The 230686-nt window shown below is 71.3% G+C and carries 188 protein-coding genes, 1 tRNA gene, 4 pseudogenes and 1 riboswitch (2 of these 194 running past the window's edge); of the genes and pseudogenes, 83 read left to right on the forward strand and 110 right to left on the reverse strand.

What is annotated here, in order from left to right; genetic code table 11:
• Positions 1 to 810, reverse strand: the 5' portion of a protein-coding gene (locus tag O7546_RS17955; protein WP_281599581.1) for an acetylxylan esterase. The gene continues 216 nt to the left of window position 1, outside the view; the window shows 810 of its 1026 coding nt (coding positions 1–810); it begins with the start codon at positions 808 to 810; its stop codon lies beyond the left edge, outside the window.
• A 67-nt stretch (positions 811 to 877) separates the two neighbouring features.
• Between O7546_RS17955 and O7546_RS17960 the strand changes: the two genes are divergently transcribed.
• From O7546_RS17960 to O7546_RS17985, 6 genes are read left to right on the forward strand one after another with little or no spacing between them, the layout of a single operon-like run.
• Positions 878 to 1807 carry an ABC transporter permease subunit gene (locus O7546_RS17960; RefSeq protein WP_281599583.1) on the forward strand — a complete coding sequence of 310 codons (930 nt, stop codon included), beginning with the start codon at positions 878 to 880 and terminating at the stop codon, positions 1805 to 1807.
• The gene (locus O7546_RS17965) at positions 1804 to 2730 is read left to right on the forward strand and encodes a carbohydrate ABC transporter permease (RefSeq protein WP_281599585.1); all 927 of its coding nucleotides are present in this window, start codon (positions 1804 to 1806) and stop codon (positions 2728 to 2730) included. Before O7546_RS17960 ends, O7546_RS17965 begins: the two co-directional genes overlap by 4 nt.
• Before the next feature lie 40 nt (positions 2731 to 2770).
• Positions 2771 to 4414: an extracellular solute-binding protein gene (locus O7546_RS17970; RefSeq protein ID WP_281599587.1), complete on the forward strand. Its 1644-nt coding sequence runs from the start codon at positions 2771 to 2773 to the stop codon at positions 4412 to 4414.
• Positions 4411 to 5937 carry a xylan 1,4-beta-xylosidase gene (locus tag O7546_RS17975; protein WP_281599589.1) on the forward strand — a complete coding sequence of 509 codons (1527 nt, stop codon included), beginning with the start codon at positions 4411 to 4413 and terminating at the stop codon, positions 5935 to 5937. Before O7546_RS17970 ends, O7546_RS17975 begins: the two co-directional genes overlap by 4 nt.
• Complete coding sequence (locus O7546_RS17980; protein WP_281599591.1) at positions 5934 to 6620, forward strand: hypothetical protein; 687 nt, start codon at positions 5934 to 5936, stop codon at positions 6618 to 6620. Before O7546_RS17975 ends, O7546_RS17980 begins: the two co-directional genes overlap by 4 nt.
• The gene (locus tag O7546_RS17985; RefSeq protein WP_281599593.1) at positions 6617 to 8728 is read left to right on the forward strand and encodes an alpha-glucuronidase; all 2112 of its coding nucleotides are present in this window, start codon (positions 6617 to 6619) and stop codon (positions 8726 to 8728) included. Before O7546_RS17980 ends, O7546_RS17985 begins: the two co-directional genes overlap by 4 nt.
• A 10-nt stretch (positions 8729 to 8738) precedes the next feature.
• Here the strand turns inward: O7546_RS17985 and manD are convergent, their stop codons facing one another.
• From manD to O7546_RS18025, 8 genes are all read right to left on the reverse strand, one after another.
• A complete protein-coding gene (gene manD, locus O7546_RS17990; RefSeq protein WP_281599595.1) occupies positions 8739 to 9947 on the reverse strand; it encodes a D-mannonate dehydratase ManD in 1209 nt (402 codons plus the stop codon).
• An 83-nt stretch (positions 9948 to 10030) separates the two neighbouring features.
• Positions 10031 to 10201 (reverse strand): hypothetical protein, encoded by a 171-nt coding sequence (locus O7546_RS17995; RefSeq protein WP_013287071.1) that lies wholly within the window; start codon positions 10199 to 10201, stop codon positions 10031 to 10033.
• Positions 10202 to 10268: 67 nt separating this feature from the next.
• The gene (locus O7546_RS18000; RefSeq protein WP_281599600.1) at positions 10269 to 10499 is read right to left on the reverse strand and encodes a hypothetical protein; all 231 of its coding nucleotides are present in this window, start codon (positions 10497 to 10499) and stop codon (positions 10269 to 10271) included.
• A gap of 207 nt (positions 10500 to 10706) precedes the next feature.
• Entirely contained in the window at positions 10707 to 11867 is a 1161-nt protein-coding gene (locus O7546_RS18005; RefSeq protein WP_194802744.1) for an alkaline phosphatase PhoX, read from the reverse strand.
• A gap of 109 nt (positions 11868 to 11976) precedes the next feature.
• Entirely contained in the window at positions 11977 to 12828 is an 852-nt protein-coding gene (locus O7546_RS18010) for a nuclear transport factor 2 family protein (protein WP_194802743.1), read from the reverse strand.
• Positions 12829 to 12867: 39 nt separating this feature from the next.
• Complete coding sequence (locus O7546_RS18015; RefSeq protein WP_194802817.1) at positions 12868 to 13875, reverse strand: sigma-70 family RNA polymerase sigma factor; 1008 nt, start codon at positions 13873 to 13875, stop codon at positions 12868 to 12870.
• Positions 13876 to 14080: 205 nt separating this feature from the next.
• A complete protein-coding gene (gene metE / locus O7546_RS18020) occupies positions 14081 to 16330 on the reverse strand; it encodes a 5-methyltetrahydropteroyltriglutamate--homocysteine S-methyltransferase (protein WP_269697244.1) in 2250 nt (749 codons plus the stop codon).
• Positions 16331 to 16445: 115 nt separating this feature from the next.
• Positions 16446 to 16665, reverse strand: a riboswitch (cobalamin riboswitch).
• A 111-nt stretch (positions 16666 to 16776) separates the two neighbouring features.
• Complete coding sequence (locus O7546_RS18025) at positions 16777 to 18369, reverse strand: beta-1,3-glucanase family protein (protein ID WP_194802741.1); 1593 nt, start codon at positions 18367 to 18369, stop codon at positions 16777 to 16779.
• A gap of 167 nt (positions 18370 to 18536) precedes the next feature.
• Between O7546_RS18025 and O7546_RS18030 the strand changes: the two genes are divergently transcribed.
• Positions 18537 to 18977: a hypothetical protein gene (locus O7546_RS18030; protein WP_194802740.1), complete on the forward strand. Its 441-nt coding sequence runs from the start codon at positions 18537 to 18539 to the stop codon at positions 18975 to 18977.
• 73 nt (positions 18978 to 19050) lie between these two features.
• Here O7546_RS18030 and O7546_RS18035 read toward each other — a convergent pair whose 3' ends face one another.
• The 3 genes from O7546_RS18035 to O7546_RS18045 form a co-directional block, all read right to left on the reverse strand.
• Positions 19051 to 20754, reverse strand: coding sequence for a tetratricopeptide repeat protein (locus O7546_RS18035; RefSeq protein ID WP_194802739.1), 1704 nt, complete (start codon positions 20752 to 20754; stop codon positions 19051 to 19053).
• Between the two features lie 254 nt (positions 20755 to 21008).
• Positions 21009 to 22334: a polysaccharide pyruvyl transferase family protein gene (locus tag O7546_RS18040; protein WP_194802738.1), complete on the reverse strand. Its 1326-nt coding sequence runs from the start codon at positions 22332 to 22334 to the stop codon at positions 21009 to 21011.
• Between the two features lie 151 nt (positions 22335 to 22485).
• Positions 22486 to 23682, reverse strand: a complete 1197-nt coding sequence (locus O7546_RS18045; RefSeq protein ID WP_194802737.1) for an alkane 1-monooxygenase — start codon at positions 23680 to 23682, stop codon at positions 22486 to 22488.
• 129 nt (positions 23683 to 23811) lie between these two features.
• Here O7546_RS18045 and O7546_RS18050 point away from each other — a divergent pair, with 129 nt between their 5' ends.
• Positions 23812 to 24411 (forward strand): TetR family transcriptional regulator, encoded by a 600-nt coding sequence (locus O7546_RS18050; protein ID WP_281599606.1) that lies wholly within the window; start codon positions 23812 to 23814, stop codon positions 24409 to 24411.
• A gap of 65 nt (positions 24412 to 24476) precedes the next feature.
• Here the strand turns inward: O7546_RS18050 and O7546_RS18055 are convergent, their stop codons facing one another.
• The 8 genes from O7546_RS18055 to O7546_RS18090 form a co-directional block, all read right to left on the reverse strand.
• Complete coding sequence (locus O7546_RS18055; RefSeq protein WP_194802735.1) at positions 24477 to 25061, reverse strand: hypothetical protein; 585 nt, start codon at positions 25059 to 25061, stop codon at positions 24477 to 24479.
• A 91-nt stretch (positions 25062 to 25152) separates the two neighbouring features.
• On the reverse strand, positions 25153 to 26220 hold the full coding sequence (locus O7546_RS18060) for a lytic polysaccharide monooxygenase (RefSeq protein WP_194802734.1): 1068 nt from the start codon (positions 26218 to 26220) through the stop codon (positions 25153 to 25155).
• A gap of 185 nt (positions 26221 to 26405) precedes the next feature.
• Complete coding sequence (urtE, locus tag O7546_RS18065; protein ID WP_064446439.1) at positions 26406 to 27098, reverse strand: urea ABC transporter ATP-binding subunit UrtE; 693 nt, start codon at positions 27096 to 27098, stop codon at positions 26406 to 26408.
• Positions 27098 to 27874: an urea ABC transporter ATP-binding protein UrtD gene (urtD, locus tag O7546_RS18070; RefSeq protein ID WP_194802733.1), complete on the reverse strand. Its 777-nt coding sequence runs from the start codon at positions 27872 to 27874 to the stop codon at positions 27098 to 27100. The genes urtE and urtD overlap by 1 nt, the downstream gene beginning before the upstream one ends.
• Positions 27871 to 29004 carry an urea ABC transporter permease subunit UrtC gene (gene urtC / locus O7546_RS18075; protein WP_194802732.1) on the reverse strand — a complete coding sequence of 378 codons (1134 nt, stop codon included), beginning with the start codon at positions 29002 to 29004 and terminating at the stop codon, positions 27871 to 27873. Before urtC ends, urtD begins: the two co-directional genes overlap by 4 nt.
• Complete coding sequence (urtB, locus tag O7546_RS18080; RefSeq protein ID WP_194802731.1) at positions 29001 to 29888, reverse strand: urea ABC transporter permease subunit UrtB; 888 nt, start codon at positions 29886 to 29888, stop codon at positions 29001 to 29003. Before urtB ends, urtC begins: the two co-directional genes overlap by 4 nt.
• A 77-nt stretch (positions 29889 to 29965) precedes the next feature.
• On the reverse strand, positions 29966 to 31210 hold the full coding sequence (gene urtA, locus O7546_RS18085) for an urea ABC transporter substrate-binding protein (RefSeq protein ID WP_194802730.1): 1245 nt from the start codon (positions 31208 to 31210) through the stop codon (positions 29966 to 29968).
• 400 nt (positions 31211 to 31610) lie between these two features.
• Positions 31611 to 32693, reverse strand: a complete 1083-nt coding sequence (locus O7546_RS18090; protein ID WP_281599613.1) for a substrate-binding domain-containing protein — start codon at positions 32691 to 32693, stop codon at positions 31611 to 31613.
• A gap of 96 nt (positions 32694 to 32789) precedes the next feature.
• Between O7546_RS18090 and O7546_RS18095 the strand changes: the two genes are divergently transcribed.
• Positions 32790 to 33266, forward strand: coding sequence for a MarR family transcriptional regulator (locus tag O7546_RS18095; protein WP_194802728.1), 477 nt, complete (start codon positions 32790 to 32792; stop codon positions 33264 to 33266).
• Here the strand turns inward: O7546_RS18095 and O7546_RS18100 are convergent.
• From O7546_RS18100 to O7546_RS18135, 8 genes are all read right to left on the reverse strand, one after another.
• A complete protein-coding gene (locus O7546_RS18100; protein ID WP_281599616.1) occupies positions 33253 to 33990 on the reverse strand; it encodes an urease accessory protein UreD in 738 nt (245 codons plus the stop codon). The genes O7546_RS18095 and O7546_RS18100 overlap by 14 nt on opposite strands.
• Complete coding sequence (ureG, locus tag O7546_RS18105; protein WP_228532795.1) at positions 33990 to 34643, reverse strand: urease accessory protein UreG; 654 nt, start codon at positions 34641 to 34643, stop codon at positions 33990 to 33992. Before ureG ends, O7546_RS18100 begins: the two co-directional genes overlap by 1 nt.
• A gap of 94 nt (positions 34644 to 34737) precedes the next feature.
• On the reverse strand, positions 34738 to 35430 hold the full coding sequence (locus O7546_RS18110; protein ID WP_194802725.1) for an urease accessory UreF family protein: 693 nt from the start codon (positions 35428 to 35430) through the stop codon (positions 34738 to 34740).
• A complete protein-coding gene (locus O7546_RS18115) occupies positions 35430 to 37133 on the reverse strand; it encodes an urease subunit alpha (RefSeq protein WP_281599619.1) in 1704 nt (567 codons plus the stop codon). Before O7546_RS18115 ends, O7546_RS18110 begins: the two co-directional genes overlap by 1 nt.
• A complete protein-coding gene (locus tag O7546_RS18120; RefSeq protein WP_281599621.1) occupies positions 37130 to 37510 on the reverse strand; it encodes an urease subunit beta in 381 nt (126 codons plus the stop codon). Before O7546_RS18120 ends, O7546_RS18115 begins: the two co-directional genes overlap by 4 nt.
• A complete protein-coding gene (locus tag O7546_RS18125; RefSeq protein WP_073827834.1) occupies positions 37507 to 37809 on the reverse strand; it encodes an urease subunit gamma in 303 nt (100 codons plus the stop codon). The genes O7546_RS18120 and O7546_RS18125 overlap by 4 nt, the downstream gene beginning before the upstream one ends.
• A 940-nt stretch (positions 37810 to 38749) precedes the next feature.
• Complete coding sequence (locus O7546_RS18130) at positions 38750 to 39313, reverse strand: dihydrofolate reductase family protein (RefSeq protein WP_281599625.1); 564 nt, start codon at positions 39311 to 39313, stop codon at positions 38750 to 38752.
• 11 nt (positions 39314 to 39324) lie between these two features.
• The gene (locus O7546_RS18135; RefSeq protein ID WP_281599627.1) at positions 39325 to 39540 is read right to left on the reverse strand and encodes a hypothetical protein; all 216 of its coding nucleotides are present in this window, start codon (positions 39538 to 39540) and stop codon (positions 39325 to 39327) included.
• 393 nt (positions 39541 to 39933) lie between these two features.
• On the opposite strand from O7546_RS18135, the gene O7546_RS18140 reads away from it, so the two are divergent.
• Positions 39934 to 40137: a DDE-type integrase/transposase/recombinase gene (locus O7546_RS18140; protein ID WP_281599629.1), complete on the forward strand. Its 204-nt coding sequence runs from the start codon at positions 39934 to 39936 to the stop codon at positions 40135 to 40137.
• A gap of 43 nt (positions 40138 to 40180) precedes the next feature.
• Here the strand turns inward: O7546_RS18140 and O7546_RS18145 are convergent, their stop codons facing one another.
• Both O7546_RS18145 and O7546_RS18150 read right to left on the reverse strand, forming a co-directional pair.
• Entirely contained in the window at positions 40181 to 41215 is a 1035-nt protein-coding gene (locus O7546_RS18145; protein WP_281599631.1) for a DUF808 domain-containing protein, read from the reverse strand.
• A 394-nt stretch (positions 41216 to 41609) separates the two neighbouring features.
• Positions 41610 to 42605 carry a LacI family DNA-binding transcriptional regulator gene (locus tag O7546_RS18150; protein ID WP_281599633.1) on the reverse strand — a complete coding sequence of 332 codons (996 nt, stop codon included), beginning with the start codon at positions 42603 to 42605 and terminating at the stop codon, positions 41610 to 41612.
• Between the two features lie 285 nt (positions 42606 to 42890).
• On the opposite strand from O7546_RS18150, the gene O7546_RS18155 reads away from it, so the two are divergent.
• From O7546_RS18155 to O7546_RS18170, 4 genes are all read left to right on the forward strand, one after another.
• Positions 42891 to 44162, forward strand: coding sequence for an ABC transporter substrate-binding protein (locus O7546_RS18155; RefSeq protein ID WP_281599635.1), 1272 nt, complete (start codon positions 42891 to 42893; stop codon positions 44160 to 44162).
• Between the two features lie 64 nt (positions 44163 to 44226).
• Positions 44227 to 45159 (forward strand): sugar ABC transporter permease, encoded by a 933-nt coding sequence (locus tag O7546_RS18160; protein ID WP_281599637.1) that lies wholly within the window; start codon positions 44227 to 44229, stop codon positions 45157 to 45159.
• 130 nt (positions 45160 to 45289) lie between these two features.
• Positions 45290 to 46069, forward strand: a complete 780-nt coding sequence (locus O7546_RS18165; RefSeq protein WP_197494872.1) for a carbohydrate ABC transporter permease — start codon at positions 45290 to 45292, stop codon at positions 46067 to 46069.
• Positions 46070 to 46113: 44 nt separating this feature from the next.
• Entirely contained in the window at positions 46114 to 47508 is a 1395-nt protein-coding gene (locus O7546_RS18170; protein ID WP_281601164.1) for a GH1 family beta-glucosidase, read from the forward strand.
• A 457-nt stretch (positions 47509 to 47965) separates the two neighbouring features.
• Here O7546_RS18170 and O7546_RS18175 read toward each other — a convergent pair whose 3' ends face one another.
• Positions 47966 to 48217 (reverse strand): discoidin domain-containing protein, encoded by a 252-nt coding sequence (locus tag O7546_RS18175; RefSeq protein WP_348651256.1) that lies wholly within the window; start codon positions 48215 to 48217, stop codon positions 47966 to 47968.
• A 576-nt stretch (positions 48218 to 48793) separates the two neighbouring features.
• Here O7546_RS18175 and O7546_RS18180 point away from each other — a divergent pair.
• Complete coding sequence (locus O7546_RS18180; RefSeq protein WP_281599639.1) at positions 48794 to 49336, forward strand: hypothetical protein; 543 nt, start codon at positions 48794 to 48796, stop codon at positions 49334 to 49336.
• A gap of 421 nt (positions 49337 to 49757) precedes the next feature.
• On the opposite strand, the pseudogene O7546_RS18185 reads toward O7546_RS18180, so the two are convergent.
• The 11 genes and pseudogenes from O7546_RS18185 to O7546_RS18235 form a co-directional block, all read right to left on the reverse strand.
• A pseudogene (locus O7546_RS18185) lies at positions 49758 to 50547 on the reverse strand (DDE-type integrase/transposase/recombinase); the annotation flags it as partial.
• 45 nt (positions 50548 to 50592) lie between these two features.
• Complete coding sequence (locus O7546_RS18190) at positions 50593 to 51297, reverse strand: hypothetical protein (protein ID WP_281599641.1); 705 nt, start codon at positions 51295 to 51297, stop codon at positions 50593 to 50595.
• A 960-nt stretch (positions 51298 to 52257) separates the two neighbouring features.
• On the reverse strand, positions 52258 to 53625 hold the full coding sequence (locus O7546_RS18195; RefSeq protein ID WP_281599644.1) for an LLM class flavin-dependent oxidoreductase: 1368 nt from the start codon (positions 53623 to 53625) through the stop codon (positions 52258 to 52260).
• A complete protein-coding gene (locus tag O7546_RS18200; RefSeq protein ID WP_281599646.1) occupies positions 53618 to 54583 on the reverse strand; it encodes a TauD/TfdA family dioxygenase in 966 nt (321 codons plus the stop codon). Before O7546_RS18200 ends, O7546_RS18195 begins: the two co-directional genes overlap by 8 nt.
• Before the next feature lie 205 nt (positions 54584 to 54788).
• On the reverse strand, positions 54789 to 55790 hold the full coding sequence (locus O7546_RS18205; protein ID WP_281599648.1) for a TauD/TfdA family dioxygenase: 1002 nt from the start codon (positions 55788 to 55790) through the stop codon (positions 54789 to 54791).
• A complete protein-coding gene (locus O7546_RS18210; protein WP_281599651.1) occupies positions 55787 to 58744 on the reverse strand; it encodes an AMP-binding protein in 2958 nt (985 codons plus the stop codon). The genes O7546_RS18205 and O7546_RS18210 overlap by 4 nt, the downstream gene beginning before the upstream one ends.
• 23 nt (positions 58745 to 58767) lie before the next feature.
• Positions 58768 to 60753, reverse strand: coding sequence for a carbamoyltransferase C-terminal domain-containing protein (locus O7546_RS18215; protein WP_281599653.1), 1986 nt, complete (start codon positions 60751 to 60753; stop codon positions 58768 to 58770).
• Positions 60754 to 60824: 71 nt separating this feature from the next.
• Positions 60825 to 61637: a hypothetical protein gene (locus tag O7546_RS18220; RefSeq protein ID WP_281599655.1), complete on the reverse strand. Its 813-nt coding sequence runs from the start codon at positions 61635 to 61637 to the stop codon at positions 60825 to 60827.
• Positions 61638 to 61648: 11 nt separating this feature from the next.
• Positions 61649 to 64786, reverse strand: a complete 3138-nt coding sequence (locus tag O7546_RS18225; RefSeq protein WP_281599657.1) for an AMP-binding protein — start codon at positions 64784 to 64786, stop codon at positions 61649 to 61651.
• Positions 64787 to 64822: 36 nt separating this feature from the next.
• Positions 64823 to 65065, reverse strand: a complete 243-nt coding sequence (locus O7546_RS18230) for a phosphopantetheine-binding protein (protein ID WP_281599659.1) — start codon at positions 65063 to 65065, stop codon at positions 64823 to 64825.
• A gap of 116 nt (positions 65066 to 65181) precedes the next feature.
• The gene (locus O7546_RS18235; RefSeq protein WP_281599661.1) at positions 65182 to 65910 is read right to left on the reverse strand and encodes an alpha/beta fold hydrolase; all 729 of its coding nucleotides are present in this window, start codon (positions 65908 to 65910) and stop codon (positions 65182 to 65184) included.
• An 888-nt stretch (positions 65911 to 66798) separates the two neighbouring features.
• Between O7546_RS18235 and O7546_RS18240 the strand changes: the two genes are divergently transcribed.
• The 3 genes from O7546_RS18240 (at position 66799) to O7546_RS18250 (ending at position 75563) form a co-directional block, all read left to right on the forward strand.
• Positions 66799 to 69783, forward strand: coding sequence for a non-ribosomal peptide synthetase (locus O7546_RS18240; RefSeq protein WP_281599663.1), 2985 nt, complete (start codon positions 66799 to 66801; stop codon positions 69781 to 69783).
• 94 nt (positions 69784 to 69877) lie between these two features.
• The gene (locus O7546_RS18245; protein ID WP_281599666.1) at positions 69878 to 70174 is read left to right on the forward strand and encodes an acyl carrier protein; all 297 of its coding nucleotides are present in this window, start codon (positions 69878 to 69880) and stop codon (positions 70172 to 70174) included.
• Positions 70167 to 75563 (forward strand): condensation domain-containing protein, encoded by a 5397-nt coding sequence (locus O7546_RS18250; protein ID WP_281599668.1) that lies wholly within the window; start codon positions 70167 to 70169, stop codon positions 75561 to 75563. The genes O7546_RS18245 and O7546_RS18250 overlap by 8 nt, the downstream gene beginning before the upstream one ends.
• A 173-nt stretch (positions 75564 to 75736) precedes the next feature.
• Here O7546_RS18250 and O7546_RS18255 read toward each other — a convergent pair whose 3' ends face one another.
• Genes O7546_RS18255 through O7546_RS18265 form a run of 3 tightly spaced genes read right to left on the reverse strand, consistent with a single transcriptional unit; the run spans position 75737 to position 79061 of the window.
• Positions 75737 to 77260, reverse strand: a complete 1524-nt coding sequence (locus tag O7546_RS18255) for an FkbM family methyltransferase (protein ID WP_281599670.1) — start codon at positions 77258 to 77260, stop codon at positions 75737 to 75739.
• Positions 77146 to 78120 carry an AMP-binding protein gene (locus O7546_RS18260; RefSeq protein WP_281599672.1) on the reverse strand — a complete coding sequence of 325 codons (975 nt, stop codon included), beginning with the start codon at positions 78118 to 78120 and terminating at the stop codon, positions 77146 to 77148. The genes O7546_RS18255 and O7546_RS18260 overlap by 115 nt, the downstream gene beginning before the upstream one ends.
• 38 nt (positions 78121 to 78158) lie before the next feature.
• Positions 78159 to 79061 (reverse strand): hypothetical protein, encoded by a 903-nt coding sequence (locus O7546_RS18265; protein WP_281599674.1) that lies wholly within the window; start codon positions 79059 to 79061, stop codon positions 78159 to 78161.
• 941 nt (positions 79062 to 80002) lie between these two features.
• On the opposite strand from O7546_RS18265, the gene O7546_RS18270 reads away from it, so the two are divergent.
• Genes O7546_RS18270 through O7546_RS18280 form a run of 3 tightly spaced genes read left to right on the forward strand, consistent with a single transcriptional unit; the run spans position 80003 to position 84016 of the window.
• Positions 80003 to 80836, forward strand: a complete 834-nt coding sequence (locus O7546_RS18270; protein WP_281599676.1) for a hypothetical protein — start codon at positions 80003 to 80005, stop codon at positions 80834 to 80836.
• 34 nt (positions 80837 to 80870) lie between these two features.
• Positions 80871 to 82799 carry an amino acid adenylation domain-containing protein gene (locus O7546_RS18275; protein ID WP_281599678.1) on the forward strand — a complete coding sequence of 643 codons (1929 nt, stop codon included), beginning with the start codon at positions 80871 to 80873 and terminating at the stop codon, positions 82797 to 82799.
• The gene (locus tag O7546_RS18280; RefSeq protein ID WP_281599680.1) at positions 82796 to 84016 is read left to right on the forward strand and encodes a cytochrome P450; all 1221 of its coding nucleotides are present in this window, start codon (positions 82796 to 82798) and stop codon (positions 84014 to 84016) included. Before O7546_RS18275 ends, O7546_RS18280 begins: the two co-directional genes overlap by 4 nt.
• Before the next feature lie 141 nt (positions 84017 to 84157).
• On the opposite strand, the gene O7546_RS18285 is transcribed toward O7546_RS18280, so the two are convergent.
• On the reverse strand, positions 84158 to 85420 hold the full coding sequence (locus O7546_RS18285) for an MFS transporter (protein WP_281599683.1): 1263 nt from the start codon (positions 85418 to 85420) through the stop codon (positions 84158 to 84160).
• Between the two features lie 1129 nt (positions 85421 to 86549).
• On the opposite strand from O7546_RS18285, the gene O7546_RS18290 reads away from it, so the two are divergent.
• The 4 genes from O7546_RS18290 (at position 86550) to O7546_RS18305 (ending at position 90328) form a co-directional block, all read left to right on the forward strand.
• Positions 86550 to 87812 carry a hypothetical protein gene (locus O7546_RS18290; protein WP_281599685.1) on the forward strand — a complete coding sequence of 421 codons (1263 nt, stop codon included), beginning with the start codon at positions 86550 to 86552 and terminating at the stop codon, positions 87810 to 87812.
• A complete protein-coding gene (locus O7546_RS18295) occupies positions 87812 to 88600 on the forward strand; it encodes an alpha/beta fold hydrolase (protein WP_281601166.1) in 789 nt (262 codons plus the stop codon). Before O7546_RS18290 ends, O7546_RS18295 begins: the two co-directional genes overlap by 1 nt.
• A 73-nt stretch (positions 88601 to 88673) precedes the next feature.
• A complete protein-coding gene (gene gntD, locus O7546_RS18300) occupies positions 88674 to 89690 on the forward strand; it encodes a guanitoxin biosynthesis L-enduracididine beta-hydroxylase GntD (RefSeq protein ID WP_281599687.1) in 1017 nt (338 codons plus the stop codon).
• 365 nt (positions 89691 to 90055) lie between these two features.
• The gene (locus O7546_RS18305; RefSeq protein WP_281599689.1) at positions 90056 to 90328 is read left to right on the forward strand and encodes a hypothetical protein; all 273 of its coding nucleotides are present in this window, start codon (positions 90056 to 90058) and stop codon (positions 90326 to 90328) included.
• 5 nt (positions 90329 to 90333) lie between these two features.
• Here O7546_RS18305 and O7546_RS18310 read toward each other — a convergent pair whose 3' ends face one another.
• The 5 genes from O7546_RS18310 to O7546_RS18330 form a co-directional block, all read right to left on the reverse strand.
• Positions 90334 to 90645, reverse strand: a complete 312-nt coding sequence (locus O7546_RS18310) for a DUF6300 family protein (RefSeq protein ID WP_281599691.1) — start codon at positions 90643 to 90645, stop codon at positions 90334 to 90336.
• A 4-nt stretch (positions 90646 to 90649) separates the two neighbouring features.
• A complete protein-coding gene (gene dnaE / locus O7546_RS18315; protein ID WP_281599693.1) occupies positions 90650 to 94192 on the reverse strand; it encodes a DNA polymerase III subunit alpha in 3543 nt (1180 codons plus the stop codon).
• Between the two features lie 955 nt (positions 94193 to 95147).
• Positions 95148 to 95315 carry a hypothetical protein gene (locus tag O7546_RS18320; RefSeq protein WP_348651246.1) on the reverse strand — a complete coding sequence of 56 codons (168 nt, stop codon included), beginning with the start codon at positions 95313 to 95315 and terminating at the stop codon, positions 95148 to 95150.
• Positions 95316 to 95318: 3 nt separating this feature from the next.
• Positions 95319 to 96371 (reverse strand): DNA methyltransferase, encoded by a 1053-nt coding sequence (locus tag O7546_RS18325; RefSeq protein WP_281599695.1) that lies wholly within the window; start codon positions 96369 to 96371, stop codon positions 95319 to 95321.
• Positions 96364 to 97248: a hypothetical protein gene (locus O7546_RS18330; RefSeq protein WP_281599698.1), complete on the reverse strand. Its 885-nt coding sequence runs from the start codon at positions 97246 to 97248 to the stop codon at positions 96364 to 96366. The genes O7546_RS18325 and O7546_RS18330 overlap by 8 nt, the downstream gene beginning before the upstream one ends.
• 236 nt (positions 97249 to 97484) lie before the next feature.
• On the opposite strand from O7546_RS18330, the gene O7546_RS18335 reads away from it, so the two are divergent.
• The 4 genes from O7546_RS18335 to O7546_RS18350 all read left to right on the forward strand — a co-directional run bounded on the left by O7546_RS18335 (position 97485) and on the right by O7546_RS18350 (position 100533).
• Positions 97485 to 97796, forward strand: a complete 312-nt coding sequence (locus tag O7546_RS18335; protein WP_194803493.1) for a transposase — start codon at positions 97485 to 97487, stop codon at positions 97794 to 97796.
• Entirely contained in the window at positions 97793 to 98308 is a 516-nt protein-coding gene (locus tag O7546_RS18340; RefSeq protein ID WP_281599701.1) for an IS3 family transposase, read from the forward strand. Before O7546_RS18335 ends, O7546_RS18340 begins: the two co-directional genes overlap by 4 nt.
• Positions 98233 to 98718, forward strand: coding sequence for an IS3 family transposase (locus tag O7546_RS18345; RefSeq protein WP_281599703.1), 486 nt, complete (start codon positions 98233 to 98235; stop codon positions 98716 to 98718). The genes O7546_RS18340 and O7546_RS18345 overlap by 76 nt, the downstream gene beginning before the upstream one ends.
• Before the next feature lie 1404 nt (positions 98719 to 100122).
• Positions 100123 to 100533 carry a hypothetical protein gene (locus O7546_RS18350; RefSeq protein ID WP_281599705.1) on the forward strand — a complete coding sequence of 137 codons (411 nt, stop codon included), beginning with the start codon at positions 100123 to 100125 and terminating at the stop codon, positions 100531 to 100533.
• Between the two features lie 14 nt (positions 100534 to 100547).
• Here the strand turns inward: O7546_RS18350 and O7546_RS18355 are convergent, their stop codons facing one another.
• Positions 100548 to 101000 carry a hypothetical protein gene (locus tag O7546_RS18355; RefSeq protein ID WP_281599708.1) on the reverse strand — a complete coding sequence of 151 codons (453 nt, stop codon included), beginning with the start codon at positions 100998 to 101000 and terminating at the stop codon, positions 100548 to 100550.
• A gap of 22 nt (positions 101001 to 101022) precedes the next feature.
• On the opposite strand from O7546_RS18355, the gene O7546_RS18360 reads away from it, so the two are divergent.
• Positions 101023 to 102072 carry a serine/threonine-protein kinase gene (locus O7546_RS18360; protein ID WP_281599710.1) on the forward strand — a complete coding sequence of 350 codons (1050 nt, stop codon included), beginning with the start codon at positions 101023 to 101025 and terminating at the stop codon, positions 102070 to 102072.
• Between the two features lie 167 nt (positions 102073 to 102239).
• Here the strand turns inward: O7546_RS18360 and O7546_RS18365 are convergent, their stop codons facing one another.
• Positions 102240 to 103112 (reverse strand): hypothetical protein, encoded by an 873-nt coding sequence (locus O7546_RS18365; RefSeq protein WP_281599712.1) that lies wholly within the window; start codon positions 103110 to 103112, stop codon positions 102240 to 102242.
• Between the two features lie 597 nt (positions 103113 to 103709).
• Between O7546_RS18365 and O7546_RS18370 the strand changes: the two genes are divergently transcribed.
• The 4 genes from O7546_RS18370 to O7546_RS18385 all read left to right on the forward strand — a co-directional run bounded on the left by O7546_RS18370 (position 103710) and on the right by O7546_RS18385 (position 110079).
• Positions 103710 to 103973, forward strand: coding sequence for a hypothetical protein (locus O7546_RS18370; RefSeq protein WP_281599714.1), 264 nt, complete (start codon positions 103710 to 103712; stop codon positions 103971 to 103973).
• Between the two features lie 113 nt (positions 103974 to 104086).
• Complete coding sequence (locus O7546_RS18375; protein ID WP_281599716.1) at positions 104087 to 107776, forward strand: hypothetical protein; 3690 nt, start codon at positions 104087 to 104089, stop codon at positions 107774 to 107776.
• Between the two features lie 351 nt (positions 107777 to 108127).
• On the forward strand, positions 108128 to 108400 hold the full coding sequence (locus O7546_RS18380) for a hypothetical protein (RefSeq protein WP_281599718.1): 273 nt from the start codon (positions 108128 to 108130) through the stop codon (positions 108398 to 108400).
• Complete coding sequence (locus tag O7546_RS18385; protein WP_281599721.1) at positions 108397 to 110079, forward strand: recombinase family protein; 1683 nt, start codon at positions 108397 to 108399, stop codon at positions 110077 to 110079. The genes O7546_RS18380 and O7546_RS18385 overlap by 4 nt, the downstream gene beginning before the upstream one ends.
• Here the strand turns inward: O7546_RS18385 and O7546_RS18390 are convergent.
• Positions 110061 to 110144, reverse strand: a tRNA-Leu gene (locus tag O7546_RS18390). The genes O7546_RS18385 and O7546_RS18390 overlap by 19 nt on opposite strands.
• Positions 110145 to 110344: 200 nt before the next feature.
• Between O7546_RS18390 and O7546_RS18395 the strand changes: the two are divergent.
• Positions 110345 to 110518 (forward strand): annotated as a pseudogene (locus tag O7546_RS18395) (hypothetical protein); the annotation flags it as partial.
• Between the two features lie 692 nt (positions 110519 to 111210).
• Here the strand turns inward: O7546_RS18395 and O7546_RS18400 are convergent.
• Positions 111211 to 112824 carry a hypothetical protein gene (locus O7546_RS18400; protein WP_281599723.1) on the reverse strand — a complete coding sequence of 538 codons (1614 nt, stop codon included), beginning with the start codon at positions 112822 to 112824 and terminating at the stop codon, positions 111211 to 111213.
• 697 nt (positions 112825 to 113521) lie between these two features.
• On the opposite strand from O7546_RS18400, the pseudogene O7546_RS30760 reads away from it, so the two are divergent.
• From O7546_RS30760 to O7546_RS18430, 6 genes and pseudogenes are all read left to right on the forward strand, one after another.
• Positions 113522 to 113995: pseudogene (locus O7546_RS30760) on the forward strand (fibronectin type III domain-containing protein); the annotation flags it as partial.
• A gap of 197 nt (positions 113996 to 114192) precedes the next feature.
• Positions 114193 to 116757: a fibronectin type III domain-containing protein gene (locus O7546_RS18410; RefSeq protein ID WP_281601168.1), complete on the forward strand. Its 2565-nt coding sequence runs from the start codon at positions 114193 to 114195 to the stop codon at positions 116755 to 116757.
• A gap of 21 nt (positions 116758 to 116778) precedes the next feature.
• Positions 116779 to 117774 carry a MoxR family ATPase gene (locus O7546_RS18415; RefSeq protein ID WP_013287288.1) on the forward strand — a complete coding sequence of 332 codons (996 nt, stop codon included), beginning with the start codon at positions 116779 to 116781 and terminating at the stop codon, positions 117772 to 117774.
• Between the two features lie 2 nt (positions 117775 to 117776).
• Positions 117777 to 118931, forward strand: a complete 1155-nt coding sequence (locus tag O7546_RS18420; protein ID WP_194803115.1) for a DUF58 domain-containing protein — start codon at positions 117777 to 117779, stop codon at positions 118929 to 118931.
• Complete coding sequence (locus O7546_RS18425; RefSeq protein ID WP_281601169.1) at positions 118928 to 121216, forward strand: transglutaminase domain-containing protein; 2289 nt, start codon at positions 118928 to 118930, stop codon at positions 121214 to 121216. Before O7546_RS18420 ends, O7546_RS18425 begins: the two co-directional genes overlap by 4 nt.
• Before the next feature lie 91 nt (positions 121217 to 121307).
• A complete protein-coding gene (locus tag O7546_RS18430; protein ID WP_194803113.1) occupies positions 121308 to 122582 on the forward strand; it encodes an MFS transporter in 1275 nt (424 codons plus the stop codon).
• A 15-nt stretch (positions 122583 to 122597) separates the two neighbouring features.
• Here the strand turns inward: O7546_RS18430 and O7546_RS18435 are convergent, their stop codons facing one another.
• Together O7546_RS18435 and O7546_RS18440 are read right to left on the reverse strand one after the other, a co-directional pair.
• The gene (locus O7546_RS18435) at positions 122598 to 123404 is read right to left on the reverse strand and encodes an SDR family oxidoreductase (RefSeq protein ID WP_194803112.1); all 807 of its coding nucleotides are present in this window, start codon (positions 123402 to 123404) and stop codon (positions 122598 to 122600) included.
• A gap of 1 nt (position 123405) precedes the next feature.
• Entirely contained in the window at positions 123406 to 124380 is a 975-nt protein-coding gene (locus tag O7546_RS18440) for an LLM class F420-dependent oxidoreductase (protein WP_114920899.1), read from the reverse strand.
• 144 nt (positions 124381 to 124524) lie between these two features.
• On the opposite strand from O7546_RS18440, the gene O7546_RS18445 reads away from it, so the two are divergent.
• Together O7546_RS18445 and O7546_RS18450 are read left to right on the forward strand one after the other, a co-directional pair.
• A complete protein-coding gene (locus O7546_RS18445; protein ID WP_120569061.1) occupies positions 124525 to 125736 on the forward strand; it encodes a low temperature requirement protein A in 1212 nt (403 codons plus the stop codon).
• A gap of 46 nt (positions 125737 to 125782) precedes the next feature.
• The gene (locus O7546_RS18450; RefSeq protein WP_121686561.1) at positions 125783 to 126622 is read left to right on the forward strand and encodes a DUF1028 domain-containing protein; all 840 of its coding nucleotides are present in this window, start codon (positions 125783 to 125785) and stop codon (positions 126620 to 126622) included.
• A 7-nt stretch (positions 126623 to 126629) separates the two neighbouring features.
• On the opposite strand, the gene O7546_RS18455 is transcribed toward O7546_RS18450, so the two are convergent.
• Positions 126630 to 127301: a maleylpyruvate isomerase N-terminal domain-containing protein gene (locus tag O7546_RS18455; protein ID WP_194803111.1), complete on the reverse strand. Its 672-nt coding sequence runs from the start codon at positions 127299 to 127301 to the stop codon at positions 126630 to 126632.
• A 6-nt stretch (positions 127302 to 127307) separates the two neighbouring features.
• Entirely contained in the window at positions 127308 to 128189 is an 882-nt protein-coding gene (locus tag O7546_RS18460) for a phosphatase PAP2 family protein (RefSeq protein ID WP_194803110.1), read from the reverse strand.
• Between the two features lie 93 nt (positions 128190 to 128282).
• Between O7546_RS18460 and O7546_RS18465 the strand changes: the two genes are divergently transcribed.
• Entirely contained in the window at positions 128283 to 128972 is a 690-nt protein-coding gene (locus tag O7546_RS18465; protein WP_194803109.1) for a DUF3159 domain-containing protein, read from the forward strand.
• Between the two features lie 288 nt (positions 128973 to 129260).
• Here the strand turns inward: O7546_RS18465 and O7546_RS18470 are convergent, their stop codons facing one another.
• A complete protein-coding gene (locus tag O7546_RS18470) occupies positions 129261 to 132158 on the reverse strand; it encodes a glycoside hydrolase family 48 protein (protein ID WP_194803124.1) in 2898 nt (965 codons plus the stop codon).
• Positions 132159 to 133013: 855 nt separating this feature from the next.
• Here O7546_RS18470 and O7546_RS18475 point away from each other — a divergent pair.
• Positions 133014 to 134507, forward strand: coding sequence for a GH1 family beta-glucosidase (locus O7546_RS18475; protein ID WP_269697277.1), 1494 nt, complete (start codon positions 133014 to 133016; stop codon positions 134505 to 134507).
• Positions 134508 to 134561: 54 nt separating this feature from the next.
• Here O7546_RS18475 and O7546_RS18480 read toward each other — a convergent pair whose 3' ends face one another.
• The 3 genes from O7546_RS18480 to O7546_RS18490 all read right to left on the reverse strand — a co-directional run bounded on the left by O7546_RS18480 (position 134562) and on the right by O7546_RS18490 (position 139043).
• Positions 134562 to 134975 carry a roadblock/LC7 domain-containing protein gene (locus tag O7546_RS18480; RefSeq protein WP_196806755.1) on the reverse strand — a complete coding sequence of 138 codons (414 nt, stop codon included), beginning with the start codon at positions 134973 to 134975 and terminating at the stop codon, positions 134562 to 134564.
• 5 nt (positions 134976 to 134980) lie between these two features.
• Positions 134981 to 137551: a nitrate- and nitrite sensing domain-containing protein gene (locus tag O7546_RS18485; protein ID WP_269697278.1), complete on the reverse strand. Its 2571-nt coding sequence runs from the start codon at positions 137549 to 137551 to the stop codon at positions 134981 to 134983.
• Between the two features lie 121 nt (positions 137552 to 137672).
• On the reverse strand, positions 137673 to 139043 hold the full coding sequence (locus O7546_RS18490) for an FGGY family carbohydrate kinase (protein ID WP_194803106.1): 1371 nt from the start codon (positions 139041 to 139043) through the stop codon (positions 137673 to 137675).
• Between the two features lie 260 nt (positions 139044 to 139303).
• Here O7546_RS18490 and O7546_RS18495 point away from each other — a divergent pair, with 260 nt between their 5' ends.
• Entirely contained in the window at positions 139304 to 141223 is a 1920-nt protein-coding gene (locus tag O7546_RS18495) for a chorismate-binding protein (RefSeq protein ID WP_281599733.1), read from the forward strand.
• Positions 141224 to 141289: 66 nt separating this feature from the next.
• Here the strand turns inward: O7546_RS18495 and wrbA are convergent, their stop codons facing one another.
• Complete coding sequence (wrbA, locus tag O7546_RS18500) at positions 141290 to 141907, reverse strand: NAD(P)H:quinone oxidoreductase (RefSeq protein ID WP_120569050.1); 618 nt, start codon at positions 141905 to 141907, stop codon at positions 141290 to 141292.
• An 85-nt stretch (positions 141908 to 141992) separates the two neighbouring features.
• Between wrbA and O7546_RS18505 the strand changes: the two genes are divergently transcribed.
• Together O7546_RS18505 and O7546_RS18510 are read left to right on the forward strand one after the other, a co-directional pair.
• Positions 141993 to 142484: a GNAT family N-acetyltransferase gene (locus O7546_RS18505; RefSeq protein ID WP_194803104.1), complete on the forward strand. Its 492-nt coding sequence runs from the start codon at positions 141993 to 141995 to the stop codon at positions 142482 to 142484.
• Positions 142485 to 142687: 203 nt separating this feature from the next.
• A complete protein-coding gene (locus O7546_RS18510; RefSeq protein WP_281599737.1) occupies positions 142688 to 143791 on the forward strand; it encodes a winged helix DNA-binding domain-containing protein in 1104 nt (367 codons plus the stop codon).
• A gap of 80 nt (positions 143792 to 143871) precedes the next feature.
• Here O7546_RS18510 and ugpC read toward each other — a convergent pair whose 3' ends face one another.
• The 4 genes from ugpC to O7546_RS18530 are packed head-to-tail and all read right to left on the reverse strand — an operon-like array spanning position 143872 to position 148209.
• Entirely contained in the window at positions 143872 to 145080 is a 1209-nt protein-coding gene (ugpC, locus tag O7546_RS18515; RefSeq protein ID WP_194803102.1) for a sn-glycerol-3-phosphate ABC transporter ATP-binding protein UgpC, read from the reverse strand.
• 9 nt (positions 145081 to 145089) lie between these two features.
• Positions 145090 to 145926 (reverse strand): carbohydrate ABC transporter permease, encoded by an 837-nt coding sequence (locus tag O7546_RS18520; protein ID WP_135241062.1) that lies wholly within the window; start codon positions 145924 to 145926, stop codon positions 145090 to 145092.
• Position 145927: 1 nt separating this feature from the next.
• Positions 145928 to 146929 carry a sugar ABC transporter permease gene (locus O7546_RS18525; protein WP_135241063.1) on the reverse strand — a complete coding sequence of 334 codons (1002 nt, stop codon included), beginning with the start codon at positions 146927 to 146929 and terminating at the stop codon, positions 145928 to 145930.
• Positions 146926 to 148209 carry an ABC transporter substrate-binding protein gene (locus O7546_RS18530; protein ID WP_194803101.1) on the reverse strand — a complete coding sequence of 428 codons (1284 nt, stop codon included), beginning with the start codon at positions 148207 to 148209 and terminating at the stop codon, positions 146926 to 146928. Before O7546_RS18530 ends, O7546_RS18525 begins: the two co-directional genes overlap by 4 nt.
• 396 nt (positions 148210 to 148605) lie before the next feature.
• On the opposite strand from O7546_RS18530, the gene O7546_RS18535 reads away from it, so the two are divergent.
• The 3 genes from O7546_RS18535 (at position 148606) to O7546_RS18545 (ending at position 149713) form a co-directional block, all read left to right on the forward strand.
• Positions 148606 to 149037: a hypothetical protein gene (locus O7546_RS18535; RefSeq protein ID WP_135241065.1), complete on the forward strand. Its 432-nt coding sequence runs from the start codon at positions 148606 to 148608 to the stop codon at positions 149035 to 149037.
• 47 nt (positions 149038 to 149084) lie between these two features.
• Complete coding sequence (locus tag O7546_RS18540; protein ID WP_013287312.1) at positions 149085 to 149360, forward strand: hypothetical protein; 276 nt, start codon at positions 149085 to 149087, stop codon at positions 149358 to 149360.
• Positions 149361 to 149431: 71 nt separating this feature from the next.
• Entirely contained in the window at positions 149432 to 149713 is a 282-nt protein-coding gene (locus O7546_RS18545; protein WP_269697282.1) for a hypothetical protein, read from the forward strand.
• A gap of 12 nt (positions 149714 to 149725) precedes the next feature.
• Here the strand turns inward: O7546_RS18545 and O7546_RS18550 are convergent, their stop codons facing one another.
• The 3 genes from O7546_RS18550 to O7546_RS18560 all read right to left on the reverse strand — a co-directional run bounded on the left by O7546_RS18550 (position 149726) and on the right by O7546_RS18560 (position 152322).
• Positions 149726 to 150427, reverse strand: coding sequence for a hypothetical protein (locus O7546_RS18550; RefSeq protein WP_194803099.1), 702 nt, complete (start codon positions 150425 to 150427; stop codon positions 149726 to 149728).
• A 388-nt stretch (positions 150428 to 150815) separates the two neighbouring features.
• A complete protein-coding gene (locus O7546_RS18555) occupies positions 150816 to 151601 on the reverse strand; it encodes a DUF4184 family protein (RefSeq protein ID WP_194803098.1) in 786 nt (261 codons plus the stop codon).
• Positions 151602 to 151623: 22 nt separating this feature from the next.
• Positions 151624 to 152322 carry an HAD family hydrolase gene (locus O7546_RS18560; RefSeq protein ID WP_194803097.1) on the reverse strand — a complete coding sequence of 233 codons (699 nt, stop codon included), beginning with the start codon at positions 152320 to 152322 and terminating at the stop codon, positions 151624 to 151626.
• Positions 152323 to 152460: 138 nt separating this feature from the next.
• On the opposite strand from O7546_RS18560, the gene O7546_RS18565 reads away from it, so the two are divergent.
• Positions 152461 to 153786: a hypothetical protein gene (locus O7546_RS18565; RefSeq protein WP_228532929.1), complete on the forward strand. Its 1326-nt coding sequence runs from the start codon at positions 152461 to 152463 to the stop codon at positions 153784 to 153786.
• A gap of 98 nt (positions 153787 to 153884) precedes the next feature.
• Here the strand turns inward: O7546_RS18565 and O7546_RS18570 are convergent, their stop codons facing one another.
• Positions 153885 to 156605, reverse strand: a complete 2721-nt coding sequence (locus tag O7546_RS18570; RefSeq protein WP_269697283.1) for a glucosidase — start codon at positions 156603 to 156605, stop codon at positions 153885 to 153887.
• A 42-nt stretch (positions 156606 to 156647) separates the two neighbouring features.
• Between O7546_RS18570 and O7546_RS18575 the strand changes: the two genes are divergently transcribed.
• The 4 genes from O7546_RS18575 to O7546_RS18590 all read left to right on the forward strand — a co-directional run bounded on the left by O7546_RS18575 (position 156648) and on the right by O7546_RS18590 (position 163567).
• The gene (locus O7546_RS18575; protein WP_194803095.1) at positions 156648 to 158591 is read left to right on the forward strand and encodes an amylo-alpha-1,6-glucosidase; all 1944 of its coding nucleotides are present in this window, start codon (positions 156648 to 156650) and stop codon (positions 158589 to 158591) included.
• A gap of 130 nt (positions 158592 to 158721) precedes the next feature.
• Positions 158722 to 160047 (forward strand): glycosyltransferase family 4 protein, encoded by a 1326-nt coding sequence (locus O7546_RS18580; RefSeq protein WP_281599749.1) that lies wholly within the window; start codon positions 158722 to 158724, stop codon positions 160045 to 160047.
• 140 nt (positions 160048 to 160187) lie between these two features.
• Complete coding sequence (locus O7546_RS30765) at positions 160188 to 162638, forward strand: protein kinase (RefSeq protein ID WP_348651257.1); 2451 nt, start codon at positions 160188 to 160190, stop codon at positions 162636 to 162638.
• Positions 162639 to 162757: 119 nt separating this feature from the next.
• Positions 162758 to 163567, forward strand: a complete 810-nt coding sequence (locus O7546_RS18590; protein ID WP_091427497.1) for a metal-dependent hydrolase — start codon at positions 162758 to 162760, stop codon at positions 163565 to 163567.
• A gap of 1 nt (position 163568) precedes the next feature.
• Here O7546_RS18590 and O7546_RS18595 read toward each other — a convergent pair whose 3' ends face one another.
• A complete protein-coding gene (locus tag O7546_RS18595; RefSeq protein ID WP_281599768.1) occupies positions 163569 to 164054 on the reverse strand; it encodes a hypothetical protein in 486 nt (161 codons plus the stop codon).
• 429 nt (positions 164055 to 164483) lie between these two features.
• On the opposite strand from O7546_RS18595, the gene O7546_RS18600 reads away from it, so the two are divergent.
• Genes O7546_RS18600 through O7546_RS18635 form a run of 8 tightly spaced genes read left to right on the forward strand, consistent with a single transcriptional unit; the run spans position 164484 to position 173484 of the window.
• Positions 164484 to 165485, forward strand: coding sequence for a LacI family DNA-binding transcriptional regulator (locus tag O7546_RS18600; protein WP_228532945.1), 1002 nt, complete (start codon positions 164484 to 164486; stop codon positions 165483 to 165485).
• Positions 165486 to 165525: 40 nt separating this feature from the next.
• Positions 165526 to 167121 carry an FAD-dependent oxidoreductase gene (locus tag O7546_RS18605; RefSeq protein ID WP_281599771.1) on the forward strand — a complete coding sequence of 532 codons (1596 nt, stop codon included), beginning with the start codon at positions 165526 to 165528 and terminating at the stop codon, positions 167119 to 167121.
• A 21-nt stretch (positions 167122 to 167142) separates the two neighbouring features.
• Entirely contained in the window at positions 167143 to 168426 is a 1284-nt protein-coding gene (locus O7546_RS18610) for a sugar ABC transporter substrate-binding protein (protein WP_269697287.1), read from the forward strand.
• Positions 168427 to 168437: 11 nt separating this feature from the next.
• The gene (locus O7546_RS18615; RefSeq protein WP_194803089.1) at positions 168438 to 169385 is read left to right on the forward strand and encodes a sugar ABC transporter permease; all 948 of its coding nucleotides are present in this window, start codon (positions 168438 to 168440) and stop codon (positions 169383 to 169385) included.
• Positions 169375 to 170217, forward strand: a complete 843-nt coding sequence (locus tag O7546_RS18620) for a carbohydrate ABC transporter permease (RefSeq protein ID WP_013475968.1) — start codon at positions 169375 to 169377, stop codon at positions 170215 to 170217. Before O7546_RS18615 ends, O7546_RS18620 begins: the two co-directional genes overlap by 11 nt.
• Positions 170214 to 171134 carry an ROK family protein gene (locus tag O7546_RS18625; protein ID WP_269697288.1) on the forward strand — a complete coding sequence of 307 codons (921 nt, stop codon included), beginning with the start codon at positions 170214 to 170216 and terminating at the stop codon, positions 171132 to 171134. The genes O7546_RS18620 and O7546_RS18625 overlap by 4 nt, the downstream gene beginning before the upstream one ends.
• Positions 171131 to 171844: a putative N-acetylmannosamine-6-phosphate 2-epimerase gene (locus tag O7546_RS18630; RefSeq protein WP_194803087.1), complete on the forward strand. Its 714-nt coding sequence runs from the start codon at positions 171131 to 171133 to the stop codon at positions 171842 to 171844. The genes O7546_RS18625 and O7546_RS18630 overlap by 4 nt, the downstream gene beginning before the upstream one ends.
• Positions 171841 to 173484 carry a DUF4127 family protein gene (locus O7546_RS18635; RefSeq protein ID WP_269697289.1) on the forward strand — a complete coding sequence of 548 codons (1644 nt, stop codon included), beginning with the start codon at positions 171841 to 171843 and terminating at the stop codon, positions 173482 to 173484. The genes O7546_RS18630 and O7546_RS18635 overlap by 4 nt, the downstream gene beginning before the upstream one ends.
• Before the next feature lie 36 nt (positions 173485 to 173520).
• Here the strand turns inward: O7546_RS18635 and O7546_RS18640 are convergent, their stop codons facing one another.
• The 9 genes from O7546_RS18640 to O7546_RS18680 form a co-directional block, all read right to left on the reverse strand.
• Positions 173521 to 174237 carry a VOC family protein gene (locus tag O7546_RS18640; RefSeq protein ID WP_194803085.1) on the reverse strand — a complete coding sequence of 239 codons (717 nt, stop codon included), beginning with the start codon at positions 174235 to 174237 and terminating at the stop codon, positions 173521 to 173523.
• 92 nt (positions 174238 to 174329) lie between these two features.
• Positions 174330 to 174662 (reverse strand): TfoX/Sxy family protein, encoded by a 333-nt coding sequence (locus O7546_RS18645; protein WP_281599777.1) that lies wholly within the window; start codon positions 174660 to 174662, stop codon positions 174330 to 174332.
• A gap of 40 nt (positions 174663 to 174702) precedes the next feature.
• Positions 174703 to 175296, reverse strand: a complete 594-nt coding sequence (locus O7546_RS18650) for a nucleotidyltransferase family protein (protein ID WP_030500339.1) — start codon at positions 175294 to 175296, stop codon at positions 174703 to 174705.
• Between the two features lie 140 nt (positions 175297 to 175436).
• Complete coding sequence (locus tag O7546_RS18655) at positions 175437 to 177140, reverse strand: bifunctional 3'-5' exonuclease/DNA polymerase (protein ID WP_281601170.1); 1704 nt, start codon at positions 177138 to 177140, stop codon at positions 175437 to 175439.
• A 61-nt stretch (positions 177141 to 177201) separates the two neighbouring features.
• Positions 177202 to 178152, reverse strand: a complete 951-nt coding sequence (locus O7546_RS18660) for a carbohydrate ABC transporter permease (protein WP_194803083.1) — start codon at positions 178150 to 178152, stop codon at positions 177202 to 177204.
• A 13-nt stretch (positions 178153 to 178165) separates the two neighbouring features.
• Complete coding sequence (locus tag O7546_RS18665; RefSeq protein ID WP_120569017.1) at positions 178166 to 179107, reverse strand: sugar ABC transporter permease; 942 nt, start codon at positions 179105 to 179107, stop codon at positions 178166 to 178168.
• 22 nt (positions 179108 to 179129) lie between these two features.
• A complete protein-coding gene (gene ngcE / locus O7546_RS18670) occupies positions 179130 to 180542 on the reverse strand; it encodes an N-acetylglucosamine/diacetylchitobiose ABC transporter substrate-binding protein (protein WP_091427483.1) in 1413 nt (470 codons plus the stop codon).
• A 23-nt stretch (positions 180543 to 180565) separates the two neighbouring features.
• Positions 180566 to 181315 carry an SIS domain-containing protein gene (locus O7546_RS18675; RefSeq protein WP_269697291.1) on the reverse strand — a complete coding sequence of 250 codons (750 nt, stop codon included), beginning with the start codon at positions 181313 to 181315 and terminating at the stop codon, positions 180566 to 180568.
• Entirely contained in the window at positions 181312 to 182259 is a 948-nt protein-coding gene (locus O7546_RS18680; protein WP_120569014.1) for a MurR/RpiR family transcriptional regulator, read from the reverse strand. The genes O7546_RS18675 and O7546_RS18680 overlap by 4 nt, the downstream gene beginning before the upstream one ends.
• 157 nt (positions 182260 to 182416) lie before the next feature.
• Here O7546_RS18680 and O7546_RS18685 point away from each other — a divergent pair, with 157 nt between their 5' ends.
• Positions 182417 to 183406: a BadF/BadG/BcrA/BcrD ATPase family protein gene (locus O7546_RS18685; RefSeq protein ID WP_281599783.1), complete on the forward strand. Its 990-nt coding sequence runs from the start codon at positions 182417 to 182419 to the stop codon at positions 183404 to 183406.
• Between the two features lie 148 nt (positions 183407 to 183554).
• On the opposite strand, the gene O7546_RS18690 is transcribed toward O7546_RS18685, so the two are convergent.
• From O7546_RS18690 to ngcE (O7546_RS18705), 4 genes are all read right to left on the reverse strand, one after another.
• Positions 183555 to 184145, reverse strand: coding sequence for a hypothetical protein (locus tag O7546_RS18690; RefSeq protein ID WP_281599785.1), 591 nt, complete (start codon positions 184143 to 184145; stop codon positions 183555 to 183557).
• An 85-nt stretch (positions 184146 to 184230) separates the two neighbouring features.
• Positions 184231 to 185004: a carbohydrate ABC transporter permease gene (locus O7546_RS18695; protein ID WP_228532943.1), complete on the reverse strand. Its 774-nt coding sequence runs from the start codon at positions 185002 to 185004 to the stop codon at positions 184231 to 184233.
• 128 nt (positions 185005 to 185132) lie between these two features.
• Positions 185133 to 186041 (reverse strand): sugar ABC transporter permease, encoded by a 909-nt coding sequence (locus O7546_RS18700; protein WP_013287344.1) that lies wholly within the window; start codon positions 186039 to 186041, stop codon positions 185133 to 185135.
• Positions 186041 to 187456: an N-acetylglucosamine/diacetylchitobiose ABC transporter substrate-binding protein gene (gene ngcE, locus O7546_RS18705; RefSeq protein WP_194803078.1), complete on the reverse strand. Its 1416-nt coding sequence runs from the start codon at positions 187454 to 187456 to the stop codon at positions 186041 to 186043. Before ngcE (O7546_RS18705) ends, O7546_RS18700 begins: the two co-directional genes overlap by 1 nt.
• A gap of 163 nt (positions 187457 to 187619) precedes the next feature.
• On the opposite strand from ngcE (O7546_RS18705), the gene O7546_RS18710 reads away from it, so the two are divergent.
• On the forward strand, positions 187620 to 189038 hold the full coding sequence (locus tag O7546_RS18710; RefSeq protein ID WP_281599788.1) for an acyltransferase: 1419 nt from the start codon (positions 187620 to 187622) through the stop codon (positions 189036 to 189038).
• A 3-nt stretch (positions 189039 to 189041) separates the two neighbouring features.
• On the opposite strand, the gene O7546_RS18715 is transcribed toward O7546_RS18710, so the two are convergent.
• Positions 189042 to 190337 carry an aspartate aminotransferase family protein gene (locus O7546_RS18715; protein WP_194803076.1) on the reverse strand — a complete coding sequence of 432 codons (1296 nt, stop codon included), beginning with the start codon at positions 190335 to 190337 and terminating at the stop codon, positions 189042 to 189044.
• Positions 190338 to 190454: 117 nt separating this feature from the next.
• Here O7546_RS18715 and O7546_RS18720 point away from each other — a divergent pair, with 117 nt between their 5' ends.
• A complete protein-coding gene (locus tag O7546_RS18720) occupies positions 190455 to 191417 on the forward strand; it encodes a hypothetical protein (protein ID WP_194803119.1) in 963 nt (320 codons plus the stop codon).
• A gap of 57 nt (positions 191418 to 191474) precedes the next feature.
• Here the strand turns inward: O7546_RS18720 and O7546_RS18725 are convergent, their stop codons facing one another.
• The gene (locus O7546_RS18725) at positions 191475 to 192161 is read right to left on the reverse strand and encodes a Tat pathway signal sequence domain protein (protein WP_194803075.1); all 687 of its coding nucleotides are present in this window, start codon (positions 192159 to 192161) and stop codon (positions 191475 to 191477) included.
• 349 nt (positions 192162 to 192510) lie between these two features.
• Between O7546_RS18725 and O7546_RS18730 the strand changes: the two genes are divergently transcribed.
• The 3 genes from O7546_RS18730 (at position 192511) to O7546_RS18740 (ending at position 194656) form a co-directional block, all read left to right on the forward strand.
• Positions 192511 to 193266, forward strand: coding sequence for a TetR/AcrR family transcriptional regulator (locus tag O7546_RS18730; RefSeq protein ID WP_194803074.1), 756 nt, complete (start codon positions 192511 to 192513; stop codon positions 193264 to 193266).
• A 183-nt stretch (positions 193267 to 193449) separates the two neighbouring features.
• Positions 193450 to 194079 carry a DUF6230 family protein gene (locus O7546_RS18735; RefSeq protein ID WP_135241096.1) on the forward strand — a complete coding sequence of 210 codons (630 nt, stop codon included), beginning with the start codon at positions 193450 to 193452 and terminating at the stop codon, positions 194077 to 194079.
• Between the two features lies 1 nt (position 194080).
• Entirely contained in the window at positions 194081 to 194656 is a 576-nt protein-coding gene (locus tag O7546_RS18740) for a DUF6114 domain-containing protein (RefSeq protein ID WP_269697297.1), read from the forward strand.
• Position 194657: 1 nt separating this feature from the next.
• On the opposite strand, the gene murD is transcribed toward O7546_RS18740, so the two are convergent.
• Complete coding sequence (gene murD / locus O7546_RS18745; RefSeq protein ID WP_194803072.1) at positions 194658 to 196004, reverse strand: UDP-N-acetylmuramoyl-L-alanine--D-glutamate ligase; 1347 nt, start codon at positions 196002 to 196004, stop codon at positions 194658 to 194660.
• Positions 196005 to 196087: 83 nt separating this feature from the next.
• Between murD and O7546_RS18750 the strand changes: the two genes are divergently transcribed.
• Positions 196088 to 197437 (forward strand): hypothetical protein, encoded by a 1350-nt coding sequence (locus O7546_RS18750; protein WP_194803071.1) that lies wholly within the window; start codon positions 196088 to 196090, stop codon positions 197435 to 197437.
• A gap of 232 nt (positions 197438 to 197669) precedes the next feature.
• Here the strand turns inward: O7546_RS18750 and O7546_RS18755 are convergent, their stop codons facing one another.
• The 3 genes from O7546_RS18755 to O7546_RS18765 form a co-directional block, all read right to left on the reverse strand.
• A complete protein-coding gene (locus tag O7546_RS18755) occupies positions 197670 to 199478 on the reverse strand; it encodes a PucR family transcriptional regulator (RefSeq protein ID WP_194803070.1) in 1809 nt (602 codons plus the stop codon).
• A gap of 95 nt (positions 199479 to 199573) precedes the next feature.
• Positions 199574 to 201025 (reverse strand): argininosuccinate synthase, encoded by a 1452-nt coding sequence (gene argG, locus O7546_RS18760; RefSeq protein WP_194803069.1) that lies wholly within the window; start codon positions 201023 to 201025, stop codon positions 199574 to 199576.
• A 45-nt stretch (positions 201026 to 201070) separates the two neighbouring features.
• Positions 201071 to 201883 (reverse strand): RNA methyltransferase, encoded by an 813-nt coding sequence (locus O7546_RS18765; RefSeq protein ID WP_228532936.1) that lies wholly within the window; start codon positions 201881 to 201883, stop codon positions 201071 to 201073.
• Between the two features lie 102 nt (positions 201884 to 201985).
• On the opposite strand from O7546_RS18765, the gene O7546_RS18770 reads away from it, so the two are divergent.
• Positions 201986 to 203818 (forward strand): thiamine pyrophosphate-requiring protein, encoded by a 1833-nt coding sequence (locus O7546_RS18770; RefSeq protein WP_281599796.1) that lies wholly within the window; start codon positions 201986 to 201988, stop codon positions 203816 to 203818.
• A 4-nt stretch (positions 203819 to 203822) separates the two neighbouring features.
• Here O7546_RS18770 and O7546_RS18775 read toward each other — a convergent pair whose 3' ends face one another.
• On the reverse strand, positions 203823 to 204383 hold the full coding sequence (locus O7546_RS18775; RefSeq protein WP_281599798.1) for a dihydrofolate reductase family protein: 561 nt from the start codon (positions 204381 to 204383) through the stop codon (positions 203823 to 203825).
• A 114-nt stretch (positions 204384 to 204497) separates the two neighbouring features.
• On the opposite strand from O7546_RS18775, the gene O7546_RS18780 reads away from it, so the two are divergent.
• Positions 204498 to 205097 carry a thymidylate kinase gene (locus O7546_RS18780; protein WP_281599800.1) on the forward strand — a complete coding sequence of 200 codons (600 nt, stop codon included), beginning with the start codon at positions 204498 to 204500 and terminating at the stop codon, positions 205095 to 205097.
• A gap of 9 nt (positions 205098 to 205106) precedes the next feature.
• Here O7546_RS18780 and O7546_RS18785 read toward each other — a convergent pair whose 3' ends face one another.
• The 4 genes from O7546_RS18785 to O7546_RS18800 all read right to left on the reverse strand — a co-directional run bounded on the left by O7546_RS18785 (position 205107) and on the right by O7546_RS18800 (position 209917).
• Positions 205107 to 207308, reverse strand: coding sequence for a transglycosylase domain-containing protein (locus O7546_RS18785; RefSeq protein ID WP_228532927.1), 2202 nt, complete (start codon positions 207306 to 207308; stop codon positions 205107 to 205109).
• A 91-nt stretch (positions 207309 to 207399) separates the two neighbouring features.
• Complete coding sequence (locus O7546_RS18790; RefSeq protein ID WP_194803064.1) at positions 207400 to 208203, reverse strand: hypothetical protein; 804 nt, start codon at positions 208201 to 208203, stop codon at positions 207400 to 207402.
• 128 nt (positions 208204 to 208331) lie between these two features.
• Positions 208332 to 209438, reverse strand: coding sequence for an SPFH domain-containing protein (locus O7546_RS18795; RefSeq protein WP_013287363.1), 1107 nt, complete (start codon positions 209436 to 209438; stop codon positions 208332 to 208334).
• A 5-nt stretch (positions 209439 to 209443) separates the two neighbouring features.
• Positions 209444 to 209917: an NfeD family protein gene (locus O7546_RS18800; protein WP_194803063.1), complete on the reverse strand. Its 474-nt coding sequence runs from the start codon at positions 209915 to 209917 to the stop codon at positions 209444 to 209446.
• Positions 209918 to 210015: 98 nt separating this feature from the next.
• On the opposite strand from O7546_RS18800, the gene O7546_RS18805 reads away from it, so the two are divergent.
• Positions 210016 to 211326, forward strand: a complete 1311-nt coding sequence (locus O7546_RS18805) for a serine hydrolase domain-containing protein (RefSeq protein WP_281599805.1) — start codon at positions 210016 to 210018, stop codon at positions 211324 to 211326.
• Between the two features lie 402 nt (positions 211327 to 211728).
• On the opposite strand, the gene O7546_RS18810 is transcribed toward O7546_RS18805, so the two are convergent.
• On the reverse strand, positions 211729 to 212541 hold the full coding sequence (locus O7546_RS18810) for a DUF3097 domain-containing protein (RefSeq protein WP_194803061.1): 813 nt from the start codon (positions 212539 to 212541) through the stop codon (positions 211729 to 211731).
• Between the two features lie 161 nt (positions 212542 to 212702).
• On the opposite strand from O7546_RS18810, the gene O7546_RS18815 reads away from it, so the two are divergent.
• Together O7546_RS18815 and O7546_RS18820 are read left to right on the forward strand one after the other, a co-directional pair.
• On the forward strand, positions 212703 to 213497 hold the full coding sequence (locus tag O7546_RS18815; protein WP_135241109.1) for a hypothetical protein: 795 nt from the start codon (positions 212703 to 212705) through the stop codon (positions 213495 to 213497).
• Positions 213498 to 213566: 69 nt separating this feature from the next.
• Complete coding sequence (locus O7546_RS18820) at positions 213567 to 214091, forward strand: GNAT family N-acetyltransferase (RefSeq protein ID WP_281599807.1); 525 nt, start codon at positions 213567 to 213569, stop codon at positions 214089 to 214091.
• Positions 214092 to 214106: 15 nt separating this feature from the next.
• On the opposite strand, the pseudogene O7546_RS18825 reads toward O7546_RS18820, so the two are convergent.
• The 8 genes and pseudogenes from O7546_RS18825 to O7546_RS18860 form a co-directional block, all read right to left on the reverse strand.
• Positions 214107 to 214268 (reverse strand): annotated as a pseudogene (locus O7546_RS18825) (IS5/IS1182 family transposase); the annotation flags it as partial.
• Positions 214269 to 214315: 47 nt separating this feature from the next.
• Positions 214316 to 215095, reverse strand: a complete 780-nt coding sequence (locus O7546_RS18830) for an HAD-IIA family hydrolase (protein ID WP_091048117.1) — start codon at positions 215093 to 215095, stop codon at positions 214316 to 214318.
• Between the two features lie 33 nt (positions 215096 to 215128).
• On the reverse strand, positions 215129 to 216160 hold the full coding sequence (locus O7546_RS18835; protein WP_194803059.1) for a ferrochelatase: 1032 nt from the start codon (positions 216158 to 216160) through the stop codon (positions 215129 to 215131).
• Positions 216161 to 216295: 135 nt separating this feature from the next.
• Positions 216296 to 217063 carry an enoyl-ACP reductase FabI gene (gene fabI, locus O7546_RS18840; RefSeq protein WP_135241111.1) on the reverse strand — a complete coding sequence of 256 codons (768 nt, stop codon included), beginning with the start codon at positions 217061 to 217063 and terminating at the stop codon, positions 216296 to 216298.
• A 23-nt stretch (positions 217064 to 217086) separates the two neighbouring features.
• Positions 217087 to 217842: a beta-ketoacyl-ACP reductase gene (locus tag O7546_RS18845; RefSeq protein WP_194803058.1), complete on the reverse strand. Its 756-nt coding sequence runs from the start codon at positions 217840 to 217842 to the stop codon at positions 217087 to 217089.
• Positions 217843 to 218397: 555 nt separating this feature from the next.
• Entirely contained in the window at positions 218398 to 219348 is a 951-nt protein-coding gene (locus O7546_RS18850) for a VWA domain-containing protein (RefSeq protein ID WP_194803057.1), read from the reverse strand.
• Positions 219345 to 220301: a DUF58 domain-containing protein gene (locus tag O7546_RS18855; RefSeq protein WP_194803056.1), complete on the reverse strand. Its 957-nt coding sequence runs from the start codon at positions 220299 to 220301 to the stop codon at positions 219345 to 219347. Before O7546_RS18855 ends, O7546_RS18850 begins: the two co-directional genes overlap by 4 nt.
• Positions 220280 to 221386: a MoxR family ATPase gene (locus O7546_RS18860; protein ID WP_269697301.1), complete on the reverse strand. Its 1107-nt coding sequence runs from the start codon at positions 221384 to 221386 to the stop codon at positions 220280 to 220282. The genes O7546_RS18855 and O7546_RS18860 overlap by 22 nt, the downstream gene beginning before the upstream one ends.
• 254 nt (positions 221387 to 221640) lie before the next feature.
• Between O7546_RS18860 and O7546_RS18865 the strand changes: the two genes are divergently transcribed.
• The 3 genes from O7546_RS18865 (at position 221641) to O7546_RS18875 (ending at position 223941) form a co-directional block, all read left to right on the forward strand.
• Entirely contained in the window at positions 221641 to 221850 is a 210-nt protein-coding gene (locus O7546_RS18865) for a hypothetical protein (protein ID WP_120568985.1), read from the forward strand.
• Between the two features lie 73 nt (positions 221851 to 221923).
• Positions 221924 to 222451 carry a PH domain-containing protein gene (locus O7546_RS18870; protein ID WP_194803054.1) on the forward strand — a complete coding sequence of 176 codons (528 nt, stop codon included), beginning with the start codon at positions 221924 to 221926 and terminating at the stop codon, positions 222449 to 222451.
• Between the two features lie 125 nt (positions 222452 to 222576).
• Complete coding sequence (locus O7546_RS18875; RefSeq protein ID WP_194803116.1) at positions 222577 to 223941, forward strand: PH domain-containing protein; 1365 nt, start codon at positions 222577 to 222579, stop codon at positions 223939 to 223941.
• A gap of 90 nt (positions 223942 to 224031) precedes the next feature.
• Here O7546_RS18875 and O7546_RS18880 read toward each other — a convergent pair whose 3' ends face one another.
• Positions 224032 to 225096, reverse strand: coding sequence for a phosphatase PAP2 family protein (locus O7546_RS18880; RefSeq protein WP_194803053.1), 1065 nt, complete (start codon positions 225094 to 225096; stop codon positions 224032 to 224034).
• Between the two features lie 115 nt (positions 225097 to 225211).
• On the opposite strand from O7546_RS18880, the gene O7546_RS18885 reads away from it, so the two are divergent.
• Both O7546_RS18885 and O7546_RS18890 read left to right on the forward strand, forming a co-directional pair.
• Positions 225212 to 225616, forward strand: a complete 405-nt coding sequence (locus O7546_RS18885) for a hotdog domain-containing protein (RefSeq protein ID WP_194803052.1) — start codon at positions 225212 to 225214, stop codon at positions 225614 to 225616.
• Positions 225613 to 226440, forward strand: a complete 828-nt coding sequence (locus tag O7546_RS18890) for an MBL fold metallo-hydrolase (RefSeq protein ID WP_281599816.1) — start codon at positions 225613 to 225615, stop codon at positions 226438 to 226440. Before O7546_RS18885 ends, O7546_RS18890 begins: the two co-directional genes overlap by 4 nt.
• A 13-nt stretch (positions 226441 to 226453) precedes the next feature.
• On the opposite strand, the gene O7546_RS18895 is transcribed toward O7546_RS18890, so the two are convergent.
• Together O7546_RS18895 and O7546_RS18900 are read right to left on the reverse strand one after the other, a co-directional pair.
• Positions 226454 to 227356, reverse strand: coding sequence for an aminoglycoside phosphotransferase family protein (locus O7546_RS18895; protein ID WP_194803050.1), 903 nt, complete (start codon positions 227354 to 227356; stop codon positions 226454 to 226456).
• A 7-nt stretch (positions 227357 to 227363) separates the two neighbouring features.
• Positions 227364 to 227864, reverse strand: a complete 501-nt coding sequence (locus tag O7546_RS18900) for a MarR family winged helix-turn-helix transcriptional regulator (protein WP_194803049.1) — start codon at positions 227862 to 227864, stop codon at positions 227364 to 227366.
• Positions 227865 to 227947: 83 nt separating this feature from the next.
• On the opposite strand from O7546_RS18900, the gene O7546_RS18905 reads away from it, so the two are divergent.
• Positions 227948 to 229174, forward strand: a complete 1227-nt coding sequence (locus tag O7546_RS18905) for a multidrug effflux MFS transporter (protein ID WP_194803048.1) — start codon at positions 227948 to 227950, stop codon at positions 229172 to 229174.
• Between the two features lie 16 nt (positions 229175 to 229190).
• Here the strand turns inward: O7546_RS18905 and O7546_RS18910 are convergent, their stop codons facing one another.
• On the reverse strand, positions 229191 to 230120 hold the full coding sequence (locus O7546_RS18910; protein ID WP_194803047.1) for a carbohydrate kinase: 930 nt from the start codon (positions 230118 to 230120) through the stop codon (positions 229191 to 229193).
• Positions 230121 to 230457: 337 nt separating this feature from the next.
• Here O7546_RS18910 and O7546_RS18915 point away from each other — a divergent pair, with 337 nt between their 5' ends.
• Positions 230458 to 230686: the beginning of a lytic polysaccharide monooxygenase gene (locus O7546_RS18915; RefSeq protein WP_194803046.1), read on the forward strand. 908 nt of this gene lie beyond the right edge of the window; the window shows 229 of its 1137 coding nt (coding positions 1–229); its start codon is at positions 230458 to 230460; the stop codon falls past the right edge of the window.

Raw genomic sequence — 230686 nt, forward strand, 5'->3', positions numbered from 1 at the left:
CGGGGCGGTGGCCCGCCGGGCGAAGGTGACGCCGTCCACGTACGACAGCGTGCGCCGGACCGGTTCCTCGGCCTCGCGGTGCACCGCCAGGTAGCTGGCGATCTCGCCGTACGGGGACGCCTCGGTCAGTTCGATGGCGCGCTGGATGTCGCACAGGAACGGGGCGGTGACCAGAAGCGCGGCGAGGCCGTCCACGAGGCCCGCCGCCGCGAGTGCGAGCCCACCGCCCTGGCTGTTGCCCACCGCGGCGACGCGGGCCGGGTCCACCCCGGGCAGGACGCGGACGGCGTCGATCGCGCGGACCGCGTCGGTGATGAGGCGGCGGTAGTGGTAGTCGTCCGGGGAGAGGATCCCCCGCGTGGCGGGGCCGGGCCCACCGGGCGCGTCGTGCGGGTCCGGGGTGTCGCCGCGGCTGTACAGGCCGGCCTGTCCCCGGTTGTCCACCAGCAGGTGGGCGTAACCGGCCACCGGCCAGGTGAGCCGCTCGCCCGGCAGGCCCCGGCCGCGCCCGTAGCCGGGGTACTCCACCACTGCCGGCAGCGGCGCCGGTACGCCCGCGGGACGGGTGTACCAGGCCCGGACCGGCTCGCCTGCGTACCCGGCGAACGTCACGTCCCACACGTCGACCAGCCGCAGGTCGGTGGGTTCGGGACGGACGTCGACGAGCACCGGGGTGGCCGCGGCGGCGTTGAGGGTGGCCCGCCAGAACCGGTCGAAGTCGGCGGGCTCGGCAACGGCCGGTGCGTAGCGGCGGAGCTGCTCGAGGGAGATATCAATCGACGCTCTTGACACGCCGATAACGATACCCATAAATTTCCGAAAGGCTTACGACGTATTACCGGAAAGTTCCAGCCGACGGTCAGGCGGGAGGACGAGTTTGGCAGCCCCGATCCCGCGCAGTCGCCGTACGCCGTGGCGGCGGGCCCTGCGCCGGGACTGGCAGCTCTACTCGCTCGCCGTCCTGCCGCTGCTGTTCTTCCTGACGTTCCGCTACCTGCCGATGCTCGGCAACGTGATCGCGTTCCGGCGCTTCCAGCCGGGCGGCAGCATCGTCGGCGAGTACTGGACCGGGCTGCGGTACTTCCGGCTGTTCTTCACCGACCCGACCTTCTGGAGCGTGTTCACCAACACGCTCGTGCTGGGCGCGCTGACCCTGCTGTTCTGCTTCCCGCTGCCGATCGTGCTGGCGCTGCTGCTCAACGAGGTACGCAACCGCGCGCTCAAGCGGTTCGTCCAGTCGGTGTCCTACCTACCGCACTTCCTGTCGATCGTGATCGTGGCCGCCATGGTCCTCCAGTTGCTGTCGGTGGACGGCACGGTGAACCAGATGGTGCGCGCCGTGGGCGGCGAGCCGGTCTCGTTCATGCAGCAGGCCGGATGGTTCCGGACGATCTACGTCTCCTCCGAGGTCTGGCAGACCGTCGGCTGGGGCACCATCCTCTACCTCGCCGCGCTCACCACAGTCGACGGCGACCTGTACGAGGCGGCCCGCATCGACGGCGCCAACCGGTGGCGGCAGACCTGGCACGTCACGCTGCCGGGGATCCGGCCGACGATGGTGACACTGCTGATCCTCAACATCGGCACCTTCATGGCCGTCGGCTTCGAGAAGATCCTGCTGCTGTACAACCCCCTCACCTACCCGACGGCGGACGTGATCTCGACCTACCTGTACCGGGTGGGCATCGTCTCCGGGAACCTCAGCTACGCCGCCGCGATCGGCCTGTTCGAGTCCGTGATCGGGCTGACGCTGGTGCTGTCGGCGAACGCGATCTCCCGGCGCACGGTGGGGACGAGCCTGTGGTGAGCACGCGCGCCCGCACCCGGGCGCCGGCGGTCCGCCCGCGTGGCCCCCGGCCGACAGCGGGCTACCGGGTCTTCCAGGTGGTCAACGCCGTCGTGCTGACCGGCGTCGTGGTGGTGACCCTGTATCCGTTCCTCACCATCGTGGCCCGCTCGCTCAGCGACAACGCGTACATCGTCGCGGGTGAGGTGAACCTGGTGCCGCGCGGGTTCAACCTCACCGCGTACCGCGTGGTGACGTCGGACCCGACGTTCTGGATCAGCTACCGCAACACCGTCTTCTACACGGTGGTCGCCACGCTCATCTCCGTCGTGCTGACCACCTGCTACGCGTACGTGCTGTCGAAGAAGCACCTGCGGGGCCGGACCGCGCTGGTCGGGATCGCCGTGTTCACCATGTTCTTCACCGGCGGCCTGATCCCCAACTACGTCCTGGTCACCAGCCTCGGCTTGAAGAACACCGTGTGGGCGATCGCCCTGCCCAACGCCATAAACGTGTTCAACCTGCTGGTGATGAAGGCGTTCTTCGAGAGCCTGCCGGTCGAACTGGAGGAGGCCGCCGCCGTCGACGGGCTGAACACGTACGGCACGCTGCTGCGGATCGTCCTGCCGCTGTCGAAGGCGATGGTCGCCACGATGGTGCTGTTCTACGCCGTCTCGTTCTGGAACTCCTGGTTCGCCGCGTTCCTCTACATGGACCGCCAGGACCTGCTCCCGGTGACCGTCTATCTGCGCAACCTCATCGCGGGCGCGACGGACGCCACGCAGACCGGCGGCGGCCTCGGCAGCGCCGGCGACGTCGTCCAGTCCGCCGCCACCATCCAGTCCGTGACCATCGTGTTGACGATCCTGCCGATCCTCGCCGTCTATCCCTTCATCCAGCGCTACTTCGTCTCCGGGATCATGCTCGGCGCCGTGAAGGGATAGCCGCACCCGCACCGTCCCCCACCACCGGAAGGAAGAATCCATGGCCCAGCTGTCCCGGCGCCAGGTACTGCTCGCCAGCGGCGCGGCCGCCGTCGTCGCCCTGGCGGGTTGCGGCGACGACACCCCGGACAAGAAGGACCTCGACCGCAACCGTACGGGCGCGATGGACAAGTACGGCATCGGTGACCAGTTCAAGGCCACCGAGCCGGTCACGTTCTCGATCCTCTACAACAACCACCCGAACTACCCGCTCAAGCCCGAGTGGCTGTTCTGGACCGAGCTGGCCCGGCGGACGAACGTCAAGCTGGACCCGGTCGCCGTGCCGCTGAGCGACTACGAGCAGAAACGCAGCGTGCTGGTCGGCTCCGGCGACGCCCCGCTGATCATCCCGAAGACCTACCACCCGCAGGAGAACTCGTACGTCTCCTCCGGCGCCATCCTGCCGGTCAGCGACTACCTCGACCTGATGCCGCACTTCAAGGACAAGATCGAGAAGTGGGGACTCCAGCCGGAGATGGACACGCTCCGGCAGGAGGACGGCAAGTTCTATCTGCTGCCCGGCCTGCACGAGAAGCCCTGGCAGGACTACACCCTCGCCGTGCGCACCGACGTGCTGGAGCAGTTGAAGATCCCGTCCCCGACCACCTGGGACGAGGTGTACGCCATGCTCAAGGCGATGAAGGCGGCCCACCCGGACGTCATCCCGTTCTCCGACCGCTTCGGCAAGCCCAACCCGGCCGGCAACCTGCTGAACATGCTGGCCCTCGCACACGGCCTGCCCGGCGCCGGCTGGAACTACCAGCCGACGAGCTGGGACGCCGGGGCCGGGAAGTACGTCTTCACCGGCGCCTCGGACGGCTACCGGCAGGTGGTGGAGTACCTCCACAAGCTGGTCGCCGAGGGGCTGCTCGACCCGGAGACGTTCACCCAGACCGACGACCAGGCCCGGCAGAAGCTCGCCAGCGGCAAGTCCTTCGTGATCAGCACGAACGCGCAGACCCTGGTGAACGACTACCGCCCGGACATCGCGAAGATCAACCCGAACGCCCGGCTCGGCAAGATCCTCTTCCCGATCGGACCGGCCGGCCCGGTCAACCCGGCGAGCCGGCTGGAGAACGGCGTGATGATCTCCAGCAAGGCCCGCGACGGCAAGAACTTCGTGGCCATGATGCAGTTCGTCGACTGGCTCTGGTACTCCGACGCCGGCCAGGAGTTCGCCAAGTGGGGCGTCGAGGGAACCACGTACACCACTGACGCCTCGGGCAAGCGCAGCCTCGCCCCGGACGTCAACGTCATCGGGCTCAACCCCAAGGGCAGCAAGCACCTGCAGAAGGACTTCGGCTTCTACAACGGCGTCTTCGCCTACGGCGGCAAGCTCGACCTGGTGCAGTCGTTCTTCTCGCCCGAGGAACTGGAGTTCCAGAAGGAGATGAACGCCCGCAAGGCCGCGCCCTGGGTGACTCCGCCACCCGCGCCGCTCAGTGATGAGGAGCGCGAGCAGACGACGCTGTGGGCGACCGCGCTGAAGGACCACGTCACCCAGAACACGCTGAAGTTCGCCCTCGGCCAGCGGCCGCTGAGCGAGTGGGACGCCTACGTCTCGGAGCTGAGGGGCAAGAACGCGCAGGCCTACACCGACCTGGTGAACAAGGCGTACGACCGGTACCGCAAGAACCACGGATGACGCGGCTCCTCGTCCCCGACCGGCCGGCCGGCCGGCTGACCGACGCCTGGCGCACCTGCGTGGGCACCGGCCGGTTCGACCTGGCCCTGCGACGCGACTATCAGGACTCGCTGGCGCTGGTGCAGCGGGACATCGGTTTCCGGCACATCCGCGGGCACGGGCTGCTCAGCGACGGCGCCGGCGTGCACCGCCCCTACGACTACCAGGGCGAGCGCCGGGTGCGGCACGTCTTCACCTACGTCGACCAGGTCGTCGACGCCTACCTCGCGATGGGCATCCGGCCCTTCGTGGAGCTGGGGTTCATGCCCTCGGCGCTCGCCTCCGGCGACCAGACGGTGTTCTGGTGGCGGGGCAACGTCACGCCACCCCGGTCGTACACCGAATGGGGTGACCTGGTCCGCGCCACGGTGGCCCACCTGGTCGACAGGTACGGCCTCGACGAGGTGCGCGGCTGGCCGATCGAGGTCTGGAACGAGCCCAACCTGACGGCGTTCTGGGCGCGCGCCGACCAGGACGCCTACCACCGCCTGTACGAGGTGTCGGCGCACGCCGTCAAGGACGTCGACGCGGCGCTCCAGGTCGGCGGCCCGGCGCTGTCCCCCGGCGCCGACGAGTGGCTGAAGCCGTTCGCCGAGTTCGTCACCGACCGCGACGTGCCTGTCGACTTCGTCAGCCGGCACGCCTACACCTCCGGACCGGCCCGGCACCTGCCGTTCGGCACCCGGCAGACCCTCGCACCGGCCGCGGAGCTGCTGGAGCAGTTCGCCGCGCCCCGCCGGCACCTGGCCGGCACCGCGCTGGCCGACCTCCCGGTGCACATCACCGAGTTCAACTCCTCCTACCGGCCGGACAACCCGATCCACGACACGGCCTTCCACGCCGCCTACCTCGCCCCGGTGCTGGCCGGCGGCGGGGATCTGGTCGACTCCTTCTCCTACTGGACCTTCAGCGACGTGTTCGAGGAGGAGGGGGTGCCGACCGCGCCGCTGCACGGCGGCTTCGGCCTACTCACCCACCGGCAGGTCAAGAAACCCACCTACCACCTGTACACGTTCATGGCCCGGCTCGGCGACGAGGTGCTCGCCCGCGGACCGGACCACCTCGTCACCCGGCACCCCGACGGCCGGGTCGCGGTGCTGGCCTGGGCTCCCGTCGACGTCACCGGCCGGGAGCCGGCACCCGAGCGGCACACCCTGTCGCTGTCGGTGCCGATCGGCCCGCCGGGCACCGGTTCGGCGTTCCTGCTCCGCTCGTCGGTGAGCGAGGACGCCGGCAACGCCTTCGCGGCCTGGCGGGAGATGGGCAGCCCGCACTCGCCACGGCCCCGGCAACTCGACGCGTTGCGGGAGTCCGCCGAGCCGGCCCGTACCCATCGCGCAGTGCCGGTCGCGGCCGGGCGGGCCGACCTCGACCTCGTCCTCGCCCGGCACGAGGTGACGCTCGCCGAGTTGACTCCGGTGGTGGACGAGACCCCGCCGTGGTGGGACGACAGGGTGCTCGACCCACCCGGGGACCGGCGGTGACCGGCGCGGCCGGCGGGCTGCGGGAGTTCGGCGACGGCCCGTTGTCGCGGGCCGCCGCAAGGGTCCACACCCTGCTCGTGGTCGAACTGCTGCTCCTGGTGAGCGTGCTGCCCGGCCTGGCCGTGCTCGTGCTGCTCGACCGCGACAACAGCAACCTCCCGCTGGTCGCCGCCGCCGCGCTGCCACTCGGTCCGGCCGTCTCGGCCGCGCTGTACACGCTGCGGCACCAACGCCCCGACCTGACCGATCTCCGTCCCGCCGCCACCTTCGGCCGGGCGTACCGGGCCAACCTGCCGGGCGTGCTGCGCATCTGGGCGCCGACGCTGCTGTGGCTGGCCGTCATCGCTGTCAACCTGGCGAACCTGCCCGCCGCCGCCGTCCCCGGCTGGTGGGCAGTGCCGCTCGTCGTGGTCGGGGCGGGCGTGGTCCTGGTCGGGGTCAACGCGCTGGTGATCGTCTCCCTGTTCACCTTCCGCACCCGCGACGTGCTCCGGCTCGCCGTCTACTACGTGGCGCGCAAGCCGGGCGTCACGGCCGGCAACGTCCTGCTGCTGGCCGCCGCCGGCGTCACCGCGGTGTTCTCCGAGGCGGTACTCGCCCTGCTCGCCGCACTCCTGGTGCTGGCGCTGCTGCGGATCGGCGACCCCATGATCGACGAGATCCGGGCGGAGTTCACCGCATGAGCGTTCCGGTCACCGGCCGGGCGTCCGCCGACGCCGGCGAGTCGGCCTGGCACGCCGCCTGGCTCCCACCAGCGGCGTTCCGCGAACTCGGCTCGCGCGGGGTGCTGGTGCACGGCGACGGCCTGCTGGTCGACACCGTCCTCGACGAGGTGAGCCGGGCCTGCACCCGGTACGGCGGACGGCTCTGGCACGGTCCACCGTGGCCCGTCGACGCCGACCTGGTGCTGGCCCTGCGCGGGGCCGGTCCGGTGCCGAACGCGGCAGCCGAGACGGCCCGGCTCGGCGCGACACCGGCGGTGAACGGCACCGGGGACGGCTCCCTCGGCGACGAGGGGTACCTGCTGACGCGGGTGGACGGCGTGACAGTGGTCCTGGCCGACGCGCCGGCCGGCCTGCTGTACGGGATGTTCCACGTGGTCCGGCTCGGCGCGGCGGCCTTCGACGACGATCTGCCGGCGCGGCGGCACCGACCGGCACTGGACCGGCGGATGCTCGACCACTGGGACAACGTGGCCGTACACCCGGTGTCGGGCCAGGTCGAGCGGGGCTACGCCGGCGGCTCCCTGTTCTGGTGCGACGGCGCCGCCCGGCGCGAGCCCGCCCGGCTCCGCGACTACGCCCGCCTGCTCGCCGCCTGCGGCGTCAACGCGATCTGCGTGAACAACGTCAACGTGCACGACACCGAAGCGCGGCTGCTGACCGACCGGCTCGGCGACGTCGCGGAGATCGCCGAGGTGCTCCGCCCGTACGGCATCCGGGTGCATCTGGCGGTGACCTTCGCCGCCCCGGTGGTCCTCGGCGGCCTGCCCACCGCCGATCCGCTGGACGAACGGGTACGGGCCTGGTGGGCCGCCGCCACCCGCCGGGTCTACCGGCGGATCCCCGACTTCGGCGGGTACCTGGTGAAGGCCGACTCCGAGGGCCGGCCCGGCCCGTTCGCGTACGGGCGCGACCACGCCGACGGCGCGAACCTGCTCGCCGAGGCGCTCGCCCCGCACGGAGGCGTGGTGCGCTGGCGGGCGTTCGTCTACGACCACCACCAGGACTGGCGGGACCGGTCGACGGACCGGGCGCGGGCCGCCTACGACCACTTCGCGCCGCTGGACGGACGGTTCGCCGACAACGTGATCCTCCAGGTGAAGTTCGGCCCGATCGACTTCCAGCCACGCGAACCGGTGTCCCCGGTGCTCACCGCGATGCCTGCGACCCGGCTGGCGGTGGAGGTGCAGGCGACGCAGGAGTACACCGGCCAGCAGCGGCACGTCTGCTACCTCGCGCCCTGGTGGAGCGAGGTGCTGCGGTTCCGGCCGTGGGGCGAGGCCGGCGGCACGATCGCCGACGTGGCGGCCGGCCGGGCGGGCACCGGCGGCGGCCTGGTCGCCGTGTCCAACGTGGGCGACGACAGCTTCTGGACCGGGCACCCGCTGGCCCAGGCGAACCTGTACGCCTTCGGCCGGCTCGCCTGGGATCCGCTGCTGGATCCCGGCGCGATCCTCGACGAGTGGATCGACCTGACCTGGCTGCCGGTCACCACCGGCGATCCGGAAGCGGTGCGGCGGACGATGCACGCGATCATGGACGATTCCTGGCGCACCTACGAGCGCTACACCGCCCCGCTCGGCGTCGGGTTCATGGTGCGGCCCGGTCACCACTACGGGCCGGACGTGGACGGCTACGAGTACACGCCGTGGGGCACGTACCACTTCGCCGACCGTGACGGCGTCGGGGTGGACCGGACCCGGGCGACCGGGACCGGGTTCACCGGCCAGTACCCGCCGCCGTGGGCAGAAGTGTACGAGTCACGCGAGCGCTGCCCGGACGAACTGCTGTTGTTCTTCCACCACGTCCCGTACCGGCACGTGCTGCACAGCGGCCGTACCGTGATCCAGCACATCTACGACACGCACTTCGCCGGGGTCGAGGAGGTGGCGGCGATGCGGGAACGGTGGCGGCTCGTCGCCGGGGCGGTCGACCCGGCCGTCCACGACCGGGTGGCCGAGCGCCTCGACGAACAGCTCCGCAGCGCGGTGGAGTGGCGGGACCAGATCAACACCTACTTCTTCCGCAAGTCCGGGGTGCCGGACGCGCACGGTCGCCGCATCCACTAGACCGGCGCGGTCACCAGGGGTGCACGGTGCCGTCCGTCAGCCGGTTCACCGGCAGGTAGGCCGGCGCGTACGGGTAGCGGGCCGCGGCCTGCTCGTCGATGTCCACACCGAGCCCCGGAGTCTCGGCCGGATGCAGGTAGCCGCCGTCGTAGTGGTAGCCGTGCGGGAACACCTCGTCCGTCTGCTCGGTGTGCCGCATGTACTCCTGCAGACCGAAGTTGGGGATGGCGAGGTCCAGGTGCAACGCGGCGGCCATGCAGACCGGGGACAGGTCGGTGGCTCCGTGCGAGCCGCTGCGGACGTGGTGCAGCGCGGCGAGGTCGAAGATGCGTCGCAGGTGGGTGATCCCGCCGGCGTGGACCACAGTGGTGCGCACGTAGTCGATGAGCTGTTCCCGGATGAGCTGGGCGGCGTCCCAGATGCTGCTGAAGACCTCGCCGACGGCGATCGGCGTGGTGGTGTGCGAGCGGATGAGCCGGAAGCCCTCCTGCAGGTCCGCCGGGACGGGATCCTCCATCCAGGTCAGCGCGTACGGCTCCAGGCTCCTACCGAGCCGCGCCGCCTCGATCGGGGTGAGCCGGTGGTGCACGTCGTGCAGCAGCCGGAGGGTGGGCCCGAACTCCTCGCGGACCCGGGCGAACACGCCCGGCACGTGGGCCAGGTAGGCCTCGGTGGACCAGGTCGTCTCGCTCGGCAGCGCGGCGTCGGCGGGCTCGTAGAACATCTTGTCGGCGCTGACGCCGTACGTCCGGGGCAGGCCGGGCACGCCGCACTGCACCCGCACCGCGCGGTAGCCGAGGTCGACGAAGCGGGCGACCTCGGTCAGCACCTCGTCGACGGTCTCGCCGTTCGCGTGCCCGTAAACGGTCACGCCCTCACGGGACCGGCCGCCGAGCAACTGGTAGACCGGCAGCCCGGCGACCTTGCCCTTGATGTCCCACAGCGCGGTGTCCACGGCGGCGACGGCGCTCATCGTGACCGGTCCGCGCCGCCAGTACGACCCCTGGTAGAGGTACTGCCAGGTGTCCTCGATCCGGGCCGGGTCGCGCCCGATCAGCAGCGGCACGACGTGGTCGCGCAGGTAGGACGCGACTGCGAGTTCCCGGCCGTTGAGGGTGGCGTCGCCGACGCCGGTGACGCCGGCGTCGGTGACGACCTTCAGGGTCACGAAGTTGCGGCCGGGGCAGGTCACGATCACCCGGGCGTCGACGATCCTCATCCGGTCTCCCCTGCGGTCGGCGCGCCGGTCACCACAGAATTATCCATCATCGTCGATCAGTCGGGTGCCCCGGCGCCGGCCGGTCAGGCCGGTTCGGGCACGCCCCCGGGCTCCCCGTCGTCGGGCATCGGCTCGACCGGCGCCTCGGGCAGCTCGCCCGGCGTGTCCGGGAGGAGTTCGCCGGGGTCGTCCGGCACGTCCTCGCGGGGGTCGATCGGCGGGTACACCTCGGGATCGAGGTCGGGGTTGGTCATCGGCTCAGTATCCGACGCCTGAGCCGGGACCGCCCGCCGAGCACGCCGGCCCCTTTGCCGCCCCCTGTCACGAACCCTCACCGTCGCCGGTCGACGGCGCGGACGGCCGGTCCGCCGGCTTGCGCCACCACAGCCACACCCCTGCCAGCAGGCACGCCGCGCCCCCGATCGCGACCGCCGACTCGGCCGGTTCGGAGAGGTCGTCGAGGAACGGGAAGGTGTGGGTGGCCGCCATCGCCAGAAGCCCGATCAGCAACAGGAGGCCGGCCGCGATGCGCTGGAGAATCATGCGCTTCATTGGATCATGACCTCGCCACAGCCGGCGGACACGGTGCCGCTCCCGCAGAAGGACGAGGTCCCGGGATGTTGGCCAGCGCGTCTGTCCCGTAAGACAGTGGAAAGAACGGCTCGTCCGACCTCGGCCGCCGGTGGCACGGGGCGCTGACCGGAGCGCCGACCCAGCCGTACGCCGGCCCCGTGGTGGCCGGCCGCGGCCGGGAGCCGGTCATCGGCGGAACGGCCCGGTGACGCAGTAGGTGATGCCGCCGGACGACGAGCCGGTCGTGCCGCGTTGCGAGGAGAAGTACAGCCGGTCCCCCGCCGGGGTGAACGCCGGCCCGGTGATCTCCGAGCCGCTCTGTCCGGTGATCCGCAGGAAGACCGAGATCTTGTCGTCGGGCGTGATCATGCAGATCTCCATGTTGCCGCCGTCCTCGGCGACGTACAGGTCACCTGCAGTGGACCCGGTGATGTTGTCGACCCCGGTCAGCGGAGGGGTGCCCGGACTGACCAGGTTGTCGTCGTAGGCGAGCTCGTACGTGCCGGAAGCCAGGTTGACCTGCCAGACGCGGTTGTCGCCCTTCGTGGTGAACCAGACGGTGTCGTCCGCGTAGTGACAGCCCTCGCCGCCGTTGAACGTCTTCGCGCCGGACACCTGCTGCCGGGTCGGGGTGGGCGAGCCGTCCGGATCGGGCACCGTGGCCCAGGTGAACGTGCCGGAGGTCGCCGTACCGGCGCGGAAGACCTGGAGGGTTCCGGCGGAGAGGTCGCCCCAGGTGGCCGGCACGAACCGGTAGAACTTGCCGTCGGTCTCGTCCTCGGTCAGGTAGACGACCCGGCGGACCGGGTCGGCCGCTGCGGCCTCGTGCTTGAACCGGCCCATCGCGGGACGCGCCACGGCGGTCCCGCCGAGGGGGTACGTCTCGAAGACCCGGCCCAGGGACACCTCCTCGCAGGAGAGCCAGGTGTTCCACGGTGTCTTCCCGCCGGCGCAGTTGTTGTCGGTTCCGGCGAGGATCCGCGACGCCCCGATCACGGCACCGCTGGAGTCGAAGACGAGTCGTGAGGCACCGCCGCCCGCCCCGGCTGACACCTCGGAGTTCGACACGTAGATCCAGCCGGTGCCGTTCGGGAACACGGCGCCACCGTCCGGAGCGTCGTGCCAGGTGTACGACGTCCCCGGCACCGTCCGACGGGACCGCGCGACGATCGAGCTGGTGAAGCCGGCCGGCAATTGGATGCCGTTGGCGTCGGCGGGCTGGAGCCCACCGTAGGGGCCCGCCGCGTTCTGCGCCGGGGCTCCGTACGCGGCCGACCATGCCGTGAACGGCAGGGCGACAGCGCCCGCACCGACAACAGTGGCCCGCAACATCGTTCGACGATCCATGGAACCTCCTCCGTAGGTTCCCCAGATCCGACCGTGCGGAGCTTACGCGCGCCGATCTGTTGGATGAACGTCGATGGACGACTCGGTGTGCGACGTCGTGCTCGCGCCGCTACGGGCGCAGATCCGTCCGCGCCGTCCCGGTCGAGGGGTCGTACGGGTAGGAGAGGTGCTGGTGGGTCATCAGCCAGGCCCCGTCGCGTCGCTGGAAGACCCGGGTGCCCCGGGACCAGCTCTCGATCGACGGACCAAGGTTCGGGCGTACCGAGACGTGGTTGAGGCCCCACGCGACGGCGAGGTCGCCGTCGACCACGATCGTCAGGTCGGGCACGTCCCAGGCGACTGATCCGTCACCCGACGCCGCCAGGCCCGCCGCGCAGATCTCGCGGACCGCGTTCACGCCGACGTGTCGCAGCGGCTGGTCGTGCTCGTACGAGACCACGTCGTCGGCGACGGCCTCCATCAGGGCATCGAGATCCTTGGCCGCGGTGCCGTCGAACCAGCGCCGGTGGAGCCCGCGTACCTCCGCCTCGGCGACGGCCGCGTCCGGAGCCGCCTCGGCGGCGGGATCGGCGAGCGGGAAGGAGTGGTGTTCGTGGGTGACGACCCACCGGCCCTCCCGCCTCCGCAGGCCGAACGTCACCCGCAGGCGGTTCGCCGGACGTGCGGCGAAGTCGGCCGCCGTGCCGCAGCGCACGAGCGCGTACGCGAAGGCCACGTCCTCGCCTGCGACGACGTCCAGCGACTCGACCTCGAACGACGCGCCCTGTGCCTGCCACCTGAAGAAGGGCGGCCAGATCTCCCGGTAGGCGTCCAGCCCGCGTACGCCCTCGTACGGCGGCGGCACGTCGAACATCACCAGGTCCTCGGCATGGTCGGCCAGGACGCCGGCAAGGTTCCCGTCGTGAACCGCGGCGGCCCAGCGCTCGACCAGGGCGCGGATCTGTTCTTCGTTGCTCGGCATGTCGGCTCTGCCCTTCGTGGCTGGTGAAACCCGTCAGGACTACAACCCCGACCGGACCGCGAACTCATCGCGTCCGCGCGAACTTTCCGGCAGCCGATCCGGCAGGTCGAAGGCGGGCAGGCGCGCGTCGAGGAACGAGACGACCTCGGCCACCCGGCGCCCCCGCAGCACGAGCAGGTCCAGCCCCGCCGGCAGGTAGGCGGCAGCCGAGTCGTCCCACAGGTACGTCCCGAAAGCGAGCTGCCCGTTGGCACTCGCCCGCCGGAACCGCCACCTTCGCCCCGCGGTCACCTCAGCCAGGAAACCGCGGATCTGCGCATGGCCCTCGTACCAGATGGTCAGCGGCGGCATCGAGTACCGCGCGTCCTCCGTCAGCATCGCCACGATCGTCTCGACGTCGCCGGACTCCCACGCCTCGGCGTACCGCCTGGCCACCTCCCGCTGCCCCGCGTCGCCCAGGTCGGCGAGGATCCGCTGCTGACTGTCCGGCGGCGTCAGCCCGGCGACGATCCGGCGGGCGCGCTGCATCGCGCTGTTGACCGCGGCGACGGTGGAGACCAGCATCGCGGCGGTCTCCTCGGCGGAGTACCCGAGAACGTCGCGCAGCAGCAGAACGGCACGTTGTCGCGGTGGCAGATGCTGCAACGCGGCGACGAACGCGAGTTCCACGGCCTCCCTCGCGATCACGTGGGCCTCCGGGTCCGGCTGGACGGACGGGGCCGCGAGGCGGTCCGGGTACGGTTCGAGCCAGCTCACCTCGGCCCGGGACACGCCCTGGGCGGTGAGATCGGTGGGCAGTTCACGCCGCCCGCGCGAGTGGAGGAGAGACAGCGACCGGTTGGTGGCGATCCGGTAGAGCCATGACCGGATCGAATGCCCCTCGAACCGGTCGACAGCCCGCCACGCCCGGTCCATAGTGTCCTGAACCGCGTCCTCCGCGTCGTGGAAGGAACCGAGCATCCGGTAGCAGTGCGCACGCAGCTCGTCCCGCAGCGGCGCGACCAGGCGACTGAAGGCCGCGCCGTCGCCCGCACGCGCCGCAGCCAGCAGCGTTGCCGTCAGGTCCTCGCCCGACGGACCGGCCTCCACCGATGGTTCGCCCCGGCTCACCGCCTCAATCTAGTGCCGGACACCGTCCTGCGTGCCTGGTCTCTGCCCCCGGCGGACGCCGGCGGTCGGGGCACGGTCTGTCAAGGGCTGAACCGGGTCCGGGCCGGGCGGAACGGCGCGGCGTTCCGCCCGGCCCGCCGGCTCAGCGTCCGCGCAGCTCGGCCGCGGCGGCGACCAAGTGCTGGAGGGACGCCTCGACCTCGGGATAGCCGCGCGTCTTGAGGCCGCAGTCGGGGTTCACCCACAGCCGCTCGGCCGGCACCGCGGCCACCGCCCGGCGCAGCGCGCCGACGACCTCGTCGTGGGACGGCACCCGGGGTGAGTGGATGTCCCAGACGCCGGGCCCCACACCTCGGCGGTATCCGATCGCAGCGAGGTCGTCGAGGACCTCCATCCGGGAGCGGGACGCCTCGATGCTTGTGACGTCGGCGTCGAGGGCGTCGATGGACGTGATCACCTCCCCGAACTCCGAGTAGCACAGGTGGGTGTGGATCTGGGTGTCGTCGGCGACTCCGCAGGTGGCCAGGCGGAACGCCCCGACTGCCCAGTCCAGGTACGCCTTCTGGTCCGCCCTGCGCAGTGGCAGCGTCTCACGCAGCGCCGGCTCGTCGACCTGGATGACCCGGATACCGGCTGCCTCGAGATCACGGCACTCGTCGCGCAGGGCGAGCGCGACCTGGTCCGCGGTGTCTGCCAGTGGCTGGTCGCTGCGGACGAACGACCAGGCCAGGATCGTGACCGGGCCGGTGAGCATGCCCTTGACCGGCCGGTCGGTCAGCGACTGCGCGTAGGTGGACCAGTTGACGGTCATCGGTGCCCTGCGTGCCACGTCGCCGTAGATGACGGGCGGACGCACGCATCGGGAGCCGTAGGACTGGACCCAGCCGTGTTCGGTGGCGGCGAACCCGTCGAGCTGCTCGCCGAAGTACTGGACCATGTCGTTTCGTTCCGGCTCGCCGTGCACGAGCACGTCCAGACCCAGCCGCTCCTGAAGCCGGACGACGTGCTCGACCTCGGCGCGCATTCGCCGGGTGTAGGCGGTGTCGTCGAGGCGGCCGGCTCGATGCTCGGCACGCGCGCGGCGCAGCTCGTCGGTCTGCGGGAACGATCCGATGGTCGTGGTCGGCAAGGGCGGCAGATTCAGCCGGGCCTGCTGTGCCGCCGCTCGCTCCGGGTACGCGCCGCGCCGCCGGTCCCCGGCGCGCAGTGCGGCGAGCCGGCCGCGTACGGTGTCGTCGCGCCATGCGGCGGGGGTGGGCGGCAGCGGCTCGGGCAGGGACGTGGTGCCGTTGCGCAGCGCGCGGCCGAGCCGAACGACCTCATCAACCTTCTGCCGGGCGAAGGCGAGCCGCTGAACCAACGCCGGGTCGAGGGCGGTCTCGGCGGACAGGTCCTCCGGCACGTGCAGCAGCGAGCACGAGGTGGACACGGCGACGTGGTCGGCGAGGGCGGCAACGGCGGCACCAGCCGCAACGGCGGCGCGCAGGTCGGTACGCCAGACGTTGCGGCCGTCGACGAGGCCGGCCACGATCGTCTTGCCGCGCAGCGGTCCCGCACCGGCCAGCCGCCGCAGGTTGCCGGGCCCGGCCACCAGATCCACGCCGACCGCTTCGACCGGCGTGTCGAGCAGGGCGGGCAGCGCGTCACCGAGCTCGCCGAAATAGGTGGCGACGAAGATCGCCGGCCGCTGTTCCACCGCGCCGAGCCGGGTGTACGCCTCCCGCAGCGCGTCGATCTCGGCGGTGCTCCGGTCGGCGACGTAGGCGGGCTCATCCAGCTGCACCCACCGCACGCCCGCCGCGGCGAGGGATCGCAGGATGTCGGCGTACACGTCGACCAGGTCGGTCAACCGGTCGAACGGTTCGCCGCGCGCCTCGGTGGGCTTGGCCAGCAGCAGGAATGTGGCCGGCCCGACCAGCACCGGCCGGCTGTCGATTCCCAGCTCGCGGGCCTCACGGTACTCGCGCAGCGCCTTGTCGGGATTCGCCGCGAAGGCGGTGTCGGAGCCGATCTCGGGAACCAGATAGTGGTAGTTGGTGTCGAACCACTTCGTCAGTTCGAGCGCCGGCTCGGCATCGACGCCCCGGGCCATGGCGAAGTAGGTGCCGAGATCGCCGAGGCCGAGCCGGGCGAACCGGTGCGGGATCGCGCCGACGGCGACGGCCGTGTCCAGCACGTGGTCATAGTAGGAGAACGTGTTGGACGGGATCGCGTCCAGGCGCGCGTCGCGCAGCGTCCGCCAGACCTTCGCCCGTAGCGCGGCAGAGGTCGCCGCCAACTCCTCGGCGTCGATCCGGCCCGCCCAGTAGGCCTCGACGGCCTTCTTGAGTTGCCGGTTGCCCCCGATACGCGGATAGCCCAGCACGGTGCTCTGACCGAATGCGGTACTCATGGAGATCCCTTCCCTCGAAGCACACGAGGCCGATCGGGGCAGGGAGGGAAGAGGTACAGGCGGCGTACCGGCTTCCGCACCGGCCGTCCCGAGCGACCGTCGGCGGCGCACACCGGACGGTGCACGCGGTGCGGGCAGGTCTTCGGACTCGCGGGCGCGACCGGATCCACCCGGTCACCTACTGGCCGTCGCTTCCCAGACCTCACGGTCCAGTGCTTCGATGACGGCTGTCGTTCCCACTCACCGCTGCGGGGCAGTCCCGGACTCACACCGGGTTCCCTCTTACGACGCCACACCCGTCACGGGCACGGCGAACCAGCACCGTTGTTCATCGTATGGGGCGGTGAGCCGACGTGGCCGGCGCGTCCGCCCTGCGGGACGGCAAGCCGTCGCGGCGGGTGGCGGGAGCGACTCGCGGTCGGCCCCCGCCCTCGTCGCAGGGCCGGTCAGCCCTTGCGCCACTTCTGGTTGGCCGTGCCCCCGCAGTCCCAGAGCTGGAGCCTCGCGCCGTCGCCGCCGTTCCAGTCCTTGATGTCGACGCACTTTCCGGCCTGGAGGTTGACCAGGTCTCCGGCCGCGTTCAGGGTGAACTGCTGGGCGCCGGTGCCGTTGCAGGTGTAGAGCTGCACCGCCGCCCCGTTCGCGGTGGAGCCGGCGTCGATGTCCATGCACTTGTTGTTCTGGCTCTTGAGCGCCGTGCCGCTGAACGTCCACTTCTGCGCGCTGGTGTTGTTGCAGTTCCACATCTGCAGCGGCGCGCGGTCGACGAAGTTGGAGCTCGGCACGTCGATGCACTTGTTGTTCCAGTTGCTGACCACTGGCACCCCGGTGGCCGGGGTGCCGCCGCCACCGCCGGTGAACGGGCTGAGGATCAGTCCGGCCGAACGGGGGTCGCCGTCGTGCACCAGCGACTCGAATCCGCCGACGTCGTCGAAGGCGAACGCGTACGCCCGGCCGTCGGTCATGTTGGCGTGGATCAGGCGGGCGTACTGGTTGGTGGGGTTGCTGCGGTAGAAGTCGGCGGCGTTCGTGCTGGGCTGGGTGTCGATGGTCCCGAGTGTGCCGCGGTTGAGGGCGGCGCAGAGCGTACGCGAGATCGGGCCGACCACCTGGTCGTTCGGCGCGGGCAGGTCGCCGTCGCAGCCCCAGACGCTGGCCGAGGAGGGCCGGTTGAAGGAGGCGACGACCTGGCCGCTGCCGTCTGTGAAGGTCATGGTGTTGCCCGAGGTACGGCCGTAGTACCGGATGGCCGGCTGGTCGGCGAAGGGCGCCACGGTCAGGGTCTTCGTGGTGTACGCGTTCCACGCGGACGCGATGTACGAGTCCAGGTACGTGGTGCTGAGCAGGCCGGCCCCGGCCGCCTTGCCCGGAGCCAGGACGCGCAGCACGGTCCCGTCGGAGCGGGTGTGGACGGTGCCGGCCCAGCCCGGCTGCGCCCGGATCCCGTCGATGACCGCGTTGCGTCCGTTGGCCACCACGTCGCCGGTGCGCTTGGTGACGCCGTTGGCGCCGGTCACGGTGACCGCGTGCGGGATCGCGAACATGTCGACCTGGGAGCTGTTGAGCCACAGCCCGGAGTCGTTGTAGGTGAACTCGCTCCAGTCGAACAGGATGTCGCGGTTCGCGTCACCGGCCGCCCAGGGCGCGGGCTGCACCAGTCCGTCCGGGGTGAGGAAGAACGTCAGCTTCTGCCCGAGGGAGAAGTAGGCCCGGCCGGAGAAGCCGCGGGGGAACTGGATCGTGGTGCTGCCGCCGTTGCCGGGGCCCGGTATGGAGACGTCCGGCGCGGGCGACGGCGGGATCTGCCCGCCGGTCCACGGCACGAAGGCACCGCCGGAGGTGACGTAGCCGAGCCGGCCGGAGGACAGCTGGACGCCGATGACGTAGAGGTAGACCGGGTCGCTGCGGCCGGTGGTGTTGGTGACGGTGACCGGTAGCAACGCCGGTCCGACCGCTTGGGCGGGCGTGGCGACGACGGCGCCGGTGAGCCCGGCGAGCAGGGCGGACGCGGCGGCGAGCAGCCTTCTTCGGAGACGCATGGCGACACCTCGCTGGAGACAGGGGGGACGGGAGAGCGCTCTCTCAGCAGGGTCCAATTGTTAATATTGTTTGTCAATAGGTGGTTGGCTATGGATCGGGGCCACCGTGAAGGTCACCGGTTGATTAAGATCCACTCCGGAACAGTCGACTGTGGATTGGGTGGTTCATGAGACGCATGCTTTCGGCGCTGACCGCGCTGGTGACCGTCGCGGCGGGCCTGACTGTCGGCGCCCCCGCCGCCCAAGCGGCCGGCTCCTGCTCGGGGACCATCACCTACAGCCAGGTGCAGTCGTCCGGGCTCGGTGAGCTGGTGATCTACTACAACAGCAGCAACGGCGGCACCAACAGCGCCTGCTTCTACCACCGCGGCGCGGCGTACGGGAAGTCGGCGCCCACCTTCGTGCAGATCTACCGCTGCGCGGAGCGGTCGGGCGAGGGCGCGCACTGCACCCGGTCGGGCGGCGCGGACACCAATTCCGGTGACTTCAGCTATTACGCCGGCCCGGTCGCCGTCACCGGCACGGCGAACTACTGCGTCGAGGCGGTCGGCTACATCGGATGGGCCGGTCAGCGCCACCAGATCTACAGCCGCCGCCAGGGCTGCTGAACCCGCTCCCCCTCCCCCCGGCCGGGGCCGGGGGGAGGGGCACGATGAGCGCCGGTTCCCCGGCCGGGCCGGGTCAGACGGCCAGCGCCCGGCGGCACCGGGCGAGTTCCGCTCGCAGATCCCGCCGTAGGGCCCGGTCCAGGCCGGGCTGGGCGAGCGCCTGGGCGAAGTCGCGGGCCGCCTCGTCCCACCGGCCCAGCCGGGCCAGGGCCGTACCCCGGTTGTAGCGCGGCACGGGAGCCTCCGACAGCGCCACCGCCCGGTCCAGGTCGTCGAGCGCGGCGGCCACGTCGCCGCGCTCGAACCGGGCGGCGGCCCGGTTCGTCCACGCCTCCACCAGCTCGGGGTCCCCGCTCAGTGCCCGAGTGAGCAGTTCGTCGGCCTCGGCGGCCCGGCCACGCTCGGCGAGTACCAGGCCCAGGGTGCACAGCAGCGCGGGCTCCTGCGGAGCGCCGGCCAGCCCGGCCCGCGCGCTCGCCTCGGCGGCGTCCAGCGCGCCGCGCTCCACGTGCAGGTTGACCAGGGCGATCCGGGCGTCGAGGTGCCCCGGTTCGATGGCGAGCACCCGCACCAGGTCGGCGCGCGCCCGCTCGGGGCGGCCCCGCTCCTGCTGGAGCGCGGCCCGGTTGTAGTACGCCTCGGGCAGGTGCGGTCCCAGCCGGATGGCGGCGTCGTAGTCCCTGATCGCGGCTCGGGTCCGGCCCGCTGCCCGGTAAAGGGCGGCGCGGTCCACGTAGTACTCGCAGTTGCCGGGGTCCTGAGCGATCACGGTGTCCAGGTCGGCCAGCGCCCGCGCCGGGTCGCCCAGCGCGAGGTACACCTGCGCCCGGTTGTGGCGCAGCCGGGCCAGGTCCTGCGGGCGTTCACCGGGACCGAGCGCGGCCGTCAGCCGGGCCAGCCCGTCGTCCACGAGCCGCAGCGCCCGGTCGGGCCGGCCTGCCCGGCTGTCCAGCAGTGCCAGGCCCTGCTCGTAGAAGACCGTCGACAACAGCCGCTGGCGTGGATCGGCCAGCTCGGCGGCGAGGTACAGCGCCCGCTCCAGCCACTGCCGGGCCAGCGCCGGGTCCTGGTCGGCCGCCGGCAGGTGCCGGGCGTGCAGCATGGCGGTGGCGTACGCCGCCGACATCGTGATCTTCGGATCGTCGGTGGCGGCCCGCGCCTCGTCGTAGAGATCGAGCGCCTCGGCGGCCCGGTTCAGGGCCGCCAGGGCGGTGGCCAGGCCGGTGGTGAACGCCCACCAGTGCCGCAGGTCGCCGTCGGGGGTGACCGCCGCCCGCCCGCGCCGGGCGACCCGGGCCGCGTGGTGGTAGTAGCCGCTGGCCAGGCTGTCGCCCAGGGCCCGCCGCAACGCCTGCGGGGTGCGCTCGTCGGGCGCCGGGCCGGGGGCACCGTCGTCGCGCAGGTCGAGGCGCAGCGGGGAAGGCCCGAGCCGGCGGGCCAGCGCGCCCAGCAGTTCGGCTGTCGTCTCGTCGGCGCCGGCGACGTGATCGAACCGGACGGTCACGGGCCGCCGGCGTGTGCCGGCCCAGGCTGCCACGAGTTCCGCCGCACCGTAGGCCAGGCAGGCGGTACGACGAGCCGGGTGGAAGCGGATCGGCTCCTCCTCGCCGGCCGGCCGGGCCGCCGGATCGAGCCGGGGAACGATCGCGTGCAGTTCGACCGCGTGCCGGGCCGCCAGGCGGGGCCGGTCGGCGGCGACGCGACCGAGGAAGGCCGAGACTCCGGCGTACGGTCCGTGGTCGCGGTGGCAGTCGTAGCGCTCCGCGCCGTCCGTCACCGCAGGGGCGGGCGCCGCAGGGGCGGGCGCCCGGAAGCGCCCGCCGGGCCGGCAGTTACCAGCACCACTCGATCCACAGCCGGCGTGCGCCGGACACCAGACGGAGTGCAGTCGTGCGACGGATGGTCATCGTCCTCATAGGAACCTCCGATGTGATGCACCTCAGGGCTGGCCCAGAGCGTAATGCCGGTCGATGGGAATAAGAAGGGTTCTCGCGATTCGCGGCCGGCGGAGCCTGCGCAGGCGTACGACGGTCAGCGCGACAGCATCCGGCGGACCCGGCTGCCCACCGCCTGCTTGACCTGGTCGCGCAGTGGCTGCGCGCGGCGTGCCTTGAGCTTCTGCTGCAACGTCTGGTTCTCGTCCCGCAGCCACTGCATGCGCGCCAGCAGTTCCTCGGCGGTGTAGGCGGAGGCCGGCCGGACCGCCGGCGGGTAGACGGTTCGGCGGACCTGCTCGTCGAAGCGGACCGCGCTGTCCCCGTCGGCGAACGAGAGGCCGAGGTCGTGCTTGGCGAGGAACGCGCTGATCCGCGCGAACCGCTCCTTGTGGCCCTCGTTCAGTGCCGAGTAGTCGGCTTCCTCGTAGAGCTGGGCGGCGTCGACGTCGGCCGGCACGTCGCGCATCAACCGGTGCGGGATGTCGAAGTAGCGGGCCAGTTCCAGGGTGCGCGAGTCGTGTGCGAGGAGATAGCCGGGAGTGCCGGAGATCAGCGCCGTGATGGTGCCGTGGATCCTGGTGCCGAAGGCGAAGTCGAATCCGGCGAGATACTCCATCCAGGGCCACGGGTCCATGAACATCCGCACCTTGTCCTCGACGAAGAGCGGATGTGAGGTGTGGATCGGCATGTCGTCGGTCTTGCCGCGCAAGTTCGGTGCGTCGCCGTAGAGCAGGGTGCCCAGGGCGTACAGGCCCTGCGCGATGTAGCGCAGGTTCGGGTAGCGCTGGTGGTGGTGCCGGACGAGCGGGGCCAACGCGCGGACGTAGGGCGAGATGACGAACGCGAGCCGGTCCTCGGTCCTCAGGGCCGCCTTCGCCTTCTCGACCCGGAGGCTGTCGCCGTGCAGGAACATCGACGGGCAGCCGATCTGCTCGACGGCGGAGAAGCCCAGCTTCCGCAGGTAGTTCTCGCTGATCTCGCCGCGTACGCCGATGCTGTGCGACCGGTCCAGCACCGCCCGGCAGAACGCCTTCACCGGCTCGTCGATCGGGCGCAGGGACTCCAGGCCGCCGTCCACGTCGGTCTGCGCCCCGACCCCGAGCACCACCACCGGGATCTTGAGTCGCTCGATCAGCCGGGCCATCGACATCAGCCGGTTCGCGTAGTCGTGGCGGAACGCGTTCGCCAGCGGGATCACGAAGACGTCGTACTTCTCGTTGATCTCGTCGGCATCGCGCGGGTCCGCCCGGAACCGCGACGGGGTGATCTCCGCCGTCGAGGTGGCCAGCAGCTTGTGCGCGGCGTGGCTGAAGACCAGGTTGCCGCTGTTCTTGCCGATCCAGTCCCGCTCGTAGGTCTCCTCGGCGGTGACGACGTCGAACGGGCCCTTGCGGGCTCGCAGCAGGATCCGCTGGTGCATCCGGGGTGTCCACCCTTCGTCCCGGACGCCGCGGCGCCCGGCGAGGCCGAGGCGGCGCGATCGGCCGGGCGCGGCCCCGTTCCGTGCAGGAACAGAGATCCTACGCCTTGACACAGAGAGGTGCCGTCAGCCCCACACTTCCCGGGTCGGGTCAGGCGGCGTGAACCGCTGTGGTGTCCGCTGCGGGCCGGCCGTAGCGGCGACGCAGCCGGGCCTCGGCGCGGGGGTTGCGATTGGCGAGGTTCAGGTCGCCGCCGTAGTGCGCCAGAACCCGTGGGTTCATCACCCGATACCACAGCGGCGGGACGAGAGCGAGCAACACCATCGAGGCGTAGCCTCCGGGCAGTCGCGGCGAGACGTCGAAGCTGCGCAGCGTCTGGTAGCGGCGCAGCGGGTTGGCGTGGTGGTCGCTGTGGCGTTGCAACTGGAAGAGGAACACGTTGGTGACGACGCGGTCACTGTTCCAGCTGTGCCGTGGGTCGACCTTCTCGAAGCGGCCGGTGGCGGTGCGCTGGCGGCACAATCCGTAGTGCTCGAGATAGTTGACCGCTTCCAGCAGCGAGAAGCCGACGATCGCCTGCAGGAACAGGAAGGGCACGAGCCGCCACCCGAACACCGCGATCAGCAGGGCGAAGAGCACGACGGTCATGAGCCCGGCGTTGAGCAGGTGGTTACGCAGCGTCCACGGGCTCTTGTGGCGCAGCCGGAAGCGGCCGGTCTCCAGCCGCCACGCCGAGATGAGGCTGCCGCAGACCGTACGTGGCCAGAACGAGTAGAAGCTCTCCCCCAGCCTGGCGCTGGCCGGGTCCTCCGGTGTGGCGACACGGACATGGTGTCCGCGGTTGTGCTCGACGTAGAAGTGGCCGTACCCGGTGGGCGCGAGTGCGATCTTCGACAACCACCGCTCGACCGTCTCGCGCTTGTGGCCGAGCTCGTGTGCGGTGTTGATGGCCAATCCGTTGACGATCCCGATGGTGGCGACCAGGCCGGCGGCGCCGGCGGCACCGAGACCGCCGCGCGTCCAGACCCATGCGCCGAGCAGCAGTGCGGCGTACTGCACCGGTAGGAACAGGAACGTGATCCAGCGGTAGTAACGGACCTCCTGCAACCGCCGGGCGATGTCGTCGGGCGGGTTCTCTCCGTCGTCACCGAGCAGCACGTCGATGATCGGGATGAGTCCGAAGACCACCGCCGGGGTGAGCCACCAGGCAGCGGGGCCCGCGCCGGCCCGCCACAACGCGTACGCCAGAAACGGCAGCACCGGCACGAGGAGAGCCAGTGGCCACAGGTGCTTCTTGCCGTCACGCCAACCGGCGGCGACTGCTGGAGCATCGGTCGAGGTCTGCATGTCCCGCCTCCGGAGTGTCGAGCGCTGCGTCGACTGTCACACGGATAACCACGCTTGACAATATCTGCCGCTGCGTCAATTCGGTGGACACAGAAGGTGTGTGTGTCCAGTCGATAGACTCGGCGCACCATGTCCGCCCCTCCGCCTTATCGCCACACCGCCCGCCGGCACCTGCGTGACGCGGTCATCACGGCCGGTCGCGACCTGGCGATCGACAGCGGCTGGGACGCGGTACGAATGGCCGACGTGGCAGCCCGCGTGGGCGTGAGCAGGCAGACGCTCTACAACGAGTTCACCAACAAGGCCGGACTGGGCGAAGCCATCGCCCACCGCGAGATCGACCGGTTCATGGACGGTGTGCGGGAGGCGTTGTCCGCCCACGGCAGCGACGTGCGAGCCGCCGTCCATGCCGCGGTCACGTTCGTGTTGACGCAGGCCGGGACCGATCCGCTGGTCAAAGCCGTCCTCAACAGCGCCCGAGGCACCGACGCCCTGCTCCCCTACCTGACCACCCGCGCCGACCTGGCCCTGGCCGCCGCCGTCACGGTGCTGAGGGAGTGGGCGGACACGCACCTGCCCCGGGTGCCGCCCGATGACGTCACCGTCGGTGCCGAATCCCTCGCGCGACTGGTCGTCAGCCACATCGTGCTGCCGACCGCGCCCGTCGACCACACCGCCGACACCCTCGCCGACCTGGCGCAGCGCTTCCTGGACCCGCCGCGCGCGTGAACGAGTGCCACAGCTACCCCCGCGCCTCGCACGGTCTCGGTCCGTTGCACGCCGATCCGGCGTGGTCAGAGGCCGGCGGCGGCGTCGTACCGGCGCCGCAGGTCGGCCATCTCCGATGGAGGAAGCGCTTCCCTGAGTGCCAGTTCCTCGTACTTGTCGGGGAACATCTCCCGTAGCCGGTCGACGAACCTGACGTCGGCGGTCGCCTCGACCACCTGAATGCCGGGAGGTCGGGTGGTCATGTCCATGATCACCGGACCGACGAGTTTGACCGCTCCGTCCCAGTGGCGCTTCTGTTCGGCGACGCCGCAGAGGTGGAAGCCGTAGACCGTCGCGACGTCGGCCATTGTGGCGGCCCCGGCGGGCTCGTAACCGTAGACATGGACTCCGCAGACGATCGCCGGCGCGCCCTGCTCTCCGGCCGGTACCTGGGCAGCGGTGTGCCCGGCGTGTTGATGCTGCGCCGGGTCCGCCTGCTCGAGGGTCGTACGCATCCGGGTCAGGATCTCTTGGTGGAGAACCGCCCGGTCCGTCTTCGGGGTGGTCGCGGTGGCCACGGCGGCCACACCGATCGACGCGGCCAGCAGGCACACCTCGATCCACACGACGTGGCTCCGGTACCAGCCGCCGACGCCTACCCGGGAAATCATGATCGTTCTTCACCTCGTCGCGGTTCCTGATGGTGGCGGAGCGCGCCGACGGTGGGGTGGCGCGTGCCGCGCCACCCCACCGCAGATGCTGTTACCGGGCGGTGCAGGTGAGGGTGGGTGTGGAGTTGGTGCCGTTCCAGGAGGCGTTGAAGCCGAAGCTGGTGCTGGCGTTGGCGCTCAGGGAACCGTTGTAGGCGACGTTCGACGCGGAGACCGACGAACCGCTCGACGTGACCGTCGCGTTCCAGGAGTTGGTGATGCTCTGGCCGTTGGGCCAGGTCCACGCCACAGTCCACCCGGAGATGGCGGCGTTGCCGGCCCGGACGGTGACCTCGGCGCCGAATCCACCGGACCACTCGTTCGTCTTGCGGAAGGTGGCGGTGCAGGCACCGTTTCCGGCCGGCGGCGGCGTGGTGGGCGGCGGAGTCGTCGGCGGCGGGGTGGTGGGCGGCGGCGTGGTGGGCGGCGGGGTCGTCGGCGGCGGGTTGCCGCCGCCGCCGAAGATCACGTCACTGCAGAGGTAGTACGGCTGGTCGAGGTGGGACGCCTGCCAGATGGTGTAGACGACGTGCCGCCCGGTGCGGTTGCCCGCGTTCACCTGCGCCTCGTAGAGCCCGGTGGTCGGGTAGCTGCCGGTGCGGAGTACCAGTTCGAGGCTGTTCCAGGTGAGGGGCTGGGTGGTCGGGTCGAAGCCCTGCTTGGTGATGTAGATCAGCATGTAGTCGGCACCGTGCTTGGCACCGTCGGTCAGCGTCAGCGTGAAGTTGTTCGGCATCGGCTTCGCGGTCCACGCGCCGACCGCGTCGAGCGAGGCGTACAGGCCGTTCTGGGTGCGGCCGCCGCTGCACAGCTGCCCGTCCGGCACGGCGGCCTGGTGGTTGCCGCCGACATTCTCGCGGTACAGGCCGTTCCAGTTCCACATGGTGTTCGGGTTGGCCTGCCACGCCTGCCAGCACATCGGGTCGGTCTGGGCCATCGTGGGGTTGAGGTGGTCGGAACCCCAGCGCTCGTAACATCCGTAGTTGCGTGACGGCGGGTTGGTGACCGATCCGTGCGCCGAGGCCGGACCGGCCTGGTTGACCACGACCATCGTGAACGAGGCGACGAGAACTGCGACCCCGGCCAGTCCCAGACGGCGTGCTGTCCGTGAGATTTTCATGATGCTCCAGTGGATGCGCCGACGCCCAGTGACCCTCGCTGGGTGCCCACCCCGGAGAAGATGACGCCGATCGGTTCAAGCCGCCCACCAGGTGGACGGCACTGCTGCCCAGCAGCGCTTGGCGACTCCCAGCCACGATGGTAGTGAAGACGGCTGTCAATGTAAATCGATACCGACGTATCGGGTCAGACCGCGAGGGCCGCGCGTACCTCCCGCTCCGCCGTCACTCCCCCGTCGCCGTGCGAGGTGACCCGGCCGGATTCGAGGACGTGGTAGCGGTTCGCCACCCGCAGCGCGAACCCGAGGTGCTGCTCGACGAGCAGCACGCTGAAGCCGGACTGCCGGGTCAGCTCGACGATCCGCTCCTGGATCTCGGCGACCACCGACGGCTGGATGCCCTCGGTCGGTTCGTCGAGCATGAGCAGTCGTGGCCGGGTGATCAACGCGCGGGCGATGGCGAGTTGCTGACGCTGGCCACCGGAGAGCAGCCCGGCCCGCCGCCGCAGCAGCGGACGCAGCGCCGGGAACAGGTCCAGCGCCTCCGCCGTCGCCACCGCGCCGTCGCGCCGGGCGTCGGCGACGAGGCGCAGGTTCTCCGCCGCCGTCAGGTGCGGGAAGCACTGCTGGCCCTGCGGGACGTACGCCATGCCGCGCGCCACCCGCTCGTGCGGCGCGAGCCGGGTGACGTCCTCGCCGTCCAGCTCGACGGTGCCGGCACTCGGGCGCAGCAGGCCCGCCGCGACCCGCAGCAGGGTACTCTTGCCGGCGCCGTTGTGCCCGAGCACCGCGGCCACCCCGTCGGGCGGGACGGCGAGGTCCACGCCGTGCAGCACCCGGGAACGCCCGTATCCGGCGTGCACCCCGCGCAGAGTCAGCATCATGCCTCCAGAGGGCTGGGGACCCGCCCGGCGTCGACCGGGTGGCCGAGGTAGACCTCCTGCACGCGCGGGTCCGCCTGGACCTGCGCCACGGTGCCCTCGCTGAGCACCTTCCCCGCGTGCAGCACGGTGACGCTGCGCGCGAAGCGACGCAGGAAGTCCATGTCGTGCTCGATCACCACCACCGTGCGGTCCCGGCTCACCGTCTCCAGCAGGGCGCCAGTGGCGTCGCGCTCCTCGTGACTCATCCCGGCGACCGGCTCGTCGAGCAGCAGCAGCCGCGCGTCCTGCACAAGCAGCATGCCGATCTCCAACCACTGCTTCTGGCCGTGCGCGAGGGTGCCGGCGAGCTGGTCGGCCCGGCCGGTGAGCCCGACGGTCTCCAGCGCGGCGGCCACCTCGTCGGGGATCCCCCGCCGGCGCCGGGCCAGGGTGGCCCAGCTCCGGCGTGCGCCCGCGGCGATGTCGAGGTTCTGCACGACCGACAGCTCCTCGAAGACCGTCGACGTCTGGAACGTCCGGCCGATACCGAGCCGGCTGATCCGGTGCACCGGGCGGCCCAGCAGCTCCTGGTCGCCGAAGCACACCGAGCCGGTGGCCCGCACGAGACCGGTGATCGCGTCGACCACTGTGGTCTTGCCGGCGCCGTTCGGCCCGATCAGGAATCGGATGTCACCGGCGGGCACCTCCAGCGAGACGCCGTCGACGGCGGTGAAGCCGTCGAAGCTGACCCGCACGTCACGGACGGACAGCCCGTCCAGCCGGTCGTCGCTCACGGTGTCTCCACCTCCGCCCGCTTCGCGGGGCGGCGGGCCAGCGCCCACAGCGACGCCAGGCCGCCGGGAAGGAACGCCACCACCACCACGAACAGCAGACCCTGCAGGTACGTCCAGGTGCCCGGGAAACGTTCGGAGAGGGCGGTACGCGCCCAGGCGACCGCCACCGCGCCGAGCACCGGCCCGAGCAGCGTGGCCCGGCCGCCCACCGCCACACCGATGACGAACTCGATCGACGGGACGATGCCGATGAGGGCGGGCGAGATGATGCCCACCGCCGGCACGAACAGCGCGCCGGCGAGGCCCGCCATGCCCGCCGCCACCACGTAGGCGACGAGTTTGACCGACGCCGGGTCGTAGCCGAGGAAACGGACCCGCTCCTCGCTGTCCCGCACCGCCACCAGCAGTTCCCCGTAGCGGCTGTGGACGATCTGGCGGGCCAGCGCGAGCAGCGCGAGCAGGACGCCGGCGATGATGAAGTAGACCATCCGCTGGTTGACCGGGTCGTCCAGGTCGTAACCGAAGAAGCCCTGGATGTCGGTGAGCCCGTTGGTGCCACCAGTGGTCCCCTGCTGGCCGATCAACAGGATCACCATGGCGGCGGCGAGCGCCTGGCTGAGGATGGCGAAGTACGCGCCCCGCACCCGGCGGCGGAACACCAGTGAGCCGAGCCCGAAGGCGACCGCCATCGGCAGCAGCACCGTGGCCGGCAGCGCGAACCACGGGCTGGCGAACGGCCGCCACCAGACCGGCAGTTCGTCGAGCTGCCCGTACAGCTGCATGAAGTCGGGCATCCCACCGGGACCCGCGTCGGCGAGCTTGAGATGCATGGCCATCGCGTAGCCGCCCAGGCCGAAGAAGACGCCCTGGCCGAGGGTGAGCATGCCGCCGCGTCCCCAGGCGATGCCGATGCCGACGGCCACCATGGCGACGCACAGGTATTTGGCGAGCAGGGACAGCCGGAAGTCCGACAGCGCCAGCGGCGCGACGGCGAACAGCAGCGCCGCGCCGAACGCGAACCCCGCCGCCGCGCGCAGCCGGGACCGGCGACCGGACCGGCTCGCCGGCGCGACGTCGGCCGGGGCCGGTGCGCCGGCGGTGCTCGGCGGCGCGGGTGTCACGGCGGTCATGCGAGGCTCCTGGTCCGCAGGGTGAACAGGCCCTGTGGCCGCCACTGGAGGAACGCGACGATCGCCACGAAGACGATCACCTTGGCGACGCTGAGGGTGGTGAGGTACTCCCCGGTGGCCTGGAGGACCCCGAGGGCGAAGGCGACGATCACGCTGCCCTTGAGCTGGCCGATCCCGCCGACCACGACGACCAGGAAGGCGTCGATGATCAGGTTGGTGCCCATGGTCGGGCCGATCGGGCCGAGCAGGGTGAGCGCCACCCCGGCGAGCCCGGCCAGGCCCGAGCCGAGGAAGAAGGTCGTCCGGTCGACCCGGGCGGTGGGGATGCCGGACACCGCGGCGAGGTCGCGGTTCTGCACGACCGCGCGGATCCGGCGTCCCAACGGGGTGAGCCGCAGCGCCAGGGTGAGGGCGGCGACGGCGGCCAGGGCCAGGGCCAGGATGAACAGCCGGTTGTTGGCGACCGTCAGCCCGCCGGGCAGGGCCACGTTGCCGGTGAGCAGCTCCGGCGCGCGGGTCTGCACGTTCGGACTGCCGAAGACGTCCCGGGCGAGCTGCTGCAGCATCAGGGACACGCCCCAGGTGACCAGCAGGGTGTCCAGGGGACGGGCGTAGAGCCGGCGGATCAGCAGGACCTCCAGCAGCACCCCCATCGTGCCGGCGACCACGAACGCGACAGGCAGCGCGACCAGCAGCGACAGACCGGCGCCGGTGATGCTCTGTTGCAGCACGTACGTGGTGTAGGCGCCGGCCATGATGAACTCGCCGTGCGCCATGTTGATGACGTTCATCTGGCCGAAGGTCAGCGCCAGCCCGAGCGCGATGAGCAGCAGCACCGCGCCGATGCTGATGCCGGTGAAGAGTTGACCGAAGAGGACTGTCACGGTGGGTACTCCCGTACTGCTGGTCGGTGGCCCCGGGCGGGCCGCGTCGTCGCGGTGCCCGCCCGGGTCCGGCGTCGTCAGCTCAGGCCGCTCGCCCACGGATAGGTCTTGAGGTACGGATCCGGCGCGATCGGCTTGCCGGAGTTCCACACCTCGGTGATCAGGCCGTCCGCGCCGACCTTGCCGATGCGGGCGGTCTTGGCGATGTGCTGGGTCTTGCCGTCGACGGTGACCAGGCCCTCCGGCGCGTCGAAGGTGATTCCGTCGGAGGCGCCGCGGACCTTCTCGACGTCGAACGCGCCGGCCTTCTCGACCATCGCCTTCCACAGGTAGACGCTGACGTAGGCGGCCTCCATCGGGTCGCTCGTCGGCTTGTCCGCGCCGTACTTCGCCTTGTACGCGGCCACGAACTTGCCGTTCGCCGTGCCGGGCGTGGTCTGGTAGTAGTTCCAGGCGGTCAGCTGGCCCTCCAGGTACTGGGTGCCGATGCTCTTGACCTCCTCCTCGGCGATGGACACCGACACCACCGGCATCGCGGCGGCGGTCAGCCCGGCCGACTTGTACTCCTTGAAGAACGCCACGTTGCTGTCGCCGTTGAGGGTGTTGAAGACCGCCTTCGCGCCGGACGATTTGACCTTGTTGACGATCGTGCCGAATTCGGTGGACCCGAGCGGCGCGTAGTCCTCGCCGACCACAGTCATGCCGTTCGCCGCCGCGTACGCCTTGATGATTTTGTTGGCCGTCCGTGGGAAGACGTAGTCGCTGCCGACCAGGTAGACCGATTTCGTTCCCTGAGCCTTGAGGTAGTCGAGCCCGGGGACGATCTGCTGGTTGGTCGTCGCGCCCGTGTAGAAGATGTAGGGCGACTGTTCCAGACCCTCGTACTGCACCGGGTAGAACAGCAGCGCCTTGTTCTTCTCGAACACCGGCTTGACCGCCTTGCGGCTGGCCGACGTCCAGCACCCGAAAACGGCCGCGACCCGGTCCTCGGAGATGAGCTTCTCGGCTTTCTCCGCGAAGGTGGGCCAGTCCGAGGCGCCGTCCTCCCCGACCGGCTGGATCTTCTTGCCGAGGACGCCGCCGGCCGCGTTGATCTCCTCGACGGCGAGCATGATGGAGTCGCGGACGGTGACCTCGCTGATCGCCATGGTGCCGGAGAGCGAGTTGAGCAGGCCCACCTTGACGGTGTCGCCGGAGACGTCGGCGGTGACGCCGGCCGCGCCGCCCTCGTCGCTGGTCTTGCTGCCGCACGCGGTCATGGCCGCCGCGGCGACGAGGGTCATGGCACCCGCCAGGATGCGGCGGCTCCGAAGAAGTGACATCTAATCTCCCTGCGGTGCACTCAAGAAGCGAAAGGACGGGCGGTGCGGTCCGGTGGAGTCGGCGATGCGGGGTCGACGGGTGGACGTCGCCTGTGGTCATCGCGTCGGTCATGGGCACGCAAAGCGTCGACCGGCATGATTGCGTTAACGTTTCCCAGCCCTTAATTGACTGTTTCCCACGCAGCGGAGAGAGAGCACGCCACGACGACTGAAACCGTCGGATGCAAGACTGTTTCAGCCGTGGTCAGTGCGGTGAAGAATTGCCACCACGAGGTCGGCGGACGCATTTCGCCGACGGTGGACAGAAGATCGCGGTATCCATCCTCCGGGACAGATACTTCACGCAGGAAGTATCTTAGGGCCGGGCCGGGTGGACGTGTCAAGGGTCCGCATCGGACGGTCAGATCTGGGCGAGCACGGTGAAGTCCAGGCCGTCGGCCTCGGCGAGGTAGATCCGCTGGCGCACGTGCCGCCGGCGCAGCTGCAGCCGGCCGCGCGGCCCGTGGTACGCCACCGTGTCGGCAGCCGTCTCGATCGCCCGTACGTCGAGGGTGCGGGCCTGCCCGATCAGGGCGGCGAGCAGCATCACGCCCTCGTAGCAGGACTCCCCCAGGCTGCCCAGCGGCGGCGCCTCCACCCCGAACCGGTGGGCGAACTCGCCGTGGAAGTCGAGGTTCTCCTGCGTCACGAGGCCGGCGAAGAAGCCCGCCGCGCTGTAGAGCCGTCGCGTCGCACCCGCCCCGCTGGCCAGCAGCATGTTCTCGTCCATCAGGGTGCTCAGCCGCAGGCAGCGCTGGTCCATCGCGGCACGCGCGAACGCCCGGTTGAACCGCACCGCGTCCGCGCCGACGAGCAGCATCACCACGGCATCGGCCTCGCTGCGCTCGATCCGGCGCAACACGTCGTCGAAGTCGTGCGTCTCCAACGGCAGGAACGCCTGGCCCACCACGCGGCCACCGCCGCGCAACGCGTACCGCTGAGCCGCCCGCGCGGTGCGCCGGGGCCACACGTAGTCGTTGCCGACCACGAACCAGCGGCGCACGCCCTGCTCCCCCGCGAGCAGCCGCATCGCCGGCCACAGCTGGGCGTCCGGCGTCTCGCTGGTCAGATAGACCCCCTCGGTACGCTCACCGCCCTCGTACAGGGCGGTGTAGACGTACGGCACGCGGTGCGCGACCCGGGGCGCGAGCGCCTGCCGCACCGAGGAGATGTGCCAGCCGGTCACGCCCTGCACGGCACCCACCGACACCAGCGCCTCCACCTGGGCGGCCACCTCGGCCGGCGGGGCGCCACCGTCGACCGGCACCAGCCGCACCTCGCGGCCCAGCACCCCGCCACCGGCGTTGATCTCCTCGACCGCGAGCTGGGCACAGAGTTCGCAGGTCGGGCCGAACATTCCCGCCGGCCCGCGCATCGGGTACACCAGCGCGATGCCGACCACGGCCCGATCGACTGTGAGCCACGGCGGTGCCGGCGCGGACATGAGCCCATGATTGCCCGGCCGACGTGGGAAAACCACAGCTCTCCACGGAGCGGGACGAGTCGCTACCATGACAGGGCCACCGGCCCAGGGAGTTCCATGTCAGACGTGCCCGGGGCGCCAGCCGATCTGCTGCGCTCGCTCACCCGCGCCGAACGGCTGCTCTCCCGCCGGTTGGCCGCCGTACTGGCCGACGACGACCTGACCACCGAGGCGTGGCGGGTGCTCTGCCTGCTCGCCGACGGTCAGGGCCATCCGATGAGCGAGGTGTCCGCCGAGGCGTCGCTGCCGCCCGGGACCCTCACCAAGCTGGTCGACCAGCTCGTCGACCGTAACCTGGTGTTCCGGCGGATCGACCCGCTGGACCGCAGACGTATCCGGGCCTACCTGACCACCCGGGGCCGCCGCGAGCACGCCCGCCTCGACGAGCGGGTCCGGACCTGCCTCGCCGAGGCGGGCGTACCGGCCGGCACCGCCCTGCTCGACCATCTCGCCGACCTGATCGCCCGCCTCGACCCGGCGGGTCGCCGCGACAACGCCGAGGCGGCCGGCCTTCGCCTCCCTACACCTCGGTGAGCAGCGGCTCGCCTTCGAGGTGGGCGCGCAGCGTGTGCGCGTCGGCAGCGGTGGCGGTCCACAGTGTCGCCGGACCGCCCGCCAGGGGCAGCCGGGCGACTGTGCCCTCGACCGTCGCGGTCTCGTGGAGAAGCGACGGGTCCACCACCAGCAGCGACCCGCTGGCCGGTGCGCCGCCGAGCACCGCGGGGCCGGCCCAGCCGGGCGCACCCGGTCCCACGGCCAGCGACTGGCGCAGCAGCGGCCGGCCGTCGTAGTCGACCCGGGTGTGGACGACGGCGCCGCCCGGCGCCTCGCCGTACCGGCCGCAGATCACCTCGTCGCGCCAGGTCAGCCTCGCCCCGGCGGCCAGCTCCACCCGGGACTCGGCGAGATGCGCGCAGCCGGCCGCCGCGACCAGTTGCTCGGGCAGCCAGTGCAGTGCGCCGCCGTCGTGCACCACGGCGCGGACCGCCATCCGCGACACGACGCCGGGCCGGCCGGGCAGTGCGACCGAGGCGGCGACGGTGTGTATCCGCACCGCCGCCCCCGGTCCCACGTCGATGTCCAGCCGCAGGTCGTCGCCGGCGAGCGGGCCGGCCGCCCCGCCGACGACGTACACGGTCACGGCACGACCGGTGCCGGGGGTCTGTCGCAGCAGCAGCGGCGTCTCACCGCGCAGCTCGGCGAGGACCGTGCCGCCCCGGCCGTCGGCCCGGGCCGCCAGCCGGGCGTACGCGCGCATCAGGCCGGGCCGCCCCGCGCGGCGACCGGATGCACTGCCGCGTGGTGGGCCAGTTCGTGGCGGATCCAGTCGGCGACCGGCCCCGCCGCCGTGTCGCCGACGATCGACAGGAAAACGGTCGGCAGGTCGCCGCGCCGGGCCCGCGCGTCCCGGTCCATGACGGAAAGGTCCGCGCCCACCATCGGGGCCAGGTCGGTCTTGTTGATCACGAGCAGGTCGGCGGACGTCACACCGGGTCCGCCCTTGCGCGGCACCTTGTCCCCGCCGGCCACGTCGACCACGAATATCTGCCGGTCCACCAGGCCCCGGCTGAAGGTGGCGGTCAGGTTGTCCCCGCCGCTCTCGACAAGCACCAGGTCCAGCGGGCCGACCGCCTCGGCCAACTCGTCCACGGCGTCGAGGTTGGCCCCGATGTCGTCCCGGATGGCGGTGTGCGGGCAGCACCCGGTCTCCACGGCACGGATCCGGCTCGGGTCCAGGACGCCGGCCCGCTTGAGGAAGTCGGCGTCCTCGGTCGTGTAGATGTCGTTTGTGACCACGCCGAGCCGCAGCTCGCCGGCGAACGCCCGGCACAGGGCCGCCACCAGGGCGGTCTTGCCGGATCCGACCGGCCCGCCGATACCGACGCGCAGCGCCCGCCCGGCTTGCGCCAGGGGCGGATGCGGGTCCGCCCCCGGTTCGGGGTGGGTGTGCGGAACGGTCTCGTCGTGCGGGGCAGGGTTCCGGTCGGCATCGGGCGCAACGGTTTCAGGACGCAAAGAGACGCACCTCCCAGGTGGCATGAGCTTCGGCATGGATGTCGGCAAGGGGCGCGGCTGCCGCGGGCAGCCGCTCGGGTGGATCGTCGGCGGCCCGGGCCGCGGCGGCGGCGGTGCCGTCGCACAGGCCGGCGAGACCCACAAGCAGGGCCTGGACCCGGTACGGGTCGAGGCCGAGCAGGCGAACGGCCGCACTGGCCGCACCGGTCACCGTCCCGTGGGCGGCGACCGTGGCGGTCTCGGCGCGGTTCAGACCGGCGGCGGCGCACAGCAGCCCGAGCACAAGCGGCTGGTGTGCCCCGCCAGGTGTGGCGGGCAGGTCGTCGAAGGGCGCCTCCGGCCAGATGGCCCGGCCCGCGCGCAGCAGAGCACGTCCCTGGCGACGGGACACCGTGCGCAGCGCCGGCGCCGCCGTCCGGGCGTCCAGCTCCGCGTCGAGCGACGCCAGCGTGGACCCGCGTACGGCGGGACCGGCCGAGGTCACCGCCCGGTGCGCCGCCGCCGCGAACGCCGCACCGACCAGCCCGGCGGTGGCCAGCCGGCCGGCCAGGAACGCCTCCAACGAGGCCAGGCCGGTGACCCGGCCGGCGGCGACGGCGGCCTCCAGGCCGCCGGAGTGGGCGTGCGCGCCGGCCGGGAAACGACCGTCGGCCAGCAGCAGGAGCAGGCTCGACGTGGCCATCAGAACAGGAAGTACCGCTGGGCCATCGGCAGGCGTGGCACCGGGTCCGGCTCCACCACCTGACCGTCGATCCGCACGGTGAAGGTGTCCGGGTCCACCTCGATCCGGGGCATCGCGTCGTTCTCCGGCAGGTCGGCCTTGCCCCGCGAGCGCACGTCCGCGACGGGCACCACCCTTCGCCGTACGTTCAGGCGCAGCCCGGCGTCGAGGGCGGCGGGCGCGACGAACGCCAGGCTGGTCGCAGACGCCGCGGCGCCGTACGCCCCGAACATCGGTCGCGGCAGCATCGGCTGCGGCGTCGGGATGGACGCGTTGGCGTCACCCATCTGGGCGTACGCGATCATGCCGCCCTTGAGCACCAGGTGCGGTCGTACGCCGAAGAACGCCGGATCCCACAGCACCAGGTCGGCCAGCTTGCCCGGCTCGACCGAGCCGATCTCCCGGTCCAGCCCGTTCGCCATCGCCGCGCAGATGGTGTACTTCGCCACGTACCGGCGGGCCCGGTGGTTGTCGGCCGCGCCGTCGCCGGGCAGCGCGCCGACCCGCTCCTTCATGACGTGGGCGCTCTGCCAGGTTCGCAGGATCACCTCGCCCACCCGGCCCATCGCCTGCGAGTCGGAGCCGATGATGGAGATCGCGCCGAGGTCGTGCAGCAGGTCCTCGGCGGCCATGGTGGACGGCCGGATACGGCTCTCGGCGAAGGCCAGGTCCTCCGGCACGGACGGGTTGAGATGGTGGCAGACCATCAGCATGTCCAGGTGCTCGGCGAGGGTGTTGGCGGTGTACGGCCGGGTCGGGTTGGTCGACGACGGCAGCACGTTGGGCTCGCCGGCCACCGTGATGATGTCCGGCGCGTGCCCGCCTCCCGCACCCTCGGTGTGGTACGAGTGGATGGCCCGGCCGGCGATAGCCTGCAGCGTGTCGGCCACGAAACCGGCCTCGTTGAGGGTGTCGGTGTGAATGGACACCTGCACCCCGGAGGCGTCCGCCACCCGCAGGCAGGCGTCGATCGCCGCCGGTGTGGTGCCCCAGTCCTCGTGCAGCTTGAAACCGCCCGCGCCGGCGCGCAACTGCTCCCACAGCGCCTCCGGCGAGACGGTGTTGCCCTTGCCGAGCAGCAGCACGTTGACCGGCAGCGTGTCCAGCGCCTCGTGCATGCGGGCCAGGTACCAGGCGTTCGGGGTGACAGTCGTGGCCCGGGTGCCCTCGGCGGGGCCGGTGCCGCCGCCGACGAGTGTGGTGATGCCGCTTGCGAGCGCCTCGGTGACGATCTCCGGGCAGATGAAGTGCACGTGGGTGTCGACGGCGCCGGCCGTGAGGATCCGGCCGTTCCCGGCGATGACCTCGGTAGCCGGGCCGATGACCAGCTGAGGGTGGACGCCGGGCATGGTGTCCGGATTGCCGGCCCGGCCCAGCGCGACGATCCGCCCGTCGCGCAGACCCACGTCGGCCTTGACCACGCCCCAGTGGTCGAGCACCACCGCGCCGGTGACGACGGTGTCGAGGGCGCCCTCGGCGCGGGTCGCCCGCGACTGGCCCATCGACTCGCGAATCACCTTCCCGCCGCCGAAGACCGCCTCGTCGCCGCCCACGCAGTGGTCGGTCTCCACCTCGATCAGCAGGCTCGTGTCGGCCAGCCGGATGCGGTCGCCGGTGGTCGGCCCGTACAGGTCGATGTAGCGGTCCCGCCGCACGGCGCTCACCGCGCCGGCCCGCCTGTTGTCGGCGCATTTGTTCCCGGCGCGGCTGTTTCCGGCGCTGGCGGTGACGCCCCGTCCAGCGGTCCGGCGCACTCGCCGCGGAGGCCTGGTACGACGCGGGCGCCGCCGAGCGGGACCAGCTCGACGACGCGGCTCACGCCCGGCTCGAACCGGACCGAGGTACCCGCCGGAACGGCGAGACGCCGGCCCCAGGCGACGGCCCGGTCGAACGCCAGCGCCGGGTTGGCCTCGGCGAAGTGGTAGTGCGAGCCGACCTGCACCGGACGGTCGGCGGTGTTTACCACGACCACTGTGGTCACCGGCCGGCCCACGTTGATCTCGACCGGTCCGGCCGCCGGCAGGATCTCCCCGGGGATCACGGGATCGGGTGGTGCACCGTCACGAGCTTGGTACCGTCCGGGAACGTCGCCTCCACCTGCACCTCCCTCAGCATCTCGGGGATGCCGTCCTGGACGTCCTCGCGGCCGAGCACCGTCCGGCCGGCGGACATCAGGTCGACCACCGACCGTCCGTCGCGGGCCCCTTCGAGCAGGAAGGCGACGATGATCGCGACGGCTTCGGGATAGTTGAGTCGCAGGCCGCGCTCGCGGCGGCGGCGAGCGACGTCGGCCGCGACGTGGACGAGCAGGCGGTCCTGCTCGTGCGGGCTGAGGAACACGGGATTCTCCGGTGGGGATCGGCGTGGCCCGCTCGCCGTCGGCTCCGCGCGAAGCCGCGCCGGGCAGCACCACCCGGAGTACGAGCTGGAGTCACACGACCGCCGCGACGACCGCCGGCGGGGTGGCCCGGGACTCCACCATCCCGGCCCGCGCGACGGGCTCCCGGCGGTGTCGGTCGGATGCGGACCGCACCGCCCACCGCTTCAACCGACCGTAGAGGATCGCCGGCGGCGGGGGCAACAGTGTGCTCGGGATGAGGGATCGAACCGCGCCGGCGCCGGGTCGACTCGACGCCGGGCCGCCCCACGGTTGCTCCCCCGATTCCGGCTCGTGATCGGGCTGCCGCGGACGAGCTGGGATGAACGGTCGCGCAGGCTGCCGGACAACGGCTCGTCGCTCCTGGAGCCGGCGAAATCGGCTGACGGCGGCGTCCGGCCAGCGACTGCTGACCTGCATCTACCGACCGCACTCACGGGGGCGGCACGCCTCGACAGCGGCGGATCCGGATGCCGCCGGTCAGACGACGGTCACGAGGACTTTCCCGAGTGCGTGGCCCTCTCCGATGCGCTCCGGGAGGTCACGCCGGACCGCTCGCCCACATCGCGGGGTGGCGCGGCCGTGCAGCATCGGCGGCACAGACCCATCGGCGCCGGGCGGGGCGCACCCGACGAAGCTGACCAGGCCGCGCGCCGCGCGTCCGGGGATCGCTGACGCCGACCACGACCCGGTCCTGGAGGCGGTCGACCAGCAGTCCACCTCGGCCGGTCGAGGCCCGCCCGGAGGCCAGGATCGCCACCGCCGTCCCGACGCGGCGCTTGACGCCCCCGCACACTGCAACGAGACGCAACCGGAGTTGGCGATGGTCGACCTCGTCCGGCCGGATCAGCCGTCAGCGCTGCGCCGTCGAGCAAGCGCTGGCGATCGGGGCGGGGCCGTCGTTCACTGCCCGAGAGGGCGGTAGCGGAGGCGTACGACGCCGTTTCGGAATCGGCGCTCATCGAGGAGTTCGAGGTCGACGCGCATGCCGGTCGGCAGGCCCGGCTTACCCCCGCCGACGACCACGGGCCAGACGAACAGCTGGCACTCGTCGACCAGCCCGGCCTCAAGAGCCTGCGCCGCGAGGTGTGCACCTCCAACGGTGAGATCGCTACTGGCCGTGGCCTTCAGTTCGCGTACCGCAGCGGGGTCGAAGCGGCGTTCGAGTCGGGTATCGGCGGTCGACACCGCGGCGAGGGTCGTGGAGTACACGACCTTTCCCGCTGCCTGCCAGGCGCTTGCGAAGTCGGCCATGAGGTCGGACTGCGCGGCCAGAGCGGCGTCGGTCTCCCAGACCGCCATCGCCTCGTACAGTCGCCGCCCGTAGAGAAACGTGCCCACGGACCGCAGGAGATCGGTGTAGACAACGAACACCTCGTCGTCCATCGGCAACCAGGCGAACGCGCCGCGTTCGTCCTCCATGTAGCCGTCAAGCGACACGTTGTTCACATATATCAGCTTTGCCATGCCCCTACCTCTCAATGATCAACCGCAACAGCCTGGACACTCGTCAGCGTGGTGAACGCATGAAGCCGGGCCACCGGCTCCTCCAGCCAGCGAGCGCCCGGAGCCGCCACACAGAGCCCGGCCCGCGAAGTAGCCGTCCCGGTAATCGCGAATACCGAGGGCCAGGACGCCTCGTTCGGCACCTCGGAGAAGAATCGCGGTGGCAATGGGCCGACGAGATCGAACATGCAGCAGACCTTGACGCACTGGTGCATCACCCATCACCTCCTGTCACCGCGACAGCACGCTCGCAGGCTGCCCCTCGCCATAACTACGAACACCCCTGCCCGAATCCGACACCTTCGGTCGACGTAACGGCGGAAAACCGCCGGCTGGCTCAGGAGAACGCCGAGCTGCGCTGGGCGAACGGGTCCTCAAGGCCGCGACCTGGTCGACCTCGGCCTGCTCTCCAATATTCATGAGATCTGAGAGGCTTCCGGCTTCACCTGTGGCGCGGACGGGTGCACCGGCAACTGCGCCGTGACGGCATCCGGGTCAGCCGTGAACGCCTCTAGGGTCGCCGACGCCACCCCGCATCCCGACCGGTGAAGGCGTGTTCCGGCTGGCCGCCCGTCCGAGACGTGTTCTCCCGCCGGATCGTGGGCCGGAAGGCTTCCAACCGGTACGACACCGAGCTGATCCTGGCCGCGCTCGAGTACGGCATCCGGTCGCGTGATCTGCGCGACGGCAAGCTGATCCACCACAGCGACCCCGGGTCGAACTACACGTCGTTCCGCTTCTCGGAACGCTTAGGAGACAACGGAATCCTGCCATCGACAGGCTAGGTCGGACGCCTGACCTCGTGGTCGGGTAGCGATGATTTCGCGGTCAACCGCGCGGCGCTCGGTCCACAGGAGCGTCGCGACGTTGAGCTGCACGGCTCGGCTGCGCGAGGACGGTGGCGTCGGTACGAGTCGTGGCCGCCGCCGCAGTCGCAGCCTTGGATTCGCGGCGGTGGAGCGTGAGGGTCATGACCAGCACGACCAGCGCTCCGACGATCAGCCCGAGGATCGCGCTGGCCACCGTGTTGACGAGCCAGCCGACGAGCCCGCCGAGAACACCCGTGGCGTCGTGGGCGGCGACCTCCACGTGGTGCACGGCCTCGTACAGGAAGTGCAGGTTGAGCTCGTTCGTGCCCAGCAGCAGGATGTGCCCGCCCACCCACAGCATCGCCGCGGTGCCGACTACCGTCAGCACGGTGAGGACTACCGGCATCGCCCTCACCAGACCGCGGCCGAACGTGGCGACGGCGCCGGAACGTTGCGACAGGCGCAGCCCGGCGTCGTCCATCTTCACGATCAGGGCCACCACGCCGTACACCAGAACGGTTATGACGACGGCGACGACAGCCAGGATCACCAGGCGGGACCAGAACGCCTCATCGATCACCTCGTTGAGGGCGATGACCATGATCTCCGCCGAGAGGATCAGGTCGGTTCGTACCGCCCCGGACACCAGTGTCGTCTCGTCCTGCACCTTTTCCTCGCCCGCGCCGTGGGCATCGTGATGGGCGATCTTGGCCCACACCTTCTCCGCGCCTTCGTAACAGAGGTAGGCGCCGCCGAGCATGAGGATCGGAGTGAGCAGCCAGGGCAAGAACTGACTGAGCAGCAGCACTGCTGGCAGGATGATGAAGAACTTGTTGCGCAGCGACCCCAGGGCAATGCGCTTGATGATCGGCAACTCACGCTCGGCCGCCAGGCTCCGTACGTACTGCGGCGTGACGGCAGCATCGTCGACGACGACGCCCGCAGCCTTGGCGCCGGCCTTCGCGGCGGCCGCCCCGATGTCATCGATCGACGCGGCAGCGGCTCGGGCCAGCACCGCCACGTCGTCCAGCAGGGCTACGAGTCCACCGGCCAAGGGAGGGGTCCTTTCAGGGTTGCGCAGAGTTCGAACTGGCCCATTCTCGCTCAGGTCCCTGTGCGCGGCACGCCACCGCCCCGGTCGCATGTCGGGCGAGAGCTCGAGGTGAGCGGCTGTCGTTCCCAGCCGACGAGACCCCGTCGCTCCATCGCCCGATGGCCGCCATCAAGACTTCGGACTGTGGGACCCGCTCCTCTGGCCTTCGCCCTGCGCGCCGCATGGACCTGGCCCCGGATCATTCGAGCCGCCGCCGGCCGCGACCTCGCCCAGGCACGGGTGTGACGCTCGAGGCAGGCCCGGTTGCGGGGTCGGTGACAGCGGCTCCGGCAACAGCGACCGCGAGCAGCAGCACGATCCAGAGCGGGACGGCGCCGACGTCGCGCGGTTCGGGTCAGGTGGTGCCGCGGACGACGAGCGTCGTCGGCAACACGGTCGGCTTGGGCGGGTCGTCACCGCCGTGCAGCATGGCGACCAGCGCCTCGGCGGCGGCCGTGCCGAAGCCGGGCTTGTTCTGGGCGACGGTGCTGAGCCCGGGCGGGATCAGCGCGGCCACCTCGATGTCGTCGAAGCCGACAATCGCAATGTCGTCGGGGATCCGTAGGCCGGCCGCCTGGGCCGCCCGCATCGCGCCGACAGCCATCTCGTCACCGGCGACGAACACTGCGGTAGGGCGGTCGTCGAGCGCGAGCAGCCGGTCCATCGCGGCGTGACCGCCGTCGAGATAGAAGTCTGCCTCGACGACGTGGCCGTCGGCGAGCGGCAGGCCGGCCCCGGCGAGCGCGGCCCGGAAGCCGACGAGCCGTTCGGCTCCCGGCCAGGTTCGCAGCGGGCCGGTGATGGTGGCGATGCGCCGGTGGCCGCGTTCGACGAGGTGGCGCACGGCGAGCGCCGCGCCGCCGGCATTGTCCGAGGTGATGTAGGTCGACGTCGGGCCGTCGACCCGCAGGTCGAGAGCGACGCACGGCACCTGGGCTTCGACGAGGGCGAGCACGGCCGGGTCCCGGGTGCCGTTGTCGATGATGACCGCGCCGTCGAGGTTGTGCTGGCGGACGGCGCGCACGTATCGCTGCCCGTCGTCGGGCCCCGCCGCGTCGTGGCCGGCGAGCATGAGCAGGTTCAGCCCGTGCGCGCTGAGCGCCGTCTTGAGCGCGACGAGGATCTCCTGCAGGAATGGGTGGCGCCAGCCAGGGCGGCGATGGTCGGTGTCCCACACCAGGCCCACCATGTTGGATTTCTTCGTGGCGAGCGTCCGGGCCGAGCCGTTCGGCAGGTAGCCGATCTCGGCGGCCAGGTCGAGGATGCGCTGGCGGGTGTGCTGGCTGACGACCTCGGGGGTGTTGAAGACGCGGGACACGGTGGCGACGGACACGCCGGAGCGGCGCGCCAACTCCCTGATAGTGGTCAATGTGGTGCCTTCTCTGTAACCGGTTTCACGACCGTAGCGCCAGCGATGTCCGCCGGTCAAGCCGCATCGACCGTTACCGTTTCGTAGCTTGACACCCCCTAGCCGAACCCGTTCACACTTCTCAGGAAAGGCGCTCGTCGGCGGCCGCCCGCAACTCGGCCGGCATCCGATCTTCATCTAACTCCACCCACCCCCACCACCATCGCTACGCCGACAATGTAACCGGTTTCAGGTAACCGGTTACATCGCACGAAAGGGTTCCCTGGCATGCACCCAAACCGACTTTTGCGACTGGCGGCGGCCACCCTGGCCGCCGGAGTACTGCTGACCGCGTGTGCCACCGACACTGAGGGAGGCTCCGGCGGCGGCGGCGAAAAGGTCACCCTGAACGTCAACCTGTTCGGCAACTTCGGGTACCAGGACCTGTACGCCGAGTACCAGAAGTCGCACCCGAACATCACGATCCAGGAGCGCACGTCCGCCTACAACGACCATCATCGCGACCTGATCACCCACCTGGCCACCGGCTCCGGCGCGGGCGACATCGAGGGCGTCGACACGGGCTTCATCGCGCAGATGCGCGAGCGGGGCAACCTCTTCGTCGACCTGGGCAAGGACCGCCAGTCCGAGTACCTCGACTGGAAGTGGGCGGCGTCGCTGGCCAAGGACGGCAAGCAGGTCGGCTACGGCACCGACGTCGGCGGCCTGGCCATCTGCTACCGGCGTGACCTGTTCGAGAAGGCCGGCATGCCGTTCGACCGCGACCAGGTGTCGGCCGCCTGGGGCAGCGGCTGGGACCAGTACATCGAGTTCGGCAAGCGGTACGCGGCGAAGGCCCCGGCCGGCAGCGCCTTCTTCGATGGCGGAGGCCAACTGTTCAACGCCATCATCGGCCAGGCCCCGGTCGGGTACTACAACGAGGACAACGCCATCGTCGTGAGCACCAACCCCGATGTCCGAAAGGCCTGGGACCTGACGGTGAAGGCGATCCAGAGCAACCTGTCGGCCAAGCTGATCGGCAGCTCGCAGGAGTGGAACAACGGCTTCGCGAAGGACCAGTTCGCCACCATCGCGTGTCCGGCCTGGATGATGACCAAGATCAAGGACCAGGCGAAGCACGCCGCCGGCAAGTGGGACGTGGCGAGCGTCCCGGGCGGCGGCGGCAACTGGGGCGGCTCGTACCTCACCGTTCCCAAGCAGGGCAAGCACATCGAGGAGGCCAAGAAGCTCGCGGCGTGGCTGACCGCCCCGGAACAGCAGGCCAAGGTGTTCACCGCGCGGGGCAACCTGCCGTCCATCCCGGCTCTGTACGACAAGCCCGACATTGCCCAGTACAAGGACGCCTTCTTCAACAACGCCCCGGTGGGCCAGCTCTTCACCACCGCGGCGAAGCAACTCAAGCCCCAGTACCAGGGCCCGCGAGCCGGAGACGTGCAGACCACCATCCGCGACGCCCTCGTCCGCATCGAACAGGGCAAGCAAAGGTCCGACGAGTCCTGGACCCAGATGGTCAGCGACGTCGAGCGCCTCGCCAAGTAACTCGACCCGCGCCGCCGGCGGTCACCCCTGACCGCCGGCGGCGCCCGGCGACGAAGGATCGACGATGGCCACCTACCTCCACCAGGCCCGGCGGGCGGGCCTGAGCCGGCTCGACACCAAGGGCTCGCCCTACCTCTACATCCTGCCGTTCTTCCTGCTGTTCGGCGCGTTCGGGCTGTTCCCGCTGCTGTACACGGCGTACGTCTCGTTCAACGACTGGGACCTGCTCGACTCCGGGTCGCACCGCTGGGTCGGCCTCGCGAACTACCGCGAGATGCTGCAGGACGCGTACTTCTGGAACGCCCTGGGCAACACACTCAGCATCTGGGTGCTGTCCACCGTGCCGCAACTGCTCGCCGCGCTCTGGATCGCCCACCTGCTCAACCACCGGCTGCGGGCCCGCACCGCGCTACGGATGGGCGTGCTGCTGCCCAACGTCACCTCGATCGTGGCGGTGACGATCGTCTTCACCCAGCTCTTCGGCCGCGACTTCGGCATGGTCAACTGGGCGCTCGGCCTCGTCGGCATCGGCCCGATCGACTGGCAGGCCAACACCTGGAGCTCCCACCTGGCCATCTCGTTCATCGTCGCCTGGCGGTGGACCGGCTACAACGCCCTCATCTACCTCGCCTCGATGCAGGCGATCCCGCACCACCTGTACGAGGCCGCCGACCTCGACGGCGCGTCGCAGGCTCAGCAGTTCAGGCGGATCACCGTCCCGATGCTGCGGCCGACGATCATCTTCACCACGGTGATCTCGACGATCGGCGGCCTGCAGATCATGGCCGAACCCATGCTGTTCGCCAGCTCCCAGACGCCCACCGGCGGCTCCGACCGGCAGTTCCAGACCGTCGCCCTGTTCATGTACGAGCAGGGGTTCCGGGAGTTCCGCTTCGGCTACGCCTCGGCGGTCGCCTGGACGCTCTGTCTGGTCATCGCCATCTTCGCGATCATCAACTTCCTGCTCACCCGGCGCATCGCCAAGGACGAGGACTGAGGAGAACGCCGTGACCACCCTCGCGGACCCCGTACAGACCGGCACCACACCCTCGCCGCCGCAACGCCGGTCCCACCGGCGCCGGAGCTTCGGGTACCCACGCAAGGCCTCGGTCTGGAGCTACGGCGCCCTGCTGGCGGTCGTGGCCGGGTCGGTCTTCCCGCTCTACTGGTCCATCGTCGTGTCCTCGCAGACCAGCGACGCCGTCACGAAGGTGCCGCCGGCCCTGGTGCCCGGCGGGCACCTCTTCGACAACATCGCGCGCGTGTTCGACACGACCGACTTCGGCCGAGCCCTGGTGAACTCCTTCATCGTCAGCGGCTCGATCACCGTCTCCGTGGTGTTCTTCTCGACCCTGGCCGGGTTCGCCTTCGCCAAACTGCGGTTCCGAGGCCGAAAGGCGCTTCTCGTCGTGGCCATCGCGACCTCGATGGTGCCGCACCAGCTCGGCATCATCCCGCTGTACATCCTGATGGCCGACCTCGGCTGGACCGGGCGCCTCACCGCCGTGATCGTGCCCGGGCTGGTAACCGCGTTCGGCGTCTTCTTCATGACCCAGTACCTCGGCCGCGCCGTACCCGACGAACTGCTGGAGGCCGGCCGCGTCGACGGGTCCAGCACATTCGGCCTGTACTGGCACATCGTCCTGCCGGCGGCCCGCCCCGCCGCGGCGGTGCTCGGGCTGTTCACCTTCATGCAGGCGTGGAACGACTTCTTCTGGCCGCTGGTCGTGCTGCAGGACAACGCGACCGTGCAGGTGGCGCTCTCCGCACTGGCCAGCGGCTACACCACCGACTACACCCTGACGCTGACCGGCACGTTGCTCGCCACGCTGCCGATCCTCGTCGTCTTCATGCTCCTCGGCCGGCATCTCGTCGACGGCATCATGCAGGGGGCGGTGAAGGGGTGACCACCACATCCGAAGGTGCCGCCACGGCCGCAACCCGGCCGGACCTGCCCGAGCTGCCGGACCTGCCGGACCTGCCGGCCGGCTTCAGCTGGGGCGCGGCCACCGCGGCGTACCAGATCGAGGGGGCGGTCGACGAGGACGGCCGCGGGCCGTCGATCTGGGACACCTTCTGCCGCCGCCCCGGTGCCGTCGACGACGGCACCTCCGGCTCGGTGGCCTGTGACAGCTACCACCGCTGGCGGGAGGACGTGGACCTGCTGGCCGGTCTCGGCGTGGACGCCTACCGTTTCTCGGTCGCCTGGCCACGGGTCATGCCGACCGGGCGGGGCGCGGTGAACCGGCGGGGCCTCGACTACTACGACCGGCTCGTCGACGCCCTGTGCGGGCACGGCATCCGGCCGTTCGTCACGCTGTACCACTGGGATCTGCCCCAGGCGCTCGAGGACGAGGGTGGCTGGCGGGTGCGGGACACGGCCGAGTGGTTCGCCGAGTACGCCGCCGTGGTGGCGGGCGTCCTCGGTGACCGGGTCCAGGACTGGATCACGCTGAACGAGCCGTACTGCTCGTCGATGGTCGGCTACGCGGAGGGCCGGCACGCTCCCGGCACCACCGAAGGACATGGTGCCCTGGCCGCCGCCCACCACCTGCTGCTCGGGCACGGCAGGGCGGTCGCCGCAGTCCGGTCCGCCGCCGGCCCGCGGTCGCGCGTCGGCATCACGCTCAACCTCTCCCCCGCCGTGCCGGCCAGCGATACCGAGGCCGACCGGGCGGCGGCGGATCGGCAGGATCTCATGCTCAACCGGCAGTTCACGGATCCGGTGCTGGGCGGCGCGTACCCGCCCGGGTTCGAGCGGCTCTACGCCGGGGTGAGCGATCTGTCGTTCCGCCGGGACGGTGACCTGGCGGTGATCTCCACGCCGCTGGACTTCCTCGGTGTCAACTACTACTACCGGGTGCACGTCGCCGACGCCCCGTACGAGCAGCCCGACCCGGCGCTGCGCAGCGCGTTCGACATCGGGGTCCGGCAGCTACGGCCGGACGGGTTGCCCACCACCGACCTGGGATGGCCGGTGGAGCCGCAAGGGCTGTTCGACACCCTGACCGGGCTCGCGGACCGTTACCCGGGCCTGCCTGCCGTGTACGTGACGGAGAACGGCTGCGCCGACCTGCGGGACGGACCCGAGCCGGACCCGGAACGGATCTCGTTCGTGGCCGGGCACCTGGCGGCGGCGGCCCGTGCGGCCGCCGTCGACGACCGGCTCGATCTGCGGGGGTACTTCTACTGGTCGCTCATCGACAACTTCGAGTGGGCCCGCGGGTACGGGCCCCGCTTCGGTCTGGCCCACGTCGACTACGGCACCGGATCCCGTACGCCCAAGGCCAGCTACCACTGGCTGCGTGACCGCTTGCGGGCCTGGCGGGAACGCACCTCCACCTGAAGCGCCGCCCGCGGCTCGTGGCCGGGACAAGCTCTTCGATCATGAAGGCGGGGCGTGGGCGCCGGGCTCGCCCGGCAAGGCGTCGAGGGCCAGCCTCCTCGGACCCCGTGGCGGGCATCCGCTGCTCAACGAGCTCACGGGCGTCATCGACATCTTCCACAAATTTCAGCGTGGGAGCCGTCGGTCACCCGAGGCAGTCGTGAACCCGATCCCTGCCAGATCAAGGATCCGACCTGTGCCGCCGCTCGGTGAAGACTGACTCCGGAAGTCGTCGGCTCTTCGGGAGTGCACCGTGTCATCCCTGTTCAGCGGACCGATACCTGGTGTTCGTATGCGTCTTTCGTCTGGCACCGGAGCGCAGCCGGCTTGTAACGGCATGGGGTGCCCGCTCCGTGGCGGGCCACCCCATGCCTTACCGTCCCGTGCGGTCGCTCCCCCAGGAACGCACGGACGAGCCTCAGTTGAGGGCGTAGATCTCCGCGGCCGACGTCCACGGGTTGCCGGCGACCTCACTCACGGCACGCAGCCGCAAGTACTGCCCGGTCCTCGCGGTGAACCGGACGTCCTTCTGGCTCGCGTCGTTGGCGAACGTGCCGGTGGCCACGGCCGTTCCCCAGTTGGTGCCGTCGGTGCTGACGTACACCTCGTACCGGCCGATGCGCCCGTTGGCCGCGCCGGAGCCGCCATCCTGCCGGGGCAGGTAACGCAGGCCCGAAACGGAGTAGCTCGCGCCTCAACCATCCGCCCACAACGAGCACCACAGCCCAAGCAATCATCACCGAGTGCGACGCCAAACTGGAGCGCTACCGCGCCGCCCTCGACGCCGGCGCCGACCCGGCAGTGGTCACCGCCTGGATCGCGCAGACCCAAGCCGAACGCGCCCGCGCGGAAACCGATCTACGCACCATCGCGCGCACCACCCCGCGCCGGATGAGCCAAGGAAAGATCACAACCCTGGTGACCGCGCTCGGCGGCATCACCACCGTGCTCCGTAGCGCCGAGCCAGCCGACAAAGCCGAGGTCTACCGACGACTCGGACTCCGACTGAACTGCAGCCGGAAACGCAAACGGTGCGCGCTGAAGTCGATCTCAGCGCACACCGTGGGGTTATCGTTTGTGTCCGAGGGGCCACACGAACCATTGCCCCACCGCCGATGAGGATCGACAAGACCTTGAGGCTATCCCAAGCCTAGTTGGTCGGTGACCTCTTCGGGCACGCCGAAGAGGTCACCGCCCACGAAGCCCTGTCAGACCAGACAGTAGGCACGAGGGGGAGACTGCAACGGTGGCCAGCGGACGGATGCGAACCCAGATCGACGAGTTCTTGGCGTTGAAGGATCAGGTCATCCAGTCCTGGAGTGGCGTGGAGATGGCGGTGCGGGGCGGCGATGGGCCGACACCCGAGTTCGCCGATCAGGACGTACCCTGCCTACATCTGTGGGCTCTGTACGCACGGACCGACACCGGCGACACCGTCACCATCGCCACATACCAACACGATGACCTGTTCGGATTGAGGATCGAGCTGAGCGCCGGGTCTGACGGCGATCACGTCAGCCATGGTTATCGACGCCGCGCCCTGCCAGAGCTGCCCACGGGCCTGGTCCGAAGGATGTCTATCGACTTGGACGGCGACGTTCTCGCCGAAGTCCGGCTTCAAGTTGAACCCCGCGATCTGCTGCTGGTGGCCGGCGAAGCGGAGGAGAACTTCGACGGCCGGCTCGTATGGCGCCGCCTTGACGAGTCCGTCCTCGCGTTCACAGACCCGAACACGGTCGAACAGATGAAGTGGGTACCCGCTCGTAGGCAGCTACAACGAATCACCTAATGCCCTGCTGCGTCGCTCGAGCACGCCTATGCATCGGTGACGTTGGACGTCTACGCGGGCCCGTCCGGTGACGACCTCAACGCGACCGCCAACCGGCTCGACAAGGCGGTCACGGCGCGGGACGCGGACTACCGGCGGACTGACACCACGGACCGCGGCGCGACCGACCGCGGGAAACGGCGATCGATGACCTGCGCTCTGCACAGAGCCGCCTGACGGAATCGAACCCGCAACCATCCGCAGCTTCGCCCGTGGCCTACGCCAAGACCTCGCCGCCGTCACCGCCGGACACTCCAGATCCTGGAACTCCGGCCCCTTCGAAGGGCACCTCAACCGGATCCAGATGCTCAAACGACAGACGTACGGCCGCCGGTGGGGGTTCGAGTCGCCGGCCAGCGACTTGACGCCAATGTTGCCTGACCTGGGGCCGGTATGGGCAGGTCTTCTTCGGCGTGATCCCAAACTCCGTGCAGGCATCACGTCAGGCATACGACTTGTAGGCCGAGCCGTTGTCGGACAGGACGCGTTCGACCGTGACGCCGCCGGCGGCGAACCGGCCGCGGCGTTGCGTAACGGCTCGATAGCCGTGGCGGCACGGATCTCGGCGTACGCGACCCGGGAGTGGTCATCGACGACGGCGTGCGCGAACGCTGTGCCCATCTGAGGTTGACGCCGTCACGTGCCCCGGTCCGCCGTGCCGTGGCCTGGCGGCTGCGCCCGCCTTGCTGGCGGCCGACGAAACGCCACCCACCGCCGCCAGGGATGTTGCCGTACTTGGTGGCATCCACGTGCAGCATCGCGCCTGGATGCGGGTGTTCGTAGCGGCGGATCGGTTCCCCGGTTACCCGGTCGATGTGTGACAGCCGGTGGAGTCGGCAACGGGTCAGCGACGCGTGCACGGTCGAGGCCGGCATGTCCAGGCGCCCGCCGATCTGCACGGGTTCGAGGCGTTGTTTCCACCGCAGGTGCACGATCTTGCGTACCAGCGGACGCGGGTTCCCGGCCGGGCTGCAGTGCGGCTGCGACGAACGGTTCTGCATGCCCTCGGCACCCTGCTGCCGGTATCGCTGCGCTCGGCGGTTCGCGGTCGGCCAGGACACGTCATAGCGTTCGGTTGCTCGGGCGACCGACCAACTTTCATCCACGATCATACGCGCCAGCCGCAGGCGTGCGCGAGGATCAACGCAGCGTAGCGTGGGACACGAAGGCATCCTGTTGCCGGAGCGGTTCCTAGACAGCTCTACAACCGGAGGCCTTCACCTACCTATGACATCAGATCGTGTCGTCGGACAATCTCGATTAATCTCCCTGGACAGCACATCTCGTTCCTGCTCCGCGAGCTTCTCAAGGTCTTCCAACATACGAGAAACTAGATCGTTGTCGAACCGCTGCCCGCGGCCATACGTCCATGTATTGCTGTGCAGCTTGTCCGCGCTCCTAGCCAAGGCCTGTTTTGCAAACATTAGGCTCTCTACGTTAAGAGCAACCGCGTCGAGCTGTGACGGCAGCTGAGTCTTTTCGAGCGCCTCGCCGATTCGAATCAAGCCGTCGCTCGCCGCCGCGAGCACATCGATCGCTTCCCACTTTTCGCCGTCGTCGCCGGGAAGCACCTTGCTCTCGAGGCTAACGCAGCGGATGGTGACGCAGCGAATAGCCTGAGCGAGCGATGCCACGAGCCGTCCGATGTCTTCGAGCGCGAAAACGACGGGCAACGCAGCGCGAGCCTCTGGCTTTTGCAGCTCGCCGGCGTATTCTATCGCACGGACCAGCGCCGAAACATCGACCGCAGCTAAGTGCGAACGCAGGATAGCGTCCTCCCTAACTCCGAGGCTTCCGACTAATCCACTGACTAGGTCAGCCACAAGTTCCTCGACGGCTGACGGGGACAGATCGAGTTTCTCCCGTCGGCACTCGCTTTGAACTCGCTTCACCATCCGTCGGAACTCAGCATGTTCGCGCATGTGATCCTCGCTTCACCTTCTGTGATGACGCAGCTTGCACCAGCTACGAGAAGGCAGCGTATCGGCCGCCGCAGACCGATATCAATGGGGAGGGTTGCTCGAGGTCGATCGCGAGTGCGGCATGTGCGAACCTGTTGATGCCGTAAGCGTTCCAGCCGGAGATGTTCATCTGAGTTGTGGACGATGATATTCCCGACCTCGGATCGGAAGCAGCCGCATCGAGCGAGGACGGTTGGCTGACCATGATGCGGCGATGGCTGCCTACAGGGTAGACGCCCAACGATGGCGTTGCTTTGCTCGACGGGCTGGTGTTGACCCTTGCGTCGCGTCGGCACGCCAGAGCCGCATCGGCGGGTGCGACCTTTTGTGCGGGTTCTCTTGCCGCCGCTGTGTACGTCGCAGCTCAACCTGCCGCCGCGACATTACCGGTCCATGCTGCCGCTCAAATGACACGACGTTGGCGCCAGCGAGGGCAGACACGAGTCCCGGCGAGCTGAAAGTTTGAACTGTACCAACATGAAGACTTGGCGAGAGCGCTTGGCTGGACCGCCGTCAGGCCCCTGCTGCGAGTGGCAATGGAACCGGATTGTTGCCGCTATACAGCGCGGCCTGGAGCGGCGCAGGAAGGGAAAGACGGCGAGCCCCAGAAACCCGGCCATCGCCAAGCAAGACGTAAACTTGATTTCTCCGGTGGGCGCCACGGAGCTTGTGGCCGGCGCCTGTTCGGCTAATTCAACGACGGGCACTCGCCTCACAACCTCCCCGACGTATACGACTGGGCGTGGTGAGCATTCCCTGACGCAGCATTGATGCCTGTCGGTATACTTCTGCCGGGCAGGGCGGCGCCAGGGGGCCAGTCCCCCCTCCCGTGCGAGGCGAGACTTTCGAAAAGTCCACCTCACCGGAAGGGGGCCCACCAATCTTCAAGATCATGAAATGTCGCCAACGCGAATGGGGAGCCTATCCCGCCCTGCCGCTGGGGCGCGGCAGCCCGTAGTGGTCGCGCATAGTGTGACCCTCGTAACCCTCACGCATTAGGCCGCGCCGGCGCAGTTCGGGCACGACGTGACCGGCGAACAGTTCGAGCCCCTCCGGAAGCAACGGCGGCAGGACGGTGAAGCCGTCGGCAGCCTCTGAGAGGAACCACTGCTCCATCTGATCGGCGATCTGCTCGGGAGATCCGATAACGGTGTGGTGTCCCCGGCCGCCGCCGAGCCTGCCGATGATCTTCCGTATGCTGAGCTTCTCTCGCTCCGCCAGTTCCTTGATGACCCGGTATCTCCCCCGCTGGCCGGGGAACTCGTCGACCGGCGGCAGCGGAGGTAGCGGCTCGTCGAGGGAATAGCCGGCAAGGCTGAAACCGATCCGCTCCTCGAGCGCGGCGATGGCTCGCGCCGTCACGATGAGGTCGTTGAGTTCGTCGGCGCGCTTCTTGGCCGACGCCTCGGTGTCTCCGATGATCGGCACGATTCCCGGCAACACCTTCACCAGGCTGGGATCGCGCCCGGCAGCGGCTACCTTGCCTTTAAACGACCGGTAGAACTCCTGCGCCTCCGCCAACGTGTAGGTCACCGAGAAGACCACCTCGGCGTGGGCCGCAGCGAACGCCTGACCGATCTCTGAGGTGCCGGCCTGCACGATCACCGGATAACCCTGCGGACTACGAGCGATGTTCAGCGGCCCGGCGACCCGAAAACGCTCCCCCTGGAACTTGACCGGTCGGATCAGTTCACTGTCGGCATACCGGCCAGCCGGCACGTCGTTGAGGACGGCGCGGTCGTCCCAGCTGTCCCACAACTCCTTCGCGACCTCCAGGAACTCGGCGGCTCGCCCGTACCTCTCCTCATGGGAGGGCATGCGCGGAAGTCCGAAGTTCCGAGCCGCCCGGTGCTCGGCGGTGGTCACGATGTTCCACCCGGCGCGACCGTTGCTGAGATGGTCGAGAGAGGAGAACTGCCGAGCAGCGTTGAACGGTTCGTTGAAGGTGGTCGACATGGTGCCGATCAGGCCGATGGTTCGGGTGTGCGTGGCGATGGCCCCGAGCAGACTGATCGGCTCGAAGTTGCGGGGCATGGAGTGCTCGACATCAATGGCGCAGCAGAGCCCGTCAGCGATGAAGATGGAGTCGAGGCATGCCTTCTCCGCAGCGACGGCCAAGGCAATGTAGTGATCGGCAGAGGCCGCGCCGACCGAGTCGGCCAACGGATGGCGCCAGGAACCCTCGTGGTGGCCGGTCCCGGCAAGAAAGAGATTGACGTGAAGGTTACGCCGCGGCGCCCGCGACCCTCCGCTGATGCCGGCGGAGCCGCCGTGAAGAGAGTCAGCCACGGGTGCGCGTCGTCTCGGCGAACAGGGGCTGACGGGCGGTTCCGCTCTCCGGCATCCCCATGGCGACATGGATGGTCCGTGCGCCGGAGTACGGCTCTCGACCGTGCATGTACCGGAGGTTGTCGATCAGCACAACGTCTCCCGGCTCCCACTCGATCAGCTGGGTGTGCCGGCGCAGGACGTCCTGCACGTGCTCAACCGTGCTCTGCGGAATGGGACCACCGTCGCCGAAGGTCATCTGCCGCGGCAACCCGTCGGCGCCGTAGATGTCGGTGAGCGCTTGCAGCGTCGTCGCCGGCAGCCGGGCAGGATGGTGGATGGAGAGCTGGTTGAACCACACCGGGTCGCCCGTGGCCTCGTCACGCAGGGCCCCTTGCGCTACATGCGAAAGGCGAGGCGGCCCCTCGGGCCCGACCTCGAGTTCCATGCCATGACCGGCCGCGATTACGGCGATCTCGTCGAGGTCTGCCGTGCCGAAAGCGATCTCGATGGGGATGTCGACCCCGGGCTGGAACACGCGCACATACCTGACCCCCCGCTCAAGGAACTCGGCGGTCACGTCACGCAGGTCCACGGAGATCGCATCCAGATCGCCGACCGTCGTCTGTCCGCCGATCGGTGGGCAGGTGCGCGCCTGGAAGCAGAGCAGCCGAGGGTACCGCGTGAGGTAGGACATTTCGCTGTGCAGCGGGATCCGTTGATCACTGGGGTATTCGGTGGCCGTGAAGGTCTTGCCGCCCACTGCGGAACGAGGCGTGGAGAAGAACACCTCGTCCATGAGTTCGGCACCGAGGACTGTCAGAAGTTTCTCGACCACACCTGTGTCGTCGTCCAGCGGGCTGCGCAGCCAGAGGACGCCGTCATCGCGCAGGTGCTGGCGAATGACATCGGTCTGCTTCGCCGCCCATTGCAGCAGCGGGCTGCGGCCTGAAGGGCTGATCGGTCCGAGCGGCGCCATGATGCACTTTCTCCTTGCGCTTGGATTTACCTGTGAGGCCTATGCGGTCGGCGTCGAGGGGGTTGCCGGTTGACGAGGGGCGCCGCCGGCCGTCCGGTCCCGGTCGGCAGACCGGACACATCGGAGACCGGGTTGTCGTGGGCCTTTCGGCGGGGAGGGGGCGTCGGAAGGACGACGAGCCGCCCCGTCCGGGAGGTGTACGCGGTCATCCCGGCTCGTGCCGCAGCAGCCCGGTGGGCTGACTACGGCGTCCGAGCATTCGCACGAAGTGCTCACGTGGCCCTCGGAAGGGCCGACGACCGTGGGCGAACACGGTGTTGTCGACCAGCAGAATGTCGCCGGCCTGCCAGTCCACCACGAACTCACGATCCCGGTACGCGTCCAGGAGCCGTCTGACGACCTCGTCGTCGATGTCGTCGCCATTGCCGTACTGGCAGTTCCGGAAGGTCGGCACGACTCCCGTGCGTACCAGCCGGCTCAGGTCTTCCGGGAGCGCGGCCGGGTGCCAGTGCAGCAACTGGTTGAACCAGACCAGCCCGTGTGCGGAGGGTAGGAACGCCGGCCGCTCCGCGACGATCGTCGCTCGATCTCCGTCGATACTGAGCGTTTCGTCGGCTTCTGCCGCCCTTGATCGAGCGACAGCTGGATCGTCCGTCCCGTAGAGCTGCTGCCAGGTTCGGCCGGCATGCGGGGCGCTGAGCCTGGTGTACCGCACGCCGTGTGCGGCCAGCGCAGCGGTGTCGGTGGCCGGCATGTCCTGGTACACGAGCCGGGAGTCGACGATGGTGGTGCCGCCTCCGCTGCTGGCCGGGATCTGGCACACGAACATCAGAACGTGGGGGAAGACCGCGTTGAAGCTGTTCTCGTGGTGCCACAGCAGGGTCTGCTCCGGGGCGAAGGGCACCGGCCGGTACAGCGCCTCCCTGTCCTCGACTTCGGGGTGCTCCCCGGTGTCCATGACCGTTTCGCCAGGGAAGAGCTGATCGGCGGTCGTGGCGGCTCCGGTCGGTCCAGCCGGCGGCCGGCCGCGCAGGAGAAGGGCCCCGCGGTCGGCGACGGCGTCGCGGATGGCCCGCGCTTGTTCCAACTGGATGGTGGGGTCGGCCTGCGGAGGGGCGGTCAGCAGCAACGGCGGCGCCGCGACGGTGGCCATGCCGAGTTCGTCAAGGCGATATTTTCGGGCTAGCACGTCGAGATACGCGGTCATGGCAGGGGAGTCTCCCACAACCCGAGGATGTCGACAGCGTCCGTCAGGACGTCGCGGGCTATCTGCTCGGGGACGATCCGCGAGTCCCAGGCGAGCTCCACGTTGGTGCCCAGCTCTGACTCCCGGACGTACAGGCTCGTGGTGTTCCCGGCGATGCCGGTGGGAAAACGGCGGTAGCGGGCAGGACCGTCGCCGAAGGAAAGGTCGGGATAAGGGCGGTTCTGGTAGACCAGGTTGTTCCGGAAGAACGGCTGCCTCGGATCGCCGGTGGGCCGCCGGGCGGGGGCCACGACCTCGTTGATGGGCACCATCCGGTGCGTCAGCAGCGCGGCGATGGCGGACATGGCCGCCCCCGGACCGTTCTCGGCATCCAGGGCACTTCCGTCCAGGACGGCCGGGAAAGTGTGCACGCACGGCCCCACCAGATCCTGACTGTCGTGAGTTCGCAGGTCGACATCGACGCCGATCAGATGCGGCTGAGGTATCTGGTGCGCTGCCAGCGCCCTCTGGTACGCCCACAGCCACATGGCGTGCGGCGTCGTCCCCGGGTGCGGGGCCGGTCGACGTGGCACCTGAACGGTGAGACGTTCGATGAGAGGCGTGCCGAGAGCGGTCCGCGCCGCACGCGGCGGCAGCGTCCGGTCCCAGTAGGCGGCGGCCGCCTCTTTGTCGGCCCGCACCACCGACGCGTGGTGTCGTACCCATGCCAGGAATGACGGCGCCGGGGGCCGGTCGGCGAAGCCACCGGGGTCCTGGTAGGCATCGGCAAGTGCGCCCAGCAGGATCTGGGTCGCGGTGCGGTCGACGACTGCGTGGTGGATCCGCAGCCCGATGGTCGTGCCGTTCGCGCCCGCGACGGCGCCCACCTGCAACAGCGGCCCACCCGCGGTCATCCCGGTCAGGTGGCCGGCGGCGAGGGGCTCGTCTGCGCTGCCGTCTCGGTGGACCGTGAACCGGTCGGCCGGGACCAACTCAGGGACAATGACAAGGCTGTCGCCACGACGGTGAAAGCCGGCTCGCAGAACATCGAAGCGGGCGGCGACGAGTTGCACGGCGCGGTTGAGCCGTTGCAGGTCCAGGTCACCGGGAACGTCGAGATCGAAGGCGATCCAGAACGGTGACGGTGTCTGACTGGTCAGTTGCTCCGCCAACCACACCTGACGCTGCAGGGCGCTGGCATCCACGTCACCGGCCGGCTCCTGCGTGCCGGCGGATGCTGCCCCGCTCGGCGTAGTGGGCGGCATCGTCGAGGTCCCGGTCTGTCGCTTGACCCAGCCCCGTAGGGCGGACAGCGTCGGGTCCTTCTGGAACTGCTGCGGCAGGACCCGAACCCCGTGGTGACGCTTGAGTTCGGCCAACAACTCCAGCATCGACAGGCTGTGCCCACCGGCGGCGAAGAAGTCCTTGCCCTCGTCCAGTTCGCTGGAACCCGGGTGGGTGAACCGTCGCCACAGGGCCGCCGCCTCGTCGTCACCCGCCTCCTCGTCGGCCGTGTCTCGTTCGCCCAGCAGGTCGAGCAGAGCAGCGCGGTCGACCTTGCCGGAGGTCGTGAGCGGCAGCGTTGGCAGGCGGACGGGCGTGGGGATCGGCGCGGTCCGACCGAGCTGTTCGGCCAGGACGTCGCCGATCCGCTCGACCGGGTCGGCGTCGCCGGTTGTGGTGTAGGCGATTCGCAGCTGGTGGCCGGCAGGGTCGGGGGCCGCCAGGACTGCGGCCTGGGCCACGCCGGGCACGGCCGCCATGGCCTGTTCGAGGGTGATCATGTCGACGCGGTTGCCGAGGATCTTCACCTCATGGTCGGCACGACCCTGGTAGGCCATGGTGCCGTCCGCCGACTGCGAGAAAAGGTCCCCGGTGCGCATCGCGGTCCGATCGCCGGCCACGGCGAGGTACCGGGACCGGTCGAGCCCTTTTTCGGTGAGATAGCCATCCTGTTCGGCCAGGCCGCAGACCAGCAGTTCCCCAGGGCCCTCCGGGCGGTTGTCGAACAGGGCGGTGAACGGCGCGAATGGCGGCGCCAGGGGCAAGCGGCCCGTGCCATCGTCCGTCCACTGATCCGGGATCCTCAACGCGCTCACCGCGCCGCCGAGTTCGGTCTGGCCGTACAGGTGGAAGACGGTGTGGTCGGTGCCGACGGCCTGCCGCCATCGGCGGAGCGCCGCAGGGGTGAAGGGTTCACTGGCCACCAGCAACCGCCGGAGTTCGGTGGGCGCCGGAGCGCCGGTCGACTCCAACCACCGGGAAACGGCAGTGAGCTGGCTGGGTGTCAGGTCAAGCGAGGTGATCCTCTGCTCAGCGACCGTCTCCAGCAGCCGATGGGGATCGAACCGCCCGGAGGGCTCGAGGACCGTCACCGAGGCACCACTCAGCAGCGGCAGGAACAGTTGCCGGATGCTCGAGGAAAAGCTGAAGCTGGCGGTGTGCAGCGCCCGCTCCCCCTCGGCGACCGGGATCGCCCGACGCAACCCGGTCAGCACCGCTGCCATGGTCGAGTGGCTGACCAATGCGTACCGCGGCCGTCCGGTCGAACCGGAGGTGGGCATGGCGTAGGCGTGGGAGGGTGTCGCCGTCACCGCGGCGCCCGATCGTCGCAGCGGTTTCACATCGAACCCGCGGGGCCAGCCAGGCACAGCGGTAGCGCCGTCACCGAGGACCAGCGCCGCTGCCGTGCGGCCGGCCACGGACTCGACGGCGTCGGCCGTTTCGTCGCGCACCGGGACCGCCACCGCGCCGGCCCGCCAGACGGCGAGCAGCGCAGGCAGCCACAGCGGGCCGCGCCGAAGGTTCACGATCACCGAGTCACCGGGGCGGACGTTCGCCCCGCGAAGCTCATCATGCACCGCGGTCGCGGCATCGCTGACCTCAGCGTAGGTGGCCGACCAGGACCGCGCGAGAAGCGCGGGTCGGGTTGGATACAGCTCGGCTGCCTTCCGCCAGGACTCGATGATCGGCACGGCCCGAGTAGCGGACACGCCGGTCATCGTCCGGCCGCCTGCGGCTCGTACTGCGGAAGTGGATAGCGGGGTGCCTGGAGCTGGGGTACGCCTTCCCAACGCATCCGGCCGAGCCGCCGTAGGTTGAGGACCTCGTCCACGAGTGCCTCCGGGTCCATCCCGACGGCGGCGGCGATGTCCCGAACGGTGCGCTGTCCGTCCGCCTGCTCGTGCCAGGCCGCACGGAAGTCGTCTGCGTCGGCACCGGTGCCCGTCAGGGCTACGGGCCGCAGTCGGGTGAGGTCAGGGGCCTCAACCTCGACGCTGCCGATGAACAAGCGGTCCATGCGAGAGCCGTAGAGGCAGTCGAGAGCCTCCTCGACATGCTCAACGATAGGCATACCGCGCAGGTTGAAGGAGGTATTGAGCACGACCGGAATGCCGGTGATCGCGTCGAGCTCTTCCAGCAGGACCCGGAATGAGCCGGGAAGGTCGCGGTCGACGGTCTGGATCCTGCAGGTGCCGTCCACGTGAACGATTTCGGCCACCTGCTGGCGTGCCGCTTCGGCGACGGGCCAGACCTGCAGCATGAAAGGGCTGTCGGCGTTGGCGATCTCAAACCACTTGGCGGCCTGTTCCGACAGAACCGCAGCGGCGAACGGGCGGAACGCCTCCCGGAACTTCACCCTGGCATTGAGTTTGTCCTTCATACCGGAGATGCCGGGGTGACACAGGATGGACCGGGCACCGAGAGCTCGTGGCCCGAGTTCGCCGCGATCCGAGAACCAGCCAATGATCTGTCCCTCGGCGATGGCCGACGCCGCCGCCCTGGAGGCGACCCGGTCCGACTCGTGCTGCACCGCGGTCAGTCCCATCTTGCTCGCCAAGGCCGGCACGTCACGGCCGGCGACGCGGGACGGGCCGAGATACACGTGCCGCAGCTTGCGTTCCGCGGGGGACGGCACCTTGCCGCCGAGCAGGACGTGGTGGGCGTAGAGCGCGGCGCCGACGGCGTTGCCGTCGTCGGTCGCGGCAGGGAACACCGACAGCCGTTCGACCACCGACTCTCGGAGCAGGCGGGCGTTGAACACGGAATTAAGGAAGCACCCTCCCCCCAGGACAAGCGAGCGTACCCGGGTCCGGCCGATCAGTTCTTCCACCAGGTGAAGGCAGGCGTCCTCGAATTCGAGCTGTAGCTGCGCCGCCAGGTCCCGATGGAACTGCCCGAGAGGCTCCCTGCGCCCCCGTGGCAGCAGCCGCAGGGCGTCGCCGTCGGCGGTCGCCAGACCGAGCTCGATGAGGGAATCGGCGGCCCGGTCGAACGACAACCCGTCAGGGCCGGCAGTGATGAACAGGTTCTCAGCCGAGAGCCGGCGTCCGTAGGGAGCCAGCCCCATCGTCTTACCGGCGTCGTCGTAGGTGCCGCTCTCGAAGAAGCCGAGGGCAAGGGTCACGACCCGGTAGATCTCGCCGACACCGCTCAGCTTCGCCGGGACGGAGAGGGTGCCGTCGGGCTGCAGCCGCCCGGCGATACGCGACGTCGGACGAACCGCGCTCAGTACCCGGCGCGGCGTGTCGCCGAGTCGGAACAAAAAGCCGGTTTCCTGCTCCCGGCCCTCGCCGGTCCGAGAGCCATAGGCGTCGATCACCAGGGCGGAGGCCTCGTCGAAACCCGAGGTGTAGAACGCCGCCGAGGCGTGTGCCAGGTGGTGGCCGGGGTGCGGCAGGCTGAGCCTGCGGTCGGCGGGCACCAGTAGCCCGAGGCTGTCTGCGAGGCGATCCTCGTCGTCCTGGTCACAGGACTCCGTCGAAGTGACGATCCAGTGGTCGATCTGGTCGGGGACGAGGCCGGCATCGCCCAGGACGTCACGGGTGAGCGCCGCCATCGCCGCCGGGTAGGCGTGCACCGGTACGACCCCACGCTTGACTCGTGAAACGCGCTCCAGCGCGGATGCCGCGCGGATCTGGCCGTCCTCGATCAGGCAGATGCTGCTGTCGTGGCTGAGGTTGTAGCCAAGGATGCGTGTCATGGATAACTCTTCCCTGAAGGAACGGGCGCAGCGGCCGGATGGCGATGGGGAGGGGTAGCGGTTGGAGGGCCTCAGCGGTCGCCGAAGAACCAGTAGCCCCACATCAGGGAGCGGCGGGTCACGCCCTCCTGGCCGCCGGCCACTCCGTGCAACGCGTTGCTGCTGTTGGGCATGACGAACGCCCGGTTGGGGCGGAATTCGACGACGCCAGCCGGCCGGTGGGCGGCGTTCGGGGAGAAGTCCACCGTCTTGAGCGAGTCGGGTTCGATGTCGTAGAGCGTGGTGCCCCACAGCCGGTTCGAGTCAGGCGTGGTAGGCCCCTGCAGGTCGAGGTACAGCACTATGGTCAGCAGCTTGTGCAGTCCGTCGATGTGGGCGCCCAGGGCCTCGTCAGCTCCGTGGTCCTGGTTGGCCCACATCATGAAGCCCGCCGTGGCGGCGTCGGCGACATCGGGGTGCGACAGGTTCGCCTCGACGGTCGGAGCGAACCTGGTGAACAGAGCGCTGGTGAACGACGCCGAACGGAGCACGTCGGCCAGCTTGCCCCACGTGGCCGTGCTGGTGCCGGGCTCATCACGAGTCCAGTTCATCAGTCGGGTTCCCTGCCGCGACCCGACGTACTTGGAGCCCGGAAGGTTGACCGGCTTGATGTCGTAGGTGTGCCACTCGTCCAGGACGGCGTTGTACAACTCCGGCGGGAGGAACTCGTCGATGGTGGCAACTTCGAACGGCGCCGTGGTCACCGCGGCACGGTCGATCGTGTGGCGTAGGTCGAACGCAACGGAGTCGTCGTTCTGGCCGGGGCCTTCGGCGTAGGCGTCCAGGAAGGCCGCGACCCGCGGGAACTGTTTGCGGTCCAGGGAACGGTCAGCGGTCGTGGTCATGGTGTGCCCTTTCAGCTGGTGGGGATCGTGCGGGTGGGTGATTGTTCGGTGTCGTCGTCGGGGAATTGTCCGGTGGGCACCTGACCAGCTGCCTGCCTCACAGGTGAGCCGGCTGCGGAGGCATCGAGTGTGATACCGACGATGTGTTGGAGGGCCGAGTTCAGCGCATCGAGCAGGGCCCTGCCCCGGTCGGCGTCGAACGCACCGGCACGCCACTCGATCCGGCCACCGGCCGGACGCCCTCCGGTGACGGTCACGAACACCGTCAGGTCGTACTTCGGCGGACTTGGTGGCGCCGGCAGCGCCACCCAGGACAGGTCCGGCCTCTCGACGGTGAACGGCGTCTCGATCATCAGAGCGACCCGGGGTGCCGTCGCCCATTCGGGAGATGAACGCTGGAGCAGGGGACCGACCTCCGCGCCGTCGGCAGCGGCGAACGTGATGGCGTCGACGAGAGTCCGGCGCCAGGCATGGAGCCAGCCGGCCGATATGTGCTCGGGGGCCGGCGGCTGCACAGCGATCGGAACCGCCGCGAGAAAGCAGCCGACGGTGGCAAATTCATCTGGCGAACGTCGGCGGGTGACCGGGAGGAACACCGGGAACCGGTGCTCGGTCATCGAGCCTGCCAACGCGGACGCCGCGGCGGCACCGGCGAGGGCGGTCGTGGGGAGTTGGAGCCGCCTCGCGGCCTCGGCGACACGCCCGGACAGGTCCGCGCTGAAGGCCGTTTCCAGCCTTCGTACGCCTTCCTTTTCGGCCGCGACCGCGGTGTCCAGGTGACCCAGGGGACCGGCCGCCAACTCCTTGACCAGGTCTGCGGCAAGATCGCGAGCCGCACGCCGGGATTCCGGCAGGACGCTGGCCTCAGCCCAGCGGCGGTAGCGCTGGTCAGGGTCGGGCGTGGGGTGCTCGCCGCGCAGCCTGGAGATCACCTCCGACCAGAGCAGCGCGACCGACGGTTCGTCGACGACGGCGTGGTGAGCGATGAGGGCAATCACGCCGTGATCGCGTCCGTCGGTGCCGCGAGTGCGCGTGAGCACCATTCTGGCGGGCGGGTCGCCGGCCAGGAGGTTGATCGGGCGACGACGGCATTCGTTGAGAGTGGCGGTGATGCGCCCGCTGGCGTCCTCAGGCGACAGGTTCCGCAGGTCCACTGACTCGACAGGGACGGTGTCGGCGCCGACGGCAGCAGCGGTGATCTGGTATCGATCATCGAGCGAGAACCGCCAGCCGAGCACGTCGTGTCTCTTGAGCGTGGCCGCCACGGCCCGCTCAAGGGCGCGCCAGTCAGGCACGGCCACGCGAGCGGCGGTGACCACGGTGAACTCCGCAGGGTCGACAGCCCAGCTTTCGGCGCCGAGAAGAGCCAGCTGAGTGGCGGAGGGAGTCCTGGTCGTGTCCCGCGCTGCGCCGCTCAACGGGGCCAGCTGACCGGGATTGTCGTCGTTGGCGATGGCCCGCACCGCGGTGACGAAGTCAGCGAACCGAGGATGGTCGAAGATCAGGGAGAACGGGACGTCGGCCTGTAGGTCGGCGGCCACGTGACCCACCATCGTAAGGGCGGTGATCGAGTGGGCACCGGCCTCGAAGAAGTTGGTGTCGTCGTCCACCTCGACCAGGTTGAGCATGGACTGCCATTGCTCCGCTATGCGCGTCCCGAAGTCGTCGGCCCGCCGCATGCCGTCCAGGGGGGCCGACTGCCGGAACGCCTGCGCCCGGTCGACCTTCCCGTGTGAGGTGAGCGGGAGCTCGGACACCACACGGAAGGCGGTGGGCTGCATGTGTGCGGGAAGCAGAGCCTGCATTCGTGCGGCGGCAGTCGCCAGGTCGAGATCGAGACGATGTTCGGCGACCGCGACGATCATTCCAGAGGAGAAGACGGCGACGGCAGGGCCACCACAGGCGACCCTCAAGGCGGCGTCGACCTCGCCGAGCTCGACCCGATAGCCGTTCACCTTCACCTGGTCGTCTCGTCGGCCCAGAAAGTGGTAACGGCCGTCGCTGTCGATCCGGGCAAGGTCTCCGGACCGGTAGATCCGGCCCCGGTCGTCGGTGCCGAACCTGCCAGCCGTCGCGTCACCGAGGTATCCGAGGGCCACACCCGGTCCGGCGATGACGATTTCGCCCTCGCCTGCGGGATGGTCGTCGGAACGGTCAAGCCGAAACGTCGTGCCGGGGAATGGCCTTCCGATCGGCACCGGACCGGTGGGCGGGCTACCGAGCTCGAGCCGGTGGGCGCTGCACCCGACAGTGGTCTCGGTGGGACCGTATTCGTTGAAGACCGTGATGCCGGGATGGTGAAGCCGGGCGGTGTCTGCGAAGTCCAGGGCCTCGCCGCCGACGATGATGGTTGCGCCCCGGTCCGCGAGACGGGAGATGTCGGTGTCACTCAGCATCGTGCCCAACACCCGTAGCTGGCTCGGGGTAGTCTTGATCAGCACCGGCTCGTCAACATCGGCGAGCATCGAGGCAAGCGCGGAGGTGGCAGCCGACGGGTTCTGGATCAGCACCGAGGTGTTGCCGGTAACGAGAGGCAGGAGCAGCGTGGTCAGTGCCGCGTCGAAGGTCGGCGGAAGCTGACTGGGAATCAGCAGCCCCTGGTCGGGGACGCGGTAAAGATCACGGATCGTGTCGAGGTAGGCAGTGATCGAGGCGTGCCCCACGCTTACGCCCTTGGGCGCCCCGGTCGATCCGGACGTGAAGATCACGTACGCCTCTTCCGCCGGCCGACCTGCGCGCTGTGACGGCAGTTCCCCATCGGCAGCCACGATCTGACCGTGACTGAGGACGAGCGCGAGGGTGCCCGCTGCCGCGATGTCCGGGCGCCTGTGCGACGTGAGCACGGCACCCAGGCGGCTTTCCTCGATGATCGATTCCAGGCGCCTGGTGGCTTCTCGCGGGTCGACGGGCACGAACGAGGCTCCCAGCGACCACGTTGCCACGATGGCGACCAGCAGATCCGGGCCGATGGGCAGACTCAACCCGATGCGGTCGGCCTTCCCGAGACCTAGGGCCCCCAGCTGGTCCCGCAGCGCCTCGACCTCGGCCAGGAAGGCGGTGCCGCCAAGCCGCTCACCTGTCGGCCAGACGCGAACCAGCTCCTCCGCGCCCGACTGAACACATCTTTGCTTGATCACATCGAGGAGCACGGGCTTCTCCCATCGAGAGCCTCGGCGGCAGCTGGATCACGCATGAAGCGACTTCCACACCAGATCCACCAAAGTGCTCGGCGTTGGTGCGGCGAAGAATTCGTCCACCTTGAGCCGGGTTCCGGTCAGACGTTGAAGGCGCACGAGGACCCTGATTGCATCGGTCGACTCGCCGCCGATAGCGAAGAAGTCGTCATCGAGAGAGACGTCGGCGACTTCGAGGACGTCGCTTACCGTCTGCAGTACGAGCCGCTCGGCCTCCGGCCGACTCTGAATCACAGTCGTTGTCCTTTGCGTTGCTTTTCCGGGCAGGCGGCTTGGGACGGGCTCCCGCGTGAGGCCGTCACTTTGTCGCTCGATCGGAGAATCTACCGGTTCATACGGAGACCGACAGCTCAATACGATTGGGGAGCATCGGTCGGGGTCGGAGCAACTTCATTCAAGATGTCATGAAGACGGGGTGCCGACATGACGTCGTCATGAGTGGCCTCGACGACATCTATCAAGAGGTCGGTAGAGCTCAGGAACTGCCACAGGCTGCCTACCTCGTATCGCCCCAGGGGTACGTCATGCTCGTCCTTGTCTCCCGCCAGGATCAACCTCGTCGGCAGTGCGGGGGCCTCGCGCGGCGGCTGATAGTTTCTGCACATGTCCACATTGACGAGGATGGTATTGAACAGTGCTGCCAATTCCTTGCGTTCTTCGCCCTCGACATCGCCGGGATATTCGGCGGCCAGGCGAGCTGCGTCGGAAATGCTCATGTCAGTGACGAGTTCTTTGGCCAACCCGGGACGCGAGTTGGACCTGAGCCAGTCCAGTCGCGTGGCGAGGAGCGAGTCGGGGGTGGGCCACCGCTGCTCATCCAGCTCGAGGTCGGGATCGATCAGCACGAGCCCGGCTATGTCCTCACCCAGCGCGGCCAGACGGCAGGCGATCTCGTAAGCCAAAATGCCGCCCGTGCAGCAACCGCACACCAGATAGGGACCGACCGGCTGGCGTCGCCGGATCTCGTCGACGTACCGCGAAGCGATCAGGTCGAGGGACCACGGCGCAGGCGGGGCGCCCTGCCACCCTGGTGAGGACAGGGCCGCTACCGGACAAGTCACGCCCCCGTCGGCGAACACGTCGGCGATCCACGCAGCCGAGCCCGAGGCGGAGTGGACGACAAACAAGGGCCGAGGCGTGGCGAGAGCGTTTTTCCGCTCAGCAAGGCAGCTATCGGCCCAGGGCCGATACATTCTTTTGGCACCCATTACTAGATTCCGATCCCCCGTAGCCTAGCCGGTTTCTCAATGAGCGGGACGTGTCTGGTGACCGCTGGATCAGCAGCAGCCGACCATTTAAACGGCGACTGCGCCAGTCAGGACTGCACGCCACAACGGGCCTCGTGGCGACAGCCGACGGGCCCGGACTCCCTCCTGAGGGGCCGGCGCCGATCGGTATGCGCACTCGAAGCGACGGCGAATCGGCCACCGTTCGACATCCCATTTCGCGCCACCGACCGTCAACGCGACATGCGGATGCACAGGATCACTAATGTTCTCTTGGCAACGGGCGCGCCAGTTCCATCTTTTGGCAAGCGCGACATCGTGGCGCAATACTGAGCATCCCCTCTACGCGGCCGTACCGCCGTGGTGATCAATAGTACACCCATCGACGTGCCCGTCAACGGTACGGAGTGGATGGTCGCCGCCATCGGCTCTGAGCTGCGGAAAGAACGTCCACGATGGCCCTCCGGCCAGGGGATGTTGACGCTGGCAATCGGGTTGCGTAGCCTGGCTTCAAGATCCGATCGGCACCCGGAAGGGCAGCAACGGCGTAGAACCTCAGCCATGCGTCCAGGGCATCGCCTTGACGGTCTCGAATCGTCGATCCCGAACTAGTTGATGGGGTTCACGCATGCTTTCCACGGGGGGAAGGTCTGCCGTTCGTTCCGCGCCTGGCGCAGCATCGGCTACGGACGCAGGTTCACGGGAGCCCCGGGTGGCCGAACCCGTGAGCCGAAGGCACGCATGAGCAACCCACCAAGCAATCGCGAGCTGGCGCTCTGGGCAATTCACCGCATCGCTGCCAGCCTCGGCGGCGGTAACCGTGCTGCCGCGGCGGAGGTCCGGGCCGAGGTGAGCGCCGCAGCGGTGACCGCAGCGGCGAATCACCTCATCGCCGCGCATCCTCAGCTACGCCGCACGTTCGCGCCAGGCGAATCGGCCGGCGGTCCGTACCTCATCGATCTGCCCCCAGATCAGGCTCAGCCGGAAACGTCGTCCGTCTCCCTGGCCCGCGGTTCACAGAGCGACCACGACGGCACTGTGCAATCGTTGCTCGGCCGACTGGCCAATGAACCGCTGGCCGCCGGCCGCGTACTGCTACGGGTTGCGGTGATCCGCTCCTCCGGGCGAAGCATCATCGCCGCAGTCGCACACGAACTCATCGTCGACGACGTCGAGCTTCTGCTCGCCGAGCTCCTGGGTGCGATCCCTGGCCTTTCGGTGGCCGGGATCCCCGCGCCCGCCGACAGACCAGCATGGGCGAGCTCGGCTGGGAGCGCCCCCGGCGGCACCGGTAGCCCGCATTTCGAAGAAGAGTCGGCCATGTCCATCGCGCGCCCCTCGCCGCCGATGCTGGACTTCGTCGCCGGTCAGCTGACCCGAGAGCCGTCGCAGTCCTGCGACAGCGCTCTCCAGATGCACACCCGACGGCACGACGCGACCGCCACCGCGGTGTTGACCGCTCTGTTCGTGATGCTGCTGCGGCAGCATGGCGCGGGGCCCCGGGTGGCTGTCGGCACTACCGGTCGCGATCGACAACCCATGACTATCCGGGTGGATCCGGAGGAACACAAGACGTTCGCCGACCTGGTCGCGCACGTTGACGAAGCCATCGGCCGGGCCGACACCACGGTGCCGGCTCGCGTAGACCCCGCCCGCTGGTGGAAACCGGAACACCGCTACGCCATCAACGTACGGGAAGATGATCCTCTGGAGGGATGCGACCTCGCCGGCGAACCGGTCACCCGGATACCGGTCCCACCTGGAACGACGACCGACGACCTCCGCCTGTCCGTGCGCGCAGCCGCCACGGGCGTCGGAATCGCTGCGGTGTACCGGACAGCGCTCTACGAGGCAGCCGACGTGGATGCCTTCCTCGACCGGTACGACCATCTCCTGAGGCATGTCGAGGGCGGGACCCCCACCGAGGTTCCCCTTCTGACGCGACGCGATCGGGCCATCACCCGCTCGGCGACGGATGACGGGCCGACACGCACGAACGCCCCAGGTCCGTACGTCCCCGACCTCGTCCTAGCCCAGGCGCGACGCACTCCCGACGCTCCGGCGATCGATGACACCAGCTACGCGGAGCTGGTCGCTCGAGCGGTCGACGTGCGTGACACGCTGACCGCCGCCGGGGTCCGAACCGGCGACGTGGTGGCCGTACATGGGGATCGGGGGCCGGCACTGGCCTCGGCGCTGCTCGGGACATGGTTGGCAGGAGCGGCGTACCTCCCTCTCGGCGAAGGGATGACCGCGGCACGCATGCACCGGCAACTGGCCGTCGCCGGGGTCGACGTCGTGTTGCAGTGCGGAGTGAATCCGCCACCGGCGACGGTGGCGCAGCGATCCATCACGATGCCCCCACCCGGTCCCGTGCGCCTACCGCAATCCTGGCCAGCCGGGATCGGCGCATACGTACTGTTCACATCGGGGTCGACGGGTAACCCTAAGGGCGTTCTCGTCCCGCATGGCGCCCTGGCGAACCTGATTTCGGACATGACGGCGCGGCTGCCCGTACGTGCGAGCGACCGGGTCCTGTGGTCGACCGCGGTCACCTTCGACATCTCGGCACTCGAGCTGTGGGCGCCGCTCACCGTCGGCGGCTGGATCCGACCGGTGGGTGACCGGACGCTGCTGGTGCCGGATGACTTACTGGACGTCCTCGATCAGGACGAGATCGACATCGTTCAGGGGACGCCCACCCTCTGGAGGCACCTCACCACCAGCGAGGCTTTCGACGACAGCCTTCGCGGCCGGCTCGCCCTCGTCGGCGGGGAGCCCTTTCCCGCGGCCCTGGCCCGGCGGTTGCTCAGTGCCGGCGCACAGGTCCGCAACATGTACGGGCCGACCGAGACCACGATCTGGTCGACGGTTCACCAGGTGACCGAGCCGGTCGCCGACCCCGTGCTGATCGGCCGGCCGATCAGCAACACCACTGTCCAGGTGATCGGTGAGCACGGGCAACCGGTGTTTCCGGGTACGCCAGGAGAACTGCACATCGGCGGTGCCGGCGTCGCCGTCGGTTACATAGGTGACCCTGTTCTCACCGCGGCCCGGTTCGTGACCGGGCCGGCCGGAAGGTGCTACCGAACGGGTGACCGGGTCCGCCAGCGCAGCGACGGAGCACTGGAGTTCCTCGGCCGCACCGACCGTCAGCTCAAAATCAACGGTCATCGGATAGAACTTGCTGACGTGGAGGCCGTCCTGGCGAGCCATTCTCTGGTCCGGGATGCCGCCGTGGTCACCGTCGCGGACCCTGCCGGACGGCCCCGCCTCGCCGCCGCGGTCACCGTCACGGGTCCACCAGACGAAGGAACGGTCGCCCTGTTGCGCCGGCACGCGGCGGACCTGTTGCCCCGTCCCACGGTGCCCGCTCCCATCGTCGTCCTCGACCGGATACCGGTCACCGCGAACGGCAAGGTCGACTATGCCGGAGTCAGCGCCGCGATCGGCGCGCAGAGGGGCGCACCGCAGACGCCGGTCGCCTCGCCTGACCCGCGCGTCGCGCAGCTGACCTCGCTGTGGGAGGAAGTAATCGGGCGACACGGTGTGACCCCGGCAACCGACTTCTTCCACCACGGCGGCACGGTCGCGCAGGCCCTCGCCCTGGCATCGCGCGTGGAGACCGTCCTCGGGCGGACCGTGTCGCCCACGGCCATCCTGACCGCCCCGACCATCGAGGCCGTATTGGGATCCGCGTTCGTCGAAGAGGGGACCGGGTCATGAGCTGCGCATGACGCTCAGCTTCCGGCGACCCGCCCAGTCATCACCTGTCCGCTCTTCCCCGGCGCGCCGGGCTAACTCGCGTCTAGGAGAACTCATGTCCGGCATCACGAATGAATCGGATCGGACGCCGACATCGCGAGGTCCGGCGCCGACGCCGAAGGCGTCGGCGCAGACGATCGCACGCTTGTGCTCGGACGTCGCGGGCTCGAGCATCGGCGTCGACGACGACATGTTCGAGGCCGGTCTGAACAGCCTTGACCTGGTGCGGCTCGCCGCCGCCGTCCAGCAGCAGTGCGGGATCCGACTCAACGCGCTGAGCTTCGTCGACCACCCCACTGCCCGCCAACTGGCCGACCACATCAACGGCTCCGGCCGGGACGACCATGCGTGATCCCGGTCAGCCGCGGGACCACCGGCAGCAGCCCGCAGCCAAACCGCTGCAGAGCCACCCCTCACAGCGGCCTCTGCTGCTCGCGCGCAGCGCTGGCAGACGTCCCGTCAACTGTTGCAGCGCCTACATCGCGAGCGGCAACATCGACGCCGAGCGGCTTGCTCGGGCGTATCGCGAGGTGCTGCGCTCCTACGACGCGCTCCGACTGTCCTGGCGCGCCGACGGCCAGGGCTGGGAGACCGGCGAGCCACGCACAGAAGTGGCAATCACGGACATTCGTGATCACCTTCCTGCCGAGGAGCAGGATGCCTGGCTCGCGCAGCGGGTGGCGGCCAGCGAACGCCGCCGCTATGACCACACCAACGGGCCGATCGCCGTCGTCGACATCGCCCGCATCGATGAGAAGCGGTGGCTGATCACCGAGTCGATCGATCATGTCGTGGCGGACGGTCGCTCGTTGGGGCTGCTCCACGACGCCGTGAGCGCCGCCTACCATCGCACTGAAGAACATCGGCTCGAGCAGGGCCTGCCAAGCCCAGCACCGTCGTACCAGGCGGTTCTGGCCGGCATCACCGGCCACGAACCGGGCACCATCCACTACTGGCGGCGGGAGTTCGCGGGCCTTGAGCCCGGCCCGCCGGGCACACCCGCTCGCGCCGCCGACTGGACGGGCCCGGCCGAGCCGATCGACCTCGACTGGATCGACCGAGCGGCGGCGCGGCTACGGGTAACGCCTGCGGCGTTGCTCCTGACGGCACACGCGCATGCGGTGGCCCGATACCGCGGGACCGGCGACACCCTCGTCTTCGTCGCCGTCGACACTCGCACGGCCGGCTCCCTCGACGTCTTCGGGCAGATGACGTCGACCATCCCGATGCGGGTCCGACACGACTGGACGATGCCGCTTCGCCAGCACGCTCGCCTGCTCGCCCGCAAGCTCATGGAGGTGCGCGACCATGCCATGGTCGACACCGACGATCTGGACCAGGCGGGCGCCCCCGCCTCGCTGTCCAGCCCGGACGCGGCCGTGCTCGTCATCGCCCAGCAGAACCATCCACATCTCGCGGACGCCGACGTGCAGCCGATCGAGTTTCCCAGCCCCGGCCGGGCCGGAGGTGTGGTCGTGGTGGCGACCCGGCGCCTCGACGGCAGCCTCGGTCTGCGCGTCGAGGCTCCAGACGGCAGCGTCTTCGCCGGTCATCTCCACGACTTCGCCGCGACGTTCCTGAGGACGCTCACCGTCCTGGCCGAGGACGCCGACACTCCCCTGGCCAGCGACCTGCTTTTGGCCCCTGAGCCGCGGGCGGCGGCGCGGCGGCTCGCGACGGCCGCGCCGGCATACACCGGGCCACCTTTGGACTCGGCCATCGACGCCCGACTCGGCTCCGAGGCGGCACGACCGATCCTCATCGACGGTGGTCGGGTGTACGACCGGTCCGACCTACGCGACCGGGTTCGAGCCGTTGCGGAGGATCTCCGGGCAGCAGGTGTGCGCGCCGGCGAGGCTGTCTCCGTCGGCGGCCTGGACATGATCGACCGGATTGCGGGATTCGCCGCGGCACTTGCCATCCGCGCCGTGTACGTCCCGTTCGACGACGAGCCCGCAACGGACCCGGAACCGCTGGAACGGCGATGCGGTGCCGTGGCCCGTATCAGCCGCAACGGGGTCCTCCGCCTGCCGCCGGCGTCAGCGCCCCGGCGTCGCTACTCGGCGGCAGAAGACCCCGCGTACATCATCTTCACCTCCGGCACGACGGGTAGGCCCAAGGGCGTCGTGGTCGGGCGCTCCGCGCTGACGAATCTGGTTCACGGCGAGGGACCACGGTTCGGCATCGACGCAGAGAGCAGGGTGCTGCTGGTCGCCCCTCCGGTGGTCGATCCCTGGATCTGCCACGTGGCGACCGCTCTGGTGCTCGGTGCCACCCTGATCCGTATCGACCCGGCGACGGCGAACCTGGCGGAGGCGATGGCCGCGGCCCGCGTCACACACGCCTTCCTGCCGGCGCCACTGGTCCGCCTCCTCGCGGGAGCACCGCTGCCCGATCTCCAGATGCTGGCCTCCGCCGGCGATCACTGCCGGGCAGAGGACCTGCGGCGGTTCTCCCATGCCCGGCTGTTCAACATCTACGGTCCGACCGAGGTCACCGTGACCGCGACGGTCGCCCGGGTCACGTCCTTCGCCGAGCCCGTCCCGGTCGGCACCCCTATCCGTGGCCTCGCCGCGCGCGTGCTGATCGACAGGGCCGCGACGGCACCACCCGGAGTCCCAGGGGAACTCATGCTGTCCGGGGCGGGAGTGGCTCTCGGCTATCTGGACGACGAGAATCTGACGGACGAGCTGTTCCCCGCCGACCCGCTAGCCCTCGGGCACCGCGCCTATCTGACCGGCGACACCGCGGTGCTCCGGCCGGATGGGCAGCTGGTGCTGGCGGGACGCATCGACCGGCAGGTCAAGATCCGCGGACACCGGCTTGAGCTGGACGCCATCGAAGCGGCCGCGCGAGCCACCGGGCTCTGCGACGACGCGTACGTCTCAGTCCGCCCCGGAACCGGCCCGAGCGACAAGCGTCTGTGGCTCTTCGTGGCCGGCTGCGAGGACACGGATGCCCTCTCCGCCCGCATGACGACAGCGATTTCCCGCCAAGCTCGCCCGCACCACGTGATCGCGGTCGGTGTGATTCCTCGGCTCACCTCCGGCCGCGTCGACGAGGCGAGGCTGACGGCTCCGTCGAACCCGGCCACCGTGGAGCCGCAGGTCGCCGAAACGGAACCCGTCGCAGCGGCTTGGCACGCCGTCCTCGGAACCAACCCGACCGCCGACTCGGACTTCTTCGCCGACGGTGGCGATTCGCTCAACGTCCTACGTCTCGTCCGGATGGCCCGGGCCGCCGGAGTTGAGGTCAGCCCTGCGGACGTGTATCGGCACCCTCGCTATACCGACCTGGTGCGCTGGCGCGAGCGTCTCGACCGGCCCGGCCTTTCCTCGGCTCCCGGCAGTTCCCAGACGGTGCTGAGCCCCACGCAGCGTTGGTTCTTCACCCTACCGTTGGCCCGGCCACAGCGGTGGCACCAGCGTTGGGTCATGGATTTCGAGCGGCTCCCGACGCGGAAGCGCCTGGAGCAGGCGCTGACGAGCTTGATACGGCACACTCCCATTCTCCGTACGGCATTCGACGCACGCGATCTCTCAGCCACGGTCACCGAAGGGCGGCCCGTCGAGATCAGCGTGGTGGACGCCGAATCGTCGGATGCGGTGCTGAGTGAGCGGCTGAGAGCACTGCATGACGGCATCGACCACCGGGTCGGCCGGGTGCTCGGCGCGCTCGCCCTGCGGCAGCGCGACGGCTCCGGTGCCCTTGTGCTGGTCGCACATCACCTCGTCATCGACGTCTGGTCGTGGGACATCGTCGGCCAGCGCCTTCGTCACCTGATCGACGGCGGCCGCCCCGTCACCGACGACGGCTTCGCGGCCTTCAGCCAGGCCGTCCAGCGGCAGGCCGTGGCAGGCGCTTACGCCCTGGAAGCCGCGCGATGGCGACAGGTGCTCGCCTCCGGCCGGACCGGGGTCCGTACCGCCCGTCCGCGCGTCCGGGTGAGCGCCAGCAGGGAACTCAACGGCATTGCCTCGGCGGCGCGGCGGGTGGGTGCTCCGACCTCCCGCCTGCTCCTTGCCGCCTTCGGGCACGCGCTGCTGCACGTCGACGGGCTCGGCGCAACGGTCGTCGACCTGGAACGCAATGGCCGTCAGGCGGTGACCGGATTCGACCTCAGCGAGAACGTAGGGTGGATCGGGCTGCACCACCCGGTCACCCTGCCCCACGTACGGCTGACGGCTGAGGCCGCGCATCGCCTGACCGCCGATCTCGCACGCGTCCCCGAGGAAGGCGTCAGCTACGGCGCGCTGCGGTGGCTGTCCGCGGAGCCGGATGACCGGATCGGGAAGTTCGCCGTGGACGTACAAACCGTCGGTGCACCGCCCGAACCGTCTCTCGGGGCGCTACGTGAACGCATCGGCGCACTCGCCGGTCCGTCGGCGGGTCGCGACAACCACCTGCCGTACCACGCCGCGCTCACCTTCCGGCTCCGGGGAGAACAGGCACAGGCGGTGCTGGATTACGACCCGAGTCGCATCACCGATGAATGGGCGGACACCGTGCTCGGCGCGCTCCAAGGCGCGTTGCATGACCTCCAGGCCGGTACGGTGGCGGTCGCCGACCGGCCAGCCGCCGTCGCCGACCCGCACCTACCGGCTGCAGCGATGCAGGAGATGATGCTCCATCACGCAGCGGGCGGTCCCCACCGCTACCGGCCCCGTCAGTTGATGACCCTGCCCGCAGGTCCCGACCGTGACCAGCGACTGAGCCGGATCGTGACGGCGATAGAGACGTTCGAACCGGTCAGCCATCGGTTCGAGACCGGACGTGACGGGACGATCCTCCGCACCGGCCTGCCGGCGCAGCCGTTGAGGCCGGACGAAAGGGCCGGCGGCCTCAGCGCCGCACGGGAATGGCTCGACTCGCCGGACCAGGTATCGGCTGAGAAGGTTCGCCTCGGCGGCGCCCCGGTGAGCTTGACGACCTGGGCCGGCGAAGAAGGACTGATCGTGCTGGGTATGCAGACCCATCACGCGGTCATGGACGGTGTCAGTAACCGCATCCTGCTCGACCGGATCTCACGGGCCGCCGAGGGCCACCCCACCTCACCCGGCGACAGGCGATCGTCAAGGCTGTACCTGCGTAAGCACCTCGGGTGCGAGAAGGTCACGCTGCCCGAATCCAGCGACCGGAAAGCCCTGCCGCAGCACGCCGTCGCAGGAGCGGCGGCGGTCCACACGGACACACTCCTACCGCGCGACCTGCTCCGCCGCGCTGACACACTGGCCCGGAAATGGCAGGTCGATCAGCGTGCCGTGATCGGTGGCGTCTGTGCCCGGGTTGCTCGCACCCTCGCCGGCATCTCCGGCTTGCATGCCGTGACCAACGGCCGGGACGCCGATCTGCCGGGGGCTGACGAAGCACTGGGCATGTTCTGGTATCTCGCCCCCGTGGAGATCGAAGATATCGGTTCAACCGCCCGAAGAATCCACCATCTGGCAGCTCCTCTCGCCTCCGTTCGCGCGACAGCGCTGGGGTGGCGGGCCTGGCCGGCCGGGGCGATGAGCTTCAACTACAACCGTCACGAGGCCAGGCAGGGCGGCAACAGCGGCTTGGCGGTGCTCGGATACCGCGACGTGTTTCACCACCCGATCCAGGTGGAGATCACCGTCCGATCGTCGGGTGACGCCAACCTGCGTTGCACCGTCCTCGGCGATACCGAACGCGGTTCAATGAGCGGAGCCGTAGCGGCGGGAATCCTGACGGAGCTGGCGACCATGAAGGTCGGTGAGTGACCGCCCGGGGCGATCATCGGCGGTAAGTCCGGCGGCGAACCAGCTCGCCGCCGGTGCCGCGTGCCGCGCTACGGCAGGGCGGCCCGGTCGAGCTTTCCGTTACGGGTCAGCGGAATGTGCTCGATGATCTCGACGGAGTCGGGCACCAGACAGGCGGGCAACCGCTCGGCGAGCTAGTCGCGCAGGGCGGACCCGGTCACCGCGCGGGCCGCCCGGACCGGAGCCGGGACGACGGTCTCCCGGTAAACGGCCCGGACGGCACTGATGTTGTGCCGGTCGGTCTTCTCGAGCAGCGCGTCCTGCTCCGTCAGGACGGTGAAGCCGCGCGACTCCAGTAGCTCGGTGATGTGGCGGGCGCGCCCGTGCGTCGGACCGTCCTCGGCGTCATGCACCTCCATCGCCACCTGTTGCACCATCGGCCAGTGCCGGTCCTCGAGGCCGTTCAGGACGTCGAGTTCGGCGCGTTGCACGTCGATCTTGAGCAGGTCGATGCGCTCAATGCCCTCGGCGTCGATGACGTCGGAAAGGCGCCGCAACATGACCGGTTCCGCCCGCGGCTCGAACCGGTCCGCCAGCAGTGCATCCAGTTCGTCGAGCAGGTTGGTCCGCTGCCCACCGGACAGATCACGTTCGTTGACCAGGTACTGCCGGACGACCTCCATCTCCCCCTCGGGGCTGGTGTAGTCCTGCTGCCCGGACATCATCGAATATCCCGGGTAGAACGTGAAGGTCTCAGACCGCTCGCTGTCCGAGAGCCCGTGGTTGAAGAGGCGGGCCCCCCCGCCGAGCCGTGCCAGGTTCTCCCGCAACGCGGCGAAGACCGGACGCACCGGCTCGAACGCGTACAGCCGTGCGTCCGGCACGAGGCTCCAGACGAAGAGCGAGAACATGCCGATGTTGGCGCCTACGTCGAAGACCGTCGCCCCGGCCGGCAGTGTCACGCCGCCGCGCAGGTATGTCTGCTGGATGAAGATCTCGTCGTACAGGAAGCGGGTCTCGTGCGGGTTGATGCCCGCGAGACGTGCGGGATCCACCTCGTGGTCGCGTCGGACCGCGTAGGCGACCAGGCGCCGTGTCGGACCTTCGCCCCGGGCGGTGGCCGCGGCCGCCTGGACGTCAGGATGCTGCCGCAGCGCCCCGGCGATCTCGCCGGGCTCGATGCGTACGCCGCGGACGTTGACCTGGTCGTCGACGCGGCCGATGTAGTCGAGCAGGCCGTCGGGCCGCAGCCGGACCCGGTCACCCGTTCGGTAGGCGCGGATGTTGCCACCGGTGGGACCGGTGCGGTTCACGAAGTGCCGGGCCGTCTCGACGTCGTCGCCGAGATATCCGTCGGCCACCTGGGTGCCCGTCAGGAGCAACTCGCCCGGGGCGCCCAGCGGCGACAGTCGACCCGCCGGATCGGTGACCATGAAGCCGACCCCGGGGAGTGGCCGGCCGATGGTGGGCTTCGTGTGCAGCATCACCTGCGCCCAGGTGGCGTCCACGGTGCATTCTGTCGGCCCGTACAGGTTGATCGCTCGGACGCCCGCCTTGCCGCCCAGGTCAGCCCAGAGAACATCGTCAACGGGCTCGCCACCTATCAGCAGCAGGCCCGGCAGCATCGACTCCGCGGGGCAGGCGTCGAGGAGCAGCCGTAGCTGTGACGGTGTGCAGTCGAGAACGTCCACCCGCTGCTCACTATGATAGGCCGACATCGCGGCGGGTCCTGGCGCGTACGCTCGGACATCAGGCAGAGCGTGTGCCCGGAGGCGAGCTGGATCAACTGTTTGATCGATGCGTCGAAGGCGGCCGGAGAGTTCACCGCGACCGTCAGCGGCGCGACGGCTTCGGCATAGACGGTGGCGGCCAGCGCACTGTGCAGTGCGGCGACGGCACCCTGGCTCACCAGAACCGGCCGCGGTGCGCCGGTGGAACCAGAGGTGAAGATGACGTAGGCGGGATCGGCCGGTTTCGCCCGGTGCGAGCGGGCGAACCCACTGCCGGCTGACAGCCGCGGGACCTCGCATCGGACGTTCTCCGGCAGCATGCTCCGGGAGAGATCCTGCTCGGAGCCGAGCACGGTGGCGGCGTTAACCCGAGTGATCAGCGCGCGGATACGCTCGGCCGGCTGCTCGGGGTCGACCGGGACGTAGACCAGCCCGGCTCGCAGGATGCCGGCGAAGGCGACCACGGTGCGCCAGGTGCGGCCGGCGAGGACGCCGACCCGGTCGCCCGGACCCATACCGCGGCTCAGCAGGAGGCGTGCCGTCTCCTCGGCGCTGGCGTCGAGTTCGCCGAAGGTCAGCGTCGTCTCCCCGTCGAGTATGGCGGGGCGCCGGGGGTCGGTCCGCGAGATTCCGTCGTCGAGCAGGGCCTGCAAGGTCTGCCTGGTCGCGGCCTCCTCGATCGCGGGCCCCTGACCGAGCGCCGCCAGCAGTGCCAGCTCGTCGGCGCCCAGCAGGTCGGGCTGCTCGTCCGGGGCGTCGGACGCGAGGGCCGCCAGGGCCAGCAGAAGTACGTCCCGCAGCCAAGGGGCGTACTCGCCCGCGCCGTGAGCGTTGACCGTCAGGAGCATCGCCTCGTCGTCGACGACGCACTCCAGGTGAAGTGGGCTCAGCGGGGCGGGGGTGGCCTGCTCGTCGGTGCCGGGCGGGCGGGCCGTGACCGCGGCGAAACTACCGGCGCACTGCGTGGGGTCGGCGAGCGCGGACAGGACGGAGATGTCGGTAGGTGTCGCCACCGGTGCGGCGGACGTGACCGCGTCGTAGTGACCCAGCGGACCCAGGACCGTCTGCGTGCCGTCGAACTCCCGGCCCTCGCGGTAGCGGGCGAGCACGAGGGGGTTTCGTCGTCGGCCGCGTACCGGGCCAGCACCCGGAACCAGGCGGCCAGCACCATCTCGTCGAGGGTGATCTTCTCAGCGGCCGCCCGATCGCCGAGGCGTGCCGCCAACTGGGGATCGAGGGTGACGGTGGCTGCGGCGTCGCGGACTTCCCCGCTGGGCAGATCGATGGGCGCGAGGGTGCCCGCCGTCGCGGGTGGGCCGGGCGGCGCCAGCTCCAGCTCCCATTCGGAAAGGTCAAGAAACTGCAGTCGGTTGTCGTCGTCGGCCAGCTCAACACCGGCGAGGCGCCTCCGGAGATCCGCTCCCAGCAGTCGCAAACTCTCGGGGTCCAGCGCGATCGGTGCGGCGACGACGACCAGCGAACCAGGCTCGAAGACGGTCACCACCGGCTGTCGCCACCAGTCCCAGTCCGTTGCGGGTGGGGTCGTGGTGACGGGCGGCCGCTGCTCCTCAGGCACCTGCTGGAACGGCTCGCGCCGCGGATCCACGGCGAATCTCAGCCGCAGTGCCTCGTGATGGTTGCTCAGCTCATCGAGCACCCGTCGTACGTCCTGCACGCCCACCCCCTCCGGGAGCTCGAACCGGGCCCGCAGCGGCGCGATGGCCATCAGTTCGCTTGCGCGCCACCACTGGCGCTGACGCGGAGAAAGCCGAAAGCTGTCTGACGTCACCGCGGAAGACCTCGATTCACCTAGAGATCGGACATGGCCGTGAGGGTTCGGCGATTGCCCGGAAACGGGTTGCTTGCTGCGCGGGCGAGGACGACGTCGACCATCTGGGCGCCCCCGACCCGCCACGGAGGCGGATCGAGCAGGCCGGAAACAGTTGACCCATGGGTCGCCGGCTCGTCCTCGACCACCTCACCGACGCAATGGTGGAGGCGGCGCGGAACGCCAGCCATACCGCAATACTGACGATCGCCTATATCGCGGCGTCGCAGCTTGGCGAGGTGAAACAAGTAGATCGAGCGGTTGGAACTCTAGACCATATGATCAACTCCTGTCAGCCCCGTGCACTCACGTCGACGCGGCACCCAGAGACGGGCCGCGGGTCCCCCATGCCAAGACCCCCCCCCGGGCGTCCGTGACACACCATGGGACGCCGCCTGAAAATGCGCACTGAGCTGGGGTAACACGACATCTTCGACGATCGTGGCCCCTCGGACCGGCGTCGCATTGACATCATCAGATGGTCCAGGTAGCGTCCACCGAACGTCCGGTGATCAACCTAGCCGGACCGGAGGACGAAGGCAGCTGGCAGCAGCCTGCGGCGTTCGCGCCTCCATTTCGTTCTGCATAGCTGAACGACTCAACGGGGATTCACTTGCTTCTTATGCAGCGGCAAACTTCTAGCGGTGTTCGGCTCAGGCGGCGTGGACAGGGCGGAACGGTCTCGTGGTGCCGCTCCCACCATCGGCCGGCGGACTGACCGGCTCTGGGAGCACCCGTCGCCCAGACCCGCGAGGTGCGTGTGCGGTCTTCTGCGCGGCGGACCTCCCCTGCCCATCCCCCGAACCTGTGACGCAACAAGCAGACGCGGCGTGGCCTAGCCTGGCGAGCGTGGTCCCGTCGCCGGGCTCCGCGCTCCCGATACACCGGAAATTTGGAAGGCCATGTCTGGTACAGATGAACTGCCCGACCCTCCTCAAAGGGCGGTCCACCGCCAAGACGGCACGCTGCTCGTCATCGACTACACCGGACGGCGCGTCGAGGCACCGGTCTCCGCGCTCAAGCTCGACGACGAGGGTTACCGGGTTGAGTACCTCCTCGACCTGCCGAACCCGACGGAGCTGACAGCTGCGGGTTATGCGAAGGCTCTCCGACAGGGACGTGGGTTCGCCGACGAGGACGTGCAAGGGGTGCTGGCGTACTGTATGGCCGCTCCCATCGCGCAGGAGCTGGCCGCCGCCGTCTCTGCCGCCACCGACCAGCCGGTCCCGCTCGTGGTGTTCGACGGTGCGCCGGCCACCGCCGAGGCGGTGAACTCGGAGTACCAGCTGGCCCGGGCGAAGATGTGGGCCTTCGCCGCGGACGCTCCATACGATCACCATCCCGGGGAGGTGTTCTCGGAGGACGAGTTGCGTTCGTCCTCCTCAGCCGTGGTCGAACGGATGAGGGCCGGGTTGCGCGAGAGCGCGGAACGCGCCGCCAGGTCTGACGGCGCCCGATCGGACATCGACGAAGACGAGGCCGAATACCTCATCGAGGTCTTCATCGACTGGCTCGTACACCTCGTGGCGGCGCACAACGCCGCGTGGTCCCAGTGGCCGGGACCACTGTTCCAGATCGTGTCGCGGGACACCGATGCGGTCGATGACTGGCCCGGCGCGACCGGGGTCCAGGTCCTACGGATGTCGTCCTCGAGGAGGGATCTGCTCCGGGATCCCCAGGTCCGCGCTGCCGTGCTCTCGTTCCTCAGCAGCGCTACGCGGAAGGCTGTGGTCTGACATGACTTATCCAGCACAACTGGACACGTTCGTCGTGGTCCGAGGGCTCGAGGGCCGGCTGAGCATCTGGCCGGCCGATCAGTCGGTTCCCGCCGGATGGACCGCCACCGGCACGAGCGGTACGCGCGCGGAGTGCCTCGACCACATCGAAGCCTCCGGCTGGCCGTTCCTACTCAGCCACCGGCAGGGGGCCGAGCCGTCCACTCCGGCTTCGGACGGCGACACCCTGCTCCGTCGGTGGCGGAGCACAGTCGAGCAGCATCGCTACCGCCCGGCTGTCACCAACCAGGGCCGGTCCATGACGTACGGCGAGATGGACCAGGCCTCCGACGACGTAGCGCGCCGGCTCCTTGAGCGGGGCCTGGACCGGGAGGACCGGGTAGCCGTCCTGCTCCCGCGCGGCATCGAGTTGATAGCCGTACTGCTCGGGATCCTGAAAGCCGGCGGGGCGTATGTCCCCGTCGACACCCGATACCCGGACATGCGACAGGCCCAGATGACTTCGGGCAGCGGCGCCCGAATCGCGATCGCCGATCGCCAACTACCGGATCTGGACATGGAGGTGCTGACCGCCGAGCAGCTCCTCCGGCCTGGCGCGCCGGCTGGTGAGCTACCGGCGGTGACCGACGAACAGGCCGCCTGCGTCCTGTTCACGTCCGGCTCCTCGGGCCGGCCCAAGCCCATCCTGCTCGAGCACCGCAATCTGTGCTACTTCGCGGGCAACCGGTCCCTGCCCGAACTCACCTCAAGCGACCGGGTGGCTCAGGTGTCGAGCGTGTCGTTCGACGCCTTCAACTTCGAGGTATGGTGCTCCGTCTTCGCCGGTGCCGAGATCGTCATCCTGCCGGCGATGCCCGATCTCATCGGCAACGACATCCAACGCGAGCTACGCCGGCAGCGGATCACGGCCATGCTGGCACCCACCATGGCGGTGAATCATCTGGTACGAGAGGACCGGGACGCGTTCTCCAGCCTGCGCATCCTGTGCACGGGTGGCGACGTGATCCTGCCGACGGCCTGCCGTCAACTGCTCGACGGCGCGTTCAAGGGCGCCTTCTACAACCTCTACGGCCCAACCGAAGGAACCACCGCCTGCACCGGTTACCGCATCGACCTCGGCGACGTCGCCTCGGACACGGTCCCCATCGGCTCGGCGTTGGACGGCGCCGCCGTCTACGTGCTGAACGAGAGTCTCGCGCCGGTCGCTGACGGCGAGACCGGAGAGCTGTACATCGGTGGCGCCGGGGTGGCGCGGGGCTATCTCGGCATGCTGCGGATGACCGCGGACCGATTCCTACCGGACCCGTTCGTGGGCGAGCCCGGCCTGATGTACGCCACGGGAGACCTGGGCCGCCGCCGGCGGGACGGCAACCTCGAGTTCCTCGGCCGCACCGACGACCAGGTGAAGGTCCGTGGGTATCGGGTCGAGCCGGGGGAGGTCGAGCGGGCGTTGCTGCGTCACGAGCACGTGCAGGCCGCCGCGGTGGTCCCCGTCGGCTCGGGCGACGGCGTCCACCTGGTGGCGCTGGTCGTGCCGGAAGGAGGCCTTCCGCTGGACGCCCTTCGCCGGCACGCCGCGGACGTGATGCCCGACTACATGGTGCCCAGCGCCCTGGTGGCGATCACCGAAATCCCGATCACCGACCACGGCAAGCGTGACCTGCCGGCGCTGCGGCACATCGCGCAGGAGGAGATGAGGAGGCGGGACACTCTCATCCCGCCACGAGACGAGGCGGAACGCTACCTCGCCGGCGTGTGGAAGGACCTCCTGTCGGTTGAGGAAGTGGGGGCGGCCGACGACTTCTTCGCACTCGGCGGCAACTCCCTCCTCACGTTCCGTGTACGCCAACGCATCAAACGGGACCACGAGGTGACGATTCCGATGAAGGACATACTCACCGTGACCGTACTCAGCGAGCAGGCCGCGATCCTGCGCGACCAGAAGCGACCCGCGGCCCGATGACGACGATCGCTCCGAACCTCACCGACATCGACCGCTTCGTGCGCGACGAGCACCACGAGATGCTCGCCTGGCTGCGAGAGAACGACCCGGTGCACTGGCACCCCACCGACGACGCCGGCGCTGGTTTCTGGGCTCTGACCCGGTACAGCGACGTCGCCGCCGCATACCTCGACAACGCCACGTTCCAGTCCTCGGGCGGGGCGATGCTGGGCGGCTCGTTCCGTAACGAGGCCGATACGGCGGCCAACCGTATGCTGGTGTCCTCGGACCCACCCCGTCACCGATTGCTGCGCCAGGTTGTTCACCGTGCGTTCGCCCCCGACATCGCCGCCGAGGTGGGCCGCCAGGTCGCGCGCCTCGTCGCGAAGGCCGTTGACGACGCGTTGGCCGCCGGGGGCTGTGACTTCGCCACGGCGATCGCCACCGAACTCCCGGCGGGCGCCCTCATGGCGATGGTCGGCATCGACCACAAGGACGCTCATCACCTGATCGGGCTGACCCGCCAGATGATCGGCTTCCGGGATCCAGCTTTCGTCGACACGGCCAGCGACGACCGCCTACGACTCGCCATGATCCAGGCAGAGATATTCGAGTTCTTCGACGACCTGAGGCGGGAGCGTCGCCGGCGGCCCGGGACTGACCTGGTGAGCATCCTCGTCAAGTCCGAGGTCAACGGCCGCCCGCTGACCGACGAAGAGATCCTCTACAACTGCATGAACGTAGCCGTCGGCGGCAACGAGACGACGTCGCACTCCGCGAGCGCCGGCATGATCGCCATGACGGAGCACCCGGACGCCTGGAGGCGACTCAAGGAAGATCCGCAAGGGCTGCTCGACCTGACCATCAACGAGATTCTCCGCTGGAGCTCGACCAACGCGTATGTGCAGCGGATACTGGCGCGGGACGTACAGCTGGGAGGCAAGCTCCTGCGCCAGGGCGACTCGGTGACCCTGTGGAGTGTCTCGGCGAACCGGGACGACCGGCAGTTCACCGACCCCTGGACGTTCCGGATCGACCGCTCGCCGAACCGGCATCTGTCCTTCGGCAGCGGCATCCACCGCTGCATCGGAGCGATGCTCGCGCACATCGAGCTCACCGCGTTGCTCCGCTGCCTCATCGACCGAGACGTCGCCTTCGCACTGGACGGCGAGGTACGGCGCGTGCGATCCAACTTCATTCTCGGCTTCACCACCGTGCCCCTGAGCCTCAGGTCCTGACGGACACGTATGCGGGTGGACGGGACGGATCCCGATCCACCCGCACGCGTGCCGTTGCTCGGGCCCACGTATGCTCGTGCGTCCTCCGACCACGGCTGCCGGGCGGGCAACCCGACGGGACCCGTGACTGGCGTGCGTACGTCAGCTCGGCTGCGCAACCGGAAGAGTCGACGGCGCAGCCGGCTCCGGCTGAGCGGGAAGCTTCCAGGAGATGGGCATCGCGAGCGCGCCGAGCGTCACCAGGAGATAAAGCATCCCCGCGCCGATCAACGTGTTCGCGGTGCCGACCACCGCGGCCAGGGGCCCGACGATCGCGAGGCCGACGGGCCGTAGGACGACGGAGCCCATCCAGTCGTACGAGACGATCCGCGACAGCAGATGCTCCGGAACGTGGTTCTGCACCGCCGTCTCCCACACCGTGTCACCGAACGCCGTTGCCGCTCCGAACAGGATGGACATCCCGGCCAGCACATAGACCGGTGCCAGGGCGGCGAGCCCGAACAGGACCGTCGGGGCCAGGAGCAGCGCACCCCCCACGGCGAGCAGCGGTCGAGACGGGTGCCACCGTACGGACAGCAGACTTCCCAGCAATGACCCGGCCCCGATGCAGGCGGATATGGTCGCCCAGGTCGTCTCCCCGCCCAATGAGGTCTTCGAGACCACCGGCCCGAGCACGAAGAACGCGGCCAGGAGCGCGAACTGGAACAGGGAGAAGTTGAGGATCCAGGTCCGTAGCCATGGACGGGAGACCATCTCCTTCCACCCTTCTCCCAGATCCTGCAGGAAGCTCTTCCGCTCCTTGGCGACGGTGCGCTGCGGAGTGCGGATCCGAGCGATCAGGAAAGCGCTCACGGCGAACGACAGCGCGTCGAGGGCGAGCGCCCACGCCGGGCTTGAGACGGCCAGGAGCAGCCCTGCGGCTGCCGGTCCGACGATCCCGCCCAGGCTCTGCACTGAGTACATAAGAGCGTTCCCTCGCTGGCGGAGGTCGGGAGTGAGCAGTTGGGGCAGCAGGCCACCGGCAGCCGGCCGGTGGAAGGCACCGGCTGCGCCGTGGACGGCCTGTAGTAACGCCATGGCCCACAGCGCGGCGTGGTCGGTGAACAACAGGGCCGCGAAGATCGCCTGGCTGACGAAGCGGACGCAGTCGGTAGTCACCATGATGAACTGGCGCGGGAGGCGATCGGCCCACACCCCACCGGTCACCACGAAAATTGCGAGGGGCACCGTACGAGCGAGGAGCACCACGCCCAGCGCGGTGGCCGAGCCGGTCACCTCGAGCACGGCGAAGGCCAGCGCCACCGGCACAATCTGATCACCGATGAATGACGCCGAGTTACCGAACATGGCCAATCGGTAATCGCGGACCCGCAAGGGAGCGAGAGATTCCCTGAGTGATGCCATCCGACATTCCTCTCTGTTTCGTGTCCGGCCGCTCCTGGGAGGCCCGGCTGAGCGGGTGATGCTCGGGCCCTACCTGGGAAGACGACCCTGCAACGCCTGAGATCGAGGACCACTCAGGCACCGAGTCCCGGGCGTGGCAGCGGAGCCGGGCGAGTGGGGCGTGTCGATGCGGCCCGACCACCGGCACACGCCTAAGCCGCCGACCGGCACCGGCAGTGGGATCCGCTCGGGCTCATCGGATGAACGAGACGCTACTGACGCGAGGCGGCCTCGACCGGTCAGGCCCAACAGGACAGGACGACGGCACCGAGCCGCGCCGATCACGGGCCTGGCTGCTGTTTCCCTGGTCTACGGGGCGAGAGAGATTGGCGGAACCCAGGTGACCGTTGGCCGTCGTGAAGCATGCCAGGAATAGGGCAGGATGTGCCTGCCCACCGCAGCGACGTCCACGTGATCCCCGTTCTCGCATATGTCTGCTCAGTGCGCCAAAAACCTACGGACGTGCCCGAGGGGCTGTCAACCCTCCACGATCGCCCAGCGCGGCGACGGCGGCCGATGCGCCGAGCGCGCGGCACCACGGGTGTCGCCCGTCGAGTCGGCCGAAGAACACCGCTGCGAGACGGCCCGGAGCCCGCCCGCACGGCGAGCGACGGCCTTCATCCGAGGGCTCGGGCCATGGGTTGATCGACACCTGAACGATCGGCTACTGTCGCCCCGGGATCGCTCCGATTGGATGTGTCGTCTCCGGCCCGGCCCACTCCGACCGGCGTGCCGCCGGGAGTGCTGCCGAAGCCGCCGTGCGCGCCTCCCGAACTCGCGGATAACTTGAATCACGGGGATAATTTGAAAGCTTGGGCCACATTCTCGAGCCGGCGGCCGTATCGCCATGCTCGAAGGAGAAGCGGTTGGTCGCACCGAAATCCGTCAGGGTTCGCCGATTCAACGGATTCGTCGGCTCAGGAACCTACGAGTCGTGGAGGGCCGCTGCCCGTACCGCGACCAATTGCGCCTCCGCCCGCCGCGCCCGTCCCTGAGACCTGGGTGGCCTCCGGAGGAGCGTCTGCCCGCTGCCTGTCCACCGATCAGGACGTCCGGTCGCACCGGCCGCCCGACGCCTGAAGGAGTTTGTGTGAGTTCAACCGGCCTGCCCACCGTTCTCGTGGTGTACGACGTCGGCGCGGCGACACCGCGCGAGATAGTTTCGGCCGCCGCCGGCGTCTGCGAGGTCCTGTTCCTGTACCACCGCGACATGGCCGAGTCGGCGCTCACGATCGAGTTGATCGAAGGGCTAGCGGCTGGTATCGATGGCACCGGGCTGTCCGTGCCGGAACTGGTCGAGCTGCTCAAACCCTACGAGCTCAGCGGAATCACCACCTTCAGCGAGTACGCCCTGCGGCTCACCTGTGAGCTGGGCAACGAGCTCGGCCTGCGTACCCACAGTCCGTCCGCTCTCGACCGCCTGACGCGCAAGTCCCTCCAGCGGACCGCCCTAGCTCAGGCGGGAGTCGACTCGGTCGCCTTCGAACTCGTACGTTCCAGCGGCGAGGTTCTGCCCGCGCTGAAGAAGATCGGTGTTCCCGCGGTCCTCAAACCCTCGATGGGAACCCACAGCCGCGACACCTTCCGCCTCGACCGAATCGAGGACGGCGAGGACGTCGCCTTACGACTAGACATCCGGGAGGACTTCGTCCTCGAGGAACTGCTCGTGGGCGACCCCGAGTGGACCGGCCGTGGCTGGGGTGACCACGTCTCGGTGGAACATGTGAGCTTCGACGGGGTTCACCAACATGTAGTCACGCTCGGCAAGTTCCCACTCGCGGAGCCGTTCCGGGAGACCGGGGACTTCTTCCCCGCCACCCTCGACCGCGCCGTCGACCAGCGGGTTCGTGAGCTAGTGGCGGCCGCCCTGGACGCTCTCGGTGTCCGTGACGGCATCACCCACACGGAGGTGAAGTTCACCAAGGCCGGTCCACGAATCATCGAGGTGAACGGACGCCTCGGGGGTGGCACCGCCGACATTGTCCGGAAGGCGGGGGCGATGGACCCGGTGACCATGGGCTTGATGGTGGCGATGGACCGCCGACCCGTCACGAGCGGCCCCACGCCGGCGGGCGTGGTCATCTTCGAGATGAGCGTCCTCTCCCCGATGGAACGCGTGAGGATCGTGTCCCTCCAGGGGCGCGACGAGATCCGCAAGCTGCCCGGAGTGGCCCGGGTGGTGAGCGTGGCTCGGCCGGGCGCCGTCGTCGACTGGCGGACCGGATCGGTCAGTCAGATCTGCACCATCTGGGGAAAGGCCGGAAACCACCTGGAGCTCGCCGCCCTGCGCGAGCGGATCCACGAACTGCTCCAGGTCGAGTACGCTCCGGCGACCGACGGTGACACGTGCTGATGTCCTCCGGATCGTCCAGCCAAGCCCGCAGCGGCGAATCACCGCCGGACGCGGCCCACAGTCCATGGCTGGTATGTGGGCAGCGGATCCCGCACGCCGTTGGCCGCCTCTACTGCCTGTCGTACGCAGGCGGCAGCGGCAGCGAGTACGCCCGCTGGACCGACCCCGACGAGCGCGTCGAGATCTGGGGTCTCCGCTACCCGGGTCGGGGCGCACGCCACAAGGAGCGGCCCTTCCGTCGCCTGTCACATCTGGTCACGGCGCTGCTGGACGAGGTCGAGTTCGAGCCGCCCTTCGCGCTCTTCGGACACAGCATGGGCGCGCTCGTGGCGTACGAGCTGACCCGCGCCCTGCGCTCGGCAGGCCGGGCCGAACCAACCAGCCTGTGGCTTTCTGCCTGCCCGGCACCGCACCTGCCCCGCTCTGAGATACCGATCCACCGACTGACCGACAGCGAGCTGATTCACGTGCTGGCGCGCCGATACGGGACGATTCCGCAGGAGGTGCTGCGCGACCCGGAGCTGGCCGGTCTGATCGTGCCGTATCTGCGATCGGACCACGAGATCGTCGAGACCTACGTCCACCACCCCGGCGATCCTGTGCGAAGCGACACCCACCTCTGCTATGGCACGGACGACGTGATGATCCCCGAGGAACGGCTGACCCCGTGGCTGGCGGTCGTCACCACACCGCCGACTCACCACGCTTTCTCCGGAGGCCACTTCTATCTCAACGAGCAACGGCAAGCGGTGATCAAGACGATCTCGGCACATCACGTCCGGTCCTGACCCAGTTGGCACCGCCGCGGCTTCACTGGCGGCGCCGACCGACCCTAGAACCTTCACCAGTGGGGGATGCAGAGTGAGCGACAATCCACAGCACTACGTCCTGAGCCCCGGGGATGTCATAGGGATTCGGCAGGTGGCGGCGCGGCTGCGTGAGAGCAGAATGCACCCCAGGGACCCGCGCTTCTACGACGAGTACTGGGACCTCTATGCCGAGCTGCCACACGACTTGCGGGCGTTCCTCGAACGGTTCCGGCGCATCGAAGAGGCCCCGATCGCTGTCGTCGAGGGACTGCCGGTGAACGAGGATGCGGTCGGCCTTACCCCGCCGGACTGGGAGACGGCCGCCATGGACCCCACGGTGCACGACCATGACGCCCTGATGGCCATGTGTTCACTCGCACTGGGCGACCCTTTCACCTGGTCTACGTTACAGAGTGGTGCGATGATCCAGGACCTCCTGCCAATCAAGGGCGACGAGCACCGCCAGAACGGCTACAGCAGCGACGTGCTGCTGGAGTTCCACACCGAGGACGGCTTCCACCCGGCACGCTGTGACTACCTGATGCTGTTCGGCGTACGCAACCACGACGAGGTGCCGACCTACGTCGCATCGATCAGCGACGTGCGGCTCGCCGAACAGGACCGGCGGACACTCTCGGAACCTCGCTTCTACATCCTTCCTGATGACGAACACATCCGGCAGTTGCAGCAGCGGTACCCGGACCACCCTTCACTCGCGCGGGCGATCGAGATGCAGCAGGCGCCCGCGCCCGTGCCGGTGTTGTTCGGCGACAGGCTGAACCCCTATCTCCGAATCGACCGACCGTTCATGCGGTGTGACACGGGCGACGTGGAGGGCGAGCGTGCCCTCGACTCTTTGATCGCGGAGCTGAAGCGCCGCCAGCGGTCGGTGGTGGTCGAGCAGGGGATGCTGCTCATCGTCGACAACTACCGGGCGGTGCACGGACGGAGAGCGTTCCGGTCCCGCTACGACGGGACCGACCGGTGGCTCAAACGAATGATCGTCAGCCGGGACCTGCGCAAAGCGCAGGCGGACCGATCGTCCACCAGCCGCCGAGTCTTGTTCTAGAGGGCCGGGGTCCTGGCCAGCCTGGCACGGGACGGCGCTACGGGAGGCTGGCCAACAAGTTTCGCCGGCGCGTTCGCGCAGCCAGCTGCCCCAGGCGCAGCGACGCCGCCGCGGCTCGGCCGGTGAGCGCCCGGTTGTTTCCGAGCTCGGCTGAAGGCGTCTTCAACCAGCCGTCCCCAGCCGGTGCGTACTGCCCGACGTCGCGGGCGGGCAGCGCAACACCCGGGCGGCCCACACTCGCGCCCGTCGGAAGGAACACCGGTCGACAGCGCGTCGAAACGGCTTTCGCCAGGGCCGTCGCCAACACCGCTCTCCCCGGGGTGGGGTCTTCGATCCCAGTAGACAGGACTCAAGGAGGACGCGCCGTGTCCGATCATGTCGACCCGGCTCGGGAGGAGGGTCTGCCCTTACCTGCCGAAACCCCATCGGCGGAAGCCGGCCTGCGCAGGCTGGAGATCCGCCTCGCATGCATGATACGCACGACCCACCCCGTACGCCTCGCTGCAGCGCTACGGCACGCCGAGGCCGAAGCGAGGACCTGCTGGCCCGCGGAGCAACTGGATGCGCTTCTCGAGCGGGTGATCCGGCTCGCGCTCAACGACCACGACGGGCCGTACGACAGGGCACCGCTGTTCTGAGGCCATCAGAAGTCATCGAAATCGCCCCGGTTGAAGGCCTCGATGTCTTCAGCGAACGCTTCCGGACTCACCGACGGTGGCTCGGCGGTCCGCTCGATCCACTCGCGCAGGAGCGTTTCGAAGACCGCGATGTTGTCTTCGGTGACGCGGCGGTGGACCGTGAAAAACGCAAGAATGCCGTGTGCGATCGGGTCAGCCGCGTCGCACCGCGGGCACAGGTTCCTCCGGTAGATGGTGTTTAGGAAACGCGGGTGCGGCCGGTCCATCGAAAGCAGCAGCTCGGTGGCGCACCTGGGGCACGGAAGGGAGGTTGTCATCGGGCTACTCGAGGCAACCCGCGCCGAGCAGTGCTTTGAGCTCGCCCTGCAGGTTGACGCCTCGCTCAACCCGGCAGCTCGTGAGATCGAGCAGGATATGGCGGGCGCCGTTGCGCAGCCGGACATGCACCGGCGACTTGCCCGGATAGGTGGTCAGCACCCGCTTGAGCTCGTCCACCAGATGAGGGCTTACCCGGTTGAGGTCCATGGCGATGACTAGTGGCGGGTTGTCCATCAGGTCATGCTCGGATAGCTCAAGAACCTTGAGATCTGACGCGGAGATGGTGGTCTCGTTCTCCCGTTGGTTGATGCGACCGCGCACTGCCACGATCCGGTCCGGAATGAGTTCGTTGGCGACCATCTCGTAGGCGTTCGGGAAGAACAGCGCCTGGATCGAGGCAGTGAGGTCCTCAATTGTGGCAATCGCCCACATCTTGCCGGCTTTCGTGACTCGACGCTCCACGCTCGCGATGAGGCCGGCGATCACGACGCTCTGCCGATCCGGAGCGTCCTCACCGATCTCGACGATCTGCGTATCGCACTCCTTGCTGAGCAGACGCTCCATCCCGGCGAGCGGGTGGTCAGAGACGTAGAGACCGAGCATCTCCCGCTCGAACGCCAGCTTGTCACGGCGGTCCCACTCCTTGTCCGAAATCTCGATGTGGAACGAGCTCCCGCCAACCTGCGAGAGTTCGGCAGCCTCGGAAAATAAGTCGAACTGGCCGACGGACTCCTTGCGCTTGGTGCCGACCGCCAGTTCGACGGCGGTTTCATGCACAGCGAGCAGCCCTCGCCGAGAATGCCCGAGTGAGTCGAACGCCCCGGCCTTGATCAACGCTTCGATCGTCTTCTTGTTGCACACCTGCAGTTCGATCTTCTCGACGAAGTCAGAGAAGGATGCAAATCTGCCCTTGGCGTTGCGAGTGGCGAGAATCGACTCGACGACGGCTCCGCCGACATTGCGGATCGCGTTGAGTCCGAACCGGATCTTGCCATCCACGGGAGAGAACGGGCCGAAGGACTCGTTGATATCCGGGGGAAGCACGGCCACGCCCATCCGGCGGCATTCAGAGAGGTACAGGGCCATCTTGTCCTTGTCGTCACCGACGCTGGTGAGCAACGCGGACATGTACTCGGCGGGGAAGTTCGCCTTCAGGTAGGCGGTCCAGAACGAGAGGATCCCGTAGCCCGCCGTATGCGACTTGTTGAAGGCGTACCCAGAGAAAGGGAGGAGAATGTCCCAAAGCGCCTTGATCGCCTCATCGGAGTAGCCATTGCTCTTCATCCCCTTCTCGAAGGTGACGAACTCCTTATCGAGGATCTCCTTCTTCTTCTTGCCCATGGCGCGGCGCAGTAGGTCGGCGCCACCGAGCGAGTAGTTGGCAACCCGGACCGCGATCTTCTGCACCTGCTCCTGGTAGACGATCAGGGCGAACGTCTCGTCCAGAATGTCTTTGAGACTTTCCCGGAACTCCTCATGAATCGGTACGACCGGCTTGCGGTTGTTCTTGCGGTCGGCATAATCGATGTGCGCGTTCGCAGCCATCGGGCCGGGCCGGTAAAGGGCGAGAACCGCCGCGATGTCCTCAAACCGGGTGGGGGCCATCGCCTTGAGCAGCTGCCGCATCGGTCCACCGTCGAGCTGGAAGACCCCGAGTGTGTCGCCGCGCGCCAGCAGCTCGTAGGTCTTTTCGTCAGCGAGGCGGTGGGCGCTGAGCTCGAACTCCGAGTCGGTGCTGAGGCGAACGTTGGCGACCGCGTCGTCGATGATCTTCAGGTTGCGCAGGCCAAGGAAGTCCATCTTGAGAAGGCCGAGCGTCTCGCAGGTCGGGTAATCAAACTGCGTGATGATGGCACCGTCGGCGTTCCGGCGCATCAGCGGGATTGTCTCGATGAGCGGTTCGGCGCTCATGATGACGCCGGCAGCGTGGACACCGGTCTGCCGGATCAGGCCCTCAATCCCGCGGGCAGTGTCGATCACCTTTTTGACGTCCGGGTCGCTCTCATAGAGCGAGCGGACCTCGCCGGCCTCGTTGTACCGCTTGTGCTCCTTGTCGAAGATCCCGGAGAGCGGGATGCCCTTACCCATCACGTCCGGCGGCAGGGCCTTGGTGATCCTGTCGCCGACCGCAAACGGGTAGCCGAGCACGCGGGCCGAGTCCTTGATCGCAGCCTTCGCCTTGATCGTACCGAACGTGACGATCTGAGCGACCCGCTCCTTACCGTAGGTTTCGGTGACGTACCGGATGATCTCCCCGCGCCGGGATTCGTCGAAGTCAAGGTCGATATCCGGCATCGAGACCCGCTCCGGATTCAGGAACCGCTCGAACAGCAGACCGTGCTCAAGCGGGTCCAGGTCGATGATCTGCAATGCGTACGCAACGAGGCAGCCGGTCGCCGACCCACGACCCGGCGCGTACCGAATTTTCTGGCTGCGAGCGAACCGCAGAAGATCGGCCACGACCAGGAAGTACGCAGGGAAGCCCATCTGGATGATCACGCCGAGCTCGTACTCGGCACGGGCCCGGTGCGCCTCGCTGACCCCGTCCGGGAAGCGCTCGGCCAGCCCTCTCCAGGTCTCCTTCTCCAGCCAGCTCTCCTGGGTCTCCCCCTCCGGCACGTCGAACAACGGCATTCGGTTCGCGTAGGAAAACACCCGATCGTAGGACTCGACCTTCTCCGCAACCAGCAGAGTGTTGCGACACCCCTCCTGCCAGACGTCCGACGAATCGACGGCGCGCATCTGGTCGGCCGACTTTACGAAGTAGCCCGAGCCGTCGAACCGGAACCGGTCGGGGTCATCCACGTTGCTGCCGGTCTGCACGCACAGCAGCACGTCGTGCGCGGCGGCCTGGTGCTCGTGCGTGTAGTGCGAGTCGTTGGTGACCAGCGGCGGAATACCCAGCTTCCGGCCGATCTCCAGCAGGCCGTCGCGGACCCGCTTCTCGATCGACAAACCGTGGTCCATGATCTCCAGGAAGTAGTGCTCCTTCCCGAGCGCCTCCTGGTACATGGCCGCGGACTTCAGCGCCTCATCGAACTGGCCGAGTCGCAGCCGGGTCTGCACCGCCCCGGACGGGCAGCCGGTGGTGCCCATGATGCCTTCGGCATGCTCGGCGACGAGGTCGAAGTCCATCCGGGCGTACTTGCCGCCGGGACCGCACTGGCCTTCCGTGAAGGACCTCGTGGACAGCTTGAACAGGTTCTTGAGCCCGACATCGTTGCGTGCCCACATGGTCATATGGGTGTAGAGGCCACTCGCCGAGACATCATCGCTCTTTTGATCCGGGCGGCCCCAACGCACGCGACCCTTGTGAAACCGCGACTCCGGCGCCACGTATGCCTCGATGCCGATGATTGGCGCCACCCCGGCGGCCTTGGCCTGGGTGTAGAAGTCATACGCGCCATGCATGTTGCCGTGGTCGGTGATCGCTGCGGCTGGCATGCCGAGCCGCTTCGCCTCGGCGAGAAGTTCATTGACGCGTGCGGCGCCGTCGAGCATCGAATACTCAGTGTGAACGTGCAGATGCACGAACGAGTCCGCCAAGGTGGTCAGCCTCCCCGTAGCCCGTAGGCGTTGCCGCGTTGGATCAGCAGAGCAGCCTAGCGCCCCATCCCGGACGGCAGGTAGCTCGACACTCGTTCGTGACGCAGCGGACTCGTGCGCGAGGCGCCTTCCCCGCCTCGGGCGCTCCTGGCGCTCGAACGCCAATGCCAGGAAGCGAAGCTAGGACGAGCACCTCGGCGAACACATCGGAGCCCATCGCAATCCGAGCCCTCTTCGCCCGCTTCCCGCAGCCTCATGAAAGAGCGCGCCGGCCCTGGACGCACTTCGGTCAGCGGCTTGCATTGTATCAAAACGGCCGGGTTCGAACGATATTCCTTACCATCCTCGTAGTCAACGGGATCTTATTAGTGATTGGCAGGATAAGCGGAGAGCTTGCAGCGAATCGGCCGGTAATTGGGCGCCTTGTCGCCATGTCGATATCCAGGAGGCTGCGGAGGCGAACGGCAGTTGGAGCACAGGTTGAGGTCCGCCGGTTCGCGAAAAGGGTTGATTACCCGACGTCTGTAGGCGCACTAAACGAGTGGAGAGCCTGAGGCGGGACGGGGCTGATGAACGCGAACCAGGCCAGGCCCGCGGCCGGCAGGGCGCCGGGCACCCGCGACGGGTGGGATCGCGTGCCGCGGTGGCGACGAGAGTGCCGCGACCAGACTCACGGTGAACAGCAGGCAAGCCGCGCGGTTGCCGCGGCGCCGACCGCCGAGGACACCTACCTCGACAGGCTTCGAGCGCTGGTGGACAGCCTCCTGCCGCCGCTCACCTGGCCGCTGCCCCGCTCTCGGGAAACGGCACGCCGCTGGCGGCGGGCCGGCCGGCCTGGTGGCGGCCCGGGGTGCTTCCGATGACATTCGTGAAGGCGGGGATGAATCCGCAGGGGTTGGCCCATCCGCAGGCGTGCGACGGATTGCCCGCGGTGGTGGTCAGCCAGGCGCCGGGGCTAGGAGGCACGGCGGAACTCCGGCCTCCTCTCCAGCGCGGCCACGATCGCCTCGCCAGCCGTCTCTTCCGCGATGTCGATGTCGCCGAAGCGGCGCACGAGCGAGGCGATCAGGCGGCCGCACTCCTCGCGGAAGACCCGCTCGACGGCCGCCGTCTCGCGCTGCATCGATCAGTCACCCGGCCGAGCCGGCTCAGGCGAGGCCGTCGAACGGACGGACCTCAACCTTACCCCGCCACGCTCTGGATTCCTCGGTGAGGGTAGCCGGCGGAAGATCAGCACGTCCTCGTGTGTGATCAGGTGCAGCGGCGCGCCGGCGGTGCGGGCCTTGCGCACGGCTTGGAGTTGGAAGAACGACGGCCGGGCGACGAGCCGCCCGTCGCGGATCGCGGCGAGGAGCGCGACGCACCGCTCGGTCGGGATGAGGCCCACGCGGACACCGGCGGCGATGACCGCGGAGGGCAGGTCGACGAGCTGGCCGTTCTTGCGCCATGGACGGGCGGTGACCACCACGGTGCCGCCGGGGCGCAGCAGCACCGCGCACCCGGACAGGATCTGCTCGAACCCATCGGTGAGACCGGTGAGGTCCCGGTAGGCGAGGTTCCCCTTGTCGGCGCCGTCGTTGTAGGCGTTGTCGAACTTCTCCACCCCGTCGGCGCCGGGCCGGACGAGGCCGTGAACGGTGGGCCCGTACGGCGGTGAGGTGACGACCAGGGCGACCTGCCCGGTGAGGGCGGCGGGCAGCAGCGATCGCAGGCGGGTGGCGTCGCCGCGGACCACGGAGGCGCGGCCGCTGGCGCCTTGTTGCTGGGCGTGGGTGATGTTGGCGTCGGCGATGTTCGACCATCGCGGCTCGTACTCCACCCCGATCGCGTCGCGGCCCGCGTGGATCGCTTCGACCAGGGTGGTGCCGATTCCGCACATCGGGTCGAGGACCAGGTCGCCGGGCTGGGTGTAGGCGGCGATGGCGTGGGCGGCGATCGCGGGCAGCATCCGGGCGGGGTGTTTGACGGACTCGGCGGTGTAGCGGCCGCGGCGCTGCACCGGCCCGGTCCGCTGGGCGGTCGCCCACACCGACAGGCCCTCCGGTCCGCCGGGCGCCCGGTGACGTCCGCCGGTGTCGCGGTGGCGGCCTTCGAAGTGGCGGTGCTGGCCGTGGTGGGTGTCCTCGGCCGGGTTTGTCGGCTGGTTCGGGTCGGCGGGGAAGGGCAGGTGTTCAGCCACGGCGACCGCCTTCCGAGCGTGGGTTCCGCTGGGAGGTGGGCGCCTGGTGGTGGGTGAACACCAGCAGGTCGGCGTGCACCTGCAGGTGCGCCACCGTCCACGGCTGCTCGGCCTGCGTGGCGAGGGCGAGGAGTTCCTCGTCGGTGACGTGGTAGACGAACGCGTCGCCGCACGTGTCGGCGGTGACGGCGACGATGTGCTGCAGGTAGCCGAGCCCGATGGCGGCGGCCGCCCGCACGACGGGGGTGAAGTCCTGCGGGGCGGCCGGGCTGGCGGGGGTGGTGACGACGAGGATCAGGCAGCCGCCGGGGCGCAGCAGCCGCGTGCAGGCGGTCAACAGCCACGCCAGTCGGATGCGGTTGGTCGCGTCGGCGGTGTCGAGGGGCCAGCAGGCCACGACCAGGCTGGTCGCCTCCGCCAGGGACGCGGCGTCGGGCACTGGGACAGCCGGGTTGCTGGACGGGGGCAGGTTGGCGTCGGTGAGGTCGTCACCGAACCAGGCGCCCGTGTCCGGCAGGTCGCTGTTGTCGGACTGGGCGGGCGGGTCGGTGCGGGTCGGCGGGCCGATGATCAGGCTGGACGCGTCGGTGAACCAGCCGGGATGGTGTCGGCGCTCGCCCGTGGTGCAGGCGCTGGTGAGGGCGTGGTCGGTGGTGAGGTCGATGACCGCGTCGCCGGGGCGGCTGTAGGCGGCCACGAGCCGGTAGGCCAGCCGGGCGCCGATCGCGCGGTCGGTGTCGGCGTCGGTGCGGGCGGTGCGCCACACGGTGATCGGGACCGGCGGGTCACCGGCCACCAGGTCGATGAGGGTCGGGTCGACATGCGGGTCGACGGGGTGGGCGGGGTCGTAGTGGTGCTGCGGCGTGTGCTCGCTCATCTGGATGTCGGCTCCGCGCCGCGCGGGTAGTGCGCTGACACCCCCAAACCGGCGGTTGTGTGCTCTGACGAACGCCCCCGGTTCTCACAGTGGCTCGCAAGCGCTCACGGTCAGGCGTTTGTTGCGCTCACATCGCGGGTCAGCGGCGGTACAGCGGTACTGGGTTGGTGTGAGCCACCCCCGCTTTCATGGAGCTTCTTGATCATGGTCTTATGGCCGTGGGGAGGAAGTCGTCCGTGGCAGCACCGAAGAAGTACCCCGACGAGCTACGTCAGCGCGCCGTGCGCCTGTATCGCGAGTCGGACCCGAAGCCGGTGATCCGGCGCCTGGCCGAGCAACTCGGCGTGCATCACGAGGCGTTGCGGAACTGGATCCGCCAGGCCGAGGCCGACACGGGTGAGCGTCACGACCGGCCGACCAGCGAGATGGCGGACGAGAACCGGCGGCTGCGCAAGGAAGTTGCCGAGTTGCGGCGGGCGAACGAGATTCTGAAGGCCGCGAGTGCGTATTTCGCGGCGGAGCTCGACCCGACCCGGCGACGGTCATGAGGTTCATTCACGAACACCGTGACCAGTTCGCGGTCGCGCTCCTGCTACGGGTCCTCAACATCGGCGCTTCAACCTACTACGCGTGGGTCAAGCAGGCCGAGCAGCCCTGCGACCGGGACGTCGTCGACCTGGGGCTGATCTCCAACATCCACGAGATCTGGGAGACCTCCGGGCGCACCTACGGCGCTGACCGGGTCCACCGGCAGCTGCGCCGTGACGGCATCCGCGTGGGCCGCAAGCGCGTCGAGCGGCTGATGGCCGAGCAGGGCTGGCAGGGGGCGTTCCTGCGTCGAGGCTGGCGTGGTGGCTCCACGAAGCAGGATCCCCGGCACACGCCGGCGCCGGATCTGGTCAATCGGCAGTTCACCGCCGACGGGCCGAACCGGCTCTGGGTTGCCGACGCCACCCGCATCCCGTGCGGTGAGGGTGTGTTCTGTTGGCTGCGGTCCGCGACGCGTTTTCCCGCCGGATCGTCGGGTGGAAGACGTCTGACCGCTGCGACACCGACCTGATCCTCGCCGCCCTCGAATACGGCATCTGGTCGCGCGACGTCCGCGACGGCCAGTTGATCCACCACAGCGACCGCGGGTCGAACTACACGTCGTTCCGCTTCGCGGAACGCTTGCAGGACAACGGGATCCTGCCGTCGATGGGCTCCGTCGGCGACTCGTACGACAACGCCCTGATGGAGAACTTCTGGTCCACGCTGAAGATCGAACTCGTCTACCGCACGTCCTGGCGGACCCGCGACGAGGCCGAGAACGCGATCTTCGCCTACATCGACGGCTGGTACAACACCCGCCGCATACAGAAGGAACTGGGCTACCTCAGCCCGAACGAGTACGAGACCGCCTGGCACACCCGCCAGCCGCAACCAGCCGAGCCACCTATCGCCACCCCTGCGCCAGCCGGCAGCAGGTAACCACCGCTCCATAAAAGCGGGGGGAACTCACCCATCTCCCTCGCCCTGTACATGGGCTCCTGCATGGTTGCTGCGAGCCAGGACATGGGCTGGGCTCCCGCTGGTCTACTCCACCGCCGGTTTCTGGGGTGGCTGCGTGACCGCACCCCGCACTAGAGACCTGCTCCACGTGACCCCAGCAGCCCCGCCGCGCCCCGCCATCGACCACCGACTCACCCGCGTCTGACACCGGCCTTGAAGTCGGTTCCTGTGGGTACCGCTTGGGTGGAAGATTCATACGCCACCTCCCGGCGCTGCATGCGTACGGACGTAGACGTGGACGCTGCTGCGCGGCGGGGAGGTCGTCGTCTGGCAGGCCTGCCTGTACGAGATCACGCCCGAGTACGGCTGCCGCCAGGGACGCGACCTGCGCGTGTACCGGCACCGCCCCCGACTGCTTTGAGCCGTACGGCCGGGGCGGCAAGGGTCGCTGCGAGTGAACTGCCCTCCCGGATGCCGCAGTAGAGCGCCACCCCGCTCTGGCGGCGCCCGCGAGGGCGCCCCCGAGACGGGAACGGGCTGCGGTGGCAGGTTCGACTCCGAGCCGGGCTCCCGCCCATGGTCCAACGTCTGCTGGGCGTCGGCACCACCGGACAGTGGCGCGAACAGGGGCGCAAGCGCCCCGAGAACCGGCAGGAGCAGCACCGGGACCGGGCGCGCCTGGAACGGCAATTGTTGCAACCAACGCCGGCTCGAGGCCATGCTTTCGACCATGCCCGGCCGCCGGTCAATGCAATCGCAGCCCTGGCATTTCCATGCCTCGGCCCTCACCGTGCAGTGGGGCGAGACTGACGGCAAGGCACGCTGGCTCGCGAGGGTGCGCGACGCCGGTCAAGCTGCCTCCGCTGCCCGGGCTCGGCTGACGCAGGGCCAGTTCGTGCATTTCTGCTGGAAGTGGGAGCCCCATCTGTCGGACCTTGCCCGTTGCGCCGCGCCTGTCCCGTGGCCTGCCCAAACGCCTTCCGCCAACTTCCGGCATCTTCCGTCGTCACTCGCGCCCGGTTGTGCCAGATGTGTGCCATGTGATCACGAAGAGCACTTCCAAGCATGTTCCGGACCTCGCGGATTCCGCCTGACGTCTTGCCGCAGGCTCCCTTCGGCGGACCCGTCCTGCTGGGCGCGGTCGTGGGCTACGGGTGGCCGTCTCCCTGCTCGCTCGCGCCAGCGTGCAGCGCCGCCGTCTCGACAGCAGTTTGGCGCGCCAACCGAGCACAAACGGATAACTAGGGTATAAGGCCAGGAAAGCGGTGTATCCGCTTAGCCTTGAGACGTCTGGCTTAGCTCAAGATCTTCTGCCGCAGCACGCCTGGGTCCATACTTGGGCTCCCGCATTAGCACCTTTGTTCGCCGTCGTTGGGAGGCGCTATGAGCAGTCTCTTGGATCTCGTTGCTTCGAGTGAACGCTATGTCAACGAGCTCTCAGACGGCCAGAAGCTGCGGGCAGCGGCCACGCGAATCGTCTCAGTGGCGACGTCGTCCGGGGCCACGCACCTCCTCGCCGCTAGCCCAGCGGCTGAGCGATTGGTTGGTGCGGCACTCCTCGTCAGCCCTGGACTCCGCGCTTTGATGTATGCCCAGGCTGACATGGACGTGATCGGCCAACAGGTGCTTGTCGTCGATGTCAATCTTGCGAGCGGTACGGGCATTGCCAACGCCGCTCGACGGGCACGACAGGCAGGGGCAAGGAGGGTTGCGGCTGCGGCGCTTCACGCCCTGCCTTCTGCGGTGGGTCCGGACGAGTGTGGCGTCGACTCATTGGAAATCGTTGAGTCTTGAGCGCGACCGCTGATTCAGCTGCTGGTCGGTAGCGCGCTGAGCGCAGCGCTCGCTGCGGCCTTCCGGGCTCCATCGAGCGCTGCCCCAGCGGCCTCTGCCTCTTGCTTCGAGACTTTCAACGCGCGACCGATCTCCTTGCCATCACGTACGTCTACGTCGGTCACGTGCTGCTTGCAGGCGAAAGCGAGTGCACCCTCAATCAGGAGCCGGCTGCGCGGCCCACTCGAGCGCCTGGCGCGTGGCGAGAAGTCGGCGACTCTGAGGATGGCCGTCGTTACAGCGGCCGGTCCGATCCTGCTGCTGAGTTGTTGTGCGAGGTCGTCGGCCTGAGCAAGGACATGATCGCTGGCGGTCCTCAAGTCAAAGCCGTCAACGAGGATCGGCGCGTCCTGCGTGCCATCGAGCAGGACGCATGACACTACAGGCCGCCTCGGAGTCATCGAGACGGCGATCCCAAGCGCTGGCACCCGGATAATCTACCCTCCATCTATGTCTCTCGGGTCGCAGTGGCACCAGCCAGGTGACCGGATCGGTGACCGCTACACCTTGATCCGGAAGCTCGGTGGCGGTGCCGATGGCGAGGTCTTCCTGGTTCGAGATCTGCACCTCGACAAGGAGGTTGCACTCAAGATCCTCACCCCGAAGTCCGATGGAGCCGCCACCTGGGACGAGGCGCAACTCCTTGAGCAGCTTCAGAGCGAGTTCCTGGTCCCTGTGTTCAACGCGGACGTGCTGCATCCTTCCGACCTGAGGTACATCGCGACTGCCTACATCCCAGGGGGAGATCTCGGTGAGCGAGTGAAGCCTGTGGGAACCTCGGTCGGGCAGGCGGTCCAGTGGGGAATCCACATCGCTCACGGTCTTGTCCGGATGCATACGAGCGGCCTCGTACATCGTGACGTCAAGCCGGGAAACGCCTTCGTCACCGGCGGAGGGAAGGCGCTGCTCGGTGATCTCGGCAAGGCCCACCGACTCAATGAGATGGGGCAGGCACCTCCCGACGGCAACTTCCAGACGGTTGCGCCGGAGGTCCTGACTCGAGGCGTCTGTTCGGTTGCGTCTGACGTCTACTCGCTGGGTGCGACCGTCTGCTACCTACTTACGGGGAAGTTCCCGGTCGATACTGGCGGTAGTACCGCGCAGGTGCGTGACCGGATTGTCGCGGGCGACAAGCGAAAAGTTCGAGATCTCGGACCGCACGTGCCTCAGAGCGTCGGCCAGATTCTGGAGCGGTGCCTCACGGTAGACCCAGCGGCACGGCCAGCGACCGCCCTCGACGTCGCGAACCGCTTGGCCGCCGCCCGGCTTCAGCAACGAGACTGGCGGCTCTTGGACCATTCGGAGCACGTGCTCTGCATGGAGGGGGGCCCTAGCCGCTCAGCGCGGCCCGTGACGGTATGTGCCATCCCGATTCGGGGTTCCCGCTGTGACATCACCGTGACCCTGTCGACCGGCAGAAGGGTGCCGCGGCACGAAGCCAAGGAGGTTCATCTCTCGCAAGTGCGTCAGGAGATGCGTCTCCGTGCGAAAGAGATTTAGGCCTCCTGCTGGTCGCCCCACGGGCCACTCCCAGCCGCCAGGGCTCGCCCCCGCAGCCCGAAGCCGCTGCCGACTTCGGCCCTCGTTCAGAGCGGCGCCTAGCCCCTGGCCGTGGTCCAGCCCCTGAGTCGACGTGGCCGTTCGAGTTCATCTATCGGCTCGGCCGCTTACTTGGGCGGCGCCACGGAGTCGACCATCAAGGTCGAGCAGCGACCCAACTCGAACCGGTCGCCGGGACGCCGGATGAATCCCGGATGGCTCAACATGCCCCGCTTGAGTTCTGCAGCAGAGGACTTGTAGCCGGACGATGACAGTTCGTCGCGAAGCTCGCGAGGGGTCAACGCAGCCCCTCGGCGGGCGAGATGCCGCGCGGTGGCCTGTTCGACTGTCGGCTTCCCTGCGGGCTCAATGACACGAACTGCACCGCGAGCTGCTTGGTGTTCTTCAAGAGCAACCGTCAGCCCATCCCTCCAGGGCCCAATCGCCTCACGAAAACGATGCCAGCCCTCACGCCAGCGAGCTAGATCGAGGTATCCGAATCGGGCGGCCAGCACTGCAGCACCAGCAAGCAAACCGACGGCAGGCACTGGGTGGCTACGGATTGCGCGGACGGCGGCTCCGCCGGTCACGGCGATCGCACGAGCAGCCAGTTCGGCGAGGAAGGCAGCATCAGTCAACCGCGCTTCGAATCCGGCCATCCGTAACAGACCGTAGGCCATTCCCACCCACGTCGCGGCGTCGGTGTTCGCGAACCCTAGTCGCGTGAAGACACTGTCGGTGCTGAGGATCACCGCCGGCGCAAGCAGCTCGGCGAGCGCAGTAGTCCCAACATCGTCGGGATCTCCGCGTAGCCGGCGAGGTAACTCCCGGTCGATACACAGCATCGTGCGCACACGTGGGCTGAGGTAGTCGCGAATCGCCAGGTCGACCACGGGGACCGCCGGCATGATGTTGTTCCACAGGACCTCTGCCGCCTCCGACACCGGGACGTTGCTCGATGCGGCGATCGCCGGTAGGTGCTCGACGAGCTCCTCGGGCACGTGCGCAGAGACATAGATGTTAGACCGGCCGGTTCCCGCCAGCCCACTCAGGAGTTCCTCGCTGCGGCCCTCACGGACCGCATTGCAAGCACGCGAAGCCAGAACGTTCGTGTCAGCAACCATGGCCAACGCCGGCCACGGAGCCGCAAAAGGGCGCAGAGTAGGGCCGACGCGGCGATGCCTCGACGCCTGCAGTCCGTGGCTGTACACCCGACCAGTCTGCGCGTCGGCGGATCGAACCACCAGAACGTTATCCGGTGACTGGACGCCCCTCCGCAGCTGCATGCCGCTGTCCGCGGGACGGCCAACTCTGCCCACCTCGCCCGGTTGTCGCAGTTCGGACAAGGCGCCTGTTCGCCCAGCCGCCTTGATATGGTTCGCCGCCGAGGCGGGGCGAGGAGGATTCACACGCGTTCGAAGTCTGCGATTATGCATCCGCTGTGGTCTGGTAGGGGCCGCGAGCAGGCGTGATGCTCCCCGACGACTGGCGGCATGCACCCGCGTACCGGGGCGAACGAGACCGCAACTGAGACCGCCCCTGCCACGCCGGCGCATCGCCGCCCCGCGGACGTCCGCCCCTTGCCCTATCGTGCCGCCATGGCTTCCGAGCGGACCTACGGCGAAATCCTGGCTACCCACCCGGCTCAACCTAGGAACCGGGATGAGCTCGCCGACTCTCGAGTGCGCCGGCCGAATCAGGCCGGCATATGCGGAGGCAAGGACGGCGCCAGCTACGTCGACCCCGACGGCGTTATCAGGCAGGCGGGCACGGCCACCGATCTAGGGAAGCTTCGGGTCGTGGCCGGCCACGCTGTGGACTGGGCGCAGCTCGCCTACCACCGAGAACACCACGAACCGTAAGTCTTGCACGCGTACACCACGCCCTATGCCCTCCCGACCAATCCCACCGCCACGCCTACCGGCAAACGGATCAAGCCCAACAGCACCATTGGAGGCGAACAAAGATGGTAGAGGTGAGCATCGCCGCGGTTGTTGGGCTGGGCAAGCAAATAGGTCCACTGACCAAGCTAGCCGGTCCCGTAATCAACCTCGGCCGATGGTGGTGGGCACGCTGGCAGCGCCGCGTCGTAGCGGACGTTGCTCAGCAGGCGCCATTCCCTATCCCTGAGCGGGCGCTACGAAAGGCACTTCGGACCCCCGAGATGCTGCGTGTTCTGGGACCAAACGACGACAAGTCCGCGGCTGGGGCGGTAGCAGTCCTACGCAGTTACATGGACGGTGCCAAGCAGTGGCGCGATCTGACCCCAGCAGAGGTGGAGCTGCGCGCCACGCGACTAGTAATGCTGATACAAAGCAACCTGTTGGCGCGTCTGGAGCCATCGCAGGCCGTCAGTGTGGCTGACACAAGGTCACAGCAGCGACACGTCGATGAAATGGAAGCGATCCGCGGAATCGCCCGCACGGTCGAAGCAGATCGACGGCTAGAGACGCTGGCGGCAGCCCTTCCTCCGTTCCTGCACAAGGAGATCGTGCAAGACGTTGACCGAAACCCCAAACTCTCAACCCTTGCATATACACTCGTGGATAGCGTCGATCCACGAAACGCGTTGAGCGACTGGGCGGAACTCCCTCCGCGCTGGTTGGATCAGTCAACGCCACGAGCTTGGACAATCTTTGCTGAGGCCCTCGCTGCCTTCGGCCTGCGACCCGAGGCAGTAAGCGCGATTAAAAAGGCGATCGAGGATGGGATCCCTCACCGGTCCTACTGGCTCGCTCGAATCGCCCTGTTGGAGTCGTTAGCGCCAGCAGCGATGGACACTCTCCAACAGCATTCCGGCCAAACCCAGCATCCGCTGGCTGCAGCCGTGATAGCGATAGCAGGGGACAGATTCCGAGATGCCGCATCAGCTCTGGAGCAGTGGAGCCCTCAGGCGCCTAGGGATGACAACCTCCGTTTGACCCTTAAGGCCGAGTGCGAACGTGTGCTTGGCCAAGCTGAGAGGCAAATAGAGACGCTAAAGTCTCTCATCGAGAAGTACGAGGACGTTGCGACTCCGCGGATACTACTAGCCACCACTCTTCTCGCACGTGCACAGCGGCGCGAGTCTCAGGCGGTGACTGCGGACGTTCAACGCGCTGCGGAGCTAGCGCTTGAGGCGCGTGACCGCCGTAGGCGTTGGCGCGGTGATAGCACAGAGGCGGCCGTACTCGCCGCCAAAGCGCTAATGATGGCCCAAGACTTTAGTCGCATGCGGGCAGTGGCAACGGCCGAGCCTTTGGGCGAAGCAACGGCCGCAGAAGCGGCTTCGCCAGAATTGCGGTCGGAAGCTGCTATCGCTACTGCAGTTATGGGTTACCACTCTGAAGCCTTGGAGTTGGTCACCGATGCCACGCCCTTCGCCGCCGCCGAAGTCGCCGCAATCATCGCCGAAGCGCAGGACGACGGTTCGGAGAGAGCACATGCCGAAGTTCAGAATGCATGGAGGGCTGTTCGCGCGGCTGCATCGTCGGATGAAGAACGGCTTAGTGCCGCCCGAGGCGCAATTTTGGCAGGCGTGCCGGAGACAGAGCTTGACGATCTGCCGCCGCAGCTGCGAGAACGACTAAAGGACACGCTCCGGCTTGCGCAGGCTCTAGGGCTCGGGGGTGAGCCTTCTAGCCGTGACCAAGTAATCGGGCAATTGCGGTTGATGAAGCAAAGCGAGCCCTACGCGGCTGTTAAGCTTGCGGACCTCATAAGGCAGACAGAGGGACCGGCCGCCGCAGCCGCCGAACTCAGTGAGGCGGCCGACCGGTTTAATGATCAGTTCTTCCGTCTACTCGCTGCATCGCTACTGTACGAAGCCAGACTCTATGAAGCCGCTGCTTCTGCCGTCAATGAAGCGCTTGCTAAGGCTCCAAAAGAGTGGCCAGGGCGACGACGTGCCCTCATGACATTAACTAACTCGTCTCAGGCGCTTGGCAACTGGGCCGAGGCTGCTACCCACGCGGGCCAGCTTCTTTCTATTGATCCCAACAATGAAAGGGCAGCATGGGCGCAAGCGCAGGCCCTCTGGAACGACGACAAGGCCCACCAGGCATGGGCTTCGTTACGGGCTAACTTCTCCGATTCGCCTCGTCCAGCCACTCAGCAGGAGGGCCTATTACTCCTGCGCCTAACGCGCCAGTTCGGTGAACGCCGTGATGTCATTTCGTCGGCGGTAGAGCTGATCCGCAGTCACCAGGACGACGATGACTTCGTCGCAAATGTGCTGCTGATCTCCTACATGCCTTTTCCAGGCAACGACGACGTCGAGCCTATTGACGAGTCGCCCGAGCAAGCTCAGCTCAATCAAATCTTTCAGGCGTTTAGCAGCACGTTTCCTCAACACCCCGCCCTGACAACCATCTCTGGGGACGAGGATCAACTTCTGACGCAGATTAAGGAGATGATGAAACGTGGCGCAGAGGTGCGGGCAGAAGTTGCCAAGCGCGTACTTGAAGACGAATGGCCTCTCGGCGCATTAGCTATTGTTTCCCGGAAGCATTATGCCTATGCAATTCTTGCGCGTGGTGCTGGACACCACTACCTCTGCTCCTCGGCTGCGGCTGAGCGTACAGCGTCTCGCGAGGCTGCTCGGCGGGCGCTGGATCCAAACAACGCGACAAGGTTGCTCCTCGACGCCTCAGCGATTCACACTCTTTCGGGTCTGAGCGAGGGCGTCGCCGCGGTACTTCGCGGGTCACTTCCCTCACAACATATTGCTAGCGCTGCTCTTTACGACATACGTGCGACGCGACACGATTTGGCGATGCCGGCCGCGGGATACTTGAACTATGACGTCGCAAGCGATGAGCTGGTGTATTCCGAGCCAGACGTTGAGGAGGTCAATCGGCTACGGGCACGGATCTCCGCAATGGTCGCCATAGCGGAGTCTCTCTCTCGTTTGCCTACCACGCCTCTTACCGACACATCCTCAGATGGTCGCCGATCAGAGCCGTGGTTGGGCAACGTCGACGTCGCAGTACGGGGAGGGTACGTCTTCTGGTGTGACGATGCCGTGCTCCGTCAACTGGCGAGGTCCAAAGGCGTTCCTACCTTCGGAACGGTAGAGGTAGCAGAGGAGCTGCTCGGAAGAGGACGCCTAACGCGCGACCAATGGTCAGATCTGCTCATCTCACTCGTTAGTGATTACGCAGTCGATCTACCGGTGACGGCAGACGTGTTGCGTACGGTCGCCGCTCGTGACAACTGGCTTCCGAAGGCAGCCGCGTTCGCGTTGAGCCGTCTTGAGACCTGGAGCAAGGCGGAAATCCCGACCGAGGTACTCCGTCAGGCGATCGATAGAAACTGGGCTCAACTCGACGTCGTTGAACAATGGATCCGGTGCGGCGCGAGGGCACTGACGAATAGGCGGCTTGATCCCCGCGTTGCCGGTGACAATGTGGCGCTTCTTCTTCAGTACGTGGTAAGCCTTCGTACAACGCGGCCAGCGATCATTCGGGTCGCGTTGAGCGCGATCCGCGCTGAGACGAATGGGCGGGAGGTTATCGACCCCTGGCCTGCGGTCTGTCGCAGGCTGCATGCCTCGCTACTCAGCGAGCGGGGAGAGGCGCAGGCCGCGGCAGTGGCATTGGCCATGTGCGCGGAGCTGAACCCGGAGGATAGAAAAGCCATGATGGCGGTTATCTTCGACCCGCATCGCAAACCGCCCTCGGCCTAGCTGGCACTTTTCGAGGCTGCCAAGGGTCATGACAACCGCAGAGATGTAACGCCCGCCCTGCTCAACCAGCGGCCGGTGCCCGACGGCACCGGCCGCTTCTTCATGCCCGCCGGAGCAACCGGCACACGACCAACTCTCGGAGGACCGCTCCATGACAACCCACCCGTCCGCCCCGGCGCGAGTCGCCGACGCATCGAGCTACAGCGCCACCACCCCGCCCGCTCACAAAGCCGATGCTGGCATCGCTCTCCAGTCCGCCCTCTTTCGCATCGGGGTCGCGGCGGCCACGGAGCGAACGATGCACGCTCACCGACGCGTGTCTCGGCCGGGCCAACCGCCGGACGGAGGCGCATGACGCTGCCGCCCGATGACCAACATCAGCAACGCAAGGAGCCCGATCCGGCAACGGCCGCGGCACCGGGCAAGCGACTTGACCAGGCCAGCGAAGACGACGGTTCATGGACGGTCGACAACGCCGATGGCCGCGCAACGAACGGGTTCACCAAGGTGGCGGCTCCCGACCAGGCACCCGATCTGCACCCCGGCGCAGCTGCCGCCCTGCTGAAGCTGCTCAGACGCGTCAACGACCGCCGCACGGACAACTCGAACGAGGACAAACGATGACCACCCCTCAACCGAAACTCTTCGCCTTCTACGGCCGCGTGTCGACCGAGGACAACCAGGACCCCGAATCGTCCCGGAGCTGGCAACTCACCCGAGCAACCACACTCATCCAGCCCCCCGGCGGCAGCATCGTCACCGAATACTTCGACGTCGGCCAGAGCCGCTCCCTGCCGTGGCAACGCCGAACCCAGGCCAACCAACTCCTCGCCGCGCTGCGCAACCCACGGCGCGGGTTCTCCGCCGTCGTCGTTGGCGAACCCCACCGGGCGTTCTACGGCAACCAGTTCGGTCTCACGGTGCCTCTGTTCGCCCACTACGGCGTCGAACTTTGGGTGCCTGAGATCGGCGGCCCGATCGACCCCGACAACGAGGCACACGAACTCGTCATGTCCGTCTTCGGCGGCATGAGCAAAGGCGAACGCAACCGGATCAAGCTCCGCGTCCGCACCGCCATGACCGCCCAGACTCTCCTGGAGGGCCGCTACCTAGGCGGACGCCCGCCTTACGGCTACACCCTCCGCGACCTCGGACCCCACCCCAACCCCGCCAAGGCCGCCGACGGCAAACGCCTCAAGGGCTTGACTCCCGATCAGGAGACGGCGCCGATCGTCCGGCGGATCTTCGCCGAGTTCCTCACCGGAATCGGGCTCTTCGCCATCGCCGAAGGACTCACCGCCAACCACGTACCCTGCCCGTCGGCGCATGACCGCGCCCGCAACCCGCACCGCAGCGGAATCGCCTGGTCCAAGAGCGCCGTTCGGGTCATCCTCACCAACCCCCGCTACACAGGGCGGCAGGTGTGGAACAAGCAACGCACCGACGAGGTGCTGCTCGACGTCGACGATGTGGCAATGGGCCACACCGGCGTCATGCGCTGGAACACCCGAGACAAGTGGGTGGTCTCAAAGGAGATCACCCACGAGCCGCTCATCGATGATGCGACGTTCGAGCAGGTCCAAGCAATCCTGCAACGGCGCGGACGGGGAACCGGCGGTCAGCACGTCAGGCAGCGCACCCGCAACCCGTACGTCTTCCGCGGGATGATCTACTGCGCCGCCTGCGACCGACGCATGCAGGGCCAGTACAACCACGGGGACGCCTACTACCGCTGCCGCTTCCCCCAGGAGTACGCCCTCGCCAATCAGGTCCCACATCCCCGCAACGTGTACCTACGCGAGGACGCCCTCACCGACCCCCTCGACACCTGGCTGGCCTCTGCCTTCACACCCCACCGCATCGAACAGACAATCGCCGCGCTCGCCGACGCCCAACCCCTGAATCTTTCGCCCGCTCCGGCCACGGCAGCCCAGACGATCATCAACGAATGCGACACGAAGCTGGAACGCTACCGAGCCGCCCTCGACGCCGGCGCCGACCCGGCGGTAGTCACCGGGTGGATCGCTCAAACCCAGACCGAACGCGCCCGCGCCGAAGCAGAGCTTAACGCGAACGCGGGCAACAGCCCACGCCGGATGAGCCGAGCGGAAATCACAGGCTTGGTGACGACCCTCGGCGACATCGCCGCGGCCCTTCGCGACGCCGACCCTGCAGACAAGGCCGAGGTCTACCGCCAACTCGGCCTTCGGCTCACCTACCAGCCGGAAACGCAAACGGTGCGCGCTTCAGTGGATCTAAGCGCGCACCGTGGGGTAATGGTTTGTGTCCGAGGGGGGACTTGAACCCCCACGCCCTATACGGGCACTAGCACCTCAAGCTAGCGCGTCTGCCATTCCGCCACCCGGACCTGCACGTACCAGCCTACCCGGTCGACCAATGTGAGCTACTCACCGCATCGGTCGGCCTGGCGGGCCGCACGGGGCATTACTGTACACGGCCCAGAACGATCATGCACATCAGCTCCAACACGGCACGTTTGCGCAGGTCAGCGGCCACATAGATCGGGTGGGTAGCGCGCAACAGGCGATTCCGGGCAGCATTGCTCCCGTGTCCCACCCCTCCCCGTTGATCGCCACTCAACACCAGGCCCTCGCGCTGCGCGCCGCAGGTGACCTGACAAGCGCCCGCCGCCTGCTCGCCGACGCGATCATCGCGGCCCGCCCGGCGTACGGCGAGGACCACCAGGACGTCCTGGCCACCGGCCACCTGCTGGCCCGGCTGCACCGCGAGGCCGACGACCCGGCCGCCGCCCGGCGCGTACTCGAGGAGGCCTACGCGGCCGGCGAGCGCCGCCGCGGCGAGGCCGACCCGCTGATGCTCGCGCTCAGCTTCGACCTCGCCGGGGTGTCCGAGGAACTCGGCAACCGGCACGAGGCCCGCCGCAACTACAGCCGCGTGGCGACCGCCGGGGCCGCCGTGCTCGGTCCGGACCACCCCGCGGTACGCGCAGCCCGCCAGTACCTCGGCGGCTCCGCCGCCGCTCCCGCAGGCTATGGCCCCTCCCCCGGCGGCTTCGCCGCCGCTGCCGGCCCGGTCCCCGCTCCGCCCCTTCCCGGCTATCCGAATCCGGGCCGACCCGGGCACCCCGGTCCGTCCCTGCCCGGCCACACCGGTCCGTCCCTGCCCGGGCATCCGGACCAGGTCCCGCCCGGACGCCCCAATCCGGGACCGCCGGGAGGCCCTGGTCCGGTCCGGCACGGCCAGCCCGGTCCCGCCTCCTCCGGGTACCCCGGGCACGGAGTGCCCGAGCCCAGCGTCTCGCTGCGGGCGGTCACGCCGCCGCACCCGCACACTCCGGCCCCGCCCGGACCGGTCACCCCGGGGCCACCCGCCGCGAGTGCGCCGGTACCCGGTTCGCAGTGGGCTCCCCGCCCGGGCCCGGCACCGCATGCGCCCCACGCCGGGCAGCCGCCTCAGTCCGCGCCGGACCCGCGGGTCGTCGCTCCGCCGCCTCCGGTGGCGCCCGCCCCGCCGCACCAGCCCTCCGCCGCCGGGCCGAACGGACCCGCGAGTCCGTGGGCACCGCCATCGCCGCCCGCCTCGGAGGCGACGACCCGGTTCGCGCCCGTCACGGAGGAGGCCACCTCCCGGTTCGCGCCCATCGCAGAGGAGCCCACCTCCCGGTTCGCGCCCATCACGGAAGAGGCCACCTCCCGGTTCCCGGTAGTGCCCGTCGCACCCGCCGCCCCAGCGAAGCCGCCGACTGCCGGGGCAGCCCCGCAGGTTCCCGGGGTCCGCCCGGTGCCCCCGGCGCAAGGCGTCATCCCGGTGCCCCCGGCGCAAGGCGTCATCCCGGTTCCCCCGGCCCAACGCGCCACCCAGGCTCCACCGGCAACGTACGGCCGGCCGGCCGCCGCTCCCGGGGTGACCCCGGTGCCGCCCCGCGCCCCCGTCACGCCTCCGCACCCGGCAACCGCCGGCACGTCGATGCCCGGTCCGACACCGGAAAACTCCGCGACGGCGCCTGGCACTCCGACGACAGCACCGACCGCCGGGACGCCGACGCCCGGAACCGCCGGCACGCCACCGCTACCGCCCTCGCCGATGCCCGGAACGGCCGGCACGCCCCCGCCGCCGCAGCAGCGGATGCCCGGAACCGCGGGTACGCCCACGCTGCCGCCTCCGCCGGTCATCCCACCCCCGCCCGCGACGCCGGTCACCGTGCCGCCCTCCGCCGGGATCACCCCGCCGTCGTCGCGGACGCCCTCGGCGGGCCTCGTGCCGCCACCTCCGACCGTCCTGCCACCGGCGCCGCGCGTGCCGGCTCCGGCGAGCGGCGACCTGCCACCACCGCCGGCCGTTCCGGTCGTCCCGCCCGTGTCGTCCCCGCCCGCCCCGCCACCGGTCACCCCTGCGGCCTCGCCAGCCCCACCGGCGCCCACCTCCCAGCCGATCGCCGAATCGGCGCCGACCGCCGCCGCCGCACCGACGCCGAGTTCGGTGCCTGTTCCGCCCCGACCGGCGCCCGCCCCGCAGGCGACTCCGACGGCCGAGGCAACCGCTCCCCCGCTGCCCGTTGTGGACCGGGCGGCCGGCGCCGACACGAGCGCATCCGGCCGGGGTACGACACCGTCCGTCCCCGGTGGACCGGGCTGGGACAAGCCGACGATCCAGGTGCAGCAGATCGGTCCGCTGCTGGAAGAGGAGGCAGCGCGCAACGCCGCAGCGGCTGCCCCCAGCACCCCGGTGAAGCCCGCAGCGACCGGCGCCGCCGGCGAACCCCCGGTCGACGGACCGCCGGTGAGCCCTTCGGCTACGGGTGGAGGCGACGCTGCCGCGAGCGTGACGCAGCCGAGCGCGCCCTCGGCAAGCACACTCAGCGCACCCGCCACCGGTGCGTCGACAGCAGACGGCGCACCACCGCCCGTCGCGCCCCAGGTCAGCACGCCGCCCAGCAGCGCCGCGCCGGCCGGCCAGTCACCCGCCGGCGCCGCGCCGGTCAGCGCACCGCCGATCGGATCGCCCTCGGCGTCTCCGGTCAGCGCGCCTCCTGCGTACCCGGTCAGCGGGCCCTCCGGACAGTCCACCAGCGGGCCTCCAGGGCCACCGGTCAGCGGGCCACCCGCACCCGGCTACCCACCACCGGTCAGTGGACCACCCGCCGCACCGGTCATTGCCGCACCGGCGGTGGGCTACTCCCCACCGGCGAGCGGACCCGCATCCGGTCACCCGACCCCGGTCAGCGGATCGCCCGCACCCGGCCACCCGACGCCGGCCAGCGGACCACCGGCACCCGCCTACCCTTCGCTGGCCGGCGGGCCACCCGTCAGCGGCCCTCCCGGCCCGCCGATCAGCGCGCCGCCCGGACCCGGCTACCCTCCGCCCGTCAGCGGACCACCAGCGGGATACCCGCCGATCAGCGCTCCCCCCGGCACCTATCCACCGCCCGTCAGCGGACCACCCGCGGCGCCGGTCAGCGCCGCACCGGTGAGCGGGTCCTCCGTACCGCCGTGGGGCATGGTCGCGCCGCCGTGGAGCAGCGTCGCCCCGTCCCAGCCCGTCGACCGGCCCGCCGACCCCGACCCGGAAGAGGACGAGCCGGCACGCGTTGACGCGGCAGGTGAGGCGGCAGCGGCCGAGGCGGCAGGTGAGGCCGAGCCGAACCGGCCGATGACGATCTACGAGGACCTGCTGGACTTCCCCGAGTCCACCCGACCGGAGCCGCCGGCCCAGCCCGAGCAGAGCGCCTGGCCGGCGACCCCGCCGATGTTCCACCAGCCGCCGGCCGCGTACCCCGGGACGGAGGAACCGGCGCACGGCCGGAACCGGACGGTGCTGGCCCTGGTGGTCGGCGGTGCGGTGCTCGCGGTGGTGGCGGTGGTCGGTGTCGGCGCGGTGTTGCTGAACCGGGAGGCGGCGCCGCCTCCGGCTCCCGCGCCCGCGTCCGGCTCCGCGTCGCCGAAGGTGGCCGGGCCGCCGCCGGGTGACCTGAAGCTGCGCGACGACACCACGACCGTGACGGTGACCTGGACCGATCCGACGAACGGCGGGGTGCCGTTCGTGGTGGCGGGTGGCCGGGCCGGGCAGAAGCTCGGGGTGATGGCGACTGTGGACGCCGGGCAGACCCGGTACACGGTGAACGGACTGAGCGCGAAGCTGGACTACTGCTTCACGGTGCTGGCTGTCTATTCGACCGACTCGTACGCCACCTCGGGCCAGGTCTGCACGGACCGGGAGGGCGGCGGAACGCCGAACTGAGACGACACGCTCGGTGTCCACAGGAGGACGGTGCGGGTTTCACCGGCTCCGCACGGCACCTATGATGGCTCCCGGCTCTGGGGAGGGTCCGCCGTGCTCGGCGGTTCTCCCGCACCGACACGGGGAGGCAGCCGGCAGTGACCACCATCGAGGACGTCACGGGCACCGGGCCGGAGCCGGCCCGTCCACGGTCGCGGATGCGCGGCGGGCTGGTGACCATCGGCACGGTGGCCGCGCTGCTGGCCGCGATGGGCCTGACGGTGCTCGGGCTGGGTGCGGCCGACAACGCGGTGGCGAGCTTCGACGCGTCCTCCTGGTTGTGGAGCACCACCCGCAGCGAGCTGGCCCGGGTCAACGGCGTCACGGCGCGGGTCGACACCCGGATGGAGGTGCCGGGTGGGCGCCGGCACCAGATGCAGGTGGCCCAGACCGACCGGCTGCTGATCCTGCGCGACCTCAACACCGGCCGGGTCAGCTCGCTGGACCTGGCGACGTTGCAGATCACGGCCACCACGCCGACCGCGCCGGGGCTCGGGGTGAGTGTGGCGCTGCACGAGGACGCGGCGTTCGTGGTGGACGCGGTGCAGGGCATCGTCCGGCAGCTCGACCCGCGGGCGCTGACGCCGGTGGGCGAGCCGGTCCGCTATCCGCCGGGCATCACCGGTGGCACGTTCGACGGCGCGGGCAAGCTGTGGATCGCGGTGCCCAGCGAGGGCACCGTCTCGGCGGTGACCGCCGCCGAGCTGCCGGAGACGCCCGGTGACGCGCCGCCCGCCGGGCTCAGCCCGAAGCGGGTCGAGACGTACGACGTGGCCGAGCCGGCGCACGAGCTGGTGGTGTCCACCCTGGACGAGGGTGTCGCGGTGCTGGACCGCACTTCGGCGTCGCTGGTGACTGTGGTCGGCGGGCAGACGCAGCGGGCGGAGTTGAGCATGACCGCGCCGGGGAACCTGCCGACGCGTACCAGCGGGCCGCAGGTGCCGGTCACGGTCTCCGGTGACCGGTCGGTGCACGTGGTGCGGGACAGCCGCGAGGTGAAGCGGTTCACGGTGCCCGGCACCGGCGCCCGCCTGAGCCCGGCCGTGGCCTGGGCGGGCCGGTTCTACTGCGCCGACGAGAACACCGGCACGGTGTACGCCTTCGACACCGAGGGTCAGCTCGTGCAGACCGTGAAGGGCTCCGGCCGCCCCGGCCCGGTCGAGCTGGAGGTGCGCGAGAACCACCTGTTCATCAACCCGCCGGACTCGTCCACGGCGCAGGTGGTCGACGACCGCAACCAGGTCCGTGAGGTCGACAAGTACGCCAACGACGTGCTCGGCGGCGACCCGCCGCCGGTCGCTCCGCCGCCGCCCCCGCCGAAGAAGCCCAAGGTGTCCAAGCCGGGCGCGCCGAAGTCGGTGACGGCCGCCGCTGGTGACGCGTCGGCGCGGGTGAGCTGGCAGGCCGCCGCGTCCAACGGCGCCGAGATCACCCGGTACGTGGTGGAGGGCGCCGGCCAGACCCGTCAGGTCGGCGCGAACCAGCGTGCGCTGGAGATCACGGGTCTGACCAACGGTGAGACGTACACGTTCTCGGTGCACGCGGTGAACGCCAAGGGTGAGGGTCCGGCGCGGCGCAGCAACCCGGTGGTGCCGACCGCCGAGGTGCCGGACCCGCCGGCGTCGGTGACCGCCGAGGCGCGGCCGGACGGCACGGTGCGGGTGAGCTGGCCCGAGGCCGACGGCCAGGGCAATAAGATCGCGAAGTACGCGGTGACGGCGACCTCGGCCGGCGCGAGCGCCCCGGCCGGCGAGTCGGCGAAGACGGAGCTGGTGGTGCCGGCCGGGCAACTGGAGTACGGCACCCAGTACGCGTTCACCGTGACCGCGGTGAGCGAGAAGGGCGCGGGGTCGAAGGCGTCGCCGGTGAGCAACACGGTGGTGCCGTTCACCACGCCGAAGGCGCCGACTGAGCTGCGGGCGTCCACCGTCGCCGACCAGCCGGGCACGATCGCGGTGCAGTGGTCCCCGGCGGTGGACAACGGCCGCCCGGTGACGAAGTACGTGCTGGAGGCCGCCGGGAAGTCAGTCGAGGTGACCGACGTGCGGGCCACTGTCGGCGGGCTGGGCAACGGCCAGAACGTGACGGTGAAGGTCAAGGCGGTGAACGAAGCCGGGGCGGGACCGGAGGCGAGCACCACCGCGCGGACGGTGGCCGAGCCCCGGATCACGGTGACCGGCTCGTCGGCGGACGCCACGTCGGTGACCGTGACGTTCACTGTGGATGCGGGCGGCGGGCGCGCCTCCTGCACGGCGTCGACCGGCGGGAAGACGGCGAGCGGCAGTTGTTCCAGCCTGCGGGTGACCGGGCTGACGCCGGGCACCGCGTACACGGTGACGCTGACCGCGTCGAACGCCGCCGGTAAGGGCACCGCTTCGCGCGCGCAGACCACCGACCCGGTGTACGGCGTCGCCACCTGCAAGAACGGTCCGGACGGCGACCAGCGGACGTACTGCGACAAGGACGTGCCGGGCCGCAACGGCAACGAGATCTTCGAGGTGCCGAGGCAGGACAACGACCGGCAGGCCGGTTGGGTGCCGGACGGCCACCGGCTGCGCACGTACTGCAAGGTGAAGGGCGAGGATGTGGACGCCTGGATCTACAACAACAACAAGCAGAGCACCTGGTGGGTCCAGGTGGAGTACAAGGGCAAGACGTACATCCCGTGGGCCTGGCTCAACCTGGAGGGCGGCGACGACCTCGGCGTCCTGCCCACCTGCTGACCGCACCCGAGAGGCGCATCCGTGAACACGCACGAGCCGCTGAGCCAGCCGGAGGTGCAGGGCTTCGCCGCCCTGGCCGCCCGGCTGGCCGACAACGTCAACGCGGTCGTGCTCGGTAAGCCGCAGGTGGTGCGACTCGCGCTGACCGCGCTGTTCGCGCAGGGGCACGTGTTGCTGGAGGACGTGCCGGGCGTCGGCAAGACCACGTTGGCGCGGGCCGTCGCGGCCACGGTGAAGGGGCAGTGGCGGCGGATCCAGTTCACGCCGGACCTGCTCCCCTCCGACGTGTCGGGGGTGACCATCTTCAACCAGGCCAGCCGGGGCTTCGAGTTCCACCCGGGGCCGGTGTTCGCCAACATCGTCATCGCCGACGAGATCAACCGGGCGTCCCCGAAGACGCAGTCGGCGCTGCTGGAGGTGATGGAGGAGCGGACCGTCACCGTGGACGGCGTACGGCACCCGGTGCCGCAGCCGTTCCTGGTGGTGGCCACGCAGAACCCGGTGGAGATGGACGGCACGTACCGGCTGCCCGAGGCCCAGCTCGACCGGTTCCTGGTGAAGCTGTCGGTCGGCTACCCGGACGAGGCGGTCGAGGTGGAGGTGCTGCGCGGCGCCACGGTCCGCTCCCCCGACTCGCTGACCGCCGTCACCGACACCGCCACCGTGGGCGAGATGGTGAAGATGGCCCGGCGGGTGCACATCGCCGAGCCGCTCTACGCGTACGCGGTGCGGCTGGCCGCGGCGACGCGTACCCATCCGCAGGTGCGGGTCGGGGTGAGCCCGCGCGGGGTGATCGCGCTGACCCGGGCGGCGTGCGCGTACGCGCTGATCGACGGCCGCGGCTGGATCATGCCGGAGGACCTGAAGGCGCTCGTCGAGCCGGTGTTCGCGCACCGGCTGCTGCTCACCCCCGACGCGCAGGTGCGTGGTGTGACGCCCGCCGAGGTGCTGCGTCAGGCGGTCGCGTCGGTGCCGGTGCCGCTGCCGTCGGGCCAGGCCACAGCGGTGCACGGCTGAGCGTGGGGATCACCGCCCGTGGCATCGGGCTGCTCGTCGCCGCCCTGGTGCTGCTCGGCGTGGGGTTCCGGTACGCGTACCCGGAGCTGACGGTGCTCGGCGCGGCGGCCGGCGTGGCGGTCGGCTACGCCGTGGTGAACGCGGCCTGGCGGCCCCGGCTGAGCGTCGAGCGGCGGGCCGACCCGGACCGGGTGGCCCGGGGTGAGCCGGCGGCGATGGAGCTGACGGTGCGGAACACCGGCCGGCTGCGGGCGGCGAACCTGGTGGCCGAGGACCGCTGCGCCGGCGCGCTCGTGCCGGTGCCGCTGCTGCGGTTGCGCCCGGGCCGGGACACGGTGGCGCGGTACGAGGTGCCGACGCATCGGCGTGGGGTGGTTCCGGTGGGGCCGCTGCGGGTGGTGCGCCGGGATCCGCTGGGGCTGGTGGCGCTGGCGCGCGGCTACGGCGGCACGGTGCCGGTGTGGGTGCACCCGTGCATCCACCCGCTCTCCGCGGTGCCCACCGGCGCCGGGCGCAGCCTGGACGGGCGTACCGACAGCGTGCCGCACGGGTCGATCACGTTCGACTCGCTGCGGGAGTACGTGGTGGGTGACGAGTTGCGCCGCGTGCACTGGCGCACCAGCGCCCGGGTGGGTGAGCTGATGGTGCGGGAGAACGTGGACACCAGCCTGCCGCGCCTGGTGGTGGTGCTGGACAACCGCGCATCCGCGCACCCGGGCCGGGCCGGTGGCGTCGCGGAGTCGTTCGAGTCGGCGTGCGAGGCGGCGGCGTCGGTGGTGGCCGCCGCCGTGCGGGAGGACCTGCCGGTGCACCTGCTGCTCGTCGTACCGGCCGAGGTGGAGCCCGCGGGCGCGGCCGGGCCGCTGGACCGGCTCGCAGCTGTGGAGCTGGCGGACGCCGGGCCGGACGTGCTGCCCGCCGCGACGGGCAGGCTGCGCCGGGACCGGCTCGGCGACACGCTCGTCTTCCTGACCGGGCCGGGTGGCCGCGACGACCTGGGGCACGTGGGCGCGCTGCGTGGCGCGTACCCGTCGGTGGTGGTCGGGATGTTCGGCGCGGACGGGCCGACGCCGGCGGGCGCGGCGGGCCTCACGGTGCTGGACGCGGCCGACGGCGCGGCGTTCGCCGCCGAGTGGGACGGGGTCCGCCGGTGGTGACGCCGCCGCGGGTCGAACCGTCGGCGGACGGGCGCGTGGCCCGGGCGCTGCGGGCCGTGCCGGTCCCGGCCGCGCTGATCGTGCTGGTCGCGCTCTCCGGCGTGGTGCTGGGCCGGGTGTACGCGGACCCGCTGCTGACCCGGCTCATGGCCGGCGCGGCGGTCGGCTCGGTGCTGGTCAGCGTGGCCGCCCGGCGGCTGCCGTCCTGGCTGGTCGCGCCGCTGTCGGTGGCCGCGCTGGCCGGGTGGACGCTGCTGTCGCTGCGGCTGGCCGCCGCGCACGCGGCGCTGCCCGGCGGGCTCGGCGAGGTGACCGCCGACGCGGCCCGCAACGCGATCCCCCGGCTGCTCACCGCGATGATCCCGGTCGAGCCGGCGCCGGACACGGTGCTGGTCCCGGTGGTCGCGGCGTGGCTGGCCGGGCTGACCGCCGCCGAGGTGGCGCTGCGGGCCGGGCGGGTGCTGCTGGGCTACCTGCCGCCGGCGCTGCTCTACGCGGGCGCGCTCTACGTGGTGGGGCCGAACGCCGATCCGGCGATCGGCTCGACGGTGCTGTTCGCGGCCGTCGCGGCGGCCGGCCTGGCGACGCCCGGGCGCCGCGACGGCCCGGCGCCAGATCCGGTCGCCGGCCTCAGTCCTGCGGTACGCGCGGCGGTACGGCTGCGTCTGGTGGCGGCGAGCGCGACCGGGCTCGCGGTGGTGGTTGCGCTGGCGGCGCTGCTCGCCCCGGTGGTGGCCGCCCGGGTCGACGAGCGACCGGTCGACCCGCGCCGCTACGTGGAGCCGCCCCGGGTGGAGTCGCTGGACGAGAACCCGCTGATCCGGATCTCCGGGTGGGCGCTCAACCCGGACCAGCGGCTGCTCGACGTGCGCACGAGCGGGGGCGCGGCCGGGGACGGGTCGCCGCGGATCCGGCTGGCGGTGCTCAGCGACTACGACGGGGTGACCTGGCGGGTCGGCGCCACGTACCGCAACGCGGGGCGGATCCTGCCCGCCGCCGAGCCGGCCCCGAACGCGGCCACCGACGAGGTGCGCCAGGAGATCACCGTCGGCGACCTGACCGGGCGGCTGCTGCCGGCGGTGCCCACGCCGCGCGAGGTGACCGGCGCGCGGGTGGCGTACGACCCGGCGACCGGGACGCTGATCCGGCCGGAAGGGCTCGCGCCGGGCCTGCGGTACGAGGTGTCGTCGGTGCGGGAGCGCCCGGACGCGAACCTGCTGCCCACGGCGAACGTGCCCGCCGGTGACGAGGTGGCCCGGGTGCTGCGGGTGGCCGACGGCGCGCCGGAGCCGGTGCGACGGCTCGCCACCCAGCTCGCCGAGTCGAACGGCGCCCCGTACGCGCGTGCCGACGCGATCGCCGCGTTCCTGGCCGAGCACTACCGGGTGACCGCCGACGCGCCCAGCGGGCACGCGTACCCGAACCTGGCGTTCTTCCTGTTCGGACCGCGTAACGGCGGCGGGCAGCGGGGCACGTCGGAGCAGTTCGCCGCCGCGTTCGCGGTGCTCGGCCGCCTCGCCGGCCTGCCGACCCGGGTGGTGGTCGGGTTCGAGCCCAAGGGCGACGGTCCGGTGCGGGCCGCCGACGCGTACGCCTGGCCGGAGGTGCTGTTCGACGGCGTCGGCTGGGTGCCGTTCGACCCGATGCCGCGTCCGGACTCCGAGCCCCGCCCGGTGGAGGAGGACTTCCGGCCGCAGCCGGAGGATCCGCCGCCGTCGGAGGTGCCGGCGCCCACCGAGGAGCCGAGCGCCACTCCCCCGGCCGCCGCGCCCGCGCCCGGCCGGAACGAGCGTGGGCTCGGCACGCCGGTGCTGGTCGGCGGCGGTGCCGGTGGCCTGCTGCTGGTGGTCGGGGCGGTGCTGGCGATGCTCGTGGCGATGCGCCGCCGGCTTACCCGCTCCCGGTTGGACGCCGGTGACCCGGGCGAACGGGTCGCCGGTGCGTGGCGGGAGCTGACCGACGCGCTGCGGCTGGCCGGGCACCCGGTCGGGCCGGACCTGGCGGCGGCCGAGGTCGCCGAGCAGGCCCGCCGGACGCTCGCCGAGGCGCGCGCGGCGCGGCCCGGAGAGGGCGCGGCGAGCTGCGACCCGGATGGCGCGGTGGTGGACGAGCTGGCCGGTCTGCTCAACCAGGCGGGCTTCGCGCCGGGCAGCGTCACGCCGGAACAGGCGGAGCGGGCCGCACGGCTGAGCGCCGGCTTCGCCGACGCGCTGCGCGCGGCCCGGTCGCGGTGGCGACAGGTGCTGTGGGCGGTCCATCCGGGGCCGCTCCGGTGGCGACGCTGATCAACAGCCGTAACCGGATCGCCGGGCCGGTACCTCTACGAGCCGTCCTGAGTGGGGCACCGGCGGCCGGCTTACGGAAGTAGGGTGAGCGGTGATCTGGATCAGGAACCGGCGTTTTCGTCTGCTCTGGACCAGTACGCTCTTGTCCAACCTGGGCAATTGGCTGATGATCGTCGCGGTACCGGTCCACGTCTACACGATGACCGGGTCGACGCTCAGCAGCGGTTTCGCCTTCGTCGCGCAGACCCTGCCCGCGATCGTCTTCGCGCCCCTGGCCGGGGTGCTGGCCGACCAGTGGGACCGGCGCGCGGTGATGGTCGGCGCGGACCTGCTGCGCATGGCCGTCGTGCTCGCGCTGGTCGTGGTCGACGATCCGGGCATGCTGTGGCTGCTCTACACGGTGATGTTCTTCGAGAGCGCGATCGGGCACGTCTTCCAGCCCGCGGCCCGGGCGGTGGTGCCCGCCATCGTCGGCCGGGGCGGTGACCTGGAGGCGGCGAACTCCTGGAACACGGTGGCGAGCGGCGTCGTCCGCCTCGCCGGCGCGCCCCTGGGCGGCGCGCTCTACGCCCTCGTGGGTTTCGACGCTCTGGTGCTGATCGACTCCGCGACGTACCTGGCCTCGGCCGTACTGATCTTCGGAATGGGCCGGCTGCGGGTGGCCGACGACGGACACCGGCCGGGCACGTCGTCCTGGCTGGCCGCTTTCCGGGGGCAGATCCGGGAGGGTCTTGCCTTCCTCTTCGGGCATCCCGTCCTCCGCACGACGCTCGGCGTCTCCAGCATCTTCCTGATGGCGAACGCCGCTCTGAACGTGCTTCTCGTGCCGTACGTCATCAGCGTCCTCGGCGGCGACGCCGGCGATGTCGGCGTGCTCATGGCCGCGCTGGGCGGCGGCTTCCTGGCCAGCGCGTACGTCGGCAACGTGCTGTCCCGAAGCGGTCTCCTCCGGCTGTCGTTCACCGGCTGCCTGGCGGCGATCACCCTCTGCTTCGCGGGGCTCTTCCTCATCCACCACTTCGCCGCCGCGCTGGTCTTCATCGCCCTGGCCGGCCTGCCCGGTGGCGCGTTGCTGATGCTGGTCCAGGTTCAGGTCCAGCGCCACACCCCGGACCGCCAGCTCGGCCGGGTCGGATCCGCCTTCTCCGCCGCCGAGATGGCCGCGACCGTCGTGGGTGCCTCGGCGGGCAGCATCGCCGGGCAGCAGTTGCCCCTCATCACCACGGTCTGGCTCGTGATCGGCGTACTGGCGGCCGGCGCAGCAGTCGCCGCCCTCCTGCTACCCACCCGGTCCGGACCGCCGGCGGCGGAGCCGGTGGCGACGGCAACTCCGCCGGCGACAGCCGGAACCGGTGGCGACGGCTGAATCGCCGTCGATCCGTCACGACTGAGGGGAGCCGGCGCGCAGCTTCCGGACGAGCTTGCGCAGCCCGGCCTGCCAGCCGTCCGGGTCCTCGGCGCGACGGCGGGCGTAGTCGGCGACCTCGGGGTGCGGCAGGATCAGGAACCGCTCCTCGGCCAGCCCGGCGACGACCGCGTCGGCGACCTGGTCCGGGGTGAGGATCGTCCCGGACGCGGCGATCACCCGGGCGCCCAGGTGCCCCTCGGCGAGGCCGTCGGCGAGCATCGGGGTGTCCACGCCCTGCGGGCACAGCGCGCTGACCCGGATGCCGGCGTCCCGGTAGGTGATCGCCAGCCACTCGGCGAGACCCACGGCGGCGTGCTTGGTGGCGGTGTACGGGGCGTCGCCGACGGCGGTCAGCAGTCCGGCCGCCGAGCAGGTGAGCAGCAGGTGTCCCTGGCCCCGGCCGAGCATCCCGGGCAGCACGGCGCGGGCGCTGTGCAGGTGCCCGAGCACGTTCACCTTCCAGGCCCGGTCCCAGTCGGCGTCGGGCGCGTCGATGCCACCGCCGGTGGCCACGCCGGCGTTGGCGCAGAACAGGTCGATCCGGCCGTGACGGCGCTCGGTCTCCTCGACGAGCGCGTGCACCGCCGCCTCGTCGGTGACGTCCAGCCCGACGCCGCTCGCGACCGGGCCGATCGCGTCGGCCGCCGCGCGGGCCGCGTCGGCGGCCAGGTCGGCCAGGACGATCGCGGCGGCGCCCTCGGCGGCGAACCGGCGGCCCAGCGCCGCGCCGATCCCACCGGCCCCTCCGGTGACCACCACCACCCGGTCGGTCAGGTTCATCTCAGGCCACCTTTCCGGGGCCGAGCCGGGGCAGCAGGTCCATCCAGGCCGCCGCGCCGCCCTCGGTGATCTCCGGCGTGGGCAGCACCGCGATGACCGGCACGTCGACGCCGTTGTCGGCGTACCGGCGGACGGATGCCACGCACTGCTCGGGCGAGCCGTGCAGCACCAGCGCGTCGACCACCTCGTCCGGTACGGCGGCGGAGGCGCCCCGCCGGTCCCCGGCGGCCCAGGCCTCCCACATCGGGCCGAGCGAGTCCTCGCGGCCCAGCCACCTGTGGAAGGCGGCGTACGCGGGCACGGTCAGGTAGCCGGTGATCATGCGGCGGCCCAGTGCGCGAGCGTAGGCGGCGTCCTCGGTGGGGCAGACGAAGATGCGGGCGGCGACGTCGAAGCCGGGCCGGCGCTCCCCCACCTCGGCGAGCGCGGTCGGCACGTCGTCGGCGGCCAGCCAGTTGAGGATCACCCCGTCGGCCTCGGCGGCGGCCAGGCGCAGCATGCCGGGGCGCAGCGCGGCCAGCACGACCGGCGGCGGCACGCTGGGCGGGCGCTCGAGCGTGAACCGCCGGACGGCGAACGTGTCGAACGCCCCGTCGACGGTCTCGCCGCGCAACGCGGCCCGCAGGAACCGCAGCACGTCCCGGGTGCGCTTGAACGGCTCGTCGAACGCGATCGCGTTCCAGTCGCGTACCAGCACCGGCGAGGAGGAGCCGACGCCGAGCGCGAAGCGGCCCGGCGCGGCCTCGGCCAGCGCGGCGGCGCTCATCGCGAGCAGTCCGGGCCCTCTGGTGAACACCGGCGTGATCGCGGTGCCGAGGCGCAGCCGTGGCGACCACGCGGCGGCCAGGGCCAGCGGGGTGAACGCGTCGGCGCCGGCCACCTCCGACGACCAGACGTCGGTGAACCCGGCGTCGTCCAGGGCCGCGTAGACAGCGGCGTGGTCGGCGAGCGGAATTCCGCCCAACGGCACGGTCATTCCCCATCGGTTCGTCACCCGTCGATGGTGCCCGTCCGGCAGCGCCCGGAGCAAGATCCAGGCAGATATGGGTGATCCGCTCCGAGTTGCCGGGAAAGAGTGTTACGACTGCCGCATGAGTCGGACCGGGGACGGGGCCCGGCGGTGAGGACCGCCGAGCCGGCCGCGCTGCGCAGCTCCGGCGGCGGACCCGACCGGGCCACGTTCCTGGAACTCTTCTTCGACCTCGTGTACGTGTTCGCGCTGACCCGGATCTCGGCGCGCGCCTTCGAGGACCTGGTGCTGGAGGGCGGGCAGACCGGCTGGACGGCGGTGACCGGCGGCGGCAAGACACTGCTGTTGCTGCTCGCGCTCTGGGCCGTCTGGCAGGGCACGGCGTGGACCACCAGCCGCTACGACCCGCACCACCTGTGGTTGCAGGTCATCGTGATCACCGCGTTGATCTCGGCGATGGTGATGGGGGTGGCGATCCCGCGCGCGTTCAGCCACAGCGGCCTGATGTTCGCCGCCGCGTACGTGGTGGCCCAGGTGAGCCGGCCGGCGATCCTCGTGCTGGTGCTGCACAGGCAGCAGTACCGCCGGCTCAAGCTGCGCATGCTGATCACGTTCTGCGCCACGGGTGTGCTCTGGCTGGCCGGCGCGCTGCTGCCGGGCAGCGCCCGGGTGGTGCTCTGGACCACGGCACTGCTGCTGGAGTACCTCGCCGCCCGGTTCGGCTGGCCGATGCCCGGTCTGGGCCGCTCGACCGTCTCCCGGTGGGACATCCACGGCGAGCACCTGGCCGAGCGCTACCAGCAGATCTTCCTGGTCGCGCTCGGTGAGACGATCCTGCTCGCCGGCCTGGCCTTCACCCGCTCCCCCACCAGCCCGGGCATGGTCGCCGCGTTCGCCGTCGCGCTCGCGACCTCGGTACTGCTGTGGCGGATCTACGTGCAGCGGGCCGGGCAGATCCTGGGCGAGGCGGTGACCCGGGCCGCCCATCCGGCCACCGTCGGCCGGTCCGCCGCCGACACCCACCTGGTCATGGTGATCGGGGTGGTCGCCACCGCGATCGGCTACGAGCTGGTCATCGAGCACCCGGCCGGGCACAACGAACTGCCCTGGCTGGCCATGATCCTCGGCGGGCCGGCCGTGTTCCTGGCCGGCCGGGCCCGCTTCGAGTACGAGGTGTTCGGCCGCGTCTCCCCGTCCCGGCTGGTGGGGATCGCCGCGCTGCTGCTGCCCGCGCCGCTGCTGGTGCGCCTCGCGCCGCTCGTCGCGGCGATCCTCGCCGCGCTGGTCCTCACGGCGGTGGCGGTGGCCGACGCGCGCCGCGCCTGGGGCCGCCCGCCGGAGGAGGCGGCGACGCCGTTCTGAGCGGCGACGCCGGTGCGGCACACCGCTACCGGGCTACGATCCGCGCGTGACCTTCTCGCTCGTCGCCCGCTCCGCCGACGGGCACCTGTACGGCGTGGCGGTGGCCAGCCGCTTCCTCGCCGCCGGGGCGCTCGTGCCGGCCGCCGAGGCACTGGTGGGCGCGGTCGCCACCCAGGCGCACGCCAACCTCGCCTACCGGGCACAGGCGCTCGCGTTGCTGCGTACCGGCGTCAGCGCCACCGACGCGGTGGCCGGGCTGGTCGCCGCCGACCCCGGCCGCGACGACCGGCAGCTCGCCGTGGTGGGGGCGACCGGCGACGGGGCCACCTGGACCGGACCGCGCTGCCACCCCTGGGCGGGCGGGCAGGCCGGCGACGGCTGGGCCGCGCAGGGCAACATCCTGACCGGCCCGCAGGTGATCGACGCGCTGCGCGACGCCTGGCTGGCCCGCGACGACCTGCCGTTCCCGCAGCGCATGCTGGCGGCGCTCACCGCCGGTGACGCGGCCGGCGGTGACCGGCGCGGCAGGCAGAGCGCCGCGATACTCGTGGTGCAGCGCCACGGCGGCTACGCCGGCACCGGCGACGAACTGGTGGACCTGCGCGTGGACGACCACGACGACCCGGTCGCCGAGCTGCGCCGCCTGCTCGGCATCCACCACATGCTGTTCGGCCGCCCCGACCCGGCCACGCTTCGGGATCTCACCGGTCCGCTCGCGGCAGAGGTGGCGGAGCTGCTCGCCGCCACCGGTCACCCGGTCGGCCCGGCCGGCCTGGACGACGCGCTGGCGGCCTGGACCGGCCTGGAGAACCTGGAGGAACGCTTCGTGCCCGGCCGGATCGACCCGATCGTGCTGGAGCACCTGCGGCGGTGTGCCGGGCGCTGAGCGGAGATCAGCCGCCGAACGCGAGCCGGCCGATGCCGGCACGGGCCAGCTCGGCCTGCTCGTCGCCGGTCAGCGGCAGCCGCCCGGTGGCCTTGCGCAGCACGGTGAGCGCGTCCCAGCGCAGGCCCGGCGGCACCGGCGCGCCGCCGGTGAGCACGCCGGCCACCACGGCCGCCGCGGGCGGGGTCAGCCACGGCGGCCGGTCCAGCGCGTCGGCCAGGTCCAGGCCGTGCACCGCGACCTCCACCACGCGGGTACGCAGGAACTCCGGCAGCGCCATCGCGTCACCGTGCCGGGTGCGCACCACCCGGCCGGGCGGCGCGGCGGCGACCGCCTCGTCGGTGGCGCGCCAGGCCCGGCCGAACTCCCCCGCCACCTCGGCCGCGCCCGGGTGCTCCCGGGCAGCCCGGCGTGCCGAGTCGACGCGGTCCCGGTCGACCGGCGGGCTGAACTTGGCCGCGCCGAAGTAGGCGGCGGCGTCGACCTCGGCCCGGGGCGGCGCGGGTTCGGCGAGCATCAGGGCCAGGCGCCCGGCTCCGGTGCTCACGTGCGCGATCAGGTCGCGTACCTGCCAGGGCGGGCACGGGGTGGGCCGGTCCAGCGCCGCGTCGTCCAGGTCGCGCAGCACCCGTTCCAGGCGTTCGCACTCGGCCCGGAACGCCGCCCGTACGGTCTGCACCTGCGGTCAGCCCTTCCAGCGGGGCACCAGCCGGTGCACCACGACCAGCACCAGCGCGGCCACCACGGCGATCGTGCCGGCGATGCCGGCCGCGCTGCCCGCGTACCCGATGAACAGCGGACGGCGGCCGAGCGCCTCGACGGGGACTGTGGAACGGTCGACGAGCCAGGACAGCGCCACCGCGGAGGCCAGCAGGGCCACCACGCCGGCGCCGCCGAGCACGGCGCCGGCAACCCGGTGCGCGTCGCCCGGCTCCACCACCGCCTGCTCGCGCTGGAAGAACAGCAGCACCAGCCCGGCGACCGCGGCCCACGCGCCGACCACCAGGTACGCGGCGACCGCGTCGCTGGGCCGGTGCCAGCCGGCGGAGAGCGTGGCGACGCCCGCGGCGGCGGCGTACCCGGCGCCGAGGAACGCCCCGGCGACCCGCAGCTTGCGCGGCAGCACCAGGATCAGCGCGACCGCGACCGAGGCGGCCACCGTGGTGTGCCCGCTGGGCAGGCTGTTGCCGGCGGCGGCCCGTTCCGGGTCGATGCCGAAGTCGGGCCGGGCCAGGTAGTGCTTGAGCAGCTGCGTGGTCACGTTGGCCCCGGCGATCAGCAGCGTCGCGGTGACGGCGAGCGCCTTGCGTCCCCGGATCAGCGCGATGAAGCCGATCACGGCGGTCGCGGCCAGCAGCGACACCACCGACATGGCGTTGAGGAGTGTGTTCACCGGATCGTCGATGCGGTCCTGGCCGATCCGGTTGCCGGTGAGCGCCACCGTGTCCAGCCACTGGCCCAGTTCGGTGTGCACGGCGAAGCGCCACACCAGCCCGAACGCGGCTGTCTGGATCAGGGCCAGTACGACCAACCAGACCGCCGTCCAACCCCTCGCCGTCTCCCGCACCCGGACAACTTAACGGTAGGCACGCTCCGGCGCGCGGCGGAGCGCCAGCGGCGGCGGCGTACGGTGAGGCGGGCGATTTCGAGGAGGTGGCGCGTGACCGGCACGCCACAGCGGCAACCGGACGAGGGGCCGCGGCCGGAGTCGCTGGCCGACCTGCTCGGCGGCCGGCGCGGGGCGGTGGACGCGACCCTTCCCCCACTGGCGTTCGGGCTCGGCTGGGTGCTCGGCGGTCTCGGTGGCGGCGTGCTCGCGGCGGTACTGACCGGCACGGCGGTGGCCGGCTGGCGGTGGCGGCGCGGCGACCGTCCCCGTTCGGTGCTGGTCGGTCTGCTCGCGGTCTGCGTGGCGGCGCTCATCGCGTTGCGCACCGGCCGGGCCGCCGACTTCTTCCTGCTCCAGATCGCCGCCAACGCGGCGAGCGCGCTGGCCTGGGCGGTGAGCATCGTGGTGCGCTGGCCGCTGCTGGGTGTGGTGGTCGGCACGGCGCTGGGCCAGCGGACCCGGTGGCGGCGCGACCCGGCGCTGCTGCGGGCGTACGGCCGGGCCAGCTGGGTGTGGGCGGCCACCTATGTGCTGCGGGTCGCGGTGTTCGTGCCGCTGTGGTTGTACGGGCACGTGGTCGCGCTCACCGTGGCGCGGGCGGCGCTGACCTGGCCGCTGATCGCGGCGGCGCTGGCGGGCAGTTGGGTGGTGATCCGGCGCTCGCTGCCGGCCGGGCATCCGGGGCTGCGGCACCCGGTGGACCCGGCGGGCACCGACGGTGTGGCGACACGCACAGAATAATGGAGAGGCCGCCACGGGGGGAGCGGCCTCTCCGTCAAATACGTTACTCCGTCCACGGCCCGGATGTGATCCCGTGGACCGCTGATTTTTCCGTGCCTTTTCGCGCCAGGGGTCGTCGCCGGGCGGAGTGGTGGGCCGGCCGGTCCGCTGCGTCGGCCGGACGGCCGGCCCACCCGGCCTGACCGTGGGCGTCAGGCCGTTCGCCGACCCGGCCGCTCCGTTCCCCCATCGGCCGGGTCGGCCTCCTCCGCGGGCGGGTTCGCACCCGCCCGCGGAGGAGGGGTCACCTCACCCTTGCGGGAAGTAGGTGCCGTAGTCGGCGTACGCCATGGCGATGTCCGCCTGCGCCCAGAACCGGTGGTAGTTGAAGACCGGCTCGGGACCGCCGTCCAGGTACGCCTGCACCTTCGGCCAGTCCGGGTCGTTCTTGTAGAACGAGCGGATGTCCAGGAAGCTCTTGCCCGGGGCGATCGCGTCGCCGTTGGGCATCTTCCCGGTCCAGCCGTTGGGGACGTAGAGACCCTGGCCGTCGGCGGCGTTGTAGACGTCGTCGAAGCGCTTGTAGTCGCCGCGCTTCTCCGGCGTCGAGACGCCCTTGCTGTCGGCGGACGCCGAGAGCGCGTCCAGCAGGCCCTTGGCGGTGTTCTTCGCCGCGGTGTTGCCGGACTTGGCCGCGTACGCGATGAGCGTGCGGGCGTAGGCGCCGGCGACGCCGACGTCCTGACCCTTGACCGTCACCTCGACGTGCAGGTTGGTGTTCGGCTGCGGGCTGCTCGGGTTCCAGTTGGCCGGCTGGCCGGTCCACTTCATGTCCGACGGGATCGACCAGTTGGTGCCGACCGTGGTGTTGGCGATGGCCCACGGCACCCACTTGTCCAGCAGCGCCTTCGCCTTCGCGTTGCCGGTCTCCAGGTACAGCTCGGCGATGCGCTGCATCGACCAGGCCTGCATGCCGAACCACTGGTTCGACGGCGGGTCGTTGTAGACCGGGTCGACGTCGTAGTACATGCCGTAGAAGGTGGCGGTGCCGGTCGGCGGCTGGGCGTAGCTGCCGTCCCAGCTGTTGGTGGCGCCACCGGCGATGCCGCCCTCGGCGGACTGGAGCCAGGTGTAGAACTCCAGCTGCCGGTCGAGGCTCTTCTGCCAGTCGGAGACCGCGGTCGGCGACTTCGGCTTCAGCTCCGCGACGTTGGTCATGGCCCAGGCCGCGAACGGGTTCTGGTAGCCGAAGTGGCTGTGGCTGGAGCCGATCCGCCACGACCAGTTCTGCGAGGCGTCGTACGCGCCGCCCCAGGCGTAGTACCAGGACAGCAGGTAGTGCGCCGAGTCACGGCCGCTGGCGGCCGGGCAGGTGCTCGCGCCGACGCAGTTGCCGATCTTCTTGAAGTACTTGTCGAACAGCGCGTAGCGCAGGTAGTCGCCCATCTTGGCGGCCTTGGCCACGGTGGCCGCCACGTCGGCCTGCTTGCCCTGCGCCTTGGCCCAGGTCAGCGCCCAGTAGGCGGCCTGGACGGCACGCGCGTCGGCGTCCGGGGCGTTCGTGTACTTCCACTGCTTGGCCGGGGCGCTGGACTCCTTGACGAACAGGTCCAGGTAGCCGTTCGGGCCGCCGTGCTTGAACGTGTCGCAGGACGGCTGCGGCACGGTCTCCCACACCGACTCCTGGGTGCCCCGCTGGAAGGTGTTGATGTACGCGGGCCGGGTGGTGCCGTCGCCGCAGCGGCCGAAGCCGTAGGTGTTGTCCACGTCGAGCAGCCAGTGCATGCCGTAGATGTCACCGGTGCCGTAGGTGGACTGCAGCTCCGAGCGCAGCGGGTCCTGGCCGACCGGGACGTTGGCGTCCAGCGCCGACGGGTACTGGCTGGGCAGGTTGTGCTCGGCGGCGTACTGCGGGGTGCCGGGCGAGCCGGCGGTGGCCTGGTCTGAATGATTCGGAATGATATATTTTTCCATCACTGTCCAGGCGTTGTTGAACGGGGCCCAGTTCTGGGTGACCCGGCCGTACTGCGCCTCCAGCCAGAGCCAGAAGCTGAACGCCTCCGAGGTGGTCTCGTGGCCGTGGTCGGGCGCCTCGACGATCAGCGTCTCGATCGAGTGGTACGGCACGCCCTCGGGGCTGAAGTAACCCGAGTTCTTGATCTTGCCGTACTGGTCGAGGAACTTCTTGATGTAGTCGTTGTCGCCGCCGGGGGTGTCGTTGTCCGCCTCGGTGGCGACGACGGAGATCGGGGCGTAGCCGGTGGCCGACGCGGTGATCGTCGCGGTGCCGCCGACCGTGTCGGAGTCCTCCGCGGCGGAGACGGTGGCGGTGACGCCGGTGCTCCAGTTGCTCGACGTGAGCGTCAGCGTGGACGGCGAGACCGTGATGTCGCTGTCACCGGTGACGGCGAGGGTCACCGGCACGTTGGCCGTGGGCGCCGCGCTGAGCGTGTACCGGACCGTGGCGCTGTCGCCCTCGGCCACGGTGACCGCCGACGGGTTGGCGACCAGCTTCGGCCCGCTCGCCGCGGTGACGGTGAACGACTTCTCCGAGACGGCGCTGCCGCCCGCGTTGTCGTACGCCTTGGCCTGCACGGTGTAGCTGCCCGCCGGCAGGTCGAGCAGGTCGTAGCCGTACGGCGCGGTGGTGTCGGTGTTGACGAGCAGGCCGTTGCGGTAGAACTCGACCTTGCTGATGGTGCCGTCGCTGTCGCTCGCGGTCGCGGTCAGCGGGACGTCGGCCGGCGCCTCGAACGGGCCGGACGGCACGCTCAGGGAGACCGTCGGCGGCTGGTTGGTCTGCGCGCCGTTGCAGGCGACCCCGTTGAGGGTGAACGCGGTGGGCTTCGGGTTGCTGCCGCTGTAGCTGCCGTTGAAGCCGATGCTGGTGGACGCGCCGGTGGGCAGGCTGCCGTTCCACGACTCGTTCGTCGCGGTGACCTCGCTGCCGGACTGGCTCCACTTGGCCGACCAGCCCTGGGTCACGCGCTGGCTGCTGTTCGGGAACGCGAACTTCAGCGACCAGTTGTTCAGCGCGTCGCCCAGGTTCTTGATGGTGACGGTGGCGGTGAACCCGTTGTTCCAGTCGCTCGTCGCATAGGTCACGTCGCAGGCGGGCGCGGCCTGGGCGGCGCCCGCGGGCAGGGCCACCCCGCCTATGACGAGGGCGGTGGCGGCGACCATCGCCGTACGGCGACGTCTGGCCAGAAGTCTCATGTGGGCGGTGTCTCCTCGGACCGGGCCGGGACCGTGGGCCCCGGCGGGGCGCCTCCACGCGTCGACGGGGCGTACGCGGGGGGACGGAGGCGTCCGGAAAGGTGGTCGTCCCGGCCGTGCCGGGGATCGGGGCGCCGCACCGGTTGTTCACCGGGTGCCCTCGGCGGCCCGCGCTCGCGTTCACTGGCTCCGCGTGGCGTGACGAGAGTGTGACATGGAAGCGCTCCCACCACAACGGCCAGCGCAGATACGCGCTTCCATGTTTCGATCTCGTTTAGGGGCTTTTCCAAACCCGTGACGGGCGTTACAGTCGCAGCATCGCCGATGGGAGCGCTTCCATCGACGGTGATACAAGTACTGGATCGCCGGGTACACCCGTGCCCGGCGCGTCGGCCCAGAGGCCGACGGCGGACCAGCCCGGACGCCGCCGCCGGCCGTCACCCGCCAGACGGAGGGAGGTGGAACCAGAGCCACTCGCGTGGCCCGGCTCCCGCGCGACGCGCACGACGGACGCCAATTCCACTTCGTGCGTGTGTGCACCATCGGTGGGGACGGGGGTTGCCCTCCCCCGTCCCCACACTAAACCCCCGTTGTCGACGGCAAAAGAGGCCGACGGGACAGGCGTGACACGCCACCCGGACGGCCTTTCTCGCTATCCACCCCACCCCTCGCCGCTCACGCCGCCGCGAGCGACGTTCCCGAGCGACGCCCCCGCCCACCCACTTTCCGGCCGCCCGCCGGCCGCGCCGCACCTCGCCGCGACCGCCGGATCGGGGCCGGCCGCTCCCTGGCTAAGATGGGAGCGCTCCCGGCCCAGGGCGGCCCGTCACTCCGAGGAGAAACCTCATGTCGTTACTCACCCGACGGCGCCTGCTCCGCCGCGCCGCCCTGTCCGCGACCGCGGCCGGCGCGGCCCGGACCGGGCTCGCCGGCGCCACCGCGGCCGGGATCGCCGCGTCGACAGTCGCGCTCGGCGGCTGCGACAGCCCGCCCGAGCGCACCACCGACCCGGAGCCGGACCGCGGGCTGCGCTTCCCCGACGGCTTCGCCTGGGGCGCGGCGACCTCGGCGTACCAGATCGAGGGGGCCGCCAAGGAGGACGGGCGGGGTGAGTCCGTCTGGGACACCTTCAGCCACACGCCGGGCCGGATCCGCAACGGCGACACCGGCGACGTCGCGGCCGACCACTACCACCGGTACGCGCAGGATCTGGACCTGATGCGCGACCTGGGACTGCGCAGCTACCGGTTCTCCATCTCCTGGCCCCGCATCCAGGCCGACGGCTCCGGCCGCCCCAACCAGCGCGGCCTCGACTTCTACCGCCGGCTGGTGGACGGGCTGCACGAGCGCGACATCGCGCCGATGGCCACGCTGTTCCACTGGGATCTCCCCCAGGCGCTGCAGGACACCGGCGGCTGGGAGAACCGGGACACCGCCGAGCGCTTCGCCGAGTACGCCGACGTGGTGTTCCGCGCCCTCGGCGACCGGGTGCCGGTCTGGCTGACCGTCAACGAGCCGAAGACGGTGGTGCAGAACGGATACATCTGGGGCCACCACGCGCCGGGCATCCGCGACGAGGACGCGGCGTACCTGGTCGCCCACCACCTCCAGCTCGCCCACGGCCTCGCCGTGCAGGCGCTGCGTGCCTCCGGTCCCACCGGCCGGATCGGCCCGGCGCTCAACCTGCACCCCTGCTACCCGGCCGACGACTCCGCCGAGTCGGCCGCCGCGACCCGGCTCCACGACGGCTACGAGAACCGCCTCTACCTCGACTCGATCTTCAAGGGGGCGTACCCGCAGGACGTCCTGGACGACCTCGGCCCGGACAGCCGGATGGTCCGCGGCGTCCGCGACGGCGACCTGAAGATCATCTCCAGCCCGGTCGACCTGCTCGCCGTGCAGTACTACACGCCGCTCTACGTCACCGGCACCCGCGACACGGTCCGCAAGTGGCCCACCTCCGAGGCGGAGTGGCAGCAGATCTACCCGGAGGGCATGTACGACATCCTGACCCGGGTCACCCGCGACTACGGCCGGGTGCCGATCACCATCACCGAGAACGGCCTTCCCTGCCCCGACGTGCCCGGCCCGGACGGCACCGTCGACGACGCCGGGCGGGTCGCCTTCCTGCGCGACCACTTCGCCGCCGCCCACCGGGCCGTCGGCGACGGGGTGCCGCTGGAGAGCTACCACGTCTGGTCGCTGCTGGACAACTTCGAGTGGGCCGAGGGGTACGAGCAGCGCTGGGGCCTGGTCTACGTGGACTACGCGAGCCAGCGGCGGGTGCTCAAGCGCAGCGCCCACTGGTACCGCGACGTGATCCGCCGCAACGGCCTGTGAACGGCGCGCGTCCGGCCGGCGGTGTGCCGGCCGGACGCACGCGCCGGCTGCGGATCAGCGCGGCAGCGCCTGCTGGAGTTCGGCGCGCAGCGCCGGGGTGAGCATCTCGCCCGCCTGCTTGGCCAGCCGCGCCATCTCGTAGCCGACCACGCCGATGTCCGCGTCCGCCCCGGCCAGCGTGGCCAGGATCGAGCCGTCCCGGATCTGCATCACCAGGAAGTAGCCGCGCCCCATCTCGACCACCGTCTGCTTGACGACGTCACCGTCGAACATCTGGGCCGCACCGGCGGTGATGCTCATCAGGCCGGAGGTCACTGCGGCGAGCTTGTCCGCGTGGTCGCGCGGCAGGTGCGCCGAGATCGCCACCAGGAGCCCGTCGGAGGACACCACCACCGCGTGCGCCACCCCGGGAACGCGCTCCGCGAACGCGTTCACCAGCCAGCTCAGGTCGCGTGCCTCCTGGCTCAACGTCGTCACTGTCGTCGTCCTCCTTCATCGCGCGGCAGGTACATCTCGGTGGTCTCCTCGGCCTCGGCCCGCCGTACCCCGCTGTAGAGGCGCGACAGCATGCCGCCGACCGCCTCCGGGTCCGGCTCGTGCCGCACCACCTGACGGTCGGCCGGGGCGGCCGAGGTGAGCTGGGCCATCGGCACGCGTACCGGCAGGCCCCGCTCGTTCGTCCCTCCGGTCACCGGCGTCGCCGCCGGCGCCGGCGTCACACCCAGCGTGGACGAGGCCGGGCCCTGCCGGCTGAACCACCCGCCGCCCGCCGCGCCGGCGTCCGGGGTCAGCACGTCCTCGGCCCGTCCCGGGCGGGGACGCGGCGCGGGCACCGGCGCGGCGGCCGCCGGCGGGGTGGCGGCCGCGGCGTCCGTGCCGTCGCCGAGCGGCCGGCCGGTCAGCGGGGACACCGGCAGCGCGGCGGGCCGGCCCGGCGCCGGACGCCAGCCGGCCACCGGCAGTTCGGCGGTGGCCGCGGCGAGCGCGCCGGACGCGGCGACCGGACCGGTGAGCATCTGCGGCTCCGGCCCGCGTCCGAGCCGGCCCGGCGCCGGGTGGCCCGCCTCCGGCGCGGGCGCCTCGGCCAGCAGCTCGACCGGGATCCGCACCCGCGCCACCAGGCCCTCCCGGCCGGCGCTCAACCGCACCCGGACGCCGTGCCGGGCGCTGAGGTGGCTCACCACGAACAGGCCCATCCGCTCCGAGGCCGACACGTCGGCGGCCGGTGGCTCGGCGAGGACCGCGTTCGCCTCGGCCAGCGCCGACGGGCTCATGCCCAGCCCTTCGTCGACGATCTGCACGAGCGCGCCCCGGCCGTCCGGCTCGACCACCACCCGCACCGCGGTGTCCGGGCGGGAGAAGGCGGTGGCGTTCTCCAGCAGCTCCGCGAACAGGTGCACCAGGTCGCCCACCGCGTGCCCGACGACGTGCAGGTCGGTCCGGTTCTCGTGGCGCACCCGCTGGTACTGCTCGATCTCCGCGCTCGCGGCCAGCAGCACCGCGCCCAGGCCCACCGGACGGTTCCACCGCCGGGTCGACTCGGTGCCGGCGAGCACCAGCAGGCTCTCGTCGTTACGGCGCATGCGGGCGGCGAGGTGGTCGAGCTTGAACAGGTTCTCCAGCTGGTCCGGGTCGCTCTCCTCGCGTTCGAGGTCGTCGAGCAGCTCCAGCTGCCGCTCGACGAGGACCTGGCTGCGCCGGGCCAGGTTGACGAACATGGCGTTGACGTTGCGCCGCATCATCGCCTGTTCGACGGCGACGTCGACGGCGCTGCGGTGCACCGCCACGAACGCCTCCGCCAGCTCGCCGATCTCGTCCTGCGAGTCGATCACCGCAGGCGGTACGTCGATCGTGCCGATCGGCCGGTCCACAGTGCGCAGCCGTTGCAGTGTCAGCGGCAGGTCCACCTGCGCGATCCGCAGCGCCTGGCCGCGCAGCTGCCGCATGCCGCGCGCCACCGACCGGCCGACCAGCAGCGAGATCAGCACCGCGGACAGGAGCACCGTGGCGATCGCGCCGGCCACCAGCAGCGTGTCGCGCAGCTGGCGGGCGCTGGCGTCGTCGGCCTGGCGTACCGCGTCGGCGACGATGTCGCTCTCCAACTGGCGGAACAGTTCCTGCCGCTGCTCGCTGGCCGCCCACCACTGGGGCGCGTCGAGCAGGGCCGGCTTCGCGTCGCCGCCGCCGGGCAGCGTGCGCTCCTCCATCCGGGTGGCCGCGACGAACGCCGGGTCGACCGAGGTGCGGTCGTAGCGGCGGATCTGGTCGGCGGTCGCCGCGACCCGGAACGCGCCCAGCGCGGTGAGCTGCTGGGCCCGCAGGTCGCTGAGCGTCACCGGGTCGTCGGCCTCGTACCGGCCGGACCGGGCGGCCGCGTAGAGCTCCGCGCGGATGCGCGAGGAGAGCTCCTTGACCCGGGAGATCTGCACGTACCGCAGCACCGCCTCGGTCAGCTCCTGCCGGCCGCTGCCGGGCGTCGGCTCGGCCAGCAGGTTCAGCAGCGCCGCGACGGACCTGTGGTAGTTGCTCAGCACGGTGTCGCTGGACAGCACGGCCGGCGCCACCGCCGCGCGGATGTTCACCACCTGGTCGTACGCCTCCAGCGCCTCGGAGTAGGAGACCCGCCAGGCGGCGTCGGCGTCGGCCAGCGGCGCGGCCGCGTCCCGCAGCTCGGCCACCGCGCGGTCGGTGGCCTCCTGCAGCGGTTTGAGCGCGGCCACAGCGGCGTCCCGGTCGGCGCCGGTGCCGGCCCGGCGCAACGCGGCCAGTTCACCGGCGGTTCGGTCCCGCTCGTGCTGGAGCCGGTCCACCGCGGCGGAGATCTGCCGGCCGATCCCGACCTGTTCGGCGAAGGCGCTCAGCGTGGTGGTCTGCCCGACCAGGCCCCGGGTCTGGATGCCGGCCAGGACCAGGAACGCCAGCGAGGGGATCACCAGCACCGTGGCGAGCTTGGTGCCCATCCGCCAGTCCCGCAGCCGGAACCCGGAACGCCGCCGGTGCGGCTGAGGGGCCGCGCCGCGAACCGGGTCGGGACCTGCGCCCACGGTTGCCTCCTCGTCCCGCCCCACCACGTCGGGGAGCGGAGTCCATCCAATCAGGCCGTCGGTCGGTGTCAACGGCCGCCCGGACGGCATGACCAGGACGGTCAGCGCCTCGGATGGACGGTCACGCGTGCGAGGCGGCCTCGTCCGTCCGGCCGATCCCGGCGATCTCGTCCGCCTCCGCGACCCGGCCCAGGGCGATGAGCGCGGCGCCGGTCGCGCCGATCTCCGGGTTGCGTTGCCAGCACACCCGGCGGGGCGCGAGCACGTCGAGGAACGCACCGCGCCACCACGGCGAGGCGGTCAGCGCCCCGCCGCCGAGGACCACCTCCATCGGCTCGCCGATACCGGCCTCCAGCAGCGTCAGGTCGTCGGCGACCAGCCGGCACAGGCCGCTCATCAGCCCGGCCAGGATGTCGACAGCTGTGGTGCCGAAGCTCAGGCCGTGCAGCTCCCCCGAGCCCGCCGGGGCGGTGCCCGGTGGCCGGTCGCCGCCGAAGCGGGGATTGGCGCGCACCGAGGCGGCGGACCGGTCGAGCGCCATCTCGAGCTCCCGGCCCTCCGGCAGCCGCAGCTCGCGCGCCGCCCAGGCGAACAGGTTGCCGCCGCTGGAGTACGCCGCGCCGGTGACCACGTGGTGGTGGTCGACCCGGTACCGCCAGAGCTGCTCCGGCAGCGGCGGCGGCGCCGCGTCCGCCGGCACCGCCTGGATCATGCGGACCGCCGCCGAGGTGCCGACCGTCACCGCCGCGCGGGTCGGGTCGACGCAGCCCGAGCCGACGTTCGCGGCCGCGCCGTCGCCGACCGGCGGCGCCCACCGCGCGCCGGCCAGCTGCGGCCAGCGCCGCGCGTACGCCGCGTTCAGCCGGCCGTGCCAGCCGTCCGGGGCCAGCCGCAGCATCTGATCCGGACGTACGCCGGCCAGCTCGCACGCCTCCGGATCCCAGTCCAGGCGCCGCAGGTCGAGCAGCCCGGTGCCGGAGGCCAGCGAGATGGACATCGGCGCCTCGTCGAGCAGCGTGCCGAGCGCGTACTCGGTGAGCCCGGTGAAGCGGGCGGCCCCGTCGGCGCGCTCGCGCAGCCAGGGCAGCCGCACCGACCAGTAGCAGCGGTGCCACCACGTGCCGGTACGCCGGTGGAAGTCGTCCGGGTCGGCCGGCCCGGTCGCACCGGGAAGCGGCTCCGGCCGGGTGTCCAGCCAGGTCAGCACCGGCCCCGACGGTGTGCCGTCGGCGGCCAGCGGCAGCACCGAGTGCCACTGCGCGGAGGTCGCCACCAGGTCGACGTCCCGCAGGTGCCCACCGGCGGCCAGCTCGTCCACGCACTCGATCAGGCACGCCAGGTAGGCCGCGCCGTCGAGCGTCCCGCTGCCGTCGTCGCCGGTGACCAGGGGCACCCGCCGCCGGGCCAGCGCGCCCGGGCGCGGCACCGCGTCCGCGTCGAGCACCAGGCCACGCACCGAGGAGGTGCCCAGGTCCAGAGCGAGAATGTCCATCGCCGGTCAACCTACCCGGCGGGACCGGCGGCCACGCCAAGATCCGTACCCGGTGCGGCGCGATCGGGTTCCCCGGCTGCCGCCGATCGCGTACAGTGACCGTCATGCCCGCGCACCTGTCCTGCTGGTGGCCCGCCGACCCGGCGGCCCATCCCCGCGCGTAGCTTCCCGACGCGGCCGCCCGACGAGGCGGCCGCCGGTCTCTCCCCGGCATCCCGGGTCGCCTTCACCGGCGGCCACCGGCCCACCGAGGAGAACCGATGACCCGCCCGTCCGACCCGCTCGCCGCCGTCGCCGCCGGCCGCGACCCCGGCCCGTTCGCCCTCGTCCGCCGCGAGGGCACCGACCACGTCGACCTGTTCACCGGCCCGGTACGCACCGCCGGCCTGCTCGCCGACCTGCCGCTGCCCGAGCACGGCGCCGGTCCGCACACACTGGCCCTGGTGCCGTTCCGGCAGGTCACCGAACGCGGATTCGAGTGCGTCGACGACGGATTGCCGCTGGAGTTCCTGACGGTGCAGGAGCACCGGCGGATACCGCTGGCCGACCTGCTCGACGACCTGCCCGACGCCGAGGTACGCACCCGCGACGCGGGCTTCGACATCGCCGACGACGAGTACGCGGCGATCGTGGAACGGGTGCTTGCCGACGAGATCGGCCGCGGCGAGGGGGCGAACTTCGTCATCCACCGCACCATGTGCGCCACGGTGCAGGGCGACCCGCTGGCGGCGGCCCTGGCCGCGCTGCGCCGGCTGCTGCTGCGGGAGCGGGGCGCGTACTGGACGTTCCTGGTGCACACCGGCACCCGGATCCTGGTCGGCGCCAGCCCCGAGCGGCACGTCAGCGTCGCCGACGGGCTGGTCGAGATGAACCCGATCAGCGGCACGTTCCGGCACCGGGGCGGGACCGTCGACCGGACTGAGCTGCTGCGCTTCCTGCACGAGGAGAAGGAGGTGGAGGAGCTGTACATGGTGCTGGACGAGGAGCTGAAGATGATGGCCGTGGTCGCCGAGCACGGCGGTCAGGTGGTCGGGCCGTACCTGAAGGAGATGGCGCACCTGGTGCACACCGAGTACCTGCTGGCCGGGCGCTGCTCCCGGGACGTGCGCGACGTGCTGCGGGAGACGATGTTCGCGCCCACCGTCACCGGCAGCCCGATGGAGAACGCCTGCCGGGTGATCGCCCGGCACGAGCGCATCGGGCGGCGCTACTACGCCGGGGTGCTCGCGCTGCTCGGTCGCGACGACCAGGGCCGGCAGACGCTCGACGCGCCGATCCTGATCCGTACCGCCGAGATCTCGCCCGAGGGCGCGCTGCGCGTGCCGGTCGGCGCCACGCTGGTCCGGCACTCCACCACCGCCGGGGAGGTCGCCGAGACGCACGCCAAGGCCGCCGGGGTGCTGGCCGCGCTCGGCCTTGGCCCGGACGCGCCGCGTTCGGCCACCGAACCGGCCGTCCGGTACGCCGACGACCCCGAGGTACGCGCCGCGCTGGCCGCCCGCAACGCCCCGCTGGCCCGGTTCTGGCTGGAGCAGCGGGAACCGGGGGCGCTCGCGCTGCGCGGGCTGGCCGGGCGCCGGGCGCTGATCGTCGACGGCGAGGACACGTTCACCGGCATGCTCGCCCACCAGCTCGGCGCGCTGGGCCTGGCGGTGACGCGGCGGGACTGGCCGGACCCGGGCCCGCTGGACGGCTACGACCTGGTGGTGGTCGGCCCCGGCCCGGGTGACCCGCGGGACGCGACCGCGCCGAAGATGGTGGCGCTGCGGGCGCTGCTGACCGAGCTGCTCGCGTCCGGCCGGCCGACGCTCGCGGTGTGCCTGGGCCACCAGTTGCTCGCCGGGCTGCTGGGCCTGCCGCTGCACCGCCGCGACGCGCCGTACCAGGGGTTGCCACGGGACGTGCCGGTGTTCGGGACGACGCGGCGGGTCGGGTTCTACGCCAGCTTCACCGCCCGCGCCGACGCCGACCGGGTCCCCGGCCCGTACGGCCCGGTCGAGGTGTCCCGCGACCCGGCCGACGGCGCGGTGCACGCGCTGCGCGGCGCCGGCTTCGCCGGGGTGCAGTTCCACCCGGAGTCGGTGCTGAGCCAGGACGGCACGCGGGTCCTGGCGGATCTGCTCGGGCATCTGCTCGACCGGCCGGCGCTGAGCGCGCATGGAGCGGCCGATCGCGGGTAGGGCACTGGCGACCGGTGGTCCGGACGGGTTCGAGAGCCCCCGCCCGGCCACCGGTCGCCAGTCGGTTCAGCCGGCCATGCCCCGCTTCAGCGCGGCGCCCATGAGCACGGCCCGCTTGGCGGTCAGCGCGGTGGCGGCCAGTGCCACGTGGTCCGGGGCGACCTCGCCGTTGTTGCTGGTGTGCGAGGCGCCGTACGGGTTGCCGGCGACGAACTGGCTCGGGTCGGTGTAGCCGGGGGTCACCACGATGCCGCCCCAGTGGTAGAAGACCGTGTACAGCGACAGCAGCGTCGCCTCCTGGCCGCCGTGCGACGTGGCGGTCGAGGTGAACCCGCTGTAGACCTTGTCGGCGAGCGCGCCGGCCGCCCAGAGCGGGCCGGTGGTGTCGATGAACTGCTTGAGCTGGGCGGCGATCATGCCGTACCGGGTCGGCGAACCCATGATGATCACGTCGGCCCAGGACAGGTCGTCCGGCTGCGCCTCCATCACGTCCTGGGTCTCCAGCCGGTGCGCCTGCCAGCCGGAGTTGGAGCGGATCGCCTCGTCGGGCGCCAGCTCACGTACCTTGCGCAGACGCACCTCGGCGCCGGCCTCCCCCGCCGCCTCGACCGCCGCCTGCGCCATCTGGTAGGTGATGCCGGTCGCGCTGTAATAGATCACCGCGACCTTGACCTGGCCATCCATCAGACGTTCCCTCCTCGTTTCGGGTCAGCTCCGGCGACTACCCGTTACTTGTCCCGTCAAACTCCGGGCATGGCATGCTCTCCGGGTGGAGATCCGCACCGCCACGCCCGCCGACTGGCCGCTGATCTGGCCGTTCCTCCGCGAGATCGTCGCGGCCGGCGAGACGTACACCTGGCCCCGCGACGTCACGGAGGAGCAGGCCCGCGGGCTCTGGATGCCGCCGGCGCCGGCGCGGACGGTGGTCGCGGTGGCGCCGGACGGCGCGGTGCTCGGCTCGGCCAAGCTGGCGCCGAACCAGGGCGGTCCCGGCGACCACGTCGCGAACGCCTCGTTCATGGTCGCCCCGGCCGCCGCCGGGCGCGGCGTCGGCCGGGCGCTGGCGGCGTACGTGCTCGACGCGGCCCGGGCCGACGGCTACCGGGCCATGCAGTTCAACGCCGTGGTGGCGACGAACACCCGGGCCGTCGAGCTGTGGCGGTCGCTGGGCTTCGAGGTGATCGGCCGGGTGCCGGAGGGCTTCCGGCACCCCACCCGGGGGTACGTCGACCTGCTGGTCATGCACCGGCGCCTGGCCTGAGCGTGGCTCAAGATTTGCGCAAGTTCCGCCGGCAATCGCTGTCCCGGTCCAGCTCACACGGGATGCTGATCGGACCGGCGCCGGCCGCAGCGGCCGCCCCCGCGCCGGGAACCTGAACGGGGGATCGCGCTGATGTCGGCAGCGCCGCCGGCGCAGCGCGATCAGGGGCCGCGCTGTCGTACCCCGGGCCTACGCTGACGCCCGTGACCGTACGCCTCAACCGCGCCGAGGCGCTCGCGCTGCGCATGACCGGCCTGCTGTTGCGCCCGCACCCCACCGCCCGCCCGCGGGGTGTCGCCGACGTGGTCGAGTGGTTCGGCGCCATGCAGGCGCAGGACGCGGCGAGCGGGTTGTGGTCGCTCGGCGTACGCCTTCCCGGCGCCACCCAGGACGACGTCCGCGCGGCGCTGGAGCGGCGCGAGGCCCTGCGCACCTGGCCGATGCGCGGCACCGTGCACCTGGTCCCGGCACCCGACGCGCGGTGGATGCTGGACCTGACCGGGGTGCGGACGCTGGCCGGCATCGCCGGGCGGTGGCGGCAGCTCGGGCTGACCGTCGCCGACGGCGAACGGGCCGGCGAGGTGCTGGGTGCGGCGCTGGCCGGCGGTGGCCGGCTCTCCCGCGCCGGGTGCGTGGCGGCGCTGCGCGCCGCCGGGCTGGCCACCGACGGTCAGCGCGGCTACCACCTGCTCTGGTACGCCAGCCAGCGCGGCGTCACCTGCATCGCGCCGCACGTCGGCACCGAGCAGACGTTCGTGCTGCTCGACGAGTGGGCGCCCGAGCCGCGCCGCCCGGAGCGCGACGAGGCGCTGGCGTTGCTGGCGCACCGCTACGTGCGCGGCCACGGCCCGGTGTCCCGGCACGAGCTGGCGCGGTGGACCGGCCTGACCGTCACCGACGCGACCCGGGCCATCACGCTGGCCGGTGACCTGCTCGCCCCGGTCGAGGTCGACGGCGAGCCCGCGGTGGTCGACGCCGCGCTGCTCGACGCGCCCCGCGCGCCGGTCGACGACGTGCACACGCTGCCCGGCTTCGACGAATACCTGCTCGGCTTCAAGGACCGCTCGCTGATGCTCGACCCGGCGCACGCCGCCGCTGTGGTCCCCGGCAACAACGGGGTGTTCCGGTCGACTGTGGTGCGGGGCGGGCGCGTGGCCGGCACCTGGACGCGGACGGTCGGCGCGAAGGCGGTCACGGTGACGGTCCAGCAGCTCGTGCCCTTCGACGCCGCGCTGCGCGAGCAGGTGGGGGCCGCCCTGACCGGCTATGCCAGCTTCCTCGGGCTGGAGTTGCGCCACTCCTGGTGACAGCGTGGGCACCCGGGACGCGAGCAGACCGAAGGGCCGGCGGCGTGCACCGCCACCGGCCCTTCGCACGCATCCAGGGATCAGTCGGCGAGCGCTCCGGCCGACCGGCCCTCGTGCAGCGTCAGGTTGCGGCCGCTGCCCGGGTCGAACAGGTGGATCTTCTCCAGGTTGAACCAGACCCGGCGGGACTCGCCCTCGCGTACCGGCGACTCCGCCGACAGCCGGGTGACCAGGTTCGACCCGGCGCCGGCGAAGTCCGCGGCACCCGTGTCGGCGGCCAGCTCCTCCAGCTCGGCGGCGGTGGCCCGCTCCCCCTCGACCGTGAAGTAGACGTACTTGTCCGAGCCCATCGACTCGACGATGTCCACAGGCGCCTCGAACTCCATGCCCCGGCGGCGGGTCTCGTCGTCGATCAGCGCCGCGTCCTCGAAGTGCTCCGGGCGGATGCCCAGGATCAGCTCCTTGGGCGCGTCACCGGCCTCCAGCTCGCGGCGGATCCGGTCGCCGACCGGCACGTCACCGAGCGCGGTCCGCAGCCGGCCGTCCTCCACGACGGCGTGCACGAAGTTCATCGAGGGCGAGCCGATGAACCCGGCGACGAACAGGTTGCGCGGGTGGTCGTACAGCTCCTGCGGCGGCCCGACCTGCTGCACCGCGCCGCCCCGCATGATGACCACCCGGTCGCCGAGCGTCATCGCCTCGGTCTGGTCGTGGGTGACGTAGACGGTGGTGGTGCCGAGCTGCTTCTGCAGCCGCGACACCACGGTGCGCATCTGCACCCGCAGCTTGGCGTCCAGGTTCGACAGCGGCTCGTCCATCAGGAACGCCTTGGGCTGTCGCACGATCGCCCGGCCCATCGCCACCCGCTGCCGCTGGCCGCCGGACAGGTTGGCCGGCTTGCGGTCCAGCAGCGCGGTCAGCTCCAGCACCTTCGCCGCCTCGTCGACCTTCTGGTTGATGGTCTCCTTGTCCACCTTCGCCAGCCGCAGCGGGAACGCCATGTTCTCCCGCACCGTCATGTTCGGGTAGAGCGCGTACGACTGGAAGACCATCGCGATGTCGCGGTCCCGGGGCGCCTTGTCGTTGACCCGCTCGCCGCCGATGCGCAGCTCACCGGAGCTGATGTCCTCCAGCCCGGCGATCATGTTGAGCGTGGTGGACTTCCCGCAGCCGGACGGGCCGACCAGGATGACGAACTCGCCGTCGGCGATCTCCAGGTCGACGTCCTGTACGGCGGTGGTCCCGTCCGGGAACCGCTTGCTCACCTTGTCCAGCACGATGTCGGCCATTGCTACCACCTATCCCTTGACTGCGCCGGAGGTCAGACCGGAGACGATGCGGCGCTGGAAGAAGAGCACGAACAGGATGATCGGCACGGTGATCACCACGGCGGCGGCGCAGATCGCCCCGGTGGGGTCCTCGAACTGCGACTCGCCGGTGAAGAACTGCAGCGCCACCGGGACCGTGCGGGACCGCTCGGTCGAGGTGAGCGTGATCGCGAACAGGAAATCGTTCCAGCAGAAGATGAAGACCAGGATGGCCGTGGTGAACACGCCGGGCGCGGCCAGCGGCGCGATCACCCGCCGGAACGCCTGCCCCTGGGTGGCGCCGTCCATCTTCGCCGCCTTCTCCAGGTCCCACGGGATCTGCTTGAAGAACGCCGACAGCGTGTAGATCGCCAGCGGCAGCGCGAACGTGATGTACGGCAGGATCAGTCCGGGCCAGGTGTCGAACAGCCCGAGCTGCCGCTCGATCTCGAAAAGCGGCGACACCAGCGACACCTGCGGGAACATCGCGATCAGCAGGGATACGCCGACCAGCAGCTTCTTGCCCGGGAAGTCGAGCCGGGAGATCGCGTACGCGGCCATCGTCCCGAGCACCACGGCGATCGCGGTGGCGATCAGCGCGATGCCGATGGAGTTGACCAGTGCGCGGACGAACTGGTCGGTGTCGAAGATGGTCCGGTAGTTGTCCAGCGTCCACTCGCGCGGCCAGAACTTGCCGTCGGTGAGCGTCGCCGGGGTCTTGAACGACAGCGAGGCGATCCAGAGCACGGGGACCAGCGCGAAGACGACGACCACGACGTCCAGCAGGCCCCAGCGCACCTTCGCCCGCGTGGTGGTTTCCACTGCCATGTCAGCGCCTCTCCCCATCGTCGCTGCCCGGGGCAGCGGTGCCGAACAGCTTCACGAACACGAAGGCGATGATCGCCACGGTGATGAAGATCAGCACCGACATCGTGGAGCCGATGCCGAGGTTCAGGCCCCGGATCAGGTTGTTGTAGGCGAGCATCGACACCGACGACGTCTCGTTGCCGCCGTTGGTGAGCACGAAGATGTTGTCGAAGACCCGGAACGCGTCGAGCGTGCGGAACAGCAGCGCGACCAGGATGGCCGGCTTCATCACCGGCAGCATCACCTTGGTGAACCGCTGCCAGGCCGTCGCGCCGTCGGTGGAGGCCGCCTTGAGCAGGTCCTCCGGCACCAGCGCAAGCCCGGCCATCAGCAGCAGCGCCATGAACGGGGTGGTCTTCCAGATCTCCGCCAGCATGATGATCGCCAGCGAGCTGGCCCGCTCGGTCAGCGGGGCGCTGCCGTCGAACAGGTTCGCCAGGTAGCCGGTGCCGGGCGTCCAGGCGTACCGCCAGGAGAACGCGGCGACCACCGTGACGATGCCGTACGGGATCAGCGCGGCGGTGCGGACGATGCCGCGGCCGACGAGCGTCCGGTGCATGATCAGCGCCAGGCCCATGCCGAGCACCAGCTCGACCGCGACGGTGACCACGGTGATCAGCGCGGTCACCCCGAACGCGGTCCACCAGAAGTCGTTCGTCAGCACCGTGACGTAGTTCTCCAGCCCGACGAACTGCCGCTCGTCGGGGAAGCGCAGGTCGAAGCGCTGCAGTGACAGCCAGACCGAGTACAGGATCGGGTACGCGGTGACCAGCACCATGACCAGCGCGGCCGGCGCGCACAGCAGCAGGCCGAGGCGCCGCTCGGCACGCTTGTTGTCACTCAGCGGGGCGCGGGAGCCGCGCCGGGACCGCTGCTCCGGTACGGCGGCGTGCCGTCCGCCGGGCTGCTCGGCCTCGGCCTCGGCGGCGGCCTGCGCGCCGGCCGGGGTGGCGTTCACGCTCATGGCAGAACCCCCTTGGACTCCAGCGCGTCGGAGATCGCCTTGCGCAGCTCGTCGGCGGTCTGCTCGGGCCGGATCGCCGACGGCGGCGACAGGATCGCCGACATCACCGTGGAGATGCTCTGGTAGGCAGGGGTCAGCGGCCGCACCGCCGGCTCCTTCAGCTCCTCCAGGATGGTCTCCTTCATCGGGTACGCCTCGGTCATCTCCGGGTCGTCGTAGACGGCCTCGATGGTGGGCGGTACGCCGTCGTTGACGGCGGAGAACTTCTGGTTCTCGGCATTACGCAGGCAGCGGGCCGCCTCGAACGACTCCTCCGGGTGCTTCGAGTAGGTGCTGACCGCCAGGTTGACCCCGCCGATGGTGACCTTGCTGGGGGTGCCCGGGTCGATGCCCGGCACCCGGGCCCACTTCACGTTCTTCGCCAGATCGGGGTTGGCCTCCTGGAGCGCCGGATAGACGAACGGCCAGTTCACCTGGAACGCGCCCTTGCCGGACTGGAACTCCAGCCGCACCGGGTCCTCCAGCGCGTTGCTGAACGACGGCGAGGTCACGCCCGACGTGGCGAACTTCTGGAGCTGGTCGAGCGCGCGGACCGCGCCGGCGTCCATCTCCGCCTTCTTGCCGTCGTCGCTGAGGATCTTGCCGCCGGCGCTCTCGGCGAGCGTGTTGTAGAGCACCACCAGGCCCTCGTACTGGGCGCCCATGGTCAGCACCTGGTACGGCTTGCCCTGCTCCTTGAGCTGCTGGGCGGCCGAGATCATCTCGTCCCAGGTCTTCGGCGGCTGCGACACCAGGTCGGACCGGTACCAGAGCAGCTGCACGTTGGTGTTCTTGGGCGCGGCGTAGAGCTCGTCCTCGTACCGGGCGGTGTCCAGCGGGCCGGCCAGCGTGCCCTGCTCGACCTCGGCCTTGTCCTGGCCGGTCCACTCCCGGATCCACTTCGCGCTGGCGAACTCCTGCGTCCACGTGACGTCCAGGCCGAGCACGTCCATCCCGCTGTCCTGCGCGGCGAGCCGCCGCACCATCTGCACCCGCTGCTCGTCGGCCTCGCGCGGCAGCACCCGGTAGTCGATCCGGTACCGCCCCTGTGCCTGCGTGTTGCAGGTGTCGACGACCTTCTGCAGGTTCTGCTCCGGCGGGTAGTACAGGTTGATCGTGGGGACGCCGCCGTCGCCGCCGGATCCGCAGGCGGCCAGCGGGGCCACCAACGCCAGCGCGGCGGCTGCCGCCGCCGCGCGTCCGGCCGGCCGCCGTGCGGCCGTGTCGGGGACTGTCGTCATCACCCTCCCCCTCTCTTCGGCGAAGAACCGGGGGGTGACCCGTGCCCCGGTGCACGGCGATACGACCGGGGCATCGGCCCGATCGCCCGACGCCCCGGGCGTGTCGTGCGGCTGAACGTGCCCGACCTGCGACGGAGCGAAACATCACGGACATGTGACGGCGACAGCACGAACCGGCCGGGACGACCGACAGCTCGTCCCACGTAGTGAAACGGGGAGGCTACCCAGCGTCAGCGGTCTGCACTAGCGTGGGGCTGGCTCCGTAGCCGGCGCGTCGCCGTCGACGCCGATGCGCCTCCGGCCGTCCCCCATCGCCCGCCCGATCGGTTGGTTCTGACGGGAAGTGCCGTGCGCGCGTTCCCCGGTTGGGCAGGATTCCCCCGAGGAGGTGCCGTCGTGCAGGACACCCGCGCTCTCGCCCTGACGTTCGAGGTGAGCGGCCTGCCCCCGGTCAAGACCGAGGCCTTGTCCATCTTCGCCGCCGGGCACCGGCAGGCGACGAGGGTCCGCACCCTGCTCCAGGCCGCCTGCACGGCGGCCCAGCGCACCGGGTGGACCCCGCTGACCGGTCCGGTCGAGGTGGACCTGACCCTGCGCTGTCCGCCCGGGCACCGCACCTCCGACGCCAGCACGCTGCTGGGCGGCGTGTGCGCGGTGCTCCAGGACAAGAAGCGGGTCTCCTCCATCGGCCTCGCCCACCTCGGGGTGCTGGTCGACGTCGCGCTCTGGTCCGACGACCGGCAGATCCGCCGGCTGTCGTACGTCGAGGAGCCGGCGGAGGAGTTCTCGTATCTGGTCCGGGTGTCGGCCGTACCGACGATGGTTTGACCGACGTCCGCGGTGGGGTACCGCGGACGCCGACGAAGGGAGTGCCGATGTCGGAGCCACATGTCACGCTCGACCCGAGCGGGCTCGACCCGGTGCAGCAGAAGCTGCGCGGCCCGCTGGAGGATCAGCTGACGTCGGCCCTGCAGGCGGCCGCCGACCGGGTCCGCGCCGGTTACGCCGGCGAGCCGGTGGAGGACGTCTGCCGTCGGTTGCTCGACGAGACCCGCTCCGGCCTGCACCCGGACATCGCGGCCGGCTTCCAGCCGGACATGGACGAGTTCTGCCGGGTGGCGGTGGCGATCGTGCGGGGCGAGCTGACCTGAGCCCCGGGCCAACCCGGAATTGAGTACGCGTACTGATGGCGGGTCCGCCCGGGGCGGCGAGAATTCTCCCCGTGCGAACTCGAATCATGATCGTTCTTGCCGTGCTCGGACTGACCGGGCTGATGGCGACCACCGGGTGTTCCCTGCGGCAGAGCATCTGCGGCAGCGACGAGTACCCGGTGATCGCGGTCGGCCCGCAGGGCGGCAGTTCCTGCGTGCCGGACGGCCAGGAGCCGTCCCCGCCGTACGTGCGCTACCCGGACGGCAAGGTGCCGAAGTACGTCGACGACGAGTGGGACGTCTACTGGCGCACCCACGGCATCGACGAGGACAACAGGGTCATCGACCGCTGACGAAGGCCCGCGTCAGCTCCGCCGGACGTCGACCGAGACGACGTGGGTGCCGTCCGGGCGGTCGGCCTCCCCCAGCCGCACCGGGAGCCGGCCGCCGTCGGGCGGTCGCAGGCCGAGCCCGAAGCTGAGGTGTCCCTCGTAGTCACCGGCCACCGCCCATCCGCGCAGCGTCGGGAAGCGGATCGCCGCCGGTGGCAGGTCCGCCGTCCCGCCGCCGCGGGCGTCGTGCGCCTGGGCCGGGTCGAACCGCACCGACAGGTACGCGGTGCCGGGTAGCGTGACCGGCGCCCCGCGCCCCTCGGTCACCACCTGCGGCACGTAGGCGACCTCGTAGGACGGTGTGGGTCCGCGGAAGGCGAACGTGATCCGGCTGAACCCCTCCACCGGGTGGTCGCCGACGTCGATCGCCACCAGGACGGGCAGCGGTTCCCCGGGCGGCGGGGCGACCGGCACCCGTACCCGATGGGCCACCCGGACCGGGCCGCCGGGCACCGCCCAGCCCCAGGTGGCGTGCCAGGACCCGGCGACCGGCTCGGCCTCGGTGGGCACCGGCGGGGTGGGCGTGGCCTCCGGCGTCCCGGTGGCGGCCGGCGCGGACGCCGCCGCGACGGTCGGGGTGGGCGCCGTGGACGCACCGTCGTGGCCGGTCGCCGTGCAGGCCGCCGCGAGCAGCACGACCAGGCCGGCGAGCAGCGGTGCGCGCTGAGGAGTCATGACTCAGTGTCGCTCCGTGACCGGCTCACGCACCAGAGGCGTCCCACCCGGAATCCGCCAGGCAGTAAATGGGGCCGGACGGGTCAGGACCGGGTCCGCAACTCCCCGGTCCTGACCCCGGCCGTCCGGTTCGGTAGCGGTCTGCGCCACGGGAACCCGGCAGGCGTGGCACGACGCCTTCCGCCGGGCTCCGCGCGGCGAGCCGTATGCCCGCACTCAGCTCCACGGTGCTCTTACCACCGGACTCCGGTGCGCCCCCGTCTCACCCCGACGAGACGTGGGCGCGGGCTCAGGTTAGGCGCGTCCGCGCAGGCCGGACAAGCGATGACCGGCGACCACACTTGTGATTGATGTCTATGCCGAATTGCGGCATGTCGGCGTAACGGGGTCACCCGGTTTCGCGCTGTTCGACTTCGAGACGCGGACTGCGCCCGGCCTGCCGCGGCGGCACGGTCCGGGCCGCGACGGCACCGGCGACGAGCGCCAGCGCGGCCACGTGCAGCACCCGTACGCCCGCCGGGGCGGGGACGCCGGCGGCCGGCAGCGCGGGCATCAGCAGCGCGCCGAGCCCGGTGACCGCCAGCGCCACCCGCCAGAACACGTTCGGGTTCGCCTCCGGCGCGGATACGGGTACGCCGCCCGCCCGCAGGCCGCGGCGGGCCTCGTGCACGGCCAGGACGACCACCAGCAGTCCGCCGCCGAGGCCGGCGACCACATCCGCGAACTGGAACCAGTAGACGCCGGTCAGCGCGCGGAAGTCGGCGACGCCGAGCAGCCGGGGCAGTCGCTCGCTGTGACTGAGCCGGTCCCACGCCACGTGACTGAATGCGCCGATCAGCGCCGAGCACACGGTCACCTGCCAGGGGTGACGCACCCGGGCCAGCGTCACGTACCAGGGCCAGCCGAACAACCGCTGCCCGGGCAGGTGCACCGCGATGCCGGCGACCACGCGGCGCACCACCCAGGCGTACACGAGGGCGACCGGCAGGCACCACCAGAGCAGTCCGCCGAGCGTGTGCGTCCGCAGGTTCAGGGCCAGCGGCGTGCCGGTGACCAGGTACCCGACGTCCGGCGCCACCGCGCCGGTGCACAGCGCCACCCCGTCGAACCAGCCCGGCCGCCACCGTTTCAGCGGCAGCACCGGCGCCAGGTGCGACGGGAAGGTCAGCGGCACGTCCCGGACGTTACCGGCCCGCTCAGAAGTGATGGACCAGGTCGGGGAACGCGGCCAGCCGGATCACCCGCTGGTCGGACGGGTCCAGCTCGTCGTGTTCCAGGACCCAGGTGTTCTCGTTCGGGATGAAGACCGCGTTCATCCCGGCGGCCCGGGCGGGCAGGATGTCCGAGCGCGGCGAGTTGCCGATCATCCAGGCGGCCGCCGGGTCGAAGGCGTGCTCTCGGGCCAGCCAGCGGTAGGTGTTCGCGTCCTTCTCCGGGACGATGTGCGCGGCCCGGAAGTGGTGCAGCAGCCCGCAGGCGTCCAGCTTGCGCTGCTGCTCCTCGCGCTCACCCTTGGTCAGCAGCAGCAGCTCGTGCCGGCCTGCCAGGTCGTCGAGCGTCTCGGCCACGCCCGGCATCAGCTCCACCTGGTGCCCGACCAGCGCCGCCGCGAGCTGCTCGATCTCGGCGCGCTCCCGCGCGGTGGCCGGACGCTCGCGCAGCTTCTCCAGGCACTCGCCGAGACTGCGCAGGAAGACCTTGCTGCCGTAGCCGTGCGCGACGGCGTTGGCGCGCTCGATGTCGTCGAGCACCGCGCGGATCCGGGCCCGGTCCAGCGTGGGGTGGTCCAGCCAGGTGAGGAAGTCGTCGATGACGCGCTCGAACAGGACGTTGTTCTCCCAGAGCGTGTCGTCGGCGTCGAAGACCAGCACGGCGGCGTCCCGGCGCGACGGCATCGCGTTCCCCTCCCCCTCGCGGACCCCGCACACCGTACTGCCCGGTCGCCGGACGGGCCACGCGGATTATCCGGTCGGCCGCCGGTTACCGGCGGCTACCCGACTGCGGAATCCCTGGTCGGACGGCATGCTTCGGCCATGACGATCTCACCCGATCATCCACCTGGACGCCGGCGCCGGCGGCGCGCCGCCGTCGCGGTGGCCGCGACGCTCGCCGTCGCGGGCGCGGCGCTGCCGGGAGCCCCGGCACTTGCCGTCAACGCCGCACACACCACAGTGGTCGGCACCAACCCGGTCGACTGGACGCCGCACGCGCTGGACGGCACCGTCCACCGCATCCTCCAGATCGGCAACCGCGTGTACGTCGCCGGCACGTTCAGCAAGGTGCGCAACGCCGGCCAGACGGCCCAGCTGGCGATGCCCCGGCTGGTGGCGCTGGACGCGACCACCGGCCGGATCGACACCACGTTCCGGCCACAGGTCAACGGCGCGGTCAAGGCGCTCGCCGCCGCGCCGGACGGCCGCTCGCTCTACATCGGCGGCGCGTTCACCACTGTCAACGGCACCGCCGCGTCCCGGCTGGCCCGGATCGACGCGGCCACCGGCGCCCGGGTCGCCGGGTTCACCACGCCGGCGCTGAACAACCAGGTGAACGACATGCGCCTGGTCGGTAACCGGCTGATCGTCGGCGGCGCGTTCCAGACCGTCGGCGGGGTGACCCGGCGCGCCCTGGCGGCGGTGAACGCCACCACCGGGGCGGCCGACGCGTCGGTCAACCTGAACCTGGCCGGTCCGCGCACGACCACCTCCGGTGCCACCGCGCCGGTGAAGGTCGAGGCGCTGGACGTCTCCGCCGACGGCCGGCGGCTGGTGTTCGTGGGCGGCTTCAGCAGCGTCGCGGGCGTGGCGCGGCACCAGATCGCCGTCGCCGACCTGAGCGCGGCCGGTGCCACGCTCTCCGGCTGGGCCACCGACCGCTACCAGCCGCAGTGCGCGCGGACGATGCCGGTCTACATGCGCGGCGTCGACATCTCGCCGGACGGCACCTGGTTCGCGGCGGTCACCACCGGCGGCCCGTTCCCGGGCACGCTCTGCGACACCGCGGCGCGGTTCGAGTTCGGTACGGCCACCGGCGGCAAGCAGCCGACCTGGGCCAACTACACCGGCGGCGACACGCTGCTGTCGGTGGCGGTGACCGGCGCGGCGGTCTACGTCGGCGGCCATCAGCGCTGGCTGGACAACCCGCTGGGCCGCAACTCGGCCGGTCCGGGCGCGGTGCCGCGGCCGGGCATCGGGGCGATCCACCCGACCACCGGCAAGGCGCTGCCGTGGAATCCGACGAAGGACCGGGGCGTCGGCACCCAGGAGCTGTACGCCACCGACCGCGGCCTGTGGATCGGCAGCGACACGGTGACGGTGGCCGGGGAGTACCACGCCCGGCTGGCGTTCCTGCCGCTGCCGTGAGCGTACGGGGCGCGGCGGTACCCCCGCCGCGCCCCGCACGTCAGCGGCGCACGGTGAGGATCGGCCGCGTCAGCGGCGCACGGTGAGGATCGGCCGCGTCAGCGGCGCAGGGTGAGGATCAGGTCGGCGACCAGCGCGGTCCAGCCCGTCTGGTGCCAGGCGCCCAGGCCGGCGCCGTTGTCGCCGTGGAAGTACTCCGGGAAGCAGATCAGGTCGCGCCAGTCCGGGTGGGTCTGGAACAGCTGCGCGGCCCCGTAGATCGGTCGCCGTCCCCACCCGTCGCGGGTGAACAGCGAGATCAGCCGCGCGGACAGGTCGTCGGCGATCTCGTCGAGGGTGCGCTTCACCCCGGACCGGGTCGGGTACTCGACCTGGAGGTCGTCGCCGAAGAACGCGGCGTAGTCGCGCAGCGCGCTGATCAGCAGGAAGTTCGTCGGCATCCAGATCGGGCCGCGCCAGTTGGAGTTGCCGCCGAACAGGCCGCTGGTCGACTCGGCCGGCTCGTAGCCGACGCTGAACTCCTGCCCGCCGAGCGTGACCGTGAACGGCTTGTCCAGGTGGGCCCGGGACAGCGTGCGCAGCCCGTACTCGGAGAGGAACTCGTCGGTGTCGAGCATCCGGGCCAGCAGCCGTACCACCTGGTCCGGGGCGACCATCGACAGCAGCCGCTGCTGGCGGCCGTCCGGACCGAGCCGGCGGGCGCCGATCACCTCGGCGTACTCCGGGCGGTTGGTGAGGAACCAGCGCAGCCGGGCGCCCAGCTCGGGCAGGCGGCGCATGGTCCGGGCGGTCAGCCGGGTGACCGCTGCCAGCGGCAGCAGCCCGACCACCGAGCGCACCTTCAGCGGCACCTTCGTGCCGTCGGCAAGCCGCAGCACGTCGTAGAAGAACGCGTCCTCGGCGTCCCAGAGCCCCTGGTGGTACGCGGCGGCGGCGATGTACGCGAAGTGCTCGAAGAACTTGGTGGCGGTGTCCACGTACGCGCGGTCGTGCTCGGCCAGCACGATCGCGATGTCGAGCAGGTTGAGCGCGTACATGGCCATCCAGCCGGTGCCGTCGGACTGCTCCAGCACCCCGGCCACTGGGAGCGCGGCCGAGCGGTCGAACGGGCCGACGTTGTCCAGCCCGAGGAAGCCGCCCTCGAAGACGTTGTTGCCGCCGGTGTCCTTGCGGTTGACCCACCAGGTGAAGTTGAGCAGCAGCTTGTGCATCACCCGGGCGAGGAACTCGTGGTCGCGCGAGCCGTCGATCTCGAAGACCTTCAGCGCCGCCCAGGCGTGCACCGGCGGGTTCACGTCCCCGAACGCCCACTCGTACGCCGGGATCTGCCCGTTGGGGTGCAGGTACCACTCGCGCAGCAGCAGGAGGATCTGCTCCTTGGCGAAGCCCGGGTCGACCCGGGCGATGGTGACGCAGTGGAAGGCGAGGTCCCAGGCCGCGTACCAGGGGTACTCCCACGGGTCCGGCATGGAGATCACGTCGAAGCTGTTCATGTGCCACCAGGCGCTGTTGCGCCCGTGCCGGCGGCCGGCCGGCGGCGGCGCGGAGCCGGGGTCGCCGGCCAGCCACCGTTCGACGTCGAAGTGGTAGAACTGCTTGCCCCACATCAGCCCGGCGATGGCCTGGCGGGCCACCAGCGCCTCGTCGGCGGTGGCGGCGGCCGGGATGACGGTGTCGAAGAACCGGTTCGCCTCGGCCCGGCGCGCCCACAGCACGGTGTCGAACCCGTCGCCCAGGTCGGCCGGGGCGGGCGGCGCGGCGGCCGGCGGCGGCGCGGTACGGGTCAGCCGCAGCCGGATCTGCCGCTGCTCGCCGGCCGGCACGTCCAGCACGTAGTGCAGCGCGCCCTTGGTGCCGGTGCGGTCGGGGTTGACGGTGGCGGCGCCGGCCACGACGTGGTCGTTGATGCCGTCCTTCGGGTACGCCGACCGCCCCGGCAGCCCCCACAGCCGCTCGGCGTTCGTCTCGTTGTCGCACAGCAGCGGCACCGGGTCGCCGTCGCCCTCCAGCAGGATCTGGCCGAGCACCCAGTGGTCACCGACGAGCCGGGCGCCGCCCTGCGCCCCGGCCTCCTCGCCGGTCAGCTTCGGCATCCGGTCGGTGCCGGGCAGGCCCCACGCCCAGGTGTTGCGGAACCACAGCGTGGGCAGCACGTGCAGTGTCGCGTCCTCGGCGCCCCGGTTCGCCACGGTGACCAGCACGCACATGTCGACCGGTGACGCCTTGGCGTAGTCGACTGTCACCGCCCAGTACCTGTCGTCGTCGAAGATGCCGGTGTCGACCAGCTCGTACTCGGTGTCGTCCCGGCCGCGCAGCGCGTTCACCGCGACCAGCTCGTCGTACGGGAAGGCGGCCTGCGGGTAGTGGTAGCGCCAGCGCATGAAGGAGTGCGTCGGGGTGCTGTCGAGGTACCACCAGTACTCCTTGACGTCCTCCCCGTGGTTGCCGCCGTCGCCGCCGAGGCCGAACATCCGCTCCTTGAGGATCGGGTCGCGCCCGTTCCACAGCGCGAGGGCGAAGCAGAACGTCTGCCGGTCGTCGCAGACGCCGGCCATGCCGTCCTCGTTCCACCGGTACGCTCGGGACCGCGCGTGGTCGTGGGGGAAGTAGTCCCACGCCGTGCCGTGTTCGCTGTAGTCCTCCCGGACGGTCCCCCACGCCCGCTCGGACAGATAGGGGCCCCATGCGCGCCAGTCCTGCTCCCCGGCGTCGGCCTGGGCGAGCCGGTGCCGCTCGGGGTCGGGGGACGCGGAGGTCGACCGGTCGGTGATCACTGGCACATCTTCGACGCCACCGGGGTACTTCTCCACAGCGGCCATTGTCGCCGTGGCATGTCACACCTCGCTGCCGGTGGAGGAAAGTTGATCGACATCCGTTTCGGGCCGCGGGTCTGCGGCGAGCTGTCCGCCGCCACCGCGCGGGAATGGCTGGTCACGGACGGGCGCGGCGGGTACGCGATGGGCACCGTTGCCGGGCTGCGTACCCGCCGGTATCACGGGCTGCTCGTGGTGGCCGATGACACGCCGGCGTCCCGCAAGGTGGGACTCGTGAGCCTCGACCCGGCGGTGACGCTGCCGTCCGGGCGGCAGGTCCGCCTCGGCGCGCACGAGTGGTCCTCGGGCGTGGTCGACCCGCGTGGCTTCGAGCTGCTGGAGCACTTCGACCTGGCCGACGGGGTGCCGCGCTGGCGGTGGCGCGTCGGCGACGTGGTGATCGAGCGGGAGATCGCCATGACGTACGGCCGCTCCTGCGTCGCTGTGGTGCACCGGCTGATCTCCGGCGGCCCGGTGCGGCTGGACCTGGCCGCGGCCTGCACCTGGCGCGACGCGCACGGCGAGCGGCGCGCCGACGGCCCCGCACCCCGCCTGGAACCGGCGGCCGGCGGCGCGGTGGTCGACGGCGCGTACCGCCTGGCCGGACCGGACTGGACCCCGGAAGGGCAGTGGTGGCACGGGGTCCGCCACCGGACCGAGGCCGAGCGCGGCCTGCACCCGGACGAGGACCTCTGGTACGCGGGCCGGTTCACCGGCGCGCTCGACGAGCCGGGCGCGACCGTGTCGGTGCTGGCCTGGGCGGACGACCTGGCCGAGGAGCCGCCGCCGGCGACCGCCGTGGTCGAGGCGGCCCGGCGGCGCAGCCGCGCGGTGGTGGCGGCGGCGAAACCCGGCGACGCGGTCGAGGCGACGCTCGCGCTCGCCGCCGACGCGTTCGTGGTACGCACCGCCACCGGCCCGGACGTGGTCGCCGGCTACCCCTGGTTCGGGGCCTGGTCGCGGGACACGATGATCTCCTACGAGGGGCTGTTCCTGTGCACGAACCGGGCCGACGAGGGCCGGGACCTGCTGCGGGCGTACGCGGCCACGCTGAACGAGGGCATGCTGGCGAACACGGCCGACACCGGCCGGGTCGAGTACAACACCGTCGACGCGACGCTGTGGTTCCTGCACGCGGTGCACCGGCACGTCACCGTCACCGGCGACACCGACCTGGGCGACGAGCTGCTGCCCGCGCTGCACGGCGTGGTCGAGGCGCACGTCGCGGGCACCCGGTACGGCATCGGCGTCGACCCGGCCGACGGGCTGCTGGCCCAGGGCGGCCCGCCGGACGTGGCGCTCACCTGGATGGACGCCCGGGTGTACGGGGTACCGGTGACCCCGCGTACCGGCAAGCCGGTCGAGGTCAACGCGCTGTGGATCAACGGGCTGGCCGGGCTCGCCGAGCTGACCGAGCTGGCCGGACGCGACGCCGCCGCGCTGCACGCCCTGCACCACCGGGCCACCGCCGCGTTCCGGGAGCGCTTCCCCGCGCCGGCCGGCTGGCTGTACGACGTGGTGGACGCGCCGGCGCCCGCGTACCCGCTGGGCGGGGCCGCACACCACGACGACGACCTGCTGCGCCCCAACCAGCTGCTCGCCTGGTCCCTGCCGCACGCGCCACTGGACCCGGACGAGGCCACGCTGCGCCGGATCACCGAGGCGCTGTTCACCCCGCTCGGGCCGCGCAGCCTCGCCCCGGACTCCCCCGGCTTCACCGGGCGGCACCGGGGCGGACCCGCCGAGCGGGACTCCGCGTACCACCAGGGCACCGTCTGGCCGTGGCTGACCGGGCCGCTGCTGGACGCGTACCGCCGGGCCGGGCTGCCCACCGACGACCTGCTCGTGGGTCTGGTGGGCCACCTCGCCGAGGACGGCCTGGGCTCGGTCAGCGAGACCGCCGACGGCGCGGCGCCGCACGCGGCCACCGGCTGCCCGTTCCAGGCGTGGTCGGTGGCCGAGCTGCTGCGCGCGCGGCGGATGCGCCGGTAACGCGTTACAGACCGGCAACCGGCGCGTCGCCGCCGGTTATCGACCCCTCGGCAGGATGGGTGCCGACCCCACCGGACACCGCGGCGACGCCGCCGCCGGGGTGGGGACGCCACAACTCAAAGGGGGCCGCGTGTCAGCTGACGCCGAAGTGATCGACATCCAGCCCGCCCGGCGCCTGCGGGTGCTGCTGCTCTCCTGGGAGTACCCGCCGGTGCTCGTCGGTGGCCTCGGCCGCCACGTCCACGCGCTGTCAGTGGCGCTTGCCGCCGCCGGGCACGAGGTCACTGTCGTCACCCGCCACGCCGAGGGCGCTCCCCTGGAGGAGTACGCCGAGGGCGTGCGCGTCGTCCGCGCCGCCGAGGATCCGGTCCGGTTCCCGCTGGCCACCGGTTCGCTGCTGGCCTGGACGATGGCGTTCAACCACACGCTGACCCGGGCCGCGCTGCGCGCCGCCTCGTCCGGCACCTACGACGTGATCCACGCCCACGACTGGCTGGTCGCGCACACCGCCGTCACGCTGGCCGAGCACCTGGACGTGCCGCTGGTGACCACGATCCACGCCACCGAGGCGGGCCGGCACCAGGGCTGGCTGCCGGAGGAGATGAACCGCACCATCCACGGTGTCGAGCACTGGCTGAGCAACGCCTCCGGCCGGGTGATCGCCTGCTCCGGGTACATGCGCGACCAGGTGGCCCGGCTGTTCGGCGTACCGTCCGGGCGCATCGACGTGGTCGCCAACGGCGTCGACGACCGGGCCTGGCGGGCGCGGCCGCACGCGGTCGCCTCTGCCCGGGCGCGCTTCGCCGCGGGCGGGCCGCTCGTCGGGTACGCCGGCCGCCTGGTCTACGAGAAGGGCGTGCAGCACCTGGTGCACGCCGTGCCGCACCTGGCGAGGCGGCACCCCGGCCTGCGGGTGGTGATCGCCGGAGACGGGCCGTACCGGGACGAGCTGGTCGACCAGGCGCGGCGGCTGCACCTCGGGGACACGGTCCGGTTCGCCGGCTTCATGGACGCCACTCAACTGCCCGCGGTGCTCGCCGCCACCGACGCCACGGTGATCCCCAGCCTCTACGAGCCGTTCGGCATGATCGCGCTGGAGGCGGCGGCCGCCGGAGCGCCGCTCGCGGTCGCGCGTACCGGCGGGCTGGCGGAGATCGTCGAGCCCGGGGTCACCGGTGTGACGTTCCCGCACGGCGACCCGGACGCGCTGGCCGGTGCCGTCGACCGGCTGCTCGGCGACGAGGTGTTCGCCCGGCGGGTGGCGCGCAAGGCGCGCAGCATGGTCAGCCGGCGCTACACCTGGTCGGCGATCGCCGCCCGCACCGCCGCCGCCTATGCCACCGCCCGCCGCGACCACGACACGTTCCAGGCCCGCCGGGCCACCGCCCTGCTGGCCGGCGACCGGTCCCCGATCACCGTCCCGGAGGGGAACCTGCTCGCCGGCGCCGCAAGTTAGGGGCATGACGCACTGACATGCGATAGGTACCGTCCGATCCGTTGGCTATTGTGGACCACTGACCAGCGGTGAGGAGTGCGGTGCGGGAGGTATTGATCGCGGGGCGGTACCGCCTGCTCGAACTGGTCGGCCGCGGCGGGATGGGCCAGGTCTGGCGGGCGCGCGACGAGGAGCTGCAGCGCGAGGTCGCGGTGAAGCAGGTCGTGCCGCCGAACTGGCTCGCCGAGAACGAGCAGGACGAGCTGCGCGCCCGTACGCTGCGCGAGGCACGGACGTCCGCGCGGCTCAACCACCCCAACGTGGTGCGGGTCTACGACGTGGTCCGGGTCCAGGGCGAACCCTGGCTGATCATGGAGTACGTCCCGTCGCGCTCGCTCCAGGAGATCATCGAGACCGACGGGCCGCTGCCGCCCGGCCGGGCCGCCGAGATCGGCCTGTCGGTGCTCGCCGCGCTGCGCGCCGCGCACGACGCCGGGGTGCTGCACCGGGACGTGAAGCCCGCGAACGTGCTGCTGGCCCGGGACGGGCGGGTGCTGCTCACCGACTTCGGGCTGGCCGTGTTCCAGGGCGGCGACGGCGCGATGACCCGGCCCGGCCTGGTCCTCGGCTCCCCCCAGTACGTGGCCCCGGAGCGGGCCGCCGACGGCGTGTCGAGCGTCGAGGCGGACATGTGGTCGCTCGGCGCCACGCTGCACGCCGCGGTGGAGGGCCGCTCCCCGTACGCCCGCAGCACCGCGATGGCCACGCTCGCCGCGCTCGCCACCCGGCCGCCCGACCCGGCTCCGCACGCCGGCCCGCTGACGCCGGTGCTGACCGGGCTGCTGCGGCGCGATCCGCGTACCCGCCTGGGGCACCGCGAGACGGCCCGCCTGCTCGGCGTCGCCGCGGTGTCGGAGGCCGACGCGGAGGCCGCCGGGTCGGCGGGCCGCGCCACCGCCGCGCCGGCCGAGCGGCCGGCCGGCGGACGCGAGGCCGACGCGGCGGGTGACGAGCCGGGGTCACCGGGGAACCCGGCGGCCCCGGGTGGCATCTACCCGGACCTGATGCCACCGGCCGCCGCCGCCCGCGCGTGGAGCCGGGCGGCGAAGCGCAGCGAGTGGGCCCCGCCCGCCGAGGGCGACCGCGCGCCACCGAGCGGCGAGGCGGCCGACGCCTCCGGTCCGGCCGGTGCGGGCGCCCGTTCGGTCCCGGCCGCCCGCGCGGACATCGGCGGTCCGGCGTCCCCGGCCGGCCGCTCGGGAGCGCTCGGGCGCACGGACGCGGCCGGTTCGTCGGCGCCGATCGGCCGTGCGGAGGGAAACCTCCGTCCGGACGCGAACGGCGGCTCGGGAGCGGTCGGCGGCTCGGGAGCGGTCGGAGGGGCTGTCGGAGGCACGGTCGTCGGCGCGGGCGCGGCCGGCCCGGGCGGCGGTTCGCAGGTGGTCGGAGGCCCGAGGACGGTCGGTGGGCCCTCCGCGGCGGGCGGTCCGCCCGCCGGTGGCCCGGCCGGGGACGGCGGCTCGGGTGCGGTCGGCCGCGCGGCCGCTGTGGGTCGCGCGGCACCACCGACGAGCGCCCGGCCCGGTGAACCGGAACGCGGCCAGGCGGCCGAACCGGAGCAGGCCGCGACCGCGGAACCGTCCCGGGGCGGGCCGGCCCGCCCGGCCCCGATCAGCCTCGGCCCCACCGTCCTCACCAGCTTCGTCGACCCGGGCAGCCCGGGCGGCCCCGAGTCGGCGCCCCGCGCCGACGCCCTCAGCCCGGTGCACATCGTCGGCCCCGGCGCCGCGCCGGTAGGCAAGCCTCCACCGGTCGCCCACAGCGGGCCGGTCGACAGCGGCGCCGTTCACCCGGCCCCGCCCCGGCCCGCCGGTGTCCCCCGCCCCGCCGATCCCCCGCTCACCTCCGGCGACGGGAACCCGCTGCACCGCTGGGGAATCGTGCTGGGCGCCGTGCTGCTGGCGGTGGCGACCGGGGTGGGCACCGCGCTGGCTATCACCGGTGGCCGCGACGATCCGCCGCAGGCGGGCAGTTCCACCGAGGCCGTCGCCCGCCCGTGGGACCGCCCGCCCGGGCCGGGCGCGCCGCCTCCGCCGTTCCCCTGCGTCCGGCCCGACGTGGCCGGTACACCGGTCCGCAAGGGACCACCACCGGACGACCCGCCGGTGACCGTTCCGGCCGGCTGGGTCTGGCCCGCCGACACCGGCGGCTTCCGGATCGCCCTGCCCGCCGGCTGGTTGCAGCTGCGCTCCGGCGACACCACCTGCTTCCAGGACCCGGAGACGCGGCGCATCCTGGGCGTCGAGCCGTACCCGGGCGGTGATCCGGTGGGCCGGCTGAAGTCGTCCGAGCGGGATCTCACCTCGGCCGGCCGGCTGCCGCACTACCAGAAGGTCCGGCTGGAGTCCGACGGCCCGGGCGCGGCGTGGGAGTGCCGCTGGACCGCGCCGTACGGGGAACGGATGCGCGCGTTGCGCGTGCTGCCAGGCGAGCGGGCCGGATGGACGCTCGGCTGGACCACCTCCGACGCCGACTGGCCCGCCGCCTCGAAGCAGTTCGCCGTCATCCGCGCGAGCCTCGGCACGGTCCGGCCCACCCGTACCGCGGGCTGATGCGGCGCGGTGGGCACCACTTCCCCAGTGGACCGTCCGGCTGATGCCCCGCTGTCGCACGGGCTGACTACAGTGGCGTAGTTTTTGTGGATCAAGATCTTCGGGAAGGGCGAGCCGAGATGATGGGACCGTCCCACGCGCTCTCGGGCGCGGCGGTGTGGCTGACCGGCTCCTGGGCGATGGCCCAGTTCGCGGACTACCACCAGACACCGCTGGCCCTGGCGGTGGGCACCGCGGTCTGCGCCGGCGGGGCGCTCTTCCCAGACCTGGACCTGTCCGGGAAGGTCACCCGCAACCAGGGCGGCGCCACCGTGGCCCGCACCTTCGGCGTGGTCAGCCTCTTCGTCGCCGAGGTGATGGAGAAGATCTCGCTCGGCGTCTACTACGCCACCAAGCTGAGCAAGGACCCGCGCCGCAACAACGGGCACCGCACGCTGACCCACACCATCCCGTTCACCGTGCTCGTCGGCTGGGGCACCACCGCACTGTGCGCCCACTACGGCAAGTGGGCGGTGGTCGGCATCCTCTTCTTCATGATCGGCCTGGCGCTGCGCGGGCTGTTCGACAAGTGGGCCGAGCGTGCCGGCTGGGTGGTGGTCACGCTGGTGTCCGCCGCCGCGGCCTGGTTCACGTTCGCCAACCTGCCCGGCGACCGGGGCTATCCGATGATCGGGCTCGCGGTCGGGGTGGGCTGTTTCGTGCACATCCTCGGCGACATGATCACCCGGGCCGGGGTGCCGATCCTGTGGCCCATCCCGATCAAACGCCGGATGTGGACGATGGTCGGCCTGCCCAACAAGATCGCCCTGCGTACCGGCAGCAAGGCCGAGACGGTGGTGCTGCGCACCGCGATGACAATCCTGTCCGTCCTGGCCGCGGTGGGGCTGGTCGCCCCGTCGGTGCTGCAGCGCTTCGACATCCAGGTGTAGGTCAGCGCGCCTCGGCGCGTACCGGTCGGGCGCTGGCCGCCCGGGCCCGGATCAGCCGGGCGGTCCAGCCCACGCCGCGGGCGGTGAGCGCGTACGCCGCCGTCGGCGGGAGGGCCAGCAGCGCGGCGATCCCGGCCACCAGCGGCACCCGAGGGCCGGGCACGTCCGTGGCGACCGCCACCGCGGCGGTGTAGCCGGCGGCCAGCACGACTGCGACGAGCCCGGCGTACGCGAGCGCCGGACCGGCCCGCCGCCGTCCCGCCACCGCACCGAGCGCGACAGCCGGCGCGAACAGCAGCGGCAGCGCCGCCACACCGAGCAGCGCCGCGATCAGCACCAGCAGCGGTCCGGCCAGCGGGCCGCCCGGGTCGGCGCCGGTGACCAGCGCGTACGCCAGCAGGCCGAGGTAGCCGGCGACCGCCTCCGCGACGACGACGAGCCACGCCGCGACTGCTCCGGCGAGATGACGAGCGACAGTGGTGCCCACGTTGTCCCCCTCCCCCGTGCGGACGGCGCCACGACCGTCCGATGAGAACGGTAGTGCCCGGGACGGCGGCGGGCAGAGGCCGCACCCGGCATCACTCTGAGTAGGGAAGCAGTAGTCGTCGATCGTCCGCGCGGACGATCGACGACACGCTAATGCGCATTAGCGCCGAGGTTCGCCTACTGTCGCGCGCTCGGTCGACCCTTGTCAAGATCTCCGCCCGAACAACCGCCGGACGGCGGCGGACGCGGTTGCTAATCCGCATTACATCAGGGAGTTCATCGAACGGAAATCTTCCGGCCACCCCTTGACAGGACGCCGGGAGAGCAGAGAGGCTCCATCCCGACCCGATCGCTAATACGCATTAGCGGAAGTGGAAGGACCGACGTGACCCCTCCCCCCAGGCGTGTCACCCAGCGTGACATCGCGCGCATGGCCGGCGTCAGCCAGGCGACCGTGTCGCTGGTGCTCAACAACCGCACCGACGCCGACGTCCGGATCGCACCGGAGACACGGGACCGGGTGTTGCAGGTCATCGCCGAGACGGGATACGCCGCCGATCCGGCCGCCCGCCGCCTCGCCTCCGGGTTCAACCGGATCATCGGCGTCTTCACCTACGAGCCGGCCTTCCCCAGTGGCAGCCGGGACTTCTTCCACCCGTTCCTGCTCGGCATCGAGGAGTACGCCGAACGGGTCGGCTGCGACCTGCTGCTGTTCACCAGCGCCCCGGTGGTGGACGGCCGGCGGCGCATCTTCCACCAGGACAACCGGCTGCGGCTGGCCGACGGCTGCATCCTGCTCGGCCGGGAGATCGACGGCGCGGAGCTGCTCCGGCTCAACCGCGACGGGTTCCCCTACGTCGCCGTCGGACGCCGCGACGACGCCGGCGGCCCGGTGCCCTACGTCGGCGCCGACTACGCCAGCGCGGTCCACCGGCTGGCCGAGCGGGCGGTGGAACTGGGACACCGGCGTCTGACGTACGTGGGCATGGGCACCTCGGCCGAGTCCTCGCACGACCGGCGCAGCGGTTTCCACGCCGGCGCGACCGGCGCGGACGGCGCCCGCCAGATCACCGCGACGGCGGAGACCGCCGACGCCACAGTGGACGACCTGCGGGCCGACGGCAGCACCGTCGCCTTCGTGGAGGACTTCGCCACCGCCGTGGCGCTGGAGGCGGCCGCCCGCCGCAAGGGGCTGACGGTGCCCGGTGACCTGTCCGTCGTGACCCTCGGCGACCCGACCGTCCCGGTGCCCACCGACATCACGTTCACCGGGTTCCGCATCCCGCGCGAGGAGATGGGCCGCCAGGCCGTCGAGGTGCTGACCGGCGTCATCGACGGCAGCGCCGGCGGCCTCCAGCAACGGCTCCTGCCCTGCGAACTCGTCGAGGGCGACACCCTCGGCGTCCCTGGATCGGCGGCCGACCGGCGCTGACACGCCCGGCCGCGCAACTGGAAGGAAGCAAGTGGTACTAATGCGTGCGGACGTCCTCGTCGTCGGGGGCGGACTGGGCGGTGTCGCCGCGGCGCTGGCCGCGGCCCGTGCCGGCCGGTCCGTCATCCTGACCGAGGAGTTCGACTGGCTCGGCGGGCAGCTCACCAGCCAGGCGGTCCCGCCGGACGAGCACTCCTGGATCGAGCAGTTCGGCGCCACCGCGAGCTACCGGGAGTTGCGCGACGGCATCCGCGACTACTACCGCCGCCACTACCCGCTGACCGAGCGGTCCCGGGCGTGGACCGACCTGAACCCGGGTGCCGGCTGGGTGAGCCGGCTCTGCCACGAGCCCCGCGTCGCGGTCGCGGTCCTGGAGCAGATGCTCGCGCCGTACCGGGGGTCCGGGCGGCTGACGGTGCTGCAGCCCTACCGGCCGGTCGCGGCCGAGACCGACGGCGACCGGGTCACCGGCGTCACGCTCGCCCATCGGGACCGCGACGAGCGGATCGAGGTGGAGGCGCCGTACGTCCTGGACGCCACCGAGACCGGTGAGCTGCTGCCGCTGACCGGCACCGAGTACGTGACCGGGTTCGAGTCGCAGGCGCAGACCGGTGAGCCGAGCGCGCCCGCCGAGGCTCAGCCGCTGAACATGCAGGCGGTGTCCGTCTGCTTCGCGCTGGACCACGTCGACGGCGACCACACCATCGACCGGCCCGCCGGCTACGACTTCTGGCGCGACTACAAGCCGGACTTCTGGGGCGACCGGCTGCTGTCCTGGCGGTCGCCGCACCCGCGCACGCTGGAGATCGTCGAGCGCAGCTTCACGCCGAACCCGGACGACGACCCGCTGGGCGTCAACGCCGACCAGCGGCTCAACCCGGGCGACGGCAACCTGTGGACGTTCCGGCGCATCGCGGCGCGGCGCAACTTCGTCGACGGCGCGTACGGCAGCGACATCACGCTCGTCAACTGGCCGATGATCGACTACTTCGAGGGCCCGGTCATCGACGTGCCGAACGCGTCCTGGCACCTGTCCCAGGCGCGCGAGCTGTCGTACTCCGCCCTGTACTGGCTGCAGACCGAGGCGCCCCGCGCCGACGGCGGCACCGGCTACCCGGGGCTGCGGCTGCGCGGCGACGTGACCGGCAGCCCCGACGGGCTGGCGCAGGCGCCCTACATCCGGGAGTCGCGCCGCATCCGCGCCGAGTACACCGTGGTCGAGCAGGACCTCTCCCTGGCCGTACGCGGCGAGCACGGCGCGGTGAGCTACCCCGACTCGATCGGCGTCGGCATGTACCGCATCGACCTGCACCCGTCGACCGGCGGCGACAACTACATCGACGTCGGCTCCTGCCCGTTCGAGATCCCGCTCGGCGCGCTCATCCCGCAGCGGATGGAGAACCTGCTGCCGGCCGGCAAGAACATCGGCACCACGCACATCACCAACGGCAGCTACCGACTGCACCCGGTCGAGTGGAACGTCGGTGAGGTCGCCGGCCTGCTGGCCGACTTCTGCCTTGCGCGGGGCGAGTCCCCGCGCGCGGTCCGCGGCACCCCCCGCCTGCTGGCCGAATTCACGGACCGCATCTCGGCCGCCGGCGTGGAATGCCGCTGGCCGCAGATCGCGGGCTACTGAACCCCCGGTGAGGAGAAGAAAGTGAGATACGGAAGACTGTCCGGCCTGGTCGCGGCGACCATGACCGGTGTGCTCGCCCTGACCGCCTGCGGCGGTGGCGGCGACGCCAAGGACGACGGTCCGGCGAGCCTGCGGATGACCGTCTGGTCGGCGAACGAGGCGCACCTCAAGCTGTTCAACGAGATCGCCGACGAGTACCGCAAGAACAACCCGGACGTCGCGGAGATCAAGTTCGACCCGCTGCCGTTCGAGAACTACACCACGACGCTGACCACGCAGATCGCCGGCGGCAACGCGCCGGACCTCGCGTGGATCTTCGAGAACTCGGCGCCGGACTTCGTCGCCTCCGGCGCGCTGAGCCCGCTCGACGACACCTTGAAGAAGGCCGACGGCTACCAGTACGACGACCTGTCCCCCGCCACGCTGAAGCTCTGGCAGAACGACGGGAAGCTCTTCGCGTACCCGTTCTCGACCTCGCCGTTCGGCGTGTTCGTGAACAACGACATGCTCAAGAAGGCCGGGCAGAAGACCCCGGCCGAGCTGATCGCGGCCGGGCAGTGGAACTGGGACACCGCGCTCGCCGCGGCCGGCGCCACCGCCGCGAAGTCGGGCAAGGCCGGGCTCGTGGTCCGCGACTTCGACTACAAGGGCTGGGACAACCTGGCCACGTTCTGGACCGGCTGGGGCGCCCAGGCGTGGAGCGAGGACGGCCGCAGCTGCGGGTTCAACAGCCCGGAGATGGTCGAGGCGATGACCACGCTGCACAAGGCGATCTTCACCGGCAAGGCGCTGCCCGGTCCGGGCACGACCGCCGACTTCTTCGCCGGTGACGCCGCCATGACCGTCACCCAGATCTCCCGTGCCTCCCTGCTGAAGGAGAACGGCTTCGACTGGGACCTGGTCCCGCTGCCGGCCGGCCCGAAGGGCCCGTACGCGGTGGTCGGCCAGGCCGGCATCGGCGTGATGAAGAAGAGCCCGCACGCCGAGCAGGCCGCCGACTTCCTGGCCTTCTTCACCAACCCCACCAACTCGGCGAAGCTGGCCCAGTTCTTCCCGCCGCCGCGGCAGTCCCAGCTGACCGCCGAGACGCTGGCGAAGACGAACCCGAAGCTCAAGCCGGAGCAGCTGCAGAAGGTCGTCATCGACGGCATCACCAACGGCACCGTCAAGCCCAGCCACTCCGGGCAGGCCGAGCTGAGCCAGCAGGTGCGCGCCGCGCTCGACCCGCTGTGGAAGGCGGACGCGGACGTCAAGGGCGTACTCGACGGCGTCTGCTCCAAGATCCAGCCGCTGCTGGCGAAGTAGGGCCGAGGATCATGACCCAGACGGACACCAGGGTGGGCCCGGCTGCTGCCGGGCCCGCCCCGGGCCGGGCCCGGCCGTTCTGGACCACCCGCCGCCGGGACCAGCTCACCGGATACCTGTTCATCACCCCGCAGCTGCTCGGCAGCGTGGTCTTCGTGATCCTGCCGCTGGTCCTCGTGGTCTGGTACAGCCTGCACGAGTGGAACGTGCTGGCCGGCAGCTTCGACTACATCGGCACCGACAACTACGCCGCGCTGGCCGACGACCCCAACCTGGGCCCGGTGCTGCGGTCGACCGGCCTGTTCTCGGTCGGCCTGGTCGTGTTCAACCTCGGCCTGGCGTTGCTGCTGGCCGTCCTGCTCAACCAGAGGCTGCGCGGGACCATCGTGTTCCGCACCCTGTTCTTCTCCCCCGTGGTGGTCTCGCTGGTCGCGTGGACCATCGTGTGGGGCTTCCTGTTGCAGGACAACGGCGGCATCAACGGCCTGCTCGACACGATCGGCGTCGACGGCCCCAACTGGCTGCGCGGCGAGGGCACGGCGATGCTGTCGGTGATCGTCGTGCAGGTGTTCAAGAACGTCGGCCTGAACATGGTGCTGTTCCTGGCCGCCCTGCAGGGCGTGCCGGCCGAGCTGTACGAGGCCGCCGAGGTGGACGGCGCGAGCCGGATGCGCCAGTTCTGGCGGATCACGGTGCCGCTGATCAGCCCGACGATCATGCTCACGTCGATCATCACGGTGGTCGGCTCGCTGCAGGTCTTCGCGCAGATCGCGGTGCTCACCCAGGGTGGGCCCGGCACCTCGACCACGGTGCTCGTCTACTACCTCTACCAGCAGGCCTTCCAGTTCCATCACTTCGGCTACGGCGCGACGCTGTCGATCCTGCTGTTCGTCATCGTGCTCGCGCTGACGGTGCTGCAGTGGCAGATGCGCAAGAGGTGGGTCTTCCATGAATCGTGACCTGTCCCGGCGGACCAAGCTGGTGCTCTACGGCGTACTGATGGTCCTCGCCGTCCCGTTCGTGTTCCCCACCTGGTGGATGGTCACCTCGTCGCTGAAGCCGGTGGCGGACATCTTCTCCTTCCCGCCGCAGCTGCTGCCGACCGATCCGCGGCTGGACGCGTACCGGCGGGTGTTCGAGCTGCAGCCGTTCGGGCAGCAGTACCTGAACAGCCTCTACATCGCGCTGCTGGTCACCGTCGGCACGCTGGCCGTGGCGTCGCTGGCCGGGTACGCGTTCGCGCGGATCCGGTTCCGGGGGCAGAACGTGCTGTTCCTGGTCGTCCTCGCGGGCCTGCTCATCCCGAGCGAGGTGACGATCGTGCCGCTGTTCCAGATGTTCTTCAAGCTCGACCTGATCGACACCCACTGGCCGCTGATCCTGGTGCCGATCTTCGGGGCGCCGAGCGTGCTGGCGACGTTCATCATGCGGCAGTTCTTCATCAGCCTCCCCGGTGAGCTGGAGGAGGCGGCGCGGGTCGACGGGCTGGGACGCTTCGCCACGTTCTGGAAGATCGCGCTGCCGCTGTCCCGGCCCGCGCTCGGCGCGGTGGCCATCTTCACGTTCCTGCACAGCTGGAACCTGTACCTGGAACCGATCGTGTTCCTCTCCTCGCCGGACAAGTTCACCCTGCCGCAGGCGCTCACCCAGTTCGTCGACGCGTACGGCGGTCCGATGTGGGACGTGCAGCTCGCGGCGGCGTCGATGACCGCGCTGCCGGTGCTGGCGGTGTTCGTCATCGCGCAGAAGCAGTTCGTCGAGGGCCTCGCGCACACCGGTCTGAAGGGATGACCGAGCCGGTCGTCGGGATCGACATCGGCGGCACCAAGACCGCCGTCGCCCTGGTCGGTCCCGGCGCGCGGGTGCTCGACCGCCGCGAGGCGACCACCCCCGCGCGCGGCGGGCCGGCCGCGGTGCTGGACACCGCCGCCGGCCTGGCCGCGGAGCTGCTCGCCGCCGCCGGCCCCGGGCCGGTCGGGGTGGGCACCGCGGGCACCGTCGACCCGGCGACCGGCGCCATCCGGTACGCCACGGACAGCCTGCCCGGGTGGGCCGGCACCCCGGTCGCCGACGAGCTGGCAGCGCGGCTGGGCCGGTCGGTGCGCGTCACCAACGACGTCGCCGCGGCGGCGCTCGGCGAGTGCTGGGCCGGCGCCGGACGGGGCCGGGGGCACGTGTTGCTGGCCGCCGTCGGCACCGGGCTGGGCGGCGCGATCGTCAACGACGGGCGGGTCGAGGGCGGCGCCCGGGGCGCGGCCGGCCAGCTCGGGCACCTGCCGGTCCCGGGCGCGCACCGGCTGCGCTGCGGCTGCGGCCGGTACGGGCACCTGGAGGCGATCGCCTCCGGCACCGGCCTGGCCGCCGCGTACGCGCTCACCGGCGGTGACCCGGTCACCGGCCGGGAGGTGGCGCGGCGTGCGGCGGCCGGTGACGCGGCCGCCCGGCAGGTCGTCGACCGGGCCGGCGCCGCGCTCGGCGCGGCCCTGGCCGGGCTGGTCGCCCTGCTCGACCCGGACGCGGTGGTGGTCGCCGGCGGCGCCGCCGCCACAGTGCTTCCCGCCGCGACGGCCGCCTACCGGGCGGAGCTACCCGACGGCTGGGCGCACGTGCCGCTGCTTTCCGCGGCGCTGGGCGCCGACGCGGTGGTGGTCGGCGCCGCCCGGCTCGCCACCGCACCGATCCACCACGACGGAGGAACAAGCACGTGAGTGTCCTGGACGACCTGGCCGGCGGGCTGGTCGTGTCCTGCCAGCCGCTGCCCGACGACCCCGGCGACCCGATGCGCGACCCGTACGTCCAGGCCCGCGTGGCCGCCGCCGTCGTCCGCGGGGGCGCGGTGGCGGTCCGGGTCAACGGCCCCGACGACGTGCGGGCGGTACGCGCCGCCGTCGACGTGCCGGTGATCGGGTTGTACAAGCACGGCACGCAGGGCGTGTTCATCACCCCGACCGCCGGGCACGCCCTCGAAGCGGCGCGGGCCGGGTCGCACGTCGTCGCGGTGGACGCCACCGACCGCCCCCGGCCCGACGGCCGGACCTTCGCCGACACCGTCCGCGCCGTGCACGACCAGACCGGCGCGCTGGTCCTGGCCGACGTCGCCACTGTGGCCGAGGGCGTCGCCGCCGTCGAGGCCGGCGCGGACGCGGTCGCCACCACGCTGTCCGGCTACACGCCGGCCGGCCCACCGATCGACGGGCCCGACCTCGGGCTCGTGGCGCGACTCGCCGCGCTGCTGCCCGTACCGGTGATCGCCGAAGGGCGCTACCGGACCACGGAGCAGATCAGCCGGGCCTTCGAGGCGGGCGCCCACGCGGTGGTGACGGGCAACGCCGTCACCTCACCGCTGTGGATCACCCGCCGGCTGGTTCCGGCCACCCCCCGGGCGGCGAGCGCGCCGGAGAAAAGGGAGCATCGATGAAGAGAAGAACCCTTCTTGCGGCCACCGGCGCGGCCGGCCTGGCCACCGTCGCCCTCGGCGGCCCCGCCTTCGCCCGGCCCGCCGGCCGGCGACCGAGCGTGGCGCTGGTGCCGCTGGACGACCGGCCGGTCAACACGTACTGCGCGGAGATGACCGGTGCGAGCGCCGACGCCGAGGTGCTGCTGCCGCCGCGGAACCTGCTGGGCCGTTTCTTCACCCCCGGTGACGGTGCCGGCATCGCCCGCTGGCTCGACGGCACCGACGGCGTCGACGGGTACGTGATCTCGGTGAGCATGCTGGCGTACGGGGGCCTGATCGCCTCACGTACCGCCGCACCGGCCCTGGCCGACGCGTTGCGCAACCTGGAGGCGATCCGGCGGCTGCGCGCACGCCGGTCCGGCGCGGTGATCGAGGTGCACGACACGATCCAGCGGCTCGCGATCACCAGCACCGGCACCGACCTGGACAACTACCGTGACCTGCTGGTCCAGTGGGCCAAGCTGTACGACCAGGTGGTCAACCTGGGCCAGGAGTCGCTGCGCGGCCAGCTCGACGCCGTGCGGGCGCGCATCCCCGACGCCGTGGTCGAGGACTACCTGGCCGCGCGGGCACGCAACCACCAGGTCAACCGGCTGATGGTGGAGTGGGTCGCGGACGGGACGATCAGCCACCTGGTGCTCTCCGAGGACGACACCGCGCCGGTCGGCCTGGCCCGCGCCGAGCGGGTCGAGCTGGAGGCGCTGGTGGCGCGGCTCGGCGTCGGCGACCGGGTGGAGATCTTCCCCGGCGCCGACGAGGTCAACGCGCTGCTGGTCGCGCGGGTCGTCGCCGCCGGTGCCGCGCCCACCTACCGGGTGGAGTACGCCGGGGTGTCCGGCGAGGGCTGGACCGCCGCGCTGGAGGGCATCCCGTTCGCGGAGAACATCCGCCGGCACGTCACCTCGGTGGGCGGCCGGGTGGTGACCGGCGACGCGGACATCGTCCTCGCGGTGAACACCCCCTCGGCGGCGGCCGGGCAGCGGGCCGCCGACCTGGACGCGTTCGTCGGCCGCATCGGTGAGCTGCTGGCCGCCGGCACCCCGGTGATCGTGGTGGACCCGCTGATCGTCAACAAGGGCGACCACGACCTGGTGTCCCGGATGGAGGCCCGCCTGGACCTGCCGGCGCTGCTGTCGTACTCGGGGTGGAACACCGGCGGCAACGCGCTCGGGCTGGCGCTCGCGCACGGCACCGCGCGGTGGGCGTACCTGCGCAGCTCCGGCAGCGGCTTCGGCGTGCCGGAGCTGCGCGGGCCGGCCCGGGCGCACGCCGAGTACCTGCTCTACCGGTTCGTCAAGGACGACCCGTGGAAGAACGTGGTGCAGGTCGAGGCGTACGCGCACGCCCGGGCGCAGGGCTGGGACCCGCTGGCGCTGACCGCCGAGCAGAAGCGCTACTTCGACGGCTGGGTACGCGACCGGCTGGTGCCGCTGACCGAGCGGTACTTCGCCGACCACTTCGCCGGGCACGAGCTGGTGCTCGGGGTACGCGGACGCAAGACGTTCACCGCGACGCTGGACCGGGTCACCGCGGTGCGGGTCGAGCTGCCGTGGGACCGGCTGTTCGAGGTCACGCTGGAGCCGAGCCTGCGGCTGCGCTGATCGGTGCGGGTGCGGTCCGCCCGGGCCGCACCCGCGTCACCGGGCCGTCAGCAGGCAGAACTCGGTGCCGTCCGGGTCGGCCAGCACCACGTCGCCGGCGGTGTGCCGGCCCGTACCGGCCCGGGTCGCGCCGAGCGCCAGCAGCCGGTCGACCTCCGCGTCCCGGTCACCGTCCGCGACCAGATCCAGGTGTACGCGGTCCCGCCCACCGGCGTCCATCAGCGGCGGGCCGCTCCAGGTGACCTTCGCGCCCCCGCGCGGCGACCGGATCGCTGTCTCCTCGTCCTGGTCCCAGACCAGCGGCCAGCCCAGCGCCTCGCTCCAGAAGAGGCCGGCCGCCCGGGTGCCGTCGCAGTTGACAGCGCCGACCGGGCCGCAGCCGGCGAGGAAGGTGTTGCCCGCCCCGATCACGCAGAACTCGTTGCCCTCCGGGTCGGCGAGCACCACCTGGTCGTCGTCCGGCCCCTGGCCGATGTCGATGTGCCGCCCGCCCAGCGTCAGCGCCCGGTCGACGGTGTCCCGCTGAGCCTGCGGCGACGCGCTGGTCAGGTCGAAGTGGATCCGGTTCTGCACGGTCTTCGGCGCAGCGCTGGGCAGGAACCGGATGCGGAAGTCGCTGTGGGCGTCGCCGCCCAGCGCCACGCCCTCGCGCGGGTCGTCGAGGATCTCCCGGCCGAGCACCCCGGACCAGAACCGGGCGAGCCGCAGTGGGTCGCCCGCGTCGAGGCTGACCGCGTAGAGGTGAACAGCCATCCGCCCGTCTCCGATCCGCCGCCGTCGTCGGCGGCAGGTCAGGAGCGTAGGCCGGGCGGCCCGGGCGCGCAGCCGGATTTCCCGCTGCCGCGCTACTTCGCCGGGAGGGTGCGCGCGACGCGGACGCCCCGCTCGACCCAGCGGGTCAGGTCCGGGTCGCGCTCGCAGGCATCGGGCGACACGGTGGCCCAGCCCCGCATCTCCCGGCCCCGCATGACTGTCGCCTCGGCGCCGGGCTCGGCGAGCGCGCGCTCGGCCTCGGCCGGGTCGACCCGGACCATCAGGCCGCCCGCGCCGCGCACCACCACCGCCATGTTGCCGCGCAGCATCATCGCCAGGCCGCCGAACATGCGCCGCTCGGTGATGCCGGGCTCGCGCCCGAGGCGTTCCCGTACCCGGTTCGCCAGGTCCTCGTCGTAGGCCACGGTCCGATCCTGGCACCCGGGTCCGACAGCGCGGCGCGCCTCAGGCGCCGACGCGCTGTTCGGGGATGGACAGGCCGTAGAGAGCCATCAGCTCCGGACTGTCGATCCGGCTGCCGTCGGCCACCGAGTCGCACGCGATGTCGACGATCTGGTCCTTGTGCGCCAGCAGGTACGGCCGCGCCCCGACGTCGGCGCTGGCCAGGGTGGCGATGCCGGACCAGTGCCGGCGGCCGAACAGCATCGGGTAGCCGCGCAGCCCGTCGTAGGTGGCGCAGACCAGCACGTCCGGGTACGGCAGCGCGGTGACCCGGCGGACCGCCGCCGCGGTGAGGCCGGGCATGTCCACCGGCACCACGACGACGGCCTCGATGTCGTCGTCGGTGAGCGCGGCGAGCCCGGCCCGGATCGAGGAGCCCACCCCGGTGCCCCAGGCGCGGTTGACCACCACTGTGGCGCCGGTCAGGTCGGTGGTCTGCCGCACCTGCTCGGCCGCCGCGCCCAGGACGACCACGACCTGTGCGCAGCCCGCCTCGGCCATCGTGTCGATCATCTGGCTGACCAGGGGCTTCTCGCCCTGGTGCAGCAGCGCTTCGGGTCCGCCGATGCGGCGGCCGCCACCGGCGGCGATGATCATTGCAGCGATCCGGTTCAGCGGTGCCCCCTCGATCTGGGGACGGACCGGGCACAGCCGCCCGGTCCGTCCCGTCGTACGCACACCGGACCCAACGAGCACGGCCGGGGGCAAGTAGCGGGGCAAAACGGAAAATTGCGTGACTATGCCGCGTCCGCGTAGCAGTCGACAGTGGACAGGTCGAGCGGGAACCGGACCGGGGTGTCGCCGAACATCAGCCGGGTGGCCCGCGCGCCGGCGGCGGTGACCGCCTCGGCGACGACCGCCGCCTGCCCGGCCGGGCAGTGCACCACCACCTCGTCGTGCTGGAAGAAGACCAGCTCCGCCTCCGTCCCGGCCAGCTCGGTGCGCAACGTGGCCAGCAGCGTGGAGGCCCACTCGGCGGCGGTGGCCTGGACGACGAAGTTGCGGGTGAAGCGCCCCCGCGAACGGGCCGCCCGGGCCGACGGGCTGTGCGGATCGGCCCCGCCCTCCGGCAACGGCTCCTCCCCCTCGGCGAACCCCGCCGACCCGGGCGGGCAGGTACGCCCCAGCCAGGACCGGACCAGCCCGCCCGCCTCGCCGGTGCGCGCCGCCGCCTCGACGTAGCCGAACGCGGTCGGATAGTTCTTCCGCAGCACCGCCAGGGCCGGCACCGCCGCCCCGCCGGTCTGCCCGTACATCGCCCCGAGCAGGGCCACCTTGGCCTTCGCCCGGTCACCGGCGAACGCGTCCCGGGCCAGCGCGGCGTAGAGGTCACCGGCGCCGCCCGCCGCAGCGAGCCGCTCGTCGCCGGAGACCGCCGCGAGCACGCGCGGTTCGAGCTGACCCGCATCGGCCACCACGAACGTCCAGCCCGGGTCCGCCACCACTGCCTGCCGGATCACCTTCGGGATCTGCAACGCCCCGCCGCCCCGGGTCGCCCACCGGCCGGAGACCACACCGCCTGGTACGTACTCCGGGTGGAACCGGCCGCCGGAGACCCAGGCGTCGCGCCAGGCCCAGCCGTGCGCCGTCCAAATCCGGTACAGCTCCTTGTATTCCAGGACCAGCGGCGCCGCCGGGTGCTCCACCCCGCGCAGCACCCAGGCGCGCGTGTTCGGCAGGTCCACGCCCGCGCGGGCGAACGCCCGCAACAGCTCCGCGGGCGAGTCGGCGTGCACCTGGCGTACGCCGAACGCGTCAGCGATCCGGGCCTGCAACTCGGCCAGCCGGCGCGGTGGCCCGCCGACCGGTGACGGCTCGCCGAGCAGGTCGGCCAGGATCGCGTCGTGCACGTCGGCGCGCCACGGCAGCCCGGACGCGCCCATCTCGGCCGCCACCAGCGCGCCCGCCGACTCGGCGGCCACCAGCAGCCGGAACCGGCCGGGGTGGGTGGTCGTGGCGATCCGGGCGAGCTGGTCGGCGTACACCCGGGTCAACGCCGTGATGCCCGGACCGGGCGGGCCGGACGGCGGCTCGAACAACGCGGCCTGGGCGTGGCCCGGCGGCTCGGGCGGGCGGGGTGCCGGGTCCGGCGGGACCGGCGCGCCGGTGACCCGGGCCCAGGCGGCGGGCAGCGCGCGGGGCTCACCCCACCGGCCGGCGTGCCCGAGCAGGAGCGCCTCGGTCAGCTCGACGTCGTGGCAGCGGTCGAGCCGCACCCCGGCGCGCAGCAGCGCCGGGTAGACGCCCGTCCAGGCGGCCCAGATCCAGCGGGGGTGGCCGGCGGCCTCCCGGGCGGCCACGGCGGTCGCCAGGTCGGCCACCTCCTCGGGCGGGCCGGACGGGGTGCCGTCGGCGTGCAGCGGTTGCAGCACGCCGCCGCCCCGCTCGTCCGCCTCCACCGCCACCAGCACGGACGCGATTCTGCCCGGTGCCACCGACAGGCCGGGGCCCCGGCTCGTCGAGCCGGGACCCCGTGCGTTACTTGCCGACGCCGCCCGCGCGTTACTTGCCGACGCCGGCGGTGAGGCCGGACTGCACCTGGCGCTGGAAGACGATGTACACGATAAGCACCGGCAGCATCGCCATGGTCACCCCGGCGAAGAGTCCGCTCCAGTCCGACTTGTACCCCTGGTTGACCGACAACTCGATCAACCCCTGGGCGATCACCTGGTTCTTCGGCTCGCCCGAGACCGACTGCATGAGCAGCGTCGGCAGGTACCACTGGTTCCACTGGCCGAGCACGTTGAAGATGCCGATGCTGATCAGGCCCGGCTTGGCCATCGGCAGCATCACGCTGAAGAACGTACGGGTGTGCGACGCCCCGTCGACCTGGGCCGCCTCGGCGATCGAGTCGGGCAGCGTCCGGAAGAACGAGTGCATGAAGAAGATCGTGAACGACAGCGACCACGCCACGTAGACCAGGATCAGCATGAGGTGCTTGTTCGGGCCGAGCAACGGGAGGCTGACGCCGGTGTTGTAGACGCCCTTGAACAGTGGCACCGCGGCCAGGTAGATCGGCAGCGTCAGCCCGGACAGGAACATCCAGTAGATCAGCCGGTTGCCGCGGAACTCGTAGCGTGCCAGGGCGTACGCGGCCATCGAACCCAGCAGCATCGTCAGCGTCACGCTGAACACCAGCACGAGCAGCGTGTTCAGGAAGAAGCTGTCGATCCCGGCGGTCCAGGCGCGGGCGAAGTTGTCCCACTGCAGGGCGTCGGGGATCAGCGACAGGGGCTCGCGGATCACCTCGGAGTCGGTCTTGAGCGCCGACATCACCACCCACAGCAGCGGGTAGACCACCATGATCGCCCAGACCGCGAGGAACAGGTGCGAGAAGCCGTTGAAGATCCGGCCGCCGAAGCCGTTGCCGACGTTCCGCCGGTCCGCGGGCGGCCGGTCCGGCGGTGCCGTGTCGGACCGGGCCGGGCCGGAGGCGTGGGTCACAGTGCTCATCGTCCAGACCTCCTCAGTACTCGATCCGCTCACGGCGGGTGATCCTCAGCTGGAGCGCGGCCAGCAGGATGGTGAAGATGGCCAACGCGACGGCGATCGCGCAGGCGTAACCGAACTGGCCCTTCTGGAACGCGTTGAACTGGATCACCGAGGCGAAGATCTCGCTGGCGTGGTTCGGCCCGCCCTGGCTCGGCGTCATGACGAACACCAGCGCGTACATGTCCAGCGCGATGAAGCCCAGATAGACCCAGGCGACCGAGATGCTGTCCCGCAGCAGCGGCAGGGTCACCTTGAAGAACGTGTGGAACCGGCCCGCGCCGTCGAGGATCGCGGCCTCGTAGATGTCCTTCGGGATCGACTGCATCGCGGCGGAGAACAGCACCATGTAGAAGCCGGCGCCGCTCCACACCGCGATGAACAGCAGCCACCAGAGCACCGCCGGCACGCCGAGGAAAGGCTCCGGGTCGGCGGTGAAGGCGATCGGGTTGTCCGCGTCGACCAGCCCGATCTTGATGAGCAGGCCGTTGATCAGGCCCTGCCCGTCGGTGCGGTAGATCTGCTGCCACATGACAGCGATGACCACCAGCGACAGCACCTGCGGGAAGAAGAAGATGACCTTGTAGATCCCGGAGCCGAAGACTCCGCGGATGCCGGCCCTGTCCTCGCGTCCGCCCACGTTGAGCAGGAACGCGAGGAACAGGGCCAGCGCGATCGTGAACAGCGGCACGGTGACCAGGAAGAACACGTTGTGCCAGAACGCCTTCCGGATCAGCTCGTCGGAGAACAGCCGGACGTAGTTGTCCAGCCCGACGAAGCGCTGGGAATCGGAGTACCCGCCCCAGTCGGTCAGCGAGTATCCCGCCGCCTGGGCGAACGGCCACACCACGTAGAACAGGTACAGCGCGACGGGCAGGGCCAGGAAGCCCGTGACGAAACGCGCGACTCCGTGCCGCATTGGACTCACTTCCTCGCGGTGATCAGGCGGTGCGGGTCTGCTTCTTGATCGACGAGTCCTTGGCGACCTTGTCGGCGGCCGCCTGCATCTTGTCGACGAACTGCTGCGCGGTCAGGCGGCCGGCCATCAGCTCCTCGGAGAGGTTCTGGCTCTCCTTGTCCAGGTCGGCGTAGAAGTCCGGGAACTTCACCGAGATCAGGTCCGAACTGCCGCTCTTCATCAGCGAGTTCGCCGACGCCAGCGCGGTGTCCTGGACGTTGTCGCCGGAGCCCTTGGTGGAGGCCAGCGACTTGGTCAGCTCGGCGAACTTCGCCGAACCGGCCTTGGAGAGGATGGCCCGCAGGAACTCCTTCGCGGCCTCCTTGTTCGGCGCCTTGCTCGGCACTACGAAGCCCTCGCCGGACGAGGCGAAGACATCCTTGGCGGCCTTGTCCCCGCTCTTGCTCCAGTAGTCGGAGATGGTCATCTCGAAGCCCGGCGGGATGGTCGCGGCCATCTCGTTCTTCAGCCAGGTGCCGACCTGGATGAAGGCCGCCTTGCCGTCCAGGAACGCCTGCTGCGACTGGGTGTGGTCGAGCTTGCCCGGCAGCAGCAGCTTGTCCTTGACCAGCTTCTCCCACGGCTCCAGCGCCGCGACGATGCCGTCGGCCTTCCAGGCGCCGTCCTTCAGGTTGTCGATGTCGACGACCGCCTGCTTGCCGACGGCCTTCCAGATGCTGGCGAACAGCGCCCAGCGCGGGTAGTAGCCGTGCACCGCGTCGTGCACGTACGGCGCCATGCCCTTGGCCTTGATCTTCGGCGCGAGCGCGAAGAACTCGTCCCAGGTGGTCGGCGCCGTCCAGCCCTCCTTCTTGAAGAGCGCGGCGTTGTACCAGTTGCCCCACACCGTGTACGCCACGTTCACGACGTAGAACTTGCCGTTCTGCGTACCGTCGGCGACCGTGCCCGGCAGCAGGCTGTCGGCGACAGTCCCCTCGCTGTCCCAGGCCGGCGCGGTGAGCAGGTCGTCCAGCGGCTCGATCGCGCCCTCGTTGATCAGCGTGCTGCGGTCCATCATGTCGGCGCCCGAGTTCATCACCAGGTCGCTCGGCTGCGTCGCCATCTTGGGCTGCTCTTCGGTCTTGATCTTCTGGGTCGAAGACATGTTGACCGTGACGTTCGCGTGCTTGGCGTTGAAGATGACCTTGTCTTCCTTGGCCCACTGGTCGCCCAGGCCACCGTTGAAGACGACCACCTTGACCGCGCTGCCGTCCTTGACACCGAACGGGTTGTCCTTGCTCTTGGCCGCGCCGCCGCCGTCGGACTTGCTCGGCTCACTGCCGGCGCACGCGCTCAGCAGACCCGCCGCCGGTACGGCCAGCAGACCGGCCGCCGCGGCGCGCCGCAGCAGGGTCCGACGGCTGACGTCGCCGAACTTCTCGGGGGAAACCGACATCTTGTCTCTCCTTGTGGGTCGGGTCAGGCGGTCCGCCGGAGACGCCCGGCGTACCGCGACTCGAGGGCGAGGTTGTGCTCGTCCCCACCGGGGACGTTGGCGGAGAGGTAGACAGGGGGTACCTCTCCGGCCTGGTGGAACCGTCGTACGACCTCCGCGGTCAGCAGCTGCGCCAGCAGCGCCGCGGTGACCGAGGAGACCGCACAGACCGCGCCGCCGCCCTCGAGCGGCAGCAGTGCGTCGCCGTACGGCGCGCCGTTGTCCAGCACGACGTCGGCGAGGTCGGCGAGCCGGTGCCCGGAGGGGTGCCGAGGAGCTACCCGGGCGGTGTGCTCGACCGAGGTGACAGCGATCAACGGGTGGCCGCCGTGCTTGACGAGCGTCGCCAGCTCGACCACCGAGCCGTTGATGCCGGACTGCGAGGCGATCACGAACACGTCCCCCGGCTGCGGCGCCGCCAGGGCGTACAGCTGGTGCGCCACGGCCGGGTCGCGTTCCAGCTTCGGGTCGGCGAGCACGTCGCGGGGCGCGTCGCCGTGCAGCACGAGGTCGTGCAGGGAGAGCCGGTTGGCGGGGACCAGGCCGCCGGCCCGGGCGACCAGCTCGGCGGCGAACGCCTCCGAGTGGCCGGCGCCGAACGCCTGGAGGACGCCGCCGGCGCGCAGCCCGGAGGCGATCAGGTCGGCTGCCCGGTCCACCGCCACGGACTGGCTGTCCACCAGCCGGTCGAGCACCGGGCGGACCGCGTCGGCGTACCTCTGGGCACTGATCATGAGAGGGCCCCCTTCGCGGCCTTGTGCCCGTCGACGGCCTGGGCGGTACGCCGGAAGGCCGCGTGGGCGCGGTCGTGGGTGCGCTGCGCCACCGCGATGTAGAGCAGGTCGAGCACGACGAGCTGCGGGTGCCGGGCGGAGAGCGCGTCCGGCCGGAACGTGGTGGCCTGGCTGGCGGTGACCAGCACGATGTCGGCCAGCTCGGCCAGCGGCGAGCGGGGGAAGCCGGTGAGCGCGACGGTGGTGGCACCGCGGCTGCCGGCCTCGGCGAGCAGCTCGATCGTCTCCCGGGTCTGCCCGGTGTGCGAGATGCCGAGCGCGACGTCCCCGGCACCGAGCAGCGCGGCGCTGGCGAGTCCCTCGTGCACGTCGCTCCAGGCCCACGCGGCGACGCCGATGCGGTGCAGGCTGAACTGCATCTCCTCGCCGACGAGCGCGCTGCCGCTGGCCCCGAAGATGTTCACCCGGCTGGCCCCGGCGATGGCGACCGCCGCGCGTTCCACCTCGGCCAGGTCGAGCAGCGCGGCGGTGTCGTGCATGGCCCGCGTGTCGGCGGCCATGATCTGGTCGAGCACCCGGGACAGCGGGTCGCCGGGCTGGATCTCCCGTCCGATGTCGACGGTCCAGCCGGCCGAGCGGGCCCGGCCGGTCTCGGCGGCGATGCCGAGCCGCAGGTCCGCGTACCCCTCGAAGCCCATCGCCCGGCAGAACCGGGTGATGGTCGCCGGTGACGTGCCGCTGCGCTCGGCCAGTTCGACGATGGTGGCCCGGGCGGCCGCCTCCGGGTCACTGAGCACGTGCTCGGCGACCCGGCGCAGCGCCCCGGTCAGCTCCCCCGTGCCGGCCCGGACCCGGGCCAGCACCCCGTCGGCGCCCAGCCGGTCGGCCGGACCGGCATCGACCACCGCGGTCGCCGCGGAAGTCTCCACCTCGTGCTCGGCCATCGGCGGGCGCCTTTCGGAAAAGAGTGTTAACTGTTAGTGGTAAAAGTTCTTACTGAAGGCCCCTCCGTGTCAAGGGCGTGGGCGAAGTTTTCAAACTGTTACCTGCCGCACCGGCGCGATCTTGCGCCCGGAGACGCGGCCGACCAGCATGGGGACCATGTCGGACACCGTCGTGGTCGGCCTCGACGTCGGGGGCACCTCCACCCGCTCCACAGCGCTGAGCCTCGACGGCACCCGCCTGGGCGCCGGCCGCGCCGGCGGCGGCAACCCCACCAGCCACGGCGCCGACCGGGCCGCCGCCGAGCTGCTCGCCGCCCTGCGCGCGGCGCTCGCCGGCATCGACCCCCATCGGGTACGCGCCGGCGTCATCGGCCTCGCGGGGGCCGGCCGCCTCCTGGCCGACCCGCACGGCCGGGACGCGTTCGACCGGGCCTGGGCCGAGGCGGGACTACGGTGCCCGTACGCCGTGCACGGCGACGCCCTGGTCGCCTACGCCTCCGGCACCGCCGCACCGGACGGCACCGTGCTCGTCGCCGGCACCGGCGCGATCGCCGCCCAGGTACGCGACCTGCGGCTGGACCGGACCGCCGACGGCCACGGCTGGCTGCTCGGCGACGCGGGCTCCGGGTTCTGGCTCGGCCGCGAGGCGGTCCGCCGGCTGCTGACCGACCTGGACCGCGCGGAGACCCCCGGCACCCTGAACCGGCAGGTGCTGGCGGAGCTGACCGGCACGCCCGCTGTGGACGCTCAGCCGCGAGTGACGGCCGGAGCCGTGGTGCAGGCGGTCACCCGGCGGCCGCCTGTGGAACTGGCCCGGCTCGCGCCGCTCGTGGTGTCGTCGGCACGGGACGGGGAGCCGACGGCCGTCGCGCTGATCACCGAGGCCGCGGCGCTGCTGGCGGAGAGCGTCTCCCGGATCCGCCCGCCGGGTGCGGCAGATCCGGTGGTGCTCGGCGGCGGGCTGCTCACCGGCGACACCCCGCTGGCCGGCGCGGTACGCGCCGAGCTGGCCGACCGGTGGCCGGACGCGCCGCTGCACAGCGCCGGGGACGGTGCGGCCGCCGCGGCCTGGCTCGCCGCCCGCGACCTGCCCGAGGTGACCGACCCGGCGGCACTCCACACCCGCCTGGTGCCCCCACCCACCTGACCCGCCCGCCCTGCCGCGCTGCGCTGCGCCCCGCCGCGGCGGCGGCCGTTGGGTGGAACGTCATGGGTGTCAAAACGCCCGTTTGACACCCATGACGTTCCACTCGCCGCTTCCTGCAGTTCTCGGCGTGAGCCGGCACTCGCGCCGATCAGTATCGGTCTTGCGAACCGGGCTGAGCCTGGTGCCAGCCCTGCGGAGCGGGTTGGCCCGGGTGAGCCTGCGGCGCGATGCCATGAGGTGCCGGCTGATTCGGGTGCCAGCCCTGCGGGGCGGGCTGAGCCGGGTGCCCCTGCGGCGCGGCACCATACGGTGCGGACTGACCCGGGACGGGCTGCCCCTGGGCGTGCTGGCCCTGGGCGGGCGGGAACGCCGGACCGGGCTGACCGTGCCCCGCCGCCGGGTACGGGCCCGGCTGCTGCGGCCCGCCGGGGTAGTGCTGGCCGCCCGGGTACTGCTGGCCGCCCGCGTACTGCTGCGCCGCGGCCTGTTCGCGGGCCTCCTTGCGTGCCTTGACCGCGCGCACGATCAGCAGGATCGGCAGCACAAAGACGTAGAAGAAGATCCGGTAGCTGTCGCCGTCGAAGAGGAACAGCAGGTAGAAGCCGTACCCGAAGAAGGCCAGGCCGATCACCACGTTGAGGATCCGGGAGCCCTTGCCCTGTTCCTTGACGGCCACGCCGACGACGATCATCGCGATGCCGCCGAGCAGCAGCAACAGTGTGTAGAGGAGGAAGAACATGAGATTCCTGTCGATAGATGAGCGTGCCGGCTCACCCTAGGTCAGCTCGATCTTCTCCACTGCCCCGTTGCCTGTGGCAACCACCTCACTTGAGCTGCCCGGCGGTCAGTCCGGACTGGACCTGGCGCTGGAACGCCACGTACACCACGAGCACCGGGAGCACCGCGATGGTCAGGCCGGCGAACAACTGGGCGTAGTCACCGGCGTAGCCCTGGCTGACCGCGAGCGAACTCAGTCCCTGAGCGAGCATCCGGTCCTGCCCGTCGCCGGGCAGCAGCACCTGGGGCAGCAGGAACTGGTTCCAGTGGCTGAGGAAGTTGAAGATCCCCACACTGATCAATCCCGGTCGCGCCATCGGCAGCATCACCCGGAAGAACAGTCGGAAGTGGCCGCATCCGTCGATCAGCGCGGCCTCCGCCACCGAGGTCGGCAGCGTCCGGAAGAACGCGGTCAGGAAGAACACGGTGAACGGCAGCGAGTACGCGGTGTAGACCAGGATCAGGCCGGGCCAGGTGCCGAGCATGCCGACGCTGCGGACCACGAAGAACAGTGGGACCAACGCCAGGAAGACCGGGAACATCATGCCGCCGACGAACAGGTAGTAGACGACCTGCCGGCCGCGGAACTCGTAGCGCGCGAAGACGTACGCGGCGGTGGCGCCGAGCAGCATGGTCAGGCTCAGCGAGCCGGTCACCACGACCAGGCTGTTGAAGAAGAAGCGGCCGATGTGGGCGGTGGTCCAGGCGCGCGTCCAGTTGTCGAAGCGCAGCGCCTCGGGCAGCCCCCAGGGCTCGGCGACGATCTCGCCGTTGGTCTTGAGCGAGCTGAGCACCATCCAGGCCAGCGGCAGGATCGTCATGGCGGCCCAGAGCAGCAGGAAGCCGTGCGAGAAGACGTTCGCCACGCCCAGCTCGCGGCGGGGCGGCCGGTCGGCAGGGGTGGCCGCACGGGTCGCGTCGGCGGCCGGGGCGCCGGTGTCCACGGTGGTCACGAGTACTCGATCCGATCACGCCGGGCGGTGCGCAGCGCCAGCACCGCCACCGAGAGGGTCAGGAAGAACATCGCCACGCCGATCGCCGAGGCGTACCCGAACTTGTTCTCGCTGCCGAACGACGTGTCGTACATCCGCAGCCCGATCACGTCGGAGGAGAAGTTCGGCCCGCCGTTCGTCATGAGCTGGACCAGGATGAAGCCGTCCAGCGCGGCGATGGCGAGGTAGATCCAGGCCACCTGGATGGTGTCCCAGAGCAGCGGAATGGTGATCTTCCGCAGCATCGTGGTGCGGGACGCGCCGTCGAGCAGCACCGCCTCGTAGATGTCACGCGGGATGGCCTGCATGGCGGCGCCGAAGAGCACCACGTAGAAGCCGACGTTGCTCCACACCATCACCGCCAGCACGCACCAGAACGCGAAGCGCGGGTCGCCGAGCCAGGCCGGGGTGGCCAGCCCGACGGCGCGCAGGGCACCGTTGAGCAGGCCACTCGTCGGACTGTAGATCTCCTTCCAGAGCAGCGCGATGATCACCACCGAGAGCACCTGGGGGAAGAAGTAGACGAGCCGGTAGACCGAGGTGCCGCGCACCCCGGTCACACCGGCCCGGCCCTTGCGGCCGCCCATCGTGAGCATGCTGGCGAAGAACAGGCCCAGCCCGATCGTCACCACCGGCACCACGGCGAGCAGGATCGCGTTGTTCTTCAACGCGTTCCACACGTACCCGTCGTGCAGCAGCGTGCGGAAGTTCGCCATGCCGACCGGGTCGGCCTGCGCGGAGTAGCCCATCCAGTCGGTGGTGGAGATCTGAAAGGCCTGGAGGTACGGCGACAGCACGAAGATGCCGTACAACGCCAGTGGTGGCAGGAGGAACGTGAGGATCAGGGGGAGGCGGCCCTGTCGCATCACGCGGACCGCTTGTACTTCTTGACCGAGCTGTCTCCGGCGATCGAGTCGGCGCCCTTCTGGCACTGGTCGAGGAACTCGGCCGGGGAGATCCGGCCGCTGAAGAACTCGCCGCAGGCCGCGTCGACCAGGTTGCGCTCCAGCTTGCGGTAGTAGTTGTTGTAGACCCAGTTGAAGCCGTTGGACCCGGACGCGTCGAGCGCCTTGACCACGGTGCTGAGCCCGTACGGCAGCTCGATGCCCTCGGTCGCGCCGGCGACCACGGGCAGGCTGGCGACCTTCCGGGTGAAGTCCTGCGCGCCCTTGCGGGACAGCATCGTCCGGAAGTACTCCAGGCCACCGGCGACGTTACGCGCCTTGGCCGGCACCATGAACGGCTCGCCGGCGGTGCCGCGGATCGCCTCGTACGGCAGCTTGTCGCCGCTGCCCAGGCTCGGCGTCGGCGCGACCGTCATGTTGAACCCGGCCGGCGTGACGTCCTTCTGCTCGCTCTCCAGCCAGGAGCCGCAGGAGATGAACGCGGCCTTGCCCTGGCACCACGCGGTCTGCGACTGCTTGTGGTCCAGGCCCGGGGAACCGTCGAGGATGAACTTGTCCTTGACGATCTGGTGCCAGGCGTCGGCGGCGGTCTTCATCGCGTCCGACTTCCAGGCGTTCGGCTCCAGGTTGTCGATCGCCAGCGCCACGGACGGGCCGCCGAGCTTGATCGCGGTGGAGATCAGCGGCCAGCTCATGTAGCGGGGGTGCACACCGGCGTACGTCCAGGGGGCGATACCGGCGGCCTTGATCCGGCGGCAGAGCGCGATGTGGTCGTCCCAGGTCTTGGCGTCCTCCCAGCCGCGGTCGGCGAACAGCTTGGTGGAGTGCCAGATGCCGTACACCGTGTAGGTGTAGTTGAGCACCAGGAACCGGCCGTCGTATGAGCCGACCTCGACGGTGCCGGGCAGCAGTGTGTCCTTGACCGTCTTGCCGGGCGTGTCGAGGCTCGGCGCGGCGAGCAGCTCGCCCAGGTCGGCGAGCGCGTTCTGGGAGACCAGGCCGTTGAAGTCGATCTGGCCGGCGCCGGAGTTGTTCACCACGTCGGGCGGGCTGCCGTCGACGAAGCGGGGCTGGAGCGTCTTGCTGATCTCCGCGGTGGCCGAGTGCTTGATCTCCGCCTTCGGGTACCGCTCCTTGTACATGGCCTCGTGGGCCTTGGCGTAGTCCTCCCCGAACCCGCCGTTGAAGATCACCACCTCCAGCGGGGCGTCCTCGGCCACGCCGAGCGGATTCTGCTCGCTCTTGGTGCCCTTGTACGCGGCCTTGTCGCCCTCGTCGCCCCCACCCGACGTGGCGCAGCCGGCGAGCAGCCCGGCGGCGGGGGTGGCCAGCAGACCGGCGGCGGCGCTGCGCCGTAGGATCTCACGCCTGTTCATCGCATCTCCTCGGTCCGGGTACGCGCGGTGAGCACCCTGTCGCTTGTCTTCACAAGACGCATTTCCAATGAAGAATTTCTACGACAGTGCGACGGGGACCACAAGACCTCTCGACCGATCCGTTATCCGTACCGGTCGGGCCCGGCTGGCCTAGCCTGACCCCATGCGCCGCCTGCGGCAGCTCGCGCAACGCACGCCGCCGGGGCGGGAGCGCTACATCGACCTGCTCCGGGCGCTGGCCATCACCATGGTCGTGCTCGGCCACTGGGGCGTCACGGTCATCGGGTACGACCACGGCCGCCCCGCCGGTCACTCCGCGCTGGGGGATCTGCGCTGGGCCTGGCCGCTGACCTGGGTGGCCCAGGTGATGCCGGTGTTCTTCCTGGTCGGCGGCTACGCCAACGCCGCCTCGCTGGCCGCCCGCCGGCGCCGGGGCGGGTCGGCGGCCGGATGGCTGGTCGACCGCAGCGCCCGGCTGTTCCGCCCCACCACCGTGTTGCTGCTGGTCCTGGCGGCGGGAGCGGGGATCGCCACACTGCGCGGCGCCGACCCGGCGCAGGTGCGCACAGTGGTCTGGTTCGCCACCATCCCGCTGTGGTTCCTGGTCGCCTACGTCGCGGTGGTGGCGCTGACCCCGCCGATGTACGCGCTGCACCGCCGGTTCGGGCTCGCCGTGCCCACGGCGCTCGTGGTCCTCGTGGCGCTCGGCGACCTCGGCCGGCTTCTCGGCCCGGCCGCGCTCGCCGACGGCAACTACCTGTTCGGCTGGCTGGCCGTCCACCAGGTCGGTTTCGCCTGGTACGACGCCGCCCAGGCGGACACCCGTCAGCCCGCCGGCGTGACCGGCGCCGGGGCGACCGCCGGCACCGGAACCCGGGGCCTGTTCCGCCGTCGGCTGCCGCTGTCCCGCCGGGCGGGCGTGCTCCTGCTCGGCGGCGGCCTGGTCGCGCTGGTGCTGCTCACGGTGGCCGGGCCCTACCCCGTGGCGATGCTCCATGTACCGGGCGAGCGGCTGGACAACGCGGCGCCCCCGAGCCTGGCGCTGATGGCCGCGGCCGTCGCCCAGCTCGGCCTGATCCTGCTGCTGCGGCGCCCGGCCGGGCGCTGGTTGCGCCGGTCCGGCCCCTGGCAGGCGGTGCTCGCCGTCAACGCGGTGGTACTCACGCTGTTCCTCTGGCACCTGACCGCCGCGGTGCTGCTCGTCGGCCTGCTGGACGCGCTCGGCGTGCTGCCCACTCCCCCGGTCGGCTCGGCGGCCTGGTGGGCGTGGCGCGTACCGTGGCTGCTCGCGCTGGCCGCGGTGCTGGCCGTACTGGTCGCCGTCTTCGGTCCGGTCGAGGCCCGCACCCGCCGCCCGGCCGCGACCGGGCCGGCCGGGGCGGGTGGCCGGCGGCTGCGCGCCGGTACGGCCGTGGCCGGGTACGCGGGCGTGCTGGTCGGCCTGCTGCTGAACAGCCTCGCGCCCAAGGCGACGTCGGAGCCGCTGGGCCTGCCCGCCCCGGCGCTGGTGGCGTACCTGGCCGGGGCGGGTCTGCTGCGGCTGCTCAGGTCCGGACGGGCGGGACGGCGCCGGCCGGGTTGACGCTCACCCCTCGATCGAGGCGCGGATCGCGTCGACGATGATCGCCAGGCCCTCCCGGGCCTCGTCCTCGGTGAGCGTCAGCGGCGGGCCCATCCGGATCACGTTGCCGTAGAGGCCGCCCTTGCCGACGAGCAGACCGCCGGCCCGGCACGCCTCGAAGACCCGCGTGGTCAGCGCCGCGTCCGGCTCCACGGCGCCCGGGTGGACGAACTCGACGGCGAGCATCAGGCCCTTGCCGCGTACCTCGGCGACCTGGTCCACCCCGGCGGTGGCCGCGCGCAGGCCGTCGCCCAGGATCGCGCCGACCCGGGCGGCGTTGGCCTGGAGGTCGTGGTCGAGCAGGTAGTCGAGCACCGCGTTGCCGGCGGCGGTGGAGACCGGGTTGCCGCCGAAGGTGGAGAAGCTGATCGCCGGCACCGACTCCAGCACCTCGGCCCGGCCGACCACGCCGGCGAGCGCGAAGCCGTTGCCGATGCCCTTGGCGAAGGTGAGCAGGTCCGGCGTCACGCCGTGCGCCTGGTAGCCCCAGAAGTGCTCGCCGGTCCGGCCCCACCCGGTCTGCACCTCGTCGCTGATCAGCAGGATGCCGTGCTCGTCGAGCACCTTCTTCCAGGCGGCGAAGAGCCCGTCCGGGCCGTGCACGAAGCCGCCGACGCCCTGGACCGGCTCGGCGATCAGGCAGGCCACGTCGCCAGCGGTCTGGGTGGCGAGCACCTCGCGCAGGTCCTCCACCGCCGCGTCGACCCGGTCGGCGGCGTCGAGCCGGGCCAGCAGCCCGCGCAGCCGTTCCCCGGAGTGCAGCCAGGCCACCTGCAACGGGTTGAGCGCGCTGGCCGACCAGCCGCGGTTACCGGTGACGCCCATCGTCGCGTACGACCGGCCGTGGTAGCTGTTGCGCACCGCAAGGATCTGGTGCGAGCGCCGGTGGTTGGTGGCGACGAGCAGCGCCGCCTCGTTCGCCTCGGTGCCGGAGTTGGTGAAGAAGACGCGGGCGTCCGGGATGCCGGAGAGCCGGGCGATCTTCTCGGCCAGCTCGACCTGCTGCCGGATCAGGTAGAGCGTCGAGGTGTGCACGAGCCCGGTCCGCAGCTGCCGTTCGACCGCCTCGCGGATCTCCGGGATGTCGTGGCCGACCATCGTGGTCAGCACCCCGCCGAAGAAGTCCAGATAGGTCCGGCCGGCCGCGTCGGTGACCCGGCGGCCGGAACCGGTCACCAGTTCCAGCGGTTCGGCGTAGTAGAGCGGCATCCAGGACGGGAGCACGGCCCGGTGCCGGGCCAGCAGGTCGTCGGAGGTCATCGGCGCACCCTTCAGCGGAGGTGGATCCCCGCACGTTCCCACCACGACCGGGGCCGGGACAACCGGCACTGTGCGAGTCGGCCCGGCGGTAGCATCCGCCGGGTGCGGACGGATCAGGTGACGTTGCCGGGCGGCGCGGCGGGGACGACGCGGGCACAACTGCTCGACGGGGTCCGGTCCTGGGTGGAGTCGGCGCCGGTGCGGCAGCTCGTGGCGCACTTCGGCGGCGACTGGCCCGACGGCGACCTCGCGGCGGTGCTGGCCGGCCTGGACGCGTTCTCCGCCCGCCGCTGGGACTTCCGGCAGGGACGGGAACGCCCGGACGCCCGGGAACCGGCGTTCGACCCGGCCACCGCCGGACTGGTGCTGAGCGCCGCCGCGTCGCTGGGCCTGGTCCGCGCGGTCGCGCCGGCCCGATCCGGGTACGCGCACCTGCTGGTGCTCGGCGGGCTGGCGCACGCCTGCCTGCGGCGCACCGCGTACGCGGCGACGCTGGCCCGGACGGTGGCCGAGGTGACCGGCGAGGTGGCCGTGCTCGGCAGCTTCCGGCCGCTGTCGGCAGCCGAGTCCCGCACGCTCGACGCCGCCGGCCTGCCCGGCTGCGCCACCGAGGTGGACGTCCTCGATGCCGGCGTACGGCTGGCCTTCGGCGTGGACGCGCCGGACGACGAGCACGGTGAGCCGGCCGGTCATCCGCACCGGGCCTGGTCCTCGCGTACGTACCGGCCGGCCGGGCTGCCCCCGGTACGGGTGCTCGCCGCGCCGTCCAGTGAACCGGACCGGCGTCGCGCGCACACCGCCGACACGCAGCGGTTCTGGGCCGAGCACGTGCGGCTGCGCGCGGACGACCCGGTGCTGATGGTGACCGCCCCGATCTACGTGCCGTTCCAGCACTGCGACGCGCTGCGGACGCTCGCCGTGCCGTACCGGTGCGGCATCGAGACGGTCGGCGTGGACCCGGCCGCGCGCGCCGCTGTCGCCGTACCGGAGCCGACCCTGACGCCGGGCCGCTACCTCCAGGAGATCCGGTCGGCGCTGCGGTCGATGCGCGCGCTGCACGCGACGCTGACGGCGGGCTGAACCGGCGTCCGGGCCGGTGCCCGGCGATTCGCCGCGCACCGGCCCGAGAGCCGGGTGTCAGTTGACGTAGACCGCCGGGCTGCCGGTCTTGCTGGTGTCCTTCACCGGCGAGTACGAGGCGGTGAAGTACGCGGTGCCGAAGCACAGCGACGGCCCGGAGAACTTGGTCAGGACCTGGTTGGTGAAGCTGATCGAGTTGGTGCCGTTGGACGCCGTACCGGTCAGCGTGTTCGTGCTGGTCCGGTAGACGCAGGTGATCGCGCCGAGCAGCGAGTTGAGCACCACGGTGCTCTGGATCGGCGCCGCCGTGGTCCCGGAGATCTTGACCACGCCGGCGCTGGTCACCGAGGTGGTGTAGGGCAGGTTGTTGACCGTCACGCTCTGCACGCCGGTGGTGCCGAAGACGTTCGTCGTGCAGCTGGAGAACGACTGCGCGGTCAGGCTCTCGGTCGCGGTGCCGGGAGCGGTCGGATTGGTCAGCACCTTGGCGCTGAAGCTGGACGCGGCGCACTTGATGCCGGTGGTGCCGCTGGTCGAGGAGTAGAACGTGGCGTTGGTGCCGCTGCGGAGGCTGGCCTGGATGACGTCGCCCACCGAAACGGCGGTGCCGGCGACGGTCGGGTAGGTCAGCACGGCGCTGGCGAGCGAGGTGGTGGGTGCGGCGGTGGCGGGGGCGGCGCCGACCAGACCGGTCAGCAGCGCCAGGGCGGCGAGGCCCGCGCCGATGCGTCCGTACCTGGGCATGGTTGTTCCTTCCGGCGGTGGGACAGGAAACGGTGCCGGCGGCGTCCGGGGTGGACGGAGCCGGTGGGTGCGGCGGCCGGAATGGGACCGCCGCAGGTGGTGGTGCGCCGTTGCGGCCTCAGCGGGCCGGGCGGCGTGGCGCAGTGCGGCGTCGCCGCGTCACCTGGGTCTCTCCGGTCTTGGGGGGACGGGTCCGCGCGGCGATAATGGCAGCCATCCGGCCCTCCTTCGACGCGTTCGGGTGACCGATCAGGAGAGATCACCAGCGGTGACGAGGCATGAACTGAGCGTGTCGAAAGTTATAAACCTCGGAGGGTCGTAAAGTCAACGCATCAAGAAAGGTCGATGAGTGACAGTCCCGAGCCCGCCGTCGCCGGCGCCCGTGCCCCTGCCGGGCGCCCGCCACGGCCGCGACCCGGACCGCGCCATCAAGCGCGGCCCGCGCCGCGTGCCGGCCGAGGAGGTGGCGGCGACCCAGCGCGACCGCCTCTTCGACGGCCTGGTCCGGGAGGTCGCCGGCCGGGGGTACGACAACGCCCGGGTCAGCGACATCTGCCACGCCGCCGGGGTCACCCGGCCCGCGTTCTACGCGCTGTTCAGCGGCAAGCAGGACGCGTTCCTGGCCGCGTACCGACACGGCATCGCGGTGGTGTCGCACCTGATGGAGGACGCTTTCCGCGACGCCGGCCCGGACTGGCCGCAGGCCGCCCGGGCGGCGCTGCGTACGCTGCTCGACGTGCTGGCGAGCGTGCCCGCCTTCGCCCGGATGGCACTGGTCGAGGTGGACGCCGCAGGCCCGGACGCACGCCGGGAGCGCGATGCGCTACTGAGCAGCTTCCGCCGGTTCTTCGCCGGCGCCGGGCCGGATCCGGCCGGCGTGGACCGGGACGCGCTGCTGTCCACAGTGGTCGGCGGCATCCACGCCACCATCCGTGAGCGGGTGGCGCAGGGGCGGGCCGAGGAGCTGCCGTCGCTGCTGCCGGCGCTCACGTACGCGGCGACCGCGCCGTTCCTCGGCCCACGCGAGGCGGGCCGCGTCGCGCGGGCGGCGGGGACGGAGGACGGCCCGGCCGCCACCGCGCCCTGCGCACCCGGCCAGCCCTGACCGGTCGGAAACCGCAGCGGTTTTTCACTTTGGCCGCTTTTGGCAAATGCCGCCCAACGAACTGCTACAGGCAGTTGACCGCCCCTTTACTCAGCGGTAACTTCGGCCTGCGCCCCTCGGCGCGCACATCCTGCGAAGCCAATTCACATCGTCGCAGATGAATTGATCTCGAAAGGGGCCGGCATGTCGGAGCAGATCGATCAGGTCGAGACCGATCAACCGAGAAGCGGCGTGCGCTGGCGCCGGTTCGCCGTCACGTTCGGCGCCGTGGCGGCCGGCGCGGCCGGCATGGTGGTGCTGACCGCGCAGGGTGTGCTCGGCGCGCAGTTCGCCATCTCGGGCATGCCGTTCACGGTCACCGCCGACAAGCTGGAGGGCACCGGATTCGAGCAGTTCGCCACGCTCGACCAGATGATCCCGGACAGCCCCAACCAGGGCGACACCGGCGGCCAGGTGCTCGTGATCGTCTCGGCGATCGACAAGGCCGAGCTGACCAATCTCTGCCAGAGCATCAACCTGGGCGGGACCAACCTGCGGATCACCGCCGGCAATTCCGGCAAGCCCGTCTCCGCCCGCACGCTCGTGGTCGACGGCGACGAGATCGCCGGTAACGCCTCCTTCAAGAACATCGACGTCGGGCAGGACGCCAGCACCGTCGACAAGGTCCCCGGGGTCAAGGGCAACCCGGGTGTGTTCGCCCAGCAGGCCGACACCGTGACCATCACCAACCTGCGGCAGAACAACTACGCCACCACCGCCGCCGTCTTCACGCTGCCCAACCTGCGCATGGGCTTCAGCTCCGAAGGGTGCTGAGGTGAGCGCGGGACAGCACGCGGCGCCCGCCGCCGGCGTCCGGACACGCTGGCGGCGCTGGCGCCGGGCGCGGCCGTTCACCGCCGGGCTGCTCATCGCGCTCGGCGGCGCGGAGATGCTCGTGACGCTGCGCGCGCCGCTCGGGGTGCTGCTGCACGTCGGGCCGCAGGGGCTGGCCGCGTACCTGGTCCCCCTGGTCCTGGTGATCTGCGGCGTGCTGCTGATCACCACGCCGCAGCAACGCGTCTTCTACGCGGTGCTCTCCCTCGTGCTCGGGCTGGTCTCCTGGCTCACCTCGAACCTGGGCGGCTTCCTGATCGGCATGCTGCTGGCGCTCGTCGGCGGGGCGCTCGCGTTCGCCTGGACGCCGGTGAAGCGGCGGGCTCCCCGCGCCGGCCCGGCCGCGACGCCCGCCGACACGACGCCCGCCGACACGACGCTCGCTGGCGCGACGCCCGCCGGCACGACGCCCGGGCCGCGCGAGCCGGTGGACGGCTCGGCGCCCACCGAGTCGCTCGACGCGCTCCTGTCGGCCGAGCCGGGGCCGCCGCGGCACACGCGGGCGGAGCGCGGCTGACTCAGCGGGCGGTGTCCGCGACCGCCTGCGCGAACACCTCGGAGCGGTGCTCGAAGTTGCGGAACCGGCCGTAGCTCGGCGCGGCCGGGGACAGCAGCACCACCCCGCCGGCCGGGGTGAGCTTGCGGGACAGCCCGACGGCGGCGACCAGGTCGTCGGCCAGCTCGGTACGCACCGACGGCAGTCCGGACAGCGCCTCCACGATGCGGGGGCCGCTGTCCGGCACGCCGATCACGGTGATCTCCCGATCGGCCAGGTGCGCGCGCAGCGGGCTGTAGTCCAGCCCCCGGTCGGCGCCGCCGACGATCACCGTCAACGGCCGCCCCTCGTACGCGTCGATCGCGTGCATGGCCGCGTACGGGCTGGTGGCGAGTGTGTCGTCGACGAACGTGAGCCCGGACGGGTCGGCGATCTCGGTCAGCCGGTGCGCCAGGCCCTGGAACTCGGCGACCGCCACGGCGAGGCTGTCCTTGCGCGCCACCACGTCGACGCCGAGCGCGTCAAGCACGGCGAGCGCGACGCAGAGGTTGCCCTCGTTGTGCCGCCCGACCAGCGGCAGCACCGCGCGTGGGAACAGCGGCGTGTCCCGCAGGTGGAACCACTGCGTACCGTCCGGCCCGGTGGCCACGTGCGTGGTGTCCGGCGAGCCGGCCCGGATCGCGGCCCGGTCGCCCAGCTCCGCCGCCAGCCGCGGGTCGGCGCCGTTCACCACGACGGCGTGCGGGCCGTGCGCGATCAGGTTCAGCTTGTCCCGGTAGTACTCCCGCTCACCGCCGTGCGCGTCCAGGTGCTCCGGGAACAGCGCGGTCACCACCGCCACGCGCGGCGAATCGGTCAGGTCGGAGCACTGGTAGCTGGACAGCTCCAGCACGTACAGCTCCGCCTCGGGCAAATCCAGCAGCGGCACCCCGATGTTGCCGCCGAACACGTTCGGCCGGTCCATCGCGGTGAGCAGGTGACTGATCAGGCTGGACGTGGTGCTCTTGCCCTTGCTGCCGGTCACCCCGACGGTCCGGTCCGCGTGGTCGGCCATCCACAGCGCGCTGCCCTGCGTGACCGGCACGGACCGGCGGCGCAGCTCCACCATCCACGGGTGGGTGTTCGGCACACCCGGCGAGCGGACCACCACGTCGGCGGCGGCCAGGCGCTCGAAGCCCTCCTCGCCGGTGACGAGCGGCGCGGCGGCGGCCAGCGGGCCGTCCCAGGGCAGCGTGAGGAAGTTGGCGCTGTCGTCGACGACGACCAGGCCGGCCGGCCCGTGCGCGGCGATCGCGGTCACCGCGGCCCGGCCCTCGCGGCCGGCGCCCCAGACGGCGACATGACGTCCGCGCAGATCAGACAGGCGCACGGGCTCTCCTCGGACTCGGTCGACGGCGGGCAGGGTCCGGCCCAGCCGGACACGGACGGACGAACCAGGGCCTAGTATGGCGTGTGCCCAACGAGCAGCTGCGGCGGATGGACGCCTTCACCTTCCCGTCCTACTCGATCGACTTCGCCACCGGCGAGGTCCTGTTCGACTACGCCCTGACCGGTCCCGACGGCGAGCAGCGGTTCACCGAGGTGATCATGCTTCCGCTGCCGGCCGAGCCGGTCTCCGACGCCACAGCTGCCACCCTGTCCCGGGTGCTGGAGCTGCTGCACGTGGTCGCCGGCGTCAGCTACTACAAGGCCGCCGCGCCGCCCCGGCTGGTGCTGCCCGCGCCGCTGGGCGCCGCCGCCGTCGAGCTGGTCACCGCCGTCTACACCAAGGGCCTCGCCGAGTACGCGTACCGCAACGAGCTGCCGCACGTGCTGGAACTGCGTCCCGAGGTGCCGTCCGGCACCGTGGACCCCGCGGTGCCGGTGGACAACTCCGACCGTCGTCCGCTGTCGGCTGTCGGCGGCGGCAAGGACTCCATCGTCACGCTGGAGGCGCTGCGCCGCGCCGGCCTCGACCCGGTGCCGTTCTCGGTCAACCCGAACCACGTGATCGTGTCGGTGAACGAGGCGTCGGACCTGGTGCCGCTGGCCGCCCGGCGGCGGCTGGACCCGGTGCTGTTCGAGCTGAACGCGGCCGGTGCGCGCAACGGGCACATCCCGGTCACCGCGATCAACTCGCTGATCGCCGTGGCCACCGCCGTCCTGCACGGGCTCGGCCCGGTGGTGATGTCGAACGAGCGCTCCGCGTCCGACCCGAACCTGATCTGGAACGGCCACGAGATCAACCACCAGTGGTCGAAGGGCGTCGAGGCCGAAGGGCTGCTGCGCGCGGCGCTGGCCGAGCACGCGGGGCTCACCGAGCCGTACTTCTCGCTGCTGCGCTCCCTGTCCGAGCTGCACATCGCCCGGCTGTTCGCCGAGATCGACCGGTACGACGCGGTGGTGACCAGCTGCAACGCCGCGTTCAAGCTGCGCGACGCGAGCGAGCGCTGGTGCCGCGACTGCCCGAAGTGCCGGTTCGTGTTCCTGGCCATGTCGCCGTTCATGCCCCGCGAGCGGCTGACCGGCATCTTCGGCGGTGACCTGCTGGCCGACGAGTCCCAGATCCCCGGTTACCGGGAGCTGCTCGGCATCGACGGGCACAAGCCGTTCGAGTGCGTGGGCGAGGTGGAGGAGTCTGTGGTCGCGCTGAGCCTGCTCGCCCAGCAGGACCAGTGGCGCGACGCCCCTGTGGTACGCGCCCTGGTGGCGGCGCTGCCCGACACCGCCTGGCAGGCGGCGGCCACCTCCGACGTGTTCACCCCCGGCGGCGACAACTTCATCCCCGCCCCCTACGCCAAAACCCTGACCGCCCTGACCTGACCCACCCCCTTTCCTCCCGCCCCCGCCCCCGCCCCGCCCCGCCCCGCCCCGTCGATCATGAACTTGACGGTGCGAATTCCGGCGAATCACCGGCTCAACCTCATGATCACCCCCACAGCCCATCGATCTTGGAGTTGTGGCACCTCTGATAACGGTGGTAGTAGGCATTCCGGGCGCCACAACTCCAAGATCGGCGCGGGCCAGCCCGGAAGGGCGGGAGGGCGGGCCGCGGTCAGGGGGTGCGGATGGCGTCCAGGGCCAGCAGGGCCACGTGCAGGGACAGGCACCTGTCGACCGAGTCGAGGTCGGCGTCGAGGATGCGGCCGATACGGGCCAGCCGCTCGTAGAACGCCGGCCGGGACAGGTGCGCGGCGGCGGCGCCGGCCGACTTGTTCCGCCCCTGCTCCAGGTACGCCCGCAGCGTGCCGAGCAACTGCTCCCGCGGGTGCTGGGCGTCGTAGGCGAGCAGGGGCCCGAGTTCGCGCTCGACGAACGTCTGCAACCGGGGCTCGTCGCGCAACAGGTGCAGCAGCCCGGCCAGCCCCACGTGCGGCAGCCGGTAGCAGGGCAGATCCCGGGGATCCCGCCGGGCCGCCTCGGCGACCTGCCGCGCCTCGATCAGTGACCGGCGTGCCTCGCGCAGGCTGCTCACACCGGACCCGGCCGCCACCACGATCGCGGCCCGGGGCGGCGCGTCGACCGGCCGCGCGCTCCCCGACGCGACGGCCCGTCCGGCGGGACGGTCAGGCGACTCCGACGGGCGGGACGCCGGGCGGGCGGCGGGGGCGGCGTCGAGGCGTACCCGGCGCAACGCCGCGGCGAACGCGGACAGTGCCTTCTCCTCGGCGGCCGGGTCGGGGAGCGCCAGCAGCGCGCCCACGGCCTGGTCGTCGAGCGGGCTGGTCAGCGCGGTGAGCTTGGCGTCCCGGACGGCCTGGCTGACCGCCTCGGCGAGGTCGCGCAGCCGGGCCGGGCCGGCTTCCGGGTCCTCGGCGTCGGTGTCGCGGCGCGCGCCCCGGCGGGCGGCGGCCGGCTCGTCGTCGGGGGCGCCCGCGTCGCCGGACGGCTCGTCGGCGCGGTGGCGGACCACGACGCCGACCAGGTGGCGGCGGTCCAGGACGACGCCGAGCGCCTTGGCGCGCAGCGCCACCTCGTCCACCGGGCGGGTGTGGTCGATCAGCGCGGTCAGCAGCGTGCGGTGGATCTGCCGTTCCAGCCCCTCGGCGTCGCGCCGGATCAGCCGGCCCAGCGCCAGCGTGGAGGCGGCCCGTTCGATCAGGATGGTCAGCCGGGTCGGCGGGGTGGACTCGGTGGCCGGCCAGCGCAGCAGCAGCCGTCCCCAGTCCTGTCCCCGCGCGCCGACTGTGGTGACGAGCCAGCCGCTGTCCGGGTCGTACGCGGTGCGCCCGGGCGGGCGGATCTGCCGCGAGTGCCGTTCCCAGCCGTCCAGCAGCAGTTGGGCGTTCTCCCCCGCCGGGTCGTACGCGAGCACCTGCCGGGACAGGTTCTCCAGCACCATCGGGCAGCCGGCCAGTTCGGCGGCCTGCCGCAGCACCTCGGCCGGTTCGGCGCCCTCCACTGACAGTTCGGTGAACCGCTGGTGGATCTCCTCGGTGGCGCGCAGTTCGGTGAGCTGGGCGTCGACGATCAGCGCGTGCACCGCCTCGGTGATGCGGACGAACGGGGTGCCCCGGCGCAGCTCGATCAGGGGCAGTCCGCGTCGTTCGGCGGCGGCGGCCATCACCCGTGGGACTCCGCTGACGTAGCGGCGGCCCAGTTCGACCACCAGCCCGGAGACGCCGACGTCGGCCAGGGCACCGATGAACTCGCGGAGCCCGGCGTCGTCGCCCGGCAGGCCGATCCCGGTGGTCAGGACCAGTTCGCCGCCGCCGAGCAGGGTGGCGATGTCGGGTACCTCGGCGATGTGCACCCAGCGCACCGACCGGTCCAGTCCGGCGTTCCCCGCGACCAGGCGCGGCGCGCCGTGGCGCACGGGCACCAGCTCCAGCACCTCACGCACGGTAGGGAACACGGGCGACACGCTACCCTGCGTCACCACCGTTGCCGAAAGCCACACCGCCCGCCGGCCCGCCGAGAAGGCGGGGACCGGCGGGCGGACGGAACGAAGGATGGCGATCAGTCGACGCCGAACTCCATCGCGGCCCGGTCGAGCGCCTCGTCCTCGGCGGTGGGCACGCCCCGGGACGCGATGGCCTCGGCGCCGCCCTGCGGCATGGCGCCGATCAGCCCGGTCGAGGCCGCCTGGGCGGCGCCGACGACCCGCTGCGGGGTGCCGCCGCCGACCATGCCGACTGAGGCGTACTGCTCCAGCTTCGCCCGGGAGTCGGCGATGTCCAGGTTGCGCATGGTGAGCTGGCCGATCCGGTCGGCCGGGCCGAACGCCGAGTCCTGGGTGCGCTCCATCGACAGCTTGTCCGGGTGGTAGCTGAACGCCGGGCCGGTGGTGTCGAGGATCGAGTAGTCCTCGCCCCGGCGCAGCCGCAGCGTGACCTCGCCGGTGACTGCCGTGCCGACCCAGCGCTGCAGCGACTCGCGCAGCATCAGCGCCTGCGGGTCCAGCCAGCGGCCCTCGTACATGAGGCGACCGAGGCGGCGGCCCTCGTTGTGGTAGTTGGCGAGGGTGTCCTCGTTGTGGATGGCGTTGACGAGCCGCTCGTAGGCGGCGTGCAGCAGCGCCATGCCGGGGGCCTCGTAGATGCCGCGGCTCTTGGCCTCGATGATCCGGTTCTCGATCTGGTCGGACATGCCCAGGCCGTGCCGGCCGCCGATGGCGTTGGCCTCCAGCACCAGGTCGACGGCGCTGCCGAACTCCTTGCCGTTGATCGTCACCGGGCGGCCCTGGTCGAAGCCGATGGTGACGTCCTCGGTGGGGATCTCCACGGTCGGGTCCCAGAACTTGACGCCCATGATCGGCTCGACCGTCTCGATGCCGGTGTCCAGGTGTTCGAGCGTCTTGGCCTCGTGGGTGGCGCCCCAGATGTTGGCGTCGGTCGAGTACGCCTTCTCGGTGCTGTCCCGGTAGGGCAGGCCGCGCTCCAGCAGCCACTCCGACATCTCGGTGCGCCCACCCAGCTCGGTGACGAAGTCGGTGTCCAGCCACGGCTTGTAGATCCGCAGCTGCGGGTTCGCCAGCAGGCCGTACCGGTAGAACCGCTCGATGTCGTTGCCCTTGAACGTCGAGCCGTCGCCCCAGATCTGCACGTCGTCGGCGATCATCGCGCGGACCAGCAGCGTGCCGGTCACGGCGCGGCCCAGCGGCGTGGTGTTGAAGTAGGCCCGCCCGCCGGAGCGGATGTGGAAGGCGCCGCAGGTCAGCGCCGCCAGCCCTTCCTCAACCAGGGCGGCGCGGCAGTCGACGAGGCGGGCGACCTCGGCGCCGTAGCTGAGCGCGCGGCCGGGCACCGACGCGATGTCGGGCTCGTCGTACTGGCCGATGTCAGCGGTGTAGGCGCAGGGGACGGCGCCCTTGTCGCGCATCCACGCGACGGCTACCGAGGTGTCGAGGCCGCCGGAGAAGGCGATGCCGACACGTTCGCCGATGGGCAGGGAGGTGAGAACCTTGGACACAAGGAAGATTATGCACGGTCTCGCATGGTCATGCAAGCTGGTCCGTCAGAGCGCGTCCTCACGCCCCAGCTCCCAGAACGCCACCGCCGCGGCGGCCGCCACGTTCAGCGAGTCCACACCGCGCCGCATCGGGATCACCACCCGCACGTCGCTGGCCGCCTGCGCCGCCGCGGTCAGCCCCGGCCCCTCCGCCCCGAGCAGCAACGCCGCCCGCACCCGCTGCGCCGGAGTCAGCCGCTGCATCGGTACGGCATCCGGCGCGGGCGTCATCGCGAGCACCGTGAACCCGGCCGCCCGGACCTGGTCCAGCCCCGCGGGCCAGCGCTCGAGCTTGGCGTACGGCACCGCGAACACCTCGCCCATGCTGACCCGTACGCTGCGCCGGTACAGCGGGTCGGCGCAGGTCGGGGACAGCAGCACCGCGTCGACGCCGAGCGCGGCGGCGCCCCGGAAGATCGCACCCAGGTTCGTGTGGTTGTTGACGTCCTCCAGGATCACCACCCGCCGGGCGGCGGCGAGCACCTCGTCGGCGGAGCGCAGCGGCTTGCGGTGGAACGACGCGAGCACGCCGCGGTGCACGTGGAAGCCGGTGGCGCGCTGCAGCACGTCCGGCGTGGCCGCGTATACCGGCGCGTCACCGGTGTCCAGGTCGGCGAGCTGGTCCACCCGCTTCGCGTCGACCAGGTAGGACCGGGCCGGGTAGCCGGCCCGCAGCGCCCGCCGCAGCACCAGCTCCCCCTCGGCGATGAACAGCCCGTGCGGCGGTTCCCAGCGGGTACGCAGCTCCACGTCGGTGAGCGCGCGGTAGTCGGCGATCCGGTCGTCGTCGGGGTCGGTGATCTCGTGGACGGGCACCAGGCGATTCTGCCCGGCCCGCCCGGCCGCTCCGGCGCGGGCCGGGTTTCCGCCGTCCCGGGCGGGGAACGGAGCCGGAAGGCCGACGGTGACGGAGGGACCAGGATGGGCGCGGATCACGACGGCAACCTCCCCCGCGACGCCACCGTCGCCGACTACCTGGTGGCCCGGCTCGTCGAGTGGGGCGTGCACCGCTACTACGGCTACCCGGGCGACGGGATCAACGGCATGACCTCGGCGCTGCAACGCGCCGAGGGCCGCGCCCGGTTCATCCAGGTCCGGCACGAGGAGACCGCCGGTTTCGCGGCCGGCGCGCACGTCAAGTACGGCGGCGGACCGCTCGGCTGTGTGGTGGTGACCAGCGGTCCGGGCGCGATCCACGCCCTCAACGGCCTGTACGACGCCAAGCTCGACCACCAGCCGGTGGTGGCGCTGCTCGGGCACACCGCGCTGCCCGCCGAGGGCGGCGGCTACTACCAGGAGGTGGACCTGCTCTCGCTCTACAAGGACGTGGCCTCGGCCTTCCTGGCCCAGCTCGACGACCCGTCGCAGGCCCGGCACCTGGTGGACCGCGCCTGCCGCACGGCGCTGGCCCGGCGTACCGTGACCGCCCTGGTTCTCCCCTCCGACGTGCAGGACCTGCCGGCGGTGCCGCACCCGCCGCACGCCCACGGCTACTACCACACCAGCGCGGTGCCGAGCAGCACCCCGACCGTGCCGCCGGAGGCCGACGTGCGCCGCGCCGCCGAGGTGCTGCGCGGCGGCGACCGGGTGGCGATGCTGGTCGGGCAGGGCGCGCTGGGCGCCGAGGACGAGGTACGCCGGATCGCCGACCGGCTCGGCGCCGGTGTCGCCACCGCGCTGCTCGGCTTCACCGCCGTCGACCACCGGCAGCCCTGGGTGACGGGCGCGATCGGCCTGCTCGGCAGCCGCCCGAGCTGGCAGCTCATGCGCGAGTGCGACCGGCTGCTGATCGTCGGCAGCCAGATGCCGTACTCGGAGTTCTACCCGCCGGAGGGCCAGGCCCGGGCGGTGCAGATCGACATCGACGGCACCCGGATGGGGTTGCGCTACCCGACCGAGGTGAACCTGACCGGCGACGCCGGGCCGACACTGCGTGCCCTGATCGAGGAGCTGGGCCCGGGGCCGGGCCCGACCGCGTGGCGGGCCACCCTCGCCGACGCCACCGGCAAGTGGCGGGCCTCCCAACGCGAGGTCGCCGCCCAGCCCGCCGACCCGGTCAACCCGCAGTCGCTGTTCGCCACGCTCGACGAGGCGCTGCCGGGCGACGCCATGCTCGCCGTCGACTGCGGCACCGCCACCGCCTGGTACGCCCGGCACGTCCGGGTCCGCCCCGGCATGCTGGCCAGCCTCTCCGGCACGCTGCTCTCGATGGGCGGCGGGATGCCGTACGCGCTGGCGGCGAAGTTCGCCCACCCGGACCGGCCGGTGATCGCACTGCTCGGCGACGGGGCGATGCAGATGAACGGCGTCAACGAGCTGATCACGGTGGCGAAGTACTGGCGGGAGTGGTCCGACCCCCGGTTCGTCGTGCTGGTGCTCAACAACCGGGATCTCGCGTTCGTCAGCTGGGAACAGCGCTCCGGCGAGGGCACGCCGATGTTCCCGGACAGCCAGGACCTGCCGGACGTGGCGTACCACAGGTGGGCGGAGGTGCTGGGCCTCGGCGGTGAGCTGGTCGACTCCCCCGCCCGGGTGGACGGCCTGTGGCAGCGGGTGCTCGACGCGGACCGGCCGGTGGTGGTCAACGCCGTGGTGGACCCGGCCGAGCTGATGCTGCCGCCGCACTTCACCGCCGAGCAGGCCCGCAAGACCGCCGCCGCGGTGCTGCGCGGGGACAGCGACCGGGCCGGCATCGTGCGGCGCGGCGTGCCGGCCGCGCTCGCCACGTACCGGCCCCGCCGCCGGGGCCGCTGAGGCGTCAGGCCCGCGCGTAGCGCAGCAGCACCGACCGTGCGTCGAAGGCGCGCGTCTCGACCAGCCGCAGGCCCTGCCGGGCCAGGCCGGGCAGCACCTGCCGTCCGCCGCCGAGCACCACCGGGTGCACGATCACCTCGTAGGTGTCGACGAGCCCGAGCGCGGCCAGCGCCGTCGCGGCCCCGGTGCCGCCGGTGACCAGCAGATCGCCGGGGAACCGCTCGCGGACCTCGGCGAACTCCTTCGCCAGGTCGCCACCGCCGACCACCACGGCGCCGTGGGATGCCTCGGCGAGCGTGCGGGAGACCACGACCTTCGGGGTACGCCGCCAGACCGGCGCGAACGCCAGGTCGTGCGGGTGGTCGGAGATCGACTCGACCTGCGGCCAGTAGGAGGACATCATCTCCCACACCCGCCGCCCGTAGACGAAGGCGTCGGCCCGCTCGGCCAGCCCGATCGAGTACGCGGACAGCTCCTCTCCCATCTCCGGCCAGTCGAACTCGCCGTTCGGGCCCTCGATGAAGCCGTCGACCGACGTGTGCACCCCGTAGATGACGTTGCCCATGATGTGTTCCTCCGCGTCGCGGCGCGTCCCGGCCGGGCGCGCTCACCGGTGGGTCGGAGCCGCCCGCCCGGATCCGACAACCGGGCGTCGTCGATTTCCGGCTAGCCTGCGGGCGTGGCCCGCCCCCTGATGATCGCACTGATCGGTGTCGACGGTTCCGGCAAGACCACCCAGGCCAGGGCGCTGGCGGCGCGGCTGCGCGAGCGGGGTGTCCGGGCGCGGTACTTCGAGAACGCCGGTGGGCGGCCGCTGTGGAACCGGCTGGCGCGGGCGCTCGGCCGGCCGGACGGGGTGGCGCTGTTCGGTCGTACCGTCTATCCGGCCCTGGAGGCGACGGTGCGCGCGGCGGCGATGGCCCGGACCGTGGCGGTGGCCCGCCTGACCGGACGGGTGCCGGTGCTGGACCGGTGGACCTGGTGCCAGGACGTGATCATGGCGGCCCGGGGCGACCGGGGACGGCACGTGGTGCGCGCCGTCTACGCGGTCTTCCCGCGCCCGGCGGTGGTGTGCTTCCTGGCCACCTCGCCCGAGGTGGCGCAGCGGCGGGTGGCCGCGCGGGCCATCGACACCGAGGAGCTGGCGCACCTGCGCGCGCTGGACGGGGCATACCGGGCGCTGCCGGAGTTCGGCTCGTTCGTCACGCTCGACGGCGACGGCACCCCGGACGAGGTGGCCGCCGCCCTCGATGCGGCGGTGCGTGCGGCGCGGCGGTGAGAGAGGCCGTTACCCCCGCTCACGCAACCAGCGCAGCACGTCGGAGGGCAGCTCACTCTCCTGGCGCTGCTCGCGGCGGTCCGGCTCGGTCCGCCGGGGCGGCTGCGGGCGCTGCGGGTCGCCGACCAGCGCCCGGCTCGGCGCGGTGAAGTCGGCCACCGGCTTGCCGGTGAGCGCCGTCTTGATGGTCCGCGCCACCGCGTCGATCACCTTCGCCTGCACGGCGGAGCCGACCAGGTCGGTGACGTCGTCCGGGTTGGCGGCGATGCCGGCGACCGCGACCTGCGGGGTGTAGCCGACGAACGTCTCGGTGGCGTTGCGCTCCGAGCTGCCGGTCTTGCCGGCCACCGGGCGGCCGACGATCCGGTCGACGGCGGTGGCGGTGCCGCCGTTGCACTGCTCGAACGCGGACTGCTGACCGACCGGGCAGCGGGCCGCGTCGGTGGCGGCGCGGGCCACGTCCGGTTCGAGCACCCGCTTGCAGGACGGCTGCGCCACGTCGACGGCGTCGCCGTCGGGCGCGGTCACCGAGACCACCGGCAGCGGCGTGCAGTACGTGCCCTCGGCCGCCACCGTGGCGTACGCGTTCGCCAGGTCCAGCGGGGTCGTGGCGGCCACGCCGAGCGTGAACGCGCCCCAGTTGGCGGCGTTGTCGCGGGCGAACGCGGCGTCGGAGTCGGCGCGGAAGGTGATGCCGAGGCGCTGGGCCATCTCCACCACCTTGTCCTCGCCGACCTGTTCGGCCAGCCAGACGAAGTACGTGTTGACGGACCGGCCGAAGCCGTCCCATATCATCCGGTAGCCGTCCATCCACTGCGGGTTGGCGTTGGCCGGGCACCACGTGCCGTCGCAATTGCCCTCGTCGTCCGAGGCGTACCGGGTGGGCAGCCGGCTCGGGGCGTCGAAGCCGGTGGACAGCGGCTTGCCCGCCTCCAGCGCGGCCAGCATGGTGAACATCTTGAACGTCGAGCCGGCCTGGTAGCCGTCGACGCTGGCGCCGCCGGAGATCAGCGGGTTGACCGTGTTCGGGTGGTTGGCCTGCCCGTCCGGGTTGGCGTCGAGGCTGTAGTGCCGGTTCACCGCCATCGCGAGCACCCGGCCGGTGCCCGGCTCGACCGCCGCGATCGGCAGCGCCCGCTTGTTGCCGTACCCGTAGACCTTGGTGGCCTGCTCCTGCGCGGTCTCCTGGATTTTCGGGTCGAGCGTGGTGACGACCCGGTAGCCGCCGCGGCGCAGCGCCTGCTCCCGCTCCTCGGGGGTGCTGCCGAACGCCGGCTGGGTGATCCACCAGCGGCGCAGGTAGTCGCAGAAGAAGCCCCAGTCGTCGTGGCCCTGGGCGGTGGCGGTGCAGCCGTTGGGCTGGGCGGTCGGGCGCAGCGTCAGCGCCTCGGCCTTGGCCGCGGCGGCCTGCTGCGCGGTGATCGCGCCGGTCTCGGCCATCGCGTCGAGCACGTACCCGCGCCGGGTCAGCGCCTGGTCCTTGTCGCCGTCGATCGGGCTGTACGCGTCGGGCGACTGGACCAGGCCGGCGAGCAGCGCCGCCTCGCCCAGCGTCAGGTCGGCCGGGGCCTTGCCGAAGTAGCGCTGGCTCGCGGCGGCGACGCCGTACGCGCCGGAACCGAAGTACGCGATGTTGAGGTAGCGGTTGAGGATCTCGTCCTTGGACAGCGACTGCTCCAGCGCGTTCGCGTACCGGATCTCCTGGAGCTTGCGCCCGACGGTCTGCTCGGTGGCGGCCTGCCGCTCCTCCGGGGTGCGGTTCGGGTCGGTCTTGAGCACGTTGCGGACGTACTGCATGGTCAGCGTGGAGCCGCCCTGCTCGGTGCCGCCGCCCTTGACGTTGGCCACCAGCGCACGGGCGATGCCGCGCAGGTCAGCGCCGCCGTGCGAGTAGAACCGCCGGTCCTCGGCCGCGATGATCGCCTGCCGCATCACCGGGGCGATCTCGGCCAGCGGCACGTCGGTGCGGTTCACGTCGTAGAACGTGGTGATCAGCGTCTTGCCGTCGTTTGCGTAGAGGTAGGAGCGCTGCGGCTGCACCGGGGTGCGCAGCGCGTCGGGCAGCTCCGCGTACGCGCCGAGCGCGGCCCGGGCGGCGAACCCGCCGAGCAGGCCGCCGGGAAGCGCGGCGAGCGCGAGGACGAGCCCGGCGAGCAGGCCGGCCAGCAGCACGGTGAACAGCCGCGACAGCGGCGACCTGGGAGACGGCATGGACGCAAGGATTGCCACGAAAGCCGCCTACCGGCCACCTCGCCAGGCAACTGTCAGTTACTTCACGGCGACCGCCCAGCTGAAGAAACGGTCAGCCCGCCCCGAGTGGGCCCTTCGGTGACGCGGGCGGCACGGGTGCGGCGGCGACGCTCGCCGCGGCGGCGTCCCGGGCGATGGTCTCGGGCACCAGGCGGCCGCTGCGGTAGCCGATGCCGATGCCGGCGACCAGCACGAAGATCGCGCCGAACGTCTGCAGCGAGCCGATCAGCGCGCCACCCAGCCCGAGCAGCGGGGCGGCGATCATCAGCATCGTCCCGTCGCCGTAGGAGAACATCCCGGACCGGGCGACCGACCAGCCGGTGAGGAACCAGCCCGCGCTGTAGAGGGTGGCGCCGAACAGCACGATGCCACGCGCGGTCACGCCGAACACCGGCGTCTGCTCGGCCAGCCCGGCGAAGGGCAGCATCAGCACCATCCCGCCGATGCTCGCCAGCAGCCCGGCCAGTGCGACGCGGCGGCAGCGGGTGGCGGCGAGCAGGCCGGTGAGTGCGAGCAGGGCGAGCAGCCCCAGCCACACCGAGGCGACCCAGCCGACCAGGTAGAGCGGCCGGCCGTCGGCCGGGTACGGGTCGTTGCCCACGCCGCCGTCGCTGGCCATCGCCACCAGGCCGTAGAGAACCGCGTACGCCGGGAGCAGCCAGACCGCCGCGCGGGCGAACCGGCGGATCGACCAGGCCCAGGTCGCGTCGGTGGCCGGCGCTCCCGGGCCGGGTTCGGAGACGAACGGCAGGACCCCGAAACCCCCTCCGGTACGCCGGGAACCGATCGGTCCGGCGGGGTCGTGCGCGCCGGGGACCGGGGTACGGGAGAACAGCCGGTTCGCCGGGTCCTTCATGCCTCACCTCGTTCGCGCCGCGGGTGGCCCGGGGCACGCAACGGCGCTCCGGCCCTGCTCACCACCCGTCCTGAAACCGATGGTGGCAGTCGCCGGAGCGCCGCATGAGGGATTCTCGGATTTGCCGGTCAGCCCCGCTCGCGCTGGTCCGCCGGGTCGTTCACCAGGCTGGCCGGGGACACCGGCTCCGGCGCGGGCAGACCCTTCGGGTTGTTGCCGCCGGTGGCCTGCGCCTCCGCCACGCGTACCTCGTCGTGGATCTCCTGGGCCGCGACGGCCGCGGCCTGGGCGGCCTCGGCGGCCTCCCGCTCGACCTCGCCGGCGCTCTTGGCGGCCTCCGGCGACGGCACGTCGCCGGCCATGTTCGCCAGCCCGCCCAGCGCGCCGCCCATGCCCTCCAGGGCCTTGGTCAGCTCGGTCGGGACGATCCAGACCTTGTTGGCGGTGCCGTTGGCGATCTGCGGCAGCGCCTGGAGGTACTGGTACGCAAGCACCTTCTGGCTCGGGTTGGCGGTGTGGATCGCGTCGAAGACGGTACGGATCGCCTTGGCCTGGCCCTCCGCCTGGAGGATCCGGGCCTGGCGGTCACCGTCGGCGCGCAGCACCGCGGCCTGCTTCTCACCCTCGGCGGTGAGGATCTGCGACTGCTTGTGCCCCTCGGCGTTGAGGATCGCGGCACGGCGGTCCCGCTCGGCACGCATCTGCTTCTCCATCGAGTCGCGGATGCTCGGCGGCGGCTCGATCGCCTTGATCTCGACCCGGGTCACCTTGATGCCCCAGCGGCCGGTGGTCTCGTCCAGCACGCCGGACAGGTGCCGGTTGATCTCCTCGCGGCTGGTCAGCGCGCGCTCCAGGTCGAGCGAGCCGATCACGTTACGCAGCGTGGTGACGGTGAGCTGCTCGATGGCCTGGAGGAAGTTGGAGATCTCGTAGGTGGCGCGAACCGAGTCGACCACCTTGAAGTAGAGGACCGTGTCGATCGAGACGACCAGGTTGTCGGAGGTGATCACCGGCTGGGGCGGGAAGCTGACCACCTGCTCGCGCATGTCGACCTTGGTACGCACCGCGTCGACGAACGGCACCAGCAGGTTCAGGCCCGGGTTCAGCGTGCGCTTGTACCGGCCGAGTCGCTCCACCACGTCCTGACGCTGCTGCGGCACGATCCGCACCGCCTTGAACAGCGTCACCACACCGATCAACGCCACCGCGATCATCAGGATCGCCAGAAACTCCATACCGTTCACCTTTTCGCTTCGGGCAGCTCGCCCGGGGTGGAAATGTCGTCCTGCCATACCAGGGCGGTAGCGCCCCGGACCTTTATCACCTGCACCCGCTCACCCTCGGCGTACGTGCGCGTCGCGTCGTACGAGCGGGCCGTCCACAGCTCACCATCGATCTTGACCATGCCCCGGTCGGCGTCGACCGGCTCCAGGACCACAGCGGTGGCCCCTTCCAGCGCCTCGACCCCGAACGGCTGCTCCCCGGTCTCCAGCGCCGGCCGGGCATGCCGCCGGACCACCGGACGGACCACCGCCACCGACAGCGCCGACACCACCGCGAAGACCACCGCCTGGAGCGCCACCGGCGCACCGAGCGCCGCGGCGCCGGCGGCGGCGAACGCCCCGACCCCGAACATGATCAGGAAGAGCGTCGTCGTGAAGATCTCGGCGACCGCTAATACCACACCCAGAACGATCCAGAACACGGCGTCCACGAGAACAATCCTGACACGTCAACGCACGTGTCATCGAACTGTCATGATCGCTAGGCTCGGCACGGCGTACCGCGCCGCCGGCCGACGAGGAGGACGACATGCCCCTGCTGCCCGAGACCGCGCGTCAGGTGGACCTGCTGGTCGCCCGGGCCCAGGCCGAGGGGCGGGGTCCCTCGCTCGCCCTCGGCGTGGTCCGCGACGGCCGCCTGGCGCACCTGGCGGTCGCCGGTGAGACGCCCCGCCCGGACGGCGACCTCCAGTACCGGGTCGGCTCGATCACCAAGACCATGACCGCGGTGCTGGTGATGCAGCAGCGCGACGCCGGGCGGCTGGCACTCGACGACCCGCTCGACGCCCACCTGCCCGGCACCCCGGTCGGCGCGGTGACCGTGCGCCAACTGCTCGGCCACGTCGGCGGCCTGCAACGCGAGCCGGACGGCGACTGGTGGGAACGCGCCGAGGGCATGGACCTGGACACGCTGCTGGCCGGGCTGACACCGGGCAAGATCGCCTATCCGCCGCACTTCGTCTACCACTACTCGAACCTGGCGTACGGGCTGCTCGGCGCCGTGCTGGAACGGATCACCGGCACGCCGTGGGCGGAGCTGCTGACCGAGCGGCTGCTGACGCCGCTGGGCATGCGCCGCACCACGTACCACCCGGCCGAGCCGTACGCCCACGGCTACGTCGTCCACCCCTGGCACGAGACGCTGCGGGAGGAGCCGCGCACCGACACCGGGGCGATGGCGCCGGCCGGGCAGCTCTGGTCGACGGTCGAGGACCTGGGCCGCTGGGCGGCGTTCCTGGCCGACCCGGACCCGGCGGTGCTCTCCCCCGCCACGCTCACCGAGATGTGCGCCCCCGTCGTCATCAACGACCTGGACGCGTGGACCGGCGGGCACGGCCTCGGCATCGAGCTCTACCGGGTCGGCGACCGGGTGTACGTCGGACACGGCGGCTCCATGCCCGGGTACGTGGCCGGCCTGGCCGTGCACCGGCCGACACGCACCGCCGTGGTCAACTTCGCCAACGCGTACGGGCTGCGCGGCCACCACATCGGCGCGCTCGGCCGCGAGGCGCTCACGCTGGTGCTGGACGCAGAACCGGCCGCGCCCGCCCCGTGGCGCCCGGCCGACCCGCCCGCCGCCGACGTGGCCGCGCTGACCGGCCGCTGGTGGTGGATGGGCGGCGAGTACGAGTTCCGCGTCGACGCCGCCGGTGACCTGGTCGGCGGTCAGGTGGGCAGGCCGCTGCTCCGCTTCACGCCGGAGGGCCCGGACCGGTGGCGGGGCCGCTCCGGCTCCCAGGACGGCGAGATCCTCACGGTGATCCGCGACGCTTCCGGCACCCCGACAGCCCTCGACATAGCCACCTTCGTCCTAACCCGAACCCCCGACGACCTCCCCTGACATCCCTCGCCCCCGCCCCCGCCGCCCCCGCCGCCCCGCCGATCTTGCACTTGTGGCCCCTATTTCGCCCCGCTATGCCCGATCCGCGGGGACCACAACTCCATGATCGACGCACGTGGCCGCCCTTCACCCCGGTGATCAAGGAGTTTGCGTCGGCGTTGATCTCCAGCACGCCCACAACTCCTTGATCAACCAGGCGAGGGGCACGAGGGCGCCGGAACAGAACCCGGAAGGGGCGGGGACAGGAGATCCGGGGGCGGGCGGAGCCGGCGCACGGCGGGGCCGGGGGCGACCGTGACCGGCGCAGGGATCAAGCCTGACCGCCCGGAGCCGGGCACGGTCGCCCCCGGACCCCAACCGCAACCACGGCCCTGACAACGACCACGACCGGGCAGCGACCAGTCAGACAGGCTCGGTGACGAAGTCGATCAGGCGCTCCATCGCGTTGATCAGCGGCGTCTCCACGTCGGCGAAGCTGTCCACCCGGGACAGGATGTGCCGCCACATGTCCGCCGGCTCACCCACCCCGAGCGCCGCGCAGACGCCCTCCTTCCAGGGCCGCCCGGGAGGAACCACGGGCCACGCCGCGATGCCGAGCGCGGCCGGGCGTACCGCCTGCCACACGTCGACGTACGGGTGCCCGGTCACCAGCACGTGCGGCGAGTTCACCCGGGCCACGATGCGGCTCTCCTTCGAGCCGGGTACGAGGTGGTCGACGAGCACACCGAGCCGGCGACCCGGGCCGGGCGCGAACGCGCGTACCTCGTCGGCGAGCGCGTCGATGCCGTCCAGCGGTTCCACCACCACGCCCTCGATGCGCAGGTCGTCGCCCCAGATCCGCTCGACCAGCGCGGCGTCGTGCACGCCCTCGACCCAGATCCGGCTGGCCTTGGCGACCTGCGCCCGTACGCCGTCCACAGCGATCGACCCGGACGCGGTACGGCGGCGCGCGGCGGGCACCGGTGCGCGGGCCGGGCGTCGCAGCGTGACCGGCCTGCCGTCGAGCAGGAACGCGGCGGGCAGCAGCGGGAAGTTGCGCCGCCGTCCGTGCCGGTCCTCCAGCACGACCGCACCGGAGTCGAAGCCGACCACCGCGCCGCAGAACCCGGAGTCGGCGTCCTCGACCACCAGGTCGGGTTCGGCGTCGACCTCGGGGGTGACCTTCCGTCGTCGCCAGTCACCGGCCAGCACGTCCCCGTCGTATCGCCCCGCCATGCCGCTGACGCTAACCAGCGCCCCGGCGTGTCGCTCGCCGACGCGCCGACCGGGCCGTCATCCGTCGGCACGAAACGGTGCGAAGGGGGTAGTTGGGGCCAGGTCGCGCCGCCGGAGCGGCAGCCGAGACAGCAGCGGCGCGGAGCACGTACCCTTTCCGCATGTCCTCCCCCGCAACGGGCGCGGCCACACTGGCTCCGCGCCGGTCGAGCCGGTTCGTCGCCTGGGTGCGTGCCTGGCGAGCCGGCCTGGTGCCCTTCGACGAGGTGGCCGACGCCGTCGCCGGCGACGAGGAGCACCTCGTCGCCGACGCCCCCGGCACCTGGACCGACGTGTCGCTGCGGGAGGCGCTGCCCAGCCTCGCCAAGCATTCACCAGACGACATCCGCCTGGTGCTGCCCGCGCCCGGTGACCCGCGCGGCCTGCCCGGTCCGGGTGCGTTCGCCGGGGCGGCGCTGGTGGCGGGCGAGGCGGTGGTGGCGAGCGGGATGGGGCTGGTGCCCGAGGTCCGTACGCACACGTCCGGCTCGGGGATGACCTGGGAGACGGTGCTCTGGCGGGTGCATCCGCTACCGGCGGACGCGCCGAAGGCGTCCCTCACCACGCCCGGCGCGGCGGAGGCCGAGGCGGAACTCGCCGCCGTGCTGGCCGAGACCACCGCCACGCTGACCCGGCTGGACGTCGCACAGTGGCGGCCCGAACTCGCCGGGGCGCTCGCCGCGCTGCGCCGGCCGGACGGCGCCACCGACCTGCCGCCCGGCTTCGACCCGCGCGCCCGCCGCCTGTTCGCCCGCGCCGCCGTACTGGATCGGGTGCTCGCGCTGGCCGGGGAGAGCGCGCCCGGCGGCGCGGTGAACACCTACGAGGCGCAGCAGCGGGACGCGGCCCTGCGGCCGCTCACCACCGCGTGCCGGCAGGCCCTGGTGGCCGCCTGCAACGCGCCGCTGCGACTCTAGGGTCTGGTGTGAAAGTCGCTGGCCACGGGCCGCGGGCTGTGTTCCCATGCCGCAGTGAGGAGCGAGAACGTGTTCGGCGCGGACGTACCCCCGACTGTCCGACAGCGGTCTGATCGCGACCTCAGTGACTGTGTGCGGGTGCTGGCAGAGGTTCATGAGCGCGACGGTTATCCGGTGAGCTGGCCCGATTTCCCGGCCGCATGGCTCACGCCGCCATCGCTCATCGCCTCCTGGGTGGCGGAACTGGGTGGCCGCATGGTCGGTCATATCGGCTTGTCCCGAAGCGACGCGGGAGACGCGGCACCTGGGCTGTGGGGCGCTCGTGCAGGTGTGAGTATCGACGCGACTGCCGTGGTCAACCGGTTGTTCGTCGCTCCGTCGGCCCGCGGCCACGGGATCGGTGCGCTGCTGATGGCGCAGGCTGTCGAAGAAGCACAGCATCGCGGTTTGCATCCCGTGCTCGACGTGGTGGCTTCTGACACTGCGGCGGCGGCTCTGTACGAGAGGCTCGGCTGGCAGCTGCTGGCCACAGTCGAACAGCGGTGGAGCCCGGAGCAGAAGGTCGCCGTCCGGTGTTATGCGGCGGCAACCTGAGGGTAGTGCCCCTGGTCACAGCCGTTCGTTGAGGACTGCGACCGGCGCGGCCGCCTCGTAGCGTACGGCACGCTTGTCGTATCTCGTGGCGACTGCACGATGGCGCTTGAGCCGGTTGACGCCGTATTCGACCGCATGCCGCTCGCGGTAGTCGGTCTTGTCGAACTTCGGTGGCCGCCCACCGCCTGGCCCTCGCGGCACCGGAACCGGACGGACGCCGCGGCTCAGACCTCGTCGATCAGGTCGGCCACCGAGTCGACGATCCGCGACGGACGGTACGGGTACCGCTCGGCCTCGGTCCGGCTGCTGATGCCGGTGAGCACCAGGATCGTCTCCAGCCCGGCCTCCAGGCCGCACAGGATGTCGGTGTCCATCCGGTCGCCGATCATCGCGGTCGACTCGGAGTGCGCGTCGATGGTGTTCAGCGCCGAGCGCATCATCATCGGGTTGGGCTTGCCGACGAAGTACGGGTCGACACCTGTCGCCTTCGAGATCATCGCAGCCACCGAGCCGGCCGCCGGCAGCGCGCCCTCCATCGACGGGCCGGTGGCGTCGGGGTTGGTGCAGATGAACCGGGCGCCGTCGTTGATCAGCCGGATCGCCTTCGTTATCGCCTCGAAGCTGTAGGTGCGCGTCTCCCCCAGCACCACGTAGTCCGGGGCGAAGTCGCTGAGCACGTACCCCACCGCGTGCAGCGCCGTGGTCAGGCCGGCCTCACCGATGACGTACGCGGTGCCGCCCGGCCGCTGGTCGGCCAGGAACTGGGCGGTGGCCAGCGCGGACGACCAGATCGCCTCCTCCGGCACGTCCAGCCCCATCCGGGCCAGCCGCGCCTGGAGGTCGCGGGGCGTGTAGATGGAGTTGTTCGTCAGCACCAGGAACGGCTTGCCGGAGGCACGCAGCTTCTTGACGAACTCCGGGGCACCGGGCACCGGCTGCCCCTCGTGCACCAGCACGCCGTCCATGTCGGTGAGCCAGCTCTGCACCGGCTTGCGGTCAAGCATCGTGTCGTCCCCAGGGGTGTCGTCGGGTCGGGCTCAGGGCCGGCGGGCCGGGGGTACGCAGCACAGCGCCGGGCAGGTGTCCCAGGCCGGCAGTTCGCCGAGTCGGCGGCGCAGCCGCTCGCCGTCCGGGGCGGTGCGCTCCAGCACCAGCTCGCGGACCATCGTCACGAACCGGGGGTCGACCCCCGGGGTGCCGGCGCGGACGAAGTCCAGGCCGAGCTGCTTGGCCGTCTCCAGCGCCTCGGTGTCCAGGTCCCACACCACCTCGAGGTGGTCGGAGACGAAACCGATCGGGCTGACCACCACGCTCGTCACGCCCTGCTCGGGCAGCGTCGCCAGGTGGTCGTTGACGTCCGGCTCCAGCCACGGCACCTGCGGCGGCCCGGACCGGCTCTGCCAGACCAGGTCGTACTCCAGGTCGGGCGCGGCCGCGGCGTGCACCAGCCGGGCGACCTCCTCGAGCTGGGCGGTGTAGCGGCCGCCGTGCGGGCCGGCGGTGGCCGCCGCGGACATCGGGACGGAGTGCGCGGTGAAGACCAGCCGGGTGCTGTCCCGCTTCGCCGGGTCGAGCTGGGCCAGCGCGGCGCGGACCGCGTCGGCGTGCGGCTCGATGAAGCCGGGGTGGTCCCAGAACTGGCGCAGCTTCTCGATCAGCGGGGCGTCCGGGCCGACGGCGGCGCGGGCCGAGGCGATGTCCTCCTGGTACTGCCGGCAGGAGGAGTAGCCGCCGTACGCGCTGGTGACGAACGCCAGCGCCCGGGTGATCCCGTCGTCGCGCATCCGCGCCACCGTGTCGGCGAGCATCGGATCCCAGTTGCGGTTGCCCCAGTAGACCGGCAGGTCGACGCCGTTGGCGGCGAAGTCCGCGCGGATCGCCGCGAGCAGGTCACGGCACTGCTGGTTGATCGGCGACACCCCGCCGAAGTGCAGGTAGTGCTCGGCGACCTCGGCCAGCCGCTCGGGCGGCACCCCCCGCCCCCGGGTCACGTTCTGCAGGAACGGGAGAACGTCCTCGGGCCGCTCCGGGCCGCCGAAGGAGACCAGCACCAACGCGTCGTACGCCATGGGGCCATTCTTCCTCGCCCGCCGTCACGGCGTGGCGACGCCCCCTGGTCGGTGTGGTGACCACCCGGGCCGCAGCGTGTTAAAAAGGGCCCCTTCCGCTGCACGAGGCGTTGAGAAGGGGCCCTTCCTTACATCTCAGGCGCCGATGGCGTGGTAGCCGCCGTCGACGTGGACGATCTCACCGGTGGTGGCCGGGAACCAGTCGGACAGCAGCGCCAGGCAGGCCCGCGCGGCGGGCTCCTGGTCGGTGAGGCTCCAGCCCAGCGGGGCCCGCTCGGTCCAGGCGTCCTCGAACTGGTCGAAGCCGGGGATGGACTTGGCCGCGATGGTGCGCAGCGGGCCGGCCGCGACCAGGTTGCTGCGGATGCCCTGCTTGCCCAGGTGCAGCGCCAGGTAGCGGGAGGCGGACTCCAGCCCGGCCTTCGCCACGCCCATCCAGTCGTAGACCGGCCACGCCTTGGTGGCGTCGAAGGTGAGGCCCACCACGGCGCCGCCGGCGGACATCAGCGGCAGCGCGGCCATCGCGAGGGACTTGTACGAGTAGGTGGAGACCTGGAGCGCGGTGGCGACGTCCGCCCAGGGGGCGTCGAGGAAGCCGCCGCCGAGGCAGCTCTGCGGGGCGAACCCGATCGAGTGCACCACGCCGTCGAGGCCGTCGACGTGCTCGCGTACCTTGTCGGCGAGCCCGGCCAGGTGCTCCTCGTTCGTGACGTCCAGCTCGATCACGGGCGCCGGCTCGGGCAGCCGCTTGGCGATCCGCTCCACCAGGGAGAGCCGGCCGTAGCCGGTGAGCACGACCTGGGCGCCGTTCTCCTGGGCGAGCTTCGCCACCGAGAAGGCGATCGACGCGTCGGTGATGACGCCGGTGACAAGCAGCCGCTTACCGGCGAGAAGTCCGGACATTGCGTGTCTCCTCCGTGCTCTGCTCAGTGGCCCATGCCGAGGCCGCCGTCGACCGGGATGACGGCGCCGGTGACGTATCCGGCCGCGTCCGAGGCGAGCCAGGTGACGACGCCCGCGACCTCGTCCGGGGTGGCCATCCGGCCGGCCGGGATCGACTTGCGGATCTCCGCCTTGCGCTCCTCGGGCAGGCCGGCGGTCATGTCGGTGTCGATGAAGCCGGGCGCCACCACGTTCGCGGTGATGTTGCGGGCGCCCAGCTCGCGGGTGATCGAGCGGGCCACGCCGACCAGGCCGGCCTTGCTGGCCGCGTAGTTGACCTGGCCCGCGCCGCCGGAGAGACCGACCACCGAGGAGATGAAGATCATCCGCCCCCAGCGACCGCGGAGCATCTTCGTCGAGGCCCGCTTGGCGACCCGGAACGAACCGGTCAGGTTGGTGTCGAGGACGCGGGCGAACTGCTCCTCGGACATCCGCATGATCAGCGTGTCGTCGGTGATGCCGGCGTTGGCGACGAGCACCTCCACCGGGCCGAGTTCGGCCTCGATCGTGGTGAACGCGGCGTCGACCGACTCGGCGTCGGTCACGTCGCACCGCACGCCGAACAGGCCGTTCTGATGGCCGGCTCCGCCTGCGCCAAACCCCGGCTCGGCTGCTCCGGCACCGGGGACTCCGCCGCTGCGATAGGTGACGGCCACCCGGTCGCCCTGCTTGGCGAACGCCTGCGCGATGGCCAGGCCGATCCCCCGGTTCCCGCCGGTCACCAGCACGGTTCGGGCCACGGATCCCCCTCTGCTCCAGTGATCTCTCGGTCGGTCGGAGCCTAGGGGTTACCGACAGGTAAGCGCTAACCCGCGCAGGTCACGGCACCGCTCCCGCCGGGGTCCGCGGGACCGGCGACCGCGCGCGCGGCACCCGCACCCCCGGTGTACGATGATCGCGTCTGCGGGCCGGTCTGCGCCCGCGCCGGGCCCCGCCGACCGCTGGAGGTGATCGCTGTGCGAGATAGCGATCCTCCCAGTCGTGGCCGGGCCCACCGTCAGCCCCGCTGAGCCACGGCTCGGTCGACGCGGCTGACCCGCTTCCCGCCCCCGCACCGCATCCGCTCTCCGGCGACCACGCCGGGGTGTGGCCTGCCGCGCGGCGGAGCACCCGGTCACGACTTCGTGCGCGTACGCCCCGCCCTCCCACGGCCCGCACCGGGCCGACCGTCGCCACGGAGCACACCCATGAGCCGTTACGTCGCCCCGCTGGGCTTCACCCTCGCCGCCGTCTGGGTGGCCGTCCTGTTCGTGCTGGCCGGCGGCGGTCACTGACCACCGCCGGCCGGTTCCGGCTCACACGAGCCGGGACGTCCAGAGCAGACTCAGCGCGCCCGCGCACAGCGCCAGCAGCAGCGCGATCCCCGCGTACCACTGGGTGATCTCGCGCGGCTCGGTCCGGTAACCGATCGAGCTGCCCATGTCCTGGTAGACCTGCTTCAGCTCGCTGGCCGACGCGGCCTCGTAGAAGAAGCCCTGCGTGGTCTCCGCGAGCTGGGACAGCGCGGTGCGGTCCACCGGCACCCGCTGGAGCTGCCCGCCGATGTCGACCTGCCCCGAGTCGGTGCCGAACGCGATGGTGGACACCGGCACGTTCGCCGCCTGCGCCGCCGCGGCGGCCTCCTCGACCGAGCGGCCCGACGTGCGGTAGCCGTCGGACAGCAGCACGATCCGGGCCGGCGGGATACCGGCGGCGCCGTCGGCCGGCACCGAGCGGATCGCCTCCAGGCAGGTGAACACCGCCTCGCCGGTGGCTGTCGCCTCGGCCAGCACCAGCCCGTCGATCGCGCTGGTGACGGCGGCCCGGTCCTTGGTCGGCGGCACCAGCACGTTCGCCGACTTGGCGAACGAGACGAGCCCCAGGTTGTAGCTCTCCGGCAGCTCGCCGACGAACTGCTTCGCCGCCTCCTGGGCCGCCTCCAGGCGGTTCGGCGACACGTCGTCGGCCTGCATCGACAACGACACGTCGATGGCGAGCATCACGGTGGCCCGCTCCAGCGGCTCGCGGGTGTCGATCGCCGGGCGGGCCAGCCCGGTCGCCAGCACCAGCAGGCAGAGCAGGAACGCGGTCGCCGCGACGTGCCGCCGCCAGCCCAGTCCCTTGGGCGCGACGGTACGCAGCAGGTCGACGTTTGTGAACCGCAGCGCGTACTGCCGGCGGTGCAGTTGCCGCCAGACGTACGCGGCGGCGAGGGCGAGCACCGGCAGCACGGCGAGCAGCCACCACGGTTGCAGAAAACGGATCATCGAGTCGTCCCTCTGGTGCGGGCGTGCCGCTGCGCGGCGACGAAACGCACCATGTCCAGCAGCCAGTCTCGGTCGGTACGTAGGCGCAGGTGGGCCGCGCCCGCGGCGCGCAGCTCGGCGGCGATCGCCCCGCGCTGGGCGGCGGCCGCCTCGGCGTACCGGCGGCGCAGGCCCGGGTCGGCGGTCTGCACCTCGTGCAGTTCGCCGCTCTCCGGGTCGACCACCGGCAGCACCCCCACGTCGGGCAGTTCCAGTTCCCGCGGATCGACCACCTCGACGGCCAGCACGTCGTGGCGGACCCGCAGCTTACGCAGCGGTCGGCCCCACTGCTGCGGCGGCGCGAGGAAGTCGGAGATCACCACCGCCACGCCACGCCGCCGGGGCGGCCGGTTGAGCATGTCGACGAGCGCGCCGAGGTCGCTGCGGCCGGGCCGGATCTCGGCGCCCGCCACCGCCCGCAGCAGCCCCTGGGCCTCTTTGCGGCCGGAACGGGCGGGCAGCCGCAGCATCGTCCCCGGCCCGCCGGCCCCGCCGGTGCCGACGACGGCGCCGATCCGGTTGCCGCCCCGCACGGTCAGGTGGGCCAGCGCGGCGACCGCGGCGACCGCCACGTCCCGCTTGAGCCACCGCCCGGTGCCGAAGTCCAGGCTGGCCGACATGTCGACGGCCAGCCACGTCTCCAGTTCACGGTCGGCCACCGTACGCCGGACGTGCGGCATGGTGGTGCGGGCGGTGACCGGCCAGTCCATCCGGCGCACGTCGTCGCCGGGCCGGTACTCCCGGGACTCCCCCGCCTCGCTGCCCGGTCCGGGCAGCAGCCCGGCGTAGTCGCCCTGGAGCAGCCCGTCCAGCTTGCGGGTGACCATGATCTGGAGCCGGGCCAGCACGGCCCCCGAGCGGTCGCCGGCGGCGCTCAGCGGGGTGGGCGAGGTCACGGCCGCTGCCCGGGCCATCCGTTGTGCGGGACGGCCGGTGGCGGCGGTGTGGACTGCTGGCGGGGCGCGACGGCGGGCAGCGGGATGGTCGACATCACCCGGTGCACGATGTGGTCGGCCGGTACGTCGTCGGCGAGCGCGTCGTAGCTGAGCACCAGCCGGTGGCGCAGGATGTCCGGGGCGATGTCCTGCACGTCCTGCGGCAGCGCGTAGTCCCGGCCGCGCAGCAGCGCCAGCGCGCGGGTGGCCCGGACCAGGCCGAGCGAGGCGCGCGGGCTGGCGCCGTACTGGATGAGCTGGGCCACGTCGGGCATGCCGTGCTCGGCGGGCGCCCGGGTGGCGAGCACCAGCCGGACCGCGTAGTCGACGAGCGCGTTGTGCACGAACACCTGGTCGGCCTTGCGCTGGAGGGCGACCAGGTCCGGGGTGTCGAACACCCGGGCCGGCTCGGGCGGCGCGACGCCCATCCGGTAGACGATCTCGCGCTCCTCGGCGTCCGTCGGGTATCCCACGACGATCTTCATGAGGAACCGGTCCCGCTGCGCCTCGGGCAGCGGGTAGACACCCTCCTGCTCGATCGGGTTCTGGGTGGCCATGACCAGGAACGGGTCCGGTACCCGGTGGCTCTCGCCGCCGATGGAGACCTGCCGCTCGCTCATCACCTCCAGCAGCGCCGACTGCACCTTGGCGGGCGCGCGGTTGATCTCGTCGGCGAGCAGGAAGTTGACGAAGACCGGGCCCAGCTCGACGTCGAACTTCTCGCTGGACTGCCGGTAGATCCGGGTGCCCATGATGTCGGCAGGCACCAGGTCGGGGGTGAACTGGACCCGGGCGAACGAGCCGCCGACGACCCGGGCCAGGGTCTCCACGGCGAGCGTCTTGGCCACACCCGGCACACCCTCCAGCAGGCAGTGCCCCCGGGCCAGCAGCGCGACGAACATCCGCTCGACCATCCGGTCCTGGCCGACGATCACCCGCTTGGTCTCGAACAGTGCCCGCTCCAGCAGCGTGGCGTCCTGGGCCGGGGTGGTGCCCGCCGGGGGCGGCGCGTCCGGCGCCGCCTCGGTCGGGTTCGGCACGTCGGGTGTGGTCGGCTGGGCCACCGGTCCTCCACAGCAGGGTCGTCGTCGTGGCGTGGTGCGTATCAAGACTGTCATGCCTCGCTGAGAGCCGAGGGTGGGAGAGGCACGATTTTCGCCGCGCCGTCCCACCACACCGTCCCGCCGCGCGGGAAACGCTGAACACGGGTGGACAACAAGGGGTCCGCAGTGTGTACGATTCACCCCGTCGCCGGGCGGCTCCCCCCGTGGCCGCCCGGCGCTAAAACTCCCGGCGTGCGGCCTCTAGACTCGCCCCGGTGACGACTCCCACCACCCCGGACGAGACGCTGATCTGCTCGGCGCGGGGGTGTCGCGCACCCGCCGCCTTCCAGCTCCGCTGGCACAATCCCCGCCTGCACGCGCCGGACCGGCGCAAGACCTGGCTGGCCTGCCCGGAGCACCGCGGCTCCCTCGGTGACTTCCTCGAGGCACGCGGCTTCCTCCGCGAGGTGGTCCCGCTTCCCTGATCGCCTACGCTCGAAGCGTGAGCGAGCAGACGACCCGAGTCCGTACCGGCGGCGAGCACGGCAGGTCTCCCCGATGAGCGGTGACGGCCCCGCCGGCCTCCCGCCCGCCTCGCGCAGCGCGCTGGAGCCCTGGCCGGACACGGTCCACTGGCAGCCGATCTCCCGCGACCTGATCTGGGTGGAGCTGATCCGGCTCGGCATCGGGCTGGCCGTGGCGCTCGTGGTGCTCGGCGTGGCCTGGGCGCTGTCCGGGCACTGGCTGCTCGGCGCCGCCGTCGGCGTGGCGCTGCTGATGGGCGTCTGGCGGTCCGTCACCATCGTGCGCGCGGTCCGCGCCTGGGGGTACGCCGAGCGCGACGACGATCTGCTCGTGCGCCACGGCCTGCTGGTGCGGCGGCTGTCCATCGTGCCGTACTCGCGGATGCAGTTCGTCGATGTGAGCGCCGGTCCGCTGGAGCGCGCGTTCGACCTCGCCACCGTGCAATTGCATACGGCCGCCGCCGCGAGCGACGCGCGCGTGCCCGGCCTGCGCCCGGCCGAGGCGTCCCGGCTGCGCGACCGACTGACCGCGCTGGGCGAGGACCGGGCGGAGGGCCTGTGAGCGAACGGAGCGACTCCGGCGCCCCGCCGCCCCACGACGACCGGCCCGACCCGACCCCCGGACCACCATCCGGGTACGGACCCCCGCCCGGACCCGACGCGACGCCCGGGCCGTGGCCCGCGCCGCTGCCGCCGTACCCGGGACCGTGGGGTCCGGCGGCCGGACCGCCCGGCGGCGAGGAGCCACGGCAGCGGCTGCATCCGCTCAGCCCGGCACTGCACGGCGCGAAGTCGCTGGTCGTGGTGATCGCCGGGCTCTCCTGGTCGACGCTGTCGCGCGTCGGGTTCGGCTGGTTCGCGGTGCTGGTCACCGTCTTCGTGCTCGGCGCCACAGTGCTGTCGGTGGTGAGCTGGTGGAACACCGGCTACCACCTGGTGGGCCGCGAGCTGCGGGTCTACGAGGGCCTGCTGTGGCGGCGCACCCGGGCCATCCCGCTGGAGCGGTTGCAGGCGGTCGAGGTGGTCCGGCCCCTGCTGGCCCAGCTCACCGGCCTGGCCGAGCTGCGGCTGGAGGTGGTCGGCGGGGGCAAGACCGAGGCGCCGCTCGCATACCTCAGCGTGGCCGAGGCCACCGCGCTGCGGCAGCGGCTGCTCGCGGTCGCCGGTCGCTCCGCCCCGGCACCGGTGCCGGCGGCCGAGCCCGGCGCGCCGGTCGCGCCGCCCGTGCCGGAGGGTCGCCGGCTGCACGCCGTCCGCAACCAGGACCTGCTGGTCAGCCAGCTGCTCACGCCGCAGGCGTTCCTGCTGCCGCTGGGCCTGGTGTTCGTCGGCGCCCAGTTCCTCTCCGAGGGCTCGTGGTCGTTCATCGCGGTGGCGAGCACGCTCACCGCGATGGCCGGTGTGGTGCTGCAACCGATCCGCCGGGTGCTCGACGACTGGAGCTTCCGGCTCGACCGGGACGACGGCACGCTGCGCGTGCACAACGGGCTGCTGGAGACGCGGATGCAGACCGTGCCGCTGCACCGGGTGCAGACGGTACGGGCGACGTGGCCGCTGCTGTGGCGGATGAAGGGGTGGCTGCGGCTGCGGCTGGAGGTGGCCGGCTACTCGGCCGGTGAGCCGGACGACCGCAACCGCCCGGACCGGCTGCTGCCGGTCGGCGACGCGGGCACCGGCGCGATGGTCGTGGCGGAGGTGCTGCCCGGCGTACGGCTGGACGCGCTACCCGCCACGCCGCCCCCGTCACGGGCCCGGTGGCTGCGGCCGCTGAGCCGCAAGGTGGTCGGCGCCGGTCTCGACGAGCGGGTCTTCGTGGCCCGCTCCGGGTTGCTGACCCGGCGGTTGACGCTGGTGCCGTACGCCCGGATCCAGAGCGTGCGGGTCACGCGGAGTCCGGTGCAGCGGCTGCTGCGGCTGGCCACCGTGCACGCGGACACCGCCGGTGGGGCCGGGGCGGCGGCCGTCGACCGGGATCTGGCCGACGCGTGGGAGCTGGCCGCGGAGCTGACCGAGCGGTCGCGCGCCGCCCGCCGTACCGACAGCGGCCGCTGACCCCGGCGGGCCGCGACGCCACGACGGCGGTACGGCAACGACGGCGGCGCGGCTACGACCCGGCCGCCCGAGACGGCCGGTGGCGCGGGCCTACCGGCGCTCGGCGGGCACCGCGTCCCGGTCGTCGGCGGCGCGGTCCGGGGTGTCGGCGTCGCCGTCGGCGGACGGCTCGCCTGCGGCGACGGCGGGCTCACCGGCCCGCCGGGCCTGCCGCGCCGCCCACCAGCGCTCGGCCAGGCCGACCACCAGGAACGTCATGCCCACGTACGCCCAGCCGACCAGCACGTCGATCAGGTAGTGCTCGCCGCTGTACATCAGCGTGAACGTCATGGCCAGCGGGTACGCCAGCATCAGCGGCCACCAGCGCTTACGCACCGACCGCATGAAGAACAGCACCACGAACAGCGCGAACGCGGTGTGCAGCGACGGCATCGCGGCCACCGGGTTGGAGGCGATCTGCCCGGCGTTGAGCAGGTTGCCCGCGCCGTGCATGCCGATCTCCTTCCACCCCCGGGTGGAGATCCGCGCGACCTCGGTGAGCAGGCCGTTCTGCGCCGCCCACCACGGCGGCGCGGCCGGGTAGGCGAAGTAGGTGACCAGGCCGGCCGCGCACAGGAAGCCCCAGCGGGACATGTACGCGATCCAGCGCCGCCGGTTGCGCATCCACAGCACCGCGGCGGCGGCGAACGTCGCCACGAAGTGCGAGAAGTAGATCCAGCTCACCAGCACGTCCCACCAGCGCACCTCGGACGCGTCGTACAGGCGCTCCTGGAGCCAGATCGTCGGCACCTCGCCGCCGGTGAGCCAGCCGGTGAGGAAGCGGTCGGCGATGATCAGTTCCATCGCGTGCGGGGTGGCGCCGTTGTCGGCGAACCCGCGGGACAGGTTGTACGCGGCCAGAAGCAGCACCACCGGGATCCAGTCCCGGGCGAACCGCAGGTGGCTGCGCCACGGGCGGGCCGAGTTCCACGCGATCGTGCCGGCCCAGATCCAGAGGAACGCGTACGCCGGGTCGGTGGGCAGGCCGATGGCGAGCCAGGCGACGACGAAGGCGACGCCCCAGATGGTCATCGCGATCACACGGCGGCGCCCGCCGTCGGGCGACTCGGTGGTCGCGTCGGGGGCGGGGGTCGGAGATTGTGTCAGCTCGGCCATCGCGGACAAGGTTAACGGCGGGCGACGGGCGGGCATGCGGGCGGGCGGTGGCGACCGGACCGGTGGCGGCTCGGACGCCGGACGGGCGCGGGCCGGCTGCACTAGGCTCGGCCGCATGCAGGAGCAGCCGGAGTCGCCCTTCACGCCGGGCCTGACCGCCCGGGTCGAGCTCACAGTGACCGACGCCGACACCGCGCAGGCGGTCGGCTCGGGGGACGTGCCGGTGCTCGGCACACCCCGGGTGCTGGCGCTGGCCGAGGCGGCGACGGTGGCCGCCGCCGCGACCCGGATGCCGTCCGGGTCGACAACCGTCGGCGTCCGGGTGGAGCTGGAGCACCGCGCTGCGACGCCGGTGGGGCGTACCGTGGCCGCCCACGCCGAGCTGGTGAAGGTCGACGGGAAGCGGCTCGTCTTCGACGTGACGGTCACCGACGGCCCCACCGTGGCGGCGCAGGGCCGGGTCGAGCGGGTGCTCGTCGACCGGCAGCGCTTCGTCGAGCGGGCCGTGCGCCAGTCATGACCGCCGGGTTCTCCGAGGTCGCCGCCGGGGTGCACGTGCTGCGCGAGCCGACGCTCGCGGTCAACGTCGTGCTGGTGGTCGGTGACGGCGCGGCGCTGCTGGTGGACACGCTCTCCACCGCCGGGCAGGCCCGGGAACTGGCGGCGGCGGCGCGGGCAGTGACGCCGTACCCGTGGACGATCGTGAACACGCACCACCACTTCGACCACTGCTTCGGCAACGCCACGCTGGCCGGGCCGGACACCGCGATCTACGCGCAGGCCCAGGCCGCGGCGGCGCTGCGGGACCGGTCCGACGCGGTGCGCCGCGCCGCGTACGAGGAGATGCGTGCCGGGCACCCGGCGCTGGCCGAGGAGCTGGCGCACACCGAGCTGCGGGCGCCGACACACGAGGTGCACGAGGAGACGGTGCTCGACGTCGGCGGCCGGCGGGTGGTGCTGCGCCATCCCGGGCACGGGCACACCGACGCCGACCTGGTGGTGCACGTGCCTGATGCGGACGTGCTGGTCGCGGGCGACCTGGTGGAGCAGAGCGGACCGCCGGCGTTCGAGGAGTCGTACCCGCTGAAGTGGCCGGACGCGCTGGCCGACCTGCTGCGGCTGACCACGCCCACGACGGTGGTGGTGCCCGGCCACGGCGAGCCGGTCGGCGCGGACTTCGTCCGCGAGCAGCGCGCGCAGCTCGCGCGGCAGGCGTGGCTGATCCGCGCCGGGCACACCGGCAGCGCCCCGCCGGAGCGGGTGGCGGCCGAGTCGCCGTTCGGCGCCCGGCCGGGCCTGATCGCCGCCCGTCGCGGCTACGCGGAGCTGGACGGCACGGCCTGACCGGCGGCCGGGTTCAGCCGGCGTCGGCCAGGATCTCCCGGAGGCGGTTGCGACACTCGGCGACGAACGCCGGGAACGTGTGCCAGTAGTAGGAGACGCCGCTGGCCGCCACGCCGAGCGCCCAGGCGCGGGCCCGCGCCCAGGTGACGTCGTCCACCCCGAGCGCATCCCGGTAGGCGTGCCGGGCCGGCGGCGGAAGGTCCCAGATCGGCGCGTGTTCGGCGTCGGGGTGCCCGACGGTCAGGCCGCCGAAGTCGATGACCGCCCGCAGCCGGCCGTCGTGCACCAGCAGGTTTGTGGGTTTGAGGTCGCCGTGCAGCCAGACGTGCGGCCCGGCGGGTTCGGGCAGGGTGAGGGCGTCACGCCAGAGCCGGACCAGGGTGCCGACGTCCGTCTCGTCGCCGATCAGGGTCCGGCAGTCGTCGAGCGCCGCGGAGATCCAGGTGTCGCAGGGCCGGAGGCTGCCGCCGCGGTAGCCGCTGAGCGGGCCAGCGCGGGTCGCGCCCATCAGGTCGGTCGCGTGCAGGCGCCGGACGAACGCGGCCAGGTCGGCGCCGAGCGCGGCCCAGTCCGCGACCGTGCCGGCCCGGACCTCGTCGCCCGGTATCCAGCGCTGCACCGACCACGGCAGCGGGAAGGCGTCGGCCGGGACGCCGGCGTACACCGGCTCCGGCACCCGGTACGGCAGCAGCGGCGCGAGGCGGGGCAGCCACCGCTGTTCCTTGCGCAGGGCGCCGGCCTTCTCGGCGGTGCGCGGCAGGCGGACGAGCAGGTCGGCGCCGAGGCGGTACATCGTGTTGTCGGTCCCGGCGCCCGCGGGCGTGAGCGGCAGGGCGGCCCACTCGGGGCGCTGTGCGGTCAGCAGCGCCCGGACGACCTGCTCGTCCACGGGTATCTCGTCCTGGTGCAGGGCCATCGGGTGATCATGCGGGGCGGGACGGCGCTGCGGCCACCGGGTTTCCGGGGGCCGGCCCGGGGCGGGCGGGGCCCCGCAGCGCGTCCCGCAGCGCGTCGAGGTGCGGGGCGGCGGCCAGGATCGCCGCTCGTACCGGCGGGTCCAGCTCGGCCAGGGCGTCGGCGAGCAACGCCGCGCGGTGGGCCTCGTAGTGGGCCATCCGCTCCCGGGCGGCGTCGGTGACGCGTAGCCGGACCACACGGCGGTCGTCGGGGTCGCGGTCACGGGCCAGCAGCCCGGCGTCGGTGAGGTCGCGAACCAGCGTGCTCACCGTGTTGGGCGCGGTGCAGAGACGCCGGGCCACCTCCTTGCCGCTGATCCCCGGCATCTCCCGGACCAGCAGGAGCACTTCCACCTGCGCCTCGGGCAGCGGATCCCGGCCCACCCGTGCTCCGGTCCGGCGGCGCAGGAGCCGGTGCAGCTCCCCCAGGGCCGCGCCGAACCGCGCGACCTGCTCGTTCGTCGCCACGGAGTCACCCGCCTCACATCGCAATAGTTCTGACTACAGATGTAAGGTACCCCGGACGCACCAGATCCAGGGGGTACCCACTCGTGAGCAACGCCGCGCCGACCGCCGCGCGCCCGGCCGCCGGCCGCACCACCGCGTCCACCGGTGGTGTGACGCTGCTGGTGCTGCTCGGCGCGCTCACCGCGATCGGCCCGCTGTCGCTGGACATGTACCTACCGGCGTTCCCGGCCATGACCCGCGACCTCGGCGCCGACCAGGCCGGCATCCAGCTCTCGCTCACCACCTGCCTGATCGGTCTCGCCCTGGGTCAACTCGTCACCGGTCCGCTGAGTGACCGCTGGGGGCGCCGCCGGCCGGTGCTGGTCGGTGTGGTCGCGTACACCGTGCTGGCGCTGGCGTGCGCCGCGGCGCCGAACGCCCCGCTGCTCGCCGCCGCGCGGTTCGCCCAGGGCGTCGCCGGCGGCATGGGCGTGGTGGTCGCCCGCGCGGTGGTCCGCGACCTCTACTCGGGACGGGACGCCGCGAAGTACTTCTCCCGGCTCACCCTGGTCTTCGGCGTGGCGCCGGTGGCGGCGCCGGGCGTGGGCAGCCTGGTGCTGCGGTTCGGCTCGTGGCGGGCGGTCTTCGTGGCGCTCGCCGTCATCGGGGCGGTGCTCGCCGTCGCCGTCGCGCTGCGCCTGCCGGAGACGCTGCCGGCCGAGCGCCGCAGCACCGGTGGCCTGGGGGCCACCGTCCGGACCATGCGGTCGCTGCTCGCCGACCGGGTCTACCTCGGGTACGCGCTGACGCAGGGCTTCGCGTTCGCCGGGCTGTTCGCGTACATCTCCGGGTCGTCGTTCGTGTTCCAGGACGTCTTCGGCGTCTCCGCGGCCGTGTTCAGCGTGATCTTCGGCGTCAACGCGCTCGCCCTGGTCGCGGTCGGGCAGGCCAACGCCCGGCTGCTCGACCGGTTCACGCCGCGCCGGCTGCTGGTCACCACGCTGGTGGCCGGCCTGGTCACCGCAATCGGCGTGCTGAGCGGCGCGCTGGCGGGCAGCCTGGCCGTGACGGCGGTGGCGCTGTTCGCCTTCGTCGGCTCGCTCGGCATGGTGATGCCGAACAGCACCGCGCTGGCGCTGGACGCGCACGCCCGGCACGCGGGCACCGCGGCCGCGCTGATGGGCGGCATCCAGTCGGTGGTGGGCGCGCTCGCCGCGCCGCTTGTCGGGCTCGGCGGCGAGGGCAGCGCGCTGCCGATGGCGGTGGTGCTGGCCGGCGCCGCGTTCCTGTCGCTGACCGCCGTCGTGACGCTGGCCCGTCCGCGCACCTGAGCACGGGGCGGACGGGTCACGGGAAGCGGGTGGCGACCGCGGTGCGGGTGGGCATGGCGGTGGCGCCGCCCGGTGACTCGCACACCACAGCCGCCACCCGCAGCGCGAACGCGACCCGCTCCCGCCACCCGGCCGGGTCGGCCGGCTCACCGGCGGCCAGCAGGTCGGCCACCAGCGCGCCCATCACCGAGTCGCCCGCGCCTGTCGCGTCCACCGCATCCACCTTCGGCGCGGGTACCCGGACCACGTCGTCGCCGGCGGCGACCAGGGCGCCGTCCGCGCCGAGCGTGACCACGACCGTGCTCGCGCCCAGTTCCCGCAGGTACGCGGCCACGCCCTCGACCGGCTCGTCCGGGTAGAGCAGCCGCGCGTCGGCGCTGCTGAGCTTGACCAGGTGCGCGGCGGCGGCGAACTCGGCGACCACCGCCCGCAGCCCGTCCAGCGCGCCCGGCGCGGTGAGCAGCCGGGGCCGCACGTTCGGGTCGAACACCCGCAGCGCGCCCGCGATCGACCAGGCGCGCCGCGCGGCGGCGAGCACCAGCGGGTCGAGCAGCACGATCGAGCCGCAGTAGAGCACGTCCGCGCCCTCGACCAGCGCCACGTCCAGGTCGTCCGGGCCGAGCAGCGCGTACGAACGGGGTTCGCCGTAGAAGCGGAAGTCGGGCTCCGCAGCGGCGAACGTGGCCACGGCGAGCGCGGTCGGGGCCGGCACCGTCACCGTCCCGCTCACGTCCACTCCCGCCCCGGTGAGGAAGGCGCGGATCCGTCCGGCCAGCGCGTCGTCGCCGAGCGACCCGACGAACCGTGCGTCCCCGCCGAGCCGGGCGATCGCCACCGCCACGTTGAGCGGGCCGCCGCCGATCGCCTGCCGGTAGACGGGTTCCCCGTCGTGTTCGGCATCGAGCAGGTCCACCAGTGCCTCGCCGAGCACCACCGCGTACCCCATCCTGGCTCCCCTCGTCGTCCTCTCCCCCGATCCTGTCGCATGCCGGTGCCACCGCGCGCCGGGACCCGGGCATCGAGCGCCGCCTATTGCGGGCGGCGTGCGGACGTGGTGGGATGGCGGTGCCGGGTGACGACGCGGGGGCTGCCGCGTCACCGGCCGCCGGGTCGATCCGACGCGAGGGCATCCACGGTCCGTTTGGCGACGGACCGCAGACGGTGCGCGCCCGTCGACGGCCCCGGCCGCACGCCGACCGGGCGCGGGCACCGCGATCGTCGCATCCGCTCGTCGCAGCGGAGCGGGCCGAACCGGGCCACGCTCCGCGAGTCAGGAGATCCCCGTGCACCGAACCCGATCCCGTACGGCCGCGTTGCTCACCGCGGCCGCCACCCTGACCCTGGGCGCGTTCGCCCTGGTCACCAACTCCGGACCGGCGGCCGCGCACGGCGCGGCCATGACGCCGGGCGCCCGCACCTACCTGTGCTGGAAGGACGGCCTCACCGGAACCGGTGAGATCCGGCCGAACAACCCCGCCTGCTCGTCGGCGGTGGCCGAGAGCGGGGCGAACT

It is taken from the genome of Micromonospora sp. WMMA1976 (genome assembly GCF_027497335.1).
Classification (GTDB): Bacteria; Actinomycetota; Actinomycetes; order Mycobacteriales; family Micromonosporaceae; genus Micromonospora; species Micromonospora aurantiaca.

Bases quoted from the DNA above. Each gene is read 5' to 3' on its own strand.
- O7546_RS18295 (WP_281601166.1), top strand. From the start codon at position 87,812: ATGTCCTCCGGATCGTCCAGCCAAGCCCGCAGCGGCGAATCACCGCCG.
- O7546_RS18615 (WP_194803089.1), top strand. From the start codon at position 168,438: ATGACCCAGACGGACACCAGGGTGGGCCCGGCTGCTGCCGGGCCCGCC.
- O7546_RS18735 (WP_135241096.1), top strand. From the start codon at position 193,450: ATGTCGGAGCAGATCGATCAGGTCGAGACCGATCAACCGAGAAGCGGC.
- O7546_RS18885 (WP_194803052.1), top strand. From the start codon at position 225,212: ATGCAGGAGCAGCCGGAGTCGCCCTTCACGCCGGGCCTGACCGCCCGG.
- O7546_RS18565 (WP_228532929.1), top strand. From the start codon at position 152,461: ATGACGATCTCACCCGATCATCCACCTGGACGCCGGCGCCGGCGGCGC.
- O7546_RS18280 (WP_281599680.1), top strand. From the start codon at position 82,796: ATGACGACGATCGCTCCGAACCTCACCGACATCGACCGCTTCGTGCGC.
- O7546_RS18530 (WP_194803101.1), bottom strand. From the start codon at position 148,209: ATGACGACAGTCCCCGACACGGCCGCACGGCGGCCGGCCGGACGCGCG.
- urtA (WP_194802730.1), bottom strand. From the start codon at position 31,210: ATGTCACTTCTTCGGAGCCGCCGCATCCTGGCGGGTGCCATGACCCTC.
- O7546_RS18695 (WP_228532943.1), bottom strand. From the start codon at position 185,004: ATGACGATCCTGCCGCTGGCCTGGATGGTGCTCAGCTCGCTCAAGACC.
- O7546_RS18040 (WP_194802738.1), bottom strand. From the start codon at position 22,334: ATGCACCAGCGGATCCTGCTGCGAGCCCGCAAGGGCCCGTTCGACGTC.
- O7546_RS18640 (WP_194803085.1), bottom strand. From the start codon at position 174,237: ATGGCTGTTCACCTCTACGCGGTCAGCCTCGACGCGGGCGACCCACTG.
- O7546_RS18620 (WP_013475968.1), top strand. From the start codon at position 169,375: ATGAATCGTGACCTGTCCCGGCGGACCAAGCTGGTGCTCTACGGCGTA.
- O7546_RS18160 (WP_281599637.1), top strand. From the start codon at position 44,227: ATGGCCACCTACCTCCACCAGGCCCGGCGGGCGGGCCTGAGCCGGCTC.
- O7546_RS18100 (WP_281599616.1), bottom strand. From the start codon at position 33,990: ATGCGCGCGTACGCCCGGCTGGCGGCCCGGGCCGACGGCCGGGGCGGC.
- urtC (WP_194802732.1), bottom strand. From the start codon at position 29,004: ATGACCGCCGTGACACCCGCGCCGCCGAGCACCGCCGGCGCACCGGCC.
- ugpC (WP_194803102.1), bottom strand. From the start codon at position 145,080: ATGGCCGACATCGTGCTGGACAAGGTGAGCAAGCGGTTCCCGGACGGG.
- O7546_RS18790 (WP_194803064.1), bottom strand. From the start codon at position 208,203: ATGAAGGACCCGGCGAACCGGCTGTTCTCCCGTACCCCGGTCCCCGGC.
- O7546_RS18215 (WP_281599653.1), bottom strand. From the start codon at position 60,753: ATGACACGCATCCTTGGCTACAACCTCAGCCACGACAGCAGCATCTGC.
- O7546_RS18130 (WP_281599625.1), bottom strand. From the start codon at position 39,313: ATGGCAAAGCTGATATATGTGAACAACGTGTCGCTTGACGGCTACATG.
- O7546_RS17985 (WP_281599593.1), top strand. From the start codon at position 6,617: ATGAGCGTTCCGGTCACCGGCCGGGCGTCCGCCGACGCCGGCGAGTCG.
- O7546_RS18910 (WP_194803047.1), bottom strand. From the start codon at position 230,120: ATGGGGTACGCGGTGGTGCTCGGCGAGGCACTGGTGGACCTGCTCGAT.
- ngcE (WP_091427483.1), bottom strand. From the start codon at position 180,542: ATGTCGGTTTCCCCCGAGAAGTTCGGCGACGTCAGCCGTCGGACCCTG.
- O7546_RS18650 (WP_030500339.1), bottom strand. From the start codon at position 175,296: ATGATCATCGCCGCCGGTGGCGGCCGCCGCATCGGCGGACCCGAAGCG.
- O7546_RS18520 (WP_135241062.1), bottom strand. From the start codon at position 145,926: ATGGCAGTGGAAACCACCACGCGGGCGAAGGTGCGCTGGGGCCTGCTG.
- O7546_RS18010 (WP_194802743.1), bottom strand. From the start codon at position 12,828: ATGCCGAGCAACGAAGAACAGATCCGCGCCCTGGTCGAGCGCTGGGCC.
- O7546_RS18815 (WP_135241109.1), top strand. From the start codon at position 212,703: ATGTCCTCCCCCGCAACGGGCGCGGCCACACTGGCTCCGCGCCGGTCG.
- O7546_RS18250 (WP_281599668.1), top strand. From the start codon at position 70,167: ATGCGTGATCCCGGTCAGCCGCGGGACCACCGGCAGCAGCCCGCAGCC.
- O7546_RS18370 (WP_281599714.1), top strand. From the start codon at position 103,710: ATGGCTTCCGAGCGGACCTACGGCGAAATCCTGGCTACCCACCCGGCT.
- O7546_RS18110 (WP_194802725.1), bottom strand. From the start codon at position 35,430: ATGGCCACGTCGAGCCTGCTCCTGCTGCTGGCCGACGGTCGTTTCCCG.
- O7546_RS18285 (WP_281599683.1), bottom strand. From the start codon at position 85,420: ATGGCATCACTCAGGGAATCTCTCGCTCCCTTGCGGGTCCGCGATTAC.
- O7546_RS18000 (WP_281599600.1), bottom strand. From the start codon at position 10,499: ATGAAGCGCATGATTCTCCAGCGCATCGCGGCCGGCCTCCTGTTGCTG.
- O7546_RS18360 (WP_281599710.1), top strand. From the start codon at position 101,023: ATGTCTCTCGGGTCGCAGTGGCACCAGCCAGGTGACCGGATCGGTGAC.
- O7546_RS18005 (WP_194802744.1), bottom strand. From the start codon at position 11,867: ATGGATCGTCGAACGATGTTGCGGGCCACTGTTGTCGGTGCGGGCGCT.
- O7546_RS18380 (WP_281599718.1), top strand. From the start codon at position 108,128: ATGACGCTGCCGCCCGATGACCAACATCAGCAACGCAAGGAGCCCGAT.
- O7546_RS18410 (WP_281601168.1), top strand. From the start codon at position 114,193: ATGCGCGGCGGGCTGGTGACCATCGGCACGGTGGCCGCGCTGCTGGCC.
- fabI (WP_135241111.1), bottom strand. From the start codon at position 217,063: ATGTCCGGACTTCTCGCCGGTAAGCGGCTGCTTGTCACCGGCGTCATC.
- O7546_RS18590 (WP_091427497.1), top strand. From the start codon at position 162,758: ATGATGGGACCGTCCCACGCGCTCTCGGGCGCGGCGGTGTGGCTGACC.
- O7546_RS17975 (WP_281599589.1), top strand. From the start codon at position 4,411: ATGACGCGGCTCCTCGTCCCCGACCGGCCGGCCGGCCGGCTGACCGAC.
- O7546_RS18855 (WP_194803056.1), bottom strand. From the start codon at position 220,301: ATGGCCCGGGCAGCGGCCGTGACCTCGCCCACCCCGCTGAGCGCCGCC.
- O7546_RS18635 (WP_269697289.1), top strand. From the start codon at position 171,841: ATGAAGAGAAGAACCCTTCTTGCGGCCACCGGCGCGGCCGGCCTGGCC.
- O7546_RS18850 (WP_194803057.1), bottom strand. From the start codon at position 219,348: ATGATCCGTTTTCTGCAACCGTGGTGGCTGCTCGCCGTGCTGCCGGTG.
- O7546_RS18090 (WP_281599613.1), bottom strand. From the start codon at position 32,693: ATGTCCGCGCCGGCACCGCCGTGGCTCACAGTCGATCGGGCCGTGGTC.
- O7546_RS18665 (WP_120569017.1), bottom strand. From the start codon at position 179,107: ATGCGGCACGGAGTCGCGCGTTTCGTCACGGGCTTCCTGGCCCTGCCC.
- ngcE (WP_194803078.1), bottom strand. From the start codon at position 187,456: ATGAACAGGCGTGAGATCCTACGGCGCAGCGCCGCCGCCGGTCTGCTG.
- O7546_RS18690 (WP_281599785.1), bottom strand. From the start codon at position 184,145: ATGTTCTTCCTCCTCTACACACTGTTGCTGCTGCTCGGCGGCATCGCG.
- O7546_RS18495 (WP_281599733.1), top strand. From the start codon at position 139,304: ATGACCCGCCCGTCCGACCCGCTCGCCGCCGTCGCCGCCGGCCGCGAC.
- O7546_RS18605 (WP_281599771.1), top strand. From the start codon at position 165,526: ATGCGTGCGGACGTCCTCGTCGTCGGGGGCGGACTGGGCGGTGTCGCC.
- O7546_RS18725 (WP_194803075.1), bottom strand. From the start codon at position 192,161: ATGCCCAGGTACGGACGCATCGGCGCGGGCCTCGCCGCCCTGGCGCTG.
- O7546_RS18835 (WP_194803059.1), bottom strand. From the start codon at position 216,160: ATGGCGTACGACGCGTTGGTGCTGGTCTCCTTCGGCGGCCCGGAGCGG.
- O7546_RS18685 (WP_281599783.1), top strand. From the start codon at position 182,417: ATGTCGGACACCGTCGTGGTCGGCCTCGACGTCGGGGGCACCTCCACC.
- O7546_RS18320 (WP_348651246.1), bottom strand. From the start codon at position 95,315: ATGCAGCGCGAGACGGCGGCCGTCGAGCGGGTCTTCCGCGAGGAGTGC.
- O7546_RS17970 (WP_281599587.1), top strand. From the start codon at position 2,771: ATGGCCCAGCTGTCCCGGCGCCAGGTACTGCTCGCCAGCGGCGCGGCC.
- O7546_RS18710 (WP_281599788.1), top strand. From the start codon at position 187,620: ATGCGCCGCCTGCGGCAGCTCGCGCAACGCACGCCGCCGGGGCGGGAG.
- O7546_RS18330 (WP_281599698.1), bottom strand. From the start codon at position 97,248: ATGAGCGAGCACACGCCGCAGCACCACTACGACCCCGCCCACCCCGTC.
- O7546_RS18490 (WP_194803106.1), bottom strand. From the start codon at position 139,043: ATGGACATTCTCGCTCTGGACCTGGGCACCTCCTCGGTGCGTGGCCTG.
- O7546_RS18155 (WP_281599635.1), top strand. From the start codon at position 42,891: ATGCACCCAAACCGACTTTTGCGACTGGCGGCGGCCACCCTGGCCGCC.
- O7546_RS18030 (WP_194802740.1), top strand. From the start codon at position 18,537: ATGAGACGCATGCTTTCGGCGCTGACCGCGCTGGTGACCGTCGCGGCG.
- O7546_RS18560 (WP_194803097.1), bottom strand. From the start codon at position 152,322: ATGCCGTCGCGCCGGGACGCCGCCGTGCTGGTCTTCGACGCCGACGAC.
- O7546_RS18340 (WP_281599701.1), top strand. From the start codon at position 97,793: ATGAGGTTCATTCACGAACACCGTGACCAGTTCGCGGTCGCGCTCCTG.
- O7546_RS18700 (WP_013287344.1), bottom strand. From the start codon at position 186,041: ATGCGACAGGGCCGCCTCCCCCTGATCCTCACGTTCCTCCTGCCACCA.
- O7546_RS18680 (WP_120569014.1), bottom strand. From the start codon at position 182,259: ATGGCCGAGCACGAGGTGGAGACTTCCGCGGCGACCGCGGTGGTCGAT.
- O7546_RS17995 (WP_013287071.1), bottom strand. From the start codon at position 10,201: ATGACCAACCCCGACCTCGATCCCGAGGTGTACCCGCCGATCGACCCC.
- O7546_RS18775 (WP_281599798.1), bottom strand. From the start codon at position 204,383: ATGGGCAACGTCATCTACGGGGTGCACACGTCGGTCGACGGCTTCATC.
- wrbA (WP_120569050.1), bottom strand. From the start codon at position 141,907: ATGGATGGCCAGGTCAAGGTCGCGGTGATCTATTACAGCGCGACCGGC.
- O7546_RS18810 (WP_194803061.1), bottom strand. From the start codon at position 212,541: ATGGCGGGGCGATACGACGGGGACGTGCTGGCCGGTGACTGGCGACGA.
- O7546_RS18255 (WP_281599670.1), bottom strand. From the start codon at position 77,260: ATGTCGGCCTATCATAGTGAGCAGCGGGTGGACGTTCTCGACTGCACA.
- O7546_RS18830 (WP_091048117.1), bottom strand. From the start codon at position 215,095: ATGCTTGACCGCAAGCCGGTGCAGAGCTGGCTCACCGACATGGACGGC.
- O7546_RS18715 (WP_194803076.1), bottom strand. From the start codon at position 190,337: ATGACCTCCGACGACCTGCTGGCCCGGCACCGGGCCGTGCTCCCGTCC.
- O7546_RS18055 (WP_194802735.1), bottom strand. From the start codon at position 25,061: ATGATTTCCCGGGTAGGCGTCGGCGGCTGGTACCGGAGCCACGTCGTG.
- O7546_RS18245 (WP_281599666.1), top strand. From the start codon at position 69,878: ATGTCCGGCATCACGAATGAATCGGATCGGACGCCGACATCGCGAGGT.
- O7546_RS18770 (WP_281599796.1), top strand. From the start codon at position 201,986: ATGGGCGCGGATCACGACGGCAACCTCCCCCGCGACGCCACCGTCGCC.
- O7546_RS18095 (WP_194802728.1), top strand. From the start codon at position 32,790: ATGTCAGACGTGCCCGGGGCGCCAGCCGATCTGCTGCGCTCGCTCACC.
- O7546_RS18570 (WP_269697283.1), bottom strand. From the start codon at position 156,605: ATGGCCGCTGTGGAGAAGTACCCCGGTGGCGTCGAAGATGTGCCAGTG.
- O7546_RS18805 (WP_281599805.1), top strand. From the start codon at position 210,016: ATGCCCCTGCTGCCCGAGACCGCGCGTCAGGTGGACCTGCTGGTCGCC.
- O7546_RS18385 (WP_281599721.1), top strand. From the start codon at position 108,397: ATGACCACCCCTCAACCGAAACTCTTCGCCTTCTACGGCCGCGTGTCG.
- metE (WP_269697244.1), bottom strand. From the start codon at position 16,330: ATGAGTACCGCATTCGGTCAGAGCACCGTGCTGGGCTATCCGCGTATC.
- O7546_RS18025 (WP_194802741.1), bottom strand. From the start codon at position 18,369: ATGCGTCTCCGAAGAAGGCTGCTCGCCGCCGCGTCCGCCCTGCTCGCC.
- O7546_RS18045 (WP_194802737.1), bottom strand. From the start codon at position 23,682: ATGCAGACCTCGACCGATGCTCCAGCAGTCGCCGCCGGTTGGCGTGAC.
- O7546_RS18870 (WP_194803054.1), top strand. From the start codon at position 221,924: ATGAGCGGTGACGGCCCCGCCGGCCTCCCGCCCGCCTCGCGCAGCGCG.
- O7546_RS18880 (WP_194803053.1), bottom strand. From the start codon at position 225,096: ATGGCCGAGCTGACACAATCTCCGACCCCCGCCCCCGACGCGACCACC.
- O7546_RS18135 (WP_281599627.1), bottom strand. From the start codon at position 39,540: ATGTTCGATCTCGTCGGCCCATTGCCACCGCGATTCTTCTCCGAGGTG.
- O7546_RS18475 (WP_269697277.1), top strand. From the start codon at position 133,014: ATGTCGTTACTCACCCGACGGCGCCTGCTCCGCCGCGCCGCCCTGTCC.
- O7546_RS18660 (WP_194803083.1), bottom strand. From the start codon at position 178,152: ATGAGCACTGTGACCCACGCCTCCGGCCCGGCCCGGTCCGACACGGCA.
- O7546_RS18550 (WP_194803099.1), bottom strand. From the start codon at position 150,427: ATGACTCCTCAGCGCGCACCGCTGCTCGCCGGCCTGGTCGTGCTGCTC.
- O7546_RS18540 (WP_013287312.1), top strand. From the start codon at position 149,085: ATGTCGGAGCCACATGTCACGCTCGACCCGAGCGGGCTCGACCCGGTG.
- O7546_RS18220 (WP_281599655.1), bottom strand. From the start codon at position 61,637: ATGACCACGACCGCTGACCGTTCCCTGGACCGCAAACAGTTCCCGCGG.
- O7546_RS18795 (WP_013287363.1), bottom strand. From the start codon at position 209,438: ATGGAGTTTCTGGCGATCCTGATGATCGCGGTGGCGTTGATCGGTGTG.
- O7546_RS18060 (WP_194802734.1), bottom strand. From the start codon at position 26,220: ATGAAAATCTCACGGACAGCACGCCGTCTGGGACTGGCCGGGGTCGCA.
- O7546_RS18675 (WP_269697291.1), bottom strand. From the start codon at position 181,315: ATGATCAGTGCCCAGAGGTACGCCGACGCGGTCCGCCCGGTGCTCGAC.
- O7546_RS18435 (WP_194803112.1), bottom strand. From the start codon at position 123,404: ATGAACCTGACCGACCGGGTGGTGGTGGTCACCGGAGGGGCCGGTGGG.
- O7546_RS18440 (WP_114920899.1), bottom strand. From the start codon at position 124,380: ATGACCGTGCCGTTGGGCGGAATTCCGCTCGCCGACCACGCCGCTGTC.
- O7546_RS18190 (WP_281599641.1), bottom strand. From the start codon at position 51,297: ATGCGCGAACATGCTGAGTTCCGACGGATGGTGAAGCGAGTTCAAAGC.
- O7546_RS18240 (WP_281599663.1), top strand. From the start codon at position 66,799: ATGAGCAACCCACCAAGCAATCGCGAGCTGGCGCTCTGGGCAATTCAC.
- O7546_RS18895 (WP_194803050.1), bottom strand. From the start codon at position 227,356: ATGGCCCTGCACCAGGACGAGATACCCGTGGACGAGCAGGTCGTCCGG.
- O7546_RS18525 (WP_135241063.1), bottom strand. From the start codon at position 146,929: ATGAGCGTGAACGCCACCCCGGCCGGCGCGCAGGCCGCCGCCGAGGCC.
- O7546_RS30765 (WP_348651257.1), top strand. From the start codon at position 160,188: ATGGGCCAGGTCTGGCGGGCGCGCGACGAGGAGCTGCAGCGCGAGGTC.
- O7546_RS18260 (WP_281599672.1), bottom strand. From the start codon at position 78,120: ATGCTCCTGACGGTCAACGCTCACGGCGCGGGCGAGTACGCCCCTTGG.
- urtE (WP_064446439.1), bottom strand. From the start codon at position 27,098: ATGCTGACTCTGCGCGGGGTGCACGCCGGATACGGGCGTTCCCGGGTG.
- O7546_RS18625 (WP_269697288.1), top strand. From the start codon at position 170,214: ATGACCGAGCCGGTCGTCGGGATCGACATCGGCGGCACCAAGACCGCC.
- O7546_RS18200 (WP_281599646.1), bottom strand. From the start codon at position 54,583: ATGGCGCCGCTCGGACCGATCAGCCCTTCAGGCCGCAGCCCGCTGCTG.
- O7546_RS18890 (WP_281599816.1), top strand. From the start codon at position 225,613: ATGACCGCCGGGTTCTCCGAGGTCGCCGCCGGGGTGCACGTGCTGCGC.
- manD (WP_281599595.1), bottom strand. From the start codon at position 9,947: ATGAGGATCGTCGACGCCCGGGTGATCGTGACCTGCCCCGGCCGCAAC.
- O7546_RS18205 (WP_281599648.1), bottom strand. From the start codon at position 55,790: ATGACCGCGTATCTCGACGTGCTAGCCCGAAAATATCGCCTTGACGAA.
- O7546_RS18785 (WP_228532927.1), bottom strand. From the start codon at position 207,308: ATGCCGTCTCCCAGGTCGCCGCTGTCGCGGCTGTTCACCGTGCTGCTG.
- O7546_RS18310 (WP_281599691.1), bottom strand. From the start codon at position 90,645: ATGACAACCTCCCTTCCGTGCCCCAGGTGCGCCACCGAGCTGCTGCTT.
- O7546_RS18600 (WP_228532945.1), top strand. From the start codon at position 164,484: ATGGCCGGCGTCAGCCAGGCGACCGTGTCGCTGGTGCTCAACAACCGC.
- O7546_RS18050 (WP_281599606.1), top strand. From the start codon at position 23,812: ATGTCCGCCCCTCCGCCTTATCGCCACACCGCCCGCCGGCACCTGCGT.
- O7546_RS18270 (WP_281599676.1), top strand. From the start codon at position 80,003: ATGTCTGGTACAGATGAACTGCCCGACCCTCCTCAAAGGGCGGTCCAC.
- O7546_RS18350 (WP_281599705.1), top strand. From the start codon at position 100,123: ATGAGCAGTCTCTTGGATCTCGTTGCTTCGAGTGAACGCTATGTCAAC.